Source organism: Parasphingomonas zepuensis (assembly GCF_036663735.1).
GTDB lineage: Bacteria > Pseudomonadota > Alphaproteobacteria > Sphingomonadales > Sphingomonadaceae > Sphingomonas.
Genome location: NZ_JAXOJO010000007.1, coordinates 1 through 220,806 on the forward strand (window position 1 = coordinate 1; position 220,806 = coordinate 220,806).

The 220,806-nt window shown below is 66.2% G+C and carries 201 protein-coding genes and 2 tRNA genes; 114 read left to right on the forward strand and 89 right to left on the reverse strand.

Annotated elements, in window-relative coordinates:
* The 3 genes from U1769_RS21740 to U1769_RS21750 all read right to left on the reverse strand — a co-directional run.
* Positions 1-384 (reverse strand): adenosylhomocysteinase (locus U1769_RS21740; RefSeq protein ID WP_332720145.1); only part of this gene is annotated, 384 nt, incomplete at its 3' end.
* Between the two features lie 23 nt (positions 385-407).
* Entirely contained in the window at positions 408-1,610 is a 1,203-nt protein-coding gene (metK, locus tag U1769_RS21745; protein WP_332720146.1) for a methionine adenosyltransferase, read from the reverse strand.
* Between the two features lie 51 nt (positions 1,611-1,661).
* Complete coding sequence (locus U1769_RS21750) at positions 1,662-2,882, reverse strand: hypothetical protein (RefSeq protein ID WP_332720147.1); 1,221 nt, start codon at positions 2,880-2,882, stop codon at positions 1,662-1,664.
* Between the two features lie 286 nt (positions 2,883-3,168).
* On the opposite strand from U1769_RS21750, the gene U1769_RS21755 reads away from it, so the two are divergent.
* Positions 3,169-4,551: a hypothetical protein gene (locus tag U1769_RS21755; RefSeq protein ID WP_332720148.1), complete on the forward strand. Its 1,383-nt coding sequence runs from the start codon at positions 3,169-3,171 to the stop codon at positions 4,549-4,551.
* 27 nt (positions 4,552-4,578) lie between these two features.
* Here the strand turns inward: U1769_RS21755 and U1769_RS21760 are convergent, their stop codons facing one another.
* The 4 genes from U1769_RS21760 to U1769_RS21775 are packed head-to-tail and all read right to left on the reverse strand — an operon-like array spanning position 4,579 to position 8,469.
* On the reverse strand, positions 4,579-5,376 hold the full coding sequence (locus U1769_RS21760) for an N-acyl homoserine lactonase family protein (RefSeq protein ID WP_332720149.1): 798 nt from the start codon (positions 5,374-5,376) through the stop codon (positions 4,579-4,581).
* On the reverse strand, positions 5,373-6,269 hold the full coding sequence (locus U1769_RS21765; RefSeq protein ID WP_332720150.1) for an NAD(P)-dependent oxidoreductase: 897 nt from the start codon (positions 6,267-6,269) through the stop codon (positions 5,373-5,375). Before U1769_RS21765 ends, U1769_RS21760 begins: the two co-directional genes overlap by 4 nt.
* 24 nt (positions 6,270-6,293) lie before the next feature.
* The gene (locus U1769_RS21770) at positions 6,294-7,091 is read right to left on the reverse strand and encodes an SDR family NAD(P)-dependent oxidoreductase (protein ID WP_332720152.1); all 798 of its coding nucleotides are present in this window, start codon (positions 7,089-7,091) and stop codon (positions 6,294-6,296) included.
* Positions 7,084-8,469, reverse strand: coding sequence for an MmgE/PrpD family protein (locus tag U1769_RS21775; RefSeq protein ID WP_332720154.1), 1,386 nt, complete (start codon positions 8,467-8,469; stop codon positions 7,084-7,086). Before U1769_RS21775 ends, U1769_RS21770 begins: the two co-directional genes overlap by 8 nt.
* 293 nt (positions 8,470-8,762) lie before the next feature.
* Here U1769_RS21775 and U1769_RS21780 point away from each other — a divergent pair, with 293 nt between their 5' ends.
* Positions 8,763-9,785, forward strand: coding sequence for a LacI family DNA-binding transcriptional regulator (locus U1769_RS21780; RefSeq protein ID WP_332720155.1), 1,023 nt, complete (start codon positions 8,763-8,765; stop codon positions 9,783-9,785).
* A 122-nt stretch (positions 9,786-9,907) separates the two neighbouring features.
* Positions 9,908-10,843, forward strand: a complete 936-nt coding sequence (locus U1769_RS21785) for an SMP-30/gluconolactonase/LRE family protein (protein WP_332720156.1) — start codon at positions 9,908-9,910, stop codon at positions 10,841-10,843.
* 15 nt (positions 10,844-10,858) lie between these two features.
* Here the strand turns inward: U1769_RS21785 and U1769_RS21790 are convergent, their stop codons facing one another.
* Genes U1769_RS21790 through U1769_RS21800 form a run of 3 tightly spaced genes read right to left on the reverse strand, consistent with a single transcriptional unit; the run spans position 10,859 to position 13,137 of the window.
* Positions 10,859-11,242, reverse strand: a complete 384-nt coding sequence (locus U1769_RS21790) for a carboxymuconolactone decarboxylase family protein (protein ID WP_332720157.1) — start codon at positions 11,240-11,242, stop codon at positions 10,859-10,861.
* A gap of 39 nt (positions 11,243-11,281) precedes the next feature.
* A complete protein-coding gene (locus U1769_RS21795; protein ID WP_332720361.1) occupies positions 11,282-12,259 on the reverse strand; it encodes an aldo/keto reductase in 978 nt (325 codons plus the stop codon).
* Complete coding sequence (locus U1769_RS21800; protein WP_332720158.1) at positions 12,259-13,137, reverse strand: SDR family NAD(P)-dependent oxidoreductase; 879 nt, start codon at positions 13,135-13,137, stop codon at positions 12,259-12,261. The genes U1769_RS21795 and U1769_RS21800 overlap by 1 nt, the downstream gene beginning before the upstream one ends.
* A 120-nt stretch (positions 13,138-13,257) precedes the next feature.
* Between U1769_RS21800 and U1769_RS21805 the strand changes: the two genes are divergently transcribed.
* The gene (locus tag U1769_RS21805; RefSeq protein ID WP_332720159.1) at positions 13,258-13,986 is read left to right on the forward strand and encodes an SDR family NAD(P)-dependent oxidoreductase; all 729 of its coding nucleotides are present in this window, start codon (positions 13,258-13,260) and stop codon (positions 13,984-13,986) included.
* On the opposite strand, the gene U1769_RS21810 is transcribed toward U1769_RS21805, so the two are convergent.
* Both U1769_RS21810 and U1769_RS21815 read right to left on the reverse strand, forming a co-directional pair.
* The gene (locus U1769_RS21810) at positions 13,983-15,590 is read right to left on the reverse strand and encodes a thiamine pyrophosphate-binding protein (RefSeq protein ID WP_332720160.1); all 1,608 of its coding nucleotides are present in this window, start codon (positions 15,588-15,590) and stop codon (positions 13,983-13,985) included. The genes U1769_RS21805 and U1769_RS21810 overlap by 4 nt on opposite strands.
* Before the next feature lie 99 nt (positions 15,591-15,689).
* Positions 15,690-16,616 carry a TauD/TfdA dioxygenase family protein gene (locus U1769_RS21815; protein ID WP_332720161.1) on the reverse strand — a complete coding sequence of 309 codons (927 nt, stop codon included), beginning with the start codon at positions 16,614-16,616 and terminating at the stop codon, positions 15,690-15,692.
* Positions 16,617-16,986: 370 nt separating this feature from the next.
* On the opposite strand from U1769_RS21815, the gene U1769_RS21820 reads away from it, so the two are divergent.
* Positions 16,987-17,808 carry an amidohydrolase family protein gene (locus tag U1769_RS21820; RefSeq protein WP_332720162.1) on the forward strand — a complete coding sequence of 274 codons (822 nt, stop codon included), beginning with the start codon at positions 16,987-16,989 and terminating at the stop codon, positions 17,806-17,808.
* Entirely contained in the window at positions 17,805-18,026 is a 222-nt protein-coding gene (locus tag U1769_RS21825) for a hypothetical protein (RefSeq protein WP_332720163.1), read from the forward strand. The genes U1769_RS21820 and U1769_RS21825 overlap by 4 nt, the downstream gene beginning before the upstream one ends.
* 6 nt (positions 18,027-18,032) lie before the next feature.
* Here the strand turns inward: U1769_RS21825 and U1769_RS21830 are convergent, their stop codons facing one another.
* Together U1769_RS21830 and U1769_RS21835 are read right to left on the reverse strand one after the other, a co-directional pair.
* The gene (locus U1769_RS21830; protein WP_332720164.1) at positions 18,033-19,046 is read right to left on the reverse strand and encodes a peptidyl-alpha-hydroxyglycine alpha-amidating lyase family protein; all 1,014 of its coding nucleotides are present in this window, start codon (positions 19,044-19,046) and stop codon (positions 18,033-18,035) included.
* Positions 19,043-19,918: an amidohydrolase family protein gene (locus U1769_RS21835; RefSeq protein WP_332720165.1), complete on the reverse strand. Its 876-nt coding sequence runs from the start codon at positions 19,916-19,918 to the stop codon at positions 19,043-19,045. The genes U1769_RS21830 and U1769_RS21835 overlap by 4 nt, the downstream gene beginning before the upstream one ends.
* A gap of 129 nt (positions 19,919-20,047) precedes the next feature.
* On the opposite strand from U1769_RS21835, the gene U1769_RS21840 reads away from it, so the two are divergent.
* The 5 genes from U1769_RS21840 (at position 20,048) to U1769_RS21860 (ending at position 28,068) form a co-directional block, all read left to right on the forward strand.
* Positions 20,048-20,503 carry a PaaI family thioesterase gene (locus tag U1769_RS21840; RefSeq protein WP_332720166.1) on the forward strand — a complete coding sequence of 152 codons (456 nt, stop codon included), beginning with the start codon at positions 20,048-20,050 and terminating at the stop codon, positions 20,501-20,503.
* Between the two features lie 216 nt (positions 20,504-20,719).
* A complete protein-coding gene (locus U1769_RS21845) occupies positions 20,720-23,152 on the forward strand; it encodes a TonB-dependent receptor (RefSeq protein ID WP_332720167.1) in 2,433 nt (810 codons plus the stop codon).
* 52 nt (positions 23,153-23,204) lie between these two features.
* Positions 23,205-25,034: a flavin-containing monooxygenase gene (locus U1769_RS21850; RefSeq protein WP_332720168.1), complete on the forward strand. Its 1,830-nt coding sequence runs from the start codon at positions 23,205-23,207 to the stop codon at positions 25,032-25,034.
* Entirely contained in the window at positions 25,031-26,626 is a 1,596-nt protein-coding gene (locus U1769_RS21855; protein ID WP_332720169.1) for a spinster family MFS transporter, read from the forward strand. Before U1769_RS21850 ends, U1769_RS21855 begins: the two co-directional genes overlap by 4 nt.
* Positions 26,623-28,068, forward strand: coding sequence for an MDR family MFS transporter (locus U1769_RS21860; RefSeq protein WP_332720170.1), 1,446 nt, complete (start codon positions 26,623-26,625; stop codon positions 28,066-28,068). Before U1769_RS21855 ends, U1769_RS21860 begins: the two co-directional genes overlap by 4 nt.
* On the opposite strand, the gene U1769_RS21865 is transcribed toward U1769_RS21860, so the two are convergent.
* The 3 genes from U1769_RS21865 to U1769_RS21875 are packed head-to-tail and all read right to left on the reverse strand — an operon-like array spanning position 28,065 to position 31,069.
* Positions 28,065-28,604: a carboxymuconolactone decarboxylase family protein gene (locus U1769_RS21865; RefSeq protein WP_332720171.1), complete on the reverse strand. Its 540-nt coding sequence runs from the start codon at positions 28,602-28,604 to the stop codon at positions 28,065-28,067. The genes U1769_RS21860 and U1769_RS21865 overlap by 4 nt on opposite strands.
* Positions 28,601-30,289 carry a thiamine pyrophosphate-binding protein gene (locus tag U1769_RS21870; protein WP_332720363.1) on the reverse strand — a complete coding sequence of 563 codons (1,689 nt, stop codon included), beginning with the start codon at positions 30,287-30,289 and terminating at the stop codon, positions 28,601-28,603. The genes U1769_RS21865 and U1769_RS21870 overlap by 4 nt, the downstream gene beginning before the upstream one ends.
* Before the next feature lie 15 nt (positions 30,290-30,304).
* Complete coding sequence (locus U1769_RS21875; RefSeq protein ID WP_332720173.1) at positions 30,305-31,069, reverse strand: HpcH/HpaI aldolase family protein; 765 nt, start codon at positions 31,067-31,069, stop codon at positions 30,305-30,307.
* A gap of 406 nt (positions 31,070-31,475) precedes the next feature.
* Between U1769_RS21875 and U1769_RS21880 the strand changes: the two genes are divergently transcribed.
* Positions 31,476-31,925, forward strand: a complete 450-nt coding sequence (locus U1769_RS21880; RefSeq protein ID WP_332720174.1) for a nuclear transport factor 2 family protein — start codon at positions 31,476-31,478, stop codon at positions 31,923-31,925.
* A 66-nt stretch (positions 31,926-31,991) separates the two neighbouring features.
* Here U1769_RS21880 and U1769_RS21885 read toward each other — a convergent pair whose 3' ends face one another.
* The 4 genes from U1769_RS21885 to U1769_RS21900 form a co-directional block, all read right to left on the reverse strand.
* Positions 31,992-34,415, reverse strand: coding sequence for a TonB-dependent receptor (locus tag U1769_RS21885; protein WP_332720175.1), 2,424 nt, complete (start codon positions 34,413-34,415; stop codon positions 31,992-31,994).
* A gap of 168 nt (positions 34,416-34,583) precedes the next feature.
* Positions 34,584-35,327: a cyclase family protein gene (locus tag U1769_RS21890; protein WP_332720176.1), complete on the reverse strand. Its 744-nt coding sequence runs from the start codon at positions 35,325-35,327 to the stop codon at positions 34,584-34,586.
* A gap of 14 nt (positions 35,328-35,341) precedes the next feature.
* Positions 35,342-36,265 (reverse strand): 3,5-dioxohexanoate:acetyl-CoA acetone transferase, encoded by a 924-nt coding sequence (kce, locus tag U1769_RS21895; protein WP_332720177.1) that lies wholly within the window; start codon positions 36,263-36,265, stop codon positions 35,342-35,344.
* 73 nt (positions 36,266-36,338) lie between these two features.
* Entirely contained in the window at positions 36,339-37,826 is a 1,488-nt protein-coding gene (locus U1769_RS21900; RefSeq protein WP_332720178.1) for an aldehyde dehydrogenase, read from the reverse strand.
* 179 nt (positions 37,827-38,005) lie between these two features.
* Between U1769_RS21900 and U1769_RS21905 the strand changes: the two genes are divergently transcribed.
* Both U1769_RS21905 and U1769_RS21910 read left to right on the forward strand, forming a co-directional pair.
* Positions 38,006-39,661, forward strand: coding sequence for a GMC family oxidoreductase (locus tag U1769_RS21905; RefSeq protein ID WP_332720179.1), 1,656 nt, complete (start codon positions 38,006-38,008; stop codon positions 39,659-39,661).
* The gene (locus U1769_RS21910) at positions 39,661-40,836 is read left to right on the forward strand and encodes a mandelate racemase/muconate lactonizing enzyme family protein (protein ID WP_332720180.1); all 1,176 of its coding nucleotides are present in this window, start codon (positions 39,661-39,663) and stop codon (positions 40,834-40,836) included. Before U1769_RS21905 ends, U1769_RS21910 begins: the two co-directional genes overlap by 1 nt.
* Before the next feature lie 18 nt (positions 40,837-40,854).
* Here U1769_RS21910 and U1769_RS21915 read toward each other — a convergent pair whose 3' ends face one another.
* Positions 40,855-41,796 carry a LysR substrate-binding domain-containing protein gene (locus U1769_RS21915; protein WP_332720181.1) on the reverse strand — a complete coding sequence of 314 codons (942 nt, stop codon included), beginning with the start codon at positions 41,794-41,796 and terminating at the stop codon, positions 40,855-40,857.
* Between the two features lie 185 nt (positions 41,797-41,981).
* On the opposite strand from U1769_RS21915, the gene tcuA reads away from it, so the two are divergent.
* The 4 genes from tcuA to U1769_RS21935 are packed head-to-tail and all read left to right on the forward strand — an operon-like array spanning position 41,982 to position 47,872.
* Positions 41,982-43,508 (forward strand): FAD-dependent tricarballylate dehydrogenase TcuA, encoded by a 1,527-nt coding sequence (gene tcuA / locus U1769_RS21920; RefSeq protein ID WP_332720182.1) that lies wholly within the window; start codon positions 41,982-41,984, stop codon positions 43,506-43,508.
* A gap of 31 nt (positions 43,509-43,539) precedes the next feature.
* Complete coding sequence (locus U1769_RS21925) at positions 43,540-44,946, forward strand: MmgE/PrpD family protein (protein WP_332720183.1); 1,407 nt, start codon at positions 43,540-43,542, stop codon at positions 44,944-44,946.
* Between the two features lie 29 nt (positions 44,947-44,975).
* Positions 44,976-46,391, forward strand: coding sequence for an MmgE/PrpD family protein (locus tag U1769_RS21930; RefSeq protein ID WP_332720184.1), 1,416 nt, complete (start codon positions 44,976-44,978; stop codon positions 46,389-46,391).
* Positions 46,388-47,872 (forward strand): aldehyde dehydrogenase family protein, encoded by a 1,485-nt coding sequence (locus U1769_RS21935; RefSeq protein WP_332720185.1) that lies wholly within the window; start codon positions 46,388-46,390, stop codon positions 47,870-47,872. Before U1769_RS21930 ends, U1769_RS21935 begins: the two co-directional genes overlap by 4 nt.
* Before the next feature lie 42 nt (positions 47,873-47,914).
* Here the strand turns inward: U1769_RS21935 and U1769_RS21940 are convergent, their stop codons facing one another.
* Positions 47,915-48,688, reverse strand: a complete 774-nt coding sequence (locus U1769_RS21940) for an SDR family NAD(P)-dependent oxidoreductase (protein ID WP_332720186.1) — start codon at positions 48,686-48,688, stop codon at positions 47,915-47,917.
* A gap of 366 nt (positions 48,689-49,054) precedes the next feature.
* Here U1769_RS21940 and U1769_RS21945 point away from each other — a divergent pair, with 366 nt between their 5' ends.
* The 3 genes from U1769_RS21945 to U1769_RS21955 all read left to right on the forward strand — a co-directional run bounded on the left by U1769_RS21945 (position 49,055) and on the right by U1769_RS21955 (position 51,848).
* The gene (locus U1769_RS21945) at positions 49,055-49,489 is read left to right on the forward strand and encodes a carboxymuconolactone decarboxylase family protein (RefSeq protein ID WP_332720187.1); all 435 of its coding nucleotides are present in this window, start codon (positions 49,055-49,057) and stop codon (positions 49,487-49,489) included.
* A gap of 68 nt (positions 49,490-49,557) precedes the next feature.
* Complete coding sequence (locus U1769_RS21950; RefSeq protein WP_332720188.1) at positions 49,558-50,469, forward strand: amidohydrolase family protein; 912 nt, start codon at positions 49,558-49,560, stop codon at positions 50,467-50,469.
* On the forward strand, positions 50,466-51,848 hold the full coding sequence (locus tag U1769_RS21955) for an MFS transporter (RefSeq protein WP_332720190.1): 1,383 nt from the start codon (positions 50,466-50,468) through the stop codon (positions 51,846-51,848). Before U1769_RS21950 ends, U1769_RS21955 begins: the two co-directional genes overlap by 4 nt.
* Before the next feature lie 101 nt (positions 51,849-51,949).
* Here U1769_RS21955 and U1769_RS21960 read toward each other — a convergent pair whose 3' ends face one another.
* From U1769_RS21960 to U1769_RS21970, 3 genes are all read right to left on the reverse strand, one after another.
* Positions 51,950-52,858 (reverse strand): cupin domain-containing protein, encoded by a 909-nt coding sequence (locus U1769_RS21960; protein WP_332720192.1) that lies wholly within the window; start codon positions 52,856-52,858, stop codon positions 51,950-51,952.
* 94 nt (positions 52,859-52,952) lie between these two features.
* Complete coding sequence (locus U1769_RS21965; protein WP_332720193.1) at positions 52,953-55,949, reverse strand: TonB-dependent receptor domain-containing protein; 2,997 nt, start codon at positions 55,947-55,949, stop codon at positions 52,953-52,955.
* A gap of 131 nt (positions 55,950-56,080) precedes the next feature.
* Positions 56,081-57,568: an NAD-dependent succinate-semialdehyde dehydrogenase gene (locus U1769_RS21970; protein WP_443030444.1), complete on the reverse strand. Its 1,488-nt coding sequence runs from the start codon at positions 57,566-57,568 to the stop codon at positions 56,081-56,083.
* A gap of 163 nt (positions 57,569-57,731) precedes the next feature.
* On the opposite strand from U1769_RS21970, the gene U1769_RS21975 reads away from it, so the two are divergent.
* The 7 genes from U1769_RS21975 to lipP1 are packed head-to-tail and all read left to right on the forward strand — an operon-like array spanning position 57,732 to position 64,959.
* Positions 57,732-58,577: a fumarylacetoacetate hydrolase family protein gene (locus U1769_RS21975; protein WP_332720195.1), complete on the forward strand. Its 846-nt coding sequence runs from the start codon at positions 57,732-57,734 to the stop codon at positions 58,575-58,577.
* A gap of 54 nt (positions 58,578-58,631) precedes the next feature.
* Positions 58,632-59,840 (forward strand): thiolase family protein, encoded by a 1,209-nt coding sequence (locus tag U1769_RS21980; protein WP_332720196.1) that lies wholly within the window; start codon positions 58,632-58,634, stop codon positions 59,838-59,840.
* Between the two features lie 11 nt (positions 59,841-59,851).
* Positions 59,852-60,259, forward strand: a complete 408-nt coding sequence (locus U1769_RS21985) for a Zn-ribbon domain-containing OB-fold protein (RefSeq protein WP_332720198.1) — start codon at positions 59,852-59,854, stop codon at positions 60,257-60,259.
* A 2-nt stretch (positions 60,260-60,261) separates the two neighbouring features.
* Positions 60,262-61,878, forward strand: coding sequence for an AMP-binding protein (locus tag U1769_RS21990; RefSeq protein WP_332720200.1), 1,617 nt, complete (start codon positions 60,262-60,264; stop codon positions 61,876-61,878).
* Complete coding sequence (locus U1769_RS21995; RefSeq protein ID WP_332720202.1) at positions 61,875-63,353, forward strand: CoA transferase; 1,479 nt, start codon at positions 61,875-61,877, stop codon at positions 63,351-63,353. Before U1769_RS21990 ends, U1769_RS21995 begins: the two co-directional genes overlap by 4 nt.
* A 3-nt stretch (positions 63,354-63,356) precedes the next feature.
* Positions 63,357-64,004 (forward strand): polysaccharide deacetylase family protein, encoded by a 648-nt coding sequence (locus U1769_RS22000; RefSeq protein WP_332720203.1) that lies wholly within the window; start codon positions 63,357-63,359, stop codon positions 64,002-64,004.
* 1 nt (position 64,005) lies between these two features.
* A complete protein-coding gene (lipP1, locus tag U1769_RS22005; RefSeq protein WP_332720204.1) occupies positions 64,006-64,959 on the forward strand; it encodes a LipP1 family hormone-sensitive lipase in 954 nt (317 codons plus the stop codon).
* A 305-nt stretch (positions 64,960-65,264) separates the two neighbouring features.
* Here lipP1 and U1769_RS22010 read toward each other — a convergent pair.
* Positions 65,265-65,351: transfer RNA gene (locus U1769_RS22010), tRNA-Leu, on the reverse strand.
* A 99-nt stretch (positions 65,352-65,450) separates the two neighbouring features.
* On the opposite strand from U1769_RS22010, the gene U1769_RS22015 reads away from it, so the two are divergent.
* From U1769_RS22015 to gltB, 4 genes are all read left to right on the forward strand, one after another.
* Positions 65,451-66,383, forward strand: coding sequence for a complex I NDUFA9 subunit family protein (locus U1769_RS22015; protein WP_332720205.1), 933 nt, complete (start codon positions 65,451-65,453; stop codon positions 66,381-66,383).
* A gap of 60 nt (positions 66,384-66,443) precedes the next feature.
* Positions 66,444-67,247, forward strand: coding sequence for an undecaprenyl-diphosphate phosphatase (locus U1769_RS22020; RefSeq protein WP_443030441.1), 804 nt, complete (start codon positions 66,444-66,446; stop codon positions 67,245-67,247).
* A 163-nt stretch (positions 67,248-67,410) separates the two neighbouring features.
* On the forward strand, positions 67,411-68,853 hold the full coding sequence (locus U1769_RS22025; protein WP_332720207.1) for an NAD(P)-dependent oxidoreductase: 1,443 nt from the start codon (positions 67,411-67,413) through the stop codon (positions 68,851-68,853).
* Positions 68,850-73,370 (forward strand): glutamate synthase large subunit, encoded by a 4,521-nt coding sequence (gltB, locus tag U1769_RS22030; protein WP_332720208.1) that lies wholly within the window; start codon positions 68,850-68,852, stop codon positions 73,368-73,370. Before U1769_RS22025 ends, gltB begins: the two co-directional genes overlap by 4 nt.
* A gap of 66 nt (positions 73,371-73,436) precedes the next feature.
* Here the strand turns inward: gltB and U1769_RS22035 are convergent, their stop codons facing one another.
* Positions 73,437-73,799 (reverse strand): hypothetical protein, encoded by a 363-nt coding sequence (locus U1769_RS22035; protein WP_332720209.1) that lies wholly within the window; start codon positions 73,797-73,799, stop codon positions 73,437-73,439.
* Between the two features lie 38 nt (positions 73,800-73,837).
* Between U1769_RS22035 and U1769_RS22040 the strand changes: the two genes are divergently transcribed.
* The 3 genes from U1769_RS22040 (at position 73,838) to U1769_RS22050 (ending at position 75,701) form a co-directional block, all read left to right on the forward strand.
* On the forward strand, positions 73,838-74,515 hold the full coding sequence (locus tag U1769_RS22040) for a glutathione S-transferase family protein (protein WP_332720210.1): 678 nt from the start codon (positions 73,838-73,840) through the stop codon (positions 74,513-74,515).
* The gene (locus tag U1769_RS22045; protein WP_332720211.1) at positions 74,515-74,886 is read left to right on the forward strand and encodes a tRNA-binding protein; all 372 of its coding nucleotides are present in this window, start codon (positions 74,515-74,517) and stop codon (positions 74,884-74,886) included. Before U1769_RS22040 ends, U1769_RS22045 begins: the two co-directional genes overlap by 1 nt.
* A 74-nt stretch (positions 74,887-74,960) precedes the next feature.
* Positions 74,961-75,701: a DUF72 domain-containing protein gene (locus tag U1769_RS22050; RefSeq protein WP_332720212.1), complete on the forward strand. Its 741-nt coding sequence runs from the start codon at positions 74,961-74,963 to the stop codon at positions 75,699-75,701.
* Here the strand turns inward: U1769_RS22050 and pepN are convergent.
* On the reverse strand, positions 75,698-78,295 hold the full coding sequence (gene pepN, locus U1769_RS22055; RefSeq protein WP_332720213.1) for an aminopeptidase N: 2,598 nt from the start codon (positions 78,293-78,295) through the stop codon (positions 75,698-75,700). The genes U1769_RS22050 and pepN overlap by 4 nt on opposite strands.
* 122 nt (positions 78,296-78,417) lie before the next feature.
* Here pepN and U1769_RS22060 point away from each other — a divergent pair, with 122 nt between their 5' ends.
* Both U1769_RS22060 and U1769_RS22065 read left to right on the forward strand, forming a co-directional pair.
* Positions 78,418-80,064: a M28 family metallopeptidase gene (locus U1769_RS22060; RefSeq protein WP_332720214.1), complete on the forward strand. Its 1,647-nt coding sequence runs from the start codon at positions 78,418-78,420 to the stop codon at positions 80,062-80,064.
* The gene (locus U1769_RS22065) at positions 80,061-80,900 is read left to right on the forward strand and encodes a Rossmann-fold NAD(P)-binding domain-containing protein (protein WP_332720364.1); all 840 of its coding nucleotides are present in this window, start codon (positions 80,061-80,063) and stop codon (positions 80,898-80,900) included. The genes U1769_RS22060 and U1769_RS22065 overlap by 4 nt, the downstream gene beginning before the upstream one ends.
* On the opposite strand, the gene U1769_RS22070 is transcribed toward U1769_RS22065, so the two are convergent.
* From U1769_RS22070 to U1769_RS22080, 3 genes are all read right to left on the reverse strand, one after another.
* Positions 80,810-81,727, reverse strand: coding sequence for a DMT family transporter (locus tag U1769_RS22070; RefSeq protein WP_332720215.1), 918 nt, complete (start codon positions 81,725-81,727; stop codon positions 80,810-80,812). The genes U1769_RS22065 and U1769_RS22070 overlap by 91 nt on opposite strands.
* A 75-nt stretch (positions 81,728-81,802) precedes the next feature.
* Positions 81,803-82,804, reverse strand: coding sequence for a threonine aldolase family protein (locus U1769_RS22075; RefSeq protein WP_332720216.1), 1,002 nt, complete (start codon positions 82,802-82,804; stop codon positions 81,803-81,805).
* A 35-nt stretch (positions 82,805-82,839) separates the two neighbouring features.
* On the reverse strand, positions 82,840-84,942 hold the full coding sequence (locus tag U1769_RS22080) for a transglycosylase domain-containing protein (protein WP_332720217.1): 2,103 nt from the start codon (positions 84,940-84,942) through the stop codon (positions 82,840-82,842).
* Positions 84,943-85,146: 204 nt separating this feature from the next.
* Between U1769_RS22080 and U1769_RS22085 the strand changes: the two genes are divergently transcribed.
* On the forward strand, positions 85,147-85,746 hold the full coding sequence (locus U1769_RS22085; protein ID WP_332720218.1) for an NADPH-dependent FMN reductase: 600 nt from the start codon (positions 85,147-85,149) through the stop codon (positions 85,744-85,746).
* A 6-nt stretch (positions 85,747-85,752) separates the two neighbouring features.
* Here the strand turns inward: U1769_RS22085 and U1769_RS22090 are convergent, their stop codons facing one another.
* From U1769_RS22090 to gluQRS, 7 genes are all read right to left on the reverse strand, one after another.
* Entirely contained in the window at positions 85,753-86,241 is a 489-nt protein-coding gene (locus U1769_RS22090; protein WP_332720220.1) for a hypothetical protein, read from the reverse strand.
* A 29-nt stretch (positions 86,242-86,270) separates the two neighbouring features.
* Positions 86,271-87,140 carry a 3-hydroxybutyryl-CoA dehydrogenase gene (locus U1769_RS22095; RefSeq protein ID WP_332720221.1) on the reverse strand — a complete coding sequence of 290 codons (870 nt, stop codon included), beginning with the start codon at positions 87,138-87,140 and terminating at the stop codon, positions 86,271-86,273.
* A 409-nt stretch (positions 87,141-87,549) separates the two neighbouring features.
* Positions 87,550-88,527 (reverse strand): L-histidine N(alpha)-methyltransferase, encoded by a 978-nt coding sequence (gene egtD / locus U1769_RS22100; RefSeq protein WP_332720222.1) that lies wholly within the window; start codon positions 88,525-88,527, stop codon positions 87,550-87,552.
* A gap of 1 nt (position 88,528) precedes the next feature.
* Entirely contained in the window at positions 88,529-89,788 is a 1,260-nt protein-coding gene (gene egtB, locus U1769_RS22105) for an ergothioneine biosynthesis protein EgtB (RefSeq protein ID WP_332720224.1), read from the reverse strand.
* Between the two features lie 43 nt (positions 89,789-89,831).
* Complete coding sequence (locus tag U1769_RS22110; RefSeq protein WP_332720225.1) at positions 89,832-90,416, reverse strand: cob(I)yrinic acid a,c-diamide adenosyltransferase; 585 nt, start codon at positions 90,414-90,416, stop codon at positions 89,832-89,834.
* A gap of 19 nt (positions 90,417-90,435) precedes the next feature.
* Positions 90,436-90,669 (reverse strand): twin transmembrane helix small protein, encoded by a 234-nt coding sequence (locus U1769_RS22115; protein ID WP_332720226.1) that lies wholly within the window; start codon positions 90,667-90,669, stop codon positions 90,436-90,438.
* A 9-nt stretch (positions 90,670-90,678) separates the two neighbouring features.
* Positions 90,679-91,581, reverse strand: a complete 903-nt coding sequence (gluQRS, locus tag U1769_RS22120) for a tRNA glutamyl-Q(34) synthetase GluQRS (RefSeq protein ID WP_332720227.1) — start codon at positions 91,579-91,581, stop codon at positions 90,679-90,681.
* Between the two features lie 91 nt (positions 91,582-91,672).
* Between gluQRS and U1769_RS22125 the strand changes: the two genes are divergently transcribed.
* The 4 genes from U1769_RS22125 (at position 91,673) to ppc (ending at position 95,822) form a co-directional block, all read left to right on the forward strand.
* Positions 91,673-92,239, forward strand: a complete 567-nt coding sequence (locus tag U1769_RS22125; RefSeq protein WP_332720228.1) for an HNH endonuclease — start codon at positions 91,673-91,675, stop codon at positions 92,237-92,239.
* A 12-nt stretch (positions 92,240-92,251) separates the two neighbouring features.
* Entirely contained in the window at positions 92,252-92,572 is a 321-nt protein-coding gene (locus U1769_RS22130; RefSeq protein ID WP_332720230.1) for a type II toxin-antitoxin system TacA family antitoxin, read from the forward strand.
* Positions 92,560-93,075: a GNAT family N-acetyltransferase gene (locus tag U1769_RS22135; protein WP_332720231.1), complete on the forward strand. Its 516-nt coding sequence runs from the start codon at positions 92,560-92,562 to the stop codon at positions 93,073-93,075. Before U1769_RS22130 ends, U1769_RS22135 begins: the two co-directional genes overlap by 13 nt.
* A 71-nt stretch (positions 93,076-93,146) precedes the next feature.
* Positions 93,147-95,822 carry a phosphoenolpyruvate carboxylase gene (ppc, locus tag U1769_RS22140; protein WP_332720232.1) on the forward strand — a complete coding sequence of 892 codons (2,676 nt, stop codon included), beginning with the start codon at positions 93,147-93,149 and terminating at the stop codon, positions 95,820-95,822.
* 156 nt (positions 95,823-95,978) lie between these two features.
* On the opposite strand, the gene U1769_RS22145 is transcribed toward ppc, so the two are convergent.
* Both U1769_RS22145 and U1769_RS22150 read right to left on the reverse strand, forming a co-directional pair.
* Positions 95,979-96,416, reverse strand: coding sequence for an acyl-CoA thioesterase (locus U1769_RS22145; protein WP_332720233.1), 438 nt, complete (start codon positions 96,414-96,416; stop codon positions 95,979-95,981).
* Complete coding sequence (locus U1769_RS22150) at positions 96,416-98,476, reverse strand: S9 family peptidase (protein WP_332720235.1); 2,061 nt, start codon at positions 98,474-98,476, stop codon at positions 96,416-96,418. Before U1769_RS22150 ends, U1769_RS22145 begins: the two co-directional genes overlap by 1 nt.
* A gap of 109 nt (positions 98,477-98,585) precedes the next feature.
* Between U1769_RS22150 and U1769_RS22155 the strand changes: the two genes are divergently transcribed.
* The 9 genes from U1769_RS22155 (at position 98,586) to pdxR (ending at position 112,482) form a co-directional block, all read left to right on the forward strand.
* On the forward strand, positions 98,586-100,382 hold the full coding sequence (locus U1769_RS22155) for an aminopeptidase P family protein (protein ID WP_332720236.1): 1,797 nt from the start codon (positions 98,586-98,588) through the stop codon (positions 100,380-100,382).
* A gap of 215 nt (positions 100,383-100,597) precedes the next feature.
* A tRNA-Thr gene (locus tag U1769_RS22160) sits at positions 100,598-100,672 on the forward strand.
* 130 nt (positions 100,673-100,802) lie between these two features.
* Positions 100,803-103,073 carry an FdhF/YdeP family oxidoreductase gene (locus U1769_RS22165; RefSeq protein ID WP_332720238.1) on the forward strand — a complete coding sequence of 757 codons (2,271 nt, stop codon included), beginning with the start codon at positions 100,803-100,805 and terminating at the stop codon, positions 103,071-103,073.
* Positions 103,074-103,224: 151 nt separating this feature from the next.
* Positions 103,225-104,892 (forward strand): amidohydrolase, encoded by a 1,668-nt coding sequence (locus U1769_RS22170; RefSeq protein ID WP_332720239.1) that lies wholly within the window; start codon positions 103,225-103,227, stop codon positions 104,890-104,892.
* Between the two features lie 88 nt (positions 104,893-104,980).
* Positions 104,981-107,149, forward strand: a complete 2,169-nt coding sequence (locus U1769_RS22175; protein WP_332720240.1) for a TonB-dependent receptor — start codon at positions 104,981-104,983, stop codon at positions 107,147-107,149.
* 58 nt (positions 107,150-107,207) lie between these two features.
* Complete coding sequence (locus U1769_RS22180; RefSeq protein ID WP_332720242.1) at positions 107,208-109,394, forward strand: prolyl oligopeptidase family serine peptidase; 2,187 nt, start codon at positions 107,208-107,210, stop codon at positions 109,392-109,394.
* Positions 109,395-109,437: 43 nt separating this feature from the next.
* The gene (locus U1769_RS22185; protein WP_332720244.1) at positions 109,438-110,031 is read left to right on the forward strand and encodes an FMN-binding negative transcriptional regulator; all 594 of its coding nucleotides are present in this window, start codon (positions 109,438-109,440) and stop codon (positions 110,029-110,031) included.
* Entirely contained in the window at positions 110,028-110,951 is a 924-nt protein-coding gene (locus U1769_RS22190) for an alpha/beta hydrolase fold domain-containing protein (RefSeq protein ID WP_332720245.1), read from the forward strand. Before U1769_RS22185 ends, U1769_RS22190 begins: the two co-directional genes overlap by 4 nt.
* A gap of 70 nt (positions 110,952-111,021) precedes the next feature.
* Positions 111,022-112,482 (forward strand): MocR-like pyridoxine biosynthesis transcription factor PdxR, encoded by a 1,461-nt coding sequence (pdxR, locus tag U1769_RS22195; protein ID WP_332720246.1) that lies wholly within the window; start codon positions 111,022-111,024, stop codon positions 112,480-112,482.
* A gap of 37 nt (positions 112,483-112,519) precedes the next feature.
* Here the strand turns inward: pdxR and U1769_RS22200 are convergent, their stop codons facing one another.
* The 6 genes from U1769_RS22200 to rhmD all read right to left on the reverse strand — a co-directional run bounded on the left by U1769_RS22200 (position 112,520) and on the right by rhmD (position 119,099).
* Entirely contained in the window at positions 112,520-114,112 is a 1,593-nt protein-coding gene (locus U1769_RS22200) for a glycoside hydrolase family 43 protein (RefSeq protein ID WP_332720247.1), read from the reverse strand.
* Positions 114,109-115,161, reverse strand: a complete 1,053-nt coding sequence (gene rhaT, locus U1769_RS22205) for an L-rhamnose/proton symporter RhaT (RefSeq protein ID WP_332720248.1) — start codon at positions 115,159-115,161, stop codon at positions 114,109-114,111. The genes U1769_RS22200 and rhaT overlap by 4 nt, the downstream gene beginning before the upstream one ends.
* Before the next feature lie 177 nt (positions 115,162-115,338).
* Positions 115,339-116,229, reverse strand: coding sequence for an amidohydrolase family protein (locus tag U1769_RS22210; RefSeq protein ID WP_332720249.1), 891 nt, complete (start codon positions 116,227-116,229; stop codon positions 115,339-115,341).
* A 56-nt stretch (positions 116,230-116,285) separates the two neighbouring features.
* Complete coding sequence (locus U1769_RS22215) at positions 116,286-117,035, reverse strand: SDR family NAD(P)-dependent oxidoreductase (RefSeq protein ID WP_332720250.1); 750 nt, start codon at positions 117,033-117,035, stop codon at positions 116,286-116,288.
* Positions 117,032-117,901: a fumarylacetoacetate hydrolase family protein gene (locus tag U1769_RS22220; RefSeq protein WP_332720251.1), complete on the reverse strand. Its 870-nt coding sequence runs from the start codon at positions 117,899-117,901 to the stop codon at positions 117,032-117,034. Before U1769_RS22220 ends, U1769_RS22215 begins: the two co-directional genes overlap by 4 nt.
* A 13-nt stretch (positions 117,902-117,914) precedes the next feature.
* Positions 117,915-119,099 carry an L-rhamnonate dehydratase gene (gene rhmD / locus U1769_RS22225; RefSeq protein WP_332720252.1) on the reverse strand — a complete coding sequence of 395 codons (1,185 nt, stop codon included), beginning with the start codon at positions 119,097-119,099 and terminating at the stop codon, positions 117,915-117,917.
* Positions 119,100-119,293: 194 nt separating this feature from the next.
* Here rhmD and U1769_RS22230 point away from each other — a divergent pair, with 194 nt between their 5' ends.
* From U1769_RS22230 to U1769_RS22255, 6 genes are all read left to right on the forward strand, one after another.
* Positions 119,294-120,136, forward strand: a complete 843-nt coding sequence (locus tag U1769_RS22230; RefSeq protein ID WP_332720253.1) for an IclR family transcriptional regulator — start codon at positions 119,294-119,296, stop codon at positions 120,134-120,136.
* Positions 120,137-120,145: 9 nt separating this feature from the next.
* On the forward strand, positions 120,146-120,907 hold the full coding sequence (gene lra1 / locus U1769_RS22235) for an L-rhamnose 1-dehydrogenase Lra1 (RefSeq protein WP_332720254.1): 762 nt from the start codon (positions 120,146-120,148) through the stop codon (positions 120,905-120,907).
* A gap of 7 nt (positions 120,908-120,914) precedes the next feature.
* The gene (locus U1769_RS22240; RefSeq protein WP_332720255.1) at positions 120,915-122,399 is read left to right on the forward strand and encodes a UxaA family hydrolase; all 1,485 of its coding nucleotides are present in this window, start codon (positions 120,915-120,917) and stop codon (positions 122,397-122,399) included.
* Positions 122,396-124,609 (forward strand): hypothetical protein, encoded by a 2,214-nt coding sequence (locus U1769_RS22245; RefSeq protein WP_332720256.1) that lies wholly within the window; start codon positions 122,396-122,398, stop codon positions 124,607-124,609. Before U1769_RS22240 ends, U1769_RS22245 begins: the two co-directional genes overlap by 4 nt.
* 311 nt (positions 124,610-124,920) lie before the next feature.
* A complete protein-coding gene (locus U1769_RS22250; RefSeq protein ID WP_332720257.1) occupies positions 124,921-128,040 on the forward strand; it encodes a TonB-dependent receptor domain-containing protein in 3,120 nt (1,039 codons plus the stop codon).
* Positions 128,041-128,099: 59 nt separating this feature from the next.
* Positions 128,100-129,698: a rhamnogalacturonidase gene (locus tag U1769_RS22255; protein ID WP_332720258.1), complete on the forward strand. Its 1,599-nt coding sequence runs from the start codon at positions 128,100-128,102 to the stop codon at positions 129,696-129,698.
* A gap of 34 nt (positions 129,699-129,732) precedes the next feature.
* On the opposite strand, the gene U1769_RS22260 is transcribed toward U1769_RS22255, so the two are convergent.
* Positions 129,733-130,719, reverse strand: a complete 987-nt coding sequence (locus U1769_RS22260) for an amidohydrolase family protein (RefSeq protein WP_332720260.1) — start codon at positions 130,717-130,719, stop codon at positions 129,733-129,735.
* Positions 130,720-130,825: 106 nt separating this feature from the next.
* Between U1769_RS22260 and U1769_RS22265 the strand changes: the two genes are divergently transcribed.
* Complete coding sequence (locus U1769_RS22265) at positions 130,826-131,758, forward strand: LysR family transcriptional regulator (protein WP_332720261.1); 933 nt, start codon at positions 130,826-130,828, stop codon at positions 131,756-131,758.
* A 203-nt stretch (positions 131,759-131,961) separates the two neighbouring features.
* Here the strand turns inward: U1769_RS22265 and U1769_RS22270 are convergent, their stop codons facing one another.
* Positions 131,962-132,780 (reverse strand): SDR family NAD(P)-dependent oxidoreductase, encoded by an 819-nt coding sequence (locus tag U1769_RS22270; protein WP_332720262.1) that lies wholly within the window; start codon positions 132,778-132,780, stop codon positions 131,962-131,964.
* Positions 132,781-132,869: 89 nt separating this feature from the next.
* Here U1769_RS22270 and U1769_RS22275 point away from each other — a divergent pair, with 89 nt between their 5' ends.
* The 6 genes from U1769_RS22275 to U1769_RS22300 all read left to right on the forward strand — a co-directional run bounded on the left by U1769_RS22275 (position 132,870) and on the right by U1769_RS22300 (position 138,701).
* Positions 132,870-133,322, forward strand: a complete 453-nt coding sequence (locus tag U1769_RS22275; RefSeq protein WP_332720263.1) for a winged helix-turn-helix transcriptional regulator — start codon at positions 132,870-132,872, stop codon at positions 133,320-133,322.
* Between the two features lie 62 nt (positions 133,323-133,384).
* The gene (locus U1769_RS22280) at positions 133,385-135,142 is read left to right on the forward strand and encodes a DUF885 domain-containing protein (protein WP_332720264.1); all 1,758 of its coding nucleotides are present in this window, start codon (positions 133,385-133,387) and stop codon (positions 135,140-135,142) included.
* Between the two features lie 74 nt (positions 135,143-135,216).
* The gene (locus U1769_RS22285; protein WP_332720266.1) at positions 135,217-137,229 is read left to right on the forward strand and encodes an amidohydrolase family protein; all 2,013 of its coding nucleotides are present in this window, start codon (positions 135,217-135,219) and stop codon (positions 137,227-137,229) included.
* Between the two features lie 100 nt (positions 137,230-137,329).
* Positions 137,330-137,932 (forward strand): TetR/AcrR family transcriptional regulator, encoded by a 603-nt coding sequence (locus tag U1769_RS22290; protein WP_332720267.1) that lies wholly within the window; start codon positions 137,330-137,332, stop codon positions 137,930-137,932.
* 17 nt (positions 137,933-137,949) lie between these two features.
* Positions 137,950-138,294: a DUF3817 domain-containing protein gene (locus U1769_RS22295; protein WP_332720268.1), complete on the forward strand. Its 345-nt coding sequence runs from the start codon at positions 137,950-137,952 to the stop codon at positions 138,292-138,294.
* A complete protein-coding gene (locus U1769_RS22300) occupies positions 138,294-138,701 on the forward strand; it encodes a CopD family protein (protein WP_332720365.1) in 408 nt (135 codons plus the stop codon). Before U1769_RS22295 ends, U1769_RS22300 begins: the two co-directional genes overlap by 1 nt.
* 26 nt (positions 138,702-138,727) lie before the next feature.
* On the opposite strand, the gene U1769_RS22305 is transcribed toward U1769_RS22300, so the two are convergent.
* Together U1769_RS22305 and U1769_RS22310 are read right to left on the reverse strand one after the other, a co-directional pair.
* Positions 138,728-139,111 carry a GNAT family N-acetyltransferase gene (locus U1769_RS22305; RefSeq protein ID WP_332720269.1) on the reverse strand — a complete coding sequence of 128 codons (384 nt, stop codon included), beginning with the start codon at positions 139,109-139,111 and terminating at the stop codon, positions 138,728-138,730.
* 133 nt (positions 139,112-139,244) lie between these two features.
* The gene (locus U1769_RS22310) at positions 139,245-139,853 is read right to left on the reverse strand and encodes a TetR/AcrR family transcriptional regulator (RefSeq protein WP_332720271.1); all 609 of its coding nucleotides are present in this window, start codon (positions 139,851-139,853) and stop codon (positions 139,245-139,247) included.
* 111 nt (positions 139,854-139,964) lie between these two features.
* Here U1769_RS22310 and U1769_RS22315 point away from each other — a divergent pair, with 111 nt between their 5' ends.
* Positions 139,965-140,999 carry an aldo/keto reductase gene (locus U1769_RS22315; RefSeq protein WP_332720272.1) on the forward strand — a complete coding sequence of 345 codons (1,035 nt, stop codon included), beginning with the start codon at positions 139,965-139,967 and terminating at the stop codon, positions 140,997-140,999.
* Between the two features lie 60 nt (positions 141,000-141,059).
* Positions 141,060-141,683, forward strand: coding sequence for a DedA family protein (locus U1769_RS22320; RefSeq protein ID WP_332720273.1), 624 nt, complete (start codon positions 141,060-141,062; stop codon positions 141,681-141,683).
* Here the strand turns inward: U1769_RS22320 and U1769_RS22325 are convergent.
* On the reverse strand, positions 141,676-142,935 hold the full coding sequence (locus tag U1769_RS22325) for a NupC/NupG family nucleoside CNT transporter (protein ID WP_332720274.1): 1,260 nt from the start codon (positions 142,933-142,935) through the stop codon (positions 141,676-141,678). The two genes, U1769_RS22320 and U1769_RS22325, sit on opposite strands and share 8 nt — an antisense overlap.
* Positions 142,936-143,088: 153 nt before the next feature.
* Between U1769_RS22325 and U1769_RS22330 the strand changes: the two genes are divergently transcribed.
* Positions 143,089-143,724: a queuosine precursor transporter gene (locus U1769_RS22330; RefSeq protein ID WP_332720275.1), complete on the forward strand. Its 636-nt coding sequence runs from the start codon at positions 143,089-143,091 to the stop codon at positions 143,722-143,724.
* Between the two features lie 119 nt (positions 143,725-143,843).
* Here U1769_RS22330 and U1769_RS22335 read toward each other — a convergent pair whose 3' ends face one another.
* Both U1769_RS22335 and U1769_RS22340 read right to left on the reverse strand, forming a co-directional pair.
* Positions 143,844-144,197: a type II toxin-antitoxin system VapC family toxin gene (locus tag U1769_RS22335; RefSeq protein WP_332720276.1), complete on the reverse strand. Its 354-nt coding sequence runs from the start codon at positions 144,195-144,197 to the stop codon at positions 143,844-143,846.
* Positions 144,194-144,391, reverse strand: coding sequence for a type II toxin-antitoxin system VapB family antitoxin (locus U1769_RS22340; RefSeq protein WP_332720277.1), 198 nt, complete (start codon positions 144,389-144,391; stop codon positions 144,194-144,196). Before U1769_RS22340 ends, U1769_RS22335 begins: the two co-directional genes overlap by 4 nt.
* A 250-nt stretch (positions 144,392-144,641) precedes the next feature.
* On the opposite strand from U1769_RS22340, the gene argB reads away from it, so the two are divergent.
* The 6 genes from argB (at position 144,642) to U1769_RS22370 (ending at position 148,321) form a co-directional block, all read left to right on the forward strand.
* Positions 144,642-145,541 carry an acetylglutamate kinase gene (gene argB / locus U1769_RS22345; RefSeq protein ID WP_332720279.1) on the forward strand — a complete coding sequence of 300 codons (900 nt, stop codon included), beginning with the start codon at positions 144,642-144,644 and terminating at the stop codon, positions 145,539-145,541.
* A gap of 78 nt (positions 145,542-145,619) precedes the next feature.
* Positions 145,620-145,925: a YggT family protein gene (locus U1769_RS22350; protein WP_332720280.1), complete on the forward strand. Its 306-nt coding sequence runs from the start codon at positions 145,620-145,622 to the stop codon at positions 145,923-145,925.
* Positions 145,926-145,928: 3 nt separating this feature from the next.
* Positions 145,929-146,216, forward strand: coding sequence for a DUF167 domain-containing protein (locus U1769_RS22355; protein WP_332720281.1), 288 nt, complete (start codon positions 145,929-145,931; stop codon positions 146,214-146,216).
* Between the two features lie 10 nt (positions 146,217-146,226).
* Positions 146,227-147,102: a bifunctional methylenetetrahydrofolate dehydrogenase/methenyltetrahydrofolate cyclohydrolase FolD gene (folD, locus tag U1769_RS22360; RefSeq protein ID WP_332720282.1), complete on the forward strand. Its 876-nt coding sequence runs from the start codon at positions 146,227-146,229 to the stop codon at positions 147,100-147,102.
* A complete protein-coding gene (locus U1769_RS22365) occupies positions 147,099-147,704 on the forward strand; it encodes a hypothetical protein (RefSeq protein ID WP_332720283.1) in 606 nt (201 codons plus the stop codon). The genes folD and U1769_RS22365 overlap by 4 nt, the downstream gene beginning before the upstream one ends.
* Positions 147,701-148,321: a MarC family protein gene (locus tag U1769_RS22370; RefSeq protein WP_332720284.1), complete on the forward strand. Its 621-nt coding sequence runs from the start codon at positions 147,701-147,703 to the stop codon at positions 148,319-148,321. Before U1769_RS22365 ends, U1769_RS22370 begins: the two co-directional genes overlap by 4 nt.
* An 18-nt stretch (positions 148,322-148,339) precedes the next feature.
* Here the strand turns inward: U1769_RS22370 and U1769_RS22375 are convergent, their stop codons facing one another.
* Positions 148,340-150,133 carry an AcrB/AcrD/AcrF family protein gene (locus U1769_RS22375; RefSeq protein ID WP_332720285.1) on the reverse strand — a complete coding sequence of 598 codons (1,794 nt, stop codon included), beginning with the start codon at positions 150,131-150,133 and terminating at the stop codon, positions 148,340-148,342.
* A gap of 104 nt (positions 150,134-150,237) precedes the next feature.
* Between U1769_RS22375 and U1769_RS22380 the strand changes: the two genes are divergently transcribed.
* Both U1769_RS22380 and U1769_RS22385 read left to right on the forward strand, forming a co-directional pair.
* Entirely contained in the window at positions 150,238-150,624 is a 387-nt protein-coding gene (locus U1769_RS22380; RefSeq protein ID WP_332720366.1) for a GtrA family protein, read from the forward strand.
* A 15-nt stretch (positions 150,625-150,639) separates the two neighbouring features.
* Positions 150,640-151,371: a class I SAM-dependent methyltransferase gene (locus U1769_RS22385; protein ID WP_332720286.1), complete on the forward strand. Its 732-nt coding sequence runs from the start codon at positions 150,640-150,642 to the stop codon at positions 151,369-151,371.
* Positions 151,372-151,378: 7 nt separating this feature from the next.
* Here the strand turns inward: U1769_RS22385 and U1769_RS22390 are convergent, their stop codons facing one another.
* The 3 genes from U1769_RS22390 to U1769_RS22400 form a co-directional block, all read right to left on the reverse strand.
* Complete coding sequence (locus tag U1769_RS22390) at positions 151,379-152,395, reverse strand: glycosyltransferase family 2 protein (RefSeq protein WP_332720287.1); 1,017 nt, start codon at positions 152,393-152,395, stop codon at positions 151,379-151,381.
* Positions 152,396-152,463: 68 nt separating this feature from the next.
* Entirely contained in the window at positions 152,464-154,554 is a 2,091-nt protein-coding gene (locus U1769_RS22395) for a RelA/SpoT family protein (protein WP_332720288.1), read from the reverse strand.
* A gap of 147 nt (positions 154,555-154,701) precedes the next feature.
* On the reverse strand, positions 154,702-155,016 hold the full coding sequence (locus tag U1769_RS22400; protein WP_332720289.1) for a CC_3452 family protein: 315 nt from the start codon (positions 155,014-155,016) through the stop codon (positions 154,702-154,704).
* A 130-nt stretch (positions 155,017-155,146) separates the two neighbouring features.
* Between U1769_RS22400 and U1769_RS22405 the strand changes: the two genes are divergently transcribed.
* A complete protein-coding gene (locus U1769_RS22405; protein ID WP_332720290.1) occupies positions 155,147-155,626 on the forward strand; it encodes a winged helix-turn-helix transcriptional regulator in 480 nt (159 codons plus the stop codon).
* Between the two features lie 2 nt (positions 155,627-155,628).
* Here the strand turns inward: U1769_RS22405 and U1769_RS22410 are convergent, their stop codons facing one another.
* The 3 genes from U1769_RS22410 to U1769_RS22420 all read right to left on the reverse strand — a co-directional run bounded on the left by U1769_RS22410 (position 155,629) and on the right by U1769_RS22420 (position 159,152).
* On the reverse strand, positions 155,629-156,057 hold the full coding sequence (locus U1769_RS22410) for an acyl-CoA thioesterase (protein WP_332720292.1): 429 nt from the start codon (positions 156,055-156,057) through the stop codon (positions 155,629-155,631).
* 35 nt (positions 156,058-156,092) lie between these two features.
* Entirely contained in the window at positions 156,093-157,877 is a 1,785-nt protein-coding gene (locus U1769_RS22415; RefSeq protein ID WP_332720293.1) for a sensor domain-containing diguanylate cyclase, read from the reverse strand.
* Between the two features lie 69 nt (positions 157,878-157,946).
* On the reverse strand, positions 157,947-159,152 hold the full coding sequence (locus tag U1769_RS22420) for an LL-diaminopimelate aminotransferase (protein ID WP_332720294.1): 1,206 nt from the start codon (positions 159,150-159,152) through the stop codon (positions 157,947-157,949).
* Positions 159,153-159,262: 110 nt separating this feature from the next.
* On the opposite strand from U1769_RS22420, the gene U1769_RS22425 reads away from it, so the two are divergent.
* The 3 genes from U1769_RS22425 (at position 159,263) to clpS (ending at position 162,516) form a co-directional block, all read left to right on the forward strand.
* Positions 159,263-160,999, forward strand: coding sequence for a PHA/PHB synthase family protein (locus tag U1769_RS22425; RefSeq protein ID WP_332720295.1), 1,737 nt, complete (start codon positions 159,263-159,265; stop codon positions 160,997-160,999).
* A 123-nt stretch (positions 161,000-161,122) separates the two neighbouring features.
* Positions 161,123-162,001: a phasin family protein gene (locus U1769_RS22430; protein ID WP_332720296.1), complete on the forward strand. Its 879-nt coding sequence runs from the start codon at positions 161,123-161,125 to the stop codon at positions 161,999-162,001.
* A gap of 176 nt (positions 162,002-162,177) precedes the next feature.
* Positions 162,178-162,516: an ATP-dependent Clp protease adapter ClpS gene (gene clpS, locus U1769_RS22435; RefSeq protein WP_332720367.1), complete on the forward strand. Its 339-nt coding sequence runs from the start codon at positions 162,178-162,180 to the stop codon at positions 162,514-162,516.
* Positions 162,517-162,545: 29 nt separating this feature from the next.
* On the opposite strand, the gene U1769_RS22440 is transcribed toward clpS, so the two are convergent.
* Complete coding sequence (locus tag U1769_RS22440; RefSeq protein ID WP_332720368.1) at positions 162,546-163,244, reverse strand: Crp/Fnr family transcriptional regulator; 699 nt, start codon at positions 163,242-163,244, stop codon at positions 162,546-162,548.
* A 183-nt stretch (positions 163,245-163,427) separates the two neighbouring features.
* On the opposite strand from U1769_RS22440, the gene murA reads away from it, so the two are divergent.
* Positions 163,428-164,711: a UDP-N-acetylglucosamine 1-carboxyvinyltransferase gene (gene murA / locus U1769_RS22445; protein ID WP_332720297.1), complete on the forward strand. Its 1,284-nt coding sequence runs from the start codon at positions 163,428-163,430 to the stop codon at positions 164,709-164,711.
* Here the strand turns inward: murA and U1769_RS22450 are convergent.
* Positions 164,708-165,499, reverse strand: coding sequence for a hypothetical protein (locus U1769_RS22450; protein WP_332720298.1), 792 nt, complete (start codon positions 165,497-165,499; stop codon positions 164,708-164,710). The genes murA and U1769_RS22450 overlap by 4 nt on opposite strands.
* Positions 165,500-165,645: 146 nt before the next feature.
* Between U1769_RS22450 and U1769_RS22455 the strand changes: the two genes are divergently transcribed.
* On the forward strand, positions 165,646-166,962 hold the full coding sequence (locus tag U1769_RS22455; RefSeq protein ID WP_332720300.1) for an NAD(P)/FAD-dependent oxidoreductase: 1,317 nt from the start codon (positions 165,646-165,648) through the stop codon (positions 166,960-166,962).
* A gap of 43 nt (positions 166,963-167,005) precedes the next feature.
* Here U1769_RS22455 and U1769_RS22460 read toward each other — a convergent pair whose 3' ends face one another.
* The 7 genes from U1769_RS22460 to lgt all read right to left on the reverse strand — a co-directional run bounded on the left by U1769_RS22460 (position 167,006) and on the right by lgt (position 173,681).
* A complete protein-coding gene (locus U1769_RS22460) occupies positions 167,006-168,334 on the reverse strand; it encodes a cystathionine gamma-synthase family protein (protein WP_332720301.1) in 1,329 nt (442 codons plus the stop codon).
* A 289-nt stretch (positions 168,335-168,623) separates the two neighbouring features.
* Complete coding sequence (locus U1769_RS22465) at positions 168,624-169,796, reverse strand: ATP-binding protein (protein ID WP_332720302.1); 1,173 nt, start codon at positions 169,794-169,796, stop codon at positions 168,624-168,626.
* Between the two features lie 142 nt (positions 169,797-169,938).
* Complete coding sequence (gene pgeF, locus U1769_RS22470; protein WP_443030442.1) at positions 169,939-170,706, reverse strand: peptidoglycan editing factor PgeF; 768 nt, start codon at positions 170,704-170,706, stop codon at positions 169,939-169,941.
* On the reverse strand, positions 170,694-171,212 hold the full coding sequence (locus tag U1769_RS22475; RefSeq protein WP_332720303.1) for a GNAT family N-acetyltransferase: 519 nt from the start codon (positions 171,210-171,212) through the stop codon (positions 170,694-170,696). The genes pgeF and U1769_RS22475 overlap by 13 nt, the downstream gene beginning before the upstream one ends.
* Complete coding sequence (locus tag U1769_RS22480) at positions 171,209-171,718, reverse strand: GNAT family N-acetyltransferase (RefSeq protein WP_332720304.1); 510 nt, start codon at positions 171,716-171,718, stop codon at positions 171,209-171,211. Before U1769_RS22480 ends, U1769_RS22475 begins: the two co-directional genes overlap by 4 nt.
* Complete coding sequence (locus U1769_RS22485) at positions 171,715-172,761, reverse strand: class I SAM-dependent methyltransferase (RefSeq protein ID WP_332720305.1); 1,047 nt, start codon at positions 172,759-172,761, stop codon at positions 171,715-171,717. The genes U1769_RS22480 and U1769_RS22485 overlap by 4 nt, the downstream gene beginning before the upstream one ends.
* A 41-nt stretch (positions 172,762-172,802) precedes the next feature.
* Entirely contained in the window at positions 172,803-173,681 is an 879-nt protein-coding gene (lgt, locus tag U1769_RS22490; RefSeq protein ID WP_332720306.1) for a prolipoprotein diacylglyceryl transferase, read from the reverse strand.
* A 65-nt stretch (positions 173,682-173,746) separates the two neighbouring features.
* Between lgt and U1769_RS22495 the strand changes: the two genes are divergently transcribed.
* The 4 genes from U1769_RS22495 (at position 173,747) to phbB (ending at position 179,522) form a co-directional block, all read left to right on the forward strand.
* The gene (locus U1769_RS22495) at positions 173,747-175,450 is read left to right on the forward strand and encodes a class I adenylate-forming enzyme family protein (protein WP_332720307.1); all 1,704 of its coding nucleotides are present in this window, start codon (positions 173,747-173,749) and stop codon (positions 175,448-175,450) included.
* 73 nt (positions 175,451-175,523) lie between these two features.
* Positions 175,524-177,764, forward strand: a complete 2,241-nt coding sequence (locus U1769_RS22500) for a xanthine dehydrogenase family protein molybdopterin-binding subunit (protein ID WP_332720308.1) — start codon at positions 175,524-175,526, stop codon at positions 177,762-177,764.
* Positions 177,761-178,768 carry a ferrochelatase gene (gene hemH, locus U1769_RS22505; RefSeq protein WP_332720309.1) on the forward strand — a complete coding sequence of 336 codons (1,008 nt, stop codon included), beginning with the start codon at positions 177,761-177,763 and terminating at the stop codon, positions 178,766-178,768. The genes U1769_RS22500 and hemH overlap by 4 nt, the downstream gene beginning before the upstream one ends.
* 31 nt (positions 178,769-178,799) lie before the next feature.
* Entirely contained in the window at positions 178,800-179,522 is a 723-nt protein-coding gene (gene phbB, locus U1769_RS22510; RefSeq protein ID WP_332720310.1) for an acetoacetyl-CoA reductase, read from the forward strand.
* Between the two features lie 187 nt (positions 179,523-179,709).
* Here the strand turns inward: phbB and U1769_RS22515 are convergent, their stop codons facing one another.
* On the reverse strand, positions 179,710-180,105 hold the full coding sequence (locus U1769_RS22515; protein WP_332720311.1) for a glycine zipper 2TM domain-containing protein: 396 nt from the start codon (positions 180,103-180,105) through the stop codon (positions 179,710-179,712).
* A 142-nt stretch (positions 180,106-180,247) separates the two neighbouring features.
* On the opposite strand from U1769_RS22515, the gene U1769_RS22520 reads away from it, so the two are divergent.
* Positions 180,248-181,243, forward strand: coding sequence for an esterase-like activity of phytase family protein (locus U1769_RS22520; protein ID WP_332720312.1), 996 nt, complete (start codon positions 180,248-180,250; stop codon positions 181,241-181,243).
* 64 nt (positions 181,244-181,307) lie between these two features.
* On the opposite strand, the gene rpmB is transcribed toward U1769_RS22520, so the two are convergent.
* A complete protein-coding gene (gene rpmB / locus U1769_RS22525; RefSeq protein WP_332720313.1) occupies positions 181,308-181,607 on the reverse strand; it encodes a 50S ribosomal protein L28 in 300 nt (99 codons plus the stop codon).
* Positions 181,608-181,777: 170 nt separating this feature from the next.
* Here rpmB and U1769_RS22530 point away from each other — a divergent pair, with 170 nt between their 5' ends.
* On the forward strand, positions 181,778-182,053 hold the full coding sequence (locus tag U1769_RS22530; RefSeq protein WP_332720314.1) for a hypothetical protein: 276 nt from the start codon (positions 181,778-181,780) through the stop codon (positions 182,051-182,053).
* A gap of 74 nt (positions 182,054-182,127) precedes the next feature.
* Positions 182,128-182,556: a nucleoside deaminase gene (locus U1769_RS22535; RefSeq protein WP_332720315.1), complete on the forward strand. Its 429-nt coding sequence runs from the start codon at positions 182,128-182,130 to the stop codon at positions 182,554-182,556.
* Between the two features lie 123 nt (positions 182,557-182,679).
* Here the strand turns inward: U1769_RS22535 and U1769_RS22540 are convergent, their stop codons facing one another.
* On the reverse strand, positions 182,680-183,357 hold the full coding sequence (locus U1769_RS22540; protein ID WP_332720317.1) for a YiaD family glycine zipper/OmpA-like lipoprotein: 678 nt from the start codon (positions 183,355-183,357) through the stop codon (positions 182,680-182,682).
* A 158-nt stretch (positions 183,358-183,515) separates the two neighbouring features.
* Here U1769_RS22540 and U1769_RS22545 point away from each other — a divergent pair, with 158 nt between their 5' ends.
* A complete protein-coding gene (locus U1769_RS22545; protein WP_332720318.1) occupies positions 183,516-184,829 on the forward strand; it encodes a hemolysin family protein in 1,314 nt (437 codons plus the stop codon).
* 157 nt (positions 184,830-184,986) lie between these two features.
* Here U1769_RS22545 and ubiG read toward each other — a convergent pair whose 3' ends face one another.
* Positions 184,987-185,733, reverse strand: a complete 747-nt coding sequence (gene ubiG, locus U1769_RS22550) for a bifunctional 2-polyprenyl-6-hydroxyphenol methylase/3-demethylubiquinol 3-O-methyltransferase UbiG (protein WP_332720319.1) — start codon at positions 185,731-185,733, stop codon at positions 184,987-184,989.
* A 51-nt stretch (positions 185,734-185,784) separates the two neighbouring features.
* Between ubiG and U1769_RS22555 the strand changes: the two genes are divergently transcribed.
* A complete protein-coding gene (locus U1769_RS22555; RefSeq protein ID WP_332720320.1) occupies positions 185,785-187,044 on the forward strand; it encodes an aspartate kinase in 1,260 nt (419 codons plus the stop codon).
* Positions 187,045-187,333: 289 nt separating this feature from the next.
* The gene (locus tag U1769_RS22560; RefSeq protein ID WP_443030446.1) at positions 187,334-188,320 is read left to right on the forward strand and encodes an NAD(P)H-dependent flavin oxidoreductase; all 987 of its coding nucleotides are present in this window, start codon (positions 187,334-187,336) and stop codon (positions 188,318-188,320) included.
* Between the two features lie 318 nt (positions 188,321-188,638).
* Here U1769_RS22560 and U1769_RS22565 read toward each other — a convergent pair whose 3' ends face one another.
* The gene (locus U1769_RS22565) at positions 188,639-190,069 is read right to left on the reverse strand and encodes a hypothetical protein (RefSeq protein WP_332720323.1); all 1,431 of its coding nucleotides are present in this window, start codon (positions 190,067-190,069) and stop codon (positions 188,639-188,641) included.
* Complete coding sequence (locus U1769_RS22570; protein ID WP_332720324.1) at positions 190,066-190,806, reverse strand: ABC transporter ATP-binding protein; 741 nt, start codon at positions 190,804-190,806, stop codon at positions 190,066-190,068. Before U1769_RS22570 ends, U1769_RS22565 begins: the two co-directional genes overlap by 4 nt.
* 146 nt (positions 190,807-190,952) lie before the next feature.
* On the opposite strand from U1769_RS22570, the gene ybgC reads away from it, so the two are divergent.
* The 9 genes from ybgC (at position 190,953) to U1769_RS22615 (ending at position 197,136) form a co-directional block, all read left to right on the forward strand.
* Positions 190,953-191,420 carry a tol-pal system-associated acyl-CoA thioesterase gene (gene ybgC, locus U1769_RS22575; protein WP_332720326.1) on the forward strand — a complete coding sequence of 156 codons (468 nt, stop codon included), beginning with the start codon at positions 190,953-190,955 and terminating at the stop codon, positions 191,418-191,420.
* Between the two features lie 32 nt (positions 191,421-191,452).
* Positions 191,453-192,118 carry a protein TolQ gene (gene tolQ, locus U1769_RS22580; protein WP_332720370.1) on the forward strand — a complete coding sequence of 222 codons (666 nt, stop codon included), beginning with the start codon at positions 191,453-191,455 and terminating at the stop codon, positions 192,116-192,118.
* A gap of 28 nt (positions 192,119-192,146) precedes the next feature.
* A complete protein-coding gene (gene tolR, locus U1769_RS22585; RefSeq protein WP_332720327.1) occupies positions 192,147-192,584 on the forward strand; it encodes a protein TolR in 438 nt (145 codons plus the stop codon).
* A 39-nt stretch (positions 192,585-192,623) separates the two neighbouring features.
* On the forward strand, positions 192,624-193,523 hold the full coding sequence (tolA, locus tag U1769_RS22590; RefSeq protein ID WP_332720328.1) for a cell envelope integrity protein TolA: 900 nt from the start codon (positions 192,624-192,626) through the stop codon (positions 193,521-193,523).
* A 9-nt stretch (positions 193,524-193,532) separates the two neighbouring features.
* A complete protein-coding gene (gene tolB / locus U1769_RS22595; protein ID WP_443030443.1) occupies positions 193,533-194,927 on the forward strand; it encodes a Tol-Pal system beta propeller repeat protein TolB in 1,395 nt (464 codons plus the stop codon).
* 77 nt (positions 194,928-195,004) lie between these two features.
* Entirely contained in the window at positions 195,005-195,511 is a 507-nt protein-coding gene (pal, locus tag U1769_RS22600; protein ID WP_332720329.1) for a peptidoglycan-associated lipoprotein Pal, read from the forward strand.
* Positions 195,512-195,633: 122 nt separating this feature from the next.
* Positions 195,634-196,536, forward strand: a complete 903-nt coding sequence (locus U1769_RS22605; RefSeq protein WP_332720330.1) for an SPFH domain-containing protein — start codon at positions 195,634-195,636, stop codon at positions 196,534-196,536.
* Positions 196,537-196,545: 9 nt separating this feature from the next.
* Entirely contained in the window at positions 196,546-196,764 is a 219-nt protein-coding gene (locus tag U1769_RS22610) for a type II toxin-antitoxin system antitoxin (protein WP_332720331.1), read from the forward strand.
* A 102-nt stretch (positions 196,765-196,866) separates the two neighbouring features.
* Complete coding sequence (locus tag U1769_RS22615; RefSeq protein ID WP_332720333.1) at positions 196,867-197,136, forward strand: hypothetical protein; 270 nt, start codon at positions 196,867-196,869, stop codon at positions 197,134-197,136.
* A gap of 24 nt (positions 197,137-197,160) precedes the next feature.
* On the opposite strand, the gene U1769_RS22620 is transcribed toward U1769_RS22615, so the two are convergent.
* From U1769_RS22620 to U1769_RS22630, 3 genes are read right to left on the reverse strand one after another with little or no spacing between them, the layout of a single operon-like run.
* Positions 197,161-198,021, reverse strand: coding sequence for a S1/P1 nuclease (locus U1769_RS22620; RefSeq protein ID WP_332720335.1), 861 nt, complete (start codon positions 198,019-198,021; stop codon positions 197,161-197,163).
* A gap of 45 nt (positions 198,022-198,066) precedes the next feature.
* Positions 198,067-198,984, reverse strand: coding sequence for an isoaspartyl peptidase/L-asparaginase family protein (locus U1769_RS22625; protein ID WP_332720372.1), 918 nt, complete (start codon positions 198,982-198,984; stop codon positions 198,067-198,069).
* Positions 198,985-198,992: 8 nt separating this feature from the next.
* Positions 198,993-200,165 (reverse strand): acyltransferase family protein, encoded by a 1,173-nt coding sequence (locus U1769_RS22630; RefSeq protein WP_332720336.1) that lies wholly within the window; start codon positions 200,163-200,165, stop codon positions 198,993-198,995.
* 160 nt (positions 200,166-200,325) lie between these two features.
* Between U1769_RS22630 and ispG the strand changes: the two genes are divergently transcribed.
* The 5 genes from ispG to U1769_RS22655 are packed head-to-tail and all read left to right on the forward strand — an operon-like array spanning position 200,326 to position 203,571.
* Positions 200,326-201,444, forward strand: coding sequence for a flavodoxin-dependent (E)-4-hydroxy-3-methylbut-2-enyl-diphosphate synthase (gene ispG, locus U1769_RS22635; RefSeq protein WP_332720338.1), 1,119 nt, complete (start codon positions 200,326-200,328; stop codon positions 201,442-201,444).
* 41 nt (positions 201,445-201,485) lie between these two features.
* Positions 201,486-202,379, forward strand: coding sequence for a DMT family transporter (locus tag U1769_RS22640; protein WP_332720339.1), 894 nt, complete (start codon positions 201,486-201,488; stop codon positions 202,377-202,379).
* A complete protein-coding gene (locus U1769_RS22645; protein ID WP_332720340.1) occupies positions 202,376-202,855 on the forward strand; it encodes a GNAT family N-acetyltransferase in 480 nt (159 codons plus the stop codon). Before U1769_RS22640 ends, U1769_RS22645 begins: the two co-directional genes overlap by 4 nt.
* 1 nt (position 202,856) lies before the next feature.
* The gene (locus U1769_RS22650; RefSeq protein ID WP_332720341.1) at positions 202,857-203,177 is read left to right on the forward strand and encodes a DMT family transporter; all 321 of its coding nucleotides are present in this window, start codon (positions 202,857-202,859) and stop codon (positions 203,175-203,177) included.
* A gap of 37 nt (positions 203,178-203,214) precedes the next feature.
* The gene (locus U1769_RS22655) at positions 203,215-203,571 is read left to right on the forward strand and encodes a TfoX/Sxy family protein (protein WP_332720342.1); all 357 of its coding nucleotides are present in this window, start codon (positions 203,215-203,217) and stop codon (positions 203,569-203,571) included.
* Here the strand turns inward: U1769_RS22655 and U1769_RS22660 are convergent.
* The 8 genes from U1769_RS22660 to U1769_RS22695 form a co-directional block, all read right to left on the reverse strand.
* Positions 203,501-204,205, reverse strand: a complete 705-nt coding sequence (locus U1769_RS22660) for a hypothetical protein (protein ID WP_332720343.1) — start codon at positions 204,203-204,205, stop codon at positions 203,501-203,503. The genes U1769_RS22655 and U1769_RS22660 overlap by 71 nt on opposite strands.
* Positions 204,206-204,215: 10 nt before the next feature.
* Positions 204,216-204,773, reverse strand: coding sequence for an inorganic diphosphatase (ppa, locus tag U1769_RS22665; protein WP_332720344.1), 558 nt, complete (start codon positions 204,771-204,773; stop codon positions 204,216-204,218).
* A 77-nt stretch (positions 204,774-204,850) separates the two neighbouring features.
* Positions 204,851-206,758, reverse strand: a complete 1,908-nt coding sequence (locus tag U1769_RS22670) for a M61 family metallopeptidase (RefSeq protein ID WP_332720373.1) — start codon at positions 206,756-206,758, stop codon at positions 204,851-204,853.
* Positions 206,759-207,039: 281 nt separating this feature from the next.
* A complete protein-coding gene (locus tag U1769_RS22675; protein WP_332720346.1) occupies positions 207,040-207,855 on the reverse strand; it encodes a ferredoxin--NADP reductase in 816 nt (271 codons plus the stop codon).
* Between the two features lie 5 nt (positions 207,856-207,860).
* Complete coding sequence (locus U1769_RS22680; RefSeq protein ID WP_332720347.1) at positions 207,861-208,298, reverse strand: hypothetical protein; 438 nt, start codon at positions 208,296-208,298, stop codon at positions 207,861-207,863.
* A gap of 135 nt (positions 208,299-208,433) precedes the next feature.
* Entirely contained in the window at positions 208,434-209,102 is a 669-nt protein-coding gene (locus U1769_RS22685; protein WP_332720348.1) for a sensor histidine kinase, read from the reverse strand.
* 158 nt (positions 209,103-209,260) lie between these two features.
* Positions 209,261-209,656 (reverse strand): response regulator transcription factor, encoded by a 396-nt coding sequence (locus U1769_RS22690; protein WP_332720349.1) that lies wholly within the window; start codon positions 209,654-209,656, stop codon positions 209,261-209,263.
* Positions 209,657-209,691: 35 nt separating this feature from the next.
* Entirely contained in the window at positions 209,692-211,629 is a 1,938-nt protein-coding gene (locus U1769_RS22695; protein ID WP_332720350.1) for a sensor histidine kinase, read from the reverse strand.
* A 158-nt stretch (positions 211,630-211,787) separates the two neighbouring features.
* On the opposite strand from U1769_RS22695, the gene U1769_RS22700 reads away from it, so the two are divergent.
* The 4 genes from U1769_RS22700 (at position 211,788) to U1769_RS22715 (ending at position 214,245) form a co-directional block, all read left to right on the forward strand.
* Positions 211,788-212,438, forward strand: coding sequence for a response regulator transcription factor (locus U1769_RS22700; RefSeq protein WP_332720351.1), 651 nt, complete (start codon positions 211,788-211,790; stop codon positions 212,436-212,438).
* 85 nt (positions 212,439-212,523) lie between these two features.
* Positions 212,524-213,009: a methylated-DNA--[protein]-cysteine S-methyltransferase gene (locus U1769_RS22705; RefSeq protein ID WP_332720352.1), complete on the forward strand. Its 486-nt coding sequence runs from the start codon at positions 212,524-212,526 to the stop codon at positions 213,007-213,009.
* 2 nt (positions 213,010-213,011) lie between these two features.
* Positions 213,012-213,701, forward strand: a complete 690-nt coding sequence (locus U1769_RS22710) for a 2OG-Fe(II) oxygenase (RefSeq protein ID WP_332720374.1) — start codon at positions 213,012-213,014, stop codon at positions 213,699-213,701.
* Between the two features lie 121 nt (positions 213,702-213,822).
* Entirely contained in the window at positions 213,823-214,245 is a 423-nt protein-coding gene (locus U1769_RS22715) for a hypothetical protein (protein WP_332720353.1), read from the forward strand.
* A gap of 18 nt (positions 214,246-214,263) precedes the next feature.
* On the opposite strand, the gene U1769_RS22720 is transcribed toward U1769_RS22715, so the two are convergent.
* The gene (locus U1769_RS22720; RefSeq protein WP_332720375.1) at positions 214,264-214,896 is read right to left on the reverse strand and encodes a DUF1345 domain-containing protein; all 633 of its coding nucleotides are present in this window, start codon (positions 214,894-214,896) and stop codon (positions 214,264-214,266) included.
* A gap of 85 nt (positions 214,897-214,981) precedes the next feature.
* Here U1769_RS22720 and hisS point away from each other — a divergent pair, with 85 nt between their 5' ends.
* From hisS to U1769_RS22740, 4 genes are all read left to right on the forward strand, one after another.
* On the forward strand, positions 214,982-216,232 hold the full coding sequence (hisS, locus tag U1769_RS22725; protein ID WP_332720354.1) for a histidine--tRNA ligase: 1,251 nt from the start codon (positions 214,982-214,984) through the stop codon (positions 216,230-216,232).
* Positions 216,229-217,302 carry a peptide chain release factor 1 gene (gene prfA, locus U1769_RS22730; protein ID WP_332720355.1) on the forward strand — a complete coding sequence of 358 codons (1,074 nt, stop codon included), beginning with the start codon at positions 216,229-216,231 and terminating at the stop codon, positions 217,300-217,302. The genes hisS and prfA overlap by 4 nt, the downstream gene beginning before the upstream one ends.
* A complete protein-coding gene (prmC, locus tag U1769_RS22735; protein WP_332720357.1) occupies positions 217,295-218,140 on the forward strand; it encodes a peptide chain release factor N(5)-glutamine methyltransferase in 846 nt (281 codons plus the stop codon). Before prfA ends, prmC begins: the two co-directional genes overlap by 8 nt.
* A gap of 254 nt (positions 218,141-218,394) precedes the next feature.
* Positions 218,395-219,306 carry a DUF4167 domain-containing protein gene (locus U1769_RS22740; protein ID WP_332720358.1) on the forward strand — a complete coding sequence of 304 codons (912 nt, stop codon included), beginning with the start codon at positions 218,395-218,397 and terminating at the stop codon, positions 219,304-219,306.
* 89 nt (positions 219,307-219,395) lie between these two features.
* Here U1769_RS22740 and U1769_RS22745 read toward each other — a convergent pair whose 3' ends face one another.
* Positions 219,396-219,698: a hypothetical protein gene (locus U1769_RS22745; protein WP_332720359.1), complete on the reverse strand. Its 303-nt coding sequence runs from the start codon at positions 219,696-219,698 to the stop codon at positions 219,396-219,398.
* A gap of 81 nt (positions 219,699-219,779) precedes the next feature.
* On the opposite strand from U1769_RS22745, the gene U1769_RS22750 reads away from it, so the two are divergent.
* Positions 219,780-220,208: a CBS domain-containing protein gene (locus tag U1769_RS22750; protein ID WP_332720360.1), complete on the forward strand. Its 429-nt coding sequence runs from the start codon at positions 219,780-219,782 to the stop codon at positions 220,206-220,208.
* Positions 220,209-220,806: the final 598 nt, after the last annotated feature.

Genomic DNA, 220,806 nt, shown 5'->3' on the forward strand with positions numbered 1-220,806 from the left:
GCCGGCACCCCAGTTGAAGATGTCGCCGACATAGTCCCAGTAATCGGCCAGGCTCTCGCCCTTCACCGCGAACACCGGCACGCCGGTCGCCGCGATCGCCGCCGCGGCATGGTCCTGCGTCGAGAAGATGTTGCAGGTCGCCCAGCGCACATCGGCGCCCAGCGCGGTCAGCGTCTCGATCAGCACCGCGGTCTGGATCGTCATGTGCAGCGATCCCGTGATCCGCGCACCCTTCAGCGGCTGCGATGCGCCGAACTCCTCGCGCAGCGACATCAGCCCGGGCATCTCCGTCTCGGCAATGTTGATCTCCTTGCGGCCGAAATCGGCAAGCGTGATGTCGGCGACGACATAGTCGTCCGTCTTGATCAGTGTGGCAGTAGCCATGATGAATTCCTTCGAATGCGGGTTCAGAGCGCGGCTTTGAGCGCGTCGACCAGATCGGTCTTTTCCCAGGTGAAGAAGTCGCCGTCCGGCTCGCGGCCGAAATGGCCGTAGGCAGCGCTCTTCTGATAGATCGGCGCATTGAGCTTCAGATGCTCGCGAATGCCCTTGGGGGTCAGTCGCACGAGCTTCGGCAGCACCGCCTCAAGGCTTTCCTCGCTGACCGTCCCGGTGCCGTGCAGATCGACATAGACCGACAGTGGCTCGGCGATGCCGATCGCGTAGGACAGCTGGATCGTGCAGCGTTTGGCGAAACCAGCTGCGACGACGTTCTTCGCCAGATAGCGCGAGACATAGGCTGCCGACCGGTCGACCTTGGTCGGGTCCTTGCCCGAAAAGGCGCCGCCGCCATGCGGTGCCGCGCCGCCATAGGTATCGACGATGATCTTGCGGCCGGTAACGCCGGCATCGCCGTCGGGCCCGCCGATCTCGAACAGGCCGGTCGGATTGACGTACATCGCCTCGTCGCCGGGCAGCCAGCCCTCGGGCAGGACGCTGGCGAACACGCCCTTCACATAATCGCGCAACTTGGCCTGGCCGGCTTCATTCGAGCAATCCGCCGAATGCTGCGTGGATACGACGAGCGCGGTGGCGCGGACGGGCACGCCGCCTTCATATTGCAGCGTGACCTGGCTCTTCGCATCGGGCTCGAGGAACGGCGCGGCGCCCGAATGGCGATCGTCGGCCATGCGCTCGAGGATCTTGTGGCTGTAATAGAGCGTGGCGGGCATCAGGCCCGGCGTCTCGTCGGTCGCGTAGCCGAACATGATGCCCTGATCGCCGGCGCCTTCTTCCTTGTTGCCGCTCTCGTCCACGCCCATCGCGATATGCGCCGATTGGCCGTGCAGCTTGTTGGTGAATTCGAACGTCTTCCAATGGAAGCCGGTCTGTTCATAGCCGATCCGCTTCACCGTCTCGCGGACGGTCTTCTCGATCTCCTCGAGCGCGCCGTCAGCCCAGCCGGTCTCGGCTTCGTATACGCCCACGCAGCGGATCTCGCCGGCAATCACTACGGTGTTGGTCGTGGTCAGCGTCTCGCAGGCGATGCGGGCGTAAGGATCTTTCGACAGGAAAAGATCGACGATGCCATCGCTGATCTGGTCGGCGACCTTGTCGGGATGTCCTTCGGACACGGATTCGGAGGTGAAGAGATAGTTTTGGCGAGTCATGGGAAATCGTCTCTCCTGAAGTGTCGGGCGCAGGTTTGCGCCCCGTTCGATTCACGGGTTGCGGGCGATCACGTAGCTTTCGTCGTTGAACCACAGCGCGCCGTTCTTCTTGAGCACGGCGCGCGTGGCCTCGAGATATTTCGAGCTGCTCATCGCCTCGGTCAGGCGTTCGTCCTCGATCTGCGAGACGTAGGTGGCGGCGTTCCAGGCCGCGAGCAGAGTCGATGTGCCGATCGAGGCATCCGCGCTGTCGATCTCGTCCGGCAACGTATGCATCTCGTAGCGGAACAGCGCCCGCGAGGTCGGCAGGGGATCGAACCGGAACTGCGGGGCTTCGGCGCCAAGCGCGGTGCGGGTCGCCTCGAGCAAGGCGTGGCGTGAGGTGGTGAAGGGATCCTCGGACGGCCAGACCCGCTGGACGATCTCCAGCCCGGGATCGTTGCCGGCGGAATGGATGCCGAGCAGCCGGCCGCCGGGGCGGAGCGCCCGGGCAAGCGGCGCCAGCACGCGCCCGGCCTTGAAGTCGACCGAAGCCCGCAACCGGAACGGTTGGCTCGCGAGGATCAGGTCATAGCCGGCGTGCGGCACGCCCTGGCGCGGCAGCACCGAATCGAGCAGGAAACCGCAATCCTCGCGGTACAGGATCAGCGTCGTCGGGATTTCGGGGATCATGCTGCCGGTCTTTTCGGAGACCTTGGTGCGCCAATGCTCGGCGAGGAAACCCTGCAGCTCCAGGATCTGGCGTTCGAACTCGGCAGTGGTCCGGCCGCGCAAGGCGACCGCTTTCCACACCATCCGGCTGCGCGCCGCCGGGCTGGACGGCATCAGCGACGGCGCGTCGGCGTAGGAGATGTTGGTGACGGCAAGTACCGTCTCGGGATGTTCGAAGAACCGGTCGGGCATCTTCTCGAGCGTCAGGCGGACGTCTTCGAGGCTGATTTCCTTGCCGGCGATCAGGAAGGGAAAGCGCGGAAACGCCTCGTGCATCGATCGCATGAGCCGGGCGAGCACGGTGCCGTCGCCCATCCCGGCATCGAAAAAGCGCACTGCCGGCGGGGCGGGCTTGAGCATGCGCAACTCGTCCGCGGCCCGTTCCGCCACCACCCATTTTTCGGAGCAGGTGTTGACGAACATCAGATATTTCTGGCGGTTGTCGTAGAAGCGGAAATTCTGTTCGACCGGCGCTGCGGCGGACTCCAAGGGCTCGGCAAGCGCCGGCGCGGGCGGGCTCTCCGGCTCGATCGTTTCATCCCGGACACGATTGATCGCCACGGCCCTGCTCCTTCGATACCGCAGCTTGATCGCCCGGCCCGGGGGCCTTGCGCCGCCACATTATGTGGCCGCTGCTTGCCATCAGGGATCGGTCGGGCCGGGGTGCGGGTAAACCACAATCGGTCCCACCATTTCGGGTGGGCCGCTGCCCACGGCAACGCGCACCCGGTGGTCGATCCGCGATCGAGGCTTTTTTTCGGCGTTCTTTATGATACCGGTACCCGGTACTGAAGCTTCGCCGCGATCAGATGGCGAACCGGAATAAGCGAGAGAGCGGGGAGGAACAGTGACGGCAACGAATGAGGCCGAAGTCCTGCTCAAGCAAATCGACGATGCCTGCAGGCGCATGGGAATGGCGCAGACCACGTTCGGCCGCCAGGCGGTCAACGACGGCAAGCTGGTCGCCCGGCTTCAGCAGGGCGGTCGCGTCACCATCAGCACGGTCGATCGCGTGCATCGCTTCATCGAGCAGGGCGGGGGCGATTCTGCGACGTCGCTTCGCTCGGCGATCATGGGGCTGCACGCCGAAATGCGGCCCGAACAGCATTTCCGCTTCTACGACAACCGCCAGAAATATCTGATGTTCGTCAACACGACGTCGGAAAAACACATCATCGCCGATCGCGCGGTGCAGGAAGTGATGAAGTCCCAGCCGCGTCCGCCGGCCATCCGCCTGTTCGACGGCGGCGCCGGAGACGGCACGGCGCTTGCGCGGATCCTGCGCGGCATGCACCGGCTCCAGCCCTGGGTGCCATTTTATGCGGTCGCCAAGGAGATCAGCAAGGAGAATGTCCGGCTGACGCTCGAGAAGATGCCGGATCGCCTGCAGGAGCATCCGGCGACGGTGCTGGTACTGACCAACCTCACCTACGCAAAGGCCCCGCTGCTTCAACCGGCGACGCCGGCCGCCGCCAGCTCGATGATCTGGCACGAGCTTGTCCTCGACGGCACGACCGCGGGCGATTTCGAGGAACAGATCACCGGGCTGGACGAATTCCTCGCCCGGCACTGGGGCGCCAGCATCAGCAGCGCGAGCGGCAATCCGATCTACAAGACGCCGGTGGTTCTGGTGATCTACCGCCGCGATCACCGGTTCCTGCTCGATCCGATCGTGCCGCGCCGCGGCTATGCCAGCGCCGATTTCGATTTCATCCTGCTGTCGCAGCCCTATCCGGCGCGCGCGCCGCTCTCCTTCAAGACCTCGCGCATCGTGACGCCGCTCGTGCGGGCGTTGCGCCCGAATGGGCGGCTGATGGGCGTGCACAGCCACGGGCACGACCCGGGGATCGACCTGATCCGCAAGATCTGGCCGGACGAAAACCCGTTCACGATGAGCGGGAAGGACATCATCGATGGGGTCACGGCGGAGCTTGGCCGCGAGGCGCGGGACTATCAGTTCGATCACCTGACGGATGCGGAATCGCTGTTCCGGTACGACGTTCGGACGCTGCCGACCGAAATCGACGGTTCGGCGGAGATTGGCAGCTCGACGCTGTTCGCGGCGTGGAACGCGGCAAGCTATGTCGGCCAGATTGACGACCGGCGGCTCGCCCAGGCCCTGACCAACAACCGCTATCTGGAGGCGACGCGCGACACGCTGCGCCAGCACCGGGGGCTGTGGTTCAATGATGAGGTGTATATCATTTCGCGCCGGGCCGAATTGGGCTGATCGCGGGCCTGGTACGGCCCGCACCGGTCAGTAACGCGGTTCCAGATCCAGCCGCACCACATCGTCCAGCCCCGCCCGCGCCGCCGGATAGCGGGTCAGCACCAGCGGGTCGTGGCCCGGGATGATATGCCGGATCGAGCTGGCGAGTTGCCGCATGCGATCATAGCCCGCCAGCATGTCGGCGACGCTGTCGACCACCGGGAACGGGCGATATTGCTCGAAATTGGCGTAGAAATGCGATGCGTCCGAGCCGACCACGACCCAGCCGCGCCGCGTCTTGACGCGCACGATCTGCAGCCCGCGCGTATGGCCGCCGACGCGGTGGACGGTCAGGCCCGGTTCGATCTCGCTGTCGCCGTCGTGGAAGGTCACCCGGCCGTCATAGACCTTGCCCACCATCGACTGGACGTCCTCGACATCGAAGGAATGGTTGAGGTGCGGATGACACATGCAGCGACCGGTGCAGAACGCCATCTCGACATCCTGGATATGATAGGTCGCCGCCGGGAACATGTCGCGGTTGCCGGCATGATCGAAATGCATGTGCGAGATGATAACGTCGGTAACGGTCGCCGGGTCGATGCCGATCGCCTTCAGCCCGTCGTCGATCGGGCGCACGAGCTGCCGGTCGCGCTTGCGGCTGGTGACCGCGTCGAACCCGGTATCGACGACATAGGTCTTGGTCGGCCCGACCAGTGCCCACACGAAATAGTCGAGCGCCATCGGCAGATCATGCGGATCGCCGCCAATGAAGTTGGCCGCGGCATTGCGGTCGTGATGGCCGTAGCGGACCGCATAGATCTCGAAGGTCGATTCCATACTCATGCCGTTTGCGTACCGCCGATCTCGACGTCTGCCCACTGCTCGACCACCTTGGCCATCGAGGTAAAGTCCGAACTGCCGCCAAACTGCGCCTGGGTGATGTTGAGCATGGTACGCGCGGTCGTCCCCATCATCATCGGCACGCCCATCGCCTCCGCCTCGTCGAGGCACAGCCGCATGTCCTTCAGCGACAATTGAGTCGCAAAGCCGAAGTTGAAGGTGCGCGGCAAGACGGCGCGGGGAAACTTGTCGGTGGTGGCGCTGTTGCGGCCGCTGGAGGCGTTCAGCACGTCGAGCATCACTTGGGGATCGAGGCCGGCCTTCACCCCCATGGCCATGCCTTCGCAGGTCGCGGCGAGCGCGACCACCGACAGGGCGTTGTTGACCAGCTTCATCGTCTGCGCCTGGCCCGGCGCCTCGCCGACATGGAATGCCTTGCCGAACGTCAGCAACAGCGGCTCGACTTCCTGCCAGACCGGCAACGCGCAGGCGACCATCAGCGAGAGCTTGCCCGATAGCGCGCCGCCGCGGCCGCCGCTGACCGGGGCGTCGACCAGGGTGATGCCGGCCGCGGCCAGCTTCTCCGCCACGGCGCCCGACATGCGCGGGCCGGTCGTCGACAGGTCGATGACGATCCGCGGCTTGCCCGGGATCAGCGACAGCGCAACGTCGTGGACGATCTGCGGCGTCGGCAGGCTGATGAAGACGATATCGGCAGCTTCCGCGACCTCGGCGGCGGATGCCGCACGCCGTCCGCCGGCCGCGGCAAAGGCGCTGAGCGAGGCTTCGACCATGTCGAACGCGATCACGTCATGGCCCGCCGCGACCAGGCGCGGCGCCATCGCGCTGCCCATGCTGCCAAGCCCTACAAAGCCCAGCACCGAAGTCTTCGTCATGTCCTTGTCTCCATTGTCGCCGGCTCAGCCCCGCGCCAGCCATCCGCCTTCGATCGGCAGGATTGCGCCATTCATATCTTCGCCCACCGGGCCGCACAGCAGCAGCATGACTTCGGCGACGCTATCCACGTCGATGAAGCGGCCGCTCGGCTGCTTGCCGTCGAGGAAGCGCTGTTCCGCTTCGGCGCGGCTGATGCCGTCCCGCTGCATCGATTGCTCGATCCGTTCCTGCCACACCGGCGTCAGCACCGATCCCGGCGTCAGTGCATGGCAGCTGACCGCGCTGCCCGCCGTCTCAAGCGCGATCGCGCGGGTCAGGCCCTGGATCGCGGTCTTGGTGGTGACGTAGTCGACCCGGTTCACCGTGCCGCGTGAGCCATAGACCGACGTCATGTTGAAGATGCGCCCGTAATTGCGCGCGCGCATCGCCGGCAGCACCATCTGCGTGGCGACGAGCGCCGCGGTCAGGTTGACCGCGATCGCCCGGTGCCATTCGTCGAGCGGGAAATCGCAGATCGGCGCGAAATGGCGCACCACTGCGTTATTGACCAGGATGTCGATCGGGCTGATCGCCGCGGCCTGTTCGAACAGCGCGTGCACTTCGGCGATATTGGTCAGATCGGCCTGGTGATAATGCGCGGCGATTCCGAAATCGTCGATCAGCGCCTGGCGTGCCGCTTCGGCGCTCTCGGGGGGCTCGAGCCCGGTCAGGACGATCGACACCCCGGCGGAGGCGAGCTTGCGCGCCATCGCCAGCCCCAGCCCGCCGGCCGAGCCGGTGACGAGGGCGGTGCGCCCGGCAAGCGAGACGGGTTCACGCATGACCGGCGACCGTCAGTTCGGTAAGCAGCGAAGTCCGGTCGAGCGTTTCGAGGCGCATGACGGCCTCGATTACCCGGCCTGCCTGCGCCGCGTTCAGCACGCCGTCGACATTCTCGCGGAACTTGCCCTCGATCTCCTGCTGGGTCATCGGGTTCGTCGCCGATCCGCGATTATGTTCCTCGATCTCCTCGAAACGGCGACCATCGGTCGTCTCGACGACCACCACGCCCTTGAACTGCTCGCTGCCGGGCATGGTCGGGTCGACGACGAATTCGACGCGGTCGGCCAAAGCCAGGATCGCGGGATCGCGGAGCGAGCTTTCGGCATAGGCATCCTTGCCGATGCGCCCAAAGGCGAAAGCCTCGGCCAAAGTATATTGCAGGCTCACCCGGCCGTGGGAATCGGTGAGGGGACGCCGTTTCTCGGCGAGCGGCTCGCACACGATGCCGACGATGTACGGCGCAACCGGACAGATCACGCGCGCGATATTCTCCGGCGTCAGACCGTGCGCTGCGCGGAGCCTGAACACCGCATCGATATAGGGATGGATGACGTGGGCGACCGGGAACGGCTTGAACGACGCATTGCGGCTATCCCAGACGCTGCCGAGGCCGTTGGTCAGCCGACCGAAATCGGGCGCGGGAGACGCGGCCTGCAGATGTGACGCGAACAGACCGAACCGCCCCTCGAACACTTCGGCGGGCCCGGTCACGCCGGATTGCCCGAGCACGGCCGCGGCGATGCCGCTTTGCGCGGCCCAGCCGGGATGCAGGAACTTCGATTGGGTGCCGTCGACCCAGCACTGGATCAGCCCCGCCGCGAAGCTGCCCGTGATGCCTGCTGCGCTCACCATCTGCGGCACGTCCAGCTTCAACAGGCTGGAGGCGAGCCAGCACACGCCGAACGGAGCGAACAGGCCGGAGGGATGGAAGCCGCGCTTGTGGAATTGCTGCGGCGTGACGCTGCCGACCCGCGCGCTGATCTCGTTGCCGATCGCCACCGCCGTGATCAGGTCGCGGCCGTTCGATCCCAGCCGGTCGCCCAGCGCGAGCGCGGCGGCAACCGCCGGGCTGCTCATGTGAACGATCGATTCATTGTGCGTGTCGTCATATTCGAGCGCCTGGCTCAGCGCGCCGTTGATGAAGGCTGCGCCCACCGCACTCGCCCGATCGCGACTGCCCCACAGGCCCGCCTCATCGCCCGGATAGAGCGTGGCGGTCTTGCGTACGGACGCCCCGAACGGCGTCTGGCTCCCCGCGATCGACAGGCCGATCACGTCGAGCACGCGGAGCCGGGTGCTGGCGACGACGTCCTCCGGCAGCGCGTCATACGACGTGCCGGCCACCCATACAGAAATGGCTTCAGAAGCCCCCGCCACAAATCCTCCCGCCGCTGCCTGTCCAATCAGGTACCGGTATCAAAAATCTGTACGGCGCAATATGCAGGGTGACAAGTCCCCATTCGGCCCCGATCGAATTCGCGCGGACACCAACTGTCACCAGATTCGGCTTGTTATCGGTGGGCGTAGGGGGCGCAGACCATCGCTGCCTTCGATTGACACCCGATGCCGCACGCCGGGCCGGGCGGTGCTATTGATCGACGCCCTCCCCTGGCCGTAGACCGTGACGGGCGGAATTTGCTACACCGTAACAAACAACGAAAGGATGCCACGTGCCAGCCAGCAATTCGTCTTCCCGTGGTGGCGGGCGCATCCGCATGCACGAGGTCGCGCGGTTGGCCGACGTGTCGCGAATGACGGTGTCGCGCGCGCTCAATCAGCCGGAACGCGTGAAGCCGGCGCTGCGCAACCGCGTGCTCGAGGCCGTGGCGGAGCTTGGATATGTCCATAACCATCTTGCGCGCAGCCTTTCGTCCAGCCGCTCGACCGTCATCGGCCTGGTCCTGCCCAGTCTGGAAAATTCGATTTTCGCCCAGACCGTTAAGGGCATCTCGGACGTGTTGCGTCCGGCCGGATTCCAGCTGATGGTGGCCGAGAGCGCCGACGATCCCGAGGAGGAAGAGGGCGTCATCGCCACCTTCCTCGCCCAGCGGGTCGGCGGCCTCATCCTGCATTCCACGCGGCATAGCCCGGCGGCGGTCAAGATGCTCCGCGGGGCTGCCATTCCGGTGGTGGAAAATGGCGATTTGCCGGCCAACCCGGTCGACATGGTAGTGAGCTATTCGAACCGCGCCGCGGCCAAGGCGATGACGCTGCATCTGGCGCGGCTCGGCTATTCGCGGATCGCCTTTGCCGGCCTGGCCCGCAATCCGCGCGCGTCGGAACGCCAGCTGGGGTTCCGCGATGCCCTCGAGGAGCTTGGTCTGCCCTTCGAGCCGCGCGCGATCGTGGGCGTGTCGCGCGGCTTCGGCGGCGGGGCCGAGGCGATCGCCTATATCGAAAGGCACATGCCGGAGGCCGATGCCCTGTTCTGCGGCGGCGACGTGCTGGCGGCGGGCGCGCTGTTCGACTGCGACCGCCGCGGCTGGTCGGTGCCTGGCCGGCTCGCGTTGGCGAGCTTCGACGACCTGGATCTGATGCGCTTCGTGAACCCGCCAATGACCGCGCTGCGGCTGCCGCGCTACGAAATCGGGCGTCGCAGCGCCGAGATGCTGCTCGCCCGCCTGCTGAATCGCGAATTGCCGGTCCAGTCGGTCGATCTGGGTTTCGAGATCGTCCACCGCGCGAGTGCCTGAGCGCCGCTGAGCCTTCCATAAACGCAGCGCGCAATTGCCCCGCGCCGCGCGCTCCCTTAAAGGGACCGGTAACAAGAGTCGCGGCCCGAAGCGACGTTACCGAACCTCATGGGGAGAGAGATATGCCCTTTGCGCGCATCGTTCGAAATGTGGCCGGCTTTGCCGCGATCGTGGCCGCGACACAGGCGTTCGGCGCCGATCCCGTGGCGGGCGGGTTAGTCGCGCTTTGCGGAGAGTGCCGTCCCGTCCTGCACGTGCATTGCGCCGGCTTCTTCGAAGGGCCCAATTTCGACCGTGAAGGCCATCTCTGGGCCGTCGATCTTAAGGGCGGCAACATCGTGGAAGTGGTGGACGGCGTCTGCCGCAATGTCGCCAATACCGGTGGCGCCCCGAATGGTGCGCGCTTCGCTGCGGACGGGCGGTTGTTCGTTACCGACGCCAAGCGCGGCCTGCTCATCTACGATCCGCGCAGCAAGGCGCTCACCGTCCGGGCCGCGACGGTCGCGGGCAAGCCGATCGTCGGCGCCAATGATCTGGTCTTCGATCGTGCGGGCGGCCTCTACATGACGGTACGCGGGACCTCGAGCAAAATGCAGCCTGACGGCATGGTTCTGTATCTGGCGCCAGGCGACGCGAGCCAGCCGCAGATCATTGCCGAGGGCCTGCCGTTTCCCAACGGGCTGGCATTATCCACGGACGGCGCGAAGCTGTTCGTCGGATTATATGCGGACAAGACCATCATCGTCCTGCCGCCCGCCGACCGACCCGAGCCCTATCTGACGAGTTGGGTCCATCTGCGCACCGAAGGCGGCGTGGGACCGGACGGCATGATGATCGACTCCGCGTCACGCCTGTGGTGGGCGAATTACGGGGATGGGGCGATCAGCATCGCCGGGCCGACCGGGAGACTGATCGGGAATATCTCGCTTCCGGACAGTGCCGGGCCCGGCACCACCAACATGACCGTGCATGATGGGGCGCTGTACATCACCGAGGCGACGAAGGGCGATATCTGGCGGATGCCGCTCACCGCGGCGGTGACCCCGCCCGCTCGATAAGCGGGCGGGCGCCGGCTATTTCGCGGCGTCGATCTCGGCAAATGCCTCGCGCGCGATGCGCGTAGAATCGAGGCCGGCCGGCACGCCGCAATAGATCGCGACCTGAAGCAGCGCTTCCCGGATCTCGTCCCGCGACAGGCCGTTGGTCAGCGCCGCCTTGACGTGCAGTTTCAGTTCGTGCGGGCGGTTGAGCGCGCTGATCATGCCGATGTTGAGCAGGCTGCGGTCACGCCGCGAGAGGCCCTCGCGGCACCAGACATTGCCCCAGCAATATTCAGTCGACAGTTCCTGCATCGGCCGGCTGAAATCGTCGGCATTGGCGAAGGAGCGCGCGACATAGTCCTCACCCAGGACTTCCTTGCGCAGGGCCAGGCCGCGTTCATAGGTTTCGTTGGTCATCATGTGCCTCGATGGTTGCTGGTGGGTAATCTGGTGGGGTCAGCCGAACCCGGCGACCGGATGCGGTACATAGCTCTGCTCGAGCGTGGCGCGTTCCTCCGGGGTGAGGACGATGGCGAGCGCCGCGACGGCATCGTCGATATGCCCGGTGCGCGAGGCGCCCAGGATCGGTGCGCTCACTTCGGCCTTGCCCATCACCCAGGCGATCGCGACCTGGGCGGCCGGCACGCCGCGCGCTTGTGCCACGCGGTGCAGCGCCTCAACCACAAGGCGGTCGGCATCGGCCACTTTCTGGTAGAGCCCGGTGCCGAAGGCATCGGTGCGGGTGCGCTCGGTTTCGACATTCCACGCGCGCGCCAGCCGTCCGCGCGCCAGCGGGCTCCACGGGATCACCCCGACGCCCTGGACCGCACAAAGCGGCAGCATCTCGCGCTCTTCCTCGCGATAGAGCAGGTTGAGATGGTTCTGCATCGACACGAACCTGGTCCAGCCGTGGCGCTCGGCGACCTGCTGTGCCTTGGCGAATTGCCAGGCGTACATGGAGGAAGCGCCGAGATAGCGCGCCTTGCCCGCCTTCACGACGTCATGCAGCGCTTCCATCGTCTCCTCGATCGGCGTCTCGTCGTCCCAGCGATGGATCTGGTAGAGATCGACATGGTCCATGCCGAGCCGAGTCAGGCTGGCGTCGATCTCGCTCAGGATCGCCTTGCGCGAGAGTCCGCCTCCATTGGGATCGGGGCGAACCTTGCCGAACACCTTGGTCGCGACGACGACATCATGGCGCGGTACGCCGCGCAGGGCGCGACCGAGGATTTCCTCCGATGTCCCTGCCGAATAGCCATTGGCGGTATCGAAAAAGGTGATTCCTGCATCGAGCGCGTGCGCGATGATCGGGCGGGAGGCGTCCTCGGGCAGCGTCCATGGGTGCTGGCCGCGCGTGGGATCGCCGAAGGTCATGCAGCCAAGGCAGATGCGCGAAACTTTCAGGCCTGTGGTGCCGAGCCGGACATAGTCCATCACCTGGTCTCCTCCGTGCGGGCTGCTGCCATGAAGCGCGCGAAATCTTCCTGATAATCGGGATGCCACCGCGACAGCGCGGGCCGGTTGAGGAGGATATCGTCTACCGCCCAGCGGATGCGGGCCACGTCGGTTGCGCGGTCGACGTCGTTGTCGGGGCAAAGGATGTAGAAGTCGCCCGCCGCGATGGCGTCGAACAGGAATGGCGGCACCTGCTCCGGCGCCCAGGCGCCTTCGGGCTTCTCGCCCTGCCCGGCCGACATGCCGGTCCAGACATGGCCGGGGATCAGCAGATGGGCGCTGATCCGTCCTTCGCTGGCGCCGCGCAGTTCGTGCGCGAGCATGGTCGTGAAGCTGTTCAGCGCTGCCTTGGACAGATTATAGGCCGGCCGGCCCGGCGGGTGAGTGATGCCCTGTTTCGATCCCGTGTTGATGATCAGCCCGGGCTCGCCCGACGCGATCATGCCGGGCACGAACGCCTGCACACCCTCGATCACGCCCCACAAATTGGTGTCGAGCACCCGCCGCCATTCGGCCGAATCTTCCCAGGGTTTCGCCTCGGTCGATCGTGTGCCGGCATTGTTCATCAGCAGCGTCACGGTCCCGAAGCGGTCGAGCACCAGGTCGCGTAGCGCCGCGATCTGGGTCGGATCGGCGATGTCGGTCGGTACGGCGATGACCTCGGCACCACCGGCGGCAGCAAGCGTTTCGCGCGCCTGTTCGAGCGCCGGCCCGGGCAGATCCGCCAGCGCGACATGCACGCCGCGTTCGGCAAGGAAGCGCGCGGTGGCGAGGCCGATCCCGCTAGCCGCACCGGTAATGACGGCAACCGAGCCCGCAGTCAGTGGCGCGGGCAGGGCAGGTTCAACGACAGTCACGTACAAGCCTTCCGAAACGCATGCCGCGCGGCACGCCCTTGCCCCGCATAAGGGAATTGGATACCGGTAACAAGAAATTTGGTGGCCCGGTTGCGGGCACAGGATGAGCAGGAGTCGAGGATGAGTCTGAACGGACAGATCGCGTTGGTCACCGGCGGCGCACGGGGCATCGGCCGCGCGATCGCGACGGCGCTGACGGCAGCGGGAGCGCGCGTGATCATCGCCGATATCGACGGGGCGGATGCCGAGGCTACGGCCAGGGAGATCGGTTCCGGCGCCACCGGACATGCGCTCGACGTGTCGGATCCGGCCGCGTGCGAGGCGCTGGCGGCGACGGTCGGTCCGGTCGCGATCCTGGTCAACAATGCCGGCATCATCCGTCCAGGCCTGATCACCGATCCGGGCGCGACCGAGAACTGGCAGCGCACGCTGGCGATCAATGTCGGCGGCCCGTTCAACATGTGCCGCGCTTTCCACGCCCAGCTGCGCGAGACGAAGGGCGTGGTGATCAACCTCGCCTCGATCCGCTCGTTCGTCGCGGCGGGCAATGCGGCGGCCTATGCCGCGTCGAAGGGCGGCGTGATGCAGCTGACCAAGGCGCTGGCGGTCGAATGGGCGCCGGACGGCATCCGCGTGAACGCGATCGCGCCAGGCTTCGTCGAAACCCCGCTTGTCCCGGATTCGGAAAAGACGCCGGCGCGCGAGGCCGCGATCATGGCGCGCACGCCGCTGAAACGGATCGGCGAGCCAAATGAAGTCGGCGGCGCGGCGGTGTTCCTGGCCTCGGACGCGGCAGCGTTCATCACTGGCGTCATCCTGCCGGTCGATGGCGGGTTTCTCGCCGGCTAGCCGCGGATCGCCGTGATCTGCGCGTCATATTGCTCGGGATTGATCACCACGTCGATCAATGCCGGGCCGGGCGCGGCCAGCGCCTCAGCGAACGCCGCCGCCAGATCGCCTGCCTGCTCGATCCGGACGGCCGACCAGCCGAACGCGGCCGCCGCCTGGGCGAAGTCGGCCGCGATGAAATCGACCCCCGCAGACGCCAGCTGGCGACGCTTCTGCTTTACCCCGATCAGGGTCAGCGAGGAATCGTTGAACACCACGACGATCGGCTTCGATCCCGACTGAACCGCCGTGCCCAGTTCGCCGAGGCACATCATCAGCCCGCCATCGCCGGTAAAAGCGATCGTGGTGCGATCGGGATCGGCCAGGCTCGCCGCGATCGCGGCGGGCAGGGCGAACCCCATGGTGGAAAGCCCGCGCGAGATGAGCGAGAGATTGGGGGCCGCCGATTGCCACAAATGCAGCACGGGCAGCATGTGTGCCCCGGCATCGATCGTGATCCGGCTGTCCGCCGGCAACGCTGCGATGGCCGCATCGACCAGCTGGGAGGGGGAAATGCCGCTACCCGTCGGCGTGCGGGCAGCCGACCAGAGGCGGTCCTTCGCCGCCGCCAGCTCGTCTGCCGCCCAGCCCGGTGCGGGCATCGCGTCGGCCAGCGCCGCAAGCCCGGCCGGCAGATTGCCGACCAGCAACGCATCGACTTCCACCAGCGTATGGGCGTGGGCATGCTCGGTCAGCTCGATCGTCGGGATGCCGGCGTAGCGCCAGCGTTGCGGGGGGCCCTCGACCGGATCGAAGCCGTACAGCAGGATCAGATCGGCAGACCGAAGGATCGCTTCCTCGGCGACGCCGCCAGCATAGAGGCCAAGACCGAGCGCCGACCGTTCGGAGATGACGCCCTTCGCCTTGTAGGTGGTCAGCGCCGGGCAGCCGCTTGCCTCGACGAATGCGCGCACCGCGTCGCCGGCTTCGGGCGAGCGGGCCTGCAGCCCGGCGATCAGGATCGGGCGCCTGGCCTTGGCGAGCAGTTGCCGCGCCTGCTCGATAGACTCGGCGCCGGGTTTCGGAAGCACAGCGGCAACCGCAGGCGCCGGCGCATCCCCGGCTGCACCGCGGATATAGGAGCCGGCGACCTCAAGATAGGCCGGCCCCCTCGGACGCGATTCCATCGCGAGCAGCAGCCGGTCCAGCTCGGCGATCGGATCCGCGTCGCGCAGGTTGGAACTTGCCCGGAGCATCGGCGCCAGGATCGCGGTCTGGTCGATCCGCTGATGGCTGATATAGGACTGATCGTCCTCATAGCCGTCCGAGATGACCAGCAAAGGGGCGCGATCGAGATCGGCATAGGCAACGCCATTTGCCGCAGCCGCCAGGCCCGGGCCGCGCGTTGTCATCGCGACGCCCGGCGTGCCGGTCAATTCGGCCGTCACGCAGGCCATCATGCCGGCGGCGGTCTCGGTCCGGGTCAGGACGAACTGCATGCCGGCGCTTTCGGCGGCGGCAATGAAGTCGAGATTGCACTCGCCGCCGGGCAGGCCGAAGATTCGCGTCACGCCATGCTCGGCAAGGCGCGCCACCAGCGCTTCAGTCACGGTTCGGGTCGTCAAGGCAAAGTCCCCCATCCGCGGCGCCCGGTGGCGCGCGGTCATGCTATCTGTGTGTGAAAGTCCGGTGGCGGTCGGCTGGTCCGCGGACCGCCGGGAGCGTCAGGCCGCCTGTTCGAGCGTCGGCGCAACATCCTCGAGCGTCACGCGCCGCAGGTCGCGCGGATAGCGCTTGTCGTCGTAGCGCAGGCCCCGGTGCATGGTGCAGCGATTGTCCCAGATCACCAGATCATGGACGGTCCAGTTGTGGGTGTAGACGAACTGGCGCTGCGTCGCGAACTCGGTCAGTTCGCGGATCAGGACCATCGCTTCCGGCGTTTCCCATCCCTGGATGCGGCCGATATGCGCTGACAGGTATAGCGCGAGGCGGCCGGATTCGGCGTGCCGGCGCACCAGGCGCTGCGGCACGGGCTTGCAGCGCTCGATCTCCGCCGGGCTGAACGCGTCGAAGCCAAGCAGCGCGCGCGAGAAGATCAGTGAATGCTCGGTGACGAGATCGCGGGCGACTGTTTTCAGATCCTCGGGCAGATGTTCCCAGGCGACACGGGTATCGAGATATTCGGTCTGGCCACCCGTTGGCGGGATAACGCGCGCCTGCAGCATCGACCAATAAGCCGGCGTCGCCTTGAAGCTGCTGTCGCTATGCCACAGCAGATTGCCCAGGTTGAACATCCGGCGGCGGTCGTCTGCGGCCAGGATCTTTCCGTCCGCGCCAAGGTTGGAGATGTCATTGATCTTCATGTTCGGAAGGCGGCGGCGCTCCTGATCGACCAGGGTCGGCGTATCCTCGATCTCGCCGAATTGCTGCGCGAAGGCAGCCTGCTCCTCGTCGGTCAGGTCCTGACCGGGCAATACCAGGATGCCGTAATGGTCCATCGCCGATCGCAGTTCGTCGATCTGCTCTGGCGTGAGCGGGTGGCGGAGGTCCAGGCCCTCGGCCCGGGCGCCGAAATAGGGATTGATCGGCGTGCAGCGCAGCGCCGGCGCCGCATCACGCACATTCACGGTGCTTGCCGAGAGGGTGGCCATCGTTGTTCTCCTGCAGGGCTCATCGGCCTGCGATGATCGCCGCCGGCATATCCGGCGGCAGCCGCTTGGTCTGATGCCCCGGTCTTATCGGTATAACGCGCGGTGCAGCAATCCCGGCAAACTCGGCGCATTTCGGATACCAGCCAGAAATGGTGGAATAACACATTGTCTTACAACGATAAAATACGGGAGTATCGCCGTTCGATGATGATTGGTCATACTATGATGCCTGTGGGATATCCCTGAGCGGAACGATGACGCGCGGCGCGCTTGGCGGTGGCTATTCCGCTACCGTCTCGACGATGCTGCGACGTGATTGTGCAGCAGGATGCACGGGCCATAAGAGGGAGGGCAGGGAGCGAAAATACCTATGTACGATCCGTCTGCGCCGGCTGATGGCGCGCCGCCTCTGGTCGATTCGCACGCCCATATCTGGTCGGCGACCATGCCCTTTGCGAGCTCCGCCTGGACCCGGACGAGCTATTCCTTTCCGGTCGAGGAATATCTCGCCACGCTCGATGCCAACGGGATCGGCTACGGCGTCATCGCCGCCGCCAGCCTGTTCGGCACCTATAATGATTACACGATCCGCGCGCTGCGCCGCTTCCCGCGCTTGCGCGGCACGGCGATCGTCAGCCCGGAAATCGGCTTCTATGAGCTCGAGCGGATGCACGAAGACGGCATCGTCGGGATCAGGCTGCAACTGTTCCACGTCGATCCGCTGCCGGATTTCGCGAGCGACGCCTATGCCCGCCTGTTCCACCGGCTGCGCGATCTGGATATGCATGTTCACGTCAATGTGGAGGCAGCGCGGCTGGCATCGGTGCTCGCTGCGCTCGAACCAAGCGGGGTCAAGATCGTGATCGACCATTTCGGCTGGCCGGAGACCGAGCTGGGTCTCGACAGCCCGGGTTTCCGGATGAGCGTCGCGGCGTGCCAGGCGGGGCGCGCCTGGGTGAAATTGTCGTCGGGCTATCGCCGGCCGGATCAGGATATTCCGCGCCTGTTCGCTCAGGCCTATGTCGATCAGGTCGGTACCGATCGGCTGTTCTGGGGCAGCGATGCGCCATTCGTCGGGTTCGAAGGCAGGATCAGCTACGCCGAGACGGTCAGCCAGTATCAATATTGGCTGCCGGATCCCGATGTCCGGGCCGCGATCTCCCGCAACAGCTATGATTTCTATTTCGCATGAACCGTTCGCCCGCTCAGCCGAGCTGCGCCTTTTGCGCGGCACCCTGGAGTGACCGGATGGTCGCCGCGTTCGAGGCTACCCTGCTGCCGCCCTGCGCCTGCTGCGGCGGTTCCACGCACGCGACTGCGCCGCAGTCAGCCATCGTGCAGGTCCCGACTGAAGCGCTGATCTGCGATGCCTGCGGGCGAACGCTCTTCACGATCCCGGCACGGGTGTGATCCGGATCATCCCTCGGCCCGTCGCCGGATGAATTTCTGGAGTTGATGTGCGCCATATTCGGGCGGCACCAATCCCGTGCTGACCGCAAAGGTGTGAGTCACTTCGGCGATATAGACGTCGCCGCGTGAATCGATCGCCAGCGCGTGCGGGGCGATGAAATTGCCCGGCAGGTTGCGCCCATCGGACGATCCGCCCCAATGGCCGAGCACGGCGCCGTCCGGATCGAGGATGGTCACCCGGCCAGCCTGGTCCTCCTTTGCAATGCCGTTGCGGAAGGTCCCCGCGCCCTGCGGCCGCCAAAGCTCGGCGACATAGACCAGCCCGTTGCGGTCGATTTTGAGGTCGCTGGGCCGACGCACATTGATCCATTCGGTGAGGTACTTGCCCTCCGGATCGAATATCTGGATCCGGTCGTTCTCCCGGTCGGCCACCAGCACGCGGCCGTCGCTGGCGACGGTGATGCCATGCGGCAGCTGGAACTCGCCCGGCCCGCTGCCCGGCTCCCCCCAGGATCGGATCAGCTCGCCGTCGCGCGTGAAGTGATGCACGCGGGAATTGCCATAGCCGTCGGACACGTAAAGATCGCCGTTAGGCGCGACGGCCAGGTTGGTGCAGCGGTTGAACGGGCCGGCGCCGTGCAGGACGCACTCGCAGGAATGGATCGTCCACGGCGCCTTGGGATCGAACCCGCTGTCCGATGCCTGGCCGGGAATGCCGATCGTCATCAGCAATTCGCCGGTCGGGGTGAAGGCGCGTACACTATGGTCGCCCATGTCGACGCAATAGACGCGGTCGTCAGGCCCCACCGTCAGCCCGTGCGCGGCGGTGAACACGTCATGCCCCCACGACCGGATGAAGCTGCCGTCGCGTTCGTACACCAGCACCTGCTTGTCGTAGCGGGTGTAGAGATAGACCCGGTCGGCCGAATCCACCCCCACCCCGGTAACGTCCAGATGCTTGAGGTGGGGCGGCAGGCGCTCCCAGTCGGTGACGACATCGAACGCGGGCAGGACGCTCATGTCCGCGGCCAGTTCAGCACCCGGCGCAGGGTTCCGCCGAACAGCTGTTCCTTTTCGCCATGGGTGAAGCGGTCGCTGTCGAGCAGATAGGACAGGCTGTCGGCATAGCTCAGGCCGCGCCGCCTGGGCCGCGTGCCGCGCGGCAGATCGGCCTGGCGCATCCGCGTATAGTCGCTGCCCCACATGATCCGGTCGAAGCCGAAGCTCTCGAACAGCAGGGCGAGCTGCGGCCACACGTCGGAGAAGGGATAGGCCTGCTCCGACAACAAGGGTGCACCGCATAGCTTGACGTGCACATTGGGGTATTTCGCCAGCGCGAGCAGATCGGGGAAGCGGCCCCAGGGATCGTCATTGGGGGGCGAAACGGGATGCTGGCTGACGCCGATATGGTCGATGATCAGCGTGAGGCCTGGGTGCCGCACCACGACGGCCTCCATCACCTTCGCCCAGCCATGGGTCGAGACGAAGATCGGCAATCCGACCTCTTCCGCTGCGGCGAAGATCGGGTCGAACAGGCCCTGTTCGAATTCGGGCCGCAACGTCATGTCGCGCCAGTCGCCGAGCAGCGCACGCCCGGCGATTACGCCGGGCAAGCCGCGCACCCGCGCGACATCCGCCGCGAGATCGGGATGGGCGTGATCGAACGTCACGACGCCCGCGAAGCGATCCGGATAGCGTTCCAGCGCTGCGGTGATGAAGGCTTCGCCGGTGACGGCAAGGGCAATATCCACGCCGATCGCATCCATCGCCTCACGCGCCAGCTCCACGTCGATTGCGCTGGTCGTGGCGGCATCGACGCCGGGTATCGGTATCTGCGCCGTGGGTTCGTGAATCTGCGCGTCGATGATTTCGATCGAGTCGATATTGGCCATTGGTGCCTGATCCCCTTCCAAATTCCCGAGCTGGCGTTGATCGAATCGACTGCCGCATGTTCGCCGGGGCTAGCCATCATCTAAAGATACCGGTACCAAAAGCAAACAGGTTAGGGCGGGGAGCATGGGGTGGCGACGATCGACGCAGTGACGAACGAAGCGGCTCCTCCCGGTGACGGCTGGGCCGCCTGGGATCACGGCGATCCGTTCGAGGCAGCGAACGGCATGATCTTTCGCGCCCGCGATTTCGCGCCGACGCCCGAGGAGCTGGTCCGCATCGGCTTTCGCGTCGCGCCGCGGAACTGCAATTTTCTGGGCGGCTGTCACGGCGGCCTGATGGCGAGCCTGCTCGATATCGCGATGGGCCGGAACGTGCTGGCGGCGACGGGCGTGGCCGGCGCGCCAACCATGTCGATGACGGTGGATTTCGTGCGCGGCGCGGTTTCCGGGGAGTGGCTCGAAAGCCGGGCGCGGATCATCCGCCAGGCCCGACGCGTGGTTTTCTGCGATGCGCTGCTGGTTGGCTCGGCCGGCATTACGGCCCGCGCGAGCGGCGTTTTCTCGATTCCCCAATCCGCCCAGTGATAGCGAGAAAGCATAGCGGATCGAAAATCTGTATTATTTTGATCAACTGGATTTTGCCATTCCTGCCGGGCCGCTTCTCGTGAAGCGCGGAACAACCGAGCCGGACGGCACCGATCGTCAGGCCACACACCGATCGTGGCGACTAAGCTGCAGCATCGTTCGCCCTGGGCGCGACTGCAGACTGCATCGTTCGCCCGATCAACATGGGAGAGGGCGATGATCACCAAGTTTCTGGCTACGAGCTGCTTCATGGCGCTGGCCGCGGGTTCGGCACAGGCAGCCGAGCCTGCACTCCAACAGGCCGCGGACCCGGCCGGACAGGCCGGCGCGACGACCACCGACGGCGACGTCCCCAGCGACGTGCGCGACATCATCGTGACCGCATCGAAGCGGGCGCAGAATGTTCAGGACGCGCCGGTGGCGGTGACGGCGGTCAGCGAGGAAAAGCTGCAGTCGCTGAACATCACCAGCACCGCCAATCTGGCGGCGATGGCGCCCGGCATCGTCTTCGTGCCGGCGCCCAATCCTAACAATCTTCAGTTCGTCGTGCGCGGCATCGGCACCTATTCGACGGTCGACACGCTCGAGCAGTCAGTCGGCGTCGCAATCGACGGCATTCCGCTGGGTCGCATCGCCGGCGCAGTGGTCGACGCCGTCGATGTCGCCCGGGTCGAGGTCCTGCGCGGACCGCAGGGCACCCTGTTCGGCAAGAGCGCCACCGCGGGCCTGGTCAGCGTCGTCAACAACAAGGCGCGTGTCGGCGAGGCCGAGGCGATCGGCCGCGTCTATTATGGCGAGAACGAGGAGCTCCGGGTCCAGGGCACGGTCAATGTGCCGATCGGCGACAGGGCGGCGATCCGCCTGAGCGCATGGGATTTCAGCCGCGACGGCTATATCAACGCGCCGAAACAGTCGGACGGCAATATCGGCGATTTCCACAATTGGGGTTTGCGCGGCCGCTTTGCGTTCGAAGTGACACCGAACTGGCGGCTCGATGCGACCGCCGAATATAGCGACAACACCAATGACGGCGTCCAGCAGACCACGCGCGCCTACATGCCGAACGATTTCGTCGCTTTGCCGGGTGCGCGGACGATCGCGCAGATCAACGCCAGCATGGGGATCGTGCCCGGCCCGCGTAACCTGACCGTGGGATCGGAAGTGCCGATCGGCGGCTATGTGAAGCCCGAATTCTACCATCTCGAATCGAACTGGGAGACCGGCGACGTCACGCTGACTTCGATCACCGGCTATCGTCGCATCAAGTCCAGCCAGATCAGCGAATATGATTACAGTGCGAGCGAGCCGGGCAGCTTCACCACCTATCTCCACTACAAGTCGGATACCAACCAGTTCACCACTGAGCTGCGACTGGCCAATGGCAGCAGCAATGCTTTCAAATACACCCTTGGCCTGTTCTATTATAACCTGGACGTGGAAAACAGCTCGTTCGAGCAGACCGCACGCAACGTGCCGAGCCTGCCCGCGCCGTTCTTCGCCACCGGGCGCTTCCCGGTCTCGACCATGAACACCAAGAATTATGCGGCGTTCGCTGACCTGAATTATGATGTCGGGCAATTCACGCTGATCGCGGGCGCCCGCCTGTCGCATGAGCGGAGCGAAGGGACGTTCAACCGCTCCCTGCCGCGCGACGGCGCGCCGGCTGAAGGGGGTTCGGACACCAGCATCTATATCCCGGGATCGGCGGTGGCGGGCTATACCCCGTTGTCGGTCGCGTCCTCCGTCAACTATGACGATTTCTCGTGGCGGCTCGGCGCGCAATTCAAGCCGACCGATGACGTTATGCTCTACGCCACCGCGAGCCGTGCCTATAAGGGGCCGGGCTTCAACTTCGCGGCTGATCTGACGCCGACCGTCTTCGCGCAGACCCGATCGATCGTTCGCCCGGAAATCGCCCATTCCTACGAAATCGGCCTGCGCACTCAGTTCCTCGATCGGCAGGTGACCTTCAACCTGACCGGCTATTATGCGCCGTACAAGGATTTCCAGATCACGGCGGCGTTGCCCGGGACCGGCGGCAACGGCCTTACCTACACCATCATCAACGCCGGCGAGATCAAGGCCAAGGGCGTCGAGGCGGAGTTCGCCTTCAATCCCCGCGGCGCGCTCGAGGGTTTCGCGATCAATGGCGACGTGACCTGGAACGACACCGAATATTCCGATTTCACCAATGCGCCCTGCTATGCGCTGCAGCCGCGCAGCGCGACGCCCGATTCAACGCCCGGCGTCTGCGCCGCGCCATCGGTCGGGTCGACCGCGTCGGTCCAGTCGGTCAACGGTATGCGCACCGTCGGCAACCCGGAATGGAAGCTCAACGCCTTTGCCCGGTACGACAGGCCGGTTACGGATTCGCTGAACCTGTTCGGCCAGGCGCATTATTATTACCAGTCCGAGGTCCAGTACGGCGTCGGCGCCAATCCTGCGACATTATCGCCCGGCTACAATACGGTCGATCTGACCGTCGGCATCCATGCCGCGGACAATCGCTGGAGGCTGAGCGTGATCGGCAAGAACGTGTTCGGCGAACGCTTCGTCTCCCGGCTGGTCACCAACAATCCGGGCCTGATGCAGGTCGTGCCCTATGACGCATTCTCGTCCTGGGGCGCGGCACTCGATATCAAATTCTAGGGGGAAAGTTGAAGGGCATGGCGAATTACGACGAGCAGAGCGGAGTGGTAGCGTGACCGATCTGGCGACCCATGCCCTTCATGAATGGACCGCCGCCTTCGCATCGGCGTTCAATGCGGCTGACGCGGATGGCCTCGCCGCGCTGTTCGCGGACGGTGACTGCTATTGGCGGGATCTCGTGGCGTTCTCCTGGAACATCGTCACCGTCGAAGGGCGAGACGGCGTCGCCCGGCTCGTCCGGCAACAGGCTCCCCGCGTCGGCCCGGTAACAGTCGCCGGCACGACTGAAACGATTTCGCAGGGGGAGCAGGTCGAGGGCTGGTTCGATTTCGAAACCCGTGAGATCCGCGGCAAGGCGCATGTCCGGTTGCGTGCCGGAAAATGCTGGACGCTGCTGACGTCGGCGCTCGCGCTTCGCGAGCATGAGGAGCCGTCGGGCCGCCACCGGCCCGAAGGCGCGTTGCACGAAGCCGCCAAGGGACGCCGCACCTGGACGGACCTGCGCGAGGAGACCGCACGGACGCTGGGCCATTCGGTCCAGCCTTATTGCCTGATCGTCGGCGGCGGGCAGGGCGGGCTCGCCCTCGGTGCGCGGCTAAAGCGGCTCGGCGTGCCGACTTTGATCGTCGATGCGCTTGAGCGTCCCGGGGATTCGTGGCGCAGCCGCTACAAGTCGCTGTGCCTGCACGATCCGGTGTGGATCGATCATCTGCCCTATCTGCCGTTCCCCGATCATTGGCCGATCTACACCCCCAAGGACAAGATGGGCGACTGGCTCGAGGCCTATGCCAAGGTGATGGAGCTCGATATCTGGAGTTCGACCATTTGCCGCAGCGCGCAGTATGACGAGCGCGACCGCAGCTGGACGGTGACGGTCGAGCGCGGCGGAGAGACGATCACGCTTCATCCGCGCCAGTTCATTCTCGCGACGGGCCTGTCCGGCATCAAGACCGTCCCCGCCATTGCCGGCGCCGAAAGCTTCCAGGGCGCTCAGTTCCATTCGAGCGACCATCCCGGCGGCGCCGGTTTCGCGGGCAAGCGTTGCGTCGTGATCGGCGCGAACAATTCGGCCCATGATATCGCTGCCGATCTTTGGGAAAACGAAGCCGAGGTCGTCATGATCCAGCGCTCGCCGACCACGGTGATGAAGGCGTCGTCGTTGCGCCGGAACCAGGACAAGGGCTTTTATTCGGAAAGCGCGGTCGAATCCGGCCTCACCACCGAAAGCGCCGATCTGCTCGCCAATTCGATGCCCTTTCGTGCCAAGGAGCCGCTCGACCAGATCAGCTGCCGCGCGATTCAGGAAGCAGATGCGCCCTTCTACGATCGCCTGCGCGCCAGCGGCTTCCTGCTCGACTTCGGCGAGGACGATACCGGCATCGCCGGCAAATATCCGCGCCGCGCCTCGGGCTATTATATCGATGTCGGCGCGTCCGATCTGATCGCCGATGGCGAGATCAAGGTCCGCAGCGGCGTCGGCGTCGATCGGATCGAAGGCAACGCCGTCATCCTCTCCAGCGGTGAAGCGCTGCCCGCCGACGTGATCGTCTATGCGACCGGCTATGGTCCGATGAACGGCTGGGCCGAGCTGCTGATCTCGAAGGAGGTCGCCGACAAGGTCGGGCATTGCTGGGGTCTCGGTTCCGGAACGGCGATGGACCCAGGCCCGTGGGAAGGCGAGCTCCGCAACATGTGGAAGCCGACCGCGCAGGAGGGGCTGTGGTTCCACGGCGGCAATCTGGTCCAGTCGCGCTTCCATTCGCTGCACCTCGCGCTGCAGCTCAAGGCGCGGATGGAGGGCATCGCCACGCCGGTGTTCCACGCCCCGACGATCGAGCGGCCACCGCTCGGGCCCGCGCCAGCAGGGAAAACCGATACATGACAGACGTTGCGATCCCGGTGAGCGTTGCCGCCGCCGGGCGCGGCCCCCGGGAAACGGTCAACCGGCCGGACAGCCCCTATGCCTGGTACGTCCTGTTCGTCCTGATCGTGGTGTACACCTTCAACGCCATGGATCGCACGATCCTTTCGATTCTGGCGGAAGACATCAAACGCACCTTCGGCATGACGGATACCCAGCTGGGCTTCCTGCACGGCACTGCGTTCGGCGTTTTCTACGCGCTGTTCGGGTATCCGATGGGCCGGCTGATCGATCGCTGGAAACGCACCAAATTGCTCGCGATCGGGCTCGCGACCTGGTCGACCATGACAGTCATCTGCGGTCTTTCCACGACGATGTTCCAGCTGGTCGCGTCGCGCATCGGCGTAGGCATAGGCGAGGCGACCGCGAGCCCGGCCGGCTTCTCGCTCACCTCCGACTGGTTCACCAAGAAGAAGCGGGCGACCGCGCTCGGGCTGTTCATTGGCGGGCTGTACCTCGGCCAGGGGCTGGCACTGGCGCTCGGCGGCACGATCGCGCTGCGCTGGGAACATGCCTTCCCGACGGACAGGCCGCTCGGCCTGATGGGCTGGCAGGCGGCATTCGTCGGCGTCGGCCTGCCGGGCCTGGTGCTGGCGGTGTGGGTGTGGACTCTGCGCGAGCCGCGGCGGGGGCTGAGCGACGACATCACCCGCCCCGGCGAAACCAATATCTGGCCGCGCTTCTTCGGCGATGTCGCCAGCGTGATCCCGCCGCTGACCTTCATTCAGGCGGCGCGATCCGGGAGGATGCCCCTGCTGTACAACGTCGCGGTCGCGGCGCTGACCGCGGCCTGCGCCTTCCTGCTGATCCGCCTTACCGGTGACGTGATGCAATGGTGCGTGATCGGGGTCGGCTATTACGCGGCCTTTTCCTCGGCCCAGTCGATGAAGCATCGCGATCGGCCGACCTTCGCGCTGACCTGGGGCACGCCAACCTTCCTGATGGCGATGATCGGCTTCGGCAGTATCTCGATGGTCAACATCATCATGGGGTTCTGGACGGCGCCGCTCGCGCTGCGCGGCATGACGATCGACAAGAGCTCGATCGGGCTGATCCTCGGCTCGACCACGGCGATCTGCGGCGTGCTCGGCGTCATCTGCGGCGGCAAGCTGTCCGACATGATGCTGAAATACAGCCAGCAGGGGCGCATCTGGGTCGGCATCGCCTCCTGCCTGTTGCCGGTGCCGTTCATCATCGTGATGTGCAACACGCACACGCCGTGGCTGTTCTTCCTGTGCAACGCCCCGGTCGCCTTTTTCGGCAATTGCTGGCTCGCGGCGGGGGCGGCGACGATCCAGGAACTGGTGCTGCCGCGTATGCGCGGCACCGCCACCACGACCTATTTCCTGGCCTCGACCATGATCGGATCCGGCCTTGGCCCCTATCTCGTCGGCAAGATTTCCGCGCTGACCGGCGATCTCGCGATCGGGATGCAGGCCGGGCTGATCGCCGTGCCGATCGCGACCCTGGCGCTGTGGTTGTGCGCCCGTACCGTGCAGCAGGCCGAGGCGACCAAGTGGCAGCGCGCCCATGCGGCGGGGGAGCCTGAGTGAATGTCGAGCGGGGCGCACTGACCGAACCGGCCGACGGAGCCAGACCACGCAACTACCGCGTGATCGCCGTCGTCGCCGCGCTTGCGCTGACCATGGAGGCAGTCGACGCGACCGCCCTGATCAGCGCGCTTCCCACGATCGCGCGCGATTTCGGGGTGCCCGTCACGCAGCTGGGCGCGCTGATAACGGCCTATCTGCTCGCGCTGGCGATCTTCATTCCGCTCAGCGGGCGGCTCGCCGACCGGTTCGGATCGCGGACCGTATTTCGCGGCGCGATCCTGCTGTTCATGGCAAGCTCGCTGCTCTGCGCGGCCGCGCCGTCGATCACCGCAATGATCGCCGCGCGGTTCCTGCAGGGGATTGCGGGCGCGATGATGAATCCGATCGCGCGGCTGGTGGTGCTGCGATCGACGCCGCGCCACCAGATGGTGTCGGCGATGTCCTGGCTCATCCTGCCGGCGACGCTGGGTCCGATCGTCGGCCCCCCGCTCGGCGGGTTCCTGGTGACCTATGTCGGATGGCGCTGGATCTTCTACATAAACCTGCCGATCGGGCTGGCCGGAGTCATCCTGGTCTCGCTGCTGTTCGACGAACACCGCATGGATCATCGATCGCCGATCGATTTCCCTGGCTTCCTGTTGTCCGGGCTCGCCCTCAGCTGCCTGTTGTTCGGGTTGCAGTTCGCCACGCAGGACGGCGATGGCGGTGTCGCGGTGATCCTGCTGCTGGCCGGAGCTCTGACGGCGGCGGCCTATGTCCGCTACGCACTGCGCCATCCGCATCCAATCCTCGACATGCGCCTGCTCCAACTGCGGCAATTCCGCCTGACGCTGGCCGGCGGCTCGCTCACGCGCATCACGCAAGGGGCGCAGCCCTATCTGCTGGCGCTGATGCTGCAGCTTGGCTTCGGCATGACGGCGGCGGCGTCTGGCGCGATCGTGTTGACGATCGCGGTCGGCGCGATGATCACCAAATTGCTGGCTGGGCCGGTGCTGCGGCGAACGGGCTTCCGCACGGCCTTGCTCGTCAACGGCGTGCTGGCAGTCGTGGGCTATGCGATCGTGGGCTGGTTCAGGCCGGGTTGGCCGTTATGGGCGATGATCCCGGTGCTGTTCGTCTCCGGCCTCGCCATGTCGTTCCAGTTCTCGTCCTACAATGTGCTCGCCTATGAGGAGATTCCGCCCGAACGGATGAGCGCGGCGACCGGCTTCTACACCACTTTCCAGCAGCTGCTGCTGTCGGTGGGGGTCAGCCTGGGCGCGGTGGCGCTGCACATGTCGATGGCGTCGGCCGGGCGGGCGGTACCCGCCTTTCCCGATTTCACGGTCGCTTTCACTTTCGTCTGCCTGATCTCGGCCAGCGCTACCCTGGTCAACTGGCGCATCCCGCGCGATGCTGGCGCGCAGATGGGCGGGCGCGTTGCGCGGAACGCCGACGACTAGCTCTTCCAGCCCGTCACCGCCACTTCGTCCAGCTCTACGCCGCTCACCGCGGCGACGCGCGCGGTCGTCATATAGCCGCCGATCAGGATGACCATTTCGAAGACCAGCGGGAGGCCGAACGCTTCGCGCGCGGCTTGCAAGGTTGCGTCGGACGGGGAAACGTCGCGCACGATCTCGGTCACGAAATTGGCGAGCGCGCGTTCCTCGTCGGTCAGGGCCGAAAAGTCGCCCGTCCGCATCGCATCGCGCTGTTCCGGCGTTACGCCAGCATTCTCGGCGATCCTGAGGTGGTGGAACAGCTCATAGTCCGAGTCCGACAGGTAGGCGACGCGCAGGATCAGCAACTCGCGCAGTCGCTCGTCCAGCGTTGCCTCATACACGGTCGCGCGGCCGAGCTTACGCTGCGCTGCCCATAAGGCGTCGGGCGCGTGCATTGCCATGCGCGACACGTTGAGCACGCGGCCCGCGCTGCCGCTGAGCACGTCTCGCTTCTCCGCCGACAGGGTGGCGGGGTCGGGATAGGGCAGGCGCGTCATGCAATCGCTCCGGTCTGGGGCCGCCATGGCGGTGGGCAGGTGATCTCGGCGTCGGTCATCACTTCGACGATTGTCGGCCGCTTTTCCAGTAGTGCCGACCGCAGCGCCAGGGCGAGGTCGCCGGGCTTTTCGACATGGAAGGTCCTGCACCCGAACGCCTCGGCGACGCGCGTGTATGACACCGGCGAGAAGCGCCAATTCTCCTCGAGCGTCGCGCTTTCCTGCCAGACCGGCTTTTCCTGGCTGAAGGCGTTGTTGTTGTTGACGATCGTGACGGTGTTGATGCCGTAACGCATCGCCGTTTCCATCTCGGCGAAATGATACAGGAAGGCACCGTCCCCGTTGAGGCAGATCACCGGCCGCTCCGGCTGAGCGCATTTCGCCCCGAGCGACGCCGGGTAGGCCCAGCCAAGCGATCCCGCGGCGCGCAGCAGGCCCTGGCCGGGGCGATCGAGATAAAGGTTGCGCGCGGCCCAGGTGCCCGAATGGCCCGTATCGACCACCACCAGCGCGCCATCGGGCAAAGCATCGGAGAGGTCGCGGCACAGGCGTTGCGGAACGATCGGGGACGCGTCCGATTGCTCGCCCGCCATCGCCATGTCCTGCCACTGCGCCTTGAGCGCCGCGATCCGCTCGAGCCACGGAGCGCGATCCGTGGGTTGTGCCACCGCGCTCAGCTGGTCGAGCACGGTCGCCGGGTCCCCGCATAGCGCGACTTCAAGCGGGAAGTTGCGCCCGAGCTCGCGCGGGTCGATATCGATCTGGATCGCGGGGACGCCAGGTCGCGCGACCTTCCAGTCGCTCGTCACCATGCTGCCCGTGGTGCTGGCGACGAACAGGATCAGATCTGCCTCGGCCACCGCCATGTTGGTGGTGTCGCGGGCGTAATTGCCGGTCACGCCGATGTTCAGCGCGTGCGAATCGGGTAGGCTTGCCTTGGCGTCGAGCGATGTGGCGAGCGGGATCTGCCAGCGCTCGACGAACCGGCGAAGGCTGTCGCTCGCGCGGCCGGCGCGGATGCCTGAGCCGGCGATGACGATCGGACGCCGGGCCCGAGCCAGCAGTTCGGCCGCGCGCGCCACATCGTCCGTTTCAGCCTCCGTCCGGGCGATCGGGGTCACGGCGTAACGCGGATCGGGGCGATGGGGTGACAGGACTTCACCATCCAGCGCACCGCCGATAAAGCCACCCAGTTCGAGATGCACCGGCCCCGGCGTCCCGCTGGTCGCAATGCGCATCGCCTGGTTGAGCAGGTCGGGCAGCCGCGAGGCGGAGTCGACCCGTGCGCCGAATTTGGTCAGCCCGGCATAGATCGGGCGCTGGTCTACTTCCTGGTAAGTGTTGCGCTCCCGCGTCTCGACTGAGCCGCCGCCGGTGATCGCCAGAACCGGCGAGCGCGCCATCAATGCGTCGAGCAGGCCGGCCGCCAGATTGGCTGCGCCGATTGCCTGCGCGCCGCACACGCCGAGCCGGCCCGACGCGCGCGCATAACCGTCCGCCATATAGGCAGCCGCTTTCTCCGAATGCGTGGCGATCGGCTGAACGCCGAGCGACGGCATCTGCTTGATCGCTTGCGGCAGGATCAGCGGCATGTGGAAGAAATGACTGACCCCGCACGCACTGAAGCTCTCGGCCAGATACTGGTGGCCGGAGGTCGTGCTCGCGGGGCCGGTTTGGCGGTACAGCTGCTAAGCCTTCGGTCAGGCGAGCGCGGCGCGCGTGTCGGTGATCAGCGCCTTGGCCGCCTTGGCGAACAGCGACGTATCGGCGCTGATCATGCAGTAGGAATAGCCGACCTGCTTGCAGCGCGCTGCCTCGTCCGGGGTCTGTACCGCGGTGCCGCAGGGAATGCCGCGGGCATTGGCCGCTGCCAGCACCTTGGTTTCGAGCGCCCGCAAGGTTGGGTGCGATCCCGGCAGGCCGGAGCTCAGCGCGAGATCGCCGAAGCCGATGAACACGCCATTGAGCGCCGGCGCATCGAGAATCGCGTCGATATTTTCGAGCGATCCCATGTCCTCCAGCTGCACTGCACGCAGCACATGGTCGCGGCCGCGCGCGAGATATTCGTCGGCCGTATCGAGACCCCAGCGCGCGGCGCGCGACGTATAGCCCATGCCGCGATGACCCATTGGCGGGAAGGCCATGGATGCCGTCGCCTCGATCGCCTGTTCCGGGGTTTCGACGCGTGGCACGAGAATGCCGTCGGCGCCCGCATCCAGGATACGCTGGATCGCGCTACCGCTTCGGTCGGGCGCGCGGATCAGCGCCGACATGCCGGTCGCCTGCGCGTGGGCGATCGCGCTGTAGGCGCTCTGGAAGCTGTGCGGGGCGTGCTCCATGTCGATCACGGCGAAATCGAAGCCGACATGGCCGATCAGTTCGACCGTTTCTATCGAGGGAATCTTTGCCCAGGTGCCGACGAGAAACTCGCCGTTCCGCAGGCGGTCCACCATGCTTGTTGTCACGCATCACTCTCCATGAACGCCGTTGCGTCCCAATATCGTTCGTGTGGAAGTAAACACAAGATACAATCGCATTGCAATATGCGAAGCAACTTGCAGAATCCGGCAACACAACTTTCCGTATTTGACTTAATAGTCAAATTTACTCAATAATAGCTTTGATGGATGGCAACATGCATTCAATATATGGCGCGGGTGCCGCTTCTGGTCGCTAGAGGCGAGCATAGTGAGCGTGCGCAACAGGAGCCGCCAATACGAAAGCGGCATGCAGGATAAGGAAGAAATATAGCAGCGCCAGGCGCGCGACTTGCATTCCGACAGCGTTCAAACGCGGCCATGCGCGGCGCCGCCGTCAGCGATGGAAGCCCATAACCTCGAGGATAAGATGATGTCACCCGAAGAAAAAATCATGCTGACCCAAGTCCTTTTGGCGAACGCGACTGATTATTGGTACGAAGTGGACCATAATTACGGCCTGGGCGCCTCGGAATATTTCCTGGAGGATGCGACCTTCGCGAGCTGGAAGGGCAAGGCCGCGATCCACGATTTCTACGTCTGGCGGAAGTCGCGTGGCGATCGGCTCGCGCGGCACCTCATTTCCAATTTCCGTGCCCGGTTCGAAACGTCCAGGCTGGCGCATACCAACAATGTGATGCTGCTCTACGCGGCGGACGGCGTCGCGCCGCTGCCATCGACTGCGCCGATCCAGATCGCCGAGCAGGAGGATGTGGTGGTGCTGTGCGATGACGGGCGCTGGCGCTTCCAGTCCCGCAAGTTCACCAACCTGTTTACCGGCGATATCCCGACCACGGTGCCGCCGCAGGACTGGTTCGAGAAACACGGTCAGGTCAAACCCTGACTGCCTGAATCACAAGCGCCCCGCATGATCGCTCATGCGGGGCGTCTTTATTTTCAGCCCGACCGTTCAGAACCGGACGTCGAGCGCCAGCACCCAGGACGATTGCGCTTCGTACGGGATGATCTGCACGAGGCCGGGGTTGCTGGTCACCGCGCGTGACTGGAAGTTCTGGTCGAAGATGTTCTTCCCGATCACGCTCAGCTTCCAGGCATCGTCTGCCGCGCGGATGCCGGCGGTGAGATCGAAGGTGTGATAGCCGTCGATCAACGTGTTCGGATTTTCGCCGACGCTATATTGAGTCGAAGACTGATGGTAGTAATGCCCGCGGGTGAACACGTTTAGTCCGCTGGTGACGGGTACGTCATAGCCCGCGAACAGGTTGATCTGGAACTCGGGCGATCCGACCGTGCGCTGGCCGTTGACTGACTGGATGTTGGCGGTGCTGCCTACCGCCACCGGCGCGCAAACCCCGGACGCCGAGGTCGGGGCGGACGCCACCGCCTGGCCCGTATAGCAGGGCGCATTGGTGAAATCGGTATATTTCGTATCGTTATACGCCATGTTTCCTTCGAGCGAGAAGCCCTGCAGCACGCCGTGCGGGCGCCAGCTGAAATCGCCTTCGATGCCCTTGGCGAGGATCTGGCCGGCATTGATGATGGTGTAGGTCAGGCCGCCGACGGCGTTGGGGATGGCCGCGGTGATCTGGAAATTGTCGAACGGTGCCCGATAGGCCGAGGCGTTCAGTGTCAGCGTACGGTCGAACACCTGAGTACGGATGCCGATTTCATAGGAATGCGCGATTTCCTCCTTAACGACCGCGTTGTTGAGCGCGAAGGTAGCCGCCGTCAGATCGTTGGAAAAGTTGAAGCCCGGGCCCTTATAGGCGCGGCTTGCTGTCGCGTAGACCATCGCGTCAGGCGCGAAATGATACTGCGCGCCGACCTTCCACGAAAAGTCGGTATATTTGACGGAACTCGACACGGTGTAGGGCGGGAAGCCGACCGCGGTCGATCCGGGAATGAAGATCGCCAGGTCGCCGCCCTCGGCGCCGGCCGCGAATTGCGGGCGAACGCGGTTATAGGTGCCGTCGCTATTCTCCTGCGAAAGGCGTGCGCCGGCGAGCAGGGTCACGCTGCCGAGCTTGTAGCTTGTGTCGGCGAAGGCAGCGTAGTTCTTGGTATCCATCTCGACCTGGATCTGCCGGCCGCGCGCGAAGAACGGCGCCGGGAAGGTTGGCACGCGCAGCGTATCCTGCTCGATCGCGCTGTGCGGGATGTGGAGATCGTAGAAGAACAGGCCGATCGTATATTTGAAGTCGTTCTGGCTGCCATTGGCCAGCCGCAGCTCGCTTGTGAACTGCTCGATCTGCGACTGATAATTCTGGTAGGTGCGATAGCTGTTGGCCTGGCTCGCGCTGTAATCATAATCTGCGACCTGGAGCGACTTCACCTTGCGGTAGGCACTCAGCGAGGTGAGTGTCAGGTCACCCAGGTCCAGGTTCGCTTCGAACTGGTAGAATTGCGGCTTCACGCGTCCGCCGATGCCCTGCAGTTCGACGCCAACCGTCTTGTTGTTCGGGCCTGGCACGATGCCCATTGCCGCGTTGATCTGGGCGATTGTCGGGCCGCCCTGATAGGACAGGAAATCGTTCGCCAGATAGGAACGCGTCGTCGTGGTCGTGCCGTCGTTATAGTTGTTGGACAGTTCGGCGGAGAGATCGAAGCGCAGGTCCGGCGTGGCCTCCCAGGCGAGCTTCGCGCGGAAGCCGCGGTTGTGGAAATCGCCGATATTGCCGTCGGGCTGCTTCGGCGCCTTCAGGTAGCCGTCGCGGCTGAAATCCCAGGCGCTGAGGCGGACGGCGAGCTTGTCGGTGATGATCGGCACGTTGACCGTACCCTGCAGCCGAAGCTCGTCCTTCTCTCCATAAACGGCGCGACCGGTAAAGCTGGTGTCATTCAGATCCGGCTTGTTGTTGACGATGCTGACCAGGCCGGCGGTCGCGCTCTTGCCGAACAACGTGCCCTGCGGCCCGCGCAACACTTCGATCCGCGAGATGTCGACTGCATCGACCACCGCGCCGGCGACGCGACCCAGCGGCACGCCATCGATTGCTACGCCGACCGATTGCTCGAGCGTATCTGCGAACGCAAAGGTGCCGATACCGCGCACCACGAACTGAACGACGTTGGGGTTGGGCGCCGGCACGAACGTGATGCCCGGCGCAACGGCGGAAATGTTGGCCGTGCTGGTGACGTTGATCGACTGCAGCCGATCCTCGCTGACCGCCGTCACCGAGATCGCCACGTCCTGCAGATTCTGCGCGCGCTTGGAGGCAGTGACGATGATGTCGCCGACCATATTCTCGGGCTCGGCTGCGGCGGTGGGCTCGGTCTGGGCGGGTGCAGATGCGGGCGTTGCCTGATCCTGAGCCTGCGCGGCAACCGGCAGCAATACGAGCAACGAAACTCCGGCCAGCAAAAGATTGCGCATAAACCTCCCTTTTGCGGGTGCTACCGCCCCGCTTCATGAATTCTCGGAAATACAGCGTGTTGGACGGCGCCATTCACGATCGGCTGGTTGGTCGAATCCGCCCGCAAAGTTGAATAATGATTGTGGGCTGCTGATCGTGATGGATTATACTGAATCGCTCGCGCCAGCTTATCCTTGATGCTGGATGCGCCGCGCGATCACGCGGGCCGGGGCGCCGTCGCCATTGACCACCGGCAGCGCGCCGAACTGGAATTCGACATGCTCACCGACAAGCACAGCGTGGCCGGTCAGATGTTCGCAGATTAGGATGCCGCGCGACAACAGGGCGCGGTGCACTGGCCAGTCGAAGCCGGGCTGGCGGAGGTGGTACACCAGGTCAGGCGTCGCGAAGTCGCACGCGAGCAGCTTGATCCGGCGATCGACCAGCCACGCGCCCGCCGCCGCGCTCAGGCTGGGATGACGCTCATAGTCCGGGGTGCCGGCGCGCGCTGCCCAACCGGTATCGAGCGCCAGAATGTCTCCAGCCTGGAGCAAGGGGCGACACTTCTCCAGCGTCGGGACGTCGATCACCTGATCCGGCTCGGCATCGATGTGCCACACGACACCCGGCCCGTGCAGCCGATCGAGCGGAATCGCAGCTGCGTCCGGGCCATCCGCATAATAATGCAGTGGCGCGTCGACATGCGTACCGGCATGCGCGACCATGCGGATCTCGGTCACGTTGAAGGGATCGTCCGGCAAGGACCGCAATCGCTGGAAGCGTGGCGTTGGGAAGATCGACGCACAGGGCATGGCCGGGCTGACCGGGTGAGTCAGGTCGATCCAGTCCCCCATCGGAACGAACGGCCCGGGCTCAGGAAGATCGATCCAGCCCTGCCATCCAGCGGGCGCTTTCGGACATTGATCGCACATCGCCTGGCTGCCGCTCAGAGGTTGATCGCGTCACGGCCCTTCAGGCCGAGCATCTGTCGCGCTTCGGCCGGCGTTGCGATGTCGACGCCGAGTTCCTCCAGGATACGCCGGATCTTTAGCACCTGCTCGGCGTTCGAACTGGCCAGCTGGCCGCGCGACAGGAACAGGCTGTCCTCCAGGCCGACGCGCACGCTCGATCCCATCAAAGCGCCCATCGTGCAGGTCGGCATCTGAAACCGCCCGGCCCCGAACAGCGACCAGACATAATCCTTGCCGAACAGCCGGTCCGCGGTCTGCTTCATGAAATAGATGCTTTCCGGGTCAGCGCTCATCCCGCCAGTCACGCCGAGCACTGACTGGATCAGCAACGGGCCCTTCAGCAGGCCGCGATCGAGGAAATGCGCGACATTGTAGAGATGGCCGATCTCGTAGCATTCCATTTCGAACTTGGTGCCGCCGGGCGCGAGCGTCTCGATAATCTGGCGGATGTCGCGGAACGTGTTCTTCGACACCAGATCCTCGGTTGCCTCCAGGAAAGGGCGTTCCCAATCGAAGCGATAGGGTTCGAACCGATCGGCCAGCTGGAATAGCCCGGGGTTCATGCAGCCCATGTTGAGCGAGCATAATTCGGGGCTGACCGCGACCGGCGCCTGCAGCCTTTCTTCCAGCGTCATGCCGGGGCCACCGCCGGTCGTGATGTTGATGATCGCGTCGGTCGCTTCGTGGATCTGCGGCAGGAATTGCTTGAAGACTGCGGCCGATGGGGTGGGGCGACCGGTCTCGGGATCGCGCGCGTGAAGGTGCAGGATCGCTGCGCCGGCCTGCGCCGCCGCGATCGATTGCGCGGCGATTTCGGCCGGGGTGATCGGCAGGAATTGCGACATGGTCGGGGTGTGCATGCTGCCCGTCGTGGCGCAGCTGATGATGACCTTCTTCATGATCCCTCCGATGTCGTCTTCTTGTTAGGTACCGGTACCAGTAATCTTGCGCTTTGCAACTGGGCCTGCCCCATCAGGTCTGGACGGCGAATGGATCGCGGTCTTCCTCCGACAGGTTGATCATCACATTCTTGGTCGTCAGGAACTCCATCAAGCCCTCCTGGCCGCGTTCGCGCCCGACGCCGCTTTCCTTGACTCCGCCGAACGGCGTCTGGGCCGCCACCGCGCGATAGGTGTTGACCCACACCATGCCGACCTTGAGCGCCGCAGAGACGCGGTGCATGCGGTTCAGGCTCTGAGTCCAGATGCCCGAGGCGAGGCCGAAGCGGGTGTCGTTGGCGATGCGGATCGCTTCCTCCTCGTCGTCGAACGGGATGATCGACAGGACCGGGCCGAAGATCTCCTCACGCGCCAGCGCCATGTCGTTGTGGACGTCGGCAAAGATCGTCGGTTGCACGAACAGCCCGTCGGCAAGCTCGCCTTCGGTGGCGGCGCTGCCGCCCGCGACCAGTCGGGCGCCGTCACCCTTGGCGCTCTCGATGAAGGAAAGGATGCGCTCAAATTGCGGGCGGTTGGCGGCGGTGCCCATCTCCGTGGTCGCATTCAGCGGATTGCCGAGCCGGATCTTCCCGGCGCGTTCGGCCAATGCGTCGACGATTCCCGGATAAACCGAGCGTTGCACCAGCAGCCGCGATCCGGCGATGCAGGTCTGGCCGGTCGCGGCGAAGATGCCTGCCAGCGCGCCGACCGTGGCTTTCCTGAGATCGGCATCCTCGAATATGATGTTGGGCGATTTTCCGCCCAGTTCGAGCACCACCGGCGTCAGATTGCGTCCTGCCGCCTCGGCGATGGCGCGTCCGCCATGGCCGCTGCCAGTGAAGCTGATCTTGTCGAGCCCGCCGCCGCTGACCAGCGCCTGGCCGGTCCGGATGTCGCCCGTCACGACATTGAACACGCCGGGCGGAAAGCCCGCTTCCTCGACCAGCTTGGCGAATTCGAGCGTCGTGACCGAGGCATGCTCCGATGGCTTCACCACCACGCAATTGCCGGCCGCGAGCGCCGCGGGCAGCTTGTTGCCGAGCAGGGCAATGGGGGAGTTCCAGGCAGTGATCAGGCCGATCACGCCAAGCGGCTCGAGCGTCGCATAATCGAATACGTCGCGGCGATCGAGCGGGATCACCTTGCCCCATAATTTGTCGGCATAGCCCGCGAAGAAGCGGATCGTGCGCGCGACGAAATGCATCTGGCTGCGCGTTTCCCGCACGATCTTGCCATTGTCGGTCGATTCAAGCGTGCCCATCCGGTCGGCATCGCGGTCGAGCAGATCGGCGAGGCGGTGCATCAACTGAGCGCGCTCCAGCCCGGACGTGCGCGACCAGGTCGTCTCGAACGCTTCCCGCGCCGCCGCGACTGCGCGGGCGACGTCGATCGCATCGGCCTGAGCGATCATCGCCCAGGGCTGCTGGTTGAACGGATTATAGGTCGGGAAGGTCTCGCCCGCCTGGGGCGCAACCCATTCGCCGCCGATATAAAGGCGATGGGTCGGGATCGTGCCGGGCAAAACGCCTCTCCTGCTGGCCTGTTCGTTGTCTGTCTTAAGCGGAACGGAGAATACGCATTCCAATACTGTTTCCCGGTTCGGTATGCGCGCAGCGCATCGTGGCAGGGAAAATCATATTGGTCTCGGGCCGTCCGCCAAGCCTATCCGTCCGGTATTCGGTAGGATGCGGAGGGGATTAGATGGCTGGCACGCATGGCGCGTTCGAGGGCGATTACGACTTCATCGTCGTGGGCGCGGGATCGGCAGGCTGCGCCGTCGCCGCGCGCCTGTCGGAAGAGCCGGCCAACCGCGTGCTGCTGGTCGAGGCCGGCGGCCGCGACAACAACATCAACATCCATATACCGCTGATGGTGGTGAACCTGCTGAAGAACCCGGCAGTGACCTGGCCCTTCATCACTGAGCCGCAAAAGGCGCTCAACGACCGCAAGCAATTATGGACGCGCGGGCGGGTACTGGGCGGGTCGAGTTCGATCAACGGCAATGTCTATGTCCGCGGTGACCCGGCCGAATTCGATTCCTGGGCCGATCTCGGCCTGCCGGGCTGGGGCTGGGCCGACATGCTGCCCTATTTCAAGCGGATGGAGCGTTTCCCGCAGGGTGATCCGAGCTTGCGCGGGCATGATGGGCCGATCTCGGTCACTAGCCTGGAACGGTTCGACGAACTCGCGATCGGCTATGTCGATGCGTGCGCGGAGGCCGGCTTCGAGGTGATCCCTGATTATAATGACGGGCATTATGAAGGTGCGGCGTATCTGCAGTATTCGACCCGGCGCGGGTTCCGCTCGTCGGCGGCGGTCGGCTATCTGAAGCCGGCGCGCAACCGGTCGAACCTGTCGGTGATGACTGATGCCGTGGTCACGCGCGTCCTGTTCGAGGGCCGTACCGCATCCGGCATCGAGGTGCTGCACGAGGGCAAGACGTGGCGCATCAAATCGCGCAAGGAAGTGATCCTCTCGGCAGGGCCGGTCCAGTCCCCCAAGCTGCTCGAGCTGTCCGGTATCGGCAATCCTGAGATATTGCAGCAATTCGGCATCGCCGTGGTCGAACCGCTGAACGGCGTCGGCGAGAATCTGCGCGATCATCCAAATACGCGCCTCACCTTCGAGTGTGCCAAGCCGATCACGATCAACGACGTGCTGCAGAACCCGGTCGCCAAGGTGCGCGAGGGCCTCAAGTTCGCCCTGCAGGGCAAGGGCCTGTTGTCGATCTGCTCGGCGACCGCGCATACCGTGATGCGCAGCTCGCCGGAGGAGCGCAGCCCCGATCTCAAGCTCCAGCTCCAGCCCTTTTCGGGCAAGGATCGCTATGCGCGGCGGCCGCAGGACGGGCTCGATGCGTTTTCCGGTTTCACCGTCGGGGTGATGGGCCTGCGCCCGCGCTCGCGCGGCTGGGTGCATATCGCCTCGTCTGATCCAGTCGAATATCCCAGGATCGATCCCAAATATCTCGACGACCCGCACGATGCGGACGTGCTGCTGGCGGGCATCAAGGCAGTGCGGCGGATCGCGGAATTCCCGGCGCTGGGCAAGCTGATCGTGCGCGAGACGCGGCCCGGCAGCGAAGCGGCGACTGACGCGCAGATCCTCGATTATATCCGCGAGACCACCCAGACCACCTGGCATATCGTCGGCAGTTGCAAGGCCGGGACCGACTTCGATGCCGTCGTCGATCCCGAACTGCGCGTACGCGGCGTCAGCGGTCTGCGTGTCATCGACTCCTCGATCTTCCCCACCATCCCATCGTCCAACACCAATGCACCGACGATCGCGCTTGGCGAACGCGGCGCCGAGATGGTGCTGGACAGCTGGCGCAACATTGCAAGGGCCGCAGCCTGATGCCGATCGATCGCATCGAAATCCACGTTACGCAGTTGCCCGGGCGGCTGCAGCGCACCTTTTCCAGCGGCAGCTACGATACCGGCCCGCCCGAACAGCTTCTGGGCAAGCCGGTCCTGGTCAAGATCCATGCCGACGGCGTGGTCGGCGTCGCGCAGGTCCGGCCAATCAGCCCGGGCCATTTCGTCGCCGATACGGTCCATAGCGTCGTCGCGGCGATCCGAGACATTTACGGCCCGCTGCTGATCGGGCGTCGCCTCGCCGATTTCGAGGCCAATGACGTGCTGATGAGCTCGCGCCTCGCCGGTAATCCGGCGGCGCGTGCCGTGCTGGACATCGCGCTCCACGACGCGCTCGGCAAATCGCTCGGCGTGCCGGTGCACGACCTGCTCGGCGGGCGGTCGCATGACGTGATCCCGCTCGAATGGTCGGTCAGCCTGTATGACGATGTCGAGCGCATCATCGATGACGCGCGCCGCGCGGTCGACGAATTCGGCATCCGCGTATTGTGCCTGAAGGCAGCGGGAAAGGGCGGCTGGCGCAAGGACGTCAGCAATTTCGCCGCCGTCCGCAAGGCGATCGGGCCGGATGTGATGATCGGCGTCGATCCCAATACCGGCTGGACCGTTGCCGACTCGATCCTTGCGCTGGACGCGATGCACGACATGGATGTCGGCTATTGCGAGCAGCCGGTCGAGCGGCGCAACCTGCGCGGCCTGGCCGCGATCCGCGCTCAGGCCCGCGGCGTGCCGATGATGGCTGACGAAAGCCTGTTCACGGTACAGGACGCCGCCGAACTGGCACATAGCGGCGCCGTCGATGTGTTTTGCATCAAGCTCTACAAGGTCGGCGGACTGACCGTCGCCAAACGCATGCTGGCAATCGCCGATGCGTTCGACATCGGCATCAATTGCGGCGGCCTTGCGGTCGCATCGCAATTCGAGGCAGCGGCCGCGGCGCATTTCTGCGCGGCGGTGCCGGGCAAGCGCACTTTCGGCGCCGCCGAGTTCGTGTTCGGCGCCGGCGTGATGGGCCCCGATCCGCTCGTGGCGGAGGGTGGCTTCACCATCGTCGACGGTGCAGTCTCAGTGCCCACCGCCCCCGGCCTCGGGCTGACGCTGGACGAGGACGCGCTCAAGCGGATGACTTTGCTGCACGTCGACGTCGGGACCTGAAGGTGTTCGGAGCGGCGGTCAGCCGCTCCGGGCGTTCTGGAATTGCTGCACTGCCTGGCGGACCACGCCGGGCGTCAGCTGCGGCGCGACCGATTTGATGAATTCGAGCAGGAACGGGCGGAGATAGGTGTTCGATCGCAGCACGATCTGCACCGTGCTCGGCGCGAGCAGCTCGCCGAGCCCACGCGTCGAGATTCCGGTATCGCGTTCCGGATCATAAGCCATCGTCGCGAGGATCGCGATGCCCAGGCCGACCGCGACATAGGTCTTGCAAACGTCGGCATCGATGCCGCTCATGATGATCTTGGGCTCGACGCCGGCATCGGCAAACGCCTTCATCACTTTCCAGCGGCCGCTATACCGCGTGTCGTAGGTGATGATCGGATATTTGGCGACTTCGGCCAGGGTCAGCTCCGGCACGGTCAGGATCGGATGGCCGTTCTGCGCGACGATGACCCGGCGGATTTCGAAACAGTCGAGCTTCACCAGATTGGGGAATTGCCGGACGGTCTCGGTGCCGATCGCCAGGTCGACATCGCCGGCCTCGACCATCTGGCAGATTTCTTCGGGGTCGCCCTGCCGCAACACCAGCTTGACGTCCGGATAGCGCTTCACGAACTGCTCGACCACGGGTGGCAGGGTGTAGCGCGCCTGGAAATGCGTCGTACCGATGGTGAAGACACCGCTGTTGCCGGAGTTCATGTCGCTCTTCAGCCGCTTCAGCGCGGCGACGTCGGTTGCGATGCGCTGGGCGATCGCGAACACCACCTCGCCCGGTTCAGTCAGGCCGATGATGCGATTGCGGGTGCGGATGAAAATCTCGAACCCGAGTTCAAGCTCGAGCAGCTGGATCTGGCGGCTGACGCCGGGCTGCGAGGTATTCAGCGCATCCGCCGCGGCCGACAGATGATTGCCGTGACGCACTATCTCTACAACGTATCTGAGTTGCTGAAGCTTCACTGAATGTACATCCTCACCATGCTCTCATTGCATGCTAGGATGCCATAATATTTCGTGCACGTATAGCCCGCATCGCTAGAAGTAGGCTTGTTCGCAGCTAGAAAACGGCCAGGGCGACGCTGAAAACGTTGGAGAAATCCCGCGTCCGGCGACGCTGGCTGGCGGCTGCCGATAGCGAGGTGGGGATGCCGTTTTCTTTGAATAACAAGTATGACGTGATCATCGTCGGAGGCGGCAATGCGGCCTTGTGCGCGGCGCTCAGCGCGTCCGATGCCGGCGCCAAAGTCGTCGTGCTGGAACGCTCGCCGATCGAGGAGCGCGGTGGCAATACCTCCTACACCGATGGGCTGATGCGCACCGTCTATGACGGCGCCGACGACATCCGCGCTTATTGCCCGGATCTGACCGATGCCGAATGCGCGGTCAGCGATTTCGGCACTTACACCGAGGGTCAGTTCTTCGAGGACATGGGTGAGATCACCCAATATCGGACCGACCCCGACCTGTGCGAATTGCTGGTCACGCGCAGCCGCGACACGATCCTGTGGATGCGTGATCAGGGCGTGCGCTTCTTCCCCAATTTCGGCCGCCAGGCCTATCGAGTCGAGGGTCGCTTCAAATTCTGGGGCGGCGCGACAATCGCCGTTCAGGCAGGCGGCCCGGGGCTGGTCGATGCGCTGTACCGTGCGGCTGAACAGCGCGGCGTGGACATCGTCTATGATGCCTGGGTGCGCGGCCTGTTGCGCAGGGAAGCCGGCGTCACCGGCGTTCGCGTGGCGCTCTGCGGCGAGGAACATGAGCTGGAAGCGGCTTCGGTCGTGCTCGCCTGTGGCGGGTTCGAGGCCAATGCCGAATGGCGCGCGCGCTATCTGGGGCCGGGCTGGGATTTGGCCAAGGTGCGGGGCTCGCGCTACAATACTGGCGACGGCCTGCAGATGGCGCTCGATGCCGGCGCGCAGCCCTTCGGCCACTGGTCGGGCTGCCATGCCGTGTCATGGGAGCGCAACGCACAGGATTTCGGCGATCTCGCGCTGACCCCGCAATATCAGCGCCACAGCTATCCGCTGTGCGTGATGGTCAATCGCGACGGCAAGCGCTTCGTCGACGAGGGCGCCGATTTCCGCAACTACACCTATGCCAAATACGGCCAGGCAGTGCTCGCCCAGCCGGGGCAGGTCGCGTGGCAGGTCTATGATTCGAAGGTCTCGCACCTGTTGCGCGACGAATATCGCACCCGCAACGTCACCAAGGTACGCGCCGATACGCTGGCTGAGCTGGCCGACAAGATCGGCGAGATCGACAAGGCGCAGTTCCTGGCGACGGTCGAGGAATTCAACGCGTCGATCAATGTCGATGCGGCGTTCGATCCCAATATCAAGGATGGCCGCAGCGCCACCAGCACCGGCGTGCCCCGCAGCAACTGGGCGAGCTCGATCGATACCGCCCCGTTCGAGGCTTACGCGGTGACCTGCGGCGTCACCTTCACCTTTGGCGGGGTCAAGATCTCGACCGATGGCGAAGTGGTCAACACCAACGGCCAGACCATCCCGGGCCTGTTTGCGGCCGGCGAGATGGTCGGCGGCATTTTCTACTTCAACTATCCCGGCGCCAGCGGCCTCACCAGCGGTGCGGTCTTCGGTCGCCTCGCGGGTGGCAGTGCCGCTGCCTACGCCAAATCCAGGACACCGGCGCCGGCACTGTCCGCCGCCTGATCTTCTTGCCCTTCAAAAGGTACTGCTTCCCATGAACGCTCCCACCACTATGGTCGTCCCCGGCGTCACCCGCGACATCGCCGATTTCGCCGCGAACCTGCAATATGGCGACATTCCGGAGGATCTGATCCTCAACGCCAAGCAGTGCATCCGCGACAGCCTCGGCTGCGGCGCCTTCGGTGCGCCGACGCCGTGGGTGCAGGCGGTCGTGCGGACCGTGTCGCTGCTCGGCCAGAAGCCGAGTGCGAGCGCCTGGGGCATGAAGGTCAAGGTGGATCCGCTGGGCGCCGCCTTCATCAACGGCACGGCGGCGCAGGGCTATGAGCTCGACGATTGCCATGATCAGTCGATGTCGCATTATGGCGCGGGCGTCGTGCCGGCGGTCATCGCCTGTTCGGAGGGCGCGTTCGGCGCGTTCGACGGCAAGGACATGATCCGTGCCACTGTTGCCGGCTACGAACTCGGCACGCGCATCGGCAATACCGTCAGCCCCAGCGCCTTCCACCGCGGCTTCCATCCCTGTGGCCTGACCAGCACCTTCGGGTCGGCAGCGGCGATCGCCAAGCTGCTCGATCTCGACACCGATCAATATGTCAGCGCGCTCGGCCTCGCCGGCAGCCAGGCGGCGGGCCTGATGGCGGCGCAATTCGGCGCGATGGCCAAGCGGTTCCATTCGGGCAAGGCCTCACAAAACGGCATCATCGCCGCGCTATGCGCGCGCGAAGGCCTGACCGGCGTGCGCGACGTGCTCGAGGCACCTTATGGCGGCTTCTGTTCGACCTATTCGTCCGAGTACGATCTCAGCTTCGCGACCGACGGGCTCGGCACCGATTGGGAGATGCGACGGAACGGGTTCAAGCGCTATTCGTCGCTCGCCAGCAGCCAGACCTCGGTGGATGCGCTGCGCGCGATTCGTGAGAAGACCGGGATCAGGGGCGAAGACGTCGCCAAGGTGCGGGTCGGTACCACCGAGATGGTCTATGTGCATTGCGGCTGGCCCTATGTGCCCAATGGCGAGACCATCAGCGCGCAGATGAACCTGCCCTACACGGCTGCCGTCACTCTGCTCGAGGGCACTGCGTTCATCGATCAATATACCGACGACAAGCTGCTCGATCCGAAGATCATCGATCTCGCCAACCGCATCGAGGTCTATGTCGATCCCGAACTCGACGCGCGCGAGAAGCATCAGATGCGCGCGGTGCGGGTCACCGTCACCATGAAGGACGGCACCGAGCACTTCTATGAGCAGACCTATCGCAGCGGCCATTGGCGCAATCCGATGTCGGAGGACGCGCTCAAGGAGAAGTTCCGCGATCTCGCCGGGCGCGTCCTGCTGCCCGAGGCCGTGACCGAGATCGAACAGATCATCGACAATCTCGAGAACGAAGAGGCGCCGGCGATCCGCCTGGGCCAGGCCCTGCAGCAGACGCGCTGACCGCACCCCCCATTGCACTGGAACCGCTGATGACATTGCTCGCCGAAGCCTTTTCGAACTACGCCGTCGAACTCACGCGCGACCAGATTCCGCCTGAAGTCCGCGAGGCGGCGCTCTGGCACATCGTCGATTCGATCGGCGTTTGCGTCGCCGGCGCCAATCCCAAGGAGGAGAGCGGCGCGGCGGCGCTGAAGCTCGGCAAGGTGTGGAGGGCAGGTGAGGGGGCTAGTCTTTTCGGCCTGGCCGCGCGGGCGCGGCCCGAATTGGCGGCCCTTCTCAATGGGTCGCTCGCCCAGGCGTTGGAGATGGACGACAAGCATGGCTATTCGCTGGCGCGGCCGGGTTCGACCGTCGTTCCCGCCGTCCTTGCGGTCGCCGAGGCTCGCGGCGCCAGCCTGGCGGATGCGATCGATGCGACGGTGGTCGGCTATGAAGTGATGATCCGCCTCGGTTTCGTCGCCGGCGATCGGTTCCTGGCACGGGGATATCACACGTCTTCGCTGATCGGTTCGTTCGGCGTGGCGGTGGCGGTCGGACGGCTGGCAGGCGCGACCGCGGCGCAGATCGGCGATGCCCTGGGCATTTGCGGCACCTTTGCCTCGGGCATCCAGGAATCGACCCGCACGGGATCGACCGCCAAGATCCTGCACGGCGGCTGGGGCGCACATGCCGGCATCCTGGCGATCGATCTGGCGATGGCGGGCATTTCCGGGCCGGACAGCGTATTCGAGGGCAAGTTCGGCTTCTTCGAAACGCACCTCACCCCGATCACCGGGCAGCTGGATTTCGCCAAGGCAGCCGACGCGCTGGGCAGCCGCTGGTACATTCCCGAAACCGCCTACAAGCCCTATCCGTGCTGCCAGCTGCTCCACGCCTTCATCGAGGCATCGAAGCAGATCCTGGCCGATTTCAAGCGCGACGGCGTCACGGTCGACCAGATCACTTCGATCGGCTGCGAACTCGCCGAGCCGGGCCTGACCCTGGTCACGCAGCCGCGTGACCGCAAGAAAGCGCCGAGCACGCCGCATGAGGCGCGCTTCAGCCTGTTCTTCGGTGTCGCAGCCGCCCTGGTCGATGGCGATGTCGGTCTCGAGACGTTCATGGCCGATCGTCTGGCCGATCCGAAGATCCTGCGCCTGGCGCAGCTGGTCGAAGCGACGGTCGATCCGCTGTCGGATTATCCGCAGCATTGCCCGGCGCGCCTGACCGTGGAAGCGGCTGGTCGTACCTATTTCAAGCATGTCCCCTTCCACCCGGGTTCGCCCGAGGCGGCGCTCTCGCGCGATGACGTGCTCGACAAGTTCGAGCGCAACACCCGCTGGTATTTCGGCGAAGACGCCCGCGAAACCGGCGTGGCGATGGGCGCAACACCGGAAAGCGAGCCGGTCGCGGCGCTGATCGCGCGGGTCGCGTCCGGCACGCCGCGGATGCTCAAGGCGTCGTGAGCACGCTCGCCGACGCGGGGAATTTCGATCGGCTGCTGATCGGCGGCGAATGGGTCGCGCCGCATTCGGGCAGCGCGATCCGCAGCATCGATCCCTCGACCGAGGACGTCTGGATCGAGGTGGCGAGCGCTGACGCGGCCGATGTCGACGCAGCGGTCGCCGCCGCCCGCGCGGCGCTGAAGGGCAGATGGGGCGGCCTCACGCCTACCGCGCGCGGCGCATTATTGGCGCGCCTTGCCGATCTGGTGCGGCAGAATGCGCCGGCGCTGGCGGAGATCGAGAGCCGCGACAACGGCAAACCGCTGCGCGACACGCTGGGCGAAGTGCAGCGCTCGGCCGACTGGCTGACCTTCTTCGCCGGCGCGGCGGACAAGCTCAACGGCCTGCAGATCCCCTACCGCACCGATGCGGTGGCCTATACCCGCAACGAGCCGGTCGGCGTTGTCGCCGCGATCCTGCCGTGGAATTCGCCGATTTCGCTGGCGTGTTGGAAACTCGGCCCGGCGCTGGCCACCGGCAATACCGTGATCCTCAAGCCGGCCGAACAGACGCCGGCCAGCCTGGTCGCGCTCGGGCGGCTGGTCATGGAAGCCGGCTTCCCGGCGGGCGTGGTCAACGTCCTGCCGGGCGACGGCGTGGTGGGGGCGGCATTGTCCGCGCACACCGGCATCGACAAGGTATCCTTCACCGGATCGCATGCGACCGCGCGGCGGATCATGCAGGCGGCGAGCGTCAATCTGAAGCGCTGCTCGTTCGAATGCGGCGGCAAATCGCCCTTCATCGTCTTTGCCGATGCCGATTTCGACAAGGCCCTGTCGGTTGCGGTGCACAGCGCGTTCCGGTCGACCGGCCAGTCCTGCTCGGCCGCGTCTCGCATGTTCGTCGAGCGGCCGATATACGAGCGGTTCGCCGCCGGGCTGGCCGAGCGCGCAGCGCGGATCCGCGTCGGCGCCGCGCTCGATCCGAAGACTCATATCGGCCCGCATACCTCTGCCGAGCAGCGCGACAAGACCGAAAGCTATATCGCCCTCGGCAAGGAAGAAGGCGGGCGGCTGCTCGTCGGCGGCGGGCGTCCGGCCGGTTTCGAGCGCGGCTATTTCGTCCAGCCGACCGTGTTCGCCGATGTCGATAGCCGCTCCCGCCTGGCGCAGGAGGAGGTATTCGGTCCGGTCGTGGCGGTGATGCCGTTCGATGGCGAAGAGGAGGCAATCGCCCTGGCCAACGACAGCGATTATGGGCTGGTCGGGGGGCTGTGGACGTCGGACGTGTCCCGCGCGCACCGCGTCGCGGGACGGATCGAAACCGGGCTGGTTTCGGTCAACACCTTCCGCCCGGTGCATTTCATGCTGCCTTATGGCGGGTTCAAGCTGAGCGGGATCGGGCGCGAAAACGGCTTCGACGCAATGCGCGAATTCACCGAGACCAAGACCGTCGTGATCGATCTCTCGAGCGAGATTCCGCCCGATCCCTTCGCCGACTGAGGGGGCTCCGGATCGGGGCCTCCTCACCGGCATGGCGGTCGGCTATTGCGCGACCACGCCCCCATCGACCGAGATGATTGCCCCGGTCACATAGGACGAGGCGTCCGACGCGAGCCATACCACCGGCCCGGCCATCTCGTCCGGCCGCGCGACGCGGTCCAGCGGCACCTTGGCTGGCGTGGCCTGGGCGATATGCTGTTTTCCGGCGCGCATCGCATGGAGCAGGCCGGTATCGACCGGGCCGGGGGCGATCGCGTTGACCCGAATGCCGTGCGGGGCGAGTTCGAGCGCGGCCGACTTGGTCAGTCCGGCAATGGCATGCTTGGTCGCGGCATAAAGCGAGACATAGGCGAGCCCGACGAGTGCCGCGGTCGAAGCGAGGTTGATGATCGATCCGCCGCCGCCTTCGATCATGTGCGGCACCTGATATTTCATGCCGAGCCACGCACCGCGCACGTTGATGGCGAACAGTTTGTCGAAATCCTCGACATGCAGATCCTGCAGCCGGCCGCCGGGCCCGGGGATGCCGGCATTGTTCATCGCGATGTCGAGGCCGCCGAGGCGTGCCACGGCCGTCTCGACGGCGGCGGCGACCTGATCCTCGATCGTCACGTCGACTGGCACATAGCTGACATCGGTGCCGCTGGTCGCGGCGATCTCCTTCGCCAGCACATCGCCCTTGGTAGCGTCGAGCCCACCGAAGACCAGGTCGGCGCCGGCTGCCGCGATGGCGCGGGCGCAGGCCAGGCCGATTCCGGAGTCCGCGCCGATCACGAGCGCCTTGCGGCCGGCAAGCGAGAAGGAGGTGTCGGTCACTATGCTGTCTCCTTATGATGGTCGCTTTTCGGGTCTTGGAACTCGAACCTCGCGACTCTTACGCTGTGGCCTTAGAACGCGAGAGCCGGGGCTTTCAACAAGAAAAAGCACAAGATAATAAGTATAGTACAAGTACTTTGCAATATAGTGCATGAAAAGCAAATCTAATATGCGGCGTGCGGGGAGGATATCAAGTTGAATGATGTCGGCGAATCAATGAAGCGACGGGAGATTGCTGCGCCGACGATGTTCGATGATCCGGGTTCGCCAAGTCGTATTCCCTATCCGTCCCTGGAAAATCTTTCTCCGACGAAGCATGCGCGCGTGTTCGATCCGACGCGAAAGGTGTTGCTTAACGTCTCGCGTATGGCGTTGCACGCCAGCGACGACCTGTGGGGCGCGCAGGCTGCGCTCGGCCGCGCGACGATCGATGCCGATCTCGATAAGCGGCTGCGCGAGATGGTGATCCTGCGCGTCGGCTATCTTCAGCGCTCGGACTATGAACTATTTCACCACAGCGAACTGGCCCGCAGCTTCGGCGTGACGGACGCCGAACAGGCCGCGATCGTCAGCGACGACCTGTCCGCCCTGGGCGCAGCCGAACGCGCGCTGATCGAATTCGCCAGCGAAGTGATTGTCGACGTCTCCCCCAGCGATGCGGCGCTCGATGCGATGCGGCGGCATTACAGCGATCAGTTCCTGTTCGACATGGTCGTGCTGATCGGCAGCTACATGCTGACCGCGCGGCTGGCGGCGGTAGGCGGGGTCGCAATCGAGGATCAGCCAGTCACCGGCTGGTAGCTGCCAGCACCGCATTCGCCACGCCGCCATCTCGGCGCGTCATTTTCAAGGCCGTACCAGGGACCGATATGCAGGACGTACTTTTCGACACCCATGCCCATCTGATCTCCGACGATCCGGTCGCCTATCCGCCGTCGCCGATGCGCGGGACGACCAGCTTCACCAGGATGACCTACAGCGCGACGGCGGAGTGGCTGATCGAGCAGATGGACGCCAACAGCGTTGCGCAGGCCTGCATCGTGCAGCGCGGCCACGTCTACGGCTATGACAACAGCTATATCATCGATTCGGGCAAGCGCTTTCCCGAGCGCTTCGTGCCGGTCGTCATCCTCGACGCGCAGGATCCGGAGACACCGGCGATCCTGACCAGGATGGTGCGGGAGGACGGCGTTCGCGGGGTTCGTTTCGCGCAGACCCTGTTCGAGGATTACAGCACCGGCTGGATGAATTCGCCGACCGCGCTGGAGTGCTGGCGAACGGCAGCCGATCTCGGCGTGCCCGTGGCGATCATCTTCTACCGGCTGCATCTGCCCTGGACGCTGCCGGCGCTGAAGTTCGTCGTGGAGCGCTTCCCGACGCTGAAGGTGATCATCGACCATGTCGGCACGCCGCACACCGCGTCCACGCCCGAGATGGGCAAATATCGGGCGAACGGGTTCGACGCGACCTTGCCCGGCGCACCGGATTACGGAATCGACGCGACGATCGCGATGTTCGAAAGGATGCCCAACGTGCACTTCAAGTTCACCGAGATCGTGCTCGATCGCCTGGCCGATCAGGGCCTTGAGCCGGCAACATTCGTCCGGCTGCTTGCCGATCGCTTCGGCGCGGAGCGGCTGATGTGGGGTTCGGACCTTGGGCAAAGCGAGAAGAGCTATGAGACCAAGGCGGCGATGGCGCGCGATGCCGGAAGCGCGCTGAGCGCCACCGAGCGCAGCCAGTTCCTGCACGACACCGCAGCGCGGGTGTACGCCCGATGAGCGGCGGCGGTCCCGCGGAGCCCGGCCCGGTCCAGGCCAATGTAACCGAGATCGCGGTCGGCCGCATGCTCGACGACATGCGGTCGGTTCGCCTGATCTATGTCGCGCCGCTGCTGCTCGGCTTCATCATGCTGTTCGATTCCTGGGATAGCGCGGCGATCGCCTATGTCATGCCGGCGTTGGTGAAGGAGTGGCATCTGACGCCGGTCGCGATGGGATCGCTGATGTCGGCTGGCTATGCCGGGCAGTTCGTCGGTGCGGTAACCCTCGGCATCCTGGCGGAGCGCTTCGGGCGCATGCCAGTCTTCCTCGTGTCGATGACGATCATGTGCCTGCTGGCGATCGGCTGCGCCCTGTCGCCGGACTATCATACCCTGTTCGCAATGCGGCTGGTGCAAGGGGTGATGATCGGCGGTGCGCTGCCGGTGACGATCACCTATATCAACGAGCTTGCACCGACGCGCATTCGCGGCCGCTATTTCGCGACCTTCCAGTTTCTGTGCATGGCCGGCTACGCAGCCGCTTCGATCTCGAGCGCCTATATCATCCCAAATCTCGGCTGGCGCTGGCTGTTCGGGCTGGGCGCGGCGCCGCTCGTCCTGTTGCCGCTGGTCGTCATGCTGTTGCCGGAATCGCCCCGCTGGCTGGCGCGCAGCGGAAGGGTCGACGATGCCAATCGAGCCCTGGAGAAGCTCGGCGGGGAAGTCGTCGCGCTGCCGGTCGAGCCTGTCGTCAAGAGCGCGGCGCCAGTCGTTAAGGCAGCGCCGACCAAGGCCACGGCCTTGTTCTCGAGCGAGTATCGCCAGCGCACGATCATCGTGATCGCCATGTGGTTCGCGACCTCGTTCGCCAGTTTCGGACTAACCACCTGGGTGCCGTCGATCTACGTCACCGTGTTTCACATCCCGGTGGCACAGGCACTGGGGTATTCGGCGATTGCGAGCACGGTCTTCCTGTTCGTTTCCCCGTTCGTCGGGACGGTTATCGATCGGTTCGGGCGGCGCCCGCCGGCGATTGCCGTGACGCTGATCGCATCGATCGCACTGCTCGGCCTGGCCGTCTATCATCCCGAGAACACGAACCTGCTGGTCGCGATGGTGGTGACCGGGCAGATCGCGATCTTCGTCGGTTCGATGATCCTCTGGCCCTATACGGCGGAGATCTACCCGACGCGCGTACGGGCGCTAGGCCTCGGCACGGTCAGCTCGACCGCGCGCTTCGCGTCGATGTTCACGCCCTTGCTGGTGGGCGGCATCCTGGCGAGCGGCGGATCGATCAAGATCGTCTTTGCGACCTTCGGCCTGTGCGCGCTGACGGCGCTCATCCTGTGGGTCACCGCGACGCGCGAGACTGCACGAAAGAGTCTCGACGCGCTGTGAGGGGTTCGGCTCCGGCGCGGAGCCGGGGCCCACCCACGACGCTAGACACGAAAAAGCCGGGCGCGTCTGACGCGCCCGGCTTTTCTACGCTCAGTCCAGTTTCAGACGGTGCCTTCCGGAAGCGGATATTCCTCCGCGTTGAGCACCCAGCCCGGCTGCTTCGAGAAGTCGGCGCGGGGTGGAGAAAAGATGTCGACCAGCTGGTTCCGCTCGGCCGACCAGGTGGAGGTGTGGATCACCTGCGCTGGAATGACGGTCACTGACGGCGATCCCACCTCGGCATGTACGTCGTCGCGCCAGCTGTTCATGTCGACCGACCAGGGCCAGCGCATATGGTGCGCCCATTCGCCCTCAAGCGCGAGCGAGCATTGCTCGAAATCGTCATGGTGGTGCGGGGAGACCTTGGTCCTGTCGCGCGGGCCGATCGAGGCCGGCGGCATGTTCACCATCATGTTGGTGCTGCGCCAGATGCGGCCGAACCTGCCCGGTTGCGGCGCCACCTCGAGCGAATAGACGCGGATCCTGAAGCCGCCGACCGGCTCGGGCCAATCGGCGAGCGGCGGGATGTTGCCGTGCTGCTCGGCATAGCCATCCGCATTTGCGCACTTGGCGACGAGATCGGGCGAGCGCGTGGTGAAGATGCGCACCAGCTTGCCGCCCTCCGGCAGTTCGATCCGGCTGTCGCCCGGCGGCATGATGATCAGGGCGTAGCCGTCGGTCATCTCGCGCTGTGCGCCCGCCGACAGGATCGCAGGCGTTTTGGGATAGGCGAGCAGCACCATGAACTCGTCGACCTGGGCGGTCCGTTCGAACACTGCGCCGGGAGCCGCCTCGCTATAGGCGATGATGAAATTCTGCCCGCGCGTGTACCAGGTCCGCCCCCCGGCATCGTCGTCGACGGGCGGATCCTTGTAGAACAGGCCGTATTCGGCATCGAACAGCTGTGATCCGGCCGGTTTCGCCGCAGCGGTCGGTGCCAGTGCGGAGCGAAGATCGTTCTTGTCGTACATCGCTAAGGTCCTTCTTGCGTAGCCAGTCCGTCTGCCCCGCTTCCCGGCCGGATCACAATAATATTGGTGCGACGACGATATCCGGAAATGCAGGCTAGAAGTTCGTCCGCACACCAACCTTGAAGTAGCGCCCGATCGGATCGAAGTTGAGCGGGTTGCCGATCAGGCGCAGCTGTTCGGGCTGCCCCTTGTCGAACACGTTGTTGATGCTGGCATAGAGTTCGAACATGCCGCGCCCGCCCTCGCTGCCGGTCTTGATCCGGATCGCGCCGTTCAGGTCGAGATAGAAGCGCGCATCGACATGGTTGATGTTCGCGCTGTTCGGGTTGTTGATGTCATAGCCATCCTGGTCCGGGCCGATCTTGGTCGGATCGAGAATGCCGCGCGGGATGTAGCGGCCATGCGCGGCAACCTGCCAGCCGGGCTGCGAATAGCTCACGACGCCGTCGAGCTTCCAGCGCGGCACGCCCTGGATGTTGGTCACCGATCCGCTGTTGCCGGTCACATTGTCGAGCTGAGTCACCAGGCCGGTGGCGCCGATCGTCGAAAGATCGACGACATAATTGCCGTTCACCTGGAAGGCGAGATTGCCGCTCAGCAGCGGGACGCTGTAGTCCATAACCAGTTCGAAGCCCTCGGCATGGAGCTGGCTGAGATTCTGGTAGGTCGAGAACACGGTGTTGATCGAGCCGTTCGGATTGAAGGTGAGCAGGTTGCACAGGATGTTCTGCTGCTTGCAGGCCGTAGCGATCGCCGGGCCGGTCAGGGAATCGATCGCCCCCTTCACCTTGATGTCGTAATAATCGATCGACAGGTTGAAACGACGGATGAAGCTGGGCCGGAGGACGATGCCGGCCGTGAAAGTGTCGCCCTTTTCCAGTTCCAGATTGGGATTGCCGCCAGTCACGACGCTCTGCGAGGTCGTGCCGCCGAAGAAGGGATCGGCGAGCGGAAGCGCGATCGTCACCGAATTCGGGCTCGATTCCAGCGCGGTGGGCGCCCGGATGTCGCGCGAGCGCGTGACTCGGAAGGTCAGGTCGGAGATCGGGCTGTAGACTGCGCCGACCTTCCAGGTCGTTGCATTGCCGAACGGATCATAATGCGTCCGCCGGACGGCGCCGTCGATGTCGAGTGACTTGCCGAGCGCCGAATCCTTCAGCAGCGGGATGCCGGCCTCGAGATAGCCTTCGATCACCGACGTCTTGGTATAGGGAAGCGCGCTCGTTTGGGCGGACAGGAACAGGCCGGCGACCGTATTGGCGTCGGCGGTGCCGACCGCGGTGTCGCGGCGCCATTCGCCGCCGAGCGCGACCTTGACCGGCCCGGCCCAGGTGTTGAACGGCGAACCGCGCAGGTTGATCGACGCCGTATGCTGCTGGAACGTGCGGGTTTGATATTCGGGCACGATATAGCGGTTGATCGCAGCCTGGCTGACGCTGTTATAGCCGAACAGGTTGATCGGAATGCACCCGTTCGTCGGGTTGGTCAGGGTCGAGCGGCAGATGGGTGTCCCCGCGGCAATGCCGGGAAGGCCCGCCGGCGCGGAGATCGCATCCAGCGCGTTGTTCCATTCCTTGAGGCGGTTGTTCGGATCATCGACCCGGGCGTTGACCCGGCCATAGGTGTAGGAGAGATCGCCGACCCAGCTCTGGAACAGCTCGGCCTTCAGGCCGAGCGCGCCGCGATAGGTATTGAGCGTGCTGGTCGCCTTGTTCAGCCCTTCGATCGCGTAGCTGGAAGAATTGACCAGGATCTTCGTGATCGCAGGATCAGCCGCCAGGATCGTCGCGCGGGTCGCAGGCGAGAGATAGGGGTTGTTGATGTCGAGCGACACCGGCCCGTCAAGCGGCGAGGATGCCTGGGCCGGGCCGCCGACGACGTGCGAATAGATGAACTCCGCCGACGCAGTGACCGAATCCGACAGCTCATAGTCGCCGTGCACGATGCTGGAGTAATGCTTGGTCGGCACCGTCAGCGGCAGCGGGCTGAGCCCCAGCAGATAGGGCTGGGTAGGATCGTCGCCCTGCTGCAGCAGGCCGCTCAGGAAATTGCCGAACTGATACGGAATGAGGTTGCCGTTCGAATCGAACTGCTTGCCGCGCAGCGCCGCTGGCAGCGAGGTCGCTCCGGTATTGAGGAGCTGCTGCCCCAGCGTAATGACGCCGCCGCTGCCGTTGGGCTTGGTCGCGCCGGTCAGAATGCCGTTCTCGTTGTAGACGAAGCGGACATTGTCGAGGACCAGCGTTGCCGGCAGGCCATTGGTGCTGGTTCGCGTCGTCGCGTTGTAACCTGGGTTCGGCACGTAATTGGTGTATCGGCGGCACCATTCGCGCTCTTCGCACGGGCCGATGCCGCTTTCCCTGGAATATTCGAAGGCGGCGACGATGTGGCCGCGACCACCGGCGAAATCGGTGCCGCCAGCGACAGCCGCGTAGAAGGTCTGGGCATCGCCGCGCTCGCTGATGCCCGAGCTGATGTCGGTCTTGATGCCGGTAAACTTGTTGTCGATGATCAGATTGACCACGCCGGAAACGGCGTCCGCACCATAAGCGGCCGACGCGCCGCCCGTGACGACTTCGGCCCGCTTCACCAGGATCGTGGGGATGCTGTTGATGTCGACGGTGCCGTTGTCGCTGCTGCCGACGAAGCGGCGGCCGTCGAGCAGGGTCAGCGTGCGCGTCGCGCCCAGGCCGCGAAGATCGAGCGTGCGCGCACCGATATTGCCCGAGACCCGGAAGAAGTTGGAAGCCGGCGTGTTGATCGCGCGGAACGACGGTATCTGGTTGAGGGCCTCGCCGATATTCTGGATGCCCAGCGTCTTGAGGCGCTCTTCGCCGACGACATTGACTGGCGTCGGCGCGTCATATCCGGCGCGCCCGAGACGCGACCCAGTGACGACGATCTCCTGTTCGGCGGCGGCCGCTTCGGCCGGGGGCGTCTGGTCGGCGGGTTCGCCCGCCACAGCTGGCTGCTGCTGGGCCGGCGGCGCGGCGGCGATCTGCGCCAGCGCGGACGGACCCTGCATGACCGCGGCGAGCGCGATCGCCGTGCCCGATGCACGGAGCAGGAACGTAAACCGGGTATTAGCCATGTCGATCACCCCCTCAAAAAGCGAGCGGCATGCCACCCTGATAATGGGCGATCTTTGCTCGTCTCGTTTGGTACCGGTATCTTTTCTGGGGCATTCGAGTCAATGGCTGCGGGTGGTGCGGATGCGCTGAATCACACCGATAAGCATACGAATTTGAGCTCCTGGTAGTCCTCAAGACCATAGTGGGAGCCTTCACGGCCCAGGCCCGACGATTTCACCCCGCCAAAGGGTGCGACTTCCGTCGAGATGAGGCCGGTATTGACCCCGACGATCCCGGCCTCGATCGCCTCGGCGACACGCCATACCCGGCTCAGGTCGCGCGCGTAGAAATAGGCGGCGAGGCCGAATTCGCTGGCGTTGGCGAGGGCGATCGCCTCCGCTTCATGGTCGAAGCGGATGACCGGGGCGAGCGGCCCGAACGTCTCTTCGCGCTGCACCAGCATGTCAGGCGTCACGTCGCGCAGCACGGTCGGCTCGAAAAAGCGCCCGCCGAGCGTCGATGCGCCGCCGCCGAGGAGCACACTCGCCCCCTTGCCGACCGCATCGGCGATATGCCGTTCCACCTTCGCCATGGCAGCGGCGTTGATCAGCGGACCGATCGTCACGCCCTCCGCGGTGCCCGGGCCGACCGATAATCGCGCCACCGCCGCGACCAGCCGCTCGACGAACGCATCGTAAACTGCCGCCTGGACATAGAGGCGGTTCGCGCAGACGCAGGTCTGGCCGGCGTTGCGGAATTTGGACTGGATCGCGCCCTCGACCGCCGCATCGATATCGGCATCGTCGAACACGATGAAAGGCGCGTTGCCGCCGAGTTCGAGGCTCATCTTCTTCACGGTCGGCGCGGCGCCCTGCATCAGCTTGATGCCGACCGCGGTCGAACCGGTGAAGCTGATCTTGCGCACGATGCCGCTCTCCAGCAGCGCACCGCCAATCTCCTGCGCGTCGCCGGTGACGATGTTGAGCAAGCCTGCCGGGAGCCCCGCTTCTTCAGCGAGCCCGCCGAGCGCCAGGGCACTGAACGGTGTCAGCTCGGACGGCTTGACGACCACGCCGCACCCCGCAGCAAGCGCCGGCGCAATCTTGCGCGCGATCATCGCGCTCGGGAAGTTCCACGGCGTGATCGCGCCGACCACGCCGACCGGCTGCTTCATCACCAGCAGCCTCTTGTCGGCCATATGGCCGGGGATGATGTCGCCATAAGCGCGCCTGGCTTCCTCGCCGAACCATTCGAAGAAGGATGCAGCATAGGCGATTTCGCCCCGCGCCTCGGCCAGTGGCTTGCCCTGTTCCTCGGTCAGCAGGCGCGCGAGCGGGTCGACATTGGCCAGCATCAGATCGGCGATCCGACGCAGGATCTGCGCGCGTTCCTTGGCGGGGCGCGCCGCCCAGGGCGCCATTGCGCGCTGCGCCGCCAGGATGGCGCGTTCGGTCTCAACCGCGCCGAGCGACGGTACCCGGCCGATCACCGCGCAGGTCGCCGGATCGTCCACGTCGATCCAGCGGTCGGCGGTGACCCAGGCGCCGTCGATCAGGCAAGCCTCGCGGCGGAGCGCCGTTTCGTAACGCGGCCGGCGGGGCGCGGAAGCTTCGGCGGACGGGACAGGAGCTGAGTTCATGGTCATGCTTCCGACATATGATCTAGGCCAAAATTCGATGGTCATCGGGCGGGCTTGTAACGCCCCGCGCTTGCATCACGCTTCCTCTCCCGTCTAGATACCGGTCACAAATTCGGTTGGTCGGCGCGTCGGCAACACCGCGAAATTAGAGATTGGGAGAGCGATGAAGCTGTTGCGTGTAGGGCCGCTGAATGCGGAAAAGCCGGCGGCGCTCGATGGTGCGGGCGTGCTGCGCGATCTTTCGGCGCATGTGGGCGATATCGATGGCGAGACGCTGTCGCCGGCTGGCCTTGCGGCGCTGGCGCGCATCGACCTTGCGACGCTCCCGGCGATCGAAGGGGCGCCGCGGATCGGCGCCTGCATCGCACGCCCAGTCAATTTCCTGTGCATCGGGCTGAACTATGCCGATCACGCGGCGGAAGCCGGCGTACCGATACCCGATGAACCGATCATGTTCCTGAAGTCGCTGGGCGCGATCTGCGGACCCAATGACGATGTGCTCATCCCGCGCGGATCGAGCAAGACCGACTGGGAAGTCGAACTCGGCGTCGTGATCGGCACGAAGGCGAGTTATATCTCGGCAGACGAAGCGATGGATCATGTCGCCGGTTATTGCGTGGTCAATGATGTCAGCGAACGGGCCTTCCAGGTCGAGCGCGGCGGTACATGGGACAAGGGCAAGGGCTGCGACACTTTCGGCCCGATCGGGCCCTGGCTGGTCACCGCTGACGAGATTGCCGATCCGCAGGACCTGAAGATGTGGTGCGACGTCGATGGCGAGCGGATGCAGGACGGCAATACCCGTACGATGATCTTCGATGTGCGTACCGTCGTCGCTTATGCCAGCCAGTTCATGACCCTCTATCCGGGCGACATCATCGCGACGGGCACGCCGCCGGGCGTCGGCCTCGGCATCAAGCCCGAGCCGCGATATCTGAAAGCCGGCCAGTCGATGGCGGCCGGCATCGCCGGAATGGGCGAACAGAGCCAGCGGCTGGTGCAGGCATGATGAATATGACGCACGCAATGTGCCCCTCGGCCTGCAGCAAGATCGGGGGCGACAATGCTTGATGCTTCGAAGGTTGCGGTGATCGCTGGGGTCGGCGAAACGCCGGTCGGGCGGCTGACCGGCACCAATTCGATCGAACTGCACGTCCAGGCGGCGAAGCTGGCGATCGACGATGCCGGCATCGACAAGGGGCTGATCGACGGCCTTTTGACGTCCGGTGCGTTCCTTGACGACAATATCCGCCACCACATCATCATCGCCGAAAATCTGGGCATTTATTGCAAGACCCTGTGCGACACGTTGCGCACGGGCGGCCAGAGCTGGTGCCACGGGCTGCAGATGGCCCAATGGGCGATCCAGGCGGGGCGCTGCCGCGCGGTGCTGCTGGTCGGCGGCGATACGCTGCTGAGCTCGATTCCGACCGGCAAGGGGCTGGGCGCCTATACCGATTACGGCGCGCACTCGATGGAATTCGAGACACCGTTCGGGGTGCACGTGCCGGGCTTCTACGCCTTGCTCGCGGCACGGCACATGCACGAATTCGGCACCACCTCGGAGCAGTTGGCGGCGATCGCGGTCGCGTGCCGCCGGCATGCCTCGCTCAACCCCGCGGCGCAGAAGCGCGATCCGATCACGATCGCGGACGTGCTCAATTCGCGGATGGTGGCCGATCCGCTGCACCTGCTCGATTGTTCGCTGATCTCGGACGGGGGGCACGCGATGCTGGTCACCTCGCTGGAAATGGCGCGCGACCTGAAGCGAACGCCGATCCGCCTCGCCGGACTGGGCCAGGCGCAATCCTATTATCATATGGGGCATCTCGCGACGGCGGTCGGCGCGCCGCCGGAGATGGCGCGGCACCACGATCTTACGCACACGGTGCAGCCGGTCGCGGCGAAGCAGGCGTTCGAGGAAGCGGGGATCACCCCCGCCGATGTCGATGTCGCCGAGCTCTATGACAGCTTCACCATCACTGCCCTGCTCCAGCTGGAGGATCTCGGCTTCTGCAAGAAGGGCGAGGCCGGGCCGTTCGCCGAAGGCGGGCGGCTTGAGCTGGGCGGGGAGCTGCCGATCAACACGCATGGCGGCATGCTGTCCTACGCGCATCCCGGCGCAACCGGCGGCATGGCGCACATCGTCGAAGCGGTGCGCCAGTTGCGCGGCGAATGCGGCGACCGGCAGGTGGTGGATTGCGAGGTCGCCCTCGCCACCAATGTCAGCGCCGTCAGTTCGACCCACTCAGTCGCCGTGCTGACTCGTTAAGGACCGCCAAAATGTCCCGCACCTTCCCCCGGCCGACCAAGATCTCAGCGCCGTTCTGGGCCGCCTGTCACGAGCGCGTGTTCCAGATGCAGCGCTGCGGCGATTGCGAGCGCTTCGTGTGGTTTCCGATGTACATGTGCCCGCATTGCGGCGGCACCGAGCTGCACTGGACCGAGCTCAGCGGGCGCGGCACGGTCTATTCGCGCAGCCTGGTGATCAATCCGGTCAGTGCGGCCTCGGCGCCCCCCGGGCCGCTGATGGTGGCCCTGGTCGAACTCGACGAAGGCCCGGTGATGATGACCAATATCGTCGGCGAAGGAGCCGAGGACGTCGCGATCGGCGAACGCGTGACATTGGTCTTCCAGCAGGTCAGCGATGACGTGACCCTGCCGGTGTTCGAACGCGCGGCGGGAGTGTGACGATGCGAGCGATCGAGACCGTGCAGTTGCACGAGGAATGTCTTGGCGAAGCAATCGATGCCGCCGCCGCGCGCTGGGGCGACGCGATCGGCTGGGTGTTCGAGGACCGCGAAGTCTCGTTCAACGCGATGCGCGACGGCACCGATGCAGCGGCGCGCGCGCTGATCGCCGATGGTGTGGGCGAGGGCGACGTGGTCGCCCTGTGGATGCCCAACCGCCTCGAATTCGCGCATGTGCAGTTCGCCTGCGCCAGGATCGGTGCGGTGGCGGTCTCGATCAACACGCGCTTCCGCGATTTCGAGGTCGCGCACATGCTGGGCGAGTGCGAAGCGTCGGTCCTGATCATGGTCGAAACCTTCCTTAAGCACGATTATGTCGCGCTGCTGGACGAGATCGGCGCGAACCTGGCCGATCCGGCAAACGGCAAATTCCCGAACCTGCGCAGCGTGGTCAGCGTGTCCGCCGCGCCGAACCACCGGCTACGATCGTGGAAGGATTTCCTTGCAGCCGGCAAGGCGGTAGCCCCTCAGGCGCTGGCGGCGCGCGAACGCGCGCGTCGTTATGACGAACCGATCCTGATCCAATATACCTCGGGCACTACCGCGGCGCCCAAGGGCGCGCTGCTCAATCACCGCTATGTGCTGAACGTCGGCAACGAACTGTTCGCCAATATGGGGGTGGGCGAAGGCGATCCGGTGCTGAATACCCAGCCCTTCTATCACATCGGCGGCTCCTGCGGCGCGCTGCCGACGCCGCTGACGCTGGGCTGCCGGATGGTGATCCCGGAATTCTACGATGCCGAACGGGTGATGCAGCTGATCGAACGCGAGCGCTGCATCGCGCGGACGGGTTTTGCCGCGATGTACATCATGGAAATGGCGCATCCGAGCTTCGGCACATATGATCTCAGCAGCGTGCAGTCCGGCTGGTGCAGCGGCACGCAGGAGATGCTGGAGAAGGTACGCGAGGCGATGGGCATTCCCGGCCTGATGCTGACCTACAGCTCGACCGAAGTCGGCGGCACCGGCAGTCGCGCGACTGATCCGTGGGAGCAGCGCTCGACCTCCGCCGGGCGTCCTCTCGCCGGGACCGAGCTGAAGATCATCGATCCCGAAACCGGCGAGACGCTGCCCGCCAATGTCCAGGGCGAGATCCTGATGCGCGGCTGGTGGCAGATGAACGGCTATCTCAAGCAGCCCGAGCAGACCGCCAAGGCAATCGACCGCGATGGCTGGTCGCACACCGGAGATCGCGGCTTCGTCGACGATATCGGCTGCCTGCATTTCGTCGGACGCTTCAAGGACATGCTCAAGGTGGGCGGCGAGAACGTCTCGGCGGAGGAAGTCGAGGGATTCCTGCTGACGCACCCCGCGATCAAGCAGGTGGCGGTGATCGGCGCGCCCGATCCGAGGCTCGACGAAGTGCCGATGGCGGTGGTCGAACTGGCCGAGGGCGCGCATCTGACCGCCGACGAACTCATTGCCTTCTGCTCGAGCCGGATGGCGAATTTCCGCGTACCGCGCCATGTCCGCTTCGTCACCGACTGGCCGATGACCGGCAGCGGCAAGATCATGAAGCCGAAACTGCGCGAGCAATATCTGGAAGAACTGGCCCAGTGAGCAATGCACCCGACCTTGTGGCCGAAGCCGCGCGCCCGATCGCGGACGGGGTTCGTAAATCGCCGATGGACATCCTGGGCGGGCTGCTCGGTCAGATCGACCTGCCGATCGACGCCGGCGGCGGCACGGTGTCGATCGAAGGCGACGATCCGATCGTCGACAGCCGCTTCCGTCCCGGTGCCGCCGCCGCCGCTGCGCTCGCGGCGCAGGGGCTGGGCGTCGCCGCGATCTGGAAGGCACGCACCGGGATCTCACAGGACGTCAGCGTGGAGGCGCGTCGCGCCGCGGTGCCGGGGCTGCGCACGATCAATTTCATGCGCCAGAACGGTCACGCGCATGACCTGTTTCCGCGCTCCACCAAATCCTTCACCGATTTCTTCCCGACCAAGGATGGCAAGCAACTCTATCTGCTGCGCACCACGCTCTATGTTGAAAACCTGATCGGTACGCTCGAACTGCTCGGCTGCAACTACGACGCGCAATCCATGGCGCGTGCGGTCGCCAAATGGGACGCGCTCGAGCTCGAGGAAGCGCTCGCCGAGCGTCGCCTGATCGGTGTCGTCGCCCGGCCGCACGAGGAGTGGCTGGCGCATCCCCAGGGCCGGTGGCTGGCCGCGCGACCGCCAGTCGAGATCGAAAAGATCGGCGACAGCGCACCCGAGCCGCTGCTGCCCGCCGCGCGCCCGCTGGCAGGCGTTCGCGTGCTGGATTTCACGCACATCCTCGCCGGACCCGTCACTGCGCGCATGCTGGCGGAGCAGGGCGCCGACACGCTCCATGTATCGGCGCAGCACCAGATGGATCCGATGCGGCTCGGCATCGACACCGGCGCCGGCAAGCGCTCGACGCATCTCGACATCGATCATCCGGGCGATCTGGCGACGCTTCGCCGGCTGGCCGAAGACGCCGACATCTTCGTTCAGTCCTGGCGCCCGGGCAGCATCGACAAGCGCGGGCTCTCGCCCGAGGCGCTGGCGGAGCGGCGGCCGGGCATCATATACGTCTCGGTCAGCGCTTATGGCGCGGGCGGCCCTTGGGCCGATCGCGCGGGCTATGAACCGGTCGGCCAGGCGGCGTGCGGGCTGGTGCTGGAGGAAGGATCGGCCGACAAGCCCCGGCTGGCGGTAACGGGGACGCTCAACGATTATCTCGCGGCCTATCTTGGCGCTGCCGGGACGATGGCGGCGCTGTTGCGGCGCTCGCGCGAGGGCGGCAGCTATCATGTGAAGGTCTCGCTGACCCGAACCTCGATGTGGATGCAGGAAATCGGTCGCCTGCCGCACGTCGAATGGCCCGAGCGCGACATCCCGATGGAGGCGCGGCCGAGCGACCTGATGACGATGCAGAGCCCGTTCGGGATGATCACCATCCCCGGACCGATCACGCAATATTCACGGACTCCGGGCTATTTCGATCGCCCGCCCGAGCCGTTCGGCGCTTCGTTGCCGGGCTGGCTGCCCGAGCCGCGTGGCTGATCCATGCGCCGCCTGACGATCAGCTTCGACAATGGGCCGACACCGGGCGAAACCGAAAAGGTGCTCGATGCGCTGGCGTCACGCGACGTGCTGGCCAGCTTCTTCGTGGTGGGCGAGGAACTGGCCAAACCGGGCGCGCGCGTGTGCCTGGAGCGTGCGAAGGCCGAGGGGCACTGGATCTGCAACCACACGCTGACGCACGGCGCACCTTTGGGCGCCGATGAAGATGAGGGCCGCGTGGCGCGCGAGGTCGGCGAAGCGCAGGCCCTGCTGGGGGATCTTTCGCATCCGTATCGCTTCTTCCGGCCCAATGGCGACGGCAGTTTCGGCAAGCATCTGCTGAGCGCGTCGGCCGTGCGCTATCTGGAGGCGGGGGGCTATACGGTCGTCACCTGGAACAATGTGCCGGGCGACTGGATCGATCCCAAGGCGGCCTGGGGCGATCGCGCCATCGCCACGGCGGAGACGCAGGACTGGTCGTTGGTGGTGATCCATGATTTCCTGGTCGGGCCGATGATCGAGACGCTGACCGGCTTCATCGACGCGGCGCGCGACCGCGGGTTCGAGATCGTGCAGGATTTTCCGCCCAGTTGCGTGCCGATGCTCCGCGGCCAGAGTGCATCGCACATCGTCGATGTCGCGAGGCTCTGAAGTGACGGACGGCCGCATCGATACCGTCGATCCGGACTCGCAAGTGGTGCTCGACATGGTCGCCGCGTCGGGTCGGCCGCCGCTGCACGAGGCCGGTGTCGCGACGGCGCGTGAAGGCATGCGCGCCTCGCGTCTTCTGCTCGGCGCGACGCCGCCAAAGACGCTCGTGCGCGATCTCGCCGCACCCGGGCCGGGCGGCGCGATACCGATCCGGCTGTACCGACCGCTCGGGCTGCCGTCTGATCACCAGGTGCCGCTGCTCGTTTATTTCCACGGCGGCGGCTGGGTGCTCGGCGACATCGAGACGGGGGATGCGTTCTGCGCATCGCTGGCGGACCGCATCGGCATCGCCGTCGCAGCGGTCGACTATCGTCTCGCGCCCGAAAACCCGTTTCCGGCGGCGGTCGAGGACAGCGTCGCCGCGCTCGACTGGCTGGTCGCGAACGCAGCGGAGCTTGGCCTGCACGCCGATCGCGTGGCGGTGGCCGGCGATTCGGCTGGCGGCACGCTGGCGGCTGTATGTGCGCTTCACGCGCGGGATCGCGGAGGTCCGGCGCTGCGGGCACAGATCCTGCTGTATCCGGTGACCGATCTTGCGATGGCCAGCGACTCGTATCGCCGCAACGCCAACGGTTACATGCTGACGGCGGACACGATGCGTTGGTTCATCGAACAATATCTGGCCGGTGCCGACGGGAATGACTGGCGCGCCTCACCGTTGCGCGCGGAGCGGGTTGACGGTGTCGCGCCGGCGCTGATCGTCACCTGCGGCTTCGATCCGCTATGTGACGAGGGTGCAGCCTATGCCGCGCGGCTGGCAGCCGCTGACGTGCCCACGCGCCATCTTCCTTACCCGCGCCAGGTCCACGGCTTCGCGATGTGGGGCAAGGCGGCGCGCGATGCCGAGACGCTGCTGTGCCAGGTGGCGGACGAGTTGCGGGAGCGGCTTTCGTGAGGTGAGGAAGACCGTATCGGCGGTAAACGCGTTTTCGGGGATCCGCGCGATCGATCCGTAGCGTTCGCCAATTTATTCACCGCGGCGCGCTCGTTTTCGACGAACCGATCGGTCACCCGCCAATGGCGATGGTCCTGCTGGTAATTTCACAGCGAAGATCCGCGCTCGGCGGCCAGCTGCCCGTCGGAAATATACCCTCAGATATGCTGAAATCACGACACGCGCTGCGCATCTTGGGATTTAATCCCATGGAAAACCGCGCTTTTTGGCGGTTTTCTCGACTCAATCTCCCCGTGGGGAGAAAATGGTGCCCAGAAGAGGACTCGAACCTCCACGGCCTTGCGACCGCCAGCACCTGAAGCTGGTGCGTCTACCAATTCCGCCATCTGGGCACGGGGTAGGGGGCGCGCCTTAGGGGACGCTCGTGCGGCTTGTCAACACGCGCCTCGCTGGGGCAAGGGGGCCGCTCACGAAAGGCAAGGCACGCAGGCATGAAGAACAGGCTGGTTACGCTGATCGGCGGCGGAGGATTTCTCGGTCGCTACGTCGCGCAGGAATTGCTTGCGGCCGGCGCACGGGTGCGAATCGCCCAGCGCGATCCGCGCGAGGCGCTGTTCCTCAAGCCGCTCGGCGGCCTTGGCCAGTCGCAGTTCGTCGCGGTCGATGTGCGCAAGCCCGATTCGGTCGCGCGCGCCGTCCAGGGCGCCGATGCGGTGGTTAACCTGGTGGGCCTGCTCAAGGGCGATTTCGATGCGGTGCATGTCGGCGGCGCGCGCGCGATCGCCGAGGCCGCTCGCGCGGCCGGTGTCCGGGCGCTGGTGCACATCTCGGCGATCGGGGCCGATCCCGCGAGCACCTCAGCTTATGGCCGCTCCAAGGGCGAGGGGGAACTGGCCGTGCGGGAGGCCTTCCCCGCAGCGACGATCCTGCGCCCCTCGATCATGTTCGGGCGTGAAGACCAGTTCGTGAATCGCTTCGCCGCAATGGTCGGCGCGATGCCGGTCGTGCCGGTGCTGCGCGCCGGAACGAAGTTTCAGCCAGTCTATGTGACGGATGTCGCCCAAGCGGTGGTGAAGGCGCTCGGTGACGAAGCCGTGCGGGGCCGGACGTTCGATCTGGCTGGTCCCGACATCCTGTCCATGGGGGATCTGATCCGCTGGATCGCCGGGGCGATCGGGCGCGAGCCGACGATCGTCGAGCTTCCCGACATGGTCGGCGGGCTGATCGCGATGGGCGGGTTCCTGCCCGGCGCGCCGATCACGCGCGATCAGTGGCTGATGCTGCAGACGGACAATGTCGCTGCGTCAGGCAGCGATGGCCTGGCGGCGTTCGGTATCAAGGCGACCCCGCTGGACGCCGTCGCCCCGGGCTGGCTCGTCCGCTACCGCCGCAACGGCCGGTTCGGAACGCGCGCCGCGGCGTGAGCTCACTATCATCTGCCGGGTAATCGTATCGCGGCGGGCGCCGCAACAGGGGGAATGCGCGTGGATCTGATCATCATCATCCTGCTCGGCATCGTCGAAGGGGTGACCGAGTTCCTCCCCGTCTCTTCGACCGGGCATCTCATCCTGGCCGGTCGGCTGTTCGGCCTGCCCCAGGCCGATGCGACCTTCGATATCGTGATCCAGCTCGGGGCGATCCTCGCGGTGGTGGTGCTGTTCTGGGGGCGCTTCATGGGCGTCCTGCGCGGCCTTCTGAAGCGGGATCCGGCGGCGATCAGCTTCACCCGCAACGTCCTGCTCGGCTTTCTGCCCTCGGCGATTGTCGGAGCCATCGCCTATGGCGCGATCAGGGCAGTGCTCGAAGCACCGTTGATCGCGCCGGTCGTCGTGGCGATTGCCCTGATTGTCGGCGGTATACTCATCCTGATCATCGAACGGCTGGCCAAGCGCGTGACCACCGTCTCGGTGGAGACGATGACCTGGGGCATCGCGCTGGCTATTGGCCTGGTCCAATGCATCTCGATGATTCCCGGCATCAGCCGCTCCGGCGCGACGATCATGGGCGCCTTGATGCTCGGCGTGGATCGGGAGACGGCGGCCGAATACAGCTTCTTCCTCGCAATCCCCACCATGCTCGGTGCGACCACGCTGGCGCTGTACAAGGGACGGCACGAACTTGGCGACGCGCATCTCACCGCGATCGCGATCGGGTTCGTGGTGTCGTTCATCGTTGCCCTTGCGGTAATCCGCTGGTTCGTCACCTTCGTGGGCAAGCACGGCTTTGCACCTTTTGCCTGGTATCGAATCATCGTTGGCAGCGCGGCTCTCGCATGGCTGCTAATTTAGTACCGTAACGGTCTTAAATGAGGCGGTTGAAACGTCAGCAACTAACTGCAAGATGGTAAGAGAGCCGATATAGGGCAGCTATGCTGTCCTATATGGCGGATTCAGCGTGACAGTTCGTCATAAACTGGCTATCAACGCGTTCGGTTTTTTGCGGGGCGCGACGATGGCGAACGACAGCACATTGAAATTTGTGGACCGGGCGCAGGCATATCCCGGCAAGCGCCCGGCGCAGCCGCGCGCCGAGGACTTTCGGGAAATCGCTGATCGTTATGCGCCGCTCGCCGCCGAGGAGCAGGCCGGGCGCTGCTCGCAATGCGGCGTTCCCTATTGTTCGGTGCATTGCCCGCTGCACAACCATATCCCCGACTGGCTCCGCCTGACGGCAGAGGGCAGGCTGCGTGAGGCTTATGAGCTGAGCAACGCCACCTCGACCATGCCCGAGATCTGCGGTCGCATTTGCCCGCAGGACCGGTTGTGCGAGGGCAATTGCGTGATCGAATTCTCCGGCCACGGCGCGGTGACGATCGGCTCGGTCGAAAAGTTCATCACGGATACCGCGTGGGAAGAGGGCTGGGTGGAGCCGCTCGTGCCGGGCCCTGCGCGCGGCCAGTCAGTCGGCGTGATCGGTGCGGGCCCTGCGGGGCTTTCCGCCGCCGAATATTGCCGTGCGCTCGGTTACGAAGTGCATGTCTATGATCGGCATGATCGCGCCGGCGGCCTGCTCACGTACGGCATTCCCGGCTTCAAGCTGGAGAAGCATATCGTCACGCGCCGGGTCGAACGACTCAAAGCCGGCGGCATCGTCTTCCATGAAAGCTTTGCTGTCGGTCGTGACGCGACGCTTGACGAACTGCGCCAGCGCCATGACGCGATCCTGATCGCGACCGGCGTGTACAAGCCGCGCGCGATCAAGGCGCCGGGCGTTGGCAGCGCGGGCGTGGTGGAGGCGCTGGATTATCTGATCGCGTCCAACCGCAAGGGCTTCGGAGATGCGGTGCCGGCGTTCGACGATGGCAGCCTCGATGCGAACGGCAAGGATGTCGTGGTGATCGGCGGCGGCGATACCGCGATGGACTGCGTCCGCACTGCGGTGCGCCAGGGCGCCCGGTCGGTGAAGTGCGTCTATCGCCGTGACCGCGCCAACATGCCCGGCTCGCAGCGTGAAGTCGCCAATGCCGAAGAGGAGGGCGTGGAATTCGTCTGGCTCTCCGCGCCCCAGGCGTTCGACGCGGACGAGACCGTGACAGGCGTGCATGCGACGAGGATGCGGCTCGGCGCGCCCGATGCGAGCGGCCGGCGCGCGCCCGAGGCCGAGCCTGACAGCGGCTTCGTGTTGCCTGCCAATCTCGTGATCAAGGCGCTCGGCTTCGATGCGGAGGAACTGCCTGCGTTGTTCGGCGCGCCGGAGCTCGGCGTCACGCGCTGGGGCACTTTGCTGGTCGACAACAAGACGCTGATGACGTCGCTCGACGGCGTGTTCGCGGCAGGGGACATCGTGCGCGGCGCGAGCCTGGTGGTCTGGGCGATCCGCGACGGCCGCGATGTGGCGACGACGATGCATAACTGGCTGAAGGCGAAGGCCAAGGCCGGAAGGAAAGCGGCATGAGCACCATGGAATTCGAACGCGCCCGCCTCGCAGAGGAGGGCATGTACCGCCCCGAATTCGAGTCCGATGCCTGCGGCGTCGGCCTGGTGGCCGCGACGGACGGGACACCGTCGCGCCGCGTCGTCCAGTCGGCGATCGATGCGCTGAAGGCAGTGTGGCATCGCGGTGCGGTCGATGCCGACGGCAAGACCGGCGATGGCGCCGGCCTGCACGTCGATCTGCCGCTGAAATTCTTCGACGATGCGATCGTCGCCTCGGGCCACCGGGCGACGCCGAACCGGCTCGCGGTCGGCATGATATTCCTGCCGCGCACGGATCTCGGCGCCCAGGAAGCATGCCGCACGATCGTCGAAAGCGTCATCATCGAGGAAGGCTATGCCATCTACGGCTGGCGCCAGGTGCCGGTCGACGTTTCGGTCATCGGGCAAAAGGCGCAGGCGACCCGCCCCGAGATCGAACAGATCATGATCGCGGGCCCGCTGCCGGACGAAGCCAGCGCCGCCGAATTCGAGAAGAATCTCTATCTCGTCCGCCGGCGGATCGAGAAGCGGGTGATCGCGGCCCAGATCCAGGGTTTCTACATCTGTTCGCTCAGCTGCCGCTCGATCGTCTACAAGGGCCTGTTCCTCGCGGAGAGCCTGTCGGTCTTCTATCCCGATCTGCAGGATCAGCGCTTCGAGAGCCGCGTTGCGATCTTCCACCAGCGCTATTCGACCAACACCTTCCCGCAATGGTGGCTGGCCCAGCCGTTCCGCTGCCTCGCCCATAATGGCGAGATCAACACGATCCGCGGCAACAAGAACTGGATGATCAGCCACGAGATCAAGATGGCGAGCCTGGCGTTCGGCGAATATTCGGAGGACATCAAGCCGGTCATCCCGGCCGGCGCGTCCGATACGGCTGCCCTCGACGCGACATTCGAAGCGATCTGCCGTTCGGGCCGCGATGCGCCGACCGCGAAGCTGATGCTAGTGCCCGAAGCCTGGGGGCCGAAGGGCGAGATGCCCAGGACGCATCTCGACATGTACAAATATCTCGCGAGCGTGATGGAGCCGTGGGACGGCCCTGCCGCCCTGGCGATGACGGACGGCCGCTGGGCGGTGGCGGGCATGGACCGCAACGCGCTCCGCCCGCTGCGCTATACCCGCACTTCGGATGGCCTGCTGATCGTCGGCTCCGAAAGCGGCATGGTCGTCGTGCCTGAATCGACCGTCATCGAAAAGGGCCGGCTCGGGCCGGGCCAGATGATCGCGGTCGATCTGGACAAGGGGGTTCTCTTCAAGGACCTCGAGATCAAGGATCAGATCGCGGGCGAGGCCGATTACGCGACGATGATCGGCAATTTCCTGGGCGTGAGCGACCTGCCGGCGCCTCCGGCCGACGCAACCGTGCGCTTCGAACGCGCAGAGCTGACCCGCCGCCAGGTTGCGGCCGGGCAGACGCTGGAGGACATGGAGCTGATCCTGTCGCCGATGGTCGAGGGCGCCAAGGAAGCGATCGGATCGATGGGCGACGATACGCCGCTCGCGGTCATTTCGGACAAGCCCCGGCTGATCAGCCAGTTCTTCCGGCAGAATTTCAGTCAGGTCACCAACCCACCGATCGATTCGCTGCGCGAGCGGCATGTGATGTCGCTGAAGACCCGGTTCGGCAACCTCGCCAACATCCTCGATACCGAGGATCGGCGGGACGGCGTGCTGGTCCTCGAATCGCCGGTGCTTACCGGGGCGGACTGGGCCCGGCTCAAGGCCTATTTCGGCACTAAGGTCGCTGATATCGACTGCACGTTCGAAAGCGGCGGCGGCCCCGAAACGTTGCGCGCCGCGATCGCGCGCATCCGTGCCGAGGCCGAACAGGCCGTGCGCGAGGGCAAGAGCGAGATATTCCTCAGCGACATGAATATCGGCCCGAACCGGGTCGGCATTGCCGGCGTGCTGGCGGCCGCCGCGGTGCACACGCACCTCGTGCGCCGGGGCCTGCGCTCCTATGCCAGCATCAACATCCAGACGGCCGAATGCCTCGACACCCATTATTATGCGGTGCTGATCGGTGTCGGCGCGACGACCGTCCATGGTTATCTGTCGGAGGCGTCGATTGTCGACCGCCACGGCCGCGGCCTGTTCGGTGACCTTACGATCGGCGAGTGCCTCGACAATCATCGCCATGCGATCGACGAGGGCCTGCTCAAGATCATGTCGAAGATGGGGATCGCCGTGATCTCCAGCTATCGCGGCGGCTATAATTTCGAGGCAGTCGGGCTGTCGCGCAGCCTGGTCAACGATCTTTTCCCGGGCATGCCGGCGAAGATCTCGGGCGAGGGTTATGCGTCGCTGCACCTCAACGCCTCGCTGCGCCACGATGCCGCTTATGACGAGGTCGTGGTGAACCTGCCGATCGGCGGCTTCTATCGCCAGCGGCACACCGGCGAGACGCATGCCTATTCAGCGCAGCTGATGCATCTGCTGCAGAGCGCCGTCGCGACTGACAGCTATTCGACCTATCTGCAATTCTCGCGCGGGGTCGAGGCGATGCCCCCGGTCTATCTGCGTGACCTGTTCCAGTTCAATTTCCCGAACGAGGGCGTGCCGGTCGACCAGGTCGAGGCGATCACCGAGATCCGCAAGCGCTTCGTCACGCCGGGCATGTCGCTCGGCGCGCTCAGCCCAGAGGCGCACGAGACGCTGGCGATCGCGATGAACCGGATCGGCGCCAAGGCGGTGTCGGGCGAGGGCGGCGAGGACAAGGCGCGTTATGCTCCCTATCCGAACGGCGATAATGCCAATTCGGGCGTGAAGCAGATCGCCTCCGGCCGGTTCGGCGTCACCGCCGAATATCTCAACGCCTGCGACGAGATCGAGATCAAGGTCGCGCAGGGCGCCAAGCCCGGCGAGGGCGGGCAGCTGCCCGGCTTCAAGGTGACCGAGTTCATCGCAAAGCTGCGCCACGCGACGCCGGGGGTGACGCTGATCTCCCCGCCGCCGCACCACGACATCTATTCGATCGAGGATCTCGCGCAGCTCATCTACGATCTGAAGCAGATCAATCCGATCGCGCGGGTCTGCGTGAAGCTGGTCAGCTCGGCCGGCATCGGCACGGTCGCGGCGGGCGTGGCGAAGGCCCATGCCGATGTGATTCTCGTCTCCGGCCATGTCGGCGGCACCGGCGCCTCGCCCCAGACCAGCATCAAATATGCCGGCACGCCCTGGGAAATGGGGCTGTCCGAAGTCAACCAGACGCTCACGCTCAACGGCCTGCGCGGCCGGATCAAGCTGCGCACCGATGGCGGGCTGAAGACCGGGCGCGACATCGTCATCGCCGCGATCCTGGGCGCCGAGGAATTCGGCATCGGCACGCTGAGCCTGGTCGCGATGGGCTGCATCATGGTGCGGCAATGCCATTCGAACACCTGCCCGGTGGGCGTGTGCGTGCAGGACGAGCGCCTTCGCGCGAAGTTCACCGGCACGCCGGAAAAGGTCATCAACCTGATGACCTTCATCGCCGAGGAAGTGCGCGACATCCTCGCCCGGCTCGGCTTCCGGAGTCTTGACGAGGTGATCGGCCGAACCGAACTGCTCCGTCAGGTCAGCCGCGGCGCCGAGCATCTCGACGATCTCGATCTCAACCCGATCCTTGCCAAGGTCGATGCCGACGACGCCGAACGGCGCTTCAGCCTGTCGACCTTCCGCAACGAGGTGCCCGACAGCCTCGACGCGCAGATGATCAAGGATGCCGCGGCGGTCTTCTCGCGCGGCGAGAAGATGCAGCTGACCTATTCGGTGCGCAACACGCACCGCGCGGTCGGCACCCGCCTGTCGAGCGAGATCACCCGGAAATTCGGCATGTCTAAGCTCGCCGATGGCCATGTGCATGTCCGGCTGCGCGGTTCGGCGGGCCAGTCCCTGGGCGCGTTCCTGTGCAAGGGCATCACGCTCGAAGTGTTCGGCGATGCCAATGATTATGTCGGCAAGGGCCTGTCCGGCGGCATCATCGCGGTGCGCCCGGTGGTCAGCTCGCCGCTCGCGAGCCAGGACAACACGATCATCGGCAATACCGTGCTCTACGGCGCGACCGCGGGCAGCCTGTTCGCGGCTGGCCAGGCGGGCGAACGCTTCGCCGTCCGCAACTCCGGCGCCACCGTGGTGGTCGAGGGCTGCGGCGCGAACGGCTGCGAATATATGACCAACGGTACGGCCGTCGTGCTCGGGCCGGTCGGCGCGAATTTCGGCGCCGGGATGACCGGCGGCATGGCATTCGTCTACGACGCCGATGGCAGCTTCGAACGGCGGGCCAACCCGGAAAACATCGTCTGGCAGCGCCTGTCGTCAATGCATTGGGAAGCGGTGCTGCTCAACCTTGTCCGCGCCCACCATGCTGCAACGGACAGCAAATGGTCGGGCGCGTTGCTCGATGATTGGGGCCGCGCGATCGATCGCTTCTGGCAGGTCGTGCCCAAGGAGATGCTGACGCGCCTCGCCCACCCGCTCGACGACCGGGCCGAGATGGTCGCGGCTGAATAGGGCGCGCTTATCGGAAAGCGCCATTCCCCCGGTGTCGCGCCCGGGGGAGGGCAGCTATTTGTGGCGCTATCCTCTGCTGCCCAGGAAATATGTCGATCCGGCGCGTGTCGGCGGGATCGTGCCGGTCAGGAAACAGAACAGCACCACGATCAGCCCGTTCATCACTGCATTGTCGATCAGCCGCGGCCGTACCGCCTGTGGGCGTTCGGCGACCTCGGCCAGCAACGCTCGCGCTTCATCTGCCGCCCAGCCGGGCACGCGGATCGGTACGCCGCCCAGCGCGACCATCAGGTTCGGCGCGATCTGGGTGTGGCGGAAGCCGACGGCTGTTGCGGGGATGCCGTAAAAGGCGAACATCGACAGCATCACGGCGGTCTCGGGCTGGTTGTAGACGATCGCCACCGTCTCGAACGAATCGTCCGCCGTCATATCTTCCCCCGCTCGCCCGCTCGGCCTAACAGAGCCTTATGTGGCAGCTTTATCAATTCCCCCTGTGCCCCTTCTCGCGCAAGATCCGGCTCCTGCTCGGCGAAAAGGGCGTGGGGTACGATCTTGTCCTCGAGAATCCGTGGGACCGGCGCGACGAGTTTCTCGACATGAATCCGGCCGGCCAGGTGCCGGTCATGGCGGATCCCAAACGCAACATCCTGCTCATGGATTCGATGGCGATCTGCGAATATCTCGAGGAGACGGTCGACAAGGCGGCGATGATCAACGGCACTGCGGTAAACCGCGCCGAGATCCGCCGGCTCGTCGCCTGGTTCGACACGCAATTCTTCCAGGACGTGACCGCGCCCCTGCTCGGCGAGCGCATGATGAAGCGGATCGTGACGCGCGAATCGCCCGACGCGAAGGTGCTGCGCGAAGCGATGAAGGCGGCGGAGCGCCATCTCGATTATACGGATTACCTGCTCGATCATCACAACTGGATGGCCGGCGCAATGATGAGCCTCGCCGATCTCGCTGCTGCTGCGCAGATCTCGGTCGCCGATTATCTCGGCGGGATCGACTGGAAAGGACATGAGCAGACCGCACGCTGGTATCGCGGCTTCAAGAGCCGGCCCAGCTTTCGCCCGCTGCTTTCCGAACGAATGACGGGGATCAGCCCGCCCAAGGAATATGACGACGTGGATTTCGATTTCTGATGCACAAGATTCCCGATCCATCCGAAGGCATCGCCGCGCAGATCGGCTTCGACGATTTCCTCGCGGTCGATATCCGCATCGGGACCATCGTAGAGGCACTGCCCTTTCCCGAGGCACGCAAGCCCGCGTACCGCCTGGCCATCGATTTCGGCCCGGTCATCGGCATCAAGCGCTCCTCTGCACAGATCACGGAACATTATGCGCTCGAGGACCTGCCCGGCCGGCAGGTCGCGGCGGTGGTGAATTTCCCGCCGCGCCAGATCGGACCGATGATGTCGGAAGTGCTGACGCTGGGCTTCCCCGATGACGAGGGAAAGGTGGTGCTTGTCGCGCCCAGCGTCGCGGTGCCGAACGGCGGACGACTTTTCTAGACTAGACTGACCGACATGCCTTGCTGTCGCCCGCCGGACGCATCCGTCCGGCGGGCCCAGGCGTTCCGCTTGCTATGGCACAATTTTCTCATGGTCCGATCCGGATCGGCACGGCGGGCTGGTCGCTCTACAAGGCAGCCGATGATGGGTTTCCGGCCGCGGGCAGCGCGCTTGAACGCTACGCCGCCGTCTTCGGCGCGGCCGAGATCAACTCGAGCTTCCATCGCTCGCACAGGCCGGCGACCTACGCGCGCTGGGCCGGCAGCGTCCATGACTCGTTCCGTTTCGCCGTCAAACTGCCCAAGACCATCACGCACCAGCAGCGGCTGATCGATTGTGAGGACCTGCTGATCCGCTTTGCCGACGAGGTGAGTGGGCTTGGCGAGAAGCGCGGTCCGATCCTCGTCCAGCTTCCACCCAAGCTTGCTTTCGAGGCTCAGATCGCCGCGGATTTCTTCGGCCTGGTCCGGACTCTGTTTGGCGGACAGCTGGTGTGCGAGCCCCGCCATGCCGGCTGGTTCACCTCGGCGGCCGATGCATTGCTTGTTGCCCACCAGGTAGCGCGCGTGGCGGCGGATCCGGCGCCGGTACCCGAAGCTGCCGAGCCCGGCGGCTGGCCCGGCCTGCGCTACACGCGCCTGCATGGATCTCCCCGCACGTACTGGTCCGCTTATGATGAGGCCGCGATCGAGCGCCATGCCGCCGAAGCGCGGGCAGCCGATGTGGAAAGCTGGACGATCTACGACAACACGGCTTCAGGAGCCGCGGTCGGCAACGCGCTTGCCATGCTCCAATGGGTCGCCGCGCCCGGTTAGCCGTCCAGACTGCGCGATGCCTGCTCCAACATGTCCTTCGACAGCCCTGGCGTCGCCACGATCCGTTCCAGCTCGGCCCGCATCAGAGCACCGCGCGCTGCCTCGAAACGGCGCCAGCGGCCAAGCGGCGGGATCAGCTTTGCCGCGGTCTGGGGATTGAGCTTGTCGAGCGCGATCAACTGATCGGCAACGAAGCGATAGCCCTCGCCCGAAGCAGCGTTGAACGCGCGCTGGTTGACGCTGAACGCCCCGACCAGCGAGCGCGCGCGATTGGGGTTGGCGAGGGTGAAGTCGCGGTGCCGGGCCAGTTCCTGCACGTTGGCCAACGTGTCGTCGCGCGACGATAGCGCCTGAGTCGAGAACCATTTGTCCAGGACGAGGCCGTTGTCCGAATAGCGGTTGTAGAAGATGTCGAGCGCGGCGATCCGCCGGTCCGACGCGCCATTGACCAGCGTGGTCAGTGCGCCTTGCCGGTCGGTCATGTTGTCCGCGGCTTCGAACTGGGCAAAGGCAAGCGCCGCCGCCTCGTCGCTGCCATTGGCCGCGATATAACCCAGCGCCACGGTGCGCAGCCGGCGAATGCCCTTGGCGAGCGGCGAATATTCGAAGCGCTCGGCCCGCGACGCGGCATATTCGGCGCGCCATCTCGCATCGAGGGTCCGCCCGATATCCCGGCGCAGTGCTTCGCGCGCTGCAAAGATCGCGTCGGGATCGACCACCGCCATCTGGTCGCCGATGAAGCTTTCCGACGGCAGCAGCACTGCTTCTGCGACGAAGGCGCGGTCGAGATGCGGATCGTCAAGTGTATTGGCGATCGCGGCGATGACCGGGGCGTGATCGGCCCGGCCATGTGTAACCGCCGTCACCAGCGTATCGAGCATCAGTTGCTGCATCGCCTCATAGCGCGCGAACGGATCGTCGTCATGCGCCGAGAGGAAGGCGAGGTCGGCCGCTGAGCGGTCGGTCTCGACGATGATTGGGGCGGTGAAGCCGCGATTGATCGACAGGACCGGGCGTTCGGCGACGGTCTCGAAGCTGATCCGCTGCTCGGCATCGGTCAGCAGGATCAATTGCTCCGGCCCGATCGGGCTGGCGGTGTCGGCGCCAAACAGCTTCAGCCTGATCGGCAGCACCATCGGTCGCTTGTCGGGCTGGCCCGGCGTCGGCAGCATGCGCTGCGACAGGGTAAGCGTCGCGCGGCCGCTGCCCGTCTCATGCGTCAGCGAGGCAGTCACGCGGGGCGTGCCGGCCTGGCTGTACCAGCGGCGGAACTGGGTGAGATCGATGTCGCCCGCCTCTTCCATGCAGGCGACGAAATCCTCGCAGGTCGCGGCCGTGCCGTCGAACCGCTCGAAATACAGGTCGGTCCCGGCACGGAAGCGTTGCGCGCCGAGCATCGTCGCCATCATGCGGATGACCTCGGCGCCCTTGTTGTAGATCGTCGCGGTGTAGAAATTGGAGATTTCGAGATATTCGTCCGGCCGGATCGGATGGGCGAGCGGGCCGGCATCCTCCGGGAACTGCGCCGCGCGCAGGCCGCGAACATCCTCGATCCGCTTGACTGCGGCGGAACCCTGGTCGGCGGAGAAGCTCTGGTCGCGAAAGACCGTGAAGCCTTCCTTCAGCGAGAGCTGGAACCAGTCGCGGCAGGTGACCCGGTTGCCCGACCAGTTGTGGAAATATTCATGCGCCACCACGGCGGCGATCGCGTCGAAATCATAATCGGTCGCGGTGTCCGGATCGGCCAGGATGTAGCGCGAGTTGAAGATGTTGAGGCCCTTGTTCTCCATCGCCCCGAAATTGAAATCGTCGACCGCGACGATGTTGAACACGTCGAGATCATATTCGCGGCCATAGACGCGCTCGTCCCAGGCCATGGCGATCTTGAGCGCTTCGAGCGCATGGCCGGTCTTCGCCACATCGGCGGCGCGCACCCAGATGCCGAGCGCGACCTCACGGCCCGATCCGGTGACGAAGGTGGCGCTGTTGGCGACGAGATCGCCCGCGACCAGGGCGAACAGGTAACAGGGCTTGGGAAAGGGATCGTGCCACTCCGCCCAGTGCCGCCCGTCGCCGAGATCGCCCGCGCCGACCGGATCGCCATTGGCGAGCAGCACCGGGAAACGCACCTTGTCCGCTGCCATCCGCACCTTGTAGCGGCTGAGCACATCTGGCCGGTCGGGGAAGAAGGTGATGCGGCGGAATCCTTCCGCTTCGCACTGCGTGCAGAGATTGCCGCCCGAGGCATAGAGGCCCATCAACTGGGTATTGCGCTCCGGCGCGATCTCCACCTCCGTCTCGATCGTGAATGCCGATCCGGACAACGGGATGACGAGCGCTTCGTCGTCCAGAGTCCAGTCGTTGATCGTAGCGCCATCGACCTTGACCGACAGAGGCGTCTGTCCGCCGCCATCGAGCCGCAGCGGCCGGTCATGATCGCCGTTGCGGATGATGTGCAGCACCGCCCGGACCCGCGTTTTTTCCGGCGCGAGATCGAAGTCGAGCGCGATCTCCGGCACCAGCCAGTCGGGCGCCTGATAATCTTCGCGGCGCGTGACTTCGGGAAGGGCGGTGGCGGTCTGAATGTCGAGCATGCGCTGGATGTAGGATGCGCCTCCTGCTCGTGCCACCGAAATCGCCGCCAGGCCGCTCCCCTTGCGCACGCGCACGGCAGTGCTAGGCCGTCAGCGAGCTCCTGACGGCACGAGGAAGAGGCATGTTTCGTTCGGTTGGCGCGATTGCGCTGATGAGTTTCGCCGGCACCGCGCTGGCGCAGACGGCGCCCGTGCCGGTCAAGGAGGCCAGGGCGATCAATACGATCGTCAACGCCGTGCTGCCGGACGACCAGGCCGCGATGAAGGCGCATGTCATGTTCCTCGCTTCGGACGCGATGCGTGGGCGTGAGGCGGGCAGCCCGGAATTCGACATCGCGGCCGAATATGTCGCGGCGCAATTCTACGCGGCCGGGCTGCGGCCGGCGGGCGACGATGGCGGCTATTTGCAGAAGGTGCCGCTCGTCACCTACCGCGCCGCTGACAAGGGCGATCTGGTGCTGACGCGCAACGGCGTCCCGCCGCTGCGGCTGACCTTCGGCGACGATTATGTGCCGGGTGCGCATGCAGGCGCTGCGTCGACGGTGATCGATGCACCCGTCGTGTTCGTCGGCTTCGGCATCGTCGCACCGCAATATAAGCGCAACGATTATGCCGGCGTCGACGTGAAGGGGAAGATCGTCGCCTATCTCGGCGGCGCCCCCGGCAGCTTCCAGAGCGAGGAGCGCGCGCATTTCTCGGGCGGAACGACCAAGGCGATCCTAGCCCAGGCGCGCGGCGCGGTCGGCACGATCCTGATCCAGCCGCGCCCGCTGGGGACGGCAGCCCAGACCTGGGACCGCCCGCGCGTGACCTGGGGCACACCGGGCGGCGCCGGCGACGCGCCGGGCGCCCCGCAGCTTGCAACGATCAGCGATGCGGGTGCGGCCAAGCTGTTCGAGGGCGCGAAGACACCCTGGGCGACCATCGTGAAGCGCGCGACCAATGCCGAGACCCGCTTCAAGCCCGAGCAGCTTCCGGGCAGCCTGGCGATCGCGGTCAGGACGACCTTCCAGCCGGGCATGAGCAGCAACGTTGCCGCGATGATCCCCGGCAGCGATCCCAAGATCGGTGCTGAAGTCGTCGTGCTGTCCGCGCATCTCGACCATCTCGGCGTGCGCCCGGATCTGAAGGGCGATACCATCTTCAACGGCGCGGAGGACAATGCCGTCGGCATCGCGTCGCTGATCGAGGAGGCGAAGCGCTTCAAGGCGAGCGGCAAGCCGCCCCGTCGCAGCATCCTGTTCCTGGCGGTGACCGGCGAAGAAAAAGGGCTGGTCGGCTCCGACTATTTCGCGAGGCATCCGACGGTGCCGATCAATCGCATCGTCGCCGATGTGAACCTCGACATGCCGATCCTGACCTACAAGTTCGAGGACATGACCGTGTTCGGCGCCGACCGATCGACGCTTGGCCCAATCGTCAGCAAGGCCGTCGCGACGCTCGGCGTGACGATGTCGCCCGATCCCGATCCGGCGCAGGGCATCTTCGTCCGTTCGGACCATTACCGCTTCGTCCAGCAGGGCGTGCCCTCAGTGTTCCTGTGGCCGGGCCAGGCCGGGCCGGGCAAGGCGGCAACGGCGGAGTTCTTCGCCAATCGCTACCACAAGCCGTCGGACGAGGTGTCGCAGCCGATCGACTGGAGCCAGGGCATCCGCTTCGTCGATGCGAATTATGCCATTGCGCGCGAGATTGCGGACGGCGATTCCCGGCCGCGCTGGAACAAGGGCGATTTCTTCGGCCTGCTCTATAACGGGTACGGCGCGAAATAGCCGCGCTGCTCATCTTTGGCCTGGGCTATTCGGCCCAGGCGCTGGCGGTCCGCCTGCGTGCCCGGGGCTGGCAGGTGGCCGGCACCAGCCGTGATGGCAGGGCCGGGACGATCGCGTTTGGCGATACCGCCGCCGTGCGGGCGGCCATCGTCCGCGCTGACCATATCCTATCCTCCGTGCCGCCGGATGGGCCCGCTGATCCAGTGATTGCGACCTATGGGCCCGAGCTGGCCGCGTCACGGGCATGGCTTGGTTATCTGTCGTCTACCGGCGTTTACGGCGATGCCGGCGGAGCCTGGGTTGACGAGGGCGCACCGACCGGACGAGGGCGCCGCAGCGCGCGGATGGCGGCGGATGCGGCGTGGCTGGCGATGGGCGCGCGGGTGTTCCGGCTGCCCGGCATCTACGGCCCGGGCCGGTCGGCGCTCGACCGGGTGGCGGAGGGGCGGGCGCATCGCATCGACCTGCCGGGCCAGGTGTTCAGCCGCGTGCATGTCGACGATATCGTTGCGGGCGTGATCGCGGGATTCGATGCGCCGTCCGGGGCCTATAATCTCGCGGATGATCTGCCGACGAGCCAGAATGCCGTGATGGAATTCGCTGCGCGCCTGATCGGCCGGGAGGCGCCGCCGTTCGTTCCGCTCGAGACGCTGTCGCCGGCCGCGCGGGCCTTCTACGCCGAGAACCGACGCGTCGCGAACGGCAAGGCGAAAAGGCTGCTCGGCTGGCGGCCGCTTTACCCCGATTACCGCGCCGGCCTGCGCGCGGTCAACGCGATGACCAGTCCGACCATCGCCAGCGCTGCGCCCGCGCCGGCCAGCAGCGACCAGCGATAGCCTTCGAAGATGGTCGACAGCAGCATCGCGATGACCGGCACCAACACGCCCGAATAGGCTGCCTTGGCCGGCCCGATGATGCGCAGCACGCCGTAATAGAGCGTGAACGCCAGCGCGGAGGCGACCACGCCGAGATAGAGCAGGCCAAGCAGATAGCCCGCCCGCAGCTCGATGACGGGCGGTCCGGTCAGGGTCCAGGCGATCGCCGCATTCATCGCGGACCCGACCAGCATGGCGATGCTGAGCGTCGGCGCCATCGGATAGCGTCGCGCGATCTCGGTGCCCTGCAGCACGTTGGCGCTGGAGGCCGTAAATACGGCGAGCAGTGCGAAGCCGATTCCGGCAATCGCCGCTTCCGGTCCGTGCGGATCGGAGCGCGCTTCGTGGACGAACAGCAGCGCGACACCAGCCATCGCGACCGCCGATCCCAGGATCAGCTGCTTGCCAAGGCGCTGGCCGAGGAATATCCGGCCGAACACCGCATTGGGGACGAGCAGCAGCGCGAATATCACCGCGACCAGCCCGGAAGTGATGTAGGTCTCCGCGGCATAAACGAAGTTGAAGTTGAGGCAGAATTGCGCGGCCGCCAGCGCACCGACGAACAGCCAGCCGCGCTTGTCCAACGTCACCGTCTCGCGCTTCCACGCGGCATAAGCGAGCATGGTCAGCCCGCCGATGAAAAAGCGATAGGCGACCGACCAGCTGAGCGGCACGACACCGAGCTGATCCGAGATGACGATCCAGGTCGAGCCCCAGATCAGCGTCACGATCCCGAACGGGATCAGCACCGCGAGGCGGGTCGATTGCGGGGCGGGCTGATCGTTCATTTGCCGTGCCTTAGCGCCGGCCCGGTCGAGATGGGACAGCCGTTTTCCTTGTCGGGTCACAAGTTGCGCCTATGATCACAGCGCCGAGATCGCATCCGCTAGCGGACGGATCTCGTCTTCGGTCTGGTTCCACGAGATGACCAGCCGCGCTTCGCCCGGTCCCCAATCGTAGAAGTCGAAGCCGAGCGCGCGCAGCCGGGCCGCTTCCTCGGGCGAGACGCGCAGGAACACCTCGTTCGCTTCGACCGGCACGACCAGCCGCTCCCCGGCAGCGCGGGCGAGCAGCGCGGCACCGGCATTGGCGGTGCGGGCATTGTCGAGCCACAGGCCGCCGTTGAGCAGGGCGAGGATCTGCGCGGCGAGGTAACGGCCCTTGGACAGGAGCAGCCCGGCGCGCTTGCGGCGATAGAGCGTCGCGGCGGCAAGCTCCGGCTTGAAGAAGATCAGGGCCTCCGCGCTCATCCCGCCATTCTTGACGAAGCCGAAGCTCAGCACGTCCACCCCGGCGCGCCAGGTCAGATCGGCGGGGGAGCAACCGAGATGGGCCACCGCGTTGGCGAAGCGGGCGCCGTCCATGTGCAGCCCGAGCACGCGGGCGCGGGCCAGCGCGCCGATCGCAGCGACCTCGGCCGGCGCATAGACCAGGCCATATTCCGTCGCATTGGTGATCGAGATGGCGTGCGGCTGGACCTGGTGGACATCGTTGCGGGTCGCGTCGAGCACGGCCAGGATCGTCTCCGGCGTTAGCTTCGCGCCCGTGCCGTCGGCGAGCAGCAGCTTGGCGCCGTGCGTATAGAATTCCGGCGCGCCGCACTCGTCGTTCTGGATATGCGCGTCGCGGTGGCAGACGATCGCGCCGTGCGGCGGGCACAGCGCGGCGAGGGCCAGGCTGTTGGCCGAGGTACCCGACGGTACCCACAGCGCGCTGACCTCCGTCTCGAACAGGTTCGAGAACAGGCCGTCGAGCTGCTTGCTCCAGGCGTCGCCGTCATAAGCGGTGTCGAGGACATTGGCCTCGGCCATCGCGGCGAGCACGGCCGGGTGGACGGGGGCGGCGTTGTCGGAAAAGAAGCGCATGGATGCGCCTTGCTGTGGGCCGCCGCGTGCGTCAACTAGAAGGGCGCATCCTCTTCCTCAGGCTCGCGCTGCGGAGCGCGGTCGTCGCGGCGGGGGCGAGGCTCGCTGTCGTCGCGGTTCGCGCGGTTGATCTCGATGCTGCCGTCGCGGCCGATATGGAGGTTGAGGCCGAGCCCCTGGAGATCGCCCTCGATCGGCAGCGAGACGGCGTCCGGATCGACGGCGTTTTCGGCATCGGGATCGATCTCGTCCGCGTCGGGCTCAGTCGCCTGGGCCGCGCCGACGCCAAGCGCCTGCTGCATGAAATCGCGCCACACCCGCGCCGGAATGCCGCCGCCCGACAGGCCGGCATTGGGCGTATTGTCGTCATTGCCGACCCATACGCCGGTGACCAACCCGCCAGCGAAGCCGATGAACAGCGCGTCGCGATTGTCCTGGGTCGTCCCGGTCTTGCCATAAGTGCTGACCGACAGCGCGGCCTGGCGTCCGGTGCCGGATTCGGCCGAGGCGGACAGCAGGTCCAGCATATCGTCGCGGATCCGCCCGGTCAGCGGGCGGGAGCGGGTGGTCAGGCTCTCATACCAGCTGCGATCGCGCACTTCCTCCAGTCCGCGGGCCGTGACCGGATAGGATTCCGCGGCGACGGCCGCATAGGCCGAGGTGAGTTCGAGCAGGGACATGCTCGACGTGCCCAGCGCGATCGTCGCCTCGCTCGGGATCGGGGTCGAGATGCCGAGATCGCGCGCGGCGCGGATGACGGCGGCGACGCCGACCTTCTGGATCAGCCGCGCGGCTGCCACGTTGCTCGATCGGGCAAAGGCCTGGCGCAGCGTGATCGGGCCGAGATAGCGTCCGTCGCTGTTCTTCGGCGACCAGTCGGCGATGGTGATCGGCGAATCGTCGACCATCGAATCGGGCGTCATGCCAGAGCGCAGCGCAGCCAGATAGACGAACAGCTTGAAGGCTGAACCGGGCTGGCGCCGCGCCTGGGTGGCGCGGTTGAACGGGCTGTCGGCATAGGATTTGCCGCCGACCATCGCCACGACCCGGCCATCGGGGCGCATCGCGATGAGCGCGATCTGCGCCTCGCGCAGCCCGGCCCGCTTGATCGACCGCTCGGCAGCGCGCTGCAGCTGGCGGTCAAGCGTGGTCTTCACCGTCGTCTCGGTGACGATCTCGCCCGCCCGATCGCGCGCCTCGGGCAGGACCCAGTCAGCGAAATAGGTGCCGTCGGGCAGCGGCCTGATCCGGTCGGTCGCGAGCCGCGCGGGACGGACGGAAGCGGCGGTCCGCTGGTCGATGAAGCCGGCGGCGGCCATCGCGCCGACCACCAGCTTCTGCCGGTCCCGCGCGCCCTTCAGATTGACGGTCGGTGCGAGCCGCGACGGGGCCTTGACCAGGCCGGCGAGCATCGCCGCCTGGCCGATCGAAAGATTCTCCGGCGCGCGGTTGAAATAATGCTGTGCCGCAGCGCGCAGGCCATAGACGTTGTCGCCGAAATAGACGTTCGACAGATAGCGCGAGAGGATCTGGTCCTTCGTCAGCCAGGCCTCGAGCCAGAAGGCGATCATGACTTCGCGTGCCTTGCGCGCCGCCGTGCGGTCAGAATCGAGAAAGGCGTTCTTGGCGAGCTGCTGGGTGATCGTGCTGCCGCCCTGGCGCACGCTGCCCTTGCTCATATTCTGGACGAACGCGCGCAGGATGCCGCGCGGGTCGATCCCCCAATGCGACCTGAACCGGCGATCCTCGATCGCGAGAAAGGCGTTGGTGACGTTCTTCGGCAGGGTGGCGGCATCGACGGGGGCCGCGATGATCGCGCCGCGCCGCGCGATCGGCGTTCCGTCGTCGGCCAGCAGGGTGATGCTCGGCGGGGTCAGGGGTTTGAGCGATTTCGACAGCGGCGCCGTCACCGCCAGCCAGCCGACCGCCAGCACGAACAGGATGATGAGCGCGCCAAGCCCGCGCATGACCCAGCGCCAGCGGCTCGTCCGCGGCGGCGCGGGTGGACCGACGGGATCAGGCTCGTCCTGCCCCGGATAGTCGAAGCGCCCGGAATAGGCCGGCGGCGGCAGGCCGTCGCTCAGATCAAGCGGCGCCGCATTGCCCTGTGAAGCAGGTTCGAAGGGATAAGGGCGCATGCTCTCAGTCAGTCCGTCCCGGTTACGCCGCCCGGAGGTGTATTAGCGTGATATGACAGTTATCGCAAGCATCGGCCATGCAGCCATCCTAACAGGCGCGGGCGGGCCATGCGAGCGCCACAATCAGCTACAGTGAGGCATTGAGGCGATGCCGTGCACCGGCTATCTGCACAGCCAGCAGCGCCGCACCGACAAGGAAGCCGAATGACCGATATTGCCACCGCCGGAACGCCCCTCGTCGTGGGGATCGGCGGCACGATCGGCGGCGTCTCCTCCACCGAACGGGCGCTGCGCATTGCGCTCGATGCCGCATGTCAGGAGGGGTTCCGGACCCGCATGTTCGGGGGCGCCGACATGGCGCGGCTGCCGCTCTACGATCCGCGCGCGACCGAGCGCACCGAGCATGAGCGCGAGTTCGTCGATACGGTCCGCCAGGCCTCGGCGCTGATCATCGCGAGCCCGGGCTATCACGGCAGCATCTCCGGCGTGGTCAAGAACGCGCTGGACCTGCTCGAAGAGACGGCGAAGGACGAACGGCCCTATCTCGCCGACATGCCGGTCGGCCTGATCGCGACGGCCTATGGCTGGCAGGCGACGGGCAGCACGATCGCGGCATTGCGCTCGATCGTTCACGCCCTGCGCGGCTGGCCGACCCCGTTCGCCGCCGCGATCAACAGCCAGGTCACCAAGTTCGACGATGACGGCGGCAGCAGCGACGCCGCAGTGCTCGATCAGCTGCGCCTGGTCGGCCGCCAGGTCGCTCGCTTCGCACCGATCGCTCTGGGGGCCGAACGGACCGGCTGACGGCCGCTATTTCTTCTTCTCGCCATAGCCGGCCTTGATTGCCTCGGTAGCGAGATCGTCGGTCGCATCGACGATCTTGTCGATCCAGGCGCGAAAGCTCGACCGCGGCATACCCTCGATCACCCCGCTGGCGGAATAAGCGAGGCGCTTGTCGGCGCGCGTCCACACCTTGATCAGGTCGTAATCGGCGTTCTGCTTCGCGACCCACTCGACCGGAAGATCGAGCAGGTCGCTGAACGATCCGATCAGGATGATGTGGCCACAGTTCTTGCCGTCGGTGCAGCCGGCGAGGATGACGCCCAGCGTCTCGTTCGGCAGGTGCAACACGGTCTCGACCGTGCCGGCGCCGGCGCCGAACGGCTCCGGTTCATAGCCCATTTCCTGCAATTGCCGTTCGAACTGCTTCGGGTCCTTGATGCTGATCGCGGACTGCGCGGCGGCCATCCCGGGCAGGCAGAACAACACGGCCATGGTCAGCATGGCGAACAAACGCATTCCGGGTCTCCCTGAAGATTGGCACGCCATCACCGCGTCGGCACCGGTTCGTCGCCCGAATAATCGTAGAAGCCGCGGCCTGTCTTGCGGCCGAACCAGCCGGCCTCGACATATTTCACCAGCACCGGTGCCGGCCGGAACTTGGGATCGCCCGTGCCCTCGAACAGAACGCGGGTGATCTCCAGGCAGGTGTCGAGCCCGATGAAATCGGCCAGGGTCAGCGGGCCCATCGGGTGGTTGAGGCCGAGCTGGCAGGCCAGATCGATGTCGCGGATCGTCGCCACGCCCTCACCGAGGGCAAAGCAGGCTTCGTTGAGCATCGGCATCAGCACGCGGTTGACGATGAAGCCGGGCGCGTCATTGGCGCGGACCACCTGCTTGCCCACGGCCTTGGCGTAATCCTCAACCAGTTTCACCGTCTCGTCCGAAGTGGCGAGGCCGCGGATCAGTTCGATCAGGCCCATCACGGGCACCGGATTGAAGAAATGCACGCCGACGAAGCGCTTCGGATCGGGCGAGGCCTGGGCGAGCCGCGTGATCGGGATAGACGAGGTGTTCGAGGCGAGCACTGCCTGGTGGCCCAGCACCTTGCCGACTTCGGCGAAGATCGAACGCTTGATCTCTTCCCGCTCGGTCGCTGCCTCGATCACGAGGCCGCAGGAAGACATGCCGTGCACGCCGTCGATCGGTTCGATCCTGGCCAGTGCCTGATCGCGCGCCTGGGGCGCGATCTTCTCCTTGCTCACCAGTCGGTCGAGCGCCTTGGCGATGCCAGCCTTGCCGGCCTCGGCGCGCTCTTTCGAGACGTCGGTCAGCAGGACATGATAGCCTGCCTGCGCCGAGACCTGAGCGATCCCAGCGCCCATCTGTCCCGCCCCGATCACGCCTATCGTCTGCATTGCCTGACTCCCGTTGGTCGATGTCGCGCCGCTCCTATCGACTCGGCGGCGCGAGGGCCAGGATTCAGGCCATGCTCGCGGCAGGCGACGGCCGTTTGCGACCCGTTCTCAAGGCGGCGTTTTTTCTTCCGCTGTTATGTTGGATTTGTAGGTCGGATTTCCTCAATGTTCCGAGGTAGTTGCTCAGCGTTTTCCCTGTTATGGATAACAGCGGTAAAATCGCCCCGAAAAGCGATAAAAACCAACCGTTTTCCGCTGAGGACGTGCGAACACGTTTGAAATTACATCACGATGAGAAACAACCAATGCCGGCCGACGAGGCCAGCGGCGCGGACGGGGTATAGCGCGGTTTCCCGATGGTTGAATCCGACGGGGGAACCTCGGCGAGCGAGCCGCCCCCCTGGAAGGATCAGGGCGCGAAACGCGCTGGCTGCGCCTCGGCGAGGAACACCGCGAACAGGCCTTCCGGATCGGTCCATTCCGCAATCGGCGTCCAGCCGCCCGCGCGCAGCAGGATGCGGCCATCGCGACCGCCATATTTGTGGCTGTTCTCGGTATGGATCGTCTCGCCTGCCGCCATGGCGAAGGGCCGGCCTTCAATGGTGAAAGCGACATCGTCGCGCGCTTCGAGATGCATCTCGATCCGCGCGCGATCGTCGTTCCAGATCGCGCGATGGCGGAAGGCAGCGATGGGGATCGTGCCGTCCAGTTCCCGATTGATGCGTTCGAGCAGGTTGAGGTTGAACGCGGCGGTCACGCCCTGGGCATCGTCATAGGCCGCGACCAGCCGGCTCTCTTCCTTGATGCGGTCCATGCCGATCAGCAGCATCGATCCCTCGCCGAGCGAGGCCTTCATCGCCCGCAGCAGATCGACCGAGGAATGCGGGATCATGTTGCCGATGGTCGAGCCGGGAAAGAAGCCGAGCTTGGGCAGGCCGGCGACCATGGCGGGCAGCGCGATCGGCCGGAGGAAGTCGGCTTCGACCGGCAGCACCGGCAGGCCGGGAAAGGCCGCGGCGAGCCCGGCCGAGGATTCGCGCAGGAAATCGCCCGAGATATCGATCGGGACATAGGCCCCCGGGTTCACGCTGCGCAGCAGGATCGGCGTCTTGGTCGAGGAGCCCGAGCCGAACTCGACCACGGCGCGTCCCTCGCCGGCCAGCGTCGCGACCTCCGGGCAGGCGCGGCGCAGGATCTCCGTCTCGGTGCGGGTCGGATAATATTCGGGCAGCTCGGTGATCGCCTCGAACAGCTCGGAGCCGCGCCGGTCGTAGAACCAGCGCGCGGGGATGGCGCGGGGACGGGTTTCGAAGCCGCGCAGCACATCGGCGCGAAAAGCGGGATCGGCAAGGGTGACGTCGCCATCCTCGATTTCTTGCTTGAGCATTTCAGAGATCCTTGGCCAGGCGCACGCCGGTGAATTGCCAGCGCTGGTGCGGATAGAAGAAGTTGCGATAGCTCGCGCGCGCGTGGCCGCGCGGCGTGGCGCAGGAGCTGCCGCGCAGGACGAACTGCCCGCTCATGAATTTGCCGTTATATTCGCCGACCGCGCCTTCGGCCGGCCTGAAGCCGGGATAGGGACGATAGGCGCTGCCGGTCCATTCCCAGACATCGCCGAAAAAGGCCGGGCCGTCGGTGGCGGGACGCGGCTCGACCGGGCCGGCGCGGTCGAGCTGATTGCCGCCGCCCGGATCGAACGCGGCCGCGGCGGCTTCCCATTCGAACTCGGTCGGCAGGCGTGCCCCCGCCCAGCTCGCATAGGCGTCGGCCTCGTAGAAGCTGACATGCGTGACGGGTGCGGCGGGATCGATCGGGCGGCGACCGTCGAGCCCGAACCGCGTCCACGCGCCCTCCTGCCGTTCCCAATACAGCGGGGCGGCAGTCGCCTTCGCCTTCACCCAGGCCCAGCCGTCCGACAGCCAGTGCTGTGGATCGGCATAGCCGCCATCGGCGATGAACGCGGCCCATTCGCCATTGGTGACGGTGCGATCGGCAAGGGCGTGCGGGGTGAGCAAGGCTTCGTGGCGGGGCCCTTCGCAATCGAAGGAGAAGCCGACTCCACCATGGCCGATCTCGACGATCCCCGTCCTGCCCTTCGTCCAGCCGAGCGGGCCGGGCATTGCGACGGGCACCTTGCGCGCGGCCGGCCAGATCGCCGGTTCGAGCGGGTTCTGCGCCATGAGGTGCAGGATGTCGGTGACCAGCAGCTCCTGATGCTGCTCCTCATGATGGCAGCCCAGAGCGAGCAACTCCAGCGCCGCCGCGGGCAGATCGGAGAGCGTCGCGGCGATCGCGCCGTCAACATGCGCGCGGTAAGCCAGCACCTCTTCCAGGCTCGGCCGGGTGATCATGCCGCGGCGCGACCGGCTGTGGCGCTTTCCCTCGGCCTCGTAATAGCTGTTGAACAGAAAGGGGAAGCGATCGTCGTGGAGCGTATAGCCAGCCACGAAATCGCGCAGGATGAAGGTTTCGAGGAACCAGGTCGTGTGCGCCAGGTGCCATTTGGCTGGCGACGCATCTTCCATCGACTGGACGGTGGCATCGGCGTCGGACAGCGGGGCGACCAGCGCCTCGGTCAGCGCGCGAACCTTCGCGAAGCGCGTCGCGAGCGCGTCCGTTGCGGGTCGAGGCTCCGATTTTGTTCGCATTCTGTTCCCTTTTCCAGAACGCGCCGGCCAAAGTCAAGCCGAGCTACGGTCCCGCCGGATCGCGGGACGCGCCCGGAATCCACAGAACGTCACCACCCGCGTCTTTGTTCACGCGCCTCGCGGCTACGAACAAATAGTCCGACAAGCGGTTGAGATAGGAAAGCGCGAGCGGATTCAAAGGGACAATCTGCGCTGCGGCGACCGCAGTCCGCTCTGCGCGGCGGCTCGTGGCCCGGGCGAGGTGGAGCGTGGCGGCACCGGCGGTGCCTGCGGGCAGGATGAAGCTGGTGAGCGGGGCGAGATCGGCGTTCATCGCGTCTATCTCTTCCTCGAGCCGCGCGACCTGCGCGGCGACGATCCGCAGGACCATCTCGGAGGGCGCGAAATCCTCGCCGGGCGTGGCGAGATCGGCGCCGAGATCGAACAGGTCGTTCTGGATGCGCGTCAACGCGGTGGCATAGCGACCCGGGCCGAGCGCCGCGATCGCTACGCCGATCGCGCTGTTCGTCTCATCGACATCGCCGATCGCGGCCATGCGCGGATCGTTCTTGGCGACACGCGATCCATCGACCAGGCCGGTGGTGCCGTCGTCGCCGGTGCGGGTGTAGATCTTGTTGAGCTTGACCATCGCCGGCGCGACCGGACGATCAGGTTCTGCCGCCGGCGACGAACAGGATCAGCACGACGATCAGGATGGCGATCGCCTGGAAGAAGATGCGGTACTGCATCGCCTTGTTGGACTTGAGCGCCGACGCGCTCGGGCCGGTCCCGCCCTTCACCTCGGCGCTGGCGCCCATCAGGAAGATGACGAGGCCCCGGACCAGCATGGCGACGGTCGCGAGCATCGCCGCGATGAGGAGGATGAAGAGGAAAATGCTCATCCCGCTCATTTAGGCTTTTGCCACCTGAAAGCCAATGGGGAGGCGCCCGGCGCGCAGGTCGTCCGCGAGCGCGCGCCCGTTGATGCCGGCAGCCCGCAGCGATTCCAGCGTCGGCGCCCGGTTGCGCTTGGCGAGCCGCATGCCGCTCGCGTCGGCCAGCAGCGCGTGGTGATGATAAACCGGGGTCGGCAGGCCGAGCAGCGCCTGGAGCAGCCGGTGGACGTGGGTGGCGGCGAACAGGTCGTTGCCGCGCACGACATGAGTGACGCCCTGCGCCGCGTCGTCGATCGTCACCGCGAGATGATAGCTGGCGGGCGCATCCTTGCGGGCGAGGATCACGTCGCCATGGATTTGCGGCATGGCGATCACGTCGCCGGCCAGTTCGTCCCGCCAGATGAGGACTCCTTCGTGTCGGGGCTGCTCCGGCATCTCCTCGGCGGCGGGGGACAGGAGGTCGAGCGCTCGGGCCAGATCGAGCCGCCAGGCATGCTCCTCGCCCGCGACGCGTCGGTCGCGCTCGGCATGGGCAAGATGGCGACAGGTTCCCGGATAGATGGGGCCGCCATCGCCGTGCGGGGCAGACAGGCTCGCCGCGATTTCGGCGCGGGTGCAGAAGCACGGATAGAGCAACCCCATCGCGATGAGCCGGTCGAGCGCCTCGCTGTAGCGCGCCAGCCGCTGCGACTGCAGCAGCACCGGCCCGTCCCAGGCCAGCCCGAGCCAGGCCAGCTCCTGTTCGATCGCAGCGATGAATTCAGGCCGGCTGCGCGTGCCGTCGATATCCTCGATACGCAGCAGGAATCTGCCGCCGCCCGCCCGCGCACGATCATGCGCGAGGATTGCCGACCAGGCGTGGCCGATGTGCAACAACCCGGTAGGGCTTGGCGCGAATCGGGTGACGATTTCGCTCAAAGCGGCTCTTGACCGCGAGTCGCGCGCTGTGCTGTCATCATGGCGTCATCCTAATCGGCAATTGCCGCGCCAGGAAGCATGGGGGGTTCGCGTGTATCATCCCGATCTGATCCGACACCCCGACGGTTGCCCCGCCCTGGTATTGAACGCCGATTATACGCCGCTCAGCTATTATCCGCTCAGCGTCTGGCCGTGGCAGACCGCGATCAAGGCAGTGTTCCTCGACCGCGTCGACATCGTCGCCGAATATGAGCGCGAGGTGCGCAGCCCGAACCACAAGATCAAGCTGCCCTCGGTGATCGCGCTGAAATCCTATGTCCGCCCGAGCGCCTTTCCGGCGTTCACCCGGTTCAACCTGTTCCTGCGCGACAAGTTCGAATGCCAATATTGCGGGGCGGGCAACGATCTGACCTTCGACCATGTCGTGCCGCGTGCCCAGGGCGGGCGCACGACCTGGGAGAATGTCGTTACGGCCTGTGCGCCGTGCAATCTCCGCAAGGGCGGGCGGACGCCGAAACAGGCGGGCATGCCGCTGCACATCGGCGCGATCCGCCCGACCAGCTGGCACCTGCAGGAACATGGGCGGCGCTTCCCGCCCAACTATCTGCACGATACCTGGCATGACTGGCTCTATTGGGATGTCGAGCTGGAGGCCTGAGGCGGCCTCTTAATGGACGAGCAATTTTCCGTATGCTATTGTCATACGGTGAAAGGTCGTCCGATGCGCAGAGAAGCCCCGATCGTCAGCGTTCGCGTGAATCGCGAAGAGCGCGCCATGCTGGAGGCTGCAGCGGAACATGCGCGCACCAACATAAGCGATTTCGTCCGTCGCAAGGCGCTCGAAGCGGCGGAGATCGACATGCTGGACCGGCGTCAGGTGACGATTCCGGCGGAGGACTGGGACAGGTTCGAAACCTGGGTTCGTGCGCCTGGTAAAGATATACCGGCGTTGCGCAGGCTCTCCGCCACGCCTCCTGCATGGCAGGACTGACCCCACCGCTCCCGCTTGCCGCCGAACACGATCGGGACGGCTTCGATTGCGGGCGCGATTCCCTGAACCAATGGTTCCGTCGGCACGCCTGGCGCAACCAGGAAGGCGGCACATCGCGTACCAGCGTGATATGCGATTCAGCGAGCGGCGCGATCGTCGGCTATGTCAGCCTGTCAGCGGCGCAGATCGATCGCGCCTTCCTGCCGAAAGCCGTCCAGCGCAATCGCCCCGATCCGGTACCGGCATTGCTGCTGGGCCAACTCGCTGTCGATACGCGCTATCAGGGGCGCGGTTGCGCGCGCTCTCTGCTGTTCTTCGCGCTCACTACCGCCGTGCGTGTTTCTCGCGACATGGGCTGTTTCTGCGTGCTCACGCATCCGCTGGATGACGGCGTGCGCGATTTCTATCGGCAGTTCGGATTCGAGGACCTTCCCTTCGATCCGATGCGCAGCATGGCCGTTCGTATCGTGGATCTGATCGCGAGCGGTTTTGCCGGGGACTGATGCGCCCCGGAGACGCTTCCATCGCAGGATAGGCGGTTGACCGGAACGATACCGCAGCGCAGCATCGTGTCATGGCCGATCTCCCCTCCATCGCGAACAATCCCGACATCCGCTTCCTGGGCAAGCTGCTCGGCGACGTGATCCGCGCCTATGGCGGCGAGACATTGTTCCGGCGGACGGAATATATCCGCGCTGCCTCGGTCGACCGGCACCGCGGCATTACCGCCAAGGACGCGACCGATCTCGGGCTCGACCGGCTGAGCCTGGACGAGACGCTCGATTTCGTGCGCGGCTTCATGCTGTTCTCGATGCTCGCCAACCTCGCGGAGGATCGCCAGGGCGTGGCCGTCGAAAAAGGCGCCGATGTCGAATCCGCGCTCGCGCGGCTGGCGGAAGAGGGGATCGACCGCGACGCAGTGATGACGCTGCTCGGGCACGCGCTGATCGCGCCGGTGCTGACCGCGCACCCGACCGAGGTGCGCCGCAAGAGCATGATCGACCACCGCAACCGCATTTCCGAGCTGATGACGCTGAAGGATGCCGGGATCGCCGAGACGCCCGACGGCGATGCAGTCGAGGAGGCGATCCTGCGCCAGATTGCGCTCCTGTGGCAGACCCGCGTGCTGCGGCGCGAGCGGCTTTATGTCGCGGACGAAGTCGAGACCGCGCTCAGCTATCTGCGCGACGTGTTCCTGCCGGCGCTGCCCGCGCTCTACCAGCGCTGGGACCGGGCGCTCGGCGCCCGCGCGCCGAGTTTCCTGCGGCCCGGCAGCTGGATCGGCGGCGACCGCGATGGCAACCCCTTCGTCACCGCCGATTCGCTGCAAATTGCCCTGGCGCGGGCATGCGAGGCCGTGCTGGGCCATTATCTCGATGCGGTTAACGCCCTTGGCGCCGAACTGTCGATCTCGACCGGCATTACCCCGGTGGACGCCGCAGTGCAGCGCCTCGCCGACGCGAGCGGCGACTCTGCCGCCAGCCGCGCGGACGAGCCCTATCGTCGCGCAGTCTCCGGTATCTATGCGCGGCTGGCGGCGACGCATCTGGGGCTGACCGGCAAGCCTGCGCCGCGCCCCGGCCCGCTTCACGGCGAGCCCTATCCCGATCCGCAGAGCTTCCGCGCCGATCTGGTGGTGATCGCCCGGGCCTTGCGAACGGGCGGCGGCGGCACGCTGGCTTCGGGCGGCGCGCTCGGCCGGCTGATCCGCGCGGTCGAGACGTTCGGCTTCCATCTCGCCACGCTCGATTTGCGCCAGAACAGTGCAGTGCTCGAGCGGGTCGTGGCGGAATTGCTCAAGGTCTCGGGCGTGGAGGACGATTATCTGGCGCTCGGCGAATCGGAGCGGGTCTCGCTGCTGCGCCACGAGCTGTCCAACGCGCGACCGCTGTCGAGCCCGTTCGAGACCTATTCGGACGAGACTGCCTCCGAACTCGCGATCGTCCGCGCGGCGGCCGACGCGCATGCCAAATATGGCGCGGCCTGCATCACCCAGCATATCGTCTCCATGGCGCAGTCAGTGTCCGATCTGCTCGAAGTGAATGTGATGCTGAAGGAAGTCGGGCTCTACCGGCCCGGCAAGATTCCCACCGCGGCGATCATGGCGGTGCCGCTGTTCGAGACGATCGGCGATCTGGAGGCAGCGCCCGGCATCATGACCGAATGGTTCGCCTTGCCCGAGGCGGGCGCGATCACCCGGGCGCGAGGCTTTCAGGAAGTGATGATCGGCTATTCGGATTCGAACAAGGACGGGGGCTACATCACCTCGACCTGGTCGCTGTCCAAGGCGTCGACCGCGCTGAAGCCGGTATTCGACAAGGCGGGCGTGGGCATGCAGCTGTTCCACGGCCGCGGCGGCGCGGTCGGGCGCGGTGGCGGCTCGGCCTTTGCCGCGATCCGCGCCCAGCCGACCGGCACGGTGCAGGGCCGGATTCGCATCACCGAGCAGGGCGAAGTGATCGCGGGCAAATATGGCACGCGCGAAAGCGCGATGACCAATTTGGAGGCGATCGCCTCCGCCACGCTGCTGGCGAGCCTGGAACCGGATGCCTTGTCGGCGGCCGAACAGGTCCGGTTCGGGGCGGCGATGGATGCGCTGTCGGGCAGCGCGTTCAAGGCATACCGCGACCTCGTCTATGGGACCGAGGGCTTCCGTACCTTTTTCCGCCAGATGACGCCGATTGCCGAGATTTCCGGGCTGAAGATCGGATCGCGCCCGGCGAGCCGGACCAAGTCGGACCGGATCGAGGATCTGCGCGCGATCCCCTGGGTGTTCAGCTGGGCGCAGGCGCGCGTGATGCTGCCGGGCTGGTACGGCGTCGGCCAGGCGATCGCGGCGTTCGAGGACAAGGGCCTGCTCGCCGAGATGGCACAGGGCTGGCCATTCTTCGCCGCGACGCTCGACAATATGGAGCAGGTGATCGCGAAGTCCGACATGGATATCGCCGAACGCTATGCCGCGCTGGTCGAGGACCGCGTGCTGGCGGACAGCGTGTTCGGGGCGATCCGCGATGGCTGGCGCCAGACTCAGGACGGCCTGCTGGAGATCACTGGCCAGTCGCGGCTGCTCGAAAAGCATCCGGCGCTGGATGCGTCGATCCGGCTGCGGCTGCCCTATATCGAGCCGCTCAACCTGCTGCAGATCGAGCTGATGAAGCGCCACCGTGCCGGCGAGACGGACGAGCGGATCGGCGAGGGGATATTGCTGTCGATCAACGCGATCGCGACGGCGCTGCGGAACAGCGGCTAAGGTTTTCCTCTCCCCTTGTGGGAGAGGAGCATTGGGTGAACAGCGCCCCGCGCTGTTCAGGATATGCCGGGGGCATAGCCGACCCAACGCTGGGCCCATCGCGTAGCGATGGGAAGGGTGAGGGGGACACGGGAAGCTCGCGAGCCTCACTCCCCCTCACCCTTCCGTCGCTGCGCTCCTCCCTCCCTCTCCCACAGGGGGAGAGGGATTTAGGAAAGGCGCCGCCAGTTCGGGGCGCACCCGGAGCAGCCGGCCTGTCGCCCGGTCGAGCAGCGCCCAGGTCGAGACCGCTTCCACCTTCACCTTGCCGTCGGCACCGGTGAACCGGACATGGCGATCGAAGCGGGCGCCCCTGGGCGGTTCGGGCACCCAGGTTTCCCCGGTCACCGTCTCGCCCGGGCCGACATTGCCGCGATAATCGATCTCGTGGCGGGTCACGACCCAGATATAGGCCTGTTGCTGTTCGGCCGTCGCGATCGCCGCCCAATGCGCGACGGCGATATCCTGGATCCACTTCACCCACACCGCATTGTTGACGTGGCCGAGTTCGTCGATGTCGGCGTCAGTCGCGGTTTTGGTGAGGGTGAAGGGCATTACCCCTCCACGCCCAATTGCCACAGCACGAAGGCATGTTCCTCGGCCCCTTCGCGCAGGCTTTCGAAGCGGCCCGATTTGCCGCCATGGCCGGCGCCCATATTGGTCTTGAGCAGCAGGACATTGTCGTCGGTTTTGGTTGCGCGCAATTTCGCCGCCCATTTGGCCGGCTCCCAATAGGTCACGCGCGGATCGTTGAGACCGCCCGAGATGAACATCGGCGGATAATCGTGGGCGGCAACCTGGTCATAGGGCGAATAGGAACGGATCAGCTCGAACGCTGCCTTGTCCTCGATCGGGTTGCCCCATTCGGGCCATTCGCCGGGGGTAAGCGGCAATTCCGCGTCGAGCATGGTGTTGAGCACATCGACGAACGGCACGTCCGCGATCACCGCGCCCCACAGTTCCGGATCGGAATTGACCACCGCGCCCATCAGCTCGCCGCCGGCGGAGCGGCCCGCGATCGCGATCTTGCCCGCGCTGGTCCAGCCATCGGCGATCAGGCTCTTCGCCACATCGACGAAATCGTTGAAGGTGTTTTCGCGCTTCTCCAGCTTGCCGTCGAGATACCATTGCTGGCCGAGATCGTCGCCGCCGCGGATATGCGCGATGGCATAAGCGAAGCCGCGATCGAGCAGTGACAGCCGCCCGGTCGAGAAGCCCGGCGGGATGGCATAGCCATAGGCGCCGTACGCGTAGAGGAAGAGCGGCGCCGAGCCGTCCTTCGGGAAATCCTTCGGATAGACGATCGAGACGGGCACCTCGGTGCCGTCGCGGGCGGCGATCTTCAGGCGCTCGGTGCGATATTTGTCCGCGTCGTAACCCGAGGGGATTTCCTGCACCTTGAGCGTGGTCAGCGTGCCGGTGGCGACATCGTAATCATATTCGGTGCCGGGCGTGACCATGGATTCATAGCCGACGCGCAGCACGTCCATGGCATATTCGGGGTTGTTGCCGAGGCCGGCATCATAGCTTGCCTCGGGAAAGACGATGCGCTGTGGCGGGATCGACGAATCGTAGCGATGGATCTCGATCTGATCGAGCCCGTCTTCGCGCCCGTCGACGATGAAGAAGTCGCGGAAACAGTCGATCCCGGTCATGTAGAAGTGCTGCGACGGGCCGATCAGCTCGGACCATGCGCCGGGATTGTCGATCGACGCAGTGCACAGGCGGAAATTGGGATCCACATCGTTGGTGTGGATGAACAATGTGCCGTCATGCTCGTCGACATCATATTCGCGGCCGACCTTGCGCGGCGAGACGCAGATCGGCGCGGCGAGGACATTGTCGGCCGGGAGGAGATAGACTTCGCTCGTCACATGATCGCCACTGGCGATGACGATCCATTTGCGCGAACTCGTCTCGCTCACGCCGACTCGGAAGCCTTCGTCGGCTTCCCGGAACAGCTCGATATCCTCCGAGAGGGGCGTGCCGAGCTTGTGCAGCCGGGCATTGTCGGTGCGCCATTGTTCGTTGGCGAGGCCGTAGAGGAAGCCGCTGTCGTCGGCCGTCCAGACGATTTCGGAGAGCATGCCGGGGATGACGTCGGGCAGATGCTCGCCGGTGGTGAGGTCCTTGACCCGCACCTCGAACCGCTCCGATCCATTGTCGTCGATCGCATAGGCGAGCAGCTTCGCGTCGTTGCTGACCGAGAAGGCGCCGAGCCGGAAATATTCCTTGCCCTCGGCGAGCGCGGGTTCGTCCAGGATCAGCTCGTCCGGCCCGCCGACGACCGGCTTGCGCCACCATTTGCGATATTGCCCGCCGGTCTCGAATGCGGTCCAGTAGAGCCAGTCGCCGTCCTTCTGTGGGACCGACGAATCGTCTTCCTTGATGCGGCCCTTCATCTCTTCATAGAGTCGGTCGACCAGCGGCCGGTGGGGCGCCATCACTGCCTCGAAATAGGCGTTCTCCGCTTCGAGATAGGCGAGCACATCCGTGTCGGTGACCTCGGGATAACCGGGATCCTTGATCCAGGCATAGGGGTCTTCGAGGGTGATGCCGTGCACGGTGAAGCTGTGCGGGCGGGTTTCGGCGATGGGAGGCTTGATGATCGTCACTCTATTCTCCGTTCGGGCCGAGCTTGTCGAAGCACCGCCCTTTCTTCTAACCCTGTAAGCAAGAACGGCCCTTCGACAAGCTCAGGGCGAACGGATCGAGAGGTATAGTATGTCCACCTATCAGGATCGCCTCGCGGCGCTGCGCGAACAATTGAAGCGCGACCGGCTCGACGGGTTCGTCGTGCCGCTGACCGATGAGCATATGAGCGAATATGTCGGCGCCTATGCGCAGCGACTGGCCTGGCTGACGGGCTTTCAGGGTTCGGCCGGCAGCGCGGTGGTGCTGCCCGAAGCGGCCGCGATCTTTACGGACGGGCGCTACACCTTGCAGGTGCGCGAGCAGGTCGATGGCACGAACTGGGACTATGTCTCGGTGCCCGCGACGAGCATCGCGATGTGGCTCGGGGCGCATGCCGCCGCCGGTGCGCGCGTGGGGTACGATCCGTGGCTGCACACGCGCGGCTGGGTCGAGGAAGCGCGCAAGGCGCTGGCGGAGCGCGGGGCGGAGCTGGTCGCGGTCGATACCAACCCGGTCGATGCGGTGTGGCCCGACCGGCCGCCGCCGTCCCACGCCAGGCTCGCGGTGCAGGATGATGACCGCGCCGGCAAATCCTCGGCCGAGAAGCGTGCGGCGATCGCCGACTGGCTGGCCGAGCGTAAGGCAGATGCGGTTGTGCTCTCCGCGCTCGATTCGATCGCCTGGGCACTGAACGTGCGCGGCGAGGATGTGGCGCATACGCCGGTCGCATTGGCCTATGCGATCGTCGATGCGGACGGCACCGCCGATCTGTTCGTGGCGCCTGAGAAGCTGGCGGACGATGTGCTCCAGCATCTCGGCAATGCGGTTCGGGTCAGGGATCGCGCGGCGTTTCCGGCGGCGCTGGGCGGCTATGCCGGCAAGCGCGTGGCGGCCGATCCGGAGCGGGCGGTGGCGGCGATCTTCGGGCGGCTCGAGGCAGGCGGCGCCACGGTGCTGAGCCTGCGCGATCCGGTGGTGCTGGCCAAGGCGGTGAAGAACCCGGTCGAGATCGTCGGGCACCGGGCCGCCTCCGTGCGCGACGGCGCCGCGCTGGCGCGGTTCCTGAAATGGGTGGAAGCGGAGGCACCCAAGGGTGGGCAGACGGAGCTTTCCTGCGTCGCTAAGCTCCAGGAGTTTCGCGAGGCGACCGGGCTGTTGCGCGATACCTCGTTCGATACGATCTCGGCGACGGGCGCGCACGGGGCGAGCCCGCATTATCATTCGACGCCGGAATCGAATGCGCTGCTCGAGCCGGGCCAGCTCTATCTGGTCGATTCGGGCGGGCAATATGCCGATGGCACGACCGACGTGACGCGCGTCCTCCCGATCGGCACACCGACCGAGGAGATGCGCGATCGCTTCACCCGCGTGCTCAAGGGGCATATCGGCCTGGCCACCGCGGTGTTTCCGCCGGGTACGAATGGTGGCCAGCTCGATTCGTTCGCGCGGCGGCCGCTATGGGAGGCGGGCCTCGATTTCGCACATGGCACCGGCCACGGGGTCGGTGCGTACCTCTCGGTGCATGAAGGGCCGCAGCGCATCGCCAAGCCCAATTATCCGGGCGGCGGCCCGTCCGAGCCGCTGCGCGCGGGCATGATCGTCTCGAACGAGCCGGGTTACTACAAGGCCGGCGAGTACGGCATCCGGATCGAGAATCTGATCCTGGTCGAGGAGCGGATCATCCCGGGCGGCGACGAACCGATGCTCGGCTTCGAGACGCTGACCTTCTGCCCGATCGAACGTTCGCTGATCGTGGCTGATCTGCTGACGGTGGCGGAGCGCGACTGGCTGAACGCCTATCACGCCAAGGTGCTGGAGATTCTCGGGCCGGAGCTGGAGGGCGAGGAGCTTGCCTGGCTCCAGGCCAAGTGCGCGCCTATCGGCTAGGTTCGTCGTCCCGCGGCGCGGGCGGCGAATCGCTTGCGCGCGCCTGCGCCTTTCGCTTGCGCAGATTCTCGCGCAGTGCGGCCGCGAGGCGCGCCGCTTTCTCGTCCTTATCGGCCATATGGCCTTATCGACGGCGCGCTTCGCCTTGACAATCCCGCCGCCCTCGTCTCTTAGGCGCGCTCCGCCGACGGCCTTGGGCCACTCGGACCGGTAATGCTGCCGTAGCTCAGTGGTAGAGCGCATCCTTGGTAAGGCTGAGGTCGTGAGTTCAATCCTCACCGGCAGCACCATTTTTCTCCTGTGACATCAGCGTTTCCCTGCGGGGGGCGATCAGACCGAAACCTTCGTATCCTTTACGATCGGCCCCGATTGGGTGACCCTGTGGCCGCGCCGCTGCTGTTTGCCGCGCCGGAGGTAGTGATGACGAAAGATCGGCTTGCGGGCATTCATCCCTATGCTGGCCCGGCGGGTGGCTGGGATGCGCTGAAGGCAGTTGCAGTCGCGATCCGCGAACAGATGGGCGCGAGCACCGATACGCGCGCGCTGCTGCAGATGAACCAGCCAGACGGATTCGATTGTCCCGGCTGCGCGTGGCCTGATCCCAAGCACACCTCCTCCTTCGAATTCTGCGAGAACGGGGCCAAGGCGGTCACGTGGGAAGCCACCGCGAAGAAGGTCGATCCCGATTTCTTCGCGCGGCACAGCGTTTCCGAGCTGTGGACCTGGTCCGATCACGCGCTCGAGGACGCCGGTCGGCTCACGCATCCGATGCGCTATGACGCAGCGACCGATCATTTCGTGGCGATCTCGTGGGATGAGGCCTTCGCGCGAGCGGGCGCGGCGCTGCGGGCACTGGACTCGCCGAATCAGGCGCAATTCTATACGTCGGGCCGCGCGTCGAACGAGGCGGCGTTTCTGTACCAGCTGTTCGCGCGGGAGTTCGGTACCAATAATTTCCCCGACTGTTCCAACATGTGCCACGAAGCGACCAGCGTGGGGCTGCCCAAGTCGATCGGTGTCGGCAAGGGTACGGTGACGCTCGAGGATTTCGACCATGCCGATGCGGTGTTCTGCATCGGCCACAATCCCGGCACCAATCATCCCCGCATGCTATCGACCCTGCGTGAGTGCGCGCGGCGCGGGGCACCGATCATCGTCGCCAATCCGCTGCGGGAGCGCGGGCTCGAGCGCTTCCAGTCGCCCCAGGCGCCGGTCGAGATGCTGACGGACAGCGCGACGACGCTTGCCTCGGCCTATCATCAGGTCAGGGTCGGCGGCGATACCGCGATGTTCAAGGGCATGATGAAGGCGCTGTTCGCGGCCGATGCCGTGAACCTGGCGACGGGCGGGGAGGGCCTGCTCGACCGCGCCTTCATCGCCGAGCACACGACCGGGTTCGAGGCGCTGCGCGCGGATATCGAAGCGACCGGCTGGGACGCGATCGTCGCGCGGTCGGGGCTGACCCGGGCCGCGATCGAGAGCATGGCCGAGGTATATTGGACCGCCGGGCGCGTGATCGTGTGTTACGGCATGGGGTTGACCCAACACCGCCACGGCACCGAGAATGTCCAGCAGCTGGCCAATCTGATGCTGCTGCGCGGCAATATCGGCAAGCAGGGGGCAGGGATCTGCCCGCTGCGCGGCCATTCCAACGTGCAGGGCGATCGCACCGTCGGCATCACCGAGATCCCGACCGAGGCGTTCCTGCAACGGCTCGATCTGGCCTTCGGCATCACTGCCCCGCGGGCGCCCGGCACCAACGCGGTCGAAGCAGTCGCGGCGATGCGCGATGGCAGCGCAAAGGCGTTTATCGGGCTCGGCGGCAATCTCGCGGTGGCAATGAGCGATCCGGAAGCGAGTTTCGCCGCTTTCCGCAAGCTCGATCTGTCAGTGCAGATCTGCACCAAGCTCAACCGGACCTGCCTGCTGGCGGCGCGCGAGAACATCGTCCTGCCCTGTCTCGGCCGCACCGAACAGGATGTGCAGGCGACCGGTCCGCAGGCAGTGACGGTCGAGGATTCGATGTCGATGGTCCACGCCTCGCACGGCCGGCTCAAGCCGGTGTCTCCGGACCTCCGCTCCGAACCGGCGATCGTCGCTGGTCTGGCTCGCGCGACGCTGCCTGACACGGTCGTCGACTGGCAGGGGCTGGTGGACGATTATGATCGGATTCGCGCCAAGATCGAGCAGGTCTTTCCCGACTTCCACGATTTCAACCAGCGGATCCGCCACAAGGGCGGCTTCCGGCTGCGCGTCGGCGCCTCGAATCGCGAATGGGATACGCCCGATCACAAGGCGCATTTCCTAGTCTATCCGACCGTCGATATCGACGACCTGCCCGACGAAACCGGCCTTCTGCTCACCACCCTGCGCAGTCACGATCAGTACAACACGACGATCTATGGCCTGAACGATCGCTATCGCGGGATCACCGGGCGGCGCGACATCATATTCGTCAATGCCGACGATCTGGCCGCGCTTGGGCTCGCGCATGGCGACCGGATCGACGTGGTGGCGGGGCCGGGCCGCGTCCTCGCCGGCCAGACGGCGGTGGTCCATCAGATCGCTCGTGGCTCGGTCGGTGCTTATTACCCTGAAGCGAACTGCCTGATCGCGCTGGATAATTATGATGGCAGGAGCGGAACGCCGTCCTACAAGTCCGTACCGGTGAGCCTGCGCCGCGCCGCGTGACGAGAGCGCCGATGCGCTGAGGCTTGTGGCCCGGTGCGGGAGGTGTCTGCCGACTGGACCCGTCGACTGCACGAAAATTGGATGTTTCGTGGTCCGCCGATTGGCTCTCTAAGCAGGGCATGAACCAGATTCCCACCTCGTCCCGGCACGCATGATCGACCGCCGTCATTTCATCGGTGGCGGTGCGGCAGCGCTGCTGGCGCTGCCCGTGATGGCGGCGGGACGAAGCCTGGATATCGCGCTGGTCAATGCGCGGGTCTGGACCGGGCGGCGCGAGCGGTCGGCGATTACCGCGGTCGGCATAAGCGGCGATCGCATCGCCGTGATCGGTGCGGACGCGGTGCGGGCCGCGACGACGGCCGCGACACGGGTCATCGATCTCGACGGGGCATTCCTGATGCCTGCCTTCATCGACAACCACACCCATTTCCTGCGCGGCGCGGCGATGCTGCGCCAGCCGAGCCTGCGCGATGCGGCGACACCGACCGCCTTTGCCGAGCGCGTCGGCGCAGCCGCGCGCCTGCTCAAGCCGGGCCAATGGGTCGAGGGCGGCTATTGGGACGAACAGCTGTGGGGCGGCGAGCTGCCGACCCGCGCCTGGATCGATTCCGTCACCCCCGATCATCCGGTCGCCGTGTCGCGGCTGGATCTGCACATGATCCTGCTCAATTCGGTCGCGCTGAAGCTGGCCGGGATCAATCGCGATACGGTGCCGCCGGCGGGCGGGGTGATCGTGCGCGACGCGAGCGGCGAGCCTACCGGCATCCTCAAGGATAATGCGGCATGGCTGGCCGAGCGCGCAATCCCGAAGCTGGACGATGCCGGCATCGAGGATGTGCTGCGCGGCGGTATCGCCGAAGGGCTGTCGCGTGGCGTGGCCCAGGCGCATTCGCCAGAGATCGACTGGTCGATGTACGAGGCACTGCGGCGGCTCGGCGCCAAGGGCCGGCCGGACATGCGTTTCTATTCCTTCGTGCCGCTGGCCGATTGGGAGAAGATGGCGGCGATCGTCGCGGCCGAGGGCAACGGCGACGACTGGATCCGCTGGGGCGGGGTCAAGGGCCTGATGGACGGGTCGCTCGGATCGCGCACGGCCCTGTTCCACGCTCCCTATACCGATGCGCCCGATCAGCGCGGCGTGCGCGTGGCGCCGCGCGACGAGATCGCAAAACATGTCGCGGCCGCCGACGCGCACCGGCTGCACGTCACGGTCCATGCGATCGGCGATCAGGCCAATGACGAACTGCTCGACATCTATGCCGAGGTGGCCCGTGCCAATGGCCGGCGCGACCGGCGCTTCCGGATCGAGCATGCCCAGCATCTCAGCCAGGCCGCGATCCCGCGCTTCGCCGCTCAGGGCGTAATCCCATCGGTCCAGCCCTATCACGCGATCGACGACGGCCGCTGGGCGGTGAAGCGGATCGGCGCGGCGCGGCTGCGCGGCACCTACGCCTTCAAATCATTGCTCGATGCAGGTGCGCGGATGACGTTCGGTTCGGACTGGCCGGTCGCGCCGTTCGATCCGATCGCCGGCATCCACGCCGCTGTTACCCGCGCGACGATCGATGGGGCCAATCCGGACGGATGGCTGCCAGACCAGAAGATCACGGTCGAGCAGGCACTCACCGCCTATACCAGCGCCAACGCCTATGCCGGTTTCCAGGAAGACCGGCTCGGGCTGATCGCGCCGGGCTATCTGGCCGATCTGACCGTGCTCGACGTGGATCCGCGTAGCATCGCGCCGGCCGATATCGCCAGGACCAAAGTGCTGCGCACCTTTGTCGGCGGGCAGCAACGTTTCGGGCCGCAAAGCGGCTGACCGGAGAGGGTCGGGAAGAGCACAGCAGCGAGGGAAAAAGGGCAAGCGGCAAAGGCCGCGGCCCGCACCATCACAAGGGGAAGCGACCATGAACCGACTCATATTGCGATATGCGCCCGCCGTTTCGGCGATCGCCCTGCTCGTTGCCGGCGGTGCGCCGGCCTGGGCGCAAAGCATTCAGGACGAGACCGGAGCGGAGACCGGCGGAGATATCATCGTCACCGCCAACAAGCGCGAGGAGCGGCTGCGTGACGTCGCCGGCGGCGTTTCCGCCGTCACGGGCGAGCAGCTTCAGGCGATCGGCGCCCAGGATTTCAAGGACTATCTGACGCGCAGCCCCGGCGTGGCGTTCAACGAAGGCCCGTCGAACAATTCGACCGCGGTGATCCGCGGCATCGGCACGACCGCCGGCCTGGACCAGGGCCAGGGCAGCACCGGATATTTCATCAACGACATCCCGATGAACGAGCCCGGCTACACCATCGTCATCCCCGATATCGACGCGTTCGACGTGTCGCGGGTCGAGGTGCTGCGCGGGCCGCAGGGCACTTTGTTCGGATCGGCGTCGCTTGGCGGCGCGATCAACTTCATCACCAACCTCGCCGATCCGAGCGGCTTCCACGCCGCGGCGGAAGGGTCGATCGGCACGACGCGCTTCTCCGACGGAGAGGCCAATTACCGCGCCAAGGGCATGGTCAACGTGCCGCTGATCCCCGACAAGCTGGCGGTGCGCCTGGTCGTCACCCAGCGCGTCGATGCCGGCTACATCAAGAATATCGGCACCGGCGTGGACGGCTCGAACGACGTCCACACCTTCGGCGCGCGCGGTTCGATCGTGTTCACGCCGGATGTCGACACCAGCATCAGCTATCTCGGCCTGTACCAGAAGACCGATACCGACGATCCCAGCGTCAGCAATCTCGGCCTCGGCCTGCTCCAGCGATCGAGCAATTTCGAAACGCCGATGATCTTCAAGACGCAGCTGCACAGCCTGCGGCTCGATCATGATTTCGGCTTCGCGACGGCGACGGTGCTCGGTAGCTACAACCGCAAGACCGGCGACATCTTCGACGATTTCAGCGTGGCCTATGGCGCCCTCAATCCGGGAAATCATTATTTCCTGCAGGCCGGGCAGAGCGACACCTATTCCTACGAGGTGCGCTTCGCGTCGCCCAAGGGGCAGACGCTCGAATGGCTGGTCGGTGCGACTCATATCGACACGACCAAGGGCTTCCAGGAGCATCTGAGCTCGCCCGGTTATGCCGCGGCGCATCCCGCCGAGGTGGCGGCCGGGCTGACGCAGGGCGATGAATATTATTACGGCGCCTCGCATACCAAGGGCGACGAGAATGCGCTGTTCGGCGAGCTCAACCTCAATCTCGGCAAGGTGACGCTGACCGGGGGCGGCCGCCTCTTCAAGACGCGCACCGACACCTATTCCGATCTGCGCGGCATTTTCGGCAACGGGGTCAACCCGGCCTATAAGGTCAGCGATTCGGGCTTCGCGCCCAAGGCGTCGATCAAATATCAGCCGGCCGACGACTTCATGGTCTATGCGCTTGCTTCCAAGGGCTATCGCTTCGGCTCGCCCAATACGCTGCCGCCGCTGGCAGGATCGCCGATCCCGCCGGGCACCAGCTCGGACAGCCTGTGGAACTATGAAGCGGGCACCCGCTTCAGCCTGGTCGACCGGAAACTGTTCCTCAGCGTCACGGCCTTCTACATCGACTGGACCAACTTGCAGGTGCGGCTGCGGCGGCTCGGCGACGGGCTGACTTATGGCGCCAATGCCGGCGCGGCCGAGATCTACGGCGTCGAGGCATCGGCCTCGCTCAACCTCGGCGGATTCTCGCTGAACTCCAACCTTACCTGGCTGGATGCCGAGTTGACCGAGGATATCCCGACCGCGGTGCCGCCGCTGTCTTCGGGCAAGACGCTGCCTTCGGCCGCCAAGTGGCGCATCTCCAACACCGCCGCCTATAATTTCGGCGGCGCGGCGGAGCCGACGATCACATTGCTCCATCGTTATGTGTCCCGGTCGCCCGGGTTCCTCAACGAGGATACCAGCTTTGCGCCCTATCACATCTTCGATGCCCGCGTGTCGGCGAAGCTGGGCGATTTCACGGTCGCTGCCTTTGCCGAAAATATCGGCGACCGGCGTGCCGTGACCTTCGGCTATCAGGACTTCGGGACTGGATCGACGCGATTCATCGTCAAGCCGCGCACGCTCGGCGTGCAGGTGAACTGGGCGATGTGACCGCCGGTGGAGCGGCCGATGTCCGGCCGCTCCACCGGCGACCAATGATGGGAATGACATGACCGACCGGCGACAAATCCTGGTATCGATGCTGGCGCTTGCCGCCGGATCGGTGGCCCGCCCTGCCCTGGCGCTGGCCGCCAAGCTGCGGTGGCCGATCCCGCCACAGCCGCCGCGCGTGCCGACGACGGTCGGGAATTTCGGGCACAAGCGGACCGACGACTATGCCTGGATGCGGCCGAAGGACTGGCACGCCGTGCTGCGCGACCCGTCGACGCTGGATGCGCCGATCGCCGCGGCGGTGAAGGCGGAGAATGCCTATGCCGATGCGATGCTCGCCCCGTCCCGGCCGGTGCAGGCGACGTTGCTGGCGCGCGCGCGGGCGGTCGAGGCGGACGGCCCCGCGCCGATCGCAGTCGAGGATGGCGGCTTTCTCTATTACCAGCGCCAGCCGCCGGGCAGCCAATATCCGGTGTTCGCGCGGCGGTCGCTTGGCGGCGGCCCCGAGCGGGTGCTGCTCGACGTCGGCGCCGAGGCGGCGGGCAAACCCTTTTTCGCGCTGCACTGGGGTGGCACCTTCCACAGCCCCGACCAGAAATTGTTCGGCTGGTCGCAGGACCTGACCGGTTCCGGCATTTTCGGCATCCGCGTGCGCGAGATCGCGACCGGGCGCATGATCGTGACCGACGTGGACGAGAGCCATGGCAGCTTCGCGTTCGACGCCGGCGGCCGGTACCTGTTCTGGGTCGGGCGCGACGCCAGCGGGCATCCCAATTCGGTCTGGCGGCGCGACATGCAGACCGGCGCTGACGTGAAGATCCATGCCGAAAACGATCCGGCCTTCTTCATCGAGCTGAAGACGCTCGCGTCCGGCGCCTTCGTGGTGTTTCGTATGCTCAATGGCGCGCAGACCGAGGCATGGCTGATCCCGGCGTCCGATCCGACCGCGCAGCCGGTTTTGGTGGAACGGCGCGCGCCCGATCTGCGCTATGATGTCGATCACTGGAACGGCCAGCTGGTGATCCTCACCGATATCGACGGCGCCGTCGACATGAAGGTGATGACCGCGCCGGCCGACAATCCCGGTCGGGCGCAGTGGAAGCCATGGGTGCCGCACCAGCCCGGCCGCTTCATCGCGGCGATCCATCCGTTCAAGGATGCGCTGGTGCGCGAGGAATGGCGCGATGCGCTGCCCCGGCTGGTGTTGATGACGCGGGACGGCGAGGAGCGGGAGGTCCAGTTCGACGAGCCGGCCTATGCGCTGACGGTGCCGCATGGGCAGGGCTGGGGAGCGTCCGCGCTGGCCTTCACCTATCAGTCGCCGCGGCTTGCGCCCCGATCCTGGCGGCTGACCCTCGCTGATGGCGTCGCGGCGCAGACGGGAGCGGTCGCGCCGAACCCGGCCTATGACCCCGCCAATTATACGCTCGAGCGGATCGAGGCGGCGACGCCCGATGGGGCGCGGGTGCCGATCACCATCCTGCGCCGGAGGGGCACGCCGAAGGACGGCAGCGCACCGCTGTTCCTCTACGGCTATGGATCCTATGGCGCGACCGTCGATGCGCTGTTCGACGCCGGCAAGATCGCGCTGGTCGATCAGGGCTGGACCTTCGCCATCGCGCATGTCCGCGGCGGCGCCGAACGTGGCAGCGACTGGTGGCGATCCGTGCTGAAGACCGGCAAGAAAAAGACCTTCACCGATTTCATCGCCTGCGCCGAACAGCTGATCGCCGGCGGCTACACCGCAAAGGGGCGGATCGTCGCGCATGGCTATTCGGCCGGCGGGCTGCTGATGGGCGCGATCTATACGATGCGGCCGGATCTGTGGGCCGGGGTCATCGCGCAGGTGCCGTTCGTCGATCCGCTCAACACCATGGATTATTTCGAGAGTCATCCGCTCGGCCTGACCGCGCTCCCGATCTGGGGCGATCCGCGCGTGCCCGAGGAATATGCCTATATCGCCAGCTATTCTCCGTACGACCGGCTCGAGTCCGTCGCGTATCCGGCCTTGCTCGCCACCGGCAGCGTGGCGGACGAACGGGTCGCCTTTTACGAGCCGCTGAAGTTCGCGGTTCGTGCCCGCGCGCTGACCACGGCCGGCAATCCAGTGATGGTGAAGATCGCGACGACTGGCGGCCATATGGGGGCCTCCGGCGCATCGGCGGCGCTGGCGCAGGATGCGATGTTCCATGGCTTCGCGATCTGGGCCGCCGACCGCAAATGGGGCGTTGTACCGCAGCGATGAACAGGATTTTCCTAATGCCCATCCGCTGCGAAAGGCGCGGCGCGTGAGCCATTTTGAACCGGCTTCAGCGGCGGATCTTGCGGCGTTCGTCCGGGATCAACTGCTCGCGCTCGTGGTGTCGGACGGGCCGCAGGGGCATCTCACCACGCCGCTGCCGTTGCTGGTCCAGACGGACGAGGCCGGCACCATCGTCGAATTCTTCGGTCATTTCGCGCTGGCGAATCCACAGGTCGCGGTAGTGCGGGAGAATCCGCGCGCGCTGATCCTGTTCCAGGGGCCGCATGCCTATGTGCCGCCAGCCTGGGTATCGGCCGAGCGCTGGGCGCCGACCTGGAATTACGCCATGGCGCAGTTCGAGGTCGAGATCCGGCTGCTGCCCGAAGAGAATGACCGGGCGATCGCCGAGCTGCTCGCGGCAGTCGAGGGCAATGGGCCCGGTGCGTGGACGGTCGAGGCGATGGGCGACAGATATGCGAAGATGCTGCCGCATATCATTGCCTTTCGGGCGCGGGTGACCGGCGTCAACGCCAAGTTCAAGCTGGGCCAGGACGAATCGGACGAGACGTTCGAGGAAATCGTTGCCGCCCTGGGCGATGGACCGCTCGCGCGCCTGATGCGGGACGCGCGTCGGCGATGACGGACGATGTCGATCCCGGGATCCGGCTGTTCCATCGTCGCGTGATGGAGGACTATGCCCGGCACGGCACGCCCGGCGACGTGACGGAGCGCCGTCGCATCGCGGAACTGGTGCGGGCGCCCTGGAATGTCGGCGGCCCGGTGATGGCGGCCACCACCGATCTGGTGGTTGCCGGCGTGCGCGTCCGACTCCACCGGCCGAGCGATGCGCCCGACCTGCCCGTGCTGGTCTATCTGCACGGCGGCGGCTGGGTGCTGTTCAGCATCGACACGCATGACCGGCTGATGCGCGAATACGCCGCGTGCAGCGGCTGCGCGGTGCTCGGCGTGGAGTACAGCCTCAGCCCGGAAGTGCGCTTCCCGCATGCGCTGGGCGAGATCGCGGCGGTGCTCGAATGGCTGCACGCCAGCGGCGCCGACCATGGGCTCGATCCGGCACGCATTGCGATCGGCGGGGATTCCGCGGGCGGCAATTTGGCGTTGGCGACCGCCCTGGGGTTGCGCGATGTCGGCCGCGACTGGTTGAGCGCGATGCTGCTCAACTATGGCGCGTTCGATGCCGATGATAGCGCCTGGCAGGGGCGATTTCACACTGAAGACTATATGTTGAATCCGGTGGAGATGGCGGCCTTCTGGACCGATTATCTCGACGAGGACGAGCGCGCGAACCCGCTTGCCCGCCCACTCCTCGCCGATCTTGCCGGTCTGCCCCCGGCCTTTCTGTGCATCGCCGAGTGCGACATCCTGGCCCCCGAGAATCGCGCGATGGCGGCGCGGCTGGCGGAGGCCGGCGTGGCGGTGGACGCGCGGGTCTATCCGGGGGCGATGCACGGCTTCATCGAAGCGGCAAGCGTCGCGCCGCTTGCCGAGCGGGCGATCCAGGAAGCGTCGAAGTGGCTGCGCGATCAGCTGAGAAGCTGAACCGCCGCGCTTGCCGCTGCGCAGCGGGTGGCCCATAGCTTGGGACGATTTTCGGGAGGAATGGGGGCCAATGCTGCGGCCATGGAAGGTGATGCTGTCCGAACGGATCAGCGCCGCACGCGAGATGCCGCTGTACCTCCAGATCGTTCACGCGCTGATCCACGAGATTCAGCGCGGGCGCCTGAGCCCCGGCACCTATCTGCCGAGCAGCCGCGAACTGGCCCGCACGCTAGACGTCAACCGCAAGACGATCGTGCTCGCTTATGATGACCTGACGGCGCAGGGCTGGCTCGAATCGAAGGGCACGCGCGGCACGATGGTCGCCGCCAATCTTCCCGAGCAGCCGCTGGAGCCGCAGGGCGCCAGCGAGCCGACCGGTGCCGCCGAATTCCCGTTCGCGATGACGGATAGCGCGCCCTTCGTGCTGTCGGGCAGTCAATGGCTGACGCTGGACGAGGGAACGCCCGACTGCCGGCTGTTCCCGAGCGATCTGCTCGCCCGGGCCTATCGCGACGCCATCGCCCGGGCGCGGCGCGGCAACCGGTTGCGCTATGGCGATCCGCGCGGATCGGTCGTGTTGCGCGAACGGATCGCGGAAATGCTCAACGCGCAGCGCGGTCTCGTCGCCGGTGTCGACAATATCTGCATCACGCGCGGCAGCCAGATGGGCGTCGCGCTGGCCGCGCGCGTACTGCTGGGTCCGGGCGATACGGTGCTGATGGAATCGCTGAGCTATGCCCCGGCCGGCATTGCGTTCAGGTCAATGGGCGCGACGGTGGTCGGCGTGCCGCTCGACCGCGAGGGAATAGATGTGGCTGCGGTCGAGCGCATGTGTCGGCTGCACCGCGTGCGCGCGATCTTCCTCACGCCGCATCATCAATTCCCCACCACGGTCGCGCTGCGCCCGGAACGGCGGCTGCGCCTGCTCGAGCTCGCCCGGCAATTCGCCTTCGCCATCATCGAGGACGATTACGACCATGAATATCATTTCGAATCGCAGCCCCTGCTGCCGCTTGCCAGCTACGCGCCGAGCCGGATCATCTATATCGGCTCGCTGTCGAAGCTGACCCTGCCGAGCCTGCGCATCGGCTATATCGTCGCGCCGACGCGCGTGATCGATTCGATCGCGCACCAGGTCATGTCGCTCGACCGACAGGGCAACACGCTGACCGAGGAAGCGGTCGCGGAACTCATCGAGGCCGGGGAATTGCGCCGTCACGCCCGCAAGATGAACCTGATCTATCGCGCCCGGCGCGACTCCTTTGCCTTGGCGCTCGAGCGGCACCTCAGTGGGCTGGTGGACGTCGACGTACCGGACGGGGGCCTCGCCTTCTGGCTGCGCTTCGCCGATCCGGCGGTACTCGACCGGATCGATCGCAACGCCGCCGCCGTCGAGCTGCGGTTCGCGCCCTCCACCTCCTACGCAACCCCGCCTTCGACCGAGCGTGGCCTGCGCCTTGGCTTCGCCAGCCTCGACGAACGCGAGGCGGATGATGCGCTCCGCCGCCTACGCGCCGCCGCGGACGCCTGATTGCCGCGTTCGGACAGGCCAGTCCGATCGTTGCCCGCTACCGTCGCTGCACCCGGAACCAGTCGGCATCGATCCAGCCCGGCGCCTTGCCGGGCGCTCCCCTGGTGAAAGTGAACAGCGCCGGGCGCGATCCCTTCCACCACGAGAAGCGGGCGAGCGGGATGGCGTCGCCCACCCGGACAAAGGCCTTGCCGTCCAGGCTGTAGCTGTAGCGCACGGTCTGCTCGATCCCGACCTCGGCGCGCAGCTCGATCGTCTTCACTGCGATGGCCGGGCCCGCCGTCTCGTCGCCTTCCGAGGCGAGCGTCACGCGCGTCGCGCCTTGCTCGCGCACCACGCCGATCCAGCTCGGGCGCACGCCGAACAGGCTCAGGCCGGCGCGCTGGCCGTCCTTCATGCCCGATATGTCTATCCGCGTGGTGATGCGGCTTGGGCCCTGCAGGATCTGGGTCAGCGTGTTGCGCGCCGTGACGAGATGCTCGGCGCGGCCGGCGATGAGGCGCAGATAGCCGGGGCGCTTCGTGAGGCTCCAGGCCGCATCGTCGGGATTGTGATTCCATTCCCATTGCGGGCCGAGCCGGCGGGCGGAGAACGCGTCCGAATCCTGCAGCCGGTCGCTCGTCGGCGGGCTGTCGGTATCGGGCAGGGCATGAGTCGTGACCGGCTGGCCGCTGGTCTTGCCGGGGATCGCATCGCCCATCACCGGCCAGTCATCGACCCAGGTCACCGGCTGGAGATGGACGATGCGCCCGAAGGCGCCGGTCGAGTTGAAATGGGCGAACCACCCCTGGCCTGACGGCGTCTCGACCCAGCCGCCCTGGTGCGGCCCCTCGAGCTTCGTGCTGCCCTGTTCGAGCACGACGCGCCATTCATAGGGCCCCCGGATGTTGCGCGAGCGCAGCGCGACCTGTGCGCCCTTCTCCACGCCGCCGAACGGCGCGAAGATGTAGTAATAGCCGTTGCGCTTGTAGAATTTCGGGCCTTCGAGGATCGGCAGGTTGATCTTGTCCTCGACGATCACTTCGCCCGCATCGAGCACGCGCTTTCCGTCGGGGCTCATCCGGTGGAGGATCAGCGGCCCGGCGCCGTGGCGCGAATGGACCAGCCAGGCCTGGCCGTCGTCGTCCCAGAAGGGGCAGGGATCCTCCAGCATCTTCTGGTCGATCACCTTGACCGGCGCGCTCCACGGTCCTTCCGCGCGCTTCGCGGTCGCCATGAACACGCCCTCGTCGATCGTCGCCCAATAGACGTAGAACAGGCCCTTGTGATGCCGGATCGACGGCGCCCAGACGCCGCCGCCATAGCGCGTGCCGCCGACCGGTTTGGAAATCTTGTCGGTCAGCGTGTGCGGGCCGGGCATGTCATATTCGGGCGCGAAGGGCAGCTTCGGCAGGACGTGGCCGATGATCGTCCAGTGGACCAGATCGCGCGATTTGAGGATCGGAATGCCGGGCGAGAAATGGAAGCTGGAGGCGATCAGATAATAGTCGCTGCCCACCCGGATCATGTCGGGATCCGAATAATCCGCGAACAGGATCGGGTTGCGATAGGTTGCCTGTTCCGGTGCTGCCGCGCCGGTGAGGGAGGCCAGCAGCCCGGCTGCGGCGAAGGAGAGAAGGGTGCGCCTCATGCCGGCAGGCTGTTGCCATAGCCGATGACGACCGTCGCCAGCACAAGCAGCGCGACGCCGCCCCACACCATCGCGCGCAACCGCGGCGCGGCATCCTTCCATTCGCGGAACAGGAAGCCCCAGATCGTGCCGAAGATGATGATCGAGGCCATGTGCAGCGTCCAGGAGGAGAAGCCGAAACGCCCCATCTGGCTTTCGCCCATGGTGTAGAAGAAGAACTGGAAATACCAGGCCGTGCCGGCAACGGCGCAGAGCAGGAAATTGGCGAGCAAAGGTGCGCCAACTCCCTCGCCCCCGCCGACCCATTGCCCGGCGCTGCGGTTCTTCATGATCAGCCAGGCGCACCAGATCGCGTTGGTGACCAGCCCGCCGAACATGACGAGGCACAGGATTGGCAGGCCGGTCCAGAGCGGCCCGGTGCCGGCCGCGGCGGAGATCGCCTTTATCGGCTCGCCCGCCGCCAGCCCGAAGGCGAAGCAGGAGGACATGATGCCGGAGAAGACCGCGACCGCGATGCCCTTGCGGAAATCGAATTCGGCGACTGCCGCTGCTTTCTGTTCGGCGCTGAGCGCCGCATCCTTGCGCGCGCCGGCCATGGCGACGACGATGATTCCGGCCATGGTGATGGCCAGGCCGAGCAGGATGATGTTGCCGCTAGGCGTGTCGAGCAGCTTGGCGGCGAAATCGCCCTGGAACAGCGGTGGGATCAGCGTGCCGAACACAGTGCACAGGCCCAGCACCACTGCCATGCCGAGCGACAGGCCGAGGTAGCGCATGGTGAGGCCGTAAGTGAGGCCGCCAAAGCCCCAGAGCATGCCGAAGACGATCGGCCAGACGATCACCGGGGTCGGTGCGGCCTGGAGCGTGCCGATCAGGTCGTTGGTCTGGATCGAGGCGAAGAACCACGGCGCGAGCAGCCAGGAGAAGATGCCGCCGGTCAGCCAGTAAATCTCCCACGACCAGCGCTTTACCGAACGATAGGGCACGTAGAAGCTGGCGGAGGAAAGCCCGCCCAGCCAGTGGAAGAGGACGCCGAGCAAGGGGTTCATGAGTTTCTCCCGGTGGCCGGGCTGGCCGATCCATATGTCATCGTCATTCCAACCTTCTTTCTTCCCCGGCGAAGGCCGGGGCCCAGTTGGGAGACAGAAGGGAACGGGTGGTGCATGTCGCCACTAACGTCCCTCAACTGGACCCCGGCCTTCGCCGGGGAAGGAAGAGTGGCGGCCCTAAACATCCAGCCCGAGCCGATAAATCCGGTTGGCATTGCGCGCGAACAGCGCTCGCTGCTCGTCCTCGCCCAGATCAGCGATCGCATCCGCCAGCGCGCCCATGGTCGTATCGAAATCAGCGAAGAGCCGATCCGTCGGGAAATTGCTCGCGATCATCGCGCGGTCGGTGCCGAAGATGTCGATCGCCTCGCGCACCCGGTCGCGCACCACGCCCGTCGTGAAGGGCCGATAGACGAAACCAAGGCCGGAGATCTTGATCGAGACGTGAGGCAATGCCGCAACGGCTTTCATCGCCGCGCGCCAGCTTTCGTCGCCATCGACGCCCATACCGGTGTGGTTGATGATGACCGGCGTCTCGGGATGACGCTCGATCAATCGGGCGAGGCCGGCAAACTGATCGGGATAGGCCTGGAGATCGAACGACAGGCCGTATTTCGCGAGCAGGCCGAAGCCATGCTGCCAGGCTTCGTCGCCGGTGACGTCGCGCGCGGTGTAGGTGCGGTTCGGGTCGCTGTGCCAGTTCACGATATGACGAATGCCGCAGACATTGCGGCGGCGGGCATGGTCGGCCAGCAGCGCCTCGACGCCCGGATCGTCCAGCGCGGCGTTGGCGACGATAGCGTTGGGCATGCCGCGTGCATCCGCCATGGCCTGCAGCCAGTCGGTCTCGGCGAGCGGATCGGCGGCGCCGGCGTCGAGATGGACGATCCCGACGACATTCCAGTGCGCCGCCTCGGCCAGATAGTCGTCGAGCAACTGGTCGCGCGCGATGCCCTGCGTATTGCCGTTCGGTCCGGCGTCACCGAACGGCGGCGACAGCCAGGCATAGCGATCCCGGGACAGGTCCCAGAGATGCACATGGGGGTCGATGAACGGCAGGTCGTGCACTTGATTCCTCTCCTGGCCGCGCCGGCCTTTGCCGGTCGCGGGCTGGCCGATGACGATCAGAAGGTGGTCCGCCCCCCAGAGGTGTCGAAGGTCGCGGCGGTGGTGAAGCTGCACTCCTCGGACGCCATGAAGCAGATCATGGCCGCGGTTTCCTGAACCTCGCCCAGCCGGCCCATCGGGATCTTGCCGAGCATATACTCAACCTGGCTGCGCGGCAGTTGATCGAGGATCGGGCTGTCGAAGGTCGCCGGGGTGATGGTGTTGGCGATCACGCCGCGCGTCGCCAGTTCCTTGCCCAGCGACTTGGTCAGGCCGATCACTGCCGCCTTGGAGGCCGAATAGGCCGAGGCGTTGGGATTGCCCTCCTTGCCGGCGACCGAGGCGACGTTGACGATCCGGCCATAGCCGTTAGCCACCATCGCCGGCACGACTGCGCGGCAGCAATAGAACAGACCGTTGAGATTGACGTCGATCACGCTCAGCCAGCTGTCGATCGGATAGGCATCGACGGGGGCGGTCGCGCCGGTGATGCCGGCGGAGTTGACGAGGATGTCGATCCGCCCGAGCAGTTCGAGGCTTTCAGCCGCGGCGCGCTCGACCGCGGCGTGATCGGTCACGTCGAACGCGATCGCGCCGTCCGCTCCGATATCGGCCTTCGCCTCGTCGAGCGTGGCAGGGTGGAGATCCCACAACACGACTCGTCCGCCCTCGGCGACGATGCGGCGGCCGACTTCGCGGCCCAGCCCCGAGGCGCCGCCGGTGACGATGGCGGTCCGCCCGCTGAACCGGCCCTGATACGGCGTCACGCAGTGGCTCCGTGATCCGGGGTCCAGGCGATCATCTGCTGGCGCTGCTCCCCGAGCTTCTCGATGCCGAGCGTAACCACGTCACCCGCCTTCAGATACCACGGCGCCGGCTTCTGCCCCATGCCAACGCCCTTCGGCGTGCCGGTGGTGATGATGTCGCCGGGTTCGAGCGTCAGGAACTCGCTGACATAGGAGACGAGCTTGGCCACGCCGAAGATCATCGTGCTGCTGCTGCCGTCCTGGACTCGCTTGCCGTTGACCTCCAGCCACATGCCGAGATTCTGCACGTCGCCGACCTCGTCCTTCGTCACCAGCCATGGGCCGACCGGCCCGAACGTGTCACAGCCCTTGCCCTTGTCCCAGGTGCCGCCGCGTTCCATCTGATAGGCGCGCTCCGACACGTCGTTGATCGTGCAATAGCCGGCGACATGATCGAGCGCCGCGTCCTCGGTGACGTAGGAAGCGCGGGTGCCGATGACGACGCCCAGCTCGACTTCCCAGTCGGTCTTCTCGGATCCGCGCGGGATCATCACCGGGTCGTTGGGACCCTGGAGGCAGGAGATCGCCTTGGTGAAGAAGATCGGCTCGGCCGGTTCCGGCAGATTCGATTCGGCGGCATGTTCAGCGAAGTTCAGGCCGATCGCGATGAACTTGCGCGTGCCGGCGACGGGCACGCCGTAGCGCGGCGATCCTTCGACCAGCGGCAGCGATGTCGGATCGATCGCGGCGAGCGCGGCAAGGCTTGCCGGCGCGATTTCGGCGCCGCCGAGATCGGCGACTTGGGCGGAAAGATCGCGGATGCGCCCATCGGCATCGAGCAGACCGGGCTTTTCCTGGCCGACGGGGCCGTAACGCAGCAATTTCATCGAAGGCGTTTCCTCAGTGGGTGTAGGGGCGGTGAAGCGGAACGTCGCGGTTGAGCTCGACGCCGAAGCCCGGTTTATCGAGCGCCGAGGCCCGCATCCGGCCGTTCTCGGGAACCGGTTCGCCGAGCAGTTGCGGGGCGAACATCGGCACGACCTGATCGGCCTGCGGGGCCATCATCAGGAACTCGGCGAACGGGCTGTTATGGCGCGTGATGACGAAGTGGTAGGAATAAACGGACGATCCGTGCGGGACGACGAGCTTGCCCGCCGCATCGGCCAGCGCCGAGATCTTGAGCAGTTCGGTGACGCCGCCGCACCAGCCGACATCGGGCTGGATGATGTCGCAGCAATCCATTTCGAGCAGCATACGAAAGCCCCAGCGCGTCGCCTCATGCTCGCCGGTGGTGACCAGCATGCCCTTGGGCACGTTGCGCTTCAGCTCGGCATAGCCCCAATAATCGTCTGGGCTGATCGCTTCCTCGATCCATTTCAGGCCATGCTCGTGGGCGCGAACGGCGAGGCGGGTGGCGTAATTGACGTCGAGCGCCATCCAGCAATCGAGCATCAGCCAGAAATCGGGCCCGCATTTCGCCCGCATGTCGGCGAGCGCGACGATATTCTTGTCCAGCCCCTCCTCGCCCTCGGCCGGACCGTGGTGGAGCGGCAGCTTGCCGCCGATGAAACCCATCTCCCTGGCAAGGTCGGGCCGCGCGCCGGTCGCGTAGAATTGCAGCTCGTCGCGCACCGCGCCGCCGAGCAGGTGATAGACCGGCTCCTGCCGCAGCTTGCCGAGCAGATCCCACAGGGCAAGATCGACGCCGGAGATGGCGTTCACGACCAGCCCCTTGCGGCCATAATATTGAGTCGAGAAATACATCTGGTCCCAGATCTTCTCATACTCGGTCGGCGAACGGCCTTCGAGGAAGCGGGCGAGATGCTTCTCGACGATAAACGCGGCCGGCTCGCCGCCCGTCGTCACCGCGAAACCGATCGTGCCATCGTCCGCCTCGATCTCCACCACCAGGGTGCCGAGCACATTGATGCCGAAGCTGCGCCGCGACTGGCGATATTCGGGATAGCGGCTCATCGGCGTCGCGATGTGATCGTCGATCCAGTGGCCATCGCCCTGGTCGTGATAATCGGCGCCGCCCCCGCGCAGCACGAAGGCGCGGACATGTTTGATCCGGGGCAGGGTCATACGAACTCCACCGGCGACGAGGGCCGTATATGAGGGCGCGCAGCTACTGGCGCGGACAACGCTATAGGCACGACGTACCAGTATTTGGTACGCAGTTGCGCCGCGCTTGGCGGTTGAGATGGCACGCCAGGCATATCCCCTCTTGGCATTTTACTGCTTGTCAAATTCCATAATATGGGAAAGAATATTATTAGATGAGAAACGCCCCGTCAAATGCTGATTTGCCCGAACCGACGAATGAGTCGGGCGACACCAAATCCCAGCCCGGCAGCCAGACCCTGCTGCGCGGGCTGGATGTGATCGATGCGGTCATCGACGGCCCGATCACGCTGGCAGATCTCGCGGCCAAGCTCGGGTTGACGCGCTCGACCACCCACCGGCTCGCGACGGCGCTGATCGACCGGCGCTACCTGACCTTCGTGCCACGGCTCGGTTATCATTTTGGGCCGAAGCTGCTCGAGCTCGGCTTCCACGCTCAGCAGCAGACCGATCTGGTGCAGGTAGCGCGACCGCATCTCGAGGATCTCGCCGCCGCGACCGAGGACACGGTGCATCTCGGCGTGGTCGACAGCGAGCGCGCACTCTATCTCGACAAGATCCCGGGCCGCCGCCGCGTCGAGATCAGCAGCCGCGTCGGCGACCGCCAGCCGCTGACGTCGACCGGGCTCGGCAAGGCGCTGCTGCTCGATGACGATCCGCGTCACTGGCTCAAGCTGTTCGAGGAGGATCGCGCCAGCGGCGCGCCGCCGGTCGACTACGCGACCTGGGAAGAGCGCATGCGCGGCTATGTCGCCGTCGGCCGGGCGTTCGATCTCGAGGAGAATGAGGATCTGATCCGCTGCGTGGCCGCGCCTATCCGCGGTGTCGGCGGCCAGATCGTCGCGGCGATCAGCGTGTCGAGCGCGGCGCAATATATGGCCGACGACCGGATGCAGGCGCTGTCGGACGAGGTTCGCGCGACCGCGATGGCGGTCAGCCGGGATCTTGGCTGGACTGAAGGCGCCGCTCGCCGCGCAGCGCCCCGGTCGCGTCGATAGGAGAAACAGGTGCTGCTCGAAGGCAAGACGATGCTCGTAACCGGCGGGTCCGCCGGCATCGGCCGCGCAGCGGCGATCGGAGCCGCGCGGCACGGCGCCGACGTCGCGATCAATTTCCTGAACGACGCGGCTGGCGCCGCCAGCTGTGTCGCCGAAATCGAGGCACTCGGCCGCCGCGCCTTTGCCCAGCACGGCGACGTCGCCGATCCGGCAACCGCGACCGACTTCGTGAATGCGGCGGCCGAGGCGCTCGGCAAGGTCGACATCTTCGTCAACAATGCCGGCATCTGCCCGTTCCACGCCTTTCTCGACATGCCGGTCGAGACGTTCGAGCGGACCATGAAGGTCAATCTCCACGGCGCCTATTTCATGGTGCAGGCGGCGGCCAATCGCATGGTCGAGCAGGGCCATGGCGGTGCGATCGTCGCGGTCTCCTCGATCTCGGCGCTGGTCGGCGGCGAATATCAGACGCATTACACGCCGACCAAGGCCGGGGTGCACTCGCTGATGCAGTCGGCGGCGATCGCGCTCGGCCGGCACGGGATCCGCTGCAACTCGGTGCTGCCCGGCACGATCCTGACCGATATCAACAAGGACGATCTCGCCGATCCGGCCAAGCGGACCTATATGGAGGGGCGTATCCCGCTCGGCCGGCTCGGCCAGCCCGACGACCTTGCCGGCCCGATCGTTTTCCTCGCATCCGATCTCGCGAAATACGTCACCGGCGCGGCGCTGCTGGTCGATGGCGGCGCATTCGTGAACCTTCAATAGGCCCGGCATGACCCTTTCCCTGTTCCGTATCCACGCAGACGACAGCGTCGCGACCGCGCTCGAGGACCTGCCGGCGGGCATGGTCGCGACGGTTGGGAATGTCATGGTGACGTTGCCGCAGGCGATCGGGCGCGGCCACAAAGTCGCGTTGCGCGCGATGCAGGCCGGCGATCCGGTGCTGAAGTTCGGCTTCCCGATCGGCGTCGCCACGGCCGAGATCGCGCCCGGCGAGCATGTCCATGTCCATAATGTCTCGACCGCGCTGTCGGCGAGCGGCGATTATGTCTGGCGGCCGCACCTCAATGCGGCGGAGGCCGTGGTGCCGGCGACCGGCTTTGCCGGCTATCGTCGCGCGGATGGCCGGGTCGGCACGCGCAACGAGATCTGGATCATCCCGACCGTCGGCTGTGTCGGGCGGACCGCGCAGAAGATCGCCGAGATTGCCGGACGCCGCCACGCCGGCCGGGTGGATGGCGTGCTGGCGCTGGCGCATCCGTTCGGCTGCTCGCAACTCGGCGACGATCTGGATGGCACGCGTTCCATTCTCGCGGCGCTCGCCACGCATCCCAATGCCGGCGGCGTGCTGCTGGTCGGGCTTGGCTGCGAGTCCAATCAGCTCGATCGCCTCCTGAAGGAAATTGACCCGGCGCTGCACGGCAAGATCCGCAGCGTCGCCGCGCAGTTTGCCGGCGACGAGATCGAGGAAGGCCTTTCGCTGGTCGAAGAGCTGGTCGAGGAGGCCGCCAAGGTAGCGCGGAGCCAGGTGCCGCTGTCGGATCTGGTGCTCGGGGTGAAGTGTGGCGGGTCGGACGGCTTTTCGGGGCTGACCGCCAACCCGCTGGTCGGCCGGATGAGCGATGCAGTGACGGAAGCCGGCGGCACCGCGATCCTGACCGAGATCCCGGAGATATTCGGTGCGGAACAGCTGCTGATGGACCGGGCCGCCGACGAGCAGGTGTTCGACGGCATCGGCGCACTGGTCAACGACTTCAAACGCTATTTCACCGAGCATGGCGAGCCGGTTTCAGAGAACCCCTCACCCGGCAATATCGCGGGCGGCATCACTACGCTGGAGGAGAAATCGCTCGGCGCGGTGCAGAAGGCGGGACATGCGACCGTTACCGATGTGCGCCATTACGGTGAGCGGGTCCGCCGGACCGGGCTAACCCTGCTCGAAGCTCCCGGCAACGATGCGGTCTCCTCGACGGCGCTGACCGCGGCGGGCGCGACGATCATCCTGTTCACCACTGGTCGCGGCACGCCGCTCGGTTTCCCCGCCCCGACGATAAAGATCGCCTCGAACACGCCGCTGGCCGAGCGCAAGCCGAACTGGATCGATTTCGACGCCGGCCAGGTGCTCGAAAAGGGCATGGACGAGGCGGCCGACGCGTTGCTCGATACAATCCGCGCGATCGCCTCGGGCAAGGAGACTGCGTCGGAACGCAATGGTGAGCGCGAGATCGCGATCTGGAAACGGGGCGTCACCTTGTGAGCCTGTTGCGGTTTGCGGTCGTCGCGCTGCTGGTCGTCGGTGCGCCTGTCGCGGGGCAGCCGATCGACCGGCACGCTTTGGTGAAGCGGCATGATGTGACGCTGACCAGGGTCGATCCTCATGCGCCGCTGATGCTGGGCAACGGGAGCATCGGCTTCACCGCCGACATCACTGGCTTGCAGACTTTCCCCGAGCAATATTCCAAAATCGCGCCGCTGCTGACCATGGCGCAATGGGCATGGCACAGCTTCCCGAATCCGCGGGGCTATACGGAGGCGAACGGGCTGGCGCAGGTGCCGGTGCCCGGCGGCGGCACCCAGCCTTATGCGTATATGCGCGATTTCGAAGAGTTGAAGACCAATCCCGCGCTGGTTTGGCTGCGCGAGAATCCGCACCGTTTCTCGCTGGGCCGGATCGCGCTGGCGCTGAAGGGCGGGGACGGGAAGCCGGCCCGGTTCGCGGCGCTGACGGGCATGAAACAGCATCTCGATCTGTGGACCGGAGCGCTGTCCAGCAGCTTCCTGTTCGAGGGCCAGCCGGTCGCGGTGACGACGCGGGTCCATCCCGACCGAGACATGGTGGTGGTCGAGATCCGCTCGCCGCTGGTCGCGGCCGGGCGGCTCGGTGTCGATGTGCGCTATCCGGGCGTGTCGCGCAGCCTCAATCCCGATCCGTCGGACTATGGCGATGGCGCGGCGCGCACGACGACCGTCCTGGCGCGGACTCCGGGTACGCTGACGCTCAGCAACCGGATCGACGGCACCGTCTATTATTCGGCGATTGCCGCGCCGGGCGCATCCGTCACCGTGGCCGGGCCGCATGGCGTCCATGTCGCGGCGCGGCGCGGTGACCGTCTGGTGGTGTTCGTCAGCTTCGACCGGACGCGCAAGGCCGCGCCCCGCGCCGATTATGCCGCGGCCATAGCGGCGGTTTCGCGGCATTGGCGCGATTACTGGTCGAAGGGCGGGATGATCGACTTCACCGGCAGCACCGATCCGCGGGCGCCGGAACTCGAACGGCGCATCGTGCTGTCGCAATATCTCGCCGCCATCAACCAGGCGGGCGACGTGCCGCCGCAGGAGGAGGGGCTGTTCTCGAACAGCTGGAACGGCAAGTTCCACCTCGAGATCCATCCCTGGCATTCAGGCCATTTCGCCACCTGGGGCCGGCCGGCTTTGCTCGAACGATCGCTGGGCTGGTATCTGCAGCAGCTGCCGCAGGCGCGGGCCGAGGCAGCGCGGCACGGCTTGCAGGGCGCGTGGTGGACCAAGATGTCCGGGCCGGAGGGGCGCAACAGCCCGAGCCCGATCAACCCCTTCATCATGTGGCAGCAGCCGCACCCGATCTATCTGGCCGAACTACTTTATCGTGCCCATCCCGGCGCCGCCACCCTGGCGCACTACGGCGAACTGGTCGACCAGACGGCGCGGCTGCTGGCGAGCTGGCCGCGCTGGGATGCGGCGGGCGAGCGCTTCGTGCTCGGACCGCCGATCATCCCGGTGCAGGAGAATCACGATCCGATGACGACGGTGAATCCGGCGTACGAGGTCGAATATTTTCGCTGGGGGCTGCAGACGGCACAGGCCTGGCGCGAGCGGCGCGGGCTGCCGCGCGAGGCGGGCTGGGACAAAGTGATCGAGAAGCTTGGGCCGGTGCCCGAGCGCGGCGGATTGTACCTGCCGGTCGAGACGGAGCCCGATTTCTGGGACAAGGTCTCCTCGGCGGAGTGCCGGCGCAATGCGATCGCGCATGACTGCCTCAACCGCGACCATCCGTCCTTCCTGATGGCGTTCGGCGCGATTGGCGGGGACCGGATCGACCGGGCGACGATGCGGCGCACGCTCGGCGCGGTCGAGGCGAACTGGGACCTGCGCCAGACCTGGGGCTGGGACTATCCGATGATCGCGATGACCGCGGCGCGGCTGGGGGAGCCGGAGAAGGCGATCGACTGGCTGTTCCGGGATACAAGGAACAACCAGTGGGGCGTGAGCGGGATGACGCCGCGGGTCAATCTCGATCCGGCGGCGAAGGGCGGGCCGGACGGGCCGGGCTATAGCCGCGTCGCCGAGACCTATTTTCCCTCCAATGGCGGGCTGTTGCTGGTGGCCGGGATGATGGCGGCCGGGTGGGACGGATCGAGCGGGCCGGCGCCGGGCTTTCCGAAGCGGGGCTGGACGGTGCGGGCCGAGGGCATCAGGCCGCTGCCCTGAGTTTCCGTACACGGGAGCGGGTGTTTCGCGCCCGGATATGTGGCCCCAAGGACACGCAATCCCATCTTCTGGACTGATGTCCCACAACGTCTTGACGTGCCGATTCTCATTCTGTAATATCTCGTCCCACAATATGAGATATTACGACGTTCGAAAATGGTAGCGCTAACCTGGCGGGGTCGCCGTCAGGTCGGAACAACGCGGATGCAAGACGAACGAGACCGGTAACCGGCGAGACTCACAGGGCCGCGCGAGCTGTCCGCAACTGAAGCAGCAGCCTCCTTGTCAGGGGGCGCAAGAGGGGATGAACCATGAAAGAGACCACCACCACCGCCAATCGGCGCGCGCGCTTCCTGTGCGGATCGGCGATCGTCGCCGCCGGGCTGAGCCTCGCCTCTGTCGCTTCAGCGCAGACGGCCCGGCCGGTCATCGACCAGAGCGCGCTGCCGGCCGTCCCGGCGGGCGAAGCGACGGTGGCGCCGGAGCAGGACATCGTCGTCACCGGATCGCGCATCCGCCGCGCCGAGTTCACCGCCTCGACCCCGGTCAGCGTGCTCAGCCAGGAAGACGCGAAGCTCGCCGGCACGGTCAATGTCGAGAAGCTGCTGAGCGATTCGCCGCAGTTCGTCGGCTCGCAGAATGGCGGCGCCACCTCCAACACGGTTCCCGGCGGCACCGCGGACGTCAATTTGCGCGGCTTCGGCGCGACGCGCAACCTGGTGCTGGTCAACGGCCGCCGCTTCGCGATCTACGGCCCGGACCAGGTCACCGATCTCAACACCATCCCGTCCTCGCTGATCGCGCGGACCGAGATCGTCACCGGCGGCTCCTCGGCGGTGTACGGATCGGACGCGATCACCGGCGTGGTCAACTTCATCATGCGCGACGATTTCGAGGGCGTCGAAGCCAAGGCCCAGGTCAACCTCGCCGCGCCGACCAGCACGCCGACCTATAATTTCGACCTGACGCTGGGCGGCAATTTCGCCGACGGCCGCGGCAACCTGGTGGTTTCGGGCAATTACCTGCGGCGCAAGGGCATCACCCGCGGCGAGCGCGGCGATTTCGCCTATGATTCGCTGTCCGACGGCTGCGTCGTGCCAGGCACCGGCAGCGCCAACAGCGCCGGCACGCCCTTCGCCATCCCCGCCGGCCAGACCTGCACGTCGGGCGGCGGGCAGCTCGGCTTCATCGCCGGCGGCAGCGGCGACATCCCCAATGGCCGCTTCTCGGGCCTGCCGACCTTCGGCAACGCCAGCCCGGGGCTGCAGGCAGCCTATACCGCGGCGGGCCTTGGCGGGCTCGGCTCGCGCGGCTTCACCTTCAACGACGCCGGCACCGCCGCGCGCCCGGCGCTGACGCCGCAGGACGATTTCAACCTCGGCCCCGACAATTACCTGATCATTCCGCAGGAACGCTGGATGATCAACAGCTTCGGCCATTATGATTTCACCGACAGCATCACCGGCTATATGGAGCTGCATTACTCCAACAACCTGGTGAGCGCGCAGCTCGCGCCGAGCAATGTCGGCGTGCCGACGCTGTTCAACACCAACAACCCCTATCTGACGCCGCAGCTGCGCGAAGTGTTCCGCCAGCTCGACCTGGCCGAAGTCGGCACCACGACGGTGACCAGCGGCTCGGCGACACGGACCACGGTTGCCGGCGACGGCCTCGCCGTCGTCACCGCCGGCCGTCGCTACCGCGAGCTTGGCCAGCGCCAGGCCGATGCGCGCCGCAACACCTTCCGCGGCGCCTGGGGCTTTCGCGGCGACATTGGCAGCGCGTCGGACAGCTTCCTGACCAACCTGTCGTACGACGTCTATTACACCTATGCCCGCACCGAGGAGACGACGCTGCTGCGCAACGCCATCTCGCGCAGCCGCCTGCAGGCATCCTTGCTGTCGGTCGGCGGCGCGGCGCCGGTGTGCAACATCTTCGGCGAGAACATCACCGAAGCCTGCGCCAAGGCGATCTCGATCAGCGCGACCAACTCGACCACGGCCGAGCTGCAGGTCGCATCGGCCAACATCACCGGCAATCTGTTCTCGCTGCCGGCCGGCCCGGTCGGCTTCTCGACCGGCGTCGAATGGCGCGAATCGAGCGCCAGGTTCAATCCGGATTCCTTCCTGTCCTCGGGCGACGTCGCCGGCTTCAATCCCGGCCTGCCGACGAGCGGCAAAGTTTCCGCCAAGGAAGTGTTCGGCGAAATCCGCGTGCCGCTGATCCACAACACGCCGTTCATCGAGAATCTGACCGCCAACGCCGCCTTCCGCTATTCCGATTACAGCCTGTCGGGCATCGGCGGGGTGTGGACCTATCTCGGCGGGCTCGACTGGCGCGTGACCCGGGACATCGCGTTCCGCGGCCAGTATCAGCGTGCGATCCGCGCACCGAACGTCAACGAGCTGTTCGGCGGCACCAGCCGTTCCGTCCAGACGGCGACCGATCCCTGCTCGAGCCGCGCAGGGCTGACCACGGCGCAGCAGGACGCGATCAAGGCGATCTGCATCGCGACGGGCGTTCCCACCGGGCAGGTGTTCGGTGCGGGCGTCCAGCCGGAAAACATCATCCCGGCCGATTTTGGCGGTAACGTCAATCTCAGCGAGGAGAAGTCGGACACCTTCACCGCCGGCGTGGTGCTGACGCCGGGCTTCGTGAAGGGGCTCTATATCAGCGTCGACTACTTCAACATCACGCTGGACGGCGCGATCTCGCCGCTCGGCGGCGGGCTGCAGAACACGCTGAACCTCTGCTACAACGTGATCCGCGATGCCAGCAGCGAGTTCTGCCAGGCGATCAAGCGCAACCCGACGTCCGGCGCGATCCAGGATCCCTATGTCGCGCAGATCCGCAACGCCAATACCGGCTCGCTGAAGACGTCCGGCATCGATTTCGCGGTACGTTACTCGCTGCAGGCCGGCTTCGGCTTCCCCGGCCTCGCCGAGACCAGCTCGTTCGACTTCTCGACCAGCTACACCTGGCTCGACGAGTTCACTTCGACCCCGATCGCCGCCTTTGCGAATATCAAGAATTACTGCGCCGGGGCTTACGGGCCGACCTGCGGCCAGCCGCTGCCGAAATGGCGGGGCAATTCGCGCGTCACCTGGAATGTCGGGGATCTCGGCCTCAGCCTGCGCCACCGTTATGTCGGCAAGGTCACGACCGACCGCTACATCCTGCCGCTGCGCTCCGGCGCGGCCAATGCGCCGGCGCTCAGCAGCTTCGCCTATCCGGTGCTGAAGGCGCAGAATTACTTCGACCTGTCGTTCACCTATGACGTGACGAAGCGCCTGCAATTCTACGGCGGCGCCAACAACCTGTTCGGCAAGCAGCCGCCCGTCACGACCCAGGGCCCCGGCGCGAATACCTTCGCCGCGACCTATGACGTGATCGGCACCGAGCTGTTCTTCGGCGCGACGGTGAAGTTCTGATAAAGGGGGGAGGGGGCCACGCCGCCTCCCCGCAATTTTTCGACAAAGGGGCAGGCCCGATGACGCTCGATCGCCGTTCGATGATCCTGGGCGGATCGGCCGCCCTGACCGCGGCGGCAGGCGCCAGCCCGGCGCTGGCCGCCGAGCGCGGCGGCGGGCCGCTGCCGATAGCCGGCACCGCCGGCTGGGTGGACGTCCGCCAGTTCGGCGCGAAGGGCGACGGCACGACGATCGATTCGATCGCGGTCAACAAGGCGATCGACCATGCCGCGGCGCGCGGCGGCGGCACGGTGTTTTTCCCGGCCGGCACCTATGCCTGCTTCACGATCCGCCTCAAGAGCCGGATCACGCTGCATCTCGACCAGGGCGCGACGATCCTCGCCGCCCCTGCACCGACCAGCGGCAGCGGCGGGTACGACCATGCCGAGCCGATCGGCGAGCATGGCGCCTACCAGGATTTCGGCCACAGCCATTGGCGCAACAGCCTGATCTGGGGCGAGGGGCTGCACGATATCGCGATCGTCGGTTCGGGCCTGATCTGGGGCAAGGGCCTCGGCCGCGGCGACGGCAAGGACAATTATCTCAGCGACCCCAACGGCCCGGGCACCGGCAACAAGGCGATCGCGCTGAAGCTGTGCCGCAACGTGTTGCTGCGCGATTTCCAGGTGCTGGAGGGCGGCTGGTTCGCTTTGCTCGCGACCGGCGTCGATAACCTGACGATCGACAATCTGCTGGTCGACACCAACCGCGACGGTTTCGACATCGACTGCTGCCGCGGCGTGCGCATCACCAATTGCACGATCAATTCGCCATGGGACGATGCGATCTGCCCGAAGAGCAGCTTCGCGCTCGGCTATCCCCGCGACACCGAGGACCTGATGATCGCCAATTGCCTGGTGACGGGCAATTACGTGATCGGATCCGTGATCGACGGCACGTGGAAGAAGATGCCGGCCTCCTTCGCCAACACGGTGCATGGGCGCATCAAGTTCGGCACGGAATCCAACGGCGGCTTCAAGAAGATCACGATCACGAACTGCGTGTTCGACGACAGCCAGGGGCTGGCGCTGGAGACGGTGGACGGCGCGAATTTCGAGGACGTGACCGTCACCAACGTGACGATGCGCGGCAGCTTCAGCTCGCCGATCTTCATGCGGCTGGGCCGGCGCATGCGCGGGCCGAAGGGCACGCCGATCGGCACGCTGAAGCGCGTGACGATCACCAATCTGGTCAGCTCGGGCGCCGGCTGGCTGCCCTCGATCCTGGCCGGCATCCCCGGCCATCCGATCGAGGATGTGAAGATCAGCGACGTGTTCCTGCACCAGATCGGCGGTGCGCCCGCGGCGATGGCGGCTTTGCGCCCGCCGCTCAATGAACTCGCCTATCCCGAACCCAACATGTTCGGTGACGTGCCCGCGACCGGATTCTTCATTCGCGACGTGCGCAATATCGAGATGAGCAATGTCGAGGTCGCCGTCGAGAAGGCCGACCCGCGCGCGGCCTTCTATCTCAACGATGTCGAGGAAGCGGATTTCTTCCGGCTGCGCGTGCCCAAGGGCGAGAGCTTCGTGCTCGACCGGGTGACGCATTTCCGCAGCTTCGGGAGCCGGTGGCTGAAGGACCGGGTGGTGGACGGGCTGGTTTCGGACCGGTTCTGAGGGGGGTATCACCGCCGGCACGGCCTGACTTCCCCTAAAATGCGCCGCCACGCTGTGTCAGCCGAAGCCAGTTCGCGTGGGCGAAGCCGGCCTTGTCGGCTTCGTCCAGACCGCATTCCGCCAGGAAGCGGCGCGCGTCGCCGCCGGGCCGGTATTGATAGGGAAAGTCGGTCGAGAATAGCAGCCGGTCCGGACCGACGATCGCGGCCGCTCGGGCGAGATATGCCGGCAGGAACATGCCGCTGGCGGTGACGTAGAGGTTTCGGCGCAGGTATGTCGCAATCGGCTGGGCGAGTCCGGATACCCGGTCCAATGCCGCCAGGCGCTCGGCATAGAAGAGCACCACTTCTCCCCAGTGGCCGAGGATCACCTGAAGGCCGGGCAAGCGATCGAACATGCCGGCAAGCACGAGGCGGATGAACTGGATGCCGGCGTCATAGTGCCAGCCGAGGCCGTACATGGCGAACGCCGCGTCCACCTCCGGCGCGAAACCCGAATAATACGCGGATCGCACCTCCTTCGCGGGCGTGCGCGGATGCAGCAGCACCGGCACCCCGAGCGCCGCGGCGCTTTGGAAGATCGCGAACAGGTCCGCATGATCCAGATTTCGATCGCCGACCCGGCCGGACAGCATCGTCCCCTTGAAGCCGAGCGTCCGGACGCAGCGTTCGAGTTCCAGCGCTGCCTCGTCGGGCATGGCGACGGACAGGGTCGCCAGCGCCTGGAGGCGATCGGGCCATCGCGCGATGGCTTCGGCCACGGCATCGTTGGCGCGGCGTGCGAGATCGACGCTTTCCGGCCCAAGATCGTGCAGCCCGGGCGTGGTCAGCGACAGCACCTGAACATCGAGGCCGGTCTCGTCCATGAGCGCAATGCGCTCGCCGGCCAGATCGAGCAGGCGCCGCTCGATCTCGCCCGAATGCACGCCGACGCTCGGGTCCGTCGCCTCCAGCCCGATGGCGTTCCAGGCGTCGCGCACCTCCGCCGTCAGATAATGCTCCTCGATGCCGATCAGCTTCATGGTGGGTCCTTTCGAAAATCTCTCCCCGAAATTGGGCCTCCGCCGATGCGGGCGCCAGACGCATGAGATGCAAAGCAGGGTTGCATGAAGCGCTATGCGTCGCGCCATGGTCGGGCTATCAACCCGCATGGCGCCGATCGACCTGAACCTGCTTGCGGCGCTCGACGTCCTGCTCGCCGAGCGCAGCGTGACGCGGGCTGCGCGACGCCTTGGGCTGAGCGTCTCCGCGACGAGCCGGACGCTGACGCGGCTGCGATCGGCGACCGGCGATCCCCTGCTGGTGCAGGCCGGGCGGTCGCTGGTGCCGACGCCTTATGCGGAACGGCTGGCCGGGCGTGTCCACGCGCTCGCCCAGGAAGCGCGCGACGTTCTTACGCCGGCCACCGATTCCATGGACCCGGCCCTGCTCGAGCGGACGTTCACTATCCGCGCCAATGAAGGGTTCGTGGCCCTGTTCGCCGCCGCTCTGGTCACGGCCCTTACCGAGGCGGCGCCCCATGTCCGTCTGCGCTTTGCCCCCAAGCCCGACAAGGATGTGACCCCCTTGCGCGACGGCAGGATCGATCTGGAGATCGGGACGGCGGGCGGGTCCGCACCCGAGGTGCGAAGCCAGCTGATCTTCCGCGACCGCTTCGTCGGGGCGGCCCGCCTGCGCCACGCCTTGTTCGAGCGACCGGTGACGCCCGAGCTTTACGCCGCTTGCGGGCATGTCGTCACGTCGCGGCGGGGTGCGTCGGGCGGTCCGGTCGACGACGCCCTTGGCGCGATCGGCTTGCGGCGCGAGATCGTCGTGATCGTGCCGAGCTTCCTCGATGCGCTGAATATCGCGCGCCAATCCGACCTGGTCGCGCTCGTGCCGCAGTCATGCCTTCGGCACGGGGAGATGGCGGCGCAGGGCATCCGGGGGTTCGACCTGCCCGTGACGACGCCGGAACTGGCGATCTGCGCGATGTGGCACCCGCGTTTCGATGCCGATCCGGCGCATCGCTGGTTCCGCCAAACGATCGTGGCGACCTGCCGGGCCGCCGCTCAGGGATGACTCGAGACCGCGCTGCGGAAAGATGAAGAGGGATTCACGCAAAGCGCGAAGATCAGGATAGCGCGTCCGCAATACTCAGTTCGCTCAATCGCGCCGAAAAGATTCGCCGCGTCCAGTCAGAAGCGCCGCACAGGGGATCGACCCCTGCCCGACGCTGTCCCACCCCTTTCCCCTCCCCTGAAGGGGAGGGGCTTGAGGTATAGTCAGGCCGCGGCCGTTTCCCTGACCGCCTCACGATAGCGCGGCGCGACCTGGCGGTTGGAGAGCCGGTCGCCCATCGCCAGGCGGGCGGCTTCATAGGCCTTCCACTGGCCTTCGTCCGCCAGCGGCGGGATGGTGACGGTTTCGCCGCGATCCAAGCCGAGCAGCGCCGCATCGACCAGGTCGCCCGCCTCCATCACCCATTCGACCGGGAAGCTGTCGACATCCTTGCCGGAGCGTTCCCAGATCTCGGTGCGGGTGGCGCCGGGCAGGACGGCCTGGACGCGCACGCCGAGCGGCTCCAGCTTTGCGGCGAGCGACTTGCTGAGGTTCAGCAGATAGGCCTTGGAGCCGCTATAGACGCCGTCGAACATCTCCGGCGCCAGCGCCAGCACCGAGGCGATGTTGATGATCCCGCCATGCTTGCGCTCAGCAAAGGCCTTGCCGGCGGCGGCGGCGAGCAGCGTCGGGGCAGTGATGTTGAGGGCGATCAGCGCCTCTACCCGGGCGATGTCGCTGTCGAGCAGGCCGCCGGTCAGCGACATGCCGGCATTGTTGACCAGCAGGGTGATCGCGCCGTCCGTGGCGAGACGCGATTCGATCTTTGCGACATCGGCGCGGTCGGTCAGGTCGGCGCGCAGCACGTCGACGGTGCGGCCGGTGGATTCGGTGAGCTTCGCGGCGAGGCTTTCCATCCGCCCGGCGTCGCGCGCGACGAGGATCAGATCATAGCCGCGCCGGGCGAGGCGATCGGCATAGACGGCGCCGAGGCCAGTCGAGGCGCCGGTGATGAGGGCAGTGCCCAAAGTCGCATTGGTCATGATGTGTCTCCTTCTTTCACCCGAACCCATAAGAGCCGATGCCCGACGAGTGACTTGCATAATGATAGGAATGTGACTATCATTATGCAATGGACAATGCGAAATATTCCGATGGCCCCTGCCCGATCGCCCGTGGCCTCACCCGCGTGGGCGATGCGTGGAGCATGATGATCCTGCGCGATGCAGGCGGCGGCGCGACGCGCTTCGACCAGTTCCAGAAGAACCTGGGCATTGCGCCGAACATCCTGACCCGGCGGCTGGCCGCGCTGACCGGGAACGGGCTGCTGGAGCGGCGGCGCTACAGCGAACACCCGCCGCGCGACGAATATCTGCTGACCGCGGCGGGCCGGGATTTCCTGCCGGTGCTGTTCGCGTTCGGCGCCTGGGGCGGGCGGCATTTCGGCGACGCCGACTTCTCGCGGCTGATCGAGACCGGGAGCGAGGCCGAGGTGGAGCCAGTGGTGGTCGATCGCGCCAGCGGCGTTGCGCTTGGCGAGATGGATTTGCGCATCCAGCCACCCGCGGGGCGGGGGGCGGTATAGCGATCGGGCGCTGGCCCGGATAGGGTGCCGATCCCGGCGCAAAGCCCGGGGCAAGGGGCACTATGAGAATTCTGCACACGGCACTCATGCTGGCCATTGGCCTGGCCGCGATTCAGCCGGGTGTCGGCACGGCGGCCGAGGCTGCCGTCGTCGCCAGCGCAGCCGACCGGCAGCTCAAGGCGATCTACGACGCCGAATGGCAGTGGCGCCAAAAGGAATTCGCCCAGGTCAGCGAGGGACTGCGCAGCAAGGACGACGACCATTTTCCCGCCGTCACCGCGGCCGACTGGGCGCGGCGCCGCGCTTATTGGCAGGACGTGCTCGACAGGATCGCGAAAATCCCGTCGGCCGAATTATCTCCGGAGGAACGGCTCAACGCCGCCGTCCTCGTCGAATCGCTGCGCGCGCAGATCGCCAATATCGATTACCGGACCTACGAAGCGCCGCTCAACAGCGATTCCTATTTCTGGGGCGAGGTGAAACCCTATGCGGCGCTGGAAACCGCCGCGGACTATCGCCGCTATATCGGCCGGCTGAAGGACGTGCCGCGCTGGTTCGACGAGAATATCGCGAACATGCGCGCCGGGCTGCAGCGCGGCTATACGCCGCCGCGCGTGACGCTAGAGGGGCGCGACGCGACGATCGCCGCCTTTACCGCGGCAGGCCCCGCCAACCCGCTGAACGATCCGTTCGAGGCAATGCCGGCCGCGATCCCGGCGGCCGAACAGGCGGCGCTTCGGGCCGAGGGGCGGGCGGCGATCGACGCCGCGGCGGCGCCATCCTATCGCAAGCTGCTCGGCTTCTTCCGCGAGACCTATTTGCCGGGCACGCGGCAGACCCTGGCGGCCTCCGCCCTGCCCGACGGCAAGGCATTCTATCGCAGCCAGATCCGCGAATATACCACGCTGGATCTCACGCCGGAGCAGATCCACGCGATCGGGCTGAAGGAAGTTGCGCGGATCGATGCCGACATGAAGGCGACGATCGCGCAGACCGGGTTCAAGGGCAGCTTCGCCGAATTTCTCGCCTTCCTGCGCAGCGATCCGCAATTCTATGCGCGGACGCCGGACGAGCTGCTCGGTTTTTCGGCCTATGTCGCCAAGCGGATGGATGGGCGGCTGAAGGATGTCTTCACCGTGCTGCCGCGCTTCCGCTTCACCATCCAGCCGGTGCCGGACGCGATCGCGCCCGTCTACACGTCGGGCCGTGGCGGGCTCAGCGCCTGCCTGATGAATACATATGATCTCAAATCGCGACCGCTCTACAATCTCGTCTCGCTGACGCTCCACGAATGCGTGCCGGGCCACAGCCATCAGGCGGCGATGGCGCTGGAAGCGCCCGATCGCCCGGCATTCCGCCGCGAAACCTATTTTTCGGGCTATGGCGAAGGCTGGGGGCTCTATTCGGAATGGCTCGGCACCAAGCTCGGCATGTACCGCACACCCTATGAGGAATTCGGGCGCGAGACCTTCGAGATGTGGCGCGCCTGCCGACTGGTCATCGATACCGGGCTTCATGAGCTTGGCTGGACCCGGCAGCAGGCGATCGACTATCTCGCAAGCCATACCGCGCTGGCGAAGCTCGATATCGAGATCGAGGTCGATCGCTACATCAGCTGGCCTGGCCAGGCGCTTGCCTACAAGCTTGGCGAGATGAAGATGCGGGAGCTGCGCGGCATCGCCGAAAGCGAGCTGGGCGATCGATTCGACCAGCGGCGCTTCCACGATACGCTGCTCAACATGGGTTCGGAGCCGTTGCCCGCGATGGAGCGCGAAATGCTGACATGGATCGCGGCGGAGAAGGCGAAGCCGAGCCCGTGATCGGGGGCGTTGCCCCGGCACAAAGGCGCTTCATTTCGGGCTGACGGCATGCTCTTATGGGCCCGATGAGAAAAATGTCGCTCGCGCTGATCCTGGCGCTCGCCCCGGCTCCGGCCGTTGCCGAAACCGCCCGCTTCACGGCGATCTTCGGCGGCAAGAATGTCGGCCATCTGGTCGCCGACACGCAGGGCGACAAGACAACGATCGACTTCGACATCAAGAATAACGGCCGCGGGCCGACGATCGCCGAAACGATCACGACCGGCCCGGATGCGCTCCCGAGCGCCTGGACGGTGACGGGCACCACCACTTTCGGCAGCAAAGTGGCGGAAAGCTACGTGCGGCGGGGCAAGCGCGCCGAATGGATCGATTCGACCGGCAAGGGCAGCGCCGCCGCCGGCGCACCGGCCATCTATGTGACGCAGAGCGGCAGCCCCTGGTCGGACCAGGTCTATGCGACCGCGCTGCTGAAGCAGCCGGGCATGACGATGCGGGCGCTGCCGGGCGGCACCTTGCGGCTGGAAAAGGGCGAGACGCTGAGCGTCGACGGCAAGGGCGGCCCGATCCAGGTGACGCGGTACGACCTGACCGGCATCGACACGACGCCGGAGACGATGCTGCTCGATGCGCAGGGGCGGCTCTTCGCCAGCGTGTCGGCCGAGTCGATCGTCGTGCGCGAAGGCTATGAGGGCGAGGAAGTGCGGCTGCGCAAGCTCGCCGCCGACTGGAGCACGCAGCGTTTCGTCGAGATCCAGAAGCAGGTCGCGCATAAGTACGGCGCGCCGGTGCGCATCCGCAACGTGCGGGTGTTCGATCCCGTTACGGGCAAGCTGACCGATCCGGTCTCCGTCCTGGTATCGGGCAAGGCGATCGCCGCGGTCGAGACCGCGGACAGCCCCGCCACGCCGGGCGAGGTGACGATCGACGGCGGCGGCGGCACGCTGGTGCCCGGCATGTACGAAATGCACGGCCATCTCGGGCAGGAGGACGCGCTGCTCAATCTGGTCGCGGGCATCACGACCGTGCGCGACATGGGCAACGACAATGCCGTGCTCGCGCGGATGATCGACCGGGTGGATTCGGGCGAGATCGGCGGCCCGCACGTGATCCGCTCCGGCTTCATCGAGGGCAAGAGCCCGTTCAGCGCCAATAACGGCATCGTCGTCGACAGCCAGCAGGCCGCGATCGACGCAGTGCGCTGGTACGGCGCGCGCGATTTCGCGCAGATCAAGATCTACAACAGCATGAACCCGGCCTGGGTGCCGGCGATGGTGAAGGAAGCACATGCGCTCGGCATGCGCGTCGCGGGTCACGTCCCCGCCTTCGCGACCGCCGATCAGATGATCGGCGCCGGCTATGACGAGATGACGCATATCAACCAGTTCGTGCTCGGCTGGGTGATCGGTCCGCAGGAAGACACGCGCACCCTGTTCCGGCTGACCGCGCTGAAGCGACTGCCGGCGCTGTCGCTCGATGATGCGAAGGTCCAGCACACGATCGGGCTGATGGTCGACGGGCACAAGGCGATCGACCCGACGCTCGGCATCCACGAGAATCTGCTGCTCAACCGCGACGGCAAGATTCCGCCCGGCGCGGTCGATTATGCGGCGCATCTGCCGGTCGGTGCTCGGCGCGACCTGATGAAAGGCTGGATCGACGTTTCGGCGCCGGGCGACGCCGCACTCTACGAAGGCGCGTGGGACAAGCTGCTGGCAGTGACCAAGCAGCTCCACGATCGCGGCGTGTTCATCGTGTTCGGCACCGATACCGGGGGCAGCTTCACCTTCCACCGCGAAATGGAGCTGTACCAGGAGAAGGGCATCATGACGCCGTCCGAGATCCTGACGCGCGCGACGCTCGATAGCGCCCGTTATACCGGGCAGGATCAGCTGATGGGATCGATCGCCAAGGGCAAGCTGGCGGATTTCTTCCTGGTGCCCGGCGATCCGACCAGGACGATCAAGGCGATCAAGACGATCGCCATGGTGGTGAAGGACGGCACCTTCTATTATCCGAGCGAAGTCTATCCCAAATTCGGCATCGAGCCGTTCGCCGCCGCGCCCAAGGTGACGCTGCCGGCACGCTGAACGCCGGCAGCGCGATCGACAACACCGCTTTGCGCGCCAAATCCGCGAGCCGACGAGAAGTGTGCTTGCAAAATAGCACGATCGTTCGTACTAAAATCCTATGAAAGCCGAGACGACAAAAACCCGCGTGATCGCAGCCGGGCTGCAGACGCTGAGCCAGGGCGGGCTGTCCTCCGTCACGATCGGGCGGCTGGCGGAGGAGACGGGCCTGTCGAAGAGCGGGCTGTTCGCGCATTTCCGGTCGCGTGAGGCGCTGGAATTGGCGCTGCTCGAGGAAACCGCGCGGCTTGCGCTCCAGCATGTCGTCGCGCCAGCGATGCTCAATCCGGAGGGGCTGCCGCGACTGATGGCGCTGGTGGGGCGGTGGTTCGGCTGGTCGGCGCGGGCGGGCTTGCGGGGCGGGTGCCCGATTGCCGCCGCGCTGTTCGAGCTGGACGACACCCCGGGCGCGGTGCGCGACCGGGTGGTTGCGCTTGACGCCGAATGGCGCGGGCTGTTGCGCACGCAGGTGGAGCAAGCTGTCGGGCTGGGCCATCTCGATGCGGGGATCGAGGTCGATCAGATCGTGTGGGAATTGTGCGGCATCTATCTCGCGCATCACAGCGCGATGCGCTTCAACCGCGATCCCGAGGCTGACCGGCGCGCGCAGCATGCGCTGGTCGCGCTGCTGGTGCGCAGTGGCGCCGATCCGGCGAACCTGTGATGTCCGGAGGTGCTGGCATGCCCGCCCTATCGGCGGCGGCCGAAGACGTGGCGCAGATCCGGCGGCTGCTGCTCGCGTCGTTCGTCGAGGCGACCACGTTGCTGATCCTCCTGCTGGTCGCGGTGCCGCTCAAGCATGTGTTCGGTTATGCGCTGGCGACCCGGATCATGGGGCCGGTGCATGGCGCGGCGTTCGTCGCTTATGCATGGAGCATGATCGCTGCCGTTTCGGGCGGCGGCTGGTCGAGGCGCGAGATCGCGCGGCTTGGCCTTGCCGCCTTCGTCCCGTTCGGGGGCTTCCTCAATGCCGGGCTGTTGCGGCGCAAGCAGTCGTCGCTTGCCGCCGGGATGGCGCCGGCGTGATGCCCTATCTCTGGCTGAAGGCAATGCATGTCGCGGCCGTGCTGATCTTCATCGGCGGGCTGTTCGCGCAGAGTTTTGCGGTGTCCGGCCAGCGGGATGGCGGGACGGTGGCGCTGGTTTCCGGCTGGGACCGGCGGGTGACCGTGCCGGCGATGCTGCTGGTGTGGCTGACCGGCGCGACGATCGCCGCCGAGGGGGCGTGGTTCGGCAGCCCGTGGCTGTGGGCGAAGCTCGCTTTCGTGCTTGCGCTTACGGGATTGCACGGCGTCCAGTCCGGCCGGTTGCGGCGGCTGCGGCGGGGCGAGACGGTGGAGAGCCGGGTGCGAACCGGGTACATCGCGGCGTTCCTTGCCGGGTCGGTTGCGGTCATCGCGCTGCTGGTGGTGGTGAAACCGTTCCAGCTCTGAGCGCCGGCTCTTATGTCGGGACGGGATCAGACGGGCAGGGTAAGGATCGGGCGCTCCCACGCCGCCCTGGGCGTCGGTGGGCTGGTGCCAATGATGGTGGCGCCCATCTTCTGATAGAAGCCGACGGACGGGGGATGCGAGACGATCCTCACCGCGGCAATGCCGCGCCGCCTTGCCTCGATTCTCATATGCCGGAAAAGCATGGCGCCCAGCCCGCTTCCCTGCGCAGGGTCCGTGACGAACATGAGGTCCAGTTCGGGCTCGCCACCAAGGGTCAGGCTGTAGAAGCCGGCGATCGAGCCATTATGTTCGGCGACATGGAAGAGGTCGTTGGCGACCTGCGCGGGCGACACGGCATAGCCTTCAAGAATGCTTGCATAGACGCCGCCATAGGCGGCCGACGCGTGCATCAACCTGGTGAGAGCGGCGGCGTCGTCGGGCCTGGCGGGACGGATGACGAACAGCGGCGGAGACTTTCGAAAGAAGGTTGCGCGCTACCATCACGTCGGGCTTCGAGAACATCAATAGGGCGCACGCGCTCCTTCAGCCGGTTTTCCCGGCACCGAAGCGCAGGCCGTCGATCAGCAGCGCGACCATCCGGCGGGCCTCGGGCGCTTCGCCTTCGCTGGCGGGACCGGCGAGGCGGAGGATGGCGAACAGCAATTCGCGTGCGTCGATATCGGTACGGATCTCTCCGGTCGCCGCGGCGGCATCGAGCAGGCCGCTGAGCGCCGGGGTGAGCTGGCCGAGGACATAGAGCGGGAGCGCCTGATACGCCGCGTCGCCTGAGTGGAGCGCCGGGCCGAGGCCGCGCTTGGTGGCAGCGAGATCGACCAGGCGCTGGGCCCATGCCTCAAGCGCTGCGCCCGGCGGCTGAGTCGCGCGGATTTCCGCGGCGGCCGCGACACAGGCGTCGACTTCGCGCTGGATGATCGCCTTGATGAGGTCCGAGCGCTGCGGAAAGTGCCGGTAGAGCGTGCCGACGCCGACGCCCGCCGCCGCCGCGATCGAGCGCATCGGCGCGTCCACGCCGGCATCCGCGAAGATCGTCATCGCGGCGCGCAGCAGGGCGTCGACATTGCGCCGCGCATCGGCGCGTTGCGGCGGACCCAGGTCGTCGGGCTCATCCGGTCGATCGGCCTCAATCGCCACTTTCATATCATCCTTGCTAAACGGAACATGGTTCCGTATAGAACCGGACACTGGTTCCGGTTCGCTTATAGGGCGTTTGCCGGCACCTCGCCATACCCTTGGAGAACACACATGCAGTATCGTCCACTCGGCCGCACCGGCATCCAGGTCAGCCCTTATTGCCTTGGCGCGATGATGTTCGGGAAGCTTGCCAACCCCGATCACGACGAATGCGTGCGCATGGTGCACAAGGCGCTCGATTTCGGCATCAATGTCATCGACACGGCCGACCGCTACAGCGCCGGCGAGTCCGAGGAGATCGTCGGCAAGGCCCTGCAGGGACGGCGGGACCGGATCGTGCTCGCAACCAAGGTGCATGGCCCGATGGGCGACGATCCGAACATGCAAGGCAATTCCCGGCGCTGGATCACCCGGGCCGTCGAGGACTCGCTGCGCCGGTTGCAGACCGACTATATCGATCTCTACCAGATCCACCGGCCGTCGCCCGATACGGACGTGGAAGAGACGCTCTCAGTGCTCACCGATCTGATGCGCGAAGGGAAGGTCCGCGCGATCGGCGCCTCCACCTTCCCGGCATCCGACATCGTCGAGGCGCAATGGATTGCCGAGCGCCGCGGGCTGGCGCGCTTCCGCACCGAGCAGCCGCCTTATTCGATCCTCAACCGCTCGATCGAGCGCGAGGTGCTGCCGGCCTGCCAGCGCTACGGCATGGGCGTGCTGGCGTGGAGCCCGCTGGCCAAAGGCATGCTGACCGGCAGATACCGCAAGGGCGCGCCGCAGCCGGATACGCTGCGCGCGAAATACTTTCCCAAGGCGATGTCGGACGAGGGCAGCCTCGACGCGGTCGAGCAGCTCATTCCGCTGGCGGAGAGCGCCGGCATCTCGTTGATGCACATGGCGCTTGCCTTCGTGGTGGCGCATCCGGCGCTGAGCGCGGCGATCATCGGCCCGCGCACGATGGAGCAGCTCGACGGCCTGCTGGCGGGTGCCGAAGTGACACTCAGCGACGACCTGCTCGATGCGATCGACGCGATCGTGCCGGCGGGCGTCGATGTCGCGCCGCTCGAGGGCGCGGCCTATCAGCCGCCGGCGATCGCGCAGGCGGGGTTGCGGCGCCGGCCGGCCGCCGAACGGGCGGCGGCCTGACGAAAGCGAGATCACGCCGGGGCACTGGTCACATCCCGGGCGATCGGGCACGCTTGCCGCATGACGATCGAAACCCTCATCGCCCGTTACGGCCTGGCCGCGATCTTCCTCGGCGCGGGGATCGAGGGGGAGACCTCGGTCATCGCCGGCGGGGTGCTCGCGCATCGCGAGCTGGTGCCGCTCTGGGCGGCGATGGCGGCCGCGGCGACGGGCTCGTTCGTCGCCGACCAGCTGTTCTTTGCCGGTGGGCGCTATTTCCGCGACAACCGCCGGGTCCGCGCGATGTCGGCCCGGCCCGCCTTCGCCAGGGCGCTCGTCACGCTCGAACGGCATCCGGTGCTGTTCGTGATGGGCTTCCGCTTCCTCTATGGCCTGCGCACCATCAGCCCGGTGGCGATCGGCACGTCGAGCATTACGACCCGGACCTTTGTGCTGCTCAATGCGCTCGCCGCCGCGATCTGGGCAGTGCTGTTTACGGCGATCGGCTACATCTTCGGCCATGGCATCGAGGAACTGCTGAGCGGTTTCCTTGCGCCGGACCGGCTGCTGCCGGCGGTGGCGATTGGGCTGGTCGTGCTGTTCGCCGTCTCGCACGGCGTGCGCTGGCTGCACCATCGTTATGCGCTGCGCTGCGAGCGCGCCGCCGCACGGCCCGGTACCGCGCGGCCGGCCGACGCTAGCTGATCAGCATCCCGGCCAGCGCGGCGCTCATCAGGTTGGCGAGGCTGCCGGCGATCAGCGCGCGGATGCCGAGCTTGGCGATCATCGGGCGCTGGTTGGGCGCGAGGCTGCCCGTCACCGCCATCTGGATCGCGATCGACGAGAAATTGGCGAAGCCGCACAGCGCGAAGGTAATGACGGCGATGGTGCGCGGGCTGAGCGCGCCCTGCTGCGCGCCGAGCGAGATGTAAGCGACGAACTCGTTGAGCACGATCTTCTGCCCGAACAGGCCGCCGGCGATCTGCGCCTCGTCCCATGGCACGTTGAGCAGGACCATGACGGGTGCGAAGACATAGCCGAGCAGCCCCTGGAAGCTCAGGTCCGGATAGCCGAACCAGCCGCCGATGCCGCCGAGCAGGCCATTGGCGAGCGCGACCAGCGCGACGAACGCCAGCACCATCGCGCCGACCGCGACGGCCAGCTTGACGCCGGTCTGCGCGCCCTGCGCCGCCGCCATGATGATGTTGGCGGGCTTCTCCTCGTCATGGCTCGCCTCGGCGATGTGGATGATCTCGGCCTCTGGATCGTCGCCGAGCGGGAGCTGGTCGAACGGCGCTTCCTTGATATCGGGCATCATCAGCTTGGCCATCAGGATGCCGCCCGGCGCGGCCATGAAGCTGGCGGCGAGCAGATATTCGATGCGGATGCCCATCGAGGCATAGGCCGCGAGGATCGTGCCGGCGACGCCGGCCATGCCGCTGGTCATCACGGTGAACAGCTGCGCCGGAGTCAGGCTGGCGAGATAGGGGCGGATCACCAGCGGCGATTCGCTCTGCCCTACGAAGATGTTCGCCGCGGCGCAGAGCGATTCGACCTTGGAGACGCCGATCACCCATTCGATCGCGCCGCCGAGCCAGCGCACGACCAGCTGCATGATGCCGAGATAATAGAGGATTGAGACGAGGGCGGCGAAGAAGATGATCACCGGCAGCGCCTGGATCGCGAAAATCTTGCCGAGCGGATCGGCCGCGAGGCTGCCGAACAGGAAGCTGGTGCCGGCATTGGCATAGCCCAGCAGGTTGGCGACGCCGGTCGACATGAATTCGAGTGCGTGCACGCCGGCCGGCACCTTCAGCACCAGGATCGCGATGCCGGCCTGGAGCAGGAAGGCAGCGCCGACGACGCGCAGGCGGATCGCGCGGCGGTTGCTCGACAACAGGACCGCGATGCCGAGTATGACGGCGATACCGACGATGCCGATGAGGAAATGATTCATTTGGGCGCCCCGCCTGGATAAGATCGACGCGGCTTTTACTGGCCGCACGGCCTCCCACCATACAGGGCGGCGGCGATTGGGCTAGTGGCCCGCGTTACGGCCGGTTTTCGCCCCCGGTTTGACGTGCGCGTAAAAGGCGGTAGCGTCATTTCGATGAACCAGACTGCTCCCGCGATCCCGCGCTCTCTCTTCGTCTACGCGATCTTCTATGGCGGCATGGTGTGCATCGCCGGGGTGCTCGGGGTGAAGCAGGTCGCGCTCGGGCCGCTCGCGGTCGAGGCCGGGATCTTCGGTTTCCTGCTGCTCGTCGTGATGGGCAGCGCAGTGACCGAACTGCACGGCCGCAAGGCCGGCGACATGTTGGTCCGCTTCGGCTTCGTGCCGCTGATCGTCTCGGCGCTGCTGATTCAGGTCGTCCTGGCGCTGCCGGCCGACAAGGGCATGTACCCGCCCGCGGTCGACGCTTTCCCGATCGTCGTCGGGCAGAGCGCGCGGATGATGATCGCCGGGCTGATCTCCTATGGCATCTCGCAGACGCTCAACATCTTCATCTTCTCGAAGCTCCGTCGGGATGGCGGCAAGCTGCTGTGGCTGCGCGGCATGATCGCGAGCATCGTCAGCCAGGTGATCGACACGGTGCTGTTCATCTCGATCTCCTTCTATGGCGAGCGGGATATTCTCGAACTGATGGGCGGGCAGATGCTGGCCAAGGTCGTGCTGTCGATCGTGCTGGTGCCGTTCCTGATCACCTTCTTCGTGTGGCTGGGCCGCCGGCTGGACGCGCGATAGGAATCCCCTCCGCAGGGGAGGGGGCCGCCCGGCGAAGCCCGCACGGGGAGGGCTCGGTCGGAACGGCTGTCTGGGTCCTGACGATCATTCCAACCGGCCATCTCCCTTGCGAGAGAGGTTCAGGTCAAACCCAGCCGCTGTGCGGCACCGTTGAGGCGCTCGTCGCGGGTCCACAATGTGGCGACGCTCAGTCTGGCGGACGCGAGCAGATGTGCATCGACATATCCGATGCCGATCCCTGCCAGCGCATGCCGATCGATAAAATCCAGCACCTCGCCCTCATCGGCGACGATTGCCTGGGGCAGACCCTGTAGCGCGCCCAGCACCGTTTCACGCTGGCGAAGGCTGCCAAGCGCAAGCTCGCCGATCACGAAGGGATGGGCGAGGACCTGCCCCGCCGTGAGCAGGCGAACGAGCGCCGGATCACTGCCCCGCAGGTGATCGACCCAGACCGAACTGTCGACCAGGATCACGCAGGATCGCTTCGCCGCCGGGAGGGCTGGGAAAGGTCGGGCTCACTGCCGCCGAGCCGGGCGAGCCGCAGGGCGCTCTCCCGCTCGATCAGCGCTTTCAACGCTTCGCGGACCAGCAGGGATTTCTCTCTGAGACCGGTAAAGGCCTGCGCCTTGGCCACGAGGTCGTCGTCGAGGGCGATAGTAGTACGCATCGGGGTTCCTTTGTCGGCACGAAACATGGCATCGAATGATGTTGATTTCAATGCCGCCTCTATTCCTCTCCCGCAAGGGAGGGGACGCACAGCGAAGCCGGGAGAGGGCTCGGTCGGAACGGCCGGCTTTAGCCTCATGGGCCGTTCCGACCGAGCCCTCTCCTTCGCGCTGCTGCGCAGCTTGCCCTCTCCCCTGCGGGAGAGGGGGTAGTAGCTTTCACCGCGCCGACTTCATGGCTATGGGCGCTGCATGACCGACTACGCTCCCGATCCCGCCCTGCTCGCCAAGGCCGAGACCCTCGTCGAGGCGCTGCCCTATATGCAGCGTTATGCCGGCGCGACCTTCGTCGTGAAATATGGCGGGCACGCCATGGGCGATCCCGAGGCGGCGCGCGATTTCGCCGAGGATGTCGTGCTGATGAAGGCAGTCGGGATCAACCCGGTCGTGGTGCATGGCGGCGGGCCGCAGATTGGCGCGATGCTGAAGCGGCTGGGCGTCGAATCGCGTTTCGTCGACGGGCTGCGCGTAACGGACGCGGAGACCGCGCAGATCGCCGAGATGGTCCTGGCCGGATCGATCAACAAGGAGATTGTCGGCTGGATCGGCCAGGCCGGCGGCCGTGCGGTCGGCATTTCGGGCAAGGATGGCGGCTTCGTCACCGCGGAAAAGGTCGGGCGCAACACGCCGGACCGGCTGCAGGGGATCGAGCGGCACGTCGACCTGGGCTTCGTCGGCGAGCCGGTCGGGGTCGACCGGCGGATCATCGACACGCTTTCCTCGGCCGGGATCATCCCGGTCGTCGCGCCGATCGCGCAGGGCGCGGACGGCCAGACCTACAATATCAACGCCGATACCATGGCCGGCGCGATCGCGGCGGCGCTTGGCGCGCAGCGGCTGTTCATGCTGACCGACGTAGTCGGCGTGCTCGACAAGTCGAAGCGGCTGCTGACCGATCTCGATCCCGCCGCGATCGCCAAATTGCGCGCGGACGGGACGATCAGCGGCGGCATGATCCCCAAGCTGGAGACCTGCGTCGCCGCGGTCGAGGGCGGGGTGGACGCGGCGGTGATCCTCGACGGGCGCGTGCCGCACGCAATGCTGCTCGAAATCTTTACCCGTCAGGGTGCAGGCACGCTGGTCCACCGTTGATCGGGTCTGTTCGAGAGTGAAACGATTCGCTAGGCTTGCCTTCCACTTGACCCCCGGAGATCTACCTTGGCCTTATTAGTGGTCCTCCTTAAGATCGTTCAGGTGCTGCTCGGCGTCGCCACCTGGATCATCCTGATCCAGGCGATCCTGTCCTGGCTGATCGCGTTCAACGTGATCAGCATCCACAACAGCGATGCCGTCCGTCAGGTCTGGTACGCGCTGCAGAAGATCACTGAGCCCTTCTACCGCCCGATCCGGCGCATCCTGCCCGATTTCGGCGCGCTCGACCTGTCGCCGCTGGTCGTGTTGCTGATCCTCTACATCCTGTCCAACATCATCGTTCCCGCGATCGCGGCGCAGCTGTTCATCGCGCCCGTCATCTGAGCGATGCCGGCCTGGGCGCTCCGGCCGGACGGGATCGCACTGGCCATCCGGGTCACGCCGCGTGCATCGCGGGAAAGCCTCGGGCCGGGCACGGCGGAGTATCTCGCCGCCCGGCTGAATGCCCCGCCGGTCGACGGGGCGGCCAACGCGGCATTGATCCTGCTCGTCGCCCGCGCGTTCGGCGTGCCGAAGCGCGCCGTGACCCTGGTCGCCGGGGAAACCGCCCGGCTGAAGCGACTCCATGTCGCGGGCGATGCCGCGGCGCTGGCGGAGATCGCCGCGAGCCTTTAAGGGACCCGCCATGAGCGCAGAAATCATCGACGGAAAAGCCTTTGCCGAGGCCCTTCGCGGCCGCATTGCGGAGCGGGTGGAGGCGTTTGTCGCCGCCGCCGGCCGCGCGCCCGGCCTCGCGGTCGTGCTGGTCGGGGAGGATCCGGCCTCCGCCGTCTATGTCCGATCCAAGGGCAAGGCAGTGAAGGCCGCCGGCATGGCCGGCTTCGAATATCGCCTGGCCGCCGATGTGGCGCAGGACGAGGTGCTGGCGCTGGTCGACCGGCTGAACGCCGATGTGAATGTCGACGGCATCCTGGTCCAGTTGCCGTTGCCGTCGCATATCGACGAACGCGCCGTCATCACCCGGATCGATCCGGACAAGGATGTCGACGGCTTCCATCCGGTCAATGCCGGTCGCCTCGCGACGGGCCTGCCTGGCTTCGTGCCGTGCACGCCGCTCGGTTGCGTGATGCTGCTGAAGGACCGGCTCGGCGACCTTTCCGGGCTCGACGCCGTGGTGATCGGCCGCTCGAACATCGTCGGCAAGCCGATGGCGCAATTGCTGATCCAGGAAAGCTGCACCGTCACGGTCGCGCATTCGCGGACGAAAGACCTGTCGAGCGTGGTGCGCCGCGCCGATATCGTGGTGGCGGCGGTCGGCCGGCCCGAGATGATCCGGGGCGAATGGATCAAGCCCGGCGCGACGGTGATCGACGTCGGCATCAACCGCACCGCGACCGGGCTGGTCGGCGATGTCGATTTCGCCGGCGCGGCCAGCGTGGCAGCGGCGATCACCCCGGTGCCGGGCGGCGTCGGGCCGATGACGATCGCGGTGCTGCTGCGCAACACGCTGCTCTCGGCGCATCGCCGCGCTGACGTCGCCTGGGATGAGGAAGCCCTGTGATTCTGTTCCTGCTCGCAGCGACGGCGCCCCAGACCGCCGCCGATGCCGAGCGGGCTTTTGCCAGCATGGCGCAGACCGACGGCCAGTGGAGCGCGTTTCGCCGCTTCGCGGCCGAGGACGCCGTGATGTTCACGCCGCAGCCGGTCAGGGTGCAGGCATTCCTCAAGGATCGCGCCGATCCGCTGGCTGCGCTGATGTGGTGGGCGGCGGACAGCTTCGTCGCGTGCGACGGCGCGGCCGCGGTGAATACCGGGCCGTGGATGCGGCCGCGGGGCGATGCGGCGGGCTATTTCACCACGGTGTGGCAGCGCCAGACCGATGGCGGCTGGCGCTGGACGATGGACGGCGGCGACGATCTCGCGACGCCGCGCCCGGCCGGCGATGCGCCGCGGGTGCACCGGGCTTCCTGCGCCGGCAGCCCGTCGACCGTGCCGGCGGTGCGGTATCGCGATGGGGAGACCGGCGAAGGCCAGTCCGAGGACCGGACATTGGCCTGGCGCTGGCACGTCGCGCCGGACGGATCGCGCAGCTTCGACGCCTGGCTGTGGGACGGGCGCAGGATGCGCGCCGTGATGGCCGACCGCATCGCCGCCGCGCGATGATCGCGCTCTATATCTCTTCGCTGATCACTTTCTTCGTGGTGATCGATCCGCCGGGCTGCGCGCCGATCTATGCCGGGCTGACCAGTGGCGCATCCTCGGCCCATCGCCGCGCGATGGCGGTCCGCGCGGTGCTGGTCGCCGCCGCGATCCTGCTGGTCTTCGCGCTGTTCGGCGAGGATCTGCTGCGCGGGCTGGGCATCAGCCTGGCCAGTTTCCGCATCGCCGGCGGCATCATGCTGTTCCTGATCGCGCTGGAAATGGTGTTCGAGAAGCGCACGCAGCGGCGCGAGGACCGCGCGGCCAAGGTCGCCGAGACGGCCGAAGTGGAGGATGTCTCGATCTTCCCGATGGCGATGCCGATGATCGCCGGGCCCGGATCGATCGCCAGCGTGATGCTGCTGATGAGCCGCAACGACGGGCTCGAGCGCTCGGCCGTGGTGTTGGCCGCGCTGGCCACGATCCTGCTGCTGACCCTGCTTGCGCTGCTCGCGGCGGGGCCGATCATGCGGGTGCTCGGCGTGAAGATCGAGGCAGTGATCACCCGCCTGCTCGGCGTGCTGCTCGCCGCGCTGGCGGTTCAGTTCGTGATCGACGGGGTGCGCATCAGCCTGTTGTAGCCGCCGCGCCCCCGGCGCTCACTTGGTGTAGTCGATCCTGAACAGCCGCAGCGGCGATTTCTTCGGCAGCGGAATCTGTTCCAGCCATGCCGGCACCTTGTTGTGCGCGAGCTGATCATAGAAGCCGCCCGGCGCGCGCGCGCGATAGATCGTCGATTCGGACATGTTCGGGCATATCAGCAACAAGGTCGCGCCGTGGCGCTTCGCGATCGCGCGGAAATTCTCCGGCGTGCCCTTGAAGGCGTGCTGCACGTCGAGGATCGCATCGCCGTTGCGGTGATAGGGGCCGGCGATCGCGCGGTGGTGCGTGATGGTGATCAGCCGCGGGCCGAGATCGACGAAGGTGAAGATCGTCTGCGCCGGCAATTTGTCGAGCGGGGCGAGCGCCGGGATGGTCGGGCAGCGGCCGCTCGCGGTGTTGACGACCTGGACGCGCTTGCTCGGCTGATCGATCTTGAACCACTGGATCGCATAATAGGAGAAGGTGCCGGAGACGGCCATGAACGCGATCACCGTGCCGAACACGCGCACCGCGATCAGCCGGTGCCCGAGGCACCAGGGCAGGATGATCCAGCCGAGCGCGGTCGCGCCGGGCACGGCGAGCAGCTGCGCTGCCGGGCCGGCCCGTGCCTGCCACAACAGCATTGCGCCGGCGAAGCCCGAAAACAGCAGCACCGTCATCCAGCCGTGAAAGGCGGGGGTGCCGCGCGCGCGCCACGCGGCGATGCAGCAGCCGATGATGCCGATCACCGGCAGCGTCACGATCGGGAAGGCGACGCGGAAGGCGTGCTTGTAGATTGGCCGCGCCTCGCGGACATTGTCGAGCCAGTTGCGGGCGAGCTCGGGCGAGACCTGTTCGGGCCGGCCCAGGCATTGCGGGAAGAGCAGCGCGAAGCCGATGACGATCGCGACGCCGGCCGCCACCGCCAGCGCGAGGCGCAGCCAGCGTCGTTCCGGATTGAACCGGCCGAGCAGGAAGAGGAGCGCCCCGGCCGCGACCATCACGCTCAGCCAGACCGGGGTGAGCGCGTCGCAGCGCAGCACTTGGTTGGCGTTCGAGGCGAACAGCGCGAAGCCGAGTGCGCTGCCCCCGGCGAGGGTGAGGGCATAGACCGTCATGCGCGGCGCATCGGCCCGGTCCCACACCCAGCGCAGGGCGATGATCGCGCCGGCCATCGCGGCATAAGGCAGCAGTTCGAGGCCGATCGTCAGCGAGACGGCGCTGGCCAGGCCGACGATCGCCCCGCCGCGCGCGCCCTTTGGATCGGACAGGCCAGCGACGGTCAGGCTCAGCATGGCAAGCTGCCAGCCGTGATGATCGATCCGGTCCGGCATGAACATCAGGATGGTCGAGGTGCAGCCGATCACCAGGAAGATCAGCGCGAGCGGCCAGGCGACGGTGCTGACCAGCCGGCGCACAGTGGCGGCGATACCGAGCATCGCGATGGCGAGCGGCAGGATCGGCGCGATGCCGCAGGCCAGCCGTTCCGCCTGCGCGACGCCGACAAAGGGCTGCAGCAGCAGGATCAGGCCGGCGATGGGCAGATCGACGATCCGGCTCCAGTGAATGTCGAACCCGCCGGGCGGATTGAGCTTGTATTGGCGCAGATCATACCAGCCCTGCCCGTTCAGCAGCGCGCGGACCTGGGCCAGGCGCATATTGTCGTCGGTATCGCCGAGCGACAGCCACTGGATCGCGTTCCATCGATCGAACAGGAACCAGATTCCCACCGCGAGCCAGGCAAGCAGCGTCAGCCGCACCCAATGTTGGTCAAGGGCCCGGACGAGCGGGCGATCGGATGCTTGTTGCAAAAGGCTTCCCTCGGTCACGTTCGCGCTCTAGTGCCACCGCTGCAAAGGGCAAGGTGCGCGTGACGGCGATTATCAGACAGATCGAGTCGTGGCGGGCGAGCGGGATGCTGCAACAGCTGATCCGCTTCGGCATTGCCGGCGGCATTTCCAGCGTGATCTATTTCGCGGTTTATATGCCGCTGGCCCTTTATGTCTTCGACGCGCATCTCGCCGTGCTCGCGGTCCCGCCCGCTTTCCTGGTCGCGGTGGTCGCCGGCTTTTTCCTGCACAGCGCCTGGAGCTTCAAGGGGCACGGCACGCGCGACCAGAGCGGCCGGCAGCACCTCAAATTCTTCATGGTGCAGAGCTTCGGCCTGGCGCTCAACGCAGCATTCACCTGGATCATAACCGGGCCGCTGTTTCATGGCCCTGTCTGGCTGCCGATGATCCCGGTGCTCACGGTCACGCCGCTCGCGACCTTCGCACTAAACCGCCAATGGGTCTTTGGCTGAGATGGGCATATTCTGATGGACCGTATCGTCTACGACCGGATGGCGGCGCATGATTCGACGCACTGGTGGTACACTGCCCGGCGCGACATCCTGGCCGATTATCTCGCACGCGAGGGCGATCTGCCGAAGGCGGCGCGCATCCTGGAGATCGGCTGCGGCACCGGGCACAATCTGCCGATGCTGGGCGCGTTCGGCACGGTCGACGCGATCGAGATCGATCCGGCGGCGCGCGACATCGCCAGCGCCCGGCTGGGCAAGCCGGTCGGCGCCGCGCCGCTGCCCGAGCTGACCGGGGTCGAGCGCGGCAGCTATGATCTGATCGCGGTGCTCGACGTGGTCGAGCATATCGCGGACGATATCGCCGCGCTGAAGGCGATGGCCGAGTGCCTGAAGCCGGGCGGCAAGATCCTGATCACCGTGCCGGCGCATCAATGGATGTGGAGCGCGCATGACGTGGTGAACCATCACCACCGGCGTTATTCCAAGGCGGGGCTGACCAGCGTCATCCGCGCCGCCGGGCTGGAGCCGCGCAAGCTGGGCTATTTCAACTCGCTGCTGTTTCCGCTCGCCGCCGCGGCGCGGCTGGCCGGGCGGCTGACCGGCAAGGACGACAGCGACGATTCGCCGCCGCCGAAGATCGTCAACACGCTGTTCGAGGCGATCTTCCGGCTCGAGCGCCATCTGGTCGGGCGGGTGCCGCTGACGCCGGGAGTCTCGATCATCACGCTGGCGGTGCCGAAACGGTAGCGCGGCTCTACACGGCCGGAGGCGAAACCGTGTCGGGCGGCAGCGTGGCACTCACCTCCGCGCGATATCCGAGCGTCGCCCGCCCCTGAACCGGCCCTGCGATATCCGCGACGAGATAGAGCGGCCGGCGCTTCGATTCGACATAGAGCCGGCCGATATATTCGCCGATCATGCCGAGCACGAACATCTGCACCGCGCCGAGCAGCACCACCACCAACATGGTCGAGGTCCAGCCCTGCACTGCGCTGCCGGTGAGGAAGCCGATCGCGATATAGACGAACAGCAGCAGCGACGCGCCGGTCAGGGCGAGGCCGACATGGCTGGCGAAACGCAAGGGCGCGGTCGAGAAGCCGGTGACGGCGTCGAGCGCGAAGCGGATCATCTTGCCGAGCGGATATTTGGTCTCGCCAGCATGGCGTTCGGCCCGGTCGTAGACGAACGGCACCTGGCGGAAGCCGACCCAGGCGACCATGCCGCGGATGAAACGCGCCTGTTCGGGCAAGGACAGGAAGGCATCGAGCGCGCGCCGGCTCATCAGGCGGAAATCGCCGGTGTCGAGCGGGATCGGCGTGTCCGTGATGCGATCGAGCATGCGATAGAAGATCGCCGCCGTCGCCTTCTTGAAGATGCTCTCGCCCTCGCGCTTGCGGCGCACGGCATAGACGACATCGGCCTGCTGCGCCGTCATCGCGGCGCGCATGTCGCTCAGCAATTCGGGCGGATCCTGCAGATCGGCGTCGATGATCAGGATCTGCTCGCCCGCGCACAGATCGAGGCCCGCGGTCAGCGCGAGCTGATGCCCGTGATTGCGCGACAGGTTGATCGCGACGAGATGCGGATCGGCGGCGGCGATGCGCTGCATGGTCGGCCAGCTGTCGTCCCGCGAGCCGTCATTGACGAACAATATCTCGAAATCCTCGCCCACCGCCGCCCGCGCTGCCGCGGCGACGCGGGCATGGAGCAACTCGAGACAGGCGGCCTCGTTATAGCAGGGAACGACGACTGAAAGGGCAGGACGGTGCATGGGCGCGCTCTTTAGCGCCATGTCGCGGGTCCGTCATGGAAAGATTGCGCCGGATCGGGCGCGGGAGACTAGACCCGCTCGACCATGTTCACTGCGTCGGCCGCGCGGAGCGCTGCCATCAGGCGAGTCAGATGGTGCAGGTCGTGGACCTCGACATCGATCGTGTTGGTGTGAAAGCCGGTGTCGCGGTTGTCGAGCCGCATGTTGACGATATTGGCCTTTTGCGCGCCGATGATCGTCGCGATCACGCCGAGCGCGCCGGGCTCGTTCTTGACCTCGACCGCGATGCGCGCGGTCGCGCCTTCGGTCTTGTTGCCCCAGGCGAGATCGACCCAGTCGGCATCGTCGCTGTCGGCCAGGCGCGGGCAGTTGATCGCGTGGACCTCGATCCCCTCGTTCGGGCGGCGCACCCCGACGATGCGGTCGCCCGGCACCGGGTGGCAGCATTCGGCGAGATCGAAGGCGACGCCCGGCGTCAGCCCCTTGATCGAGATCGCGCTGGTCTGCATCGGCATCTCGCGCACCGTGCCGGTTCCGCCCGAGCCCGGCATCAGCGCCTCCATCACCTCGGCATCGGTGATGCGGCGCCGCGCGATCGCTTCCATCAGCGCCAGCTCGTCCGTCAGCTTGAGCCGCTGCAGCGCCGCGCCGATTGCGCCGGTGCCGAGCGGTGCCGGCAGGTGGCGGACGATCTCGTCATAGATCTTGCGGCCCAGCGCCTGGGTCTCCTCGCGCTCCTTGTGGCGCAAATGGCGGCGGATCGCCGCGCGGGCTTTGCCGGTGATCGCGAAGCTCAGCCAGTTCGCCTGCGGCTCCTGCGCCTTGGACCGCAGGATCTGGACCTGGTCGCCATTCTCGATGCCGGTCTTCAGCGGCACGACCCGGCCGTTGATCTTCGCGCCGACCGCCTGGTCGCCGAGATCGGTGTGCACGGCATAGGCGAAGTCGATCGGGGTCGCGCCCTTGGGTAGCTGGTACAGCTCGCCCTTCGGCGTGAAGGCGAAGATCCGATCCTGGTACATCGCCATGCGGGTATGCTCGAGCAGCTCTTCCGGGCTTTCGGCATTGTCGAGGATCTCGACCAGGTCGCGGATCCAGCTCACCTGGGTCTCGGGGCGGACCTTGTCCTGCTTGTAGGCCCAGTGCGCGGCGAGGCCGAGTTCCGCCTCCTCGTGCATTTCGGCGGTGCGGATCTGGATCTCGACCCGGGTATTGTCGGCATGGATCACGCTGGTGTGAAGCGAGCGATAGCCGTTGCGTTTCGGGGTGGAGATATAATCCTTGAACCGGCCCGGGACCATCGGCCAGCGGCGATGGATCACGCCGAGCGCCTGGTAACACGCCTCCTCGCTCGGCACGATCGCGCGGAACGCCATGATGTCGGACAGCTGCTCGAAGCTGATGTGCCGTTCGGCCATCTTCTTCCAGATCGAATAGGGATGCTTCTCCCGCCCCGAGACGTCGGCATCGATGCCGTGGCGGGAAAGCAGCAGCTTCAGGCCCGATCCGATCTTGGCGATGCGGTCCCCGCCGCCTTCCTTCAGTTGAGTCAGGCGCTTGTCGATCGAGGCATAGGCCTCGGGCTCGAGCTCCTTGAAGGCGAGCGTCTGCATCTCCTTCATGAACTCGTACATGCCGATCCGCTCGGCCAGCGGGGCATAGATGTCCATCGTCTCGCGCGCGATGCGGCGGCGCTTCTCGGGCTTGGGGATGTAGTGGAGCGTCCGCATGTTGTGCAGCCGGTCCGCCAGCTTGACCAGCAGCACGCGGATATCGTCCGACATGGCGAGCAGGAATTTGCGGAGGTTCTCCGCGGCGCGCTCATTCTCGGTCTGCGCCTCGATCCGCGACAGCTTGGTGACACCGTCGACCAGCCGCGCGACGGCCGGGCCGAACAGCTTCTCGATCTCCTCGATCGTCGCGACGGTGTCCTCGACCGTGTCGTGCAGGATCGCGGTGGCGATCGTCTCGTCGTCGAGATGCAGTTCGGTCAGGATGCCGGCCACCTCGATCGGGTGGCTGAAATAGGGATCGCCCGAGGCGCGTTTCTGCGTGCCATGGGCGTTGACCGAGAAGACATAGGCGCGGTTGAGCAAAGCCTCGTCGGCTTGCGGGTCGTAATCGAGGACCCGGTCTACAAGTTCATATTGTCTCAGCACCCGCTCAAGATGGGGCGGGGCGGCGTTGCTTTGCAACAACCTTCTGAAAAAGATGGCGCTGTGGGCAACGCGTGCGGAGCCGCGCGGGGCGACACCCGGCTAAAAGACCCCGGCCGCGGCACGGTTGCCGCGGCCGGGAGGGGGAGATTATTTCGCTCGCGCGTTGCACTTTGCGAGCGCCTCGGCATCGAACGCCTGGCCGCCGGCGGTGAAGGCGCTGAGCGCACCGGCGCGCTGCACGATCATCTGGCAGACGATGGTGTCGCGGGCGGGCGCCTTGTTGGCGGTGAACCCGGTATCGCGCCACTTCCACAGCAGATTGCTGGTGATCACGCTGGTCTTGGTCGGCTGAGCGACCGGCGTCGCGACATAATAGCCGGCCGCCGGCTCCTGGGCGAAGCCTGGCGACGACATCAGTGCCGAACCAAGCAGCGCTGCGGCGATCGGGAATATGCGGGTCATGTCGTCCTCCTTATAAAATACGTTGCGGATCACTACCTACTTGGATAAGTCCTAAGTTGCAACTGAAAACTTATATGACGTTTCCATGTCGGGCAATTTGCGATAGGCTCCACGCGTCGAGAGGAATGAGATGGGCGGTAAGGTTCGTGAGGTACTGAACGTATGCAGCCTGCCTGCAGCGCTCGAGGCCATGGGCGAACGCTGGAGCTTCATGATCCTGCGCGCCGCGTTCAACGGCCTGTATCATTTCGAGGAATTCCAGTCCGAGCTGGGCATCGCCCGCAATATCCTGGCGAACCGGCTCGCCCGGCTGGTCGAGCACGACATCCTGACCCGCGAGGCGATGCCCGAGGATCGCCGCAAGATCGAATATCGCCTGACCGAAAAGGGCGCCGCGCTGCTGCCGACGATGATCGCGCTGCGCCAATGGGGCGAGCGCTGGGAGACCTGCATGCCGGCGACGCCGGTGCTGGTCGATGCGCGCGACAAGCGCCCGATCGGCCCGATCGAGGTACGAGCCTGGGACGGGCGGGTGCTCACCAAGCAGGACCTGCTCTGGGCGCTGCCCGAGGACGTCGTGCCCGAAGCCGAGATGCGGGCGGCGGAATAGCGTCAGCCCTGCGGCAGGCGCTCCAGGAACGCCCGGGCGTCTGCCGCGATCGGGACGGGTTTTCCGGTCGGCAGGTGAACGTTGACGATCACCATGTCGATCACCGTATGCAGCGCGCCGGTGTCGGCGTGGCACAGTTCGAAACGCTGCGTGAGGCTCGAGGTCCCGATCCGCTCGATGCGCACGAACGCCTCGATCCGGTCGCCGAAGACGAAAGGCCTGAGATAGTCGATCTCGGTGCGGCGGACATGGAATTCGGTCTCGGTCCAGGCTGCGCCAAGCGCTTCGCCGATGCCGGTCCAGTCCCAGAACTCGCCCGCCGCGACATCGGCATATTCGAGATAGCGCGAGTTGAAGACGACCTTCTGGCCGTCGATCTCGGCATAACGGACCTTGAAGCTGGTGGAGAAGGCGAAGCCGGGTCGGGTCATGCCGCGGCGATGGCGCGCGCCGCGCCCGCCGTCAATCAGGCCGGCGCTCCGGGCGCGATCTCGATCCGGTTGCGGCCGCGGGCCTTTGCCGCATAGAGCGCGATATCGGCCGCGCGGAACGCCTCGTCGATCGTCGTGCCGGCCGAGAGGGCGCGGAGCCCCATGCTGGCGGTGATCAGCAAGGGTTCCTCGATCCCCGGCACGGGCCGTTCCGCGAGCGTCCGGCACAGTCGCTCGCACACTTGCCCAGCCTCCGCCACCGAAAGACCCGCGAGCAGCAGGCCGAATTCCTCGCCGCCGATCCGCCCGATCGCGTCGCCCGGGCGTAGATTCTCGCGCAGCAGATCGGCCAGCATGATCAGCGCAGCGTCGCCGGCGGCATGACCATAAGTGTCGTTGACCCGCTTGAAATAGTCGAGATCGAGCAGCCCCAGAGTCGCCGGGTGGTCGGGCGCGTGGCCTAGCGCTTCCTTCACCTTGTGGCGGAAGGCGCGGCGATTGAGCAGGCCGGTCAGCGGATCGGTGCTGGCGGCGCGGCGCAATTCGTCTTCGCGCAGTTTGCGATGGTCGAGGTCGCGGACCACGCTGAATACGGAGGTGACCCGGCCCGTTTTGTCGCGGACCGCGCGCATGTTGGATTCGAACCAGGCCACTTCGCCATTGGCCTTGGTTGCGCGATATTCGACCGTGAACACCTGTTCGGGCGTGCCGAGCGCCAGGACATGCACTGCGCTGGTCTTTTCGCGGTCGGCGGGATGAATCAGCACGGCGGCGTTCAGGCCGATCAGGTCGGCGGGATCGAAATAGCCGAGCTCGCGCACTGCGGGCGAGACGAAGCGGATCGTGCCGTCCGGCTCCAGCGTCATCATGATGTCGGTCGCCTTGTCCGTCATCAGGCGATAGCGCGCTTCACTCTCGCGCAGCTCGGCCAGCAGCAGGTCGCGCTGCACCAGGGTCGCGGCGACGGGCAGCGCTGTCACGAACAGCACGACCAGATAGAATTGGAAGAATTGGAGCCGGCCGGCATCACCGGCCTGCATCAGCGTCATCGGCCCATGCCCGGACGTCGTCAGCACGCCGCCGATGAGCGCGACGATGAGGATGCCGACCGCGGCGCCGAAGCGCTGAAACGCGAAGGTGCCGATCAGCAGCGGCACAACCGGCAGGAATAACAGCGGCAGGCCATTTTGATAGAAGACGAAAAAGGTCGTCGCGATAAGCAGCAGGATCGCGCCGATCGCCTTCAAGCTACCCCCTCTGGCATGGAAGAGCGGCCAGTCGATATCGCGCCGCGTCAACTGCATGGCGAGCGGCGCCGCGATCAGATTGCCCACGCCGTGGCCGAGGATCCAATCGAACAGGGCGGTGAGGAAGCCAAGCGGAAGCAACAGGCTGGCCAGCCCGGCACCGACCAGGCCGCTGGTGGTGGGCGCGAGCACGCCGGCGGCAAGCCCGAACAGTGCGATCGAGCGCGTGTCCGCGAAGCGGGTGCGGTGGACGCCCCAGCGCCTGAGCAGCCACGCCGCCAGCACGCCTTCGCCGACATTGGCGAGGGCGAGCGGCAACGCAGCCACCGGGATCGGCGAGAAGAGCTGCGAGGCAGTCCAGGTCCCGGCGATCGCGGCGACGATGAGCGGCGGCCAGCGCCGCGGCGACGTGAGGCAGAGCAGCGCGATGAGCGGTGCGTTTGCCAGCCAGAGCAGGGCGATCCCGTTGCTCAGCCGCGTGAGCAGGATCGCGCCCGCGGCGAGCACGAAATACCCAAGGCCGATGCCGATGATGGCGGCCGGCGACGGCGCCATGGAGAGAACACGAGCCATTGCCCCAGCAATAGCCGCAAGTATCGAACCTGCCTAACTAATGTTAGGAGTCGATCGCCGGCCGCAGGATCAGCCGGTCCGCGCCGGCGTATTGACGCCCATGCTCTGGAGATAGCGTTTCACATTGCGCGCAGCCTGGCGGAGCCGCTGCTCATTCTCCACCATCGCGATGCGCACATAGCCTTCGCCATTCTCGCCGTACCCGACGCCCGGCGCGACCGCGACCTTCGCGTGGGTGAGCAGCTGCTTGGAGAATTCCAGGCTGCCGAGATGCGCGAGCGCCGGGGGCAACGGCGCCCAGGCGAACATCGAGGCGCGCGGTGCCGGAATGTCCCAGCCGGCGCGACCGAAGCTTTCGATCATCACGTCGCGGCGGCGCTGATAGAGCTGGCGGTTCTGCTCGACGATGTCCTGCGGCCCGTTGATCGCGGCGACGGCAGCCGCCTGGATCGGGGTGAAGGCGCCGTAATCGAGATAGGATTTCACGCGGGTCAGCGCCGAGATCAGCTGCGGGTTGCCGACCGCGAAGCCGATTCGCCACCCCGCCATCGAATAGGTCTTGGAGAGCGAGGTGAACTCGACCGCGACATCCTTGGCGCCGGGAACCTGCAGGATCGAAGGCGTCGGATTGCCGTCATAATAAAGCTCGGAATAGGCCAGGTCGGACAGGACCCAGAGCTTGTGCTCCTTCGCGAAGGCGACGACGCGCTCGTAAAAGGCGAGATCGACCACTTCGGCGGTGGGATTCGACGGATAGCCCATCACCAGCACCGACGGGCGCGGCACGGTGAACGCCATGGCGCGTTCGAGCGACTCCCAATAATGTTCGTCCGGCGTGGTCGGCACGCTGCGGATCGTGGCGCCGGCGATGATGAAGCCGAACGTGTGGATCGGATAGCTCGGATTCGGGGCGAGCACGACATCGCCGGGCGCGGTGATCGCCTGGGCGAGATTGGCGAGCCCCTCCTTCGAGCCGAGCGTGACCACCACCTCGGTATCGGGATCGAGATCGACGCCGAAGCGCCGCTTGTAATAGCCCGACTGGGCCTTGCGCAGGCCGGGAATGCCCTTCGACGCCGAATAGCCGTGCGCGTCGGGCTTGCGCGCGACTTCGCAGAGCTTGTCGATCACGTGCGGCGGCGGCGGCAGATCCGGATTGCCCATGCCGAGATCGATGATGTCCTCGCCCGTCGCTCGCGCTTCCGCCCGCATCGCATTGACTTCGGCGATGACGTAAGGGGGCAGGCGCTTGATGCGATAGAAATCGTCGGACATGGCTTCTTCCGGTTTGAGGAGCCCGCCCCTTACGACATTCGTGCGCGCTCGGGAATGACGGACATGCCCGGGTGCGTTAGGGTGGGGTAAATTCGCCACCGAGGACCGTCATGGCCGAGACCGACACGCCCGATCTGCCCCTGCCGAGCCTCGAGGAGCTGCAGCACTGGACCTGGGTGCTGGGCCGCGCGCAGCAGATGCTGCTCGAACAGGGCCTGTCGACAGCCGCGGCCGAGCAGCAGGAGCTCGGGCTGCCGGTGATTCCCGGCCTCAACGATGCGGCGACGATCGGCCGGGCCGAAGCCTTCTGGACTGACAGCCTCGCTCTCTGGCAGCGCTTCCTCGATCCCCAGGCCCCGGCCGCCGACGACCGCCATGCGCGCGACAAGCGCTTCGCCGATCCGCAATGGCGCGAGAACCCGGTGTTCGACTGGATCCGGCAAAGCTATTTCCTGATCTCCGATCACCTGCTCGGCGGGATCGACGCACTGCCCGGGGTGGAAGAGCGACAGAAGGAGCAGCTGCGCTTCGCCGCCCGGGGTTTTCTCGAGGCAATGAGCCCCAGCAATTTCCCGGCGACCAACCCGGTGGTGCTGCAGAAGACGATCGAGACGGGCGGCGAGAATCTGCTCAAGGGCCTGCACAACATGCTGGCCGATCTCGCCAAGGGTCAGCTGACCCATACCGATCCGAATGCGTTCGAGGTCGGGCGCAATCTCGCCACCACGCCCGGCAAGGTGGTGAAGCGCACCCCGCTCTACGAGCTGATCCAATATTCGCCGACGACCGAATCGGTATTGGCGGTTCCGGTGGTGATCTTTCCGCCGTGGATCAATCGTTTCTACATCCTCGATCTGACGCCGGAGAAGAGCTTCATCCGCTGGGCGGTCGACCAGGGCATCACGGTCTTCATGGTCTCGTGGAAATCCGCCGACGCCAGCATGAGCGAGGTGGTGTGGGACGATTATGTCGAGGCGCAGATCGATGTGATCGACACGATGCGCGGCGGGCTGAAGGTCGATGCAGTCCACGCGATCGGCTATTGCGTCGCGGGCACCACGCTCGCTGCCACGCTGGCCGTGCTCGCGGCGCGCGATCAGGCGGCTAAAGTGAAGAGTGCGACCTTCTTCACCGCCCAGGTCGATTTCGCCCGGGCCGGCGAATTGCTCAACTTCGTCGACGACGAGCAACTGGCGATGATCCGCAATCTCGCGCCCGAAGGGTTCATCGACGGCCGCTACATGGCGCTGACCTTCAACCTGCTGCGCGGGCGCGACCTGATCTGGAACTACGTCACCAACAATTACCTGCTCGGGCAGGATTATGTGCCGTTCGATCTGCTTCACTGGAATGGCGACACGACCAATCTGCCGGCCAAATGGCATATGAGCTACCTGACCGATCTCTACCGCGACAATCTGCTGGTGAAGCCCGGCAGCCTGTCGGTCAGCGGCACGCCGATCGACCTGACCATCGTGAAGACGCCGTCCTATATCCAGGCAGGCCGAGAGGATCATATCGCGCCGGCCGAAAGCGTGTGGAACATCACCCATATCTTCAGCGGACCGATGAAGTTCGTGCTCGCCGGATCGGGCCATATCGCCGGGGTGGTCAACCCGCCGGCGCTCGGCAAATATCAATATTGGCTGAACCCGGCGCCGGTCGGGACGCTTGCGGAGTTCATCGCCGGCGCGACCGAGACGAAGGGCAGCTGGTGGCCCGACTGGCTTGCCTGGCTGCATGACCGGGACGATTCCACCGTGCCGGCCAAGGGCGCCCGGGTGCCCGGCGAAGGTGCGCTCGAAGCCATCGAGGATGCGCCCGGGAGTTATGTGCGAGCACATTAAAACCCTTTATTTGCAATGTGATGTCCGCAGCATGAAGCTTATGTTGCGCTGCAACAAAATCTCTTGCGGAAAGCGCGGCACTAACCTATATTGCACTGCAGCAAGCAGTATGAGGAGGCCTTTATGGCCAGCAAGGGGCGCAAGCCCGCATCACCGGCCAAGGCTCCGGCAGCACCGGAATCCAAGCCAGTCGTGAAGGCACCGGCCAGGGCTGCAGTCGTCGCCAAGGCGCCTGCGGCAAAGCCAGCCGCCAAGCCTGCCGCAGCACCGGTTGCCGCCAAGGCGGCCGCAGCACCGGTTGCCGCCAAGGCGGCCGTGGCAGCGGCTCCCATCGCAGCGAAACCGGTTCCGCCGGTCGCCGCCAAGATCGAGCTGCCCGCGCCTGCTTCCGCCGCCCCCGCGGCGATCGAGCCGGTGACGAACCTGGTGGCCGAAGCCGCAGTAAAGGCTCCCGAGCCCGAGAAGATCCTCGAAACGATCGCTGAAACCGTCCCCGAAACCATTGATGCCGTTACGCCTGTCGCGACAGCGCCGGCCGCCATCATCCAGAAGGAAGTGAAGACCATGGAAGCCAATCTGAAGAACGCCGCCGAGAAGGCCCAGACCCTGTTCGCCGAAGCCAACGAGCGCGCCAAGGCCGCCGTCGAGAAGGGCACCAAGCTGTTCGAGGAAGCCAATGAATTCTCGAAGGGCAACATCGAAGCGATCGTCGAGTCCGGCAAGATTGCCGCCAAGGGCTTCGAGAGCTTTGGCCAGGACGCAGCCGACTACAGCCGCAAGCAGTTCGAAGGCGCGACCGCCGCGCTGAAGAGCCTGTCGACGATCAAGTCGCCGACCGACTTCTTCAAGCTGCAGAGCGATTACGTCCGCTCGTCGTTCGACTCGATCGTCGCGCAGACCTCGAAGAACACCGAAGCGATGCTGAAGCTTGCCGGCGAGGTCGCTCAGCCGATCTCGAACCGCGTGGCGCTCGCCGCCGAGAAGGTGAAGATCGCCGCGTAATCACGCGAACGATCGTAAAAAGGGAAAGGGCGGTCCTGCGGGGCCGCCCTTTTCATATGCGCCGTGCGGCGGCGCCCGGTGCCGAAAACGGGGGCGATCGCGCGCTACCCCTTGCCCTTGGCGCCCGGCTTGCCATATTTTCGCTTCACATGATCGATCAGCACAGCACGACGGCAATGGCCGAACGCCGCGATGGCGAAGGTGGTGGTGATGACGAAGGCACTGGCCTCGGCATCGCGACCCGTACCCGCACGCGCACCAAACAGCCGACGCCCTATCGGGTGTTGCTGCTCAACGACGATTATACGCCGATGGAATTCGTCGTCCTGGTGCTCCAGCGCTTCTTCCGCATGGACATGGAGGCCGCGACGCGCGTGATGCTGCACGTCCATCAGAAGGGCGTCGGGGTGTGCGGCGTGTTCAGTTACGAAGTGGCGGAAACCAAGGTCGCCCAGGTGATCGAGTTCGCCCGACAGAACCAGCACCCGCTGCAATGCACGCTGGAAAAGGCCTGAGGCCTTAAAAAGGCGCTCCGCTGCAGCGGTCAGCGCGATGCGGGCAGCCACCCGAGATCGAGCCCGGCATAGCGATCGACGAAATTCGCGGCGCGTTGCAGCGCGCGCTCGTCGGTGAGCGTCACCCGGCCGGCCTCGCGCGCGATGATGTTCTCGTCCTCCAGCTGCCGGAGCATGCGGTTGACATGGACCGCGGTGAGGCCCGTCGCGTCGCCAATCTCCTCCTGAGTCAGGCCCAGCGTGAAGGTCGTGTCGAGCCGCTTGTCGAGCATGCGCATCCGGTTGCGCATCTCGAGCAGGATGCCGGCCACCCGCGCCTTGGCCGAGGTGCGGCCAAGCGCCGCCAGCCGGTCGGTCAGCGCGGCGCGCTCGATCTGGTTATAGACCATGATCAGCGCGGCGAGGCGGGGATGGTCGCCGATCAGGTTGCTCATCGCGCTCCGCTCGAACGGGCTGACCACCGCGTCGGTCAGCGCGGTGATCGTCTCCGGCGCCTCGCGATAGACGAGCGACGACACGCCCATCATGTCACCCGGGAACAGGAAGCGCAGGATCTGGCGGCTGCCGTCGTCGAGCAGCACCGAGCTCATCATCGTGCCCTTGCGCAGGATGAACAGCTCGTTGCAGCGGTCATTCTCGCGCTGCAGCGTCGCGCCGCGCCGCAAGTGGCGCTCGCGCTCCTCAAGCTGTTCGAGCGCGCGGTGTTCCCCAGGCGTCAGCGCGACCATGCCGCTCAGTCGTTCGGCGAAACAGCTACCTGGCACTCAAAGATTCCCCCAATCCGTGATACGCCAGAGCATCGCAGGAGAATCAGTGCATTAAAGTCGATCAAGCACCTTCACGGTCGCGATAAGCGGCCGGGCCACCGAGCCGCTACTTGCGCGGGCGCGCGCAGGCGATAGAAGCCGGCAATGGACCGTATCCTCATCCGCGGCGGCAACCGTCTTTCGGGCCGCCTGCCCATCTCCGGCGCGAAGAACGCAGCGCTCACCCTGATGCCCTGTGCCCTGCTCACCGAGGAACCGGTGACGCTGCGCAACCTGCCGCGACTGGCCGATGTGGACAGCTTCGGGCACCTGCTGAACCAGCTTGGCTGCTCGACTCAGATCGAGGGCGCGCGGCCGGAGGATTTCGGCCGGGTGATGACGATCCGCGCCGGCAAGCTGACCGCGACCGAAGCGCCGTACGATATCGTGCGCAAGATGCGCGCGTCGATCCTGGTGTTGGGGCCGCTGATCGGGCGCGCGGGCGAAGCGACGGTGTCGCTGCCGGGCGGCTGCGCGATCGGCAATCGTCCGATCGATCTTCATCTCAAGGCGATGGAGGCGCTCGGCGCCGAGATCGAGCTGACCGCGGGCTATGTGAAGGCCGTGGCGCCAGGTGGCAGGCTGCCGGGCGGGCGCGTGACCTTCCCGATCGTTTCGGTCGGCGCGACCGAGAACGCGCTGATGGCAGCGGCCACCGCAAAGGGCCCGTCGATCATCGAGAATGCGGCGCGCGAGCCGGAGATCGTCGATCTCTGCAACCTGCTCGTCGCGATGGGCGCGTCGATCTCCGGCATCGGCACCGAGACGATCGAGATCGAGGGCCGGGACCGGCTGCACGGCGCAACCTACCGCGTGATGCCCGACCGGATCGAGGCGGGCAGCTATGCCTGTGCCGCGGCGATCACGGGCGGCGCGCTGGAACTGGTCGGCGTGGCGATGGACGACATGCGCGCAACGGTCGCCGCGCTGGTCGAGGCCGGCGTCACGGTCGAGGAACGCGCCGACAGCCTGTTTGTCGAGGCGACCGGCCGGCTGGGTCCGCTGACTCTCTCCACCGCGCCCTTTCCGGGCTTCGCGACGGACATGCAGGCGCAGTTCATGGCGATGCTGACTCTGGCCGACGGCGCCAGCGTGCTGACCGAGACGATCTTCGAGAACCGCTACATGCACGTGCCGGAGCTGGCGCGGATGGGTGCCGATATCCAGGTGCGCGGGCGGACCGCGGTGGTGCGCGGCGTCGACAAGCTCGTCGGCGCCCCGGTGATGGCGACCGATCTGCGTGCCTCGATGAGCCTGATCCTCGCCGGCCTCGCCGCCGAAGGGGAGACTCAGGTCCAGCGCGTCTATCATCTCGATCGCGGCTATGAACGGCTCGAGGAAAAGCTCAGCGCAGTGGGTGCAGATATCGAGCGCGTCAGCGACGGCTAACGCCACCACCCTTCGGTCTGCGGCGTCCACCAGCGCGCGGCCGCGGCGATGCGGTCGCCATAATCGGGCCAGTCCGGACAGACCAGCGGCAGATCGAGCGCGGTGGCGAAGCGCGCGATCGCGGCTTGATCGAGCCGGTCCGGCACGCCGCCCTGTTCGCGACAGGCGAGCCGCCACAATTCCATTTCCTGCCCCCAGAAATAGAGCGATTCCGCGCCGATATTGGCCTGGATCCGCCTGACATCGTCCCATTTCTGCGGCTCGACGAACTTCGCCCAGATATCCGCCTGCAGGCTGTCGACGCGCGCATCGGGCCGCCAGGTCAGCGCGTCGTCCTGTACCACGCGGATCTTGGATTGGGCCTCGGGCGGCAGCTGAGCGAAGATGCCGAGCGCCTCGATCAGCGCGATCACATGCGGATCGCGCTCGACCACGGTGACTCGATCGACCGCCGGGTGCAGCGCCACGTTCGCCGCGCACCACCCCATGCCCATGCCGAGCACCACGGTATGGCCTTGAGCGGTCGCAATGCCGATCTCCTGGCTCTCGATCTCCATAGGGACGATCGACATCCAGCTGGCCGCGTCGTCCTCGACCGGCCCGGTCAGGATGACGGTGCCCGTCATGGCATAGGTCTGGCCCCAATAGCCGCGCGCGCCCATCATCGCGATGATCCTGACCGACCATGGCCCCCATACCCCCGGCCGATAGCGCGGAAACCATAGCGGGCTCGTGAAATTGCCCAGCAGCGCAAGGGGATCGAGCCCAGCTTCGTCGGCACTTGTCATTCAGGCCCCCCCGGCGGTTATCGAACCATCGGTTATCGATTTTATGGTCCAGTTCAAGCTGGCAGGGATGGTCCCAATTCCGCTCGCCAATAGCCGCGCGGCTGGTATCGTGCCGGATCGACCGGGTCTTTCTTCGGAGACAGCGATTGAGTGAGCGCAAGATCCAGATCGTGGTCGTGGGGGGCGGGGCCGGCGGCCTCGAGCTGGTGCGGCGGCTCGGCGCGAAATATGGTCGCAAGCGGCACGACATCATCCTGGTCGAGCGCAACCGCACGCATATCTGGAAGCCGCTGCTGCACGAGGTCGCGGCGGGATCGCTCGACGCCAATCTCGACGAAGTCGGCTATCGCAGCCATTGCCACCGCTGGGGCTATCGTTTCTTCTTCGGCGCGCTCGAGAGCATCGACCGCGAGCGCCGGGAGGTGTTCGTCGCGCCGCTGCTCGACGATGACGGCACCGAGCTGATCGCCCGCCACGCGATCCGCTACGATTATCTCGTGCTCGCGGTCGGATCGGTGACCAATGACTATGGCACGCCAGGCGCCCGCGAGCATTGCATGGTGCTCGACGATCGCAGCCAGGCCGACCGGTTCCGCAACCGCCTGCTCAACCACTGCCTGCGCGTATCGCGCGCGATGAGCGTCGATCCGGCGTCCGATGCGCATGTCCGCATCGCGGTGGTCGGCGGCGGGGCGACCGGCGTGGAACTGACCGCCGAGCTGTTCAATTCGGCCGCGGCGCTGCGCTATTACGGGCTGGAGACGTTCGACGAGAGCCGGCTGGAGGTGACGCTGATCGAGGCCGGGCCACGCATCCTGCCGGCACTGCCCGAAAAGCTGGCGGCGGCGGCGCAGGGCGAACTCGAGACGCTCGGCGTGCGCGTGCTGACCGATACGCGCGTGACCGAAGTGACCGCCGATGCGATCGTCACCGGCGGGGGCGAACGGATCGCCAGCGAGCTGCGCGTGTGGGCGGCGGGCGTGCGCGGCGCCGACACTCTCGACCATATCGGTGGGCTGGAGACCAACGCCAACAACCAGCTGCTGGTGCGGCCGACGCTGCAGACGACGCTTGACGATCGCGTCTTCGCGCTGGGCGATTGCTGTTCCTGCCCCGATCCCGCGACGGGTCGCCCGGTGCCGCCCCGCGCTCAGGCAGCGCATCAGATGGCGACCAGCGTCTTCCACAATCTCGTCCGGCTGATGGAGGGGCGGCCGCTACGGCAGTTCGACTATCACGACCATGGCTCGCTTGTGTCGATCAGCCGCTTCTCGACGGTCGGCAGCCTGATGGGCAATCTCGTCGGCGGCCGCATGGCGATCGAGGGACGCCTGGCGCGGTTCGTCTATGTCTCGCTCTATCGCATGCACCTGATCGCGATCCATGGCTGGCTGCGCGGCATCGGGCTGATCGTGATCGGCCGGGTCAACACCATCATCCGGCCGCGGCTGAAGCTGCACTGACCCTGGAGTCGTTTGCAGCTTCGCCGTCTCATTGAAAACGACCTCAAATCGAATCCAGCGCCTGTTCGAAATCGGCGATCAGATCGTCCGCGTCCTCCACGCCGATCGAGATGCGCACCAGATTGTCGGTGATCCCCAGCGCCTGCTTGCGCGCATCGGGCACCGACAGATGCGTCATTGCTGCCGGGTGGCTGGCAAGCGTCTCGGTGCCGCCGAGGCTGACCGCGAGCTTGGCGATCTTCAGCGCATCGAGAAAGGCGAAGGCCTCGGCCTCGCCGCCCTTGATGATCAGCGAGAAGGTCGATCCGGCGCCCGTGCAGTGGCGGCGATAGATATCGGCCTGGCGCTCCATGCCCGGCGTATCCTCGAGGAAACCGAGATAGCCGACCCGCTCCACCTTGGGATGGCCGCGCAGATATTTGCAGACCTTGACCGCATTCTCCCCGGCGCGGCTCATCCGCAGTTCGAGCGTCTCCAGGCTGCGCAGCAGCATCCAGGCGGTGTTGGGATCGCAGATCGTGCCGATCGTGTTGCGCATCGACCGGATGACGTTGATCTGCTCCTTGTTGCCGAGCACGCCGCCGGCGACGAGGTCGGAATGGCCGCCGGCATATTTGGTCAGGCTGTAGACGACGATATCGGCACCGTGCTTGAGCGGCTGGAGCCAGAGTGGCCCGAGAAAGGTGTTGTCGATCGCGATCGGCGGCTTTTCCGCGGCGTTGGCGAAGATCGCGTCGCGGCTCGCGGCAACGGCCTGGATATCGACCAGCGCGTTGGTCGGGTTGGCCGGGCTTTCGAGATAGATCAGTGCGACGCGGCCGGTTGCCGCCTTGGCCATCACCGCATCGATCTCCTCACGCGTCGCGCCGGCGGGGAAATCGAGCCAGTGCACGCCGAAGCGGCCGAGCACCCGGGCGATCAGCGTTTCCGTCGCGGCGTAGAGCGGGCCGGAATGGACGATCGTGTCGCCGGGACGGACCATGGCGAGGAATAATGTGGCGATCGCCGACATGCCGGACGAGAAAGCGAGCGCATCCTCGGCTTCTTCCCAGATACCCAGCCGGTCCTCGAGAATCTCCTGGTTCGGGCCGTTGAAGCGCGAATAGACCAGCCCCTCGGCACCGCCCGGGCGCTTGCCGGTAACGCCCTCGAAATGGCGCTTGCCGGCTGCGGCGTTGGGAAAGACGAAGGTCGACGTCAGGAAGATCGGCGGCTTCAATGCGCCTTCGGAGAGCATCGGATCATAGCCATGGCCCATCATCATCGTGGCCGGGCTGAGCTTGCGGTCGCCGATCTTCTCGACCGAGGGCTTGGCCTTGGTCCGTGCCGCGACGCCGGTCAGATCGGCTTCGGTTTCGTCGTTGTTCGTCATGAGTGATGTCCCGTTCGAGGCTGCTCGCGGGATGCTAGCCCGCGATAGTCGCACTTGATACCAGTTAGATCGGGCGCGGCCATATGTTCCCGTTGCGTAACCAGCCTCGGTGCCGGTCGTTCCGTGATGAGGTCGTTTAAGCGCGTCGCGATCGAGTTTGAATCGAGGCGTGTGCAGCGCGCTTGCTGGAAATGTCATGCAGGTCGCTGACATTTTTTCGTTTGCAGCAATTAATATATTTATGTTATAAATCAGCCTATTAGCTTATTTCTCGTACATCCGCGGGGGGTCATATGCGCCCCGCCTTATCCAACGCAGTGCTAGCGACTTGAAGCGGCATAACTTCGATGCCCTCCCGCAACGGATAGCTTTCCGAACCCGGATAGATGACAATTCGTCGCTCCGGTTTCAGATCCGCGCAGGCCTGATGAAAGCCGCGCTCCAAAGTGGGTGCCAGGCTCCGTTTGACTTCGAGCGCCCAAAGCGCGCCGCCTGGCAACGTCAGCAACAGATCGATCTCCGCACCGGCGGCTGTGCGGTAGAAATTCGCCTGCGTCCCTTCCGGCGCGGCCGCGATCAGCGTCTCTATAACGAAGCCTTCCCAGCTTGCTCCGGCCACCGGATGGCCAAGCACGTCCTCCAGCGTGGCCAGGCCAAGCAGCGTGTGAACGAGACCGCTATCGCGCACATAGACGCGCGGCGACTTGACCAGCCGCTTGCCGGCGTTGGCGTGCCAGGGCTCCAATCTGCGGACCAGCAGCAGATCGACGAGGAGATCCAGATAAGCAGCGACGGTCTTGCCATCGACGCCTAGCGAACGCGCGAACTCGGAAGCGTTGAGCAAGCCGGACTGGTGATGGGCCAGCATGGTCCAGAAGCGTCGGAGGGTCTCGGCGGCAATGCGCGGCCCCAGCATCGGCACGTCGCGCTCGAGATAGGTGCGTATGAAGTCCTGGCGCCAGCGCTGGCTGAGGCGGTCGTCGGCGGCAAGGAAGCTGTCGGGGAAGCCACCGCGGTTCCACAGGTTCGGCAGATCTTCGGACGGAACCTCCAGCCCGTCGATGGGTCCCATTTCGAGATAGCTGATACGCCCGGCGAGACTTTCCCCGGACTGGCGGAGCAAATCCAGCGAAGCCGATCCGAGGAGCAGGAAACGGCCGGTCCGACGTCCCCTGCGCCTGCCCTCGTCGATGAGACCGCGGAGGATCTGGAACAGGCCCGGGAGCCGGTGAACCTCGTCGAGGATGACGAGCTTGTCCTCGTGGTCGGCGAGGTAGAGTTCGGGATTCGCCATCCGGGCACGATCCGCATCGGATTCGAGATCGAGATAGAGCGAGGGACGCTGATCGCCGATCAAGAGTGCGAGGGTGGTCTTGCCGACCTGGCGCGGCCCAATAAGGGCAACGGCGGGTGTGGTGTCTAATCGATCCAATAAATGGGCGGTGATTCTGCGTTCGATCATCCTCGCATTTATGGATTAGAATTCCAGATTTGCAAGGTTGTGCGGGGACGCCGGAGCAAGTACTCCCGACCGGGAGAGAACCATCGCTTCGTCGATGACGCGGCAATAGCACCAGTATCAGACGGGGAGCCGCCGAACCGGGTCAGCCCGGCAGACCGATGATCGAGACCTGCCGGCCATAGCCCGGCTCGCCGCGGTGGGTGGCGCGGCGGAAGCTGAAGAAATGGTCCGCGTCGGCATAGGTGTCGAGGCCGAGCAGTTCGATCCGGGTGAGGCCGGCGGCGGCGAGGCGGTGCGCGACATAGGCTTCGAGATCGAACTGGTAATGGCCGGGCCGGCCGGGCGCGAAGAAGCGTTCATTGGCCGGATCATGTTCGCCGAAGCGCCGGATGAACGATTCGTCCACTTCATAACTTGCCCGCGCGATGCACGGGCCGATCGCGGCGGCGATGCGATCGCGCCGCGCGCCGAGCGCTTCCATCGCCGTGATCGCCGCGTCGGTCACGCCGCCGATGGCACCTTTCCAGCCGGCATGCGCCGCGCCGACCACACCGGCCGTGCGGTCGGCAAGCAGGACGGGCGCGCAGTCCGCGGTCAGGATGCCGAGCGCGAGACCGGGCCGGTCAGTCACCAGGGCATCGCCCTCAGGCCGGCCGTCGATCGGCCCGAGCACCGTCACGGCGTCGGCCGAATGAATCTGGTAAAGCGTGACGAGCGTGCCGTCCGGCAGGACCGCCTCCGCCGCGAGCCGGCGATTCGCCTGCACCGCTTCGGCATCGTCGTCCGAGCCGAGACCGACATTGAGCCCGGCATGGATGCCGGTCGAGAGGCCGCCGCGCCGTCCGAGAAAGCCATGCGGCACGCCTTCGAGCGCCCGGGCGCGGATGATCTCGACACTCACAACAGGCACCGCCAGATGCGGTCGTCATGCACCTGATGGCCAGTAACGAAATCGCACCGACCGACCTCGGAAAAGCCGTGCCGGGCGTAGAAGCGCTTCGCCCGCTGGTTGTGATCGAATACCGCGAGATAGATTTCCGGCGCGCCCCGATCCCGTGCCGTGCCGAGCGCCCATTCCGTCAGCCTATCGGCCATGCCGGTGCCCTTGTACGCCTCGACGACATAGAGCTGGCGCAGCTCCATCGCCGCGGGATGAGCGCCTTCGAACGACAGCGTCAGCGGCGAGAGCTTGATATAGGCGACCGGCACATCGTCGACGAATGCAGCGCGCCAGTCGATCGTCGGATCGCCGAGATCGCGCTGCATCTGCCCGGCCGGGCCATAGGACTGGTCGAGATAGATTTCGAGCGGTCCGGGATCGATCACGGAACTGAAGGCCTGAGCGAAGCAGTGTCGCGCCATCGCCGACAGGGCCGGGCCATCGGCGGGCCCCGGCGTGCGATAGGTGACGGTCACAGCACCAGCCGCATGATGCGATCGTCGTCGATCGTCTCGCCGACACGGAAGGCGTAGCGGCCGATCTCGCGAAAGCCGTAACGCTCGTAGAAGCGATGCGCGCGATGGTTGTCGACATAGACGCTGAGGATGACCTCCTTCGCGCCGTGGCTGCGGGCATGGTCGAGCGACCAGTCCATCAGCACCGGCGCGACGCCCTGGCCCTGCCAGGGCGCGAGCACGTAGAATTGGTAGAGCTCGATCGCGTCCGGCCGCCATTCGCCCGGGAAGGTGACCGGGCCCATCTTGACGAAGCCGATGATCTGGCCGTCGTCGAGCGCGAGCCTGATGGCGAAATCGGGATCGGAGAGCTGCGACGGCAGGCCGTTCGCGCCGAACGCGTCGTCGAGAAAGGCGGCCAGGTCCGACTGGCGGTAGAGGTTGCCGAAGGTTTCGGTAAAGGCGCGCCGCGCCATTGCGGAAAGCGCCGGGCCGTCGATCGTGCGGGCGTCGCGATAGGTGATCATGCGAAGCCCGCCGGCGCCGGCCAGCCGGGCGCCCCGACCGCCAGCGCCTTGAACAGGCTGCCCATCGTCTCGGTGAGCCGCGCGCGATCGGCCGCGATCGAATCGGCGCGTTCGGGCGATGCAGCCGCCAGAGCAGCGGCGCGGGCTTCGATGCCGAGCGCAGTCAGCAATGCGCCCTGGTCCACCGGACCGAAGGCGTGCGGGCCCTCGGCCTGCGCAGCGGCGGCGAGGGTGGCGAAATCGACATGCGCAGTCAGGTCCTGCTCTCCCGGTTGATCGAAGGGGTTGGCGAAGGCGTGGCCGCGCACTGCCTGGAGCGTGTCGCCGATCGCCGGCCCTTCATAGCCATAGTCGATCGCGAGTACAGCGCCGCCCTGGGCCGCGATCCGCTGCGCCAGCGCACGCATCACCGCGACGCTGGCGGGCGACGTCTCGATCACCGATCCGGGCGGCGCGGCGCGCAGCGCGGGCGGGATGACCGAATCCGGGACCTGCTGGCCCGCGATCGGCAGGAACAGCAGATCCTGGCAGGCGACCAGCCGTTCGTGCCAGACGTCGAGCGCCTTCACGAGCTGGCGGACCGGCAGGGCGTCGAAGAATTCATTGGCGACGATCAGCAGCGGACGGTCGGTCGGGAGGGTCGCGATATCGTCATGCCAGGTCGCGGCCGGCACGCGCTGCGCCTGTTCGGCACGCAGCGTCGGGCTGGTCTCGACGAAATGCACCGGCGGCGTCAGCCCGGCTCGCTCCATCGCCCGCAGCGCATCGGCGGAGAGCGTGCCGCGGCCCGGGCCAAGCTCGACCCAGGCGATGTCGGGCCGCCCGGCGCGGTCCCACAGGTCAGCGCACCACAGGCCGATCAGCTCGCCGAACATCTGGCTGATCTCCGGCGCGGTGGTGAAATCGCCGGCCGCGCCGAGCGGATCGCGCGTCGCATAATAATGCGCGTTGGCGGCCGCCATGAACTGGGCGATCGAGATCGGCCCGGCCAGCGTGATCGCGCGGGCGAGCCGATCGGCTAGAGGGGGCTCGGCTTCGGTCATATCGCTTGGACCCCCCGCCTGCGCGGGGGAACGGCTCCGGTTCACGCGACGCTCTCGCTCCCGGCTATCGGCTCGATGCGCTGGCGGCGCGTCTTCGAGGTCGCGATCAGGTAGATGCCGCCGACGATCATCGGCAGGGTCAGAATCTGGCCCATATGGATGGTGGTGGCGAAGAAAGTGCCGGCGAACTGCGAATCGGGCTCGCGGAAGAACTCCACGGTAAAGCGCGCGAGGCCGTAGAACAGCAGGAACAGGCCGACGAGCTTGCCCGGATCGTAGCGCGCCTTGGTACGCCAGAAGGCGAACCACAGGATCGCGAACAACAGGATTCCTTCAAGCCCGGCCTCGTAGAGCTGGCTTGGATGGCGCGCCGGATCGAGGCCGCCGAGCACGGTGCGCGGGAAGACGATCGCCCAGGCCACGTCGGTCGGCTTGCCCCAGAGCTCGCCGTTCACGAAATTGGCGAGGCGGCCGAAGAACAGGCCGAAGGGTACGCAGCAGGCGAGATAATCGTGGATGCGCAGCCAGTTCAGCTGATGGCGCCGTGCGAACAGGATGATCGCCAGCGAGGTGCCGATCATCCCGCCATGGAAGGACATGCCGCCGTCCCACAATTTCAGGATCTGGACCGGATTGAGGAACATCGCCGGCGCGTAGAAGATCACATAGCCGATCCGCCCGCCCAGGATGATGCCGAGCGTGGCGTAGAACACCAGATCGTCGGCATGGCGCCGCGCCATCGGGCTGCCCGGCTGCGCGATCAGCTTCAGCAGATACCACCAGCCGAGCAGGATGCCCGAGATATAGGCGAGCGAATACCATTTGATGTCGAAGAAGCCGAGCTTCAGCGCCACAGGGCTGAGTCCGAGCTGGTCGAAATGCAGATGGTTCGGCGCAGCGGCGAGGGCAGTAAGGATCAAGGCTTTTCCCCAAGGGTTCGCGCCTCCATAAAGGCCCATAACGACAAGACCAAGTGGAGAGAGCGATGCGCAGCGAGCTTGACCGGCGAATGGACGAGGGGCTGGCCATGCTCACCGGTGCGGGCGCTCCGCTCGCGCTCGGCACGATCGCGCTGAACGGGGTCGATCTGCCGCTGATCGCGACCGCACCCCCGGCGCTCCCTTATTATTTCGCGCATTACAGCGCCGAGCATGCCGACAAGATATTCCTCGTCGCGGGTGCCGAGCGGCTGACCTTCGCCGAAGTATATGCCGAGGCCGAGAAGGTCGCGAGCGCGCTGATCGGCAAGGGGCTGGGGCGCGGCGAGCGGGTGGGGATCGCGATGCGCAACTCCCCGTCGTGGATCGCGCTCTATATGGGCATCACCATGGCCGGCGGGGTCGCCTGCCTGCTCAATGGCTGGTGGCAATCGGAGGAACTGGCCGAGGCGATCGCCGATGTGGGCTGCTCCCTGGTGGTCGCCGATCCGCCCCGCGCCGTGCGGCTCGGCGTTATCGACGACCTGGCGGTGCCGGTGGTCGCGATCGACGATCTGCAGCCGCTGGCCGAGGCGCTGGCGCCGCTGACCCGGGACTGGCCAAAGACAGCGCTGCCGGGCCTGAGCGGGGACGATCACGCGACGATCCTGTTCACCTCGGGATCGACCGGCCAGTCGAAAGGCGCGCTGAGCGATCACCGCGCGGTGCTGCAGGGCGTGTTCAACTATCTCGCCCAGGCGCTGGTCATGCTCGGCATCGCCACGAAGGACGGCAATCCGCCCCAGGGCCAGCCGGCGACCCTGCTCAACGTGCCGCTGTTCCATGTCACCGCCGAAGTGCCGGTGTTCCTCCAGAGCTTCGCCATGGGCCGCAAGCTGGTGCTGATGCCGAAATGGGATGCGGAGGAGGCGATGCGGCTGATCCAGGCGGAGGCGATCAGCTATTTCGTCGGCGTGCCGCTGATGAGTTTCGAGATCCTGACTCATCCCAACCGACCGAACTATGATCTCTCGACCGTTACCGACTTCGCCGCCGGCGGGGCGCCGCGCCCGGTCGAGCATGTCCGGCGGATCAAGGAGGAGATGGGCGGGGGCGCGCCGCTGCTCGGCTACGGCCTGACCGAGACCAACGGCATCGGCTGCGGCAACTGGCGCGATAATTATCTCGCCAAGCCCAATTCGACCGGGCGCGCTTCGGCGCCACTGGTCGATCTCGCCATCCTCGATCCGGCCGGCCGGCCGGTCGCCGCGGGCGAGCGGGGCGAAGTCGGCATCCGCTCGGTCGCCAATTTCAAGGAATATTGGAACCAGCCCGCAGCCACCGCGGCGGCCTTCACCGCCGACCGCTATTTCCTGACCGGGGACATCGGTTATCTCGACGAGGACGGCTATCTGTTCATCGTCGACCGCAAGAAGGACATCATCATCCGCGGCGGCGAGAACATCTCCTGCCAGGAAGTCGAGGCCGCGATCTACGAACATCCCGCCGTGGCCGAGGCAGCGGTGTTCGGCCTGCCCGACGAACGGTTCGGCGAAGTACCGGGTGCGGTGGTGAAATACCGCCCCGGCGAGGAACTGACGCCCGACCAGCTCTGCGCCTATCTCTATGCGCATATCGCTGCGTTCAAGGTGCCGGCGCGGATCTGGACGGCCGAGGCGCCGCTGCCCCGGCTGGGCACGGAGAAGATCGACAAGGTCGGGCTCCGAGCGACCTATCAGGCGATCGCGGCGGCGGAGGCCAGGGCCGGCTGATCTGCCGTTCGTGCCCGAACGAACCGGAAGCGGGGCCCTTTCCCCGATAGGGACCGCACGATAGAGCATCATGATGGCGGTTCGCGACGTACTCCCGAATATCGACCGGCGGCGGCTGCTGATCGGCGGCGGCGTCGGGGTCGGCCTGCTCGTCGCGTGGAGCGTGTGGCCGCGCGATTATGCGCCGAACCTGACCGCGACCAAGGGCGAGACGATCTTCGGCGCCTGGCTCAAGATCGGCATGGACGGGCATGTAACCGTGGCGGTGCCGCAGGCCGAACATGGTCAGGGCGTCTACACGACCCTGCCGCAGATCGCGGCCGACGAGCTCGGCGCGGACTGGCGGACCGTGGCGGTGGAGCCGGCGCCGCTCAACCCGCTCTATGCCAATCCGATGGCGGCGGACGTGCTGTTCGAGGGCGCGTTCGACGCGCTGCCGGCGCCGCTGCGCGCCAGCCATGCAACCCGCACCGCGCTGATGCTGACCGGCGGATCGACCTCGGTCCGCGCGTTCGAGGATGACCTGCGCCAGGCGGGGGCCGCCGCGCGCGTGCTGCTGTGCAAGGCGGCGGCGAAACGCTGGAAGGTCGACTGGCAGGCCTGCGCCACGGCCGGCGGCTTCGTCATTCATGGCGGCGACCGGCTGCGTTTCGGCGAGCTGGCGGCGGAGGCGGTCGGCGGTTCGCTGCCCAATCCATTGCCGCTGCGCAGCGGCGAAGCCAACCGCCTGCTCGGCCAGTCGCTGCCGCGGCTCGACGTGCCCTCCAAGGTCGACGGATCCGCCAATTTCGCCGGCGACGTACGCCTGCCCGACATGGTGTTCGCGGCGATCCGCCAGGGGCCGGTCGGCAATTCCAGGCTGATCGCCGTCGACCGCGCCGCCGCCGATCGAATCCGCGGCGTGCTCTCGATCGCGACCACTGACGACTGGGTCGCCGCGATCGGCAACAACTGGTGGGCGGCGAACCAGGCGCTGGCGGCGCTGCGGCCGCGCTTCGAGACGAAGGGCGCGATCGTCAGCGATACCAGCATCGACGCGGCGCTGACCGCGGCGCTCGACGGGCCAGGCGAGCGCATGGTGGCGCAGGGCGATCTGTCGGCGGTGTTCAAGGGGGCGCGGCTCGTCACCGCCGAATATCGCGCAGGCCTTGCCGTCCATGCGGCGATCGAGACGATGACCGCGACCGCGCATTTCACCGGCGGACGCCTGCAACTATGGCTGCCGACCCAGGCGCCGGGCCTTGCCCGCGCGGCCGCGGCGGCGGTGCTGGGCATTTCGGAAAACAGCGTGATCGTCCATCCGATGCTGATCGGCGGTTCGTTCGGCGCCAATCTCGAGCATCTCGCCGCCGAACAGGCAGCGATCCTCGCCCGCAAGATCGGGCGACCGGTCCAGCTCGTCTGGTCGCGCAGCGAGGACATGATGCACGATCGCTACCGCCCGCCGGCCGCTGCGCGGATGGCGGCAAGGCTTGGGCCGAATGGGCAGATCCTCGGCTGGCTCGCCAAGATCGCCGCGCCGGCCACCGGCCGCGAACTGGCCGGGCGGCTGATGGGCGGCGACAAGGCCGCCCGCGCCGCGCTGAGCCTGCCGCGGATCGGCGATGCCTATGCGGTCGCCGGCGCCAGGCCGATCTACCGTATCGCGGCCCATGCGATCGATCACCATCCGGCAGAGATCGGGGTGCCGACGGGGCACTGGCGATCGGGCGCACACAGCTACACCGCCTTCTTCAACGAGTGTTTTCTGGACGAACTCGCGCATGTCGCGGGCATCGAGCCGCTGTCGTTCCGCATCGGCATGCTCGGCGGGGACGCCCGGCTGGCGCGGTGCCTGTCGACGGCGGCGGCGCTCGGCGGCTGGGAAGGCGGCATCCAGGACAGCGGCCAGGGCATTGCCTGCCACAGCTTTCGCGGCAGCCACATCGCGGTGCTGGCGGAGGCGCATATCGACGATCAGCAGCGGCCAGTGGTCGACCGGATCGTCGCGGCGGTCGATTGCGGGCGCCAGATCAATCCCGACGTGGTCCGCCAGCAGATCGAGGGTGGGCTGATCTTCGGCATGGCGGCGGCGCTGGGCGGCAGCACGATCTTCACCGAGAATGTCGCCGATGCGCGGACCTTCGGCGATATCGGCCTGCCGCGCCTGGCCGACACGCCCGACATCACCGTCGAGATGATCCGCAGCGAGGCCGATCCGGGCGGGGTGGGTGAGCTTGGCGTGCCGGCGATCGCGCCCGCCATTGCGAATGCGCTTCAGGCCGCTACGGGATATCGCATGCGCACTCTTCCGCTGATCCCCGGCGCGGCATGACCATGCCAGCGGGGCACCCCGCCATCCCGGCGCGCCGGCTGGGCGTGCTGCTGATCAACCTGGGCACGCCCGACGCAGCGGATGCCGTCGCGGTGAAGCGCTATCTGGCGGAATTCCTGTCCGATCGTCGTGTCGTCGAAATCCCGCCCTTGCTGTGGCAGCCGATCCTGCGCGGCATCATCCTCAATACCCGGCCGAAGAAATCGGCGCATGCCTATGCCCAGGTGTGGCGCGCCGACGGATCGCCGCTCGCCGCGATCACGCGGCTGCAGGCGGCGGCGCTGAAGGACGCGTTCGGGCCGGGCGTGATGGTTGACTGGGCGATGCGTTATGGCAATCCGGCGATCGCCGACCGGCTCGCGGCGCTGAAAGCGGCGGGTTGCGACCGCATCCTGCTCGCGCCGCTCTATCCGCAATATTGCGGCGCGACGACCGCGACCGCCAACGACAAGGCCTTCGCCGTGCTGGCCGACATGCGCTGGCAGCCGGCGATCCGCACCTTGCCGCCCTATCATGACGATCCCGCCTATATCGCGGCGCTGAAACAGTCCGTCGAGGCGTCGCTCGCGGCGCTCGATTTCGAGCCGCAGGCGATCGTCGCCAGCTTCCACGGCATGCCGCAGCGCACGCTGGAGCTGGGCGATCCCTATCATTGCCATTGCCAGAAGACCGCGCGGCTGCTCGGCGAAGCATTGAGGCGGGAGCTGATCGTGGCGTTCCAGTCGCGCTTCGGCCGCGCCAAATGGCTCGAGCCGGCGACCGACAGGACGCTCGAAGCGCTGCCGGGCAAGGGCGTGACGAAGGTCGCGATCGTCTCGCCGGGCTTCTCGGCGGATTGCCTGGAGACGCTGGAGGAGCTGAACATCCGCGGGCGGGAGAGCTTCCTGGCGGCCGGCGGGACGGACTTCGCCTATCTCCCCTGCCTCAACGACAGCCCGGGCGGTGTCGAAATGCTCCGGATATTGCTCCAACGGGAGCTTGAAGGCTGGCACCTCCCCGCCTAGCCTGACCTTCAACGACTTGCAGGAGAGACTTATGGCACGCGTCGCGATCGTCACCGGAGGCACGCGCGGGATTGGCGAGGCGATCAGCCTGGCGCTGAGGGATATTGGGATGACCGTTGCCGCCAATTATGCCGGCAACGACGAACGCGCGCGCGAATTCACCGAGCGCACCGGTATTGCGGCCTATAAATGGGACGTGAGCGATTATGACGCATGCCAGGAAGGCTGCGCCCGGGTGGCCGAGGAACTCGGTCCGGTCGATGTCGTCGTCAACAATGCCGGCATCACCCGCGACGGCACGATCCTGAAGATGACCTACCAGATGTGGAAGGAGGTCATGGATACCAATCTCGGTGGCTGCTTCAACATGGCCAAGGCGGTGTTCCCCGGCATGCGTGACCGCAAATGGGGGCGGATCGTGAATATCGGATCGATCAACGGCCAGGCGGGCCAGTACGGCCAGGTCAATTACGCCGCCGCCAAATCGGGCATCCACGGCTTCACCAAGGCGCTGGCGCAGGAAGGCGCGCGCGCCGGGGTGACGGTCAACGCGATCGCGCCGGGCTATATCGACACCGACATGGTCGCGGCGGTGCCGGCCGACGTGCTGGAGAAGATCGTGGCGAAGATCCCGGTCGGCCGGCTCGGCCAGGCGCACGAGATCGCGCGCGGCGTCGCCTTCCTGTGCTCGGAAGAGGGCGGGTTCGTGACGGGTTCGACGCTGTCGATCAACGGCGGGCAGCATATGTACTGACGGTTGCAGGCGGCACTGCGTGTCGCCGGAGCGCGAAGCGCAGCAACCGGCACGGCCGGCGGGTGGGCAACGCCCAACCCGTCCGACGGCGGTTTTGCCGCTGGCGCGGTCACCACACTCAAAAAGTTGAGGGCCGGCGCCTTGCGGCACCGGCCCTCGCCCTCGTTACACCACGCGAGGGATTCCGTTAGCGGCGGCAGCGGCGCGGATCGTCCGAGCGATCGATCGCGCGGCCGGCGAGAGCGCCGGCGCCAGCGCCGAGCACCGTACCCAGCAGGCGGTCGCCGCGGCCGGCCACCGTGTTGCCGAGCAGACCGCCGGCAATCGCACCGATTACCGTGCCGCCGTCATTGTTGCAGCTGGCGCGGTGACGGCGATCATAGCCGCGATAGGCGCGGCGATCATTGTAACCGCGGTCATTATAGCCACGATCGTCGCGGTAGCCGCGGTCATAATCGCGATAGCCACCGCGATCGCCGCGATATTCGCGCTCGTAGCGCTGGGCCGAGGCGGGCGTGACGGGGATCAGCGCGGTGGCGCTCATGGCGAGTGCCGCACCGGCGAGAGAGAGCTTCCTGAACATGGCGATTCTCCTTCCTTGAATTCCGTGTCGTTGGACCGGTTATGGCGCCCGCCGCTTGAGCCCGTCCTGAATGGAGCCGTTAGCCGAGGTTCAGGTGCGATGGCGGTTGCGCCGCCGCGCCGCGTCGCTCAGGGCGGTGGCAATGCGAATCCTCTGCGCCGTCCTGCTCCTGCTGTTCCTGACGCCGGCCTGGATGGGCGAGAAGCGGCTGCCGCTGCTCGGGCCCGAGCCCGTGTTCGACGCGAGTCCGGTGATGCTCGACGAAGCGAATCCGGCGCTGCGCAAGGTCGGGCAACTGACCTGGCTCGGCGGGGTGCAGCTGAAGAGCCGCGATCCGGCCTTTGGCGGATTCTCCGCGATGCAGGTGACCGGGGACCAGTTCACCTTGCTGAGCGATGGCGGCAATATCGTGCGCTTCCGGATGGATGCGCAGTGGCGAATCAGCGAGCGGGCCTTTGCCGAGCTGCCGGCCGGGCCCGGCACGGGCTGGCTGAAGCAGGATCGCGACAGCGAATCGCTAACGAGCGATCCCGCGACCGGGCAAATCTGGGTGGGGTTCGAGCGCGCCAATGCGATCTGGCGTTACGCGCCCGGGCTCGCGCACGCCGAAGCGCATGCCGCTCCACCGGCGATGGCAGGCTGGCCCGTCAACCAGGGTGCCGAGGCGATGGTGCGCCTGCCCGGCGGCGGCTTCGTTATAATGGGCGAGCGCGAATCCTGGCCGCACGGCAAGGGCAGGGCGGCCTTGTTCTTTCCGGGCGATCCGACCGAGCATCCCGATTCGGGCATAAGGTTCAGCTATCTGCCGCCCGCCGGGCACGATCCGAGCGATCTGGCCGTGCTGCCCGACGGCCGGCTGCTGGTGCTCAACCGCCGATTCGTGCTGCCGTTCGCGTTCTCGGCAACATTGAGCGTGATCGATCCGGCGGCGATTCGTCCGGGCGCGCTGGTGCGCGGGCGCGACATCGCGACTCTGGCGAGCCCGCTGGTCCACGACAATTTCGAAGGGCTGGCGATCACCCGCGAAGGCGGTGCGACGATCGTCTGGATCGCATCCGACGACAATCAGCTGTTCCTGCAACGCAGCCTGTTGCTGAAGTTCAGGCTCGATCCCGATCCGATGCCTGCGCGGCGCTGAAACGACTACGGCCCGCTTCCCCATGGGGGAAGCAGGCCGGCATCATTCTCTTAAAAAGAAAAGCTTAGGCGGCGACCGCGGCGGCGCCGAGCTTCTTGCGGACGTCGCGCTTCAGGCGGCGTGCGCGCAGCGACAGCTTGTCGTCCGACGTCTTCACGAGCCAGTTGTCGAGACCGCCGACATGCTCAACCGAGCGCAGGCCGTGCGTCGAGACGCGCAGCTTCACGCTGGTGCCCATGGCTTCGGACATCAGCGTCACATTCTGCAGGTTCGGCAGAAAGGTCCGCTTGGTCTTGTTGTTGGCGTGGGAAACATTGTTTCCCACCATCCGGCCCTTGCCGGTCAGCTCGCAAATGCGCGACATGTGGTCGTATCCTGAGTTTCGGCCAGACCGTACTGGCTGTCCCGTAAAGGCGGCGCGGATAGCCGCAACGGAACAATGCGTCAACCGATTCAGCCTATATGCCGTGCAACTACTACGGTGAAGCGGCGTTATTACGCTAACGATTCGAATGCCTCGATTGGAGAATGCTTATGCGCGCACTGCTAGCCCTGGTCGGATTGGCGGCCGTCGTCGTCGCCATCCTCCTCTCGCTCGGGCTGTTGACGCTCCAGACCAAGCCTGGCTCGCTGCCGAGCGTTAGCGTCAATGGCGGCTCGGCCCCGACGGTCGACGCCAATCTCGCCACCGTTTCGCTCGGCACCGAGAACAAGATTGTCGACGTGCCCACCGTCACCACCACGGAGAAGACGATTTCCGTGCCGACGCTTACGGTGTCCAAACCCAGCGAGCCGGCCAACGCACAATAAGCCTGTAACCGCCCGGGCTGGCCCGGGCGGCGCAGGTCGGGCAGTAGGAACCGATGTTCCCTATCCCTGCCCCGATGCGCGCGGCGCTTGATGCCGCGGCCCAGGCCGCGGCGGCCGGCGAAGTGCCGGTGGGCGCCGTCATCGTCCTTGACGGCAAGATCCTCGCGGTGGCGGCCAATGCACCGCGCACGCTCCACGATCCCACCGCTCATGCCGAGATGCTGGCGATTCGCGCCGCGGCCGAGGCGATCGGCAGCGACCGCCTGTCCGATTGCGATCTGTGGGTGACGCTGGAGCCCTGTGCGATGTGCGCCGGGGCGATCGCGCACGCCCGAATCGCCCGGCTCTATTATGGTGCGAGCGATCCCAAGGGCGGGGCGGTCGAGCATGGCCCGCGGTTGTTCGCCCAGCCCACGCTGCATCATCGGCCGGAAGTCTATCCCGGCATCGGCGAGGGCGAGGCGGGCGCGCTGCTCAGGGACTTTTTCGCAGCGCGGCGGTGAGGCTGCACGAAACAAGGGCTCGCCCGGAACAGCCGCTGCGAACCGCACGACCCGTTCCGACCAAGCCCTCATCTTCTCGAACCTGACGGTTCTCGGCCTCTCCCCGGCGGGAGAGGCGTAAAGTTACCGTACGTCGCTTTCGGGGATCGGCACGATCTTGATCTCGACCCGGCGATTCGCCGCGCGGCCCTGCTCGGTATCGTTCGACGCGATCGGCTGAGTCTCGCCGAAGCCGCGCGTGCCGATGCGCGCGCCGCGCACGCCGCGGGACTCGAGATAGGCGGCGACCGAATCGGCGCGCCGCTCGGACAGGCCCTGATTATAGTCGTCGGACCCGGTCGAATCGGTATGGCCGTAGATATCGATATAGGTGCGGTCATATTGGCCGAGCACCTGGCTCACCTGATCGAGCGTGCGCTGGAACTGCGGCTCCACCGTCGCGCTGTTATAGGCGAAGTTGATGCCCGACGGGATGTTGAGGATCAGATCGTCGCCCTGGCGGACCACCTGCACGTCGGTGCCGGCGGTGCGGGCGCGCAGATCGCGTTCCTGCTTGTCCATATAGGCGCCGATGCCGGCCCCGGCGATGCCGCCGATCCCGGCGCCGATGATCTTTTCGGTGCGGTCGTTGCGGCCGCCGACGATGTCGCCGAGCAGATAGCCGCCCAGCGCGCCGCCGATGCCGCCGATCGCTGCCTTAGAGATGCGGCGCTCGCCCGTCTCGGGATCCGTGGTGCAGGCGCTCGTTACCATCAGGGTGGCCAGCGCGGCGCTGGCGAGCAGTCCGTTATGAATTTTCACGTGTCGTCTCCATTCCGTCCCTCGATTGCAGCGCAAAACGCCGCTGATCGGTCCCTCAAACCCGTTGTCCGGGTCGCTTGTTCCGTAGCCGGTCCAAACTTAGGAGCGACAAGCGGTTGTGCGGGAGACGGAAACCGGTCAAAGACTTGCCAAGCGCCATGGCACCGCTTCCCCCCTTCCCCTGGATCGACGTAGCGATCATCTTTGCGCTGATCATGCTGAACGGCGTCTTCGCGATGTCGGAGCTGGCGATCGTCTCGTCGCGCAAGGCGCGGCTCGAGGCGATGGCGCGCGCGAAGAAGCCCGGCGCGCGCACCGCGCTGGCGCTCGCGGCCGATCCCGGCAAGTTCCTGTCGACCACTCAGATCGGCATCACCCTGATCGGCATCCTGGCCGGTGCCTATTCGGGCGCGAGCCTGGGCGGCCCGGTCGCGGCGCGGCTCATGTTCATCGGCCTTTCGCCCGAGACCACCCAGACGATCGGTTTCGGCATCGTCATCGCCATCACGACCTATGCCTCGCTGGTGATCGGCGAGCTGGTGCCCAAGCAGATTGCGCTGCGCGCGCCCGAGCCGATCGCGGCGCTCATGGCCGGTCCGTTGAGCGCGCTTGCCTGGGGCACGGCGCCGGTCGTCTGGCTGCTCGATTCGTCGAGCGCTCTGCTGTTCCGCATCATGGGGTTGCAGCGCGAGACCGAGGATCATGTGACGGCGGAGGAACTTCACCTGATCGTCGCCGAAGCTTCGAAATCCGGCGTGATCGAGGAGCATGAGCGTTCGATCATCTCGGGTGTCGTGCGCCTCGCCGACCGGCCGGTGCGCGAAGTGATGACGCCGCGCACCGACGTCGAATGGATCGACGCAACGCTCGACGATGCTGGCATTCGCGCGGCGCTGATGGGATCGTCGCACAGCCGGCTGCCGGTGACCGACGGATCGGTCGACGCGGTGATCGGCGTGGTGCAGGCGCGCGACATCGCGGTCGCCCTGTTCAAGGGCGAACCGCTCGATCTGCGCGTGCTGATGCGCCAGGCGCCGGTGGTGCTCGACCAGATCGACGCGATGGACGCGCTCGATGCGCTGCGCCAGGCCGAGGTGCCGATGGCGCTGATCCATGACGAATATGGCCATTTCGAAGGCATCGTGACGCCGGCCGACCTGCTTGCCGCGATCGCCGGCGAGTTCGCCTCCGATACCGATCCGGACGATGCGCCCTCCGTGGTCGAGCGCGAGGACGGATCACTGCTCGTCGCGGGCCAGATGGCGGTCGACGCGCTGGCCGAACGGCTCGGCATCGATCTGCCGGAAGATCGCGACTATGCGACCGTCGCCGGCCTTGCACTGGCGGTGTTCCGCCATCTGCCCGGCGAGGGCGAGAGCTTCGTCCAGCAGGGCTGGAAGTTCGAAGTGGTCGATCTCGACGGACGACGGATCGACAAGCTGCTCGTCAGCGAGGCGAAGAAGAGGCGCTAGAGCGAGATGACGTCGCGTGGAATCGGCTCCCTCTCCGTTCGTTTCGAGCGAAGTCGAGAAACCGCCAAGCAGCCCTCCCCCAATGTTTCTCGACTTCGCTCGAAACGAACGGATCTAGCTAAAGTCATCCCGCTCTAAGCGGCCCGTCGCTGCCCCGTCAGCCCCGCACCGCCGTAACGAAATAGTCCAGTGTCATGTCGTCCGAGACGACAAAGCCCTTCGCCACCGAAAAGCTCAGGCCGCGGGTATCCGCCACCGTCAGCCCCGCCGCTTCGACCAGTGCAGTCAGTTCGTCGGGCGTCAGGAACTTGTTCCAGTCGTGCGTGCCCCTCGGGATCTGCCCGGTGCCCTCGCCGATGGTGATCAGCGCCAGCCGCGACAGCGCCGTGCGGTTGGGGGTGGACAGCACCAGCAGCCCGCCATCCGCCAGCGCGCCCGCCAGGCCGGCGATGAACGCGCCCGGATCGGTGACGTGCTCGATCACTTCCATGCTCGTCACCAGGTCGAAGCGCTGCGATCCCAGCCCCTCGATGCCCCCGGTGCGATAATCGATCGTCAGGCCAGACAGCTGAGCATGGGCGTGCGCCGCCGCGATATTCTCCGCCGCCGCGTCGATCCCGGTCACCGCCGCGCCAAGCCGGGCCAGCGGCTCGCACAGCAGCCCCGCGCCGCACCCGACATCGAGCGCGGACTTGCCGGCCAGCGGGGTGAAACCCGTCTCGTCCAGCCCCCAATGCGCGTCGATCCGCTCGCGCAGATAACCCAGCCGCACCGGGTTCAGCCGGTGCAGCATCGCCGAGGAACCCCTGGGATCCCACCAGTCGGCCGCCATCGCACCGAAATGGGCGGCCTCGGCCGGATCGATCGTCGTTACGGGGGCGTTCGCGGTGCTTGCTATACTCATGGCTGCTTCCTATCAGGGCGCCCCGCTCACCCCAAGGAATTCTGCACCTCCATGGCTCGTATCGTGATGAAGTTCGGCGGCACCTCGATGGCGGGGATCGAGCGGATCCGGAGCGTCGCCGCGCGCGTCAAACGCGAGGTGGACGCCGGCAACCAGGTCGCCGTGGTCGTCTCCGCGATGGCGGGCGAGACCGACCGGCTGGTCAATTTCTGCCGCGAGGCCTCGTCGCTCTACGACCCGCACGAATATGACGTGGTCGTCTCGGCCGGCGAGCAGATCACCAGCGGGCTGCTTGCGGTGGCATTGCAGGCGATCGGCGTGCCGGCGCGCAGCTGGCTCGGCTGGCAGCTGCCGATCCGCACCTCGGACGGCCATGGCTCGGCCCGCATCGCGGATATCGACACCACGGCGCTCAACGCTTCGCTGGCGAAGGGCGAGGTCGCGGTGATCCCGGGCTTCCAGGGCGTCGCCGCGGGCGAGCGCGTGACCACGCTCGGTCGTGGCGGATCGGATACGTCGGCGGTGGCGATGGCGGCGGCGATGAAGGCCGATCGCTGCGACATCTATACCGACGTCGACGGCGTCTATACGACCGACCCGCGCATCGTGCCGCGCGCGCGCAAGCTGAAGCGGGTGACGTACGAAGAAATGCTCGAGCTCGCCAGCGTCGGGGCCAAGGTGCTCCAGACGCGTTCGGTGGGGCTCGCGATGAAGGAACAGGTCCGCGTCCAGGTGCTCTCGTCCTTCACGGGCGAGGACGCGCCGATGGCGGATACATTGCCCGGTACGATGATCGTGGGCGAAGAGGAGATCGACGACATGGAACGCCAGCTCATCACCGGCATCGCGCACGACAAGAACGAAGCGAAGATCACGCTCACCTCCGTGCCCGACCGGCCCGGCTCGGTCGCCTCGATCTTCGTGCCGCTGGCCGATGCGAACATCAACGTCGACATGATCGTGCAGAACGTCGCGCATTCGACCGGATCGACCGACGTGACCTTCACCGTGCCGGGCGCCGATCTGGCGCGCAGCCTCGAAGTGCTGGGCAATGCGCAGGCCGATATCGGCTATGTCGAACTGGTCCACGATACCCGTGTCGCCAAGATCTCGGTGGTCGGTGTCGGCATGCGCAGCCATGCCGGCGTCGCCGCGACGATGTTCAAGACGCTGGGCGAGCGCGGTATCAACATCCAGGCGATCACCACGTCCGAGATCAAGGTCTCGGTGCTGATCGAGGAGGATTATACCGAACTCGCGGTCCGCGTGCTGCACACGGCCTATGGGCTGGATGCGGAGGACGCGGCGTAAGAAATCTTCTCCCCTAATCTCCCTCTCCCCCTGTGGGAGAGGGAAGGGGCCCGCTGCCGAAGGCAGTGGGAAGGGTGAGGGGGACACTGGTTTGTGTTCCGAACCTCACTCCCCTCATCCTTCCGTCGCTTCGCTCCTCCCTCCTTCTCCCACAGGGGGAGAAGGAATAGGGCGCTCCGAACTGCACGGTCGGTTGTCACGATTGCGGAACGCGCTCCGGACGGGCAAGGAACCCGACATGACTGAAACCATCTCTCCCACCGTCGGACAGGAGCGCCTCGCCCGCCGCATGGCGCGCGGTGCCGCGTTCCTGGGCTCCGAAACCGCGATCCTGTGCGGCGCCATGTCCTGGGTGTCGGAACGCCACCTCGTTTCCGCCATCTCGAACGCCGGCGGCTTCGGCCTGATCGCGTGCGGCGCGATGACGCCCGAGCTGCTCGATGCCGAGATCGCCGGGACCAGGGCGCTGACCGACAAGCCGTTCGGCGTGAACCTGATCACCATGCACCCGATGCTGTTCGACCTGATCGAGGTCTGCAACAGGCACAATGTCAGCCATGTCGTGCTCGCGGGCGGCCTGCCGCCGACGGGGTCGATCGATGCGATCAAGGCGAACGGCGCGAAGCTGATCTGCTTCGCGCCGGCGCTGTCGCTCGCCAAGAAGCTGATCCGATCCGGGGTCGATGCGCTCGTCGTCGAGGGCATGGAGGCCGGTGGCCATATCGGCCCGGTCTCGACCAGCGTGCTGGCCCAGGAAATCCTGCCCGAGGTCTCCGAAAAGGTCCCGGTATTCGTCGCCGGCGGCATCGGCCGCGGCGAAGCGATCGCCGCCTATCTCGATATGGGCGCGGCCGGGGTCCAGCTCGGCACACGCTTCGTCTGCGCGACCGAATCGATCGCTCACCCCAATTTCAAGAAGGCGTTCCTGCGCGCCTCGGCCCGTGACGCGATCGCCAGCGTGCAGATCGATCCGCGCCTCCCGGTGATCCCGGTCCGCGCGCTGAAAAATGCCGGCGGCGAGCTGTTCACCGCCAAGCAGCGCGAAGTCGCGCAACTGCTCGATGAAGGCAAGGTCGAGATGCTCGAGGCGCAGCTCCAGATCGAGCATTATTGGGCTGGCGCCTTGCGCCGCGCGGTGATCGACGGCGATGTCGAGCATGGCAGCCTGATGGCCGGGCAGTCGGTCGGCATGGTGACGAAGGAAGAGCCTGTCGCCGAGATCATCGCGGTGCTGATGGCCGAGGCAGCGCATGCGCTGGAGAAGCGCGCGGCCTGATTGCCCGGGACCACCCGCATCGATTCCCCGGATCGATTCAAGGCGGGTGCGCCATGAGGCACCGTAGAGCGGCCGGCACGACAGGTTTGTGCCGCGCCGCTCTTTCTTATCGTTGGACCGAATTGAAGGCGCGCTTGCGGCCGCAGCAGCGGAAACGACGGTCGTTTTCCGGCTGATTCTGCGACGATTTACCGCTGTTATGCATAACAGCGGTAAATCGTCGCAAGTCATTGACCAAAGTACAGAATTTTTCCCTGAAATTCCAACATAACAGGGAAGAAAAAACGGGACCACGTCAGTCGCTCGAGATGCTTCGCGTCAGCCGAGAAAATAGACCGAAATCCCCGCGATCCCGCCGAATATCATCGCAACGAGGATCGACAGGATACCGGCCACGATCGATCCGGAGCGCCGCCGGGCGAAGGCGCCGCGCTGCCCCGGCTTGCCCAGCTTCAGCTCGATATAGCCGGATACGCCCCCGCCGATCGCGGTGCACAGCACGGTGACCAGCGCCCCGAGCGGGGACTGGAGCGCGATCGCGATCGGCAGGATCAGCGCGAAGGGCGCGGCCATCGCGAAGGCAGCGAACAGCTTCACCCGGTCGATCGCGCTCTTGGCGACCGGCGCGACGGCGAGCAGATCGGGCGCGTCCTCGGCCGAGACGGTCAGCCAGGCGAAGCTGCCGACCAGCTGCCCGGCGAGCAGCACGCTGGCAAAGGCCAGGCCGGGTGCGATCGGCATGCCGTCGCGGCGGCCAAAGGCGATGAACACGATCGGCGCCAGGTAGATCAGCCGCAGCAGGATCTGGAAAGCGAGCGCCGGATCGCGCGCGAGCAGCCGCCATTCCTTGGCGAAGACCGATCGGAACAGCCCGGCATGGAACAGCCTCCCGGTGGCGCGTCCGGTCGGCCGGGCGCGCGACAGGCGGGTGCCGCCTTCCTGATAGCCGGACAGGAACATCCGCTGCAGCGTTGCACCCGCCAGCGCGAACAGCAGCGCGCCGGCACCGAGCAGCAGGACGACCGCCACCGGATCGCCGAACGCCGCCCGCCCCGGCAGGGCGCTCAGGCCGGTGCTGCCCACGCCCTGCTCTGTGAAGCGGTTGAACAGGATCATCACGCTCGATTCGCGGTGGCCGTCGCGCCCGGCGAGCTGCGAGACGATGAAGATCGCGCCGCCCAGCAAGGCCGCCGCGATCTGGCCGACGGTGCGCGCGGCGCGCGGCCCCGCCAGCGTCGCCAGCGCAAGGGTGATCGCCAGCCCGGTCGCCGCGGCGGCGAGCGCCAGCGCCGCCAGCAACGCGACGAGCCCGAACAGCCGGGGATGGCCGAGCAGGGCGATTGGTACGGTCAGCGTCAGCAGGAAGACCGCATAGGTCAGCACGATCGTGCCGGCGATGCCGAGCAGCTTGGCGAGCAGCACCGTCCGGCCGTCGATCGGCGCCGAGAACAGCAGGTCGAGATCGCCATGCTCATACAAAGTGCGCTGGCTACCGAGCATCGCCTGAGTGGTCATGAAGCTGAATATGACGATGCTGCCGGCGAGAATCCCGGTCATGATGCCGGGCAGGACCGGAATCGGCACGTCGCGCAGCACCCAGCCGAGGAAACAGCCAAGCGCCAGCCAGGCCAGCATCAGGGCATAGCCGATCCAGCGTACCGCGCCCTTTTGCGGCCGGGTGCGCCAGGCGAGCCTGAGCTCGTGCAGGGCCAGCCAGGCGAAGCCGCCCGGCGCCGGCCCCAGGCTCATGCGGAAGCCCCGCTGGTCAGGCGGATGAAAATGTCCTCCAGCGTCATGCCTTCAGTGCCGGCGCGGGTCCTGAGTTCCTCCAGCGTGCCTTCGGCAAGCAGCTTGCCGCCGGCGATGATGCCGATCCGATCCGCCATGCGCTCGGCTACTTCCAGGATGTGCGTGGTCACGATCACCGTCTTGCCGGCATCGACCTGCGCGCGCAGCGCGTCCTTGACCGAGCGCGCCATGGCCGCGTCGAGCCCGGTCAGCGGTTCGTCCAGCACCAGCAGTTGCGGATCGTGGATCAGCGCCCCGGCCAGCGCGACCTTCTGCTTCATGCCGCGCGAAAAGCCCTCGCACCGGGTATCGCGCTCGTCCCACAGGCCGAGCCAGTGCAGCAGCCGTTCGGCTTCAGCCGCCGCGACCGCCGGGTCCATCCGCCACAGCCCGGCGACGAAGGCGAGATATTCGCTCGGCGTCAGCTTGTCGTAGAGCATCGGCTCGTCGGGCAGCCAGGCAGTGATCGCCCGCGCCTCGAGCGGGTGCTGCCGGGCGCTGATGCCGAAGATGTGGATGGTACCGGCATCGGGCCGGGTGAGGCCGGTCACCATGCGCAGCGTCGTCGTCTTGCCCGCGCCGTTCGGGCCGAGCAGCGCGTAGAGCTGGCCGGCGGCGATCTCCAGATCGAGCCCGGCGATCACCGGCTTGTCGAAACTCTTGGCAAGGCCGCGGATGCGAAGGGCGGGTTCGGTCATGTGCCGACCTTAAGCGCTGGCCGGCCGCCGTCCAGCGATAGGATGCGCCGGCCACGTGCCACGGACGATTTCGCCGGGGACGAGGCGGGCCGCAGGCGCGGCAAACGGGGTTCCTTCGCGCCAGCCTGTCCGGTAGGCACGGCGGGATGGTGCAGCCACAACAGGATCAGCCGGTCGAAGGCCGCTTCGACGGGATCGAACATCGCTTCCCGGTCCGCGTCTATTTCGAGGACACCGATCTGTCGGGCGTGGTCTATCACGCCAATTATCTGCGCTACATGGAACGGGCCCGTTCGGACATGCTCCGCCTCGCCGGGATCGATCAGCGCGCGGTGCAGGAAGCGGGCGAGGGCGCCTATGCCGTCAGCAGCCTTGCGATCCGTTATCGCCGGCCGGCCCGGCTCGACGATGCGCTGATCGTGGTGACGCGATTGATTCAAGTTCGCGCCGCGTCAGTCGATATTCATCAGAGAGTCATGCTCGGTGCTGAAATGCTCACCGAGGCGGAAGTGACTGCGGCGCTGGTCGGGGTATCGGGAAAGCCCAAACGGCAGCCACGGGAATGGATCGAGGCATTTCAGCGCCTCATCGGCCAAGGGGATCAAGAAGCGTGACCGATTTGTTCGTCAATACCGATGCCGCGACGATGTCGCCGGTCGCCCTGTTCCTGCAGGCGGATCTGGTGGTGAAGATCGTGATGGCGGGATTATTGTTCGCCAGCATCTGGACCTGGGCGATCATCCTGACTTTCTGGCGTCGTCTTGGCACGACGCGGCGCAAGATCGACAAGTTCGAGCGCGATTTCTGGAAGGCCGAGGACATCGACGCCTTTTACCGGATCGAAAGCGAGAATGATCTGTCGATCGCCCGCGTCTTTTCCGCCGGCGTCAAGGAATGGCGCCGCTCGACTGCGACCGGCGCGATCGACCGTGAGGGCACGCGCGAACGACTGGCGACCGCAATGGGATCGATGGTCGCGGGTGAGATCGACAAGCTTTCGGATCGCCTGAACGTGCTGGCGACGGTCGGCGCGGTCGCGCCGTTCGTCGGGCTGTTCGGCACGGTCTGGGGAATCATGCGCAGCTTCACCGGCATCGCCTCGGCGCAGAACACGTCGCTCGCCGTGGTCGCGCCCGGCATCGCCGAGGCGCTGTTCGCCACCGCGATCGGCCTGTTCGCGGCGATTCCGGCGGTGATCGCGTATAACCGCCTCAGCCACGGCGTTAACCGCATCGAGGCGCGGCTCAACCGTTTCGCCGATGGCTTCCACGCGACGCTGAGCCGCCAGCTCGAGACGGACAGCGGGCAATGACGGCTCCCTGGGCGGAGGTCTGCGGACGATGAGCATGCAGCTTCCCTCGCAGCGCAGCCGCGGTCGGCGCGCGCCGATGGCCGAGATCAACGTCACGCCGCTCGTCGACGTGATGCTGGTGCTGCTGATCATCTTCATGGTCACGGCGCCGCTGCTGACGGCGGGCGTGCCGGTGAACCTGCCGGACAGCCGTGCCAAGCCGCTCGACCAGGATCAGAAGCCGGTCCAGATCTCGCTCGAGGTCGATGGCAAGATCCATGTCGACCAGGCCGAAGTGACGCGGGAAGCCCTGCCCGAGGTTTTGCAGAAGCTCGCCACGACGGGCGACGGCGGGCAACCGCCACAGATCTTCCTGCGGGCCGACCGGAGTCTCGATTATGGCCGGGTGATGCGCGTGATGGGCGAACTTAACCGGGCCGGGCTCAACCGCGTCGCGCTGGTGACGGTGGGTGACGACGACAAATGATGCATCTCCCGCATCCGAACGGTTGGTAGGGCGCGCCTGATGCAACGCTCCGAAGCGATTGCCCTGGGTGTCGCGCTTGTCGGACACGCCGTGCTGTTCGGCGTGCTGTCGTTCGGTTTTCGCCCGCCGGAGCCCGACCGCGTGAAAGCGGCGCCGATCGACGTTTCGCTGGTCGACGAGGTCGGCCTCGTCGCGCAGGCACCGCAGGCGGTCGTCCCGCCGGCCGAGTCACGCGCACCGGATCAGGGTCCGCCCGAGGATGCCGCGCCGCCGGCACCGAAGGAGGAGGCGCAGCCCGATCCGGCGCCGCCCAAGCCCCAGCCCCAGCCCCAGCCCCAGCCCAAGGCCGCGCCGCCGCCCAAGCCGGCGCCCAAGGCAGCGCCGGAGCCGAAAAAGCCCGTCGCGCCGACGCCCGACACCTCGAAGAAGCCGCCGACACGCGATGCCGCCCCGGCCGGCAAGAAGCCGGGCCGCACCGCTGGAACCGGCAGCGATCCCGCGTCGGACAAGAAGCGCGCGCGGGGATCGCGGCTCGGCGACGATTTCCTCAAGGGCCTGTCCGACAAGCCGTCGACCAGCAAGTCGGTGGTGCCGCGGGCTGCGGTCATGAGCCAGCAGGCCGCCGCCGATATCGGCTCGGCGATCAAGCGCCAGGTGCAGCCCTGCGCCGACCGCCAGGTAAAGCCGGGGCCGGGCGCCGAGCGTATTATCGTCACCATCCGCTTGCGGATGAATCGCGACGGATCGCTGATCGGCAACCCCCAGGTTGTCGGGCATAGTGGCGTCGATGCCGAGAATGACCGATATCAGGACCGGGTCGACGACAACGCGATCGCAACGTTCAAGGGCTGCTCGCCTCTGCGCGGTCTGCCGGCCGAACTCTATGACGTCCCCAATGGCTGGAGCGTGTTCAGCCTCCGCTACAAACTGCCAGGCTAGAGGATCATCATGACATCTTCCCCGATCGCCTTTCTTGCCGCCGTCTTCGCCACGCTGTCGCCGCTGGCCATGGCCCAGGCGCAGGACAGCCCCGCGCCGCCACCGGTGAGCCAGACTCAGCCGGCCGCGCCCGATCAGGACGGGGGGCTGGTTGTCGACGTGGTCGGCGGTACTTCGGCGCCGCTCGGCATCGCCATTCCGGTCATGCCGACCGCCGCGGTGGTGGATACGGCGGCGGGCCCGACCGACAAGCTCGGCCGCGAGCTCGCCCAGATCGTGACCAACGATCTGCGCAACAGCGGCCTGTTCAAGCCGGTCGATCCGGGCGCGCTCAAGGCCGTCGCTTTTCCCGAGGTCACTGCACCCACCTTCGATTCCTGGAGCGGGGCCGGCGCGCAGGCCCTCGTTCAGGGGTTCGTCCGCGCCAATGGCGACGGCACGCTCACCATCGGCTGCTATCTCTACGACGTGTTCGCGCGCAGCGAGCTGACACGCCAGGGCTTCGTCGTGTCGCCCGGCGACTGGCGCCGCGCCGGGCATAAATGCGCCGACATGGTCTATGCCCGGCTGACCGGCGAAGGCCCCTATTTCGACAGCCGCATCGTCTACGTCTCCGAAACCGGCCCCAAGGGAAAGCGCTTCAAGCAGCTGGCGATCATGGATCAGGATGGCGGGAATCACCGCTTCCTCACCAATGGCCAGTCGACCGTGCTGACCCCGCGCTTCTCGCCGGACCAGCGCTCGATCGTCTATATGAGCTATCTCAACGATCGCCCGGCGATCTATGTGTACGATATCGCGTCGGCCAAGCAGCGCCTGCTGGTCAACAATCCCAGCCTCACCTTCGCGCCGCGTTACTCGCCCGATGGCCGCTGGATTCTCTTTTCGATGGCGGTGGCGGGCAATACCGATGTCTACCGGGTCGCGGCGGCTGGCGGGTCGCCGCAGCGGCTGACCAATGCTCCCGGCATCGATACCGGCGGCAGCTATTCGCCCGACGGCACCCGGATCGCGTTCGAAAGCGATCGTTCGGGCAGCCAGCAAATCTATGTGATGAATGCCGACGGCTCCAACCAGCAGCGCATCAGCTTCGGCGGCGGACGCTACGCCACCCCGGCATGGAGCCCGCGCGGCGACCTGATCGCCTTCACGCGGACCTCGGGCGATTTCCGGATCGGCGTGATGAGCCCCGGCGGCGGCAACGAGCGGCTGCTGACCAACAGCTGGCAGGACGAAAGCCCGAGCTGGTCGCCCAATGGCCGCGTCATCACCTTTTTCCGCTCGCATCGCGGTGGCCGCGGCACCGCCGATCTCTGGTCGGTCGATCTGACCGGAGTCAATGAGCGCAAGATTCCGACGCCCCTTGATGGATCCGACCCTGCCTGGGGACCGTTACGTCCCTGAAACATGCTGCCTGGATCAACCCGCAATGCCCCGTGTCGGGGCGCAACCGAAACGACTTTCATCGAAGGAGAAGCCAGATGGCCAAACTGACCACCACGCTGATCATTACCGCAGCGCTCGTCGCGACCGCTGCGTGCAGCCCCAAGCCGAAGCAGATCCCGCCCGCGCCCGGCCAGGAGACGACGACCGGCGGCGGCCCGGTCACCGAGGACAGCGTCGCGCCCGGTTCGCGCGCCGATTTCGAACGCTCGGTGACCAGCAACACCGTCCATTTCGCGCTCGACAAATATGATATCGACGCGGAATCCCGCGCGATCCTGGACAGCCAGGCGGCATGGCTCGCCAAATGGCCGAATGTCGGGGTGACGCTGGAAGGCCATTGCGACGAGCGCGGCACCCGCGAATACAACCTCGCGCTCGGCGATCGCCGCGCCAATGCCGCGAAGAACTATCTCGCGGCGCGGGGCATCAATCCGGCGCGCATCTCGACGATCAGCTACGGCAAGGAACGCCCGATCGCGCTCGGTTCGGACGAGGGCAGCTGGGCCCAGAACCGCCGCGCGGTGACCATCGTCCTCAACTGACGCGTCATCCCTGTCCACTTTGCTGCGCCGCTGGATCACCCCGATCCGGCGGCGTTGTCATTCCTCCTTGCGGGCCTCCAAAAACCGATATAAATGTGATATCACATTAACGGGAGGCTCTTATGACGAATGGGGTTGTCAGGAACACCGCGCTCACACTGTCGAGCGAGCGCACGGCGTCCACCTCGAGCGGCTATGTCATGCTGCTCGTCATCCTGATCGCGCTCGTCGCGGCCGGCTTCGGCGTGACGCTGGTGCGCACCAATCCGGCCGCTGCCGGCGCGCTGATCACCTCCGGCGCGGTCGTCGCCCTGTTCGTGGCCTGCGGCTTCTACATGCTCCAGCCCAATCAGGCGGCGGCGATCACGCTGTTCGGATCGTACAAGGGGACCGATCGTACCACGGGGCTGCGTTGGGTCCTGCCCTGGCTCGTCCGCCAGAAGGTCTCGCTCCGCGCCAACAACATGATCTCGGAACGGTTGAAGGTGAACGATCAGCGCGGCAACCCGATCGAGATCGCGGCGCAGGTCGTGTGGCGCGTCACCGACACTGCCCAGGCGCTGTTCGACATCGACGACTACAAGGCGTTCGTGATCGTGCAGATCGAAGCGGCAGTGCGGACGATCGGCGCGCGCTATCCCTATGACGATTTCGAGCATCAGGAAGTCACGCTGCGCGGCAATCACGATCAGGTCGGGGCCGAGCTTCGCCTGGAATTGATCGAGCGGCTCGTGGTTGCCGGCATCACCGTCGACGAATGCGGCTTCACGCACCTCGCCTACGCCCAGGAGATTGCCGGCGCGATGCTTCGCCGGCAACAGGCCCAGGCCGTGGTCGCGGCGCGCAAGACCTTGGTCGAGGGCGCGGTCGGCATGGTCGAGATGGCGCTCGAGATGCTGTCCGAGAAGAATGTCGTCGAGCTTGACGACGAGCGGCGCGCGGCGATGGTATCGAACCTGATGGTCGTGCTGTGCGGCGAGCGCGATACCCAGCCGGTCGTCAACACCGGCTCGCTCTACCAATAAGCGGTTGCGGTGAGCGCTCCCCCCAAAAAGGCGTTTCCGCTGCGCCTCGATCCCGCGCTCTACGCGGCGGTCGAGCGCGCGGCCGCGGCCGATCTGCGGAGCGTCAACGCCGAGTTCGAATGCCTGCTGCGCGAAGCGCTGGCGAAGCGCGGCGTGAAGCTCGAAGCGCCGGTCCGCGCGAAACGCGGGCGGCCGGCGAAGTCCCGGGATGATGGAGGAAAGCAATGATCGGTAATTTCACGACACGCGCCCGGCTTCCTTGGCTGGTCGCGATCTCGCTCGCCCTGATCGGGCTTGGCCTGCTGGTGCAATTCGCCTGAGGAGAGTGGCATGAAGATCGACGATATCAGGCGCTGGTATCATGTGCGTGACGGCTATTGGTTCGTGCCCAAGCAGTTCGGCTTCGGCGCGACGCCGGTGACATGGCAGGGCTGGGCGCTGACGCTCGGTTTCTGCGCCGCGCTGTTGCTCGACATCCGCTTCCTGCCCGGCGAGCCGTACAAGATCATCGTCGGCGTGGCGCTGGTCGCCGCCTTCGCGACGATCGCGTGGCGCAAGACCGATGGCGGCTGGGGCTGGCGCTGGGGTTCGCGGTCCTGAACGGAACGGTCGCGGGAATCGCCGCTACGAAAGCGCTTCGTCGAGCAGCTTCGCCAGTCGCAGTCCGCCACGTTGCACTTCAAGCCGTTCCACCGGCACCAGTGACGCGACCGTTGCATCGTCGAGCGTCATGCCCTCCGGGGTCGGCGCGCAGGGATCGCCCTTCATCGCGCTGGTGTAGACGCTGTCATGCGCGACCTGCCAGCTCTCGCGGCTCCAGTCGGTCACATTGCCCGCCGCCAGCGTCGCGCGCTCGGCCCGGGAATAGCGCCGCACCAGCGCCGGGCGGGTCGAGATCGCCCGCTCGGCGAGATAGCCGTCCCAGATCGTGTGGAGATTGAGCCGCGGCGTCGTGAGGATACCGTAAGCAGCCTTGGCGTCGTTGCCGCCCTTGTCGGTCTTGTCGCCGGCGTGGAGCGGCTGGTGCAGATCGCCGACGAAGTGGATCAGGAAGGCGAGCGCCTCCACTCGCTGCTTCGCGGGCGTCGCCTTGTCGCGCAGCAGCTTCACATCGCGCTCGATCTGAGCCGACACGCAATTGCCGTCCTTGCACGGCTCGACCAGGCTGAACGGCTGGCAGATGTTCACGTTCTGATAGTGCCAGCTATAGGCGAAATCGAACGGGCGCTTGCCGTCGGGATCCTTGATCGTCTTGATGCAATCGGCCCAGATACTCGCATCCTCGATCGTGCGCGCCGGGCAGGTCGGCGTGCCGAGCAGCCGCGATTGCCGCAACAGCCGGTCGATCGCGACCCGCGTCGCCGGCTTCACATTGGCCCGCGCGATCTGCGCGATGGTCTGGTGGCCATATTCCCAATAGGCGGCGGCAGGAGACGCGGTTGCGGCAAGCGCGACGGCGGCGAGAGCGGGAAGGAGGCGAGTCATGCCCGTGGCTCTAGCCGGTCGCACCGCCGCACGAAAGCGGCGCGGCTATTCGTCGCCATAGATTGCAATCTCCCGGTCCCCGGCCGATCCGGTCCGGGCGCGGAACATGCCGGCGGTGGTGAAGCTCCATACCGCCTCGCCATCCGGCCCGGTCACGATCACGCCGCCCGTGCCACCCAGCGCCAGCACATCGGCCATCACCGCGTCCGCTGCCGCCCGGAGCCCGGCGCCTGCCAGCCGGACCCGCGCACAGATCTCGTGCGCAACGCCGGCCCGGATGAAATATTCGCCAGCGCCCGTCGCCGATACCGCCCCGGCCCGGTCGTCGGCATAAGTGCCCGCGCCGATCAGCGGCGAATCGCCGATCCGGCCCCAGCGCTTGCCGGTCACCCCGCCGGTCGAGGTTGCGGCCGCGACATGGCCGGTGCTGTCGCGTGCAACCGCGCCGACCGTGCCATATTTCATGTCGACATCGAAGGCGTCGGCGCCGCGCGCCTTCAGCTCCTCGAGCTGGCGGCGGCGCTCGGGCAGGACCAGCCAGTCCTGTCCGGCCTGTTCGAGCCCATGCTCGCGCGAAAACTGGTCGGCGCCGTCGCCGCCGAGCAGGACATGCCGGCTCTGCTCCATCACCGCGCGGGCAAGGCTCACCGGATGGCGCGTGGCGGTGACGCCGGCAACGGCGCCGGCCTTGCGGTGCGTTCCCTCCATGATCGCGGCGTCGAGCTCGGCCACGCCTTCATAGGTCAGCGCCGCGCCGCGCCCGGCGTTGAAATGCGGATCGTCCTCCAGCACGCGCACCGCCGCCTCGACGGCATCGAGCGCAGCGCCGCCGGCCGCCAGCACGGCCGATCCGGCGTCGAGCGCCTGCCCCAGCGCAGCACGCGCGCCGGCGTCCTGTTCGTCGGAAAGGCGTTCCCGCGTCATGCCGCCGGCCCCGCCATGAATAACGAGCGTCCAGCCCATATCGGCCATCACGACGTCTCCGCCGGGGTGAGTGTGGTCGGGCGCCGCGCGCGCCGCGTCGTCATCCCGCCGCGCAGCCCGATCAGCGGCCGCAGCCAGCCGATCTCGCGCCCGACCAGGTAGAAGATCCAGCACCCGGCGATCGTCGTCATCACCAGGATGAAGAACTCGACCGCGGCCGGCAGGCCGTACGGCAGCAGCGCCCATTCGACCGCGACGATCAAGGTCTGGTGGATGATGTAGAAGGGGAAGACCGCCTCGGTCAGGACGGGCCGCCAGCGATGGTCATGGTTCCAGTAGCGCTCGGCCAGGCCGATCAGCGCGACGATCGCGCACCAGCCCTGGATCACGCGTGCGGTCGCGAAGACATAGCCATAGGGATAGGGCATCACGCTGCCCGGCCAGCGCAGCTCGATCGCCGCGACCATGGCGTAGCTCAGCAGCGCGACCACGCCCGCGGCTTTCCACCACCGCCCGATCGCCGCCATGACCGGCCCGGAACGGGCCAGCGCGAAGCCGAACAGGAAGCCCGGCAGATAATGGAAATGCGCGATCGGATCACCGATCAGGTCATGCGTCTCGCGCGCGCCGGGCAACAGATACATGTCGACCAGCAGCAGCCAGGCGATCGGCAGCAGGATCAGCGTGCCATTGCCGAACAGGCGGTCGAACCAGCCCTGCAGGCTGCGCCCGCGCAGCAGCCACACCCCGCCCGCCAGCGCCACCGTATAGACCCACAGATAGGCGATGAACCACAGATGCTGCCAGGTCGGCAGGACGATCCGGTGGAACATGCCGAAGCGGAAATAATCATGGAGCCAGAACCAGCCGAAGCCGCCGTCATAACCATGCTGGGTGGTCAGCTCGACCCAGGGCTGGATCGGGATGATGACGATCACGCCGAACAGCAATGGGATCAGCAGCCGCTTGTTGCGCGATCCGATAAAGGCGCCGGTGCCACCGCTCTTCGCCAGCAGCGCGCGGCTGGCATAGCCGGAGACGACGAACAGCAGCATCAGCCGCCAGCTGTTGGTCGCGTGCATCGGTATCGCGACCCAATCGATCGGGTGCGCGGTCTTCACGTGGAAAGGCCACGGTACAAACACCATGCCGACATGGTAGAAGATGAGGAGGCCGAAAGCCCCGATCCGGAGCCAGTCCAGGCCGTAATGCCGTTCCATTGCAGCCCCTTTAGACGATGGCGGGCGGATGGCCAGCCGCACCCGCCACAACGGTGCAGCCGCGCGATGGATGCCGTATCGCGATTCGGTGCAGGGCTGACGGTGGCGCTTTAACGGGCGGCCCGGGGGCGCTATAGCGGCGGCGAAACGAGGAATTACCATGTCCATCCGTCCGTGGCGCGACATCACGCGCCGCCAGAGCCGCCAGATCATGGTCGGCAACGTGCCGGTCGGCGGCGATGCGCCCGTCACCGTCCAGACCATGACCAACACGCTCACCTCCGATGCGAAGGCGACGATCGACCAGATCCGCCGCTGCGAGGATGCCGGCGTCGACATCATCCGGGTGTCCTGCCCCGATGTCGAATCGACCGCGGCGCTGCGTCAGATCGTCCGCGCCAGCCGCGTGCCGATCGTCGCCGACATTCATTTCCACTATAAGCGCGCGCTCGAGGCGGCCGATGCCGGCGCTGCGTGCCTGCGCATCAATCCGGGTAACATCGGTTCGGCCGAGCGCGTGCGCGAGGTCGTCAACGCCGCCAAGGCCAATGGCTGCTCGATCCGCATCGGCGTGAACGCGGGCAGCCTGGAAAAGGACCTGCTCGAAAAATATGGCGAGCCCTGTCCCGAGGCGCTGGTCGAGAGCGCGCTCGATCATATCAAGATCCTGCAGGACCATGATTTCCACGAGTACAAGGTCGCGGTGAAGGCGTCCGACCTGTTCCTCGCGGTCGCCGCCTATCAGCAGCTCGCCGAAGTGGTGGATTGCCCGCTCCATCTCGGCATCACCGAGGCTGGCGGCTTCGTCGGCGGCACGGTCAAGTCCGCGATCGGGATCGGCTCTTTGCTCTGGTACGGCATCGGCGACACGATTCGCGTCTCGCTCTCCGCCGAGCCCGAGGAAGAGGTTCGCGTCGGCTTCGAGATCCTCAAGAGCCTCGGCATCCGCAACCGCGGCGTGCGCGTCGTCTCCTGCCCGAGCTGCGCGCGCCAGGGCTTCGACGTGATCCGCACAGTGCAGGCGCTGGAGGAACGGCTCCAGCATATCCGCACCCCGATGTCGCTGTCGGTGCTCGGCTGCGTCGTCAATGGCCCCGGCGAAGCGCGCGAGACCGATATCGGCCTCACCGGCGGCGGCAATGGCAAGCACATGGTCTATCTGTCGGGCGTCACCGATCACACGGTCCAGAGCGAGGACATGATCGAGCATATCGTCCGGCTGGTCGAGGCGAAGGCCGCCGAGATCGATGCCGCTGACGAGGCGCGCGCCGCCGCCTGAGCACCGGTGACGGCGCTGTCGTTGGCGGCTATGCGGTCGCGATGGGGCGTAAGCAATCCTCTCTGGCCTTCGCCGTCGCGACCCTGGGTATCGCGACCTATGCGATGATGGACGCCTTCATGAAGGGTCTGAGCATCGCCAGCGGCGCCTATAGTGCGGTGCTGTGGCGATCGGTCGCGGGCGTCGTGCTGATGGGCGCGATCTATCTCGTGCGGCGCCGGCCCTGGCCAGAGCGCAGCGCGCTCACCCTCCACACCGTGCGCGGGCTCGCGGCAGGCCTCTCCGTGCTGCTGTTCTTCTGGGGGCTCGTCCGCGTGCCGCTGGCGCAGGGCGTCGCGCTGACCTTCCTCGCGCCGCTAATCGCGCTGTATCTCGCCGCGGCGTTGCTCGGCGAGCGTATCCGGCGCGCTGCGATCCTCGGATCGGTGATCGCCTCGGCCGGCGTGTTCGTGATTGCCTGGGGGCAGGCCCGCGCCGGCGCGTCGCACGAAACGCTGCTTGGTTCGGGTGCGATCCTCGTCGCGTCGGTCCTCTACGGCTACAGCCTGGTCCTGCTGCGCAAACAGGCGCAGGTCGCCGATCCAGTCGAGGTGACCCTGTTCACCGGCCTTGTCATCGGCGTGCTGCTCTCGCTCGGCGCGCCGTGGTTCGCGGTGATGCCGTCAACCGCGCAGCTGCCCGCCATCGCGGCGGCGGCGGTGCTCGGCTCCTTCTCGGCGGCCGCGCTCGCCTGGGCTTATGGCCGGGCCGAGGCGCAGGTGCTCGCGCCAGTCGAATATACCGCCTTTGTGTGGGCGGCGATCCTCGGCTGGCTGATCTTTGGCGAGCATGTCTCGCTCTACACCGTGGCGGGGGCCGGGCTGATCGTCGCCGGTTGCCTCGCCGCCATCCGCGGCACCGCCGCACCCGCCCCCCAGACCGAGGCAGCCGCATGACCGATATCCGTTTCGCCACACCCGCCGATGTTCCCACCATCATGCGCTTCGTGCGCGAGCTCGCCGAGTTCGAGCGCGAAGCCGACAAGGTCGTCGCGACCGAGGCGCTGTTGCAGGAGGCGATGTTCGGCGACCGTCCCGATGCAGAGGCAGTGATCGCCGAGCGCGACGGCGAACCGCTGGGCATGGCGCTGTTCTTCCATAATTTCTCGACCTGGACCGGCTGGCGCGGCCTGTATCTGGAGGATCTCTATGTGACGCCGCAGGCGCGCGGCCAGGGCGTCGGCGCCGCGCTGCTGCGCCATCTCGCCGCGATCGCAGTGGATCGCGGCTGCACCCGGTTCGAATGGTCGGTGCTCGACTGGAACGAAAAGGCGATCGCCTTCTACAAGTCGATGGGCGCCGAGCCGATGGACGGCTGGACGGTCAACCGCGTGTCCGGCGACGCGCTCACCAGGCTCGCGGGCCGCGGCTGAGATGGCCTGGCTGCTTCTCATCCTGGGCGGGCTGTTCGAAATCGGCTTCACTACCTGCCTGCGCCATGTCGACGGCTTCCGGAATTTGCTCTGGACGCTCGGCTTCCTCGTTTCGGTCGGCCTGTCGATGGCCCTGCTGGAAATCGCGGCGCGGTCGATCCCGATGGGTACCGCCTATATCGTATGGAGCGGGATCGGCGCGCTCGGTACGGTTCTCGTCGGCATTGCCTGGTACGGCGAATCGGCCGGGCTGGTGCGGCTGTTGCTGATGCTCGGCGTGGTGATGTGCATCGCCGGCCTGAAGCTGACGGCACAGAGCTAGGCGCATCATCGACTCTCGGCACTGAAGGAGGAAAGCGATGGCCTTCGATCAGGGACTGGTGGACTGGATCGCCGAGGCGATGGAGCCGGTCGGCACGGTGACGCTGCGCAAGATGATGGGCGGCGCTGTGCTCTATTGCGACGGCACCATCTTCGCGATCGTCGATGATTCGGCGATGTGGTTCAAATCCGATGCGGTCGGCGATGCCGAATGGGATGCCGCCGGCTGCGGCGAGCGCTTCAGCTACGACATGGGCGGGGGCCGGATGGAGTCGATGAATTATCGTCGTCCCCCGGACGACGTCTATGACGACGCCGACGAACTCAGGCGCTGGGCGTCGCTGGGTCTGGCTGCGGGGCAGCGGGCGCCGCGAAAGGCACGAAAGAAGCGATGAGAGCGACGATCAGCAGGGTCGCCCAGGCAAGGGCGAAGCCTGTCATCATCCATTCGCCGGGCATCAGGACCAGGCCAAGCGTCGCAAGCAAGCCGCCGCTCCAGATCGGCGCCGCGGACAGGCAGCGGAACAGCGAACCGCGCGCGAGCATTCCCGCAATGCCCATGGTGCCCAGCGCGAGCAGGGCGAATTTCACATGCACCGCCCACCACAGCGCGCCGAGCAAGGCAGGCGTGCCCGGCAGGTCGGTCAGGATCGCGTAAAGCAGGCCGCCCTCGATCTGGTCGCTGACGGCGGCGATGAGGAAGGTCGCGATCGCCGTCAGCGTCACGCGCTTGCGCGATTCCGCGGCGATCGCGGCGAGGATCAGGAACGCGGTATAGCTGGGAATGAAGCCCAACGCGTCGAGCAACAGCCCCGTCTTCTGCGCCGCGACCAGAGCCGTCGTGCAAGGCTCGCTCCCGAACAGGGCGGCGACATCGTCGGGCGTTCGCGCGAATTCGAAGGTCATGATCGGTCCGAGCCCGCCGCCGGGCCCGCACTCGACCATGCCGGGGATGCGCCCGAACGACCAGGAGCAGAGGGAGGCGACGATTCCCGCCGTCGCACATCCCCGCCAGGCCGTCCGGGGCATCACCGTTTCGTCATGCCTTCTTGGTCTTCTTCGCCTTCTTGGCGGCCTTGGCCGCGGCGATCGCTTCGATCACGATTCGCTTGGCTTCCTCGGCATCGCCCCACTGGCCGATGCGGACCCACTTCTCGGACTCCAGGTCCTTGTAGTGCTTGAAGAAATGCTCGATCTGCTGGAGCACGATCGAGGGCAGGTCGCCGCGCTCGCCCACATCCGAATAATAAGGGAAGGTCGTGTCGACCGGCACGCAGACCAGCTTCTCGTCGCCGCCGGCCTCATCCTCGAGCTTGAGCACGCCGATCGGACGGGCGCGCACGACGCAGCCGGGCACGAAGGGCGAGCGCGCGACGACCAGTGCGTCGAGCGGATCGCCGTCGGGCGACAGGGTGTGCGGCACGAAGCCGTAATTAGCCGGATAGCGCATCGGCGTGTGCAGGATGCGATCGACGAACAGCGCGCCCGACTTCTTGTCGAACTCGTATTTCACCGGCTCGCCGCCGACGGGCACTTCGATGATGACGTTCAGGCTGTTGGGGGGATCGTCGCCGATGGAGATCAAGTCGATGTTCATTGGGATCCTTTGCGTGGCTGAACGGCCCCGCCACGCCGCCCCCGCAAGGGGCCGGCGCGCCGCTGCCGCTGCCCCGATCAGCGGGGCGTCAAGAGCTTATCCAGGCCACCCTCTCCGGTGCCGATCTTCTCGAGGCGCGGATAGCGCAGGCCGCCGTGATAGTCGATGCTGACTGGCGCGATCCGGTCATTCGCCTTCACCAGCAGCACGATCGGCTCCTTGCCCGTCTTCGCGGCGGTAACCGCGTCCTTGATCGCCTGGGCGGACCAGGCATTGCCGTTGACCGCGACGATCGTATCGCTCAGCGTCAGCCCCGCCTTGAACGCCGGACTGTCCCAGATCACGCCGGTGACGACGCCCTCGTTGCTGAGCGCGACGCCGAGCCCATAGCTGAGGTCAGTGCGCTTCGCGGTGGTCTCGGACTGCTTGAACGACGGTGTCGGCTCGTCGGTGTAGATCAGCTTGTAGCCATTGGCGGCGAAGCCCTGGATCGGCGCGGGCGCGCCCGTCTCGGTGATGCGCTGCTTCAGGAAACCGGCCCAATCATAGGGCTGGATGCCGTTCAGCGTCGCCGCGACATCGTCGAACGTATAGGTCACCTGGCCCCAGTCGCCGTCGCGGCCGCGGAAGAAGCTGCCGGCGAAATCGTCGATCGATTTGGTCCCGCCCGAAAGCTTGCGCAGGATCGAATCGACCTCCATCCAGATCAGCAGGCCTTCATTGTAATAATCCTCGGATCGCTGGTTGCTCAGCCAGCCCTTGGGCCGCCGCTGAGAGATGACCGGATCGTTGGTGGTATCGACCATCGCGCGCCACTCGCGCGCCGGGCGGTTGTCGAGCGAGGCCAGGATCGAGGCGTACATGTCGAGCGTGTCCTGCTTCGACACCAGGCCGGACCGCGCCTGCAGCACATAGCCCCAGAACTGAGTCTGGCCTTCATAGACCCACAAGAGCGAGCCACGCATCGGCGTGCGGTAATCGGGCGTCCACAGATCGGCGCCGCGGCGATACTTGCCGTCCCAGCTATGGGTATATTCGTGCGGCAGCAGGTTGCGCGATCCCGGGCCGTCCTTCCATTTCAGGAAATAGCCGAGCTTCACCCCGTCTTCGGAACTGCGATGATGCTCCAGCCCGATGCCGCCCATCTGGTCCGACAGGGATAGCAGGAATTCGTAGGTGTCATATTGCTGGCTGCCGAACAGCTTCACGGATTGCTCTACCAGGCGCTTGTGCGCGTCGATCTGCTCGGGCGTCGCGGCGAGCTCGGCCGCATTGTCGGCATAGACGTTCAGGTTGACCCGCGGGCTCAGCGCCCATTGCCTGTAATAGCGCCCGGCGAGCACGGGCGAATCGACCAGCACTTCGTAATTGGTCGGCTCATAGCTGTAGGTCGATCCCACCGCCTTGGACGGCAGGCCCGACGAGGCGTGCCAGCCATCGGGATATTTCACCGTTGCCTTCACCGGGATCTGCCGGGTGAAATAACCGGCCGGATACAGGCTCATCGAATTGAACTGCAGCCGCAGCATGTCGGGCGAGACGACGATCGAGCCCTGGTCGCTTGCGGTGGCGGAGGCGAATTGCAGGTCGATGTCGAGCGTCTTCACGCCCGCCGGCACGTCGATATGATAGGCGAAGACATCGACTGGATCGCGCGTCCAATGGATGATCTTGCCGTTGCCGCGGATGTACAGGTCGACGACCTTGTCGAGCTCGCCGCGCGGCGAATGCGCACCGGGCAGCCATTTCGGGAAGAGCAGGACCATGTGGCCCGATTTGGCGACCGGGATGGTCTCCTTCGTCGTGAAGATGCCGCGCTTCGTGTCGGTCGCGTCGATCTCCAGCGTGATCGTGCCGGGATAGGGAATGTCGCGCGCGTCGGGGATGGTGTTCACATAGGGCACCGGCTGCGGCTTCGAATTCTCGGCCAGGGCGGGCGCGGCGACGGTAACGAGCAGGGATGCGACAAGCGCGGTACGAAACATCAAGGGGAGACTTTCGGGGAAAGACAAGATGCCCCGGCTTACCGGGTCGGAGCGCCGCGAGTCCAGCGCCGGGCCATCCTGCTGGGCAAGGGCGCGATTTTATGCCGAAGCGTGACGTAAAGGCGACATTTCGAGCGTGCGACCGGCCCTGCAATTCGTTACCCGGACGTGTTCGAGATTCCATGCCGCAACGCCACGGTGGATTGGGTCTTCACACTCAGTCTGTGTTCAAGGCTGCGATCGACCTTATTCGAGCAGAATTCCCCACTGCCCCGAGTCGTTCAGCCGACGAACGCCCGCTCGATCACGAACTGCCCCGGCCGCGCGACGCCGCCTTCGGTGAAGCCGGAGGCTTCGAGCGTCGCGGCGAGCTCGCGGATCATCGCGTTGCTGCCGCACAGCATCGCGCGGTCGGTCGCCGGGTCGAGGTGGCGGGCGCCCGTCACCGGCGGGTGGAACAGCGCGCCCTTGTCGATCAGCGCGCCGATGCGGTCGCTGGTGCGGAACGGCTCGCGCGTGACGGTCGGGACATAGGTGAACTGGAGCAGCGCCTGATCGCAGACCAGCGGATCGCCGGCGAGCTGCGCGGTGAGGTCCGCGCAATAGGCCAGGTCGCTGACGGTGCGCACGCTGTGCACCAGGATGATCTGCGCGAACCGGTCATAGATGTCGGGATCGCGGATGATGCTGAGGAACGGCGCGAGGCCGGTGCCGGTGGCGAACAGGAACAGCCGGCTGCCGGGCAGCAGCGCATCGGCAACCAGCGTGCCGGTCGGCTTGCGGCCGAGATAGAGCTGGTCGCCGGCACGGATCGTCTGCAGCCGGGACGTCAGCGGACCGTTCGGCACCTTGATCGACAGGAATTCCAGCTGGTCGTCCCAGGCCGGGCTGGCGATCGAATAGGCGCGGAGCAGCGGCCGTCCCTCGACCGGCAGGCCGATCATCACGAACTCGCCCGATCGGAAGCGGAAGCTCGCCGGCCGTTCGATCGCGAAGCTGAACAGATGCGCGTTCCAGTGGCGGACCCAGCGCACCGCCGCGGTGGAGAAGCTGGAATGCGGCGGAAGCACGGCCGGGGCGGGGTGATGCTGAGTCATGGCGTTCACCCTTTCGCCGCGTCCGGGATGTCCCACGCGGCCGGTACGTGCGCCAGCGTGGCGGCGACACGGTCGACCGCGGTCACCAGCATCGAGACCGCGGAGGGCTGGGCGAGCTGCGTGGCTATCCGGCGGAGCTGCCCATCCGTTTCCGCCAGGCCGCCCGCGAACAGCGCGAGCAGGATCGCCTCGTCGTCGCCGACCCGGCCGCAGGTCACCGGGCCGAAATGGAGCGGGCCCTGTCCGTCATTGTTGAGCACCATCATCGCGGTGTTGAAGTCGGGCAGCAGGCCCTGGATGCGCCATCCGGCAAAGGCAGGCCCCAGGGTCGAGCAGGGGCAGCGCCCGCTGCCGATCGCCGCCACCCAGCTGCGCATCGACCAGATCAGCAGCCGGTCGACGGGATCGAGCCCGGCCACGGGCCGATCGAGAAAACGGTACATGCATCGGCCCTTGCGCTACGGGGCATCCGCGCCCACGTGAGAATCATTCGCAATAAGTCGATAGGACCTGGCGCATGCTGGCGTCAACAATTATTGCGACTAAATCGCATTAGCGTGGTTTGCTGCGGTGTGCGTTCAGGCCAGCCCATGCAACACATAGCGCGTGCCCGGCGCGTCGGCTTCATAGCTGCCGGTTGCGCCCAGGCTCTGCGCCATCAGCTCGATCAGGCGCCGTCCCATGCCGGTCCCGTGCACCCGGCCGTCAGCAGGCAGGCCTGCGCCGCGATCCTCGACGACCAGCCGGTAGCTGCCGTCCGAGCCAGTCGAGAGCGTGATCGAAACGCCGCCCGGCTCCTGCTCGGCGTAAGCATATTTGCAGGCGTTGCTGGCGAGTTCGCTGACGATCACGCCGATCGAGATGGCGCGGTCGACCGGCACCCGCAAGGTCGCCGCCTCGACCCGTATCGGGCGATCGACCGTATCGGTGGAATAGCTGTCGTGCAGCTGCCCGGCGAGGTCGGTGAGATAGGCGGCGAGATCGATGTCGGCCGCGCCAAGCGAGCGGTAGAGCCGGCTGTGCACCTGCGCCACTGCGTCGATCCGGCGCTGGGTAGCCTGCAGCGCCTCGCGCGCCGCCGGATCGGCGATCGTGCGCGCCTCGAGCGAGACCATCGCGGCGACGAGCTGCAGGCTGTTGGCGACCCGGTGGTTCATCTCACCGAGCATCGCCTCGAGGCGGATGTTGGACGCGATCACGGCCGGATCGGGAAAGGGCTTTGCGGTCATGGTGTGTCGCTGCATCATCGATCCGGTCCCCCACTGGCAGCGGTCCGTGAAAGGACACGCCGCCGATGAGGATGACCATGCGGCGACGGCGCGATGGGAGCCACTATACACTGGTATGGCGCGGCCGGTCCGATCGCATGGGTACCCCGCGACCGGTTTGTCGGGGTCTGGCGGGGCTAGTCGCGCGCCCGGCGCAACACGCCCTCGACTAGGTCGAGCAGGATGTCGGGATCGACCGGCTTGGCCAGGAAGGCCAGCGCGCCGGCATCGATCGCGCGCTGCTGGGCGGCGGGATCGGGGAAACCGGTGACGACGATGACGGGAACGGCCAGGCCGCGCCGCCGCAGCTCGAGCTGCAGGCCGAGCCCGTCAAGGCCAGGCATGTGCAGGTCGGTGACGATGCAGTCGATCCGCGGACACAGCGGCGATGCAAGGAGGGCCTCTGCCGAGGCGAAGCTGCACGCCTCGATCCCGGCAGAGCGCATCAGGCTTTCAACGCTGCCCCGCACGTCCGCATCATCGTCGACGATCGCGATGATCGCCGCCGTCCGCCAAGAGTCACTGCCGTTCACCACGCAGAGCTGCGCCCTCCGCCGTCCCGATCCAATCATACACAGGTTTGGCTGGACGCCGCCGGACCGCCCGGCAGGGTGAAGGATACGCTCGCGCCATGGTCCGGATTGTTGCGTGCGGCGATCGTGCCGCCCTGCGCCTCTATGATCGATCGGCAGATCGACAGGCCCATGCCCATGCCGTCGGCCTTGGTGGTGAAGAAGGGATCGAACAGCCGTTCGGCGGCGACATCGCTGAAACCGTTGCCGCGATCGCTGACGCAAACCGATATCATTGCTTCGCCGTCGGGCAGCACCGTGATCGCGATCTCGCGCGGCCGGCCGGCGACCTCGCGCATCGCCTGGATCGCGTTCATCAGCAGGTTCATCACCACCTGCTGCACCTGCACCCGGTCGCCCAGAACGGGGTCGACCGCCGCGATCTCGGACCGGATCGTCACATGGCTGGCGCGCGCTTCGCGCTGGATCAGGAACACTGCCTCCTCGACCATCGTGGCGACGTCATAGGCCGCCGATTCTGCCGCGGTCTTGCGTACCAGCGCGCGGATGCGGGAAATGATCTCGGCGGCGCGCGTGCCGTTGGAAACGATATGATCGAGCGAGTGCGTGATCTCGGCGACGTCGGGCACTTCGCGCGCCAGCCAGCGCTTGCCCGATTTCGCATAGTTGACGATCGCCGCGAGCGGCTGGTTCACCTCATGCGCGATCGACGCGGTGAGCTGGCCGAGCATCGTCACGCGGGTGGCGTGCGCCAGCTCGCTCAGCGTCTCGTCGAGCCTGGCCCGGGCGCGGTTGCGTTCGGTCACGTCGAGCGCGGTGATCAGCAGCCGCTTCCAGCCATCGTCCTCGGGCGGCAGCGTCACGCGCAGCACCACTTCGATCAGGTCGCCGCTGAAGCTCAGGAACTGTGCATCGGTCTCGACCATGCCGGCGCCGTTGGCGAGCGACGACACGACATGCAGCATGCCGTGTTCGGAGATGGGAGTAAGGCGCGAGACGAAATTGCCGCCGACCAGATCCTCCGGGCCGTTCAGCCCGAACAGCTTCACGGCCGCCTCATTGACCGCGCTGATCGTTACTGCCGCGGTGGCCGAGCGGACCAGATCGGGGTGCGCCGATAGATAGCCGGGCAGGTCGTCGCCGGCGAACGCACGGGCCTCGTCGATCATCCTGCGCGGCTCGGACCAGTCGGATTCCCAGATGGCGAATCCGGCAGCATGGAAGATCGTGCTGTAGCGCGCCTCGGAACGGCGCCGCTCGGCATCGGCGCGGCGCCGCTCGGTGAGATCGGCGCTGGTCTCGATGATCCCGACACGCCGGCGATCTGGATCGAACCGGGCGAGCCAGCGGCTGGCGAGCACGATCCGGGTGCCGTCGCGGCGGACGCGGGTCAGTTCCCCCGACCATTGGCCGGTGGCGGCAAGCGCGTTTGCGACATCGTCCGGCAATTCGGTCCGCAACAGCGCCTGGCAGGACTGGCCGACCGCTTCGGCGCGGGTCCAGCCGTACAATTCCCGGGCGCCGTCGTTCCAGAAGCGGATGATGTCGGCCGCGTCGCGGATGATGACCGTGTCATGGCTCAGTTCGAGCATGCGCGCCTGTTCGGTCAGGGTGGTCTGGGCGAGGCGGTTGCGGAGCGACAACAGGGTGGTGATCGCAATCGCCACCAGGCTGACCCCAAACCGCGCATAGGCGCTGTCGACCGGATCCCCGCGATGGCTGTCGATAAAGGCGACGGTAGCCAGCACGGCACACAGCAGGCCGGTCCACAGTACCGAACGGCGGCCGCCCGATCCGGCGACCAGCAGGATGACGGTGATGTACAGCACCGCGATCGCGCCCTGGAGCGGGCTGAGGATATCGGCGCAGAAGATCAGCAGCGCGATGATCGCCGCAAGCGCAAGGCGCGCGCGCGTGCCGGGACGCAGCAATACAGTACTGGGTGGGGCGTCTACCACCACCGGGTCAGTCATCGCTGGCCCGCCATGGTTGCGCTGCACTGTGTCGGGCCTCCTGCAAAGATATCGAGTCCGCGATATCAAGGTGTTGCAATCATATCCATTGGCCCGATAGCAAGGACCCCAGGGATTGGCCAAGGGACTCGGCGGACGAGTGGCCAGGAGAGTGCGACATGAGCGACGATTCAGCCGCGCTTATATGCGTGATCGATGACGATGTGGAGATGCGCGGCTCGCTCGACAGCCTGTTGCGGTCGGCCGGCCTGCGGGTGCTCACCTTTGAATCGCCGGAAGACTATCTTGCCTGCGAGGAAAGCGAGCAGGCGGCCTGCCTGATCCTCGACATCCAGCTGAAGGAGGCAAGCGGCCTGGATTTCCAGCAGCAGCTGCTCGACGGCGAGGTGAGGGTGCCCGTCATCCTGATGACCGGGCACGGTGATATCCCGATGACCGTTCGGGGTATGAAGGCCGGCGCGGTCACCTTCCTGAGCAAGCCGTTCGACGAGGATGCGATGCTGGCGGCGATCGGGGAAGCGGTCGCGCTCGATCGCGATCGGCGCGCCGCCGACGGCCAGGCCGATGGCCTGCGCGCGTTCTACCAGACGCTCACCCCGCGCGAGCGTGAGGTGATGGCGCTGGTCACCGCCGGGCTGATGAACAAGCAGGTCGCGGCCCGGCTTGATCTGAGCGAGATCACGGTGAAGATCCACCGCGGCAACCTGATGCGCAAGATGCAGGCGCAGTCGCTCGCCGATCTGGTGCGGATGGCCGAGCTGCTTGGCGCGCGCGAGACGGGCGCGGCCCGGTTCGGCGCAGCGCGCTAGCGGGCGCTTTTTGAGCGCAAGGCGCGGGGTGTAGCGTCTTTCGGCAAGAGGCATGGATCTCCCGGCAAGATTGGGAGCAACTAGCATGACCAGTTTCTACAAGCGGATAGATTCGCCCGTTGGACACTTGACTCTCGTCGCCGGCGAGGCCGGGCTGAGGGCGATCCTGTGGGAGAATGACGATCCGCGCCGCGTCCCGCTCGGACCGCTCGTCGAGCAGCCCGACAATCCCTGTCTCGTCGAGACCGAGCGGCAGCTCTCCGCCTATTTCGCCGGCACGTTGACGGCCTTTGCCGTGCCGCTCGATTTCGCGGGCACCGATTTCCAGAAGAGCGTGTGGGGTGCGCTGCTGACGATCCCGTTCGGCGAGACGCGCAGCTATGCCGAGATCGCGCGGCAGATCGGCCGGCCGAGCGCCGTGCGCGCCGTCGGTGCGGCGAACGGGCGGAATCCGATCTCGATCATCGCGCCGTGCCACCGGGTGATCGGAGCCAATGGGGCGCTGACCGGCTTTGCCGGCGGGCTTGCCGCAAAGGAGCGGCTGCTCCGGCTGGAAGGCCGCGCTGCGTGACCATGGCTTCCGTTGAATGGGACGCGGTGCAGGCTGATCTCGACGAACAGGGCTGGGCGGTGCTGCCTGGCCTGCTCGGTGCCGGCGATTGCGATGCGATGACCGCGTGTTACGGGCCCGGCCCTGCATTCCGCAGCCATGTGGTGATGGCGCGGCACGGTTTCGGGCAGGGGGAGTATCGCTACTTCGCCTATCCGCTCCCGCCTCTTGTCGAAACGCTACGCACGGCGCTGTATCCGCACCTCGCGCCGATCGCCAATCGCTGGCACGAGCGGATGGGGATCGGCGTGTCCTTTCCCCAGGACCATGCCGCGTTCCTCGATCGCTGCCACGCTGCAGGCCAGACCCGGCCGACACCGCTGCTGCTGCGCTACGGCGCGGGCGACTATAATTGTCTCCATCAGGATCTGTACGGCGAGCATGTCTTTCCGCTGCAGGTGGCGATCCTGTTGTCCGAACCGGGCAAGGATTTTACCGGCGGGGAGTTCGTGCTGACCGAGCAGCGCCCGCGGATGCAGTCCCGCGCTGAAGTCGTGCGGCTCGGCAAGGGTGACGCAGTGGTCTTCGCCGTGAACCAGCGCCCGCACCGCGGCGTGCGCGGCGATTATCGCGTGGCGCTGCGGCACGGCGTCAGCAAGGTCCGGTCTGGCCACCGCCACACGCTCGGGATCATCTTCCATGACGCGCGGTAGCAACTTGCCCGGGCTGGCGTCTGCGCTCCCGCCGCGCTAGGGTTTGCGGAGCATATATCATATAGCAAAGCGAGTACCGGAGATGATGAGTGTGTATCGGGCGGCCGCGATAGGCGTAGCGTTGGTTCTCGGCGGCGGCACCATGGCGATGCCGGCCCAGGCGCAGGACTGCCGCTCGATCGCTGACCCGAGCCTCCGGCTCGCCTGCTATGACCGACAACAGGGCGGGCCGTCCTCCGCTCCGGCGCCCGTTGCGGTGGAAGCGCCCCGTGCCGAGCCCAACAGGACTGCTCTGCCCGAGGCACCGGCGCCCAAGGCGCCCGAAACGAAGTCCGGGTTCAGCAGCACGATCACCGGTATCGCGCCGCTGAGCTTCGGCCTTTACGAGCTCCGTTTGGCTGACGGCAGCGTGTGGAGCACCACTACGAGCAGCGGCCGGCGGCCGGTCGTGGGCGATGCCGTCACATATCGCCGCAGCATGCTCGGCGCGCATTATTTCGACATCAAGGGCCAGCGCTCGGTCACGGTACGCCGCGAGCGCTGAGCGCTCGCTGGCCGGCGATCAGCCGCCGAGCACGTTGATCGAGAAAGCCAGCACGCCGATGTTGAACACGAACGCGGCGAGGCAATGGCCGGTTGAGATGCGGCGAATGCGCCAGGACGTGATCTCGACGTCCGAAGTCTGGAAGGTCATGCCCAGCGTGAAGCTGAAATAGACGAAATCCCAGTAATCGGGCTCGTCACAGCCGGGGATGGTGATGCCGCCGCTGTCCCCGCCCTTGCCGTCAGCCGAATAATAAAGGTGTGCGTAGTGCAGCGCATAGACGCTGTTGGAGAACAGCCAGGCGAGCACCAGGGTCAGGACGAGCAGGGCCGTGGTCAGCGGGTCGCCCTTGCCGCTCGCCATCTCGCTTGCAACCGATACGAGGACCACCAGTGATACGACGGCGGTAAGAGCGAGCAAGAGCGCGCGATTGGCGTCATTATCCTTGGCGAAGCGGCGCATGTCGCTGGCCTTGCTGCGCAGCAACGGCGTGAGAAGGATGAGGAACAGCGCGCTGGCGATATCGAACGCGGCCATGGTGCCGAGACCGCGGCCCAGTGAGGGGATGAGAATCGCCAGGCCGCCCGCGAATATCACGACAAAGGCCACGAACCGCGCCGGCGCGATCTTGTTGCCGAGTTGCATGGCCATCATCCCTTGCACGATCACGCTGGTTCGGACCGCAACATCCTAAGGCTAGCGCTTGCCGCCGCCCTCGCATAGATAGCGCGCCTTCATGGCCCGTATTGAAACCCCCAAGCGCATCCGCGGCACACAGGACATCTTCGGCGACGAGCAGCGCCGCTTCGCCCGCGTGCTCGCTGCATTCGATCATGTCCGGCGGCTCTATGGCTTCCAGCGCGTCGAGATCCCCGTGTTCGAGGCGACCGCGGTGTTCGCACGCTCGCTCGGCGAGACGACCGACGTGGTGTCGAAGGAGATGTACAGCTTCGAGGATCGCGGCGGGGATTCGCTGACGCTGCGGCCCGAATTCACCGCCGGCATCGCCCGCGCCTATCTGACCGAGGGGTGGCAGCAATATGCGCCGCTCAAGCTCGCCACCGCCGGCCCGGTATTCCGCTACGAGCGGCCGCAAAAGGGACGTTTCCGCCAGTTCCACCAGATCGACGCCGAGGTGATCGGCGCCGCCGAGCCTGCGGCTGATGTCGAGCTGCTGGTGCTCGCCGATCAGCTGTTGCGTGAGTTGGGCATTGCCGATGGCGTGACGTTGCAGCTCAACACGTTGGGCGACGGAGAAACGCGTGACGCCTGGCGCGAAGCGCTGATCGCGCATTTTAGCCGGCATCAGGGAGATTTGTCGGCGGAGAGTCAGGATCGTTTAACCCGCAATCCGCTACGTATCCTCGACAGCAAGGATCCGAAGGACCGACCGATCGCCGACGCCGCCCCCGATATCGACGCCTATCTGACGAGCGAGGCCGGCGCATTCTTCGAAAGCGTGACCCGCGGGCTCGACTCGGCGGGCGTGGCCTGGACGCGCAATGCGCGGCTGGTGCGCGGGCTCGATTATTACCGGCACACCGCGTTCGAGTTCGTGACCGACCGGCTCGGCGCGCAGGGCACGGTGCTGGCCGGTGGGCGCTATGACGGGCTGATCGGGGCGCTCGGCGGCAACGAGACGCCCGGCGTCGGCTGGGCAGCGGGCGTCGAGCGACTCGGCATGCTGCTCGACGAACCGGCGGCTGAAAGCATCGATGCGGTCATCGTGCCCATGGGCGAAGCGGCCGAGGCGCGCGGCACCGCGATCCTCGCCGATCTGCGCCGCGCCGGGATCGCGGCGGACATGGCCTATCGCGGCAATATGAAGCGGCGCCTGGCCAAGGCCGACGCGCAGGGCGCGCGCTTCGCGATCATCATCGGCGACAATGAACTCGCCAAGGGTGTCGCTTCGGTAAAGGCGCTCGGGCCCGGCACGCAGAGCGAGGTGGCGCTCGGTGACCTGATCGGGATATTGCAGACGGAATGAGCAGTATCTCGGGGGAGAGGATCGCGCAGATCGAGGCGCGGCGGGACGAGTTGCAGGCGCTGATGGCGACTGGCGACCTGCCGTCCGATCGCTTCGTTGCCGTCTCCAAGGAATATGCCGAGCTCGAGCCGGTCGCGCGGGCGGCGGGCGAGGTTCGGCGACTGCGCGCCGAGCTGAACGTGCTTGGCGTGATGGAGGGTGAGGCCGATCCCGAAATCCGCGCGATGGCGCGCGAGGAGATCGATTCGATCCGCGAAACCCTGCCGGACGCCGAACGGGCGCTGGCGCTGTCCCTGCTGCCGCGCGACGCGGCCGACGAACGCGCCGCGATGCTAGAGATCCGCGCCGGGACTGGCGGCGACGAAGCCGCGCTGTTCGCCGGCGATCTGTTCCGCATGTACCAGCGCTATGCCGAATCGCAGGGGTGGAAGGTCGAGCTGATCTCCGCCTCGTCGTCCGAATCGGGCGGCTTCAAGGAAGCGATCGCTTCGGTCGAGGGCAAGGGCGTGTTCGCCAAGCTGAAGTTTGAAAGCGGCGTCCACCGCGTCCAGCGCGTACCCGTCACCGAAGCCGGCGGGCGCATCCACACCTCGGCCGCGACCGTGGCGGTGCTGCCCGAGGCGGAGGAGGTCGACGTCAAGATCGACGACAAGGATCTCCGCATCGACATCTACCGTTCGTCCGGGCCGGGCGGGCAATCCGTCAACACGACCGATTCGGCGGTGCGCATCGTCCATATCCCGACCGGGCTGGTGGTGATCCAGCAGGACGAAAAGTCGCAGCACAAGAACAAGGCCAAGGCGATGAAGGTGCTGCGCACCCGCCTGTACGAGCTGGAACGCGACCGGCTCCACACCGAGCGCGCCGGCGCGCGGAAATCCATGGTTGGATCGGGCGATCGCTCGGAGCGGATCAGGACCTATAATTTCCCGCAGGGGCGGGTGACCGATCACCGCATCAACCTGACGCTGCACCGGCTGCCAGAAATCCTTCAGGGTGAACTCGGCGAGCTGATCGGCGCGCTGATCGCGGAGGACGAGGCCGAAAGGCTGGCGAGCCTCGATGGCTGATTTCTACCCTCCCTCAAACGGGAGGGGAGTAAGAAGAGCGCTCGCCGAAGCTGCAACGGCTTTTGCCGAGGTCTCGCAAACCCCCCGCCTCGACGCCGAGCTCCTCATGGCGCACGCGCTCGGCACCACGCGCGAATCCCTGCTCCTGCGCCACCTCGACGATCCGACGCCGGCGATCTTCGCCCCGCTCGTCGCCCGCCGCCTGAACCATGAGCCGATCGCCTATATCACCGGCATTCGTGCCTTCTGGACGATCGAGCTGCAGGTCGGCCCCGGCGCGCTCGTGCCGCGCGCAGATAGTGAAACGCTGATCGAGGCGGCGGTCGAGCATTTCGGCGCTCGTGCGCCGGCGACGATCCTCGATCTGGGAACCGGGCCGGGCACCTTGCTGCTCGCGGCGCTGGATCAATGGCCTGGCGCGACCGGGCTGGGTGTGGACGCGTCGGAGCGCGCTCTCGACATGGCCAGGGCCAATGCCGAACGCCTTGCCATGGCCTGGCGGGCCCGCTTCAGATCCGGCGACTGGGCTGACGGGATCGACGAGCAGTTCGACCTCATCCTCGCCAACCCGCCTTATATCGGTACGGATGAGACCTTGCCGGCCGAAGTGCGCGAGCATGAACCCGCCGCGGCGCTGTTCGCCGGCCCCGATGGCCTCGACGATTATCGCCGCATCGTCCCCGAGCTTCCGCGCCTGATCGCCCCGGGCGGCGCGGCGATCCTCGAGATTGGCTCCACTCAGGCCGAAGCCGTTACTGCGTTGCTCACCGCGCAAGGTTTGTCGGTCGCGCTGCGCTATGACCTGGGCGGTAATCCCCGCGCGCTCGTCGCCACTTGAACCGTGCACAGTTCGTAACAATATTCTTCTTGGAGATTGGCCCGCCAGCAGCTATTGAGCGGGACAGGGGCACGCGTTTTCATCATAACCGGTTGAAAACGGGCTGTTGCCCGCCTCCTTCGTCATGAAGTCGCTGCCGTCCGGCGACCGTGGCAGGTGCGTTTTGCCGATGATCGGCGATCACGCGCCGAGGAGCATGCATCCACATTTCTGGAGCACGACCGGGTTGGTTACGAACGACAGGACAACAACACTTGATCAATAATCGTCAGGCCGGCCGCCGTCGCGGCCGCGGCGGGCAGCAACAGCGCCCGCAAGGTAATTCGGGCCGCCAGGATAATGGCAACCGTATCGACAACCGTGCGCGCGGCAACGCCGCCCAGCTGCTCGAGAAATACAAGACTCTCGCCCGCGACGCACAGATGCAGGGCGATCGGGTCAACACCGAATATTATCTGCAGTTCGCGGATCATTATTTCCGCGTGCTGGCCGAGACGCGCTCGCGCTTCGAGGAGAATCGTCGCCAGAATGGCGGCGCTGCCTATGAAGAGGATGAGCAGGAATATGACGAGGACGGCGAGCCGATCGCCCGTGATCCTCGCCAGGCCGGCAACACCCAGGACCGCTCCAATGAGGGGCAGGATCGCGGGTCGAACCAGGGCTATCGCCAGAATGAGGGCCAGAACGGCACTCAGCAGGGCGGCCAGTATGACGATGAGCGTCCGCGCTCGCGCAACGGCAACAGCAATGGGAACGGCAACGCTTATGGCGAAGCCGGCAATGGCCGCGCGGCGCGCGACGATCGCGGTGACCGCAACGGCAATGATCGCGGCAGTGACCGGGCAGAGCGCAACGGCAATCGTAGCGAGAATCGCGGCAATCGAGCCGCGCCGGCCCAGGACGACGAAGTGCGTCAGGAGCCGGTCCGCCAGGAAGAGCCGCGCCAGGAAGCTCCCCGCCAGGAAGTTGCACCTGAACCGGTCGAGCGCCCGCGTCGTGGTCGTCCGCGCCGCGAAGTGAAGGAGGAGGCACCTGCCGCCTTCGAAGCGGATCGTCTGCCCCCGTCGCTCAGCATCTCGGCGATCGTCGCGCCCGACGAGCCCGAGGAAAAGCCGCGCAAGCGGCGCGGCCGTCCGCCGGCGAGCGAGACGACCCCGGTCAGCTGACCGTATCTGGGTATCAGAAATAGAAGGCCGGATCCGCGCTCGCGGGTCCGGCCTTTTTCTTGTCCACGCGCTTTACCGCGGGATGCCGTTCAGCGCCGGGGCGTGTCGGTCTCGTCGTCGCGGACGTCGACCGATTCGTCATGGCCGGAACCGGAACTCAGGAACACCAGGCCCATCAGCGCCGAGGCCATCAGCACGGATCCGCCGATGCCGCCGATCGTGGCCAGGATCGCGACCCAGGACAGCGGACCATAGAAATGGTCGAGCCCCAGCACCGCGACGATCCCGCAGAGCAGGGAACACAAGGTCATCCATCCAAGCAGCCGGCGATAGCGGCGCCAGGCGAAAGCCGCATATTCGGGGTCATCCAGTCCGGTCGGGCGCTCGCTCATGCTTCCCATTGGGCTCCAAACGTGGAATCCTCAAGCGCCTCGGGGACTCGGCGAGACGGGTCGCGCATGAGGAGCAAGACGATGACGATAGCAGCGATCCTGGCCGGCAAGGGACGCGACGTGATCTCGGTCACCGCGCATCAGAGCCTAGGTGAGGCGGCGGCGTTGCTCGCCGAGCGCCGGATCGGCGCCGTGCCCGTGATGGACGGCACCCAGGTGATCGGCATTTTTTCGGAGCGGGATGTGATCCATGCGCTGAGCAGCCACGGCGCGGCGGCGCTCGATCGCACGGTCGGCGACGTGATGACGGCGCCGGCAATCACTGTCGGCCCGGCCGAGGCCGTGATCGGCGCGTTGTCGCTGATGACCCGGCGGCGCATCCGCCATCTGCCCGTGGTGGAAGACGGGCGGGTGATCGGATTGGTGTCGATCGGCGATCTCGTCAAATATCGCATCGATCGGATCGAGGCCGATGCCGAGGCGATGCGTAGCTATATCCAGTCCGCATAAGATGGCCCCGGCGTAGGCCGGGTAATCGCGATCCAGATTGCGAAGGTGATGCGCAACGCCGCGTCACTTGGCCGAGAGCGCAGCTGCGCATCTCGCATTGGCCGCGATCGAACCGAAGACGAATCGCGCGGAGCTTTGGGACGGGGAATGCGCGGGAGCGAAGAACGGTTGCCGAAATCCGCGATGGGTGCTCCCGGGCTCGGCCTCGAGCTCGCCACCGGCGTGATTCGAGGCCCAATTGGCCGATTCGATCGTGATTCGCCGGCGTAACGAGGCCCTACAATGTCGAAAAATGGCTGAATTCTGCGGTTTGTGACAGCCATTGTAAGAAAATTGCAAAAAGGCGTTGACGGTCCAAAAGCCCTAACCTAAATGAGCTCCACCGCAGCGATGGACCACACGGTTCGCCTCTACGGTCACCAGAAACCAGGCGCCAGACCGCCCCACTAAAAAGGGGTGTGGTAAGGCGTCGGGCTTTTGCGCTCTTTGACATTGTTGGTTAAGATGAAGGGACATGTGGGCGGCGGCCCCGGGTCTGGCATTCAAGGTGTCAGTAGCTCGGTTAAATTAGGTCGTTACTCGCAAGTCCTTCACGTAT

Coding starts and splice junctions, on each gene's coding strand:
- metK (WP_332720146.1), bottom strand. CDS start 1,610: ATGACTCGCCAAAACTATCTCTTCACCTCCGAATCCGTGTCCGAAGGA.
- U1769_RS21760 (WP_332720149.1), bottom strand. CDS start 5,376: ATGAGTATGGAATCGACCTTCGAGATCTATGCGGTCCGCTACGGCCAT.
- U1769_RS21765 (WP_332720150.1), bottom strand. CDS start 6,269: ATGACGAAGACTTCGGTGCTGGGCTTTGTAGGGCTTGGCAGCATGGGC.
- U1769_RS21770 (WP_332720152.1), bottom strand. CDS start 7,091: ATGCGTGAACCCGTCTCGCTTGCCGGGCGCACCGCCCTCGTCACCGGC.
- U1769_RS21785 (WP_332720156.1), top strand. CDS start 9,908: ATGCCCTTTGCGCGCATCGTTCGAAATGTGGCCGGCTTTGCCGCGATC.
- U1769_RS21790 (WP_332720157.1), bottom strand. CDS start 11,242: ATGACCAACGAAACCTATGAACGCGGCCTGGCCCTGCGCAAGGAAGTC.
- U1769_RS21795 (WP_332720361.1), bottom strand. CDS start 12,259: ATGGACTATGTCCGGCTCGGCACCACAGGCCTGAAAGTTTCGCGCATC.
- U1769_RS21805 (WP_332720159.1), top strand. CDS start 13,258: ATGAGTCTGAACGGACAGATCGCGTTGGTCACCGGCGGCGCACGGGGC.
- U1769_RS21815 (WP_332720161.1), bottom strand. CDS start 16,616: ATGGCCACCCTCTCGGCAAGCACCGTGAATGTGCGTGATGCGGCGCCG.
- U1769_RS21820 (WP_332720162.1), top strand. CDS start 16,987: ATGTACGATCCGTCTGCGCCGGCTGATGGCGCGCCGCCTCTGGTCGAT.
- U1769_RS21825 (WP_332720163.1), top strand. CDS start 17,805: ATGAACCGTTCGCCCGCTCAGCCGAGCTGCGCCTTTTGCGCGGCACCC.
- U1769_RS21830 (WP_332720164.1), bottom strand. CDS start 19,046: ATGAGCGTCCTGCCCGCGTTCGATGTCGTCACCGACTGGGAGCGCCTG.
- U1769_RS21835 (WP_332720165.1), bottom strand. CDS start 19,918: ATGGCCAATATCGACTCGATCGAAATCATCGACGCGCAGATTCACGAA.
- U1769_RS21845 (WP_332720167.1), top strand. CDS start 20,720: ATGATCACCAAGTTTCTGGCTACGAGCTGCTTCATGGCGCTGGCCGCG.
- U1769_RS21855 (WP_332720169.1), top strand. CDS start 25,031: ATGACAGACGTTGCGATCCCGGTGAGCGTTGCCGCCGCCGGGCGCGGC.
- U1769_RS21865 (WP_332720171.1), bottom strand. CDS start 28,604: ATGACGCGCCTGCCCTATCCCGACCCCGCCACCCTGTCGGCGGAGAAG.
- U1769_RS21880 (WP_332720174.1), top strand. CDS start 31,476: ATGCTGACCCAAGTCCTTTTGGCGAACGCGACTGATTATTGGTACGAA.
- U1769_RS21885 (WP_332720175.1), bottom strand. CDS start 34,415: ATGCGCAATCTTTTGCTGGCCGGAGTTTCGTTGCTCGTATTGCTGCCG.
- U1769_RS21890 (WP_332720176.1), bottom strand. CDS start 35,327: ATGTGCGATCAATGTCCGAAAGCGCCCGCTGGATGGCAGGGCTGGATC.
- kce (WP_332720177.1), bottom strand. CDS start 36,265: ATGAAGAAGGTCATCATCAGCTGCGCCACGACGGGCAGCATGCACACC.
- U1769_RS21905 (WP_332720179.1), top strand. CDS start 38,006: ATGGCTGGCACGCATGGCGCGTTCGAGGGCGATTACGACTTCATCGTC.
- U1769_RS21910 (WP_332720180.1), top strand. CDS start 39,661: ATGCCGATCGATCGCATCGAAATCCACGTTACGCAGTTGCCCGGGCGG.
- tcuA (WP_332720182.1), top strand. CDS start 41,982: ATGCCGTTTTCTTTGAATAACAAGTATGACGTGATCATCGTCGGAGGC.
- U1769_RS21925 (WP_332720183.1), top strand. CDS start 43,540: ATGAACGCTCCCACCACTATGGTCGTCCCCGGCGTCACCCGCGACATC.
- U1769_RS21930 (WP_332720184.1), top strand. CDS start 44,976: ATGACATTGCTCGCCGAAGCCTTTTCGAACTACGCCGTCGAACTCACG.
- U1769_RS21945 (WP_332720187.1), top strand. CDS start 49,055: ATGGCGTTGCACGCCAGCGACGACCTGTGGGGCGCGCAGGCTGCGCTC.
- U1769_RS21950 (WP_332720188.1), top strand. CDS start 49,558: ATGCAGGACGTACTTTTCGACACCCATGCCCATCTGATCTCCGACGAT.
- U1769_RS21955 (WP_332720190.1), top strand. CDS start 50,466: ATGAGCGGCGGCGGTCCCGCGGAGCCCGGCCCGGTCCAGGCCAATGTA.
- U1769_RS21960 (WP_332720192.1), bottom strand. CDS start 52,858: ATGTACGACAAGAACGATCTTCGCTCCGCACTGGCACCGACCGCTGCG.
- U1769_RS21965 (WP_332720193.1), bottom strand. CDS start 55,949: ATGGCTAATACCCGGTTTACGTTCCTGCTCCGTGCATCGGGCACGGCG.
- U1769_RS21970 (WP_443030444.1), bottom strand. CDS start 57,568: ATGAACTCAGCTCCTGTCCCGTCCGCCGAAGCTTCCGCGCCCCGCCGG.
- U1769_RS21975 (WP_332720195.1), top strand. CDS start 57,732: ATGAAGCTGTTGCGTGTAGGGCCGCTGAATGCGGAAAAGCCGGCGGCG.
- U1769_RS21980 (WP_332720196.1), top strand. CDS start 58,632: ATGCTTGATGCTTCGAAGGTTGCGGTGATCGCTGGGGTCGGCGAAACG.
- U1769_RS21985 (WP_332720198.1), top strand. CDS start 59,852: ATGTCCCGCACCTTCCCCCGGCCGACCAAGATCTCAGCGCCGTTCTGG.
- U1769_RS21990 (WP_332720200.1), top strand. CDS start 60,262: ATGCGAGCGATCGAGACCGTGCAGTTGCACGAGGAATGTCTTGGCGAA.
- U1769_RS22000 (WP_332720203.1), top strand. CDS start 63,357: ATGCGCCGCCTGACGATCAGCTTCGACAATGGGCCGACACCGGGCGAA.
- U1769_RS22015 (WP_332720205.1), top strand. CDS start 65,451: ATGAAGAACAGGCTGGTTACGCTGATCGGCGGCGGAGGATTTCTCGGT.
- U1769_RS22025 (WP_332720207.1), top strand. CDS start 67,411: ATGGCGAACGACAGCACATTGAAATTTGTGGACCGGGCGCAGGCATAT.
- gltB (WP_332720208.1), top strand. CDS start 68,850: ATGAGCACCATGGAATTCGAACGCGCCCGCCTCGCAGAGGAGGGCATG.
- U1769_RS22035 (WP_332720209.1), bottom strand. CDS start 73,799: ATGACGGCGGACGATTCGTTCGAGACGGTGGCGATCGTCTACAACCAG.
- U1769_RS22040 (WP_332720210.1), top strand. CDS start 73,838: ATGTGGCAGCTTTATCAATTCCCCCTGTGCCCCTTCTCGCGCAAGATC.
- U1769_RS22045 (WP_332720211.1), top strand. CDS start 74,515: ATGCACAAGATTCCCGATCCATCCGAAGGCATCGCCGCGCAGATCGGC.
- U1769_RS22050 (WP_332720212.1), top strand. CDS start 74,961: ATGGCACAATTTTCTCATGGTCCGATCCGGATCGGCACGGCGGGCTGG.
- pepN (WP_332720213.1), bottom strand. CDS start 78,295: ATGCTCGACATTCAGACCGCCACCGCCCTTCCCGAAGTCACGCGCCGC.
- U1769_RS22060 (WP_332720214.1), top strand. CDS start 78,418: ATGTTTCGTTCGGTTGGCGCGATTGCGCTGATGAGTTTCGCCGGCACC.
- U1769_RS22070 (WP_332720215.1), bottom strand. CDS start 81,727: ATGAACGATCAGCCCGCCCCGCAATCGACCCGCCTCGCGGTGCTGATC.
- U1769_RS22075 (WP_332720216.1), bottom strand. CDS start 82,804: ATGCGCTTCTTTTCCGACAACGCCGCCCCCGTCCACCCGGCCGTGCTC.
- U1769_RS22080 (WP_332720217.1), bottom strand. CDS start 84,942: ATGCGCCCTTATCCCTTCGAACCTGCTTCACAGGGCAATGCGGCGCCG.
- U1769_RS22085 (WP_332720218.1), top strand. CDS start 85,147: ATGACCGATATTGCCACCGCCGGAACGCCCCTCGTCGTGGGGATCGGC.
- U1769_RS22090 (WP_332720220.1), bottom strand. CDS start 86,241: ATGCGTTTGTTCGCCATGCTGACCATGGCCGTGTTGTTCTGCCTGCCC.
- U1769_RS22095 (WP_332720221.1), bottom strand. CDS start 87,140: ATGCAGACGATAGGCGTGATCGGGGCGGGACAGATGGGCGCTGGGATC.
- egtD (WP_332720222.1), bottom strand. CDS start 88,527: ATGCTCAAGCAAGAAATCGAGGATGGCGACGTCACCCTTGCCGATCCC.
- egtB (WP_332720224.1), bottom strand. CDS start 89,788: ATGCGAACAAAATCGGAGCCTCGACCCGCAACGGACGCGCTCGCGACG.
- U1769_RS22110 (WP_332720225.1), bottom strand. CDS start 90,416: ATGGTCAAGCTCAACAAGATCTACACCCGCACCGGCGACGACGGCACC.
- U1769_RS22115 (WP_332720226.1), bottom strand. CDS start 90,669: ATGAGCATTTTCCTCTTCATCCTCCTCATCGCGGCGATGCTCGCGACC.
- U1769_RS22130 (WP_332720230.1), top strand. CDS start 92,252: ATGGACGAGCAATTTTCCGTATGCTATTGTCATACGGTGAAAGGTCGT.
- U1769_RS22135 (WP_332720231.1), top strand. CDS start 92,560: ATGGCAGGACTGACCCCACCGCTCCCGCTTGCCGCCGAACACGATCGG.
- ppc (WP_332720232.1), top strand. CDS start 93,147: ATGGCCGATCTCCCCTCCATCGCGAACAATCCCGACATCCGCTTCCTG.
- U1769_RS22145 (WP_332720233.1), bottom strand. CDS start 96,416: ATGCCCTTCACCCTCACCAAAACCGCGACTGACGCCGACATCGACGAA.
- U1769_RS22155 (WP_332720236.1), top strand. CDS start 98,586: ATGTCCACCTATCAGGATCGCCTCGCGGCGCTGCGCGAACAATTGAAG.
- U1769_RS22165 (WP_332720238.1), top strand. CDS start 100,803: ATGACGAAAGATCGGCTTGCGGGCATTCATCCCTATGCTGGCCCGGCG.
- U1769_RS22170 (WP_332720239.1), top strand. CDS start 103,225: ATGATCGACCGCCGTCATTTCATCGGTGGCGGTGCGGCAGCGCTGCTG.
- U1769_RS22175 (WP_332720240.1), top strand. CDS start 104,981: ATGAACCGACTCATATTGCGATATGCGCCCGCCGTTTCGGCGATCGCC.
- U1769_RS22180 (WP_332720242.1), top strand. CDS start 107,208: ATGACCGACCGGCGACAAATCCTGGTATCGATGCTGGCGCTTGCCGCC.
- U1769_RS22190 (WP_332720245.1), top strand. CDS start 110,028: ATGACGGACGATGTCGATCCCGGGATCCGGCTGTTCCATCGTCGCGTG.
- pdxR (WP_332720246.1), top strand. CDS start 111,022: ATGCTGCGGCCATGGAAGGTGATGCTGTCCGAACGGATCAGCGCCGCA.
- U1769_RS22200 (WP_332720247.1), bottom strand. CDS start 114,112: ATGAGGCGCACCCTTCTCTCCTTCGCCGCAGCCGGGCTGCTGGCCTCC.
- rhaT (WP_332720248.1), bottom strand. CDS start 115,161: ATGAACCCCTTGCTCGGCGTCCTCTTCCACTGGCTGGGCGGGCTTTCC.
- U1769_RS22220 (WP_332720251.1), bottom strand. CDS start 117,901: ATGAAATTGCTGCGTTACGGCCCCGTCGGCCAGGAAAAGCCCGGTCTG.
- rhmD (WP_332720252.1), bottom strand. CDS start 119,099: ATGACCCTGCCCCGGATCAAACATGTCCGCGCCTTCGTGCTGCGCGGG.
- U1769_RS22230 (WP_332720253.1), top strand. CDS start 119,294: ATGAGAAACGCCCCGTCAAATGCTGATTTGCCCGAACCGACGAATGAG.
- U1769_RS22240 (WP_332720255.1), top strand. CDS start 120,915: ATGACCCTTTCCCTGTTCCGTATCCACGCAGACGACAGCGTCGCGACC.
- U1769_RS22250 (WP_332720257.1), top strand. CDS start 124,921: ATGAAAGAGACCACCACCACCGCCAATCGGCGCGCGCGCTTCCTGTGC.
- U1769_RS22255 (WP_332720258.1), top strand. CDS start 128,100: ATGACGCTCGATCGCCGTTCGATGATCCTGGGCGGATCGGCCGCCCTG.
- U1769_RS22260 (WP_332720260.1), bottom strand. CDS start 130,719: ATGAAGCTGATCGGCATCGAGGAGCATTATCTGACGGCGGAGGTGCGC.
- U1769_RS22265 (WP_332720261.1), top strand. CDS start 130,826: ATGGTCGGGCTATCAACCCGCATGGCGCCGATCGACCTGAACCTGCTT.
- U1769_RS22270 (WP_332720262.1), bottom strand. CDS start 132,780: ATGACCAATGCGACTTTGGGCACTGCCCTCATCACCGGCGCCTCGACT.
- U1769_RS22275 (WP_332720263.1), top strand. CDS start 132,870: ATGGACAATGCGAAATATTCCGATGGCCCCTGCCCGATCGCCCGTGGC.
- U1769_RS22280 (WP_332720264.1), top strand. CDS start 133,385: ATGAGAATTCTGCACACGGCACTCATGCTGGCCATTGGCCTGGCCGCG.
- U1769_RS22285 (WP_332720266.1), top strand. CDS start 135,217: ATGTCGCTCGCGCTGATCCTGGCGCTCGCCCCGGCTCCGGCCGTTGCC.
- U1769_RS22290 (WP_332720267.1), top strand. CDS start 137,330: ATGAAAGCCGAGACGACAAAAACCCGCGTGATCGCAGCCGGGCTGCAG.
- U1769_RS22295 (WP_332720268.1), top strand. CDS start 137,950: ATGCCCGCCCTATCGGCGGCGGCCGAAGACGTGGCGCAGATCCGGCGG.
- U1769_RS22300 (WP_332720365.1), top strand. CDS start 138,294: ATGCCCTATCTCTGGCTGAAGGCAATGCATGTCGCGGCCGTGCTGATC.
- U1769_RS22305 (WP_332720269.1), bottom strand. CDS start 139,111: ATGCACGCGTCGGCCGCCTATGGCGGCGTCTATGCAAGCATTCTTGAA.
- U1769_RS22315 (WP_332720272.1), top strand. CDS start 139,965: ATGCAGTATCGTCCACTCGGCCGCACCGGCATCCAGGTCAGCCCTTAT.
- U1769_RS22320 (WP_332720273.1), top strand. CDS start 141,060: ATGACGATCGAAACCCTCATCGCCCGTTACGGCCTGGCCGCGATCTTC.
- U1769_RS22325 (WP_332720274.1), bottom strand. CDS start 142,935: ATGAATCATTTCCTCATCGGCATCGTCGGTATCGCCGTCATACTCGGC.
- U1769_RS22330 (WP_332720275.1), top strand. CDS start 143,089: ATGAACCAGACTGCTCCCGCGATCCCGCGCTCTCTCTTCGTCTACGCG.
- U1769_RS22340 (WP_332720277.1), bottom strand. CDS start 144,391: ATGCGTACTACTATCGCCCTCGACGACGACCTCGTGGCCAAGGCGCAG.
- argB (WP_332720279.1), top strand. CDS start 144,642: ATGACCGACTACGCTCCCGATCCCGCCCTGCTCGCCAAGGCCGAGACC.
- U1769_RS22355 (WP_332720281.1), top strand. CDS start 145,929: ATGCCGGCCTGGGCGCTCCGGCCGGACGGGATCGCACTGGCCATCCGG.
- folD (WP_332720282.1), top strand. CDS start 146,227: ATGAGCGCAGAAATCATCGACGGAAAAGCCTTTGCCGAGGCCCTTCGC.
- U1769_RS22370 (WP_332720284.1), top strand. CDS start 147,701: ATGATCGCGCTCTATATCTCTTCGCTGATCACTTTCTTCGTGGTGATC.
- U1769_RS22380 (WP_332720366.1), top strand. CDS start 150,238: ATGCTGCAACAGCTGATCCGCTTCGGCATTGCCGGCGGCATTTCCAGC.
- U1769_RS22385 (WP_332720286.1), top strand. CDS start 150,640: ATGGACCGTATCGTCTACGACCGGATGGCGGCGCATGATTCGACGCAC.
- U1769_RS22390 (WP_332720287.1), bottom strand. CDS start 152,395: ATGCACCGTCCTGCCCTTTCAGTCGTCGTTCCCTGCTATAACGAGGCC.
- U1769_RS22400 (WP_332720289.1), bottom strand. CDS start 155,016: ATGACCCGCATATTCCCGATCGCCGCAGCGCTGCTTGGTTCGGCACTG.
- U1769_RS22405 (WP_332720290.1), top strand. CDS start 155,147: ATGGGCGGTAAGGTTCGTGAGGTACTGAACGTATGCAGCCTGCCTGCA.
- U1769_RS22410 (WP_332720292.1), bottom strand. CDS start 156,057: ATGACCCGACCCGGCTTCGCCTTCTCCACCAGCTTCAAGGTCCGTTAT.
- U1769_RS22415 (WP_332720293.1), bottom strand. CDS start 157,877: ATGGCTCGTGTTCTCTCCATGGCGCCGTCGCCGGCCGCCATCATCGGC.
- U1769_RS22420 (WP_332720294.1), bottom strand. CDS start 159,152: ATGTCCGACGATTTCTATCGCATCAAGCGCCTGCCCCCTTACGTCATC.
- U1769_RS22425 (WP_332720295.1), top strand. CDS start 159,263: ATGGCCGAGACCGACACGCCCGATCTGCCCCTGCCGAGCCTCGAGGAG.
- U1769_RS22430 (WP_332720296.1), top strand. CDS start 161,123: ATGGCCAGCAAGGGGCGCAAGCCCGCATCACCGGCCAAGGCTCCGGCA.
- clpS (WP_332720367.1), top strand. CDS start 162,178: ATGGCCGAACGCCGCGATGGCGAAGGTGGTGGTGATGACGAAGGCACT.
- U1769_RS22440 (WP_332720368.1), bottom strand. CDS start 163,244: ATGGTCGCGCTGACGCCTGGGGAACACCGCGCGCTCGAACAGCTTGAG.
- murA (WP_332720297.1), top strand. CDS start 163,428: ATGGACCGTATCCTCATCCGCGGCGGCAACCGTCTTTCGGGCCGCCTG.
- U1769_RS22450 (WP_332720298.1), bottom strand. CDS start 165,499: ATGACAAGTGCCGACGAAGCTGGGCTCGATCCCCTTGCGCTGCTGGGC.
- U1769_RS22460 (WP_332720301.1), bottom strand. CDS start 168,334: ATGACGAACAACGACGAAACCGAAGCCGATCTGACCGGCGTCGCGGCA.
- U1769_RS22465 (WP_332720302.1), bottom strand. CDS start 169,796: ATGATCGAACGCAGAATCACCGCCCATTTATTGGATCGATTAGACACC.
- U1769_RS22480 (WP_332720304.1), bottom strand. CDS start 171,718: ATGATCACCTATCGCGACGCCCGCACGATCGACGGCCCGGCGCTTTCC.
- U1769_RS22485 (WP_332720305.1), bottom strand. CDS start 172,761: ATGACCGAAGCCGAGCCCCCTCTAGCCGATCGGCTCGCCCGCGCGATC.
- U1769_RS22495 (WP_332720307.1), top strand. CDS start 173,747: ATGCGCAGCGAGCTTGACCGGCGAATGGACGAGGGGCTGGCCATGCTC.
- U1769_RS22500 (WP_332720308.1), top strand. CDS start 175,524: ATGGCGGTTCGCGACGTACTCCCGAATATCGACCGGCGGCGGCTGCTG.
- hemH (WP_332720309.1), top strand. CDS start 177,761: ATGACCATGCCAGCGGGGCACCCCGCCATCCCGGCGCGCCGGCTGGGC.
- phbB (WP_332720310.1), top strand. CDS start 178,800: ATGGCACGCGTCGCGATCGTCACCGGAGGCACGCGCGGGATTGGCGAG.
- U1769_RS22515 (WP_332720311.1), bottom strand. CDS start 180,105: ATGTTCAGGAAGCTCTCTCTCGCCGGTGCGGCACTCGCCATGAGCGCC.
- U1769_RS22520 (WP_332720312.1), top strand. CDS start 180,248: ATGCGAATCCTCTGCGCCGTCCTGCTCCTGCTGTTCCTGACGCCGGCC.
- rpmB (WP_332720313.1), bottom strand. CDS start 181,607: ATGTCGCGCATTTGCGAGCTGACCGGCAAGGGCCGGATGGTGGGAAAC.
- U1769_RS22530 (WP_332720314.1), top strand. CDS start 181,778: ATGCGCGCACTGCTAGCCCTGGTCGGATTGGCGGCCGTCGTCGTCGCC.
- U1769_RS22535 (WP_332720315.1), top strand. CDS start 182,128: ATGCGCGCGGCGCTTGATGCCGCGGCCCAGGCCGCGGCGGCCGGCGAA.
- U1769_RS22545 (WP_332720318.1), top strand. CDS start 183,516: ATGGCACCGCTTCCCCCCTTCCCCTGGATCGACGTAGCGATCATCTTT.
- ubiG (WP_332720319.1), bottom strand. CDS start 185,733: ATGAGTATAGCAAGCACCGCGAACGCCCCCGTAACGACGATCGATCCG.
- U1769_RS22555 (WP_332720320.1), top strand. CDS start 185,785: ATGGCTCGTATCGTGATGAAGTTCGGCGGCACCTCGATGGCGGGGATC.
- U1769_RS22560 (WP_443030446.1), top strand. CDS start 187,334: ATGGCGCGCGGTGCCGCGTTCCTGGGCTCCGAAACCGCGATCCTGTGC.
- U1769_RS22565 (WP_332720323.1), bottom strand. CDS start 190,069: ATGAGCCTGGGGCCGGCGCCGGGCGGCTTCGCCTGGCTGGCCCTGCAC.
- U1769_RS22570 (WP_332720324.1), bottom strand. CDS start 190,806: ATGACCGAACCCGCCCTTCGCATCCGCGGCCTTGCCAAGAGTTTCGAC.
- ybgC (WP_332720326.1), top strand. CDS start 190,953: ATGGTGCAGCCACAACAGGATCAGCCGGTCGAAGGCCGCTTCGACGGG.
- tolQ (WP_332720370.1), top strand. CDS start 191,453: ATGTCGCCGGTCGCCCTGTTCCTGCAGGCGGATCTGGTGGTGAAGATC.
- tolR (WP_332720327.1), top strand. CDS start 192,147: ATGAGCATGCAGCTTCCCTCGCAGCGCAGCCGCGGTCGGCGCGCGCCG.
- tolA (WP_332720328.1), top strand. CDS start 192,624: ATGCAACGCTCCGAAGCGATTGCCCTGGGTGTCGCGCTTGTCGGACAC.
- tolB (WP_443030443.1), top strand. CDS start 193,533: ATGACATCTTCCCCGATCGCCTTTCTTGCCGCCGTCTTCGCCACGCTG.
- pal (WP_332720329.1), top strand. CDS start 195,005: ATGGCCAAACTGACCACCACGCTGATCATTACCGCAGCGCTCGTCGCG.
- U1769_RS22605 (WP_332720330.1), top strand. CDS start 195,634: ATGACGAATGGGGTTGTCAGGAACACCGCGCTCACACTGTCGAGCGAG.
- U1769_RS22615 (WP_332720333.1), top strand. CDS start 196,867: ATGAAGATCGACGATATCAGGCGCTGGTATCATGTGCGTGACGGCTAT.
- U1769_RS22620 (WP_332720335.1), bottom strand. CDS start 198,021: ATGACTCGCCTCCTTCCCGCTCTCGCCGCCGTCGCGCTTGCCGCAACC.
- U1769_RS22625 (WP_332720372.1), bottom strand. CDS start 198,984: ATGGGCTGGACGCTCGTTATTCATGGCGGGGCCGGCGGCATGACGCGG.
- U1769_RS22630 (WP_332720336.1), bottom strand. CDS start 200,165: ATGGAACGGCATTACGGCCTGGACTGGCTCCGGATCGGGGCTTTCGGC.
- ispG (WP_332720338.1), top strand. CDS start 200,326: ATGTCCATCCGTCCGTGGCGCGACATCACGCGCCGCCAGAGCCGCCAG.
- U1769_RS22640 (WP_332720339.1), top strand. CDS start 201,486: ATGGGGCGTAAGCAATCCTCTCTGGCCTTCGCCGTCGCGACCCTGGGT.
- U1769_RS22645 (WP_332720340.1), top strand. CDS start 202,376: ATGACCGATATCCGTTTCGCCACACCCGCCGATGTTCCCACCATCATG.
- U1769_RS22650 (WP_332720341.1), top strand. CDS start 202,857: ATGGCCTGGCTGCTTCTCATCCTGGGCGGGCTGTTCGAAATCGGCTTC.
- U1769_RS22655 (WP_332720342.1), top strand. CDS start 203,215: ATGGCCTTCGATCAGGGACTGGTGGACTGGATCGCCGAGGCGATGGAG.
- U1769_RS22660 (WP_332720343.1), bottom strand. CDS start 204,205: ATGCCCCGGACGGCCTGGCGGGGATGTGCGACGGCGGGAATCGTCGCC.
- ppa (WP_332720344.1), bottom strand. CDS start 204,773: ATGAACATCGACTTGATCTCCATCGGCGACGATCCCCCCAACAGCCTG.
- U1769_RS22670 (WP_332720373.1), bottom strand. CDS start 206,758: ATGTTTCGTACCGCGCTTGTCGCATCCCTGCTCGTTACCGTCGCCGCG.
- U1769_RS22675 (WP_332720346.1), bottom strand. CDS start 207,855: ATGACTCAGCATCACCCCGCCCCGGCCGTGCTTCCGCCGCATTCCAGC.
- U1769_RS22680 (WP_332720347.1), bottom strand. CDS start 208,298: ATGTACCGTTTTCTCGATCGGCCCGTGGCCGGGCTCGATCCCGTCGAC.
- U1769_RS22685 (WP_332720348.1), bottom strand. CDS start 209,102: ATGATGCAGCGACACACCATGACCGCAAAGCCCTTTCCCGATCCGGCC.
- U1769_RS22695 (WP_332720350.1), bottom strand. CDS start 211,629: ATGACTGACCCGGTGGTGGTAGACGCCCCACCCAGTACTGTATTGCTG.
- U1769_RS22700 (WP_332720351.1), top strand. CDS start 211,788: ATGAGCGACGATTCAGCCGCGCTTATATGCGTGATCGATGACGATGTG.
- U1769_RS22705 (WP_332720352.1), top strand. CDS start 212,524: ATGACCAGTTTCTACAAGCGGATAGATTCGCCCGTTGGACACTTGACT.
- U1769_RS22710 (WP_332720374.1), top strand. CDS start 213,012: ATGGCTTCCGTTGAATGGGACGCGGTGCAGGCTGATCTCGACGAACAG.
- U1769_RS22720 (WP_332720375.1), bottom strand. CDS start 214,896: ATGGCCATGCAACTCGGCAACAAGATCGCGCCGGCGCGGTTCGTGGCC.
- hisS (WP_332720354.1), top strand. CDS start 214,982: ATGGCCCGTATTGAAACCCCCAAGCGCATCCGCGGCACACAGGACATC.
- prfA (WP_332720355.1), top strand. CDS start 216,229: ATGAGCAGTATCTCGGGGGAGAGGATCGCGCAGATCGAGGCGCGGCGG.
- prmC (WP_332720357.1), top strand. CDS start 217,295: ATGGCTGATTTCTACCCTCCCTCAAACGGGAGGGGAGTAAGAAGAGCG.
- U1769_RS22745 (WP_332720359.1), bottom strand. CDS start 219,698: ATGAGCGAGCGCCCGACCGGACTGGATGACCCCGAATATGCGGCTTTC.
- U1769_RS22750 (WP_332720360.1), top strand. CDS start 219,780: ATGACGATAGCAGCGATCCTGGCCGGCAAGGGACGCGACGTGATCTCG.